The 230,686-nt window shown below is 44.5% G+C and carries 179 protein-coding genes, 15 tRNA genes, 3 rRNA genes, 1 pseudogene and 2 riboswitches (1 of these 200 only partly in view); of the genes and pseudogenes, 46 read left to right on the top strand and 152 right to left on the bottom strand.

Translation table 11 applies throughout. The annotated features are described in order from the left end of the window. From MKX41_RS28870 to MKX41_RS28850, 5 genes are all read right to left on the bottom strand, one after another. A protein-coding gene (locus MKX41_RS28870) for a CYTH domain-containing protein (RefSeq protein WP_076283838.1) crosses the window boundary here: on the bottom strand, window positions 1–184 show its 5' portion. It extends 320 nt beyond the left edge of the window; 184 of the gene's 504 nt are visible here — the first part of the coding sequence; its start codon is at window positions 182–184; its stop codon lies beyond the left edge, outside the window. A 230-nt stretch (window positions 185–414) separates the two neighbouring features. Then, a complete protein-coding gene (locus MKX41_RS28865) occupies window positions 415–1,401 on the bottom strand; it encodes a phosphotransferase (RefSeq protein ID WP_076299092.1) in 987 nt (328 codons plus the stop codon). Between the two features lie 76 nt (window positions 1,402–1,477). Further along, on the bottom strand, window positions 1,478–2,026 hold the full coding sequence (locus tag MKX41_RS28860) for a GNAT family N-acetyltransferase (protein ID WP_042185038.1): 549 nt from the start codon (window positions 2,024–2,026) through the stop codon (window positions 1,478–1,480). 90 nt (window positions 2,027–2,116) lie between these two features. After that, window positions 2,117–3,091, bottom strand: a complete 975-nt coding sequence (locus tag MKX41_RS28855; protein WP_339268890.1) for a phosphotransferase enzyme family protein — start codon at window positions 3,089–3,091, stop codon at window positions 2,117–2,119. Window positions 3,092–3,271: 180 nt separating this feature from the next. Beyond that, on the bottom strand, window positions 3,272–5,323 hold the full coding sequence (locus MKX41_RS28850; protein ID WP_340974206.1) for a beta-galactosidase: 2,052 nt from the start codon (window positions 5,321–5,323) through the stop codon (window positions 3,272–3,274). Between the two features lie 170 nt (window positions 5,324–5,493). On the opposite strand from MKX41_RS28850, the gene MKX41_RS28845 reads away from it, so the two are divergent. After that, window positions 5,494–6,327 carry a helix-turn-helix transcriptional regulator gene (locus tag MKX41_RS28845; RefSeq protein ID WP_340974205.1) on the top strand — a complete coding sequence of 278 codons (834 nt, stop codon included), beginning with the start codon at window positions 5,494–5,496 and terminating at the stop codon, window positions 6,325–6,327. 70 nt (window positions 6,328–6,397) lie between these two features. Here the strand turns inward: MKX41_RS28845 and MKX41_RS28840 are convergent, their stop codons facing one another. Beyond that, window positions 6,398–7,363, bottom strand: a complete 966-nt coding sequence (locus MKX41_RS28840; RefSeq protein ID WP_340975123.1) for an alpha/beta fold hydrolase — start codon at window positions 7,361–7,363, stop codon at window positions 6,398–6,400. 227 nt (window positions 7,364–7,590) lie between these two features. Next, complete coding sequence (locus MKX41_RS28835; protein WP_340974203.1) at window positions 7,591–10,143, bottom strand: beta-mannosidase; 2,553 nt, start codon at window positions 10,141–10,143, stop codon at window positions 7,591–7,593. Between the two features lie 320 nt (window positions 10,144–10,463). Here MKX41_RS28835 and MKX41_RS28830 point away from each other — a divergent pair, with 320 nt between their 5' ends. The 6 genes from MKX41_RS28830 to MKX41_RS28805 all read left to right on the top strand — a co-directional run bounded on the left by MKX41_RS28830 (window position 10,464) and on the right by MKX41_RS28805 (window position 17,788). Continuing rightward, window positions 10,464–11,816 carry an ABC transporter substrate-binding protein gene (locus tag MKX41_RS28830; protein WP_340974202.1) on the top strand — a complete coding sequence of 451 codons (1,353 nt, stop codon included), beginning with the start codon at window positions 10,464–10,466 and terminating at the stop codon, window positions 11,814–11,816. Window positions 11,817–11,923: 107 nt separating this feature from the next. Beyond that, window positions 11,924–12,817: a carbohydrate ABC transporter permease gene (locus MKX41_RS28825; RefSeq protein WP_042185025.1), complete on the top strand. Its 894-nt coding sequence runs from the start codon at window positions 11,924–11,926 to the stop codon at window positions 12,815–12,817. A 2-nt stretch (window positions 12,818–12,819) separates the two neighbouring features. Then, window positions 12,820–13,653, top strand: a complete 834-nt coding sequence (locus MKX41_RS28820) for a carbohydrate ABC transporter permease (protein WP_042185023.1) — start codon at window positions 12,820–12,822, stop codon at window positions 13,651–13,653. 30 nt (window positions 13,654–13,683) lie between these two features. After that, window positions 13,684–15,537, top strand: coding sequence for a sensor histidine kinase (locus MKX41_RS28815; RefSeq protein WP_340974201.1), 1,854 nt, complete (start codon window positions 13,684–13,686; stop codon window positions 15,535–15,537). Next, window positions 15,538–17,037 carry a response regulator transcription factor gene (locus MKX41_RS28810; protein ID WP_340974200.1) on the top strand — a complete coding sequence of 500 codons (1,500 nt, stop codon included), beginning with the start codon at window positions 15,538–15,540 and terminating at the stop codon, window positions 17,035–17,037. It abuts the gene before it with no gap. Further along, window positions 17,009–17,788, top strand: coding sequence for a spermidine synthase (locus tag MKX41_RS28805; RefSeq protein ID WP_445671331.1), 780 nt, complete (start codon window positions 17,009–17,011; stop codon window positions 17,786–17,788). Before MKX41_RS28810 ends, MKX41_RS28805 begins: the two co-directional genes overlap by 29 nt. An 83-nt stretch (window positions 17,789–17,871) precedes the next feature. Here MKX41_RS28805 and MKX41_RS28800 read toward each other — a convergent pair whose 3' ends face one another. The 5 genes from MKX41_RS28800 to MKX41_RS28780 all read right to left on the bottom strand — a co-directional run bounded on the left by MKX41_RS28800 (window position 17,872) and on the right by MKX41_RS28780 (window position 23,405). Beyond that, the gene (locus MKX41_RS28800; RefSeq protein WP_340974197.1) at window positions 17,872–18,759 is read right to left on the bottom strand and encodes a sugar phosphate isomerase/epimerase family protein; all 888 of its coding nucleotides are present in this window, start codon (window positions 18,757–18,759) and stop codon (window positions 17,872–17,874) included. 38 nt (window positions 18,760–18,797) lie between these two features. After that, a complete protein-coding gene (locus tag MKX41_RS28795) occupies window positions 18,798–19,826 on the bottom strand; it encodes a LacI family DNA-binding transcriptional regulator (RefSeq protein WP_339245006.1) in 1,029 nt (342 codons plus the stop codon). A 68-nt stretch (window positions 19,827–19,894) separates the two neighbouring features. After that, window positions 19,895–21,469, bottom strand: coding sequence for a DUF3502 domain-containing protein (locus MKX41_RS28790; protein ID WP_042185012.1), 1,575 nt, complete (start codon window positions 21,467–21,469; stop codon window positions 19,895–19,897). Window positions 21,470–21,544: 75 nt separating this feature from the next. Continuing rightward, on the bottom strand, window positions 21,545–22,441 hold the full coding sequence (locus MKX41_RS28785) for a carbohydrate ABC transporter permease (RefSeq protein WP_197071264.1): 897 nt from the start codon (window positions 22,439–22,441) through the stop codon (window positions 21,545–21,547). Window positions 22,442–22,469: 28 nt separating this feature from the next. Further along, window positions 22,470–23,405 carry an ABC transporter permease gene (locus MKX41_RS28780; RefSeq protein WP_231573385.1) on the bottom strand — a complete coding sequence of 312 codons (936 nt, stop codon included), beginning with the start codon at window positions 23,403–23,405 and terminating at the stop codon, window positions 22,470–22,472. 535 nt (window positions 23,406–23,940) lie between these two features. Between MKX41_RS28780 and bglX the strand changes: the two genes are divergently transcribed. The 4 genes from bglX to MKX41_RS28760 all read left to right on the top strand — a co-directional run bounded on the left by bglX (window position 23,941) and on the right by MKX41_RS28760 (window position 28,948). Further along, the gene (bglX, locus tag MKX41_RS28775) at window positions 23,941–26,100 is read left to right on the top strand and encodes a beta-glucosidase BglX (RefSeq protein WP_042185005.1); all 2,160 of its coding nucleotides are present in this window, start codon (window positions 23,941–23,943) and stop codon (window positions 26,098–26,100) included. Window positions 26,101–26,130: 30 nt separating this feature from the next. Beyond that, window positions 26,131–27,099, top strand: coding sequence for a metallophosphoesterase family protein (locus MKX41_RS28770; protein ID WP_340974192.1), 969 nt, complete (start codon window positions 26,131–26,133; stop codon window positions 27,097–27,099). A gap of 193 nt (window positions 27,100–27,292) precedes the next feature. Further along, entirely contained in the window at window positions 27,293–28,045 is a 753-nt protein-coding gene (locus MKX41_RS28765; RefSeq protein WP_149646390.1) for a 3'-5' exonuclease, read from the top strand. A 126-nt stretch (window positions 28,046–28,171) separates the two neighbouring features. Then, window positions 28,172–28,948, top strand: coding sequence for a MerR family transcriptional regulator (locus MKX41_RS28760; protein ID WP_340974189.1), 777 nt, complete (start codon window positions 28,172–28,174; stop codon window positions 28,946–28,948). A gap of 81 nt (window positions 28,949–29,029) precedes the next feature. Here MKX41_RS28760 and aroD read toward each other — a convergent pair whose 3' ends face one another. Continuing rightward, window positions 29,030–29,794 carry a type I 3-dehydroquinate dehydratase gene (gene aroD, locus MKX41_RS28755; protein WP_340974187.1) on the bottom strand — a complete coding sequence of 255 codons (765 nt, stop codon included), beginning with the start codon at window positions 29,792–29,794 and terminating at the stop codon, window positions 29,030–29,032. Between the two features lie 45 nt (window positions 29,795–29,839). Next, a complete protein-coding gene (gene rbsK, locus MKX41_RS28750; RefSeq protein WP_340975120.1) occupies window positions 29,840–30,754 on the bottom strand; it encodes a ribokinase in 915 nt (304 codons plus the stop codon). Window positions 30,755–31,031: 277 nt separating this feature from the next. Here rbsK and glgP point away from each other — a divergent pair, with 277 nt between their 5' ends. Both glgP and katA read left to right on the top strand, forming a co-directional pair. Further along, the gene (glgP, locus tag MKX41_RS28745; RefSeq protein WP_340974185.1) at window positions 31,032–32,648 is read left to right on the top strand and encodes an alpha-glucan family phosphorylase; all 1,617 of its coding nucleotides are present in this window, start codon (window positions 31,032–31,034) and stop codon (window positions 32,646–32,648) included. A 250-nt stretch (window positions 32,649–32,898) separates the two neighbouring features. Beyond that, window positions 32,899–34,356: a catalase KatA gene (gene katA / locus MKX41_RS28740; RefSeq protein WP_340974184.1), complete on the top strand. Its 1,458-nt coding sequence runs from the start codon at window positions 32,899–32,901 to the stop codon at window positions 34,354–34,356. A gap of 156 nt (window positions 34,357–34,512) precedes the next feature. Here the strand turns inward: katA and MKX41_RS28735 are convergent, their stop codons facing one another. After that, window positions 34,513–34,707 (bottom strand): sporulation protein Cse60, encoded by a 195-nt coding sequence (locus MKX41_RS28735; protein ID WP_042184993.1) that lies wholly within the window; start codon window positions 34,705–34,707, stop codon window positions 34,513–34,515. 394 nt (window positions 34,708–35,101) lie between these two features. On the opposite strand from MKX41_RS28735, the gene MKX41_RS28730 reads away from it, so the two are divergent. Then, a complete protein-coding gene (locus MKX41_RS28730) occupies window positions 35,102–35,557 on the top strand; it encodes a GreA/GreB family elongation factor (protein ID WP_060625163.1) in 456 nt (151 codons plus the stop codon). A gap of 101 nt (window positions 35,558–35,658) precedes the next feature. On the opposite strand, the gene MKX41_RS28725 is transcribed toward MKX41_RS28730, so the two are convergent. From MKX41_RS28725 to MKX41_RS28630, 20 genes are all read right to left on the bottom strand, one after another. Continuing rightward, window positions 35,659–36,123 (bottom strand): YdeI/OmpD-associated family protein, encoded by a 465-nt coding sequence (locus MKX41_RS28725; RefSeq protein ID WP_340974179.1) that lies wholly within the window; start codon window positions 36,121–36,123, stop codon window positions 35,659–35,661. A gap of 102 nt (window positions 36,124–36,225) precedes the next feature. Then, window positions 36,226–36,296: transfer RNA gene (locus MKX41_RS28720), tRNA-Gly, on the bottom strand. A 12-nt stretch (window positions 36,297–36,308) separates the two neighbouring features. Then, a tRNA-Pro gene (locus tag MKX41_RS28715) sits at window positions 36,309–36,382 on the bottom strand. A 30-nt stretch (window positions 36,383–36,412) separates the two neighbouring features. After that, a tRNA-Arg gene (locus tag MKX41_RS28710) sits at window positions 36,413–36,489 on the bottom strand. Between the two features lie 8 nt (window positions 36,490–36,497). After that, window positions 36,498–36,572 (bottom strand) — tRNA-Gly (locus MKX41_RS28705). 6 nt (window positions 36,573–36,578) lie between these two features. After that, window positions 36,579–36,662, bottom strand: a tRNA-Leu gene (locus MKX41_RS28700). A gap of 15 nt (window positions 36,663–36,677) precedes the next feature. Further along, window positions 36,678–36,753: transfer RNA gene (locus MKX41_RS28695), tRNA-Lys, on the bottom strand. Between the two features lie 7 nt (window positions 36,754–36,760). After that, window positions 36,761–36,835 (bottom strand) — tRNA-Gln (locus MKX41_RS28690). A gap of 16 nt (window positions 36,836–36,851) precedes the next feature. Then, a tRNA-Asp gene (locus MKX41_RS28685) sits at window positions 36,852–36,929 on the bottom strand. Between the two features lie 25 nt (window positions 36,930–36,954). Continuing rightward, window positions 36,955–37,031 (bottom strand) — tRNA-Met (locus MKX41_RS28680). Window positions 37,032–37,103: 72 nt separating this feature from the next. Further along, window positions 37,104–37,180: transfer RNA gene (locus tag MKX41_RS28675), tRNA-Met, on the bottom strand. Window positions 37,181–37,197: 17 nt separating this feature from the next. Then, window positions 37,198–37,273, bottom strand: a tRNA-Val gene (locus MKX41_RS28670). A gap of 6 nt (window positions 37,274–37,279) precedes the next feature. Then, a tRNA-Glu gene (locus MKX41_RS28665) sits at window positions 37,280–37,351 on the bottom strand. Window positions 37,352–37,367: 16 nt separating this feature from the next. Continuing rightward, window positions 37,368–37,460, bottom strand: a tRNA-Ser gene (locus tag MKX41_RS28660). Between the two features lie 5 nt (window positions 37,461–37,465). Then, window positions 37,466–37,541, bottom strand: a tRNA-Asn gene (locus MKX41_RS28655). A 3-nt stretch (window positions 37,542–37,544) separates the two neighbouring features. Beyond that, window positions 37,545–37,621, bottom strand: a tRNA-Ile gene (locus MKX41_RS28650). Window positions 37,622–37,679: 58 nt separating this feature from the next. After that, window positions 37,680–37,796, bottom strand: a 5S ribosomal RNA gene (rrf, locus tag MKX41_RS28645). Between the two features lie 75 nt (window positions 37,797–37,871). Continuing rightward, window positions 37,872–40,800, bottom strand: a 23S ribosomal RNA gene (locus tag MKX41_RS28640). A 232-nt stretch (window positions 40,801–41,032) separates the two neighbouring features. Then, window positions 41,033–42,590, bottom strand: a 16S ribosomal RNA gene (locus MKX41_RS28635). Together the 16S, 23S and 5S rRNA genes with 15 tRNA genes alongside form the textbook arrangement of a ribosomal RNA operon. Before the next feature lie 472 nt (window positions 42,591–43,062). Continuing rightward, complete coding sequence (locus tag MKX41_RS28630) at window positions 43,063–47,349, bottom strand: S-layer homology domain-containing protein (RefSeq protein ID WP_340974178.1); 4,287 nt, start codon at window positions 47,347–47,349, stop codon at window positions 43,063–43,065. Between the two features lie 167 nt (window positions 47,350–47,516). On the opposite strand from MKX41_RS28630, the gene MKX41_RS28625 reads away from it, so the two are divergent. Then, complete coding sequence (locus MKX41_RS28625; RefSeq protein WP_052404154.1) at window positions 47,517–47,642, top strand: DUF4023 domain-containing protein; 126 nt, start codon at window positions 47,517–47,519, stop codon at window positions 47,640–47,642. 112 nt (window positions 47,643–47,754) lie between these two features. Here MKX41_RS28625 and MKX41_RS28620 read toward each other — a convergent pair whose 3' ends face one another. After that, complete coding sequence (locus MKX41_RS28620) at window positions 47,755–48,459, bottom strand: hypothetical protein (protein WP_340974176.1); 705 nt, start codon at window positions 48,457–48,459, stop codon at window positions 47,755–47,757. Window positions 48,460–48,646: 187 nt separating this feature from the next. Further along, entirely contained in the window at window positions 48,647–49,168 is a 522-nt protein-coding gene (locus MKX41_RS28615) for a GNAT family N-acetyltransferase (protein ID WP_340974175.1), read from the bottom strand. Between the two features lie 164 nt (window positions 49,169–49,332). Between MKX41_RS28615 and mbcS the strand changes: the two genes are divergently transcribed. Further along, the gene (mbcS, locus tag MKX41_RS28610) at window positions 49,333–50,928 is read left to right on the top strand and encodes an acyl-CoA synthetase MbcS (RefSeq protein WP_340975119.1); all 1,596 of its coding nucleotides are present in this window, start codon (window positions 49,333–49,335) and stop codon (window positions 50,926–50,928) included. Between the two features lie 80 nt (window positions 50,929–51,008). Here mbcS and MKX41_RS28605 read toward each other — a convergent pair whose 3' ends face one another. Both MKX41_RS28605 and MKX41_RS28600 read right to left on the bottom strand, forming a co-directional pair. Then, window positions 51,009–51,587 carry an SMI1/KNR4 family protein gene (locus MKX41_RS28605; protein ID WP_042184979.1) on the bottom strand — a complete coding sequence of 193 codons (579 nt, stop codon included), beginning with the start codon at window positions 51,585–51,587 and terminating at the stop codon, window positions 51,009–51,011. Window positions 51,588–51,598: 11 nt separating this feature from the next. Next, window positions 51,599–52,039 (bottom strand): HEAT repeat domain-containing protein, encoded by a 441-nt coding sequence (locus MKX41_RS28600; protein WP_340974174.1) that lies wholly within the window; start codon window positions 52,037–52,039, stop codon window positions 51,599–51,601. A gap of 227 nt (window positions 52,040–52,266) precedes the next feature. Here MKX41_RS28600 and MKX41_RS28595 point away from each other — a divergent pair, with 227 nt between their 5' ends. From MKX41_RS28595 to MKX41_RS28585, 3 genes are read left to right on the top strand one after another with little or no spacing between them, the layout of a single operon-like run. Beyond that, entirely contained in the window at window positions 52,267–52,755 is a 489-nt protein-coding gene (locus MKX41_RS28595) for a DUF4358 domain-containing protein (RefSeq protein ID WP_042184975.1), read from the top strand. Between the two features lie 6 nt (window positions 52,756–52,761). Continuing rightward, window positions 52,762–54,147: an MBOAT family O-acyltransferase gene (locus MKX41_RS28590; RefSeq protein ID WP_340974172.1), complete on the top strand. Its 1,386-nt coding sequence runs from the start codon at window positions 52,762–52,764 to the stop codon at window positions 54,145–54,147. A gap of 13 nt (window positions 54,148–54,160) precedes the next feature. Next, the gene (locus MKX41_RS28585) at window positions 54,161–55,300 is read left to right on the top strand and encodes a DHHW family protein (protein ID WP_340974170.1); all 1,140 of its coding nucleotides are present in this window, start codon (window positions 54,161–54,163) and stop codon (window positions 55,298–55,300) included. 665 nt (window positions 55,301–55,965) lie between these two features. Here the strand turns inward: MKX41_RS28585 and MKX41_RS28580 are convergent. From MKX41_RS28580 to MKX41_RS28570, 3 genes are read right to left on the bottom strand one after another with little or no spacing between them, the layout of a single operon-like run. Continuing rightward, window positions 55,966–57,375, bottom strand: coding sequence for a HAMP domain-containing sensor histidine kinase (locus MKX41_RS28580; RefSeq protein ID WP_340974168.1), 1,410 nt, complete (start codon window positions 57,373–57,375; stop codon window positions 55,966–55,968). Then, on the bottom strand, window positions 57,359–58,006 hold the full coding sequence (locus MKX41_RS28575) for a response regulator transcription factor (protein WP_339800547.1): 648 nt from the start codon (window positions 58,004–58,006) through the stop codon (window positions 57,359–57,361). The genes MKX41_RS28580 and MKX41_RS28575 overlap by 17 nt, the downstream gene beginning before the upstream one ends. Window positions 58,007–58,016: 10 nt before the next feature. Further along, complete coding sequence (locus MKX41_RS28570) at window positions 58,017–59,288, bottom strand: glycoside hydrolase family 5 protein (RefSeq protein ID WP_340974165.1); 1,272 nt, start codon at window positions 59,286–59,288, stop codon at window positions 58,017–58,019. A 156-nt stretch (window positions 59,289–59,444) separates the two neighbouring features. On the opposite strand from MKX41_RS28570, the gene MKX41_RS28565 reads away from it, so the two are divergent. Beyond that, on the top strand, window positions 59,445–59,888 hold the full coding sequence (locus tag MKX41_RS28565) for a hypothetical protein (protein WP_076286168.1): 444 nt from the start codon (window positions 59,445–59,447) through the stop codon (window positions 59,886–59,888). 81 nt (window positions 59,889–59,969) lie between these two features. On the opposite strand, the gene gshAB is transcribed toward MKX41_RS28565, so the two are convergent. Together gshAB and MKX41_RS28555 are read right to left on the bottom strand one after the other, a co-directional pair. Next, window positions 59,970–62,300, bottom strand: a complete 2,331-nt coding sequence (gshAB, locus tag MKX41_RS28560) for a bifunctional glutamate--cysteine ligase GshA/glutathione synthetase GshB (protein ID WP_340974164.1) — start codon at window positions 62,298–62,300, stop codon at window positions 59,970–59,972. Between the two features lie 19 nt (window positions 62,301–62,319). Beyond that, on the bottom strand, window positions 62,320–63,672 hold the full coding sequence (locus MKX41_RS28555; RefSeq protein ID WP_340974163.1) for an MATE family efflux transporter: 1,353 nt from the start codon (window positions 63,670–63,672) through the stop codon (window positions 62,320–62,322). A gap of 219 nt (window positions 63,673–63,891) precedes the next feature. Between MKX41_RS28555 and MKX41_RS28550 the strand changes: the two genes are divergently transcribed. The 5 genes from MKX41_RS28550 to MKX41_RS28530 all read left to right on the top strand — a co-directional run bounded on the left by MKX41_RS28550 (window position 63,892) and on the right by MKX41_RS28530 (window position 70,602). Beyond that, window positions 63,892–64,797 carry an ArsR/SmtB family transcription factor gene (locus MKX41_RS28550; protein ID WP_340974161.1) on the top strand — a complete coding sequence of 302 codons (906 nt, stop codon included), beginning with the start codon at window positions 63,892–63,894 and terminating at the stop codon, window positions 64,795–64,797. A gap of 113 nt (window positions 64,798–64,910) precedes the next feature. After that, window positions 64,911–66,185, top strand: coding sequence for an MFS transporter (locus MKX41_RS28545; protein WP_340974159.1), 1,275 nt, complete (start codon window positions 64,911–64,913; stop codon window positions 66,183–66,185). A 285-nt stretch (window positions 66,186–66,470) separates the two neighbouring features. Continuing rightward, window positions 66,471–68,444, top strand: coding sequence for a serine hydrolase domain-containing protein (locus MKX41_RS28540; protein ID WP_340974158.1), 1,974 nt, complete (start codon window positions 66,471–66,473; stop codon window positions 68,442–68,444). Window positions 68,445–68,503: 59 nt separating this feature from the next. After that, on the top strand, window positions 68,504–69,181 hold the full coding sequence (locus MKX41_RS28535) for a response regulator transcription factor (RefSeq protein WP_042184959.1): 678 nt from the start codon (window positions 68,504–68,506) through the stop codon (window positions 69,179–69,181). Then, the gene (locus MKX41_RS28530) at window positions 69,178–70,602 is read left to right on the top strand and encodes a HAMP domain-containing sensor histidine kinase (RefSeq protein WP_340974156.1); all 1,425 of its coding nucleotides are present in this window, start codon (window positions 69,178–69,180) and stop codon (window positions 70,600–70,602) included. The genes MKX41_RS28535 and MKX41_RS28530 overlap by 4 nt, the downstream gene beginning before the upstream one ends. Before the next feature lie 393 nt (window positions 70,603–70,995). Here MKX41_RS28530 and MKX41_RS28525 read toward each other — a convergent pair whose 3' ends face one another. From MKX41_RS28525 to MKX41_RS28500, 6 genes are all read right to left on the bottom strand, one after another. Next, the gene (locus tag MKX41_RS28525) at window positions 70,996–71,724 is read right to left on the bottom strand and encodes an ECF transporter S component (RefSeq protein WP_042184957.1); all 729 of its coding nucleotides are present in this window, start codon (window positions 71,722–71,724) and stop codon (window positions 70,996–70,998) included. Beyond that, window positions 71,706–73,376 carry an ABC transporter ATP-binding protein gene (locus tag MKX41_RS28520; RefSeq protein ID WP_340974155.1) on the bottom strand — a complete coding sequence of 557 codons (1,671 nt, stop codon included), beginning with the start codon at window positions 73,374–73,376 and terminating at the stop codon, window positions 71,706–71,708. The genes MKX41_RS28525 and MKX41_RS28520 overlap by 19 nt, the downstream gene beginning before the upstream one ends. After that, a complete protein-coding gene (locus tag MKX41_RS28515; protein WP_339268808.1) occupies window positions 73,349–74,239 on the bottom strand; it encodes an energy-coupling factor transporter transmembrane component T in 891 nt (296 codons plus the stop codon). The genes MKX41_RS28520 and MKX41_RS28515 overlap by 28 nt, the downstream gene beginning before the upstream one ends. After that, on the bottom strand, window positions 74,239–75,213 hold the full coding sequence (locus MKX41_RS28510) for a DUF4430 domain-containing protein (protein WP_042184954.1): 975 nt from the start codon (window positions 75,211–75,213) through the stop codon (window positions 74,239–74,241). The genes MKX41_RS28515 and MKX41_RS28510 overlap by 1 nt, the downstream gene beginning before the upstream one ends. A 73-nt stretch (window positions 75,214–75,286) precedes the next feature. Next, entirely contained in the window at window positions 75,287–79,288 is a 4,002-nt protein-coding gene (locus MKX41_RS28505; RefSeq protein WP_340974154.1) for an S-layer homology domain-containing protein, read from the bottom strand. Between the two features lie 165 nt (window positions 79,289–79,453). Beyond that, window positions 79,454–79,654, bottom strand: a riboswitch (cobalamin riboswitch). Between the two features lie 91 nt (window positions 79,655–79,745). Continuing rightward, window positions 79,746–80,324, bottom strand: coding sequence for a hypothetical protein (locus tag MKX41_RS28500; RefSeq protein WP_340974153.1), 579 nt, complete (start codon window positions 80,322–80,324; stop codon window positions 79,746–79,748). Window positions 80,325–80,543: 219 nt separating this feature from the next. Here MKX41_RS28500 and MKX41_RS28495 point away from each other — a divergent pair, with 219 nt between their 5' ends. Further along, complete coding sequence (locus MKX41_RS28495) at window positions 80,544–82,265, top strand: cellulase family glycosylhydrolase (protein ID WP_340974151.1); 1,722 nt, start codon at window positions 80,544–80,546, stop codon at window positions 82,263–82,265. Window positions 82,266–82,640: 375 nt separating this feature from the next. Here MKX41_RS28495 and MKX41_RS28490 read toward each other — a convergent pair whose 3' ends face one another. From MKX41_RS28490 to MKX41_RS28465, 6 genes are all read right to left on the bottom strand, one after another. Next, entirely contained in the window at window positions 82,641–83,198 is a 558-nt protein-coding gene (locus MKX41_RS28490) for a hypothetical protein (protein ID WP_340974150.1), read from the bottom strand. Window positions 83,199–83,306: 108 nt separating this feature from the next. Continuing rightward, complete coding sequence (locus MKX41_RS28485; RefSeq protein ID WP_076286153.1) at window positions 83,307–83,960, bottom strand: M48 family metallopeptidase; 654 nt, start codon at window positions 83,958–83,960, stop codon at window positions 83,307–83,309. An 81-nt stretch (window positions 83,961–84,041) separates the two neighbouring features. Further along, a complete protein-coding gene (locus tag MKX41_RS28480) occupies window positions 84,042–85,415 on the bottom strand; it encodes a hypothetical protein (protein WP_340974148.1) in 1,374 nt (457 codons plus the stop codon). A gap of 118 nt (window positions 85,416–85,533) precedes the next feature. After that, window positions 85,534–86,130 carry a hypothetical protein gene (locus MKX41_RS28475; protein WP_340974146.1) on the bottom strand — a complete coding sequence of 199 codons (597 nt, stop codon included), beginning with the start codon at window positions 86,128–86,130 and terminating at the stop codon, window positions 85,534–85,536. Between the two features lie 171 nt (window positions 86,131–86,301). Continuing rightward, window positions 86,302–86,955 (bottom strand): bacillithiol biosynthesis deacetylase BshB2, encoded by a 654-nt coding sequence (bshB2, locus tag MKX41_RS28470; RefSeq protein ID WP_042193301.1) that lies wholly within the window; start codon window positions 86,953–86,955, stop codon window positions 86,302–86,304. 23 nt (window positions 86,956–86,978) lie between these two features. Continuing rightward, complete coding sequence (locus MKX41_RS28465) at window positions 86,979–87,323, bottom strand: YojF family protein (protein WP_042184926.1); 345 nt, start codon at window positions 87,321–87,323, stop codon at window positions 86,979–86,981. A gap of 267 nt (window positions 87,324–87,590) precedes the next feature. Here MKX41_RS28465 and MKX41_RS28460 point away from each other — a divergent pair, with 267 nt between their 5' ends. After that, the gene (locus tag MKX41_RS28460) at window positions 87,591–88,049 is read left to right on the top strand and encodes a hypothetical protein (RefSeq protein ID WP_340974144.1); all 459 of its coding nucleotides are present in this window, start codon (window positions 87,591–87,593) and stop codon (window positions 88,047–88,049) included. A gap of 150 nt (window positions 88,050–88,199) precedes the next feature. On the opposite strand, the gene MKX41_RS28455 is transcribed toward MKX41_RS28460, so the two are convergent. The 18 genes from MKX41_RS28455 to MKX41_RS28370 form a co-directional block, all read right to left on the bottom strand. Then, complete coding sequence (locus tag MKX41_RS28455; RefSeq protein ID WP_340974142.1) at window positions 88,200–89,435, bottom strand: MFS transporter; 1,236 nt, start codon at window positions 89,433–89,435, stop codon at window positions 88,200–88,202. A gap of 99 nt (window positions 89,436–89,534) precedes the next feature. Then, window positions 89,535–91,094 carry an aminomethyl-transferring glycine dehydrogenase subunit GcvPB gene (gene gcvPB / locus MKX41_RS28450; RefSeq protein ID WP_340974140.1) on the bottom strand — a complete coding sequence of 520 codons (1,560 nt, stop codon included), beginning with the start codon at window positions 91,092–91,094 and terminating at the stop codon, window positions 89,535–89,537. Between the two features lie 26 nt (window positions 91,095–91,120). Further along, on the bottom strand, window positions 91,121–92,521 hold the full coding sequence (gene gcvPA, locus MKX41_RS28445; RefSeq protein ID WP_340974139.1) for an aminomethyl-transferring glycine dehydrogenase subunit GcvPA: 1,401 nt from the start codon (window positions 92,519–92,521) through the stop codon (window positions 91,121–91,123). A 54-nt stretch (window positions 92,522–92,575) separates the two neighbouring features. Beyond that, on the bottom strand, window positions 92,576–93,358 hold the full coding sequence (locus tag MKX41_RS28440) for an SDR family NAD(P)-dependent oxidoreductase (RefSeq protein ID WP_339800480.1): 783 nt from the start codon (window positions 93,356–93,358) through the stop codon (window positions 92,576–92,578). A 14-nt stretch (window positions 93,359–93,372) separates the two neighbouring features. Beyond that, window positions 93,373–96,528 carry a glycoside hydrolase family 2 TIM barrel-domain containing protein gene (locus MKX41_RS28435; RefSeq protein WP_339800478.1) on the bottom strand — a complete coding sequence of 1,052 codons (3,156 nt, stop codon included), beginning with the start codon at window positions 96,526–96,528 and terminating at the stop codon, window positions 93,373–93,375. A 73-nt stretch (window positions 96,529–96,601) separates the two neighbouring features. After that, the gene (locus tag MKX41_RS28430) at window positions 96,602–97,414 is read right to left on the bottom strand and encodes a carbohydrate ABC transporter permease (RefSeq protein WP_339800476.1); all 813 of its coding nucleotides are present in this window, start codon (window positions 97,412–97,414) and stop codon (window positions 96,602–96,604) included. Continuing rightward, window positions 97,411–98,364 carry a carbohydrate ABC transporter permease gene (locus tag MKX41_RS28425; protein WP_339804150.1) on the bottom strand — a complete coding sequence of 318 codons (954 nt, stop codon included), beginning with the start codon at window positions 98,362–98,364 and terminating at the stop codon, window positions 97,411–97,413. The genes MKX41_RS28430 and MKX41_RS28425 overlap by 4 nt, the downstream gene beginning before the upstream one ends. A 62-nt stretch (window positions 98,365–98,426) precedes the next feature. Then, window positions 98,427–99,650, bottom strand: a complete 1,224-nt coding sequence (locus MKX41_RS28420; protein ID WP_179085840.1) for an ABC transporter substrate-binding protein — start codon at window positions 99,648–99,650, stop codon at window positions 98,427–98,429. A 157-nt stretch (window positions 99,651–99,807) separates the two neighbouring features. Then, window positions 99,808–101,028: a response regulator transcription factor gene (locus MKX41_RS28415; RefSeq protein WP_340974135.1), complete on the bottom strand. Its 1,221-nt coding sequence runs from the start codon at window positions 101,026–101,028 to the stop codon at window positions 99,808–99,810. Next, window positions 101,006–102,754, bottom strand: coding sequence for a sensor histidine kinase (locus MKX41_RS28410; protein WP_340974134.1), 1,749 nt, complete (start codon window positions 102,752–102,754; stop codon window positions 101,006–101,008). Before MKX41_RS28410 ends, MKX41_RS28415 begins: the two co-directional genes overlap by 23 nt. Window positions 102,755–102,893: 139 nt before the next feature. Continuing rightward, window positions 102,894–104,600, bottom strand: coding sequence for an amylo-alpha-1,6-glucosidase (locus MKX41_RS28405; protein ID WP_340974132.1), 1,707 nt, complete (start codon window positions 104,598–104,600; stop codon window positions 102,894–102,896). A gap of 279 nt (window positions 104,601–104,879) precedes the next feature. Next, the gene (locus MKX41_RS28400) at window positions 104,880–106,577 is read right to left on the bottom strand and encodes a hypothetical protein (RefSeq protein WP_340974131.1); all 1,698 of its coding nucleotides are present in this window, start codon (window positions 106,575–106,577) and stop codon (window positions 104,880–104,882) included. 61 nt (window positions 106,578–106,638) lie between these two features. Next, a complete protein-coding gene (locus MKX41_RS28395) occupies window positions 106,639–107,484 on the bottom strand; it encodes a TolB family protein (protein ID WP_340974129.1) in 846 nt (281 codons plus the stop codon). A 143-nt stretch (window positions 107,485–107,627) separates the two neighbouring features. Next, window positions 107,628–109,208, bottom strand: coding sequence for a hydantoinase/oxoprolinase family protein (locus tag MKX41_RS28390; RefSeq protein WP_340974127.1), 1,581 nt, complete (start codon window positions 109,206–109,208; stop codon window positions 107,628–107,630). Next, a complete protein-coding gene (locus MKX41_RS28385; protein WP_038568756.1) occupies window positions 109,208–110,320 on the bottom strand; it encodes a DUF917 domain-containing protein in 1,113 nt (370 codons plus the stop codon). Before MKX41_RS28385 ends, MKX41_RS28390 begins: the two co-directional genes overlap by 1 nt. 4 nt (window positions 110,321–110,324) lie before the next feature. Continuing rightward, window positions 110,325–111,635: a cytosine permease gene (locus MKX41_RS28380; RefSeq protein ID WP_076286137.1), complete on the bottom strand. Its 1,311-nt coding sequence runs from the start codon at window positions 111,633–111,635 to the stop codon at window positions 110,325–110,327. A 37-nt stretch (window positions 111,636–111,672) separates the two neighbouring features. Next, window positions 111,673–112,254 carry a TetR/AcrR family transcriptional regulator gene (locus MKX41_RS28375; RefSeq protein ID WP_042184917.1) on the bottom strand — a complete coding sequence of 194 codons (582 nt, stop codon included), beginning with the start codon at window positions 112,252–112,254 and terminating at the stop codon, window positions 111,673–111,675. Between the two features lie 190 nt (window positions 112,255–112,444). Next, a complete protein-coding gene (locus tag MKX41_RS28370; RefSeq protein WP_340974124.1) occupies window positions 112,445–112,894 on the bottom strand; it encodes a VOC family protein in 450 nt (149 codons plus the stop codon). 96 nt (window positions 112,895–112,990) lie between these two features. On the opposite strand from MKX41_RS28370, the gene MKX41_RS28365 reads away from it, so the two are divergent. After that, a complete protein-coding gene (locus tag MKX41_RS28365; RefSeq protein ID WP_340974123.1) occupies window positions 112,991–113,929 on the top strand; it encodes a helix-turn-helix transcriptional regulator in 939 nt (312 codons plus the stop codon). Between the two features lie 2 nt (window positions 113,930–113,931). Here MKX41_RS28365 and MKX41_RS28360 read toward each other — a convergent pair whose 3' ends face one another. Next, the gene (locus MKX41_RS28360; RefSeq protein WP_340974121.1) at window positions 113,932–114,606 is read right to left on the bottom strand and encodes a MarR family transcriptional regulator; all 675 of its coding nucleotides are present in this window, start codon (window positions 114,604–114,606) and stop codon (window positions 113,932–113,934) included. Window positions 114,607–114,774: 168 nt separating this feature from the next. Between MKX41_RS28360 and MKX41_RS28355 the strand changes: the two genes are divergently transcribed. Further along, on the top strand, window positions 114,775–115,398 hold the full coding sequence (locus MKX41_RS28355) for an NAD(P)H-dependent oxidoreductase (protein WP_340974120.1): 624 nt from the start codon (window positions 114,775–114,777) through the stop codon (window positions 115,396–115,398). Between the two features lies 1 nt (window position 115,399). Here the strand turns inward: MKX41_RS28355 and MKX41_RS28350 are convergent, their stop codons facing one another. From MKX41_RS28350 to lpdA, 3 genes are read right to left on the bottom strand one after another with little or no spacing between them, the layout of a single operon-like run. Further along, the gene (locus tag MKX41_RS28350; protein WP_340974119.1) at window positions 115,400–116,560 is read right to left on the bottom strand and encodes an ABC transporter permease; all 1,161 of its coding nucleotides are present in this window, start codon (window positions 116,558–116,560) and stop codon (window positions 115,400–115,402) included. Then, window positions 116,544–117,176, bottom strand: coding sequence for an HlyD family efflux transporter periplasmic adaptor subunit (locus MKX41_RS28345; protein ID WP_340974118.1), 633 nt, complete (start codon window positions 117,174–117,176; stop codon window positions 116,544–116,546). Before MKX41_RS28345 ends, MKX41_RS28350 begins: the two co-directional genes overlap by 17 nt. Then, the gene (gene lpdA, locus MKX41_RS28340) at window positions 117,173–118,567 is read right to left on the bottom strand and encodes a dihydrolipoyl dehydrogenase (protein ID WP_340974116.1); all 1,395 of its coding nucleotides are present in this window, start codon (window positions 118,565–118,567) and stop codon (window positions 117,173–117,175) included. Before lpdA ends, MKX41_RS28345 begins: the two co-directional genes overlap by 4 nt. A gap of 196 nt (window positions 118,568–118,763) precedes the next feature. On the opposite strand from lpdA, the gene MKX41_RS28335 reads away from it, so the two are divergent. From MKX41_RS28335 to MKX41_RS28325, 3 genes are all read left to right on the top strand, one after another. Next, the gene (locus MKX41_RS28335) at window positions 118,764–119,330 is read left to right on the top strand and encodes a TetR/AcrR family transcriptional regulator (RefSeq protein WP_340975117.1); all 567 of its coding nucleotides are present in this window, start codon (window positions 118,764–118,766) and stop codon (window positions 119,328–119,330) included. An 85-nt stretch (window positions 119,331–119,415) separates the two neighbouring features. Then, window positions 119,416–120,408, top strand: a complete 993-nt coding sequence (locus MKX41_RS28330) for a DUF4003 family protein (protein WP_149647722.1) — start codon at window positions 119,416–119,418, stop codon at window positions 120,406–120,408. 20 nt (window positions 120,409–120,428) lie between these two features. Further along, on the top strand, window positions 120,429–120,887 hold the full coding sequence (locus tag MKX41_RS28325) for a GNAT family N-acetyltransferase (RefSeq protein ID WP_076286124.1): 459 nt from the start codon (window positions 120,429–120,431) through the stop codon (window positions 120,885–120,887). Window positions 120,888–121,007: 120 nt separating this feature from the next. Here the strand turns inward: MKX41_RS28325 and MKX41_RS28320 are convergent, their stop codons facing one another. After that, window positions 121,008–123,653: an ABC transporter permease gene (locus tag MKX41_RS28320; RefSeq protein WP_340974112.1), complete on the bottom strand. Its 2,646-nt coding sequence runs from the start codon at window positions 123,651–123,653 to the stop codon at window positions 121,008–121,010. Window positions 123,654–123,666: 13 nt separating this feature from the next. Continuing rightward, window positions 123,667–124,368: an ABC transporter ATP-binding protein gene (locus tag MKX41_RS28315; protein ID WP_042184895.1), complete on the bottom strand. Its 702-nt coding sequence runs from the start codon at window positions 124,366–124,368 to the stop codon at window positions 123,667–123,669. A 274-nt stretch (window positions 124,369–124,642) separates the two neighbouring features. Between MKX41_RS28315 and MKX41_RS28310 the strand changes: the two genes are divergently transcribed. Both MKX41_RS28310 and MKX41_RS28305 read left to right on the top strand, forming a co-directional pair. After that, window positions 124,643–126,418 carry an ABC transporter ATP-binding protein gene (locus MKX41_RS28310; protein ID WP_340974109.1) on the top strand — a complete coding sequence of 592 codons (1,776 nt, stop codon included), beginning with the start codon at window positions 124,643–124,645 and terminating at the stop codon, window positions 126,416–126,418. Beyond that, complete coding sequence (locus MKX41_RS28305; protein ID WP_042184891.1) at window positions 126,405–128,180, top strand: ABC transporter ATP-binding protein; 1,776 nt, start codon at window positions 126,405–126,407, stop codon at window positions 128,178–128,180. The genes MKX41_RS28310 and MKX41_RS28305 overlap by 14 nt, the downstream gene beginning before the upstream one ends. An 80-nt stretch (window positions 128,181–128,260) precedes the next feature. Here MKX41_RS28305 and MKX41_RS28300 read toward each other — a convergent pair whose 3' ends face one another. The 10 genes and pseudogenes from MKX41_RS28300 to MKX41_RS28260 all read right to left on the bottom strand — a co-directional run. Further along, window positions 128,261–131,626, bottom strand: coding sequence for a HEAT repeat domain-containing protein (locus MKX41_RS28300; RefSeq protein WP_340974107.1), 3,366 nt, complete (start codon window positions 131,624–131,626; stop codon window positions 128,261–128,263). A gap of 171 nt (window positions 131,627–131,797) precedes the next feature. Beyond that, window positions 131,798–132,550 carry a peroxide stress protein YaaA gene (gene yaaA, locus MKX41_RS28295; protein ID WP_340974105.1) on the bottom strand — a complete coding sequence of 251 codons (753 nt, stop codon included), beginning with the start codon at window positions 132,548–132,550 and terminating at the stop codon, window positions 131,798–131,800. A 103-nt stretch (window positions 132,551–132,653) separates the two neighbouring features. After that, window positions 132,654–132,905, bottom strand: a complete 252-nt coding sequence (locus MKX41_RS28290) for a hypothetical protein (RefSeq protein WP_340974103.1) — start codon at window positions 132,903–132,905, stop codon at window positions 132,654–132,656. A 31-nt stretch (window positions 132,906–132,936) separates the two neighbouring features. Further along, entirely contained in the window at window positions 132,937–134,493 is a 1,557-nt protein-coding gene (locus MKX41_RS28285; RefSeq protein WP_340974102.1) for a glycosyltransferase family 39 protein, read from the bottom strand. A gap of 170 nt (window positions 134,494–134,663) precedes the next feature. After that, window positions 134,664–135,536, bottom strand: coding sequence for an aminoglycoside phosphotransferase family protein (locus MKX41_RS28280; RefSeq protein WP_340974101.1), 873 nt, complete (start codon window positions 135,534–135,536; stop codon window positions 134,664–134,666). Between the two features lie 37 nt (window positions 135,537–135,573). Then, window positions 135,574–135,960, bottom strand: coding sequence for a VOC family protein (locus tag MKX41_RS28275; RefSeq protein ID WP_283912042.1), 387 nt, complete (start codon window positions 135,958–135,960; stop codon window positions 135,574–135,576). Window positions 135,961–136,693: 733 nt separating this feature from the next. After that, the gene (locus MKX41_RS28270; RefSeq protein WP_340974100.1) at window positions 136,694–137,971 is read right to left on the bottom strand and encodes a GHKL domain-containing protein; all 1,278 of its coding nucleotides are present in this window, start codon (window positions 137,969–137,971) and stop codon (window positions 136,694–136,696) included. After that, window positions 137,968–138,696: a LytR/AlgR family response regulator transcription factor gene (locus MKX41_RS28265; RefSeq protein WP_340974099.1), complete on the bottom strand. Its 729-nt coding sequence runs from the start codon at window positions 138,694–138,696 to the stop codon at window positions 137,968–137,970. Before MKX41_RS28265 ends, MKX41_RS28270 begins: the two co-directional genes overlap by 4 nt. A 129-nt stretch (window positions 138,697–138,825) precedes the next feature. Continuing rightward, window positions 138,826–139,014: a GNAT family N-acetyltransferase gene (locus tag MKX41_RS32375; protein ID WP_445671330.1), complete on the bottom strand. Its 189-nt coding sequence runs from the start codon at window positions 139,012–139,014 to the stop codon at window positions 138,826–138,828. After that, window positions 139,007–139,270, bottom strand: a pseudogene (locus MKX41_RS28260) (Na/Pi symporter); the annotation flags it as partial. The pseudogene MKX41_RS28260 and the gene MKX41_RS32375, both read right to left, overlap by 8 nt. Before the next feature lie 269 nt (window positions 139,271–139,539). On the opposite strand from MKX41_RS28260, the gene MKX41_RS28255 reads away from it, so the two are divergent. Continuing rightward, window positions 139,540–141,345 (top strand): flagellin N-terminal helical domain-containing protein, encoded by a 1,806-nt coding sequence (locus MKX41_RS28255; RefSeq protein WP_340974098.1) that lies wholly within the window; start codon window positions 139,540–139,542, stop codon window positions 141,343–141,345. 137 nt (window positions 141,346–141,482) lie between these two features. Here the strand turns inward: MKX41_RS28255 and gnpA are convergent, their stop codons facing one another. Continuing rightward, window positions 141,483–143,645, bottom strand: a complete 2,163-nt coding sequence (gene gnpA, locus MKX41_RS28250; protein WP_340974097.1) for a 1,3-beta-galactosyl-N-acetylhexosamine phosphorylase — start codon at window positions 143,643–143,645, stop codon at window positions 141,483–141,485. Window positions 143,646–143,657: 12 nt separating this feature from the next. After that, entirely contained in the window at window positions 143,658–144,677 is a 1,020-nt protein-coding gene (locus MKX41_RS28245; protein WP_340974096.1) for a glycoside hydrolase family 88/105 protein, read from the bottom strand. 405 nt (window positions 144,678–145,082) lie between these two features. Between MKX41_RS28245 and MKX41_RS28240 the strand changes: the two genes are divergently transcribed. Then, window positions 145,083–146,024, top strand: a complete 942-nt coding sequence (locus MKX41_RS28240; protein WP_340974095.1) for an AraC family transcriptional regulator — start codon at window positions 145,083–145,085, stop codon at window positions 146,022–146,024. A gap of 17 nt (window positions 146,025–146,041) precedes the next feature. Here MKX41_RS28240 and MKX41_RS28235 read toward each other — a convergent pair whose 3' ends face one another. The 3 genes from MKX41_RS28235 to MKX41_RS28225 all read right to left on the bottom strand — a co-directional run bounded on the left by MKX41_RS28235 (window position 146,042) and on the right by MKX41_RS28225 (window position 149,572). Continuing rightward, the gene (locus MKX41_RS28235) at window positions 146,042–146,764 is read right to left on the bottom strand and encodes an MBL fold metallo-hydrolase (protein WP_340974094.1); all 723 of its coding nucleotides are present in this window, start codon (window positions 146,762–146,764) and stop codon (window positions 146,042–146,044) included. Window positions 146,765–146,971: 207 nt separating this feature from the next. Continuing rightward, on the bottom strand, window positions 146,972–148,897 hold the full coding sequence (locus MKX41_RS28230; protein ID WP_340974093.1) for a hypothetical protein: 1,926 nt from the start codon (window positions 148,895–148,897) through the stop codon (window positions 146,972–146,974). A 324-nt stretch (window positions 148,898–149,221) separates the two neighbouring features. Further along, window positions 149,222–149,572, bottom strand: coding sequence for a winged helix-turn-helix transcriptional regulator (locus MKX41_RS28225; RefSeq protein WP_340974092.1), 351 nt, complete (start codon window positions 149,570–149,572; stop codon window positions 149,222–149,224). 220 nt (window positions 149,573–149,792) lie between these two features. On the opposite strand from MKX41_RS28225, the gene MKX41_RS28220 reads away from it, so the two are divergent. Beyond that, on the top strand, window positions 149,793–150,326 hold the full coding sequence (locus MKX41_RS28220; protein ID WP_340974091.1) for an NAD(P)H-dependent oxidoreductase: 534 nt from the start codon (window positions 149,793–149,795) through the stop codon (window positions 150,324–150,326). 62 nt (window positions 150,327–150,388) lie between these two features. Here MKX41_RS28220 and MKX41_RS28215 read toward each other — a convergent pair whose 3' ends face one another. Together MKX41_RS28215 and MKX41_RS28210 are read right to left on the bottom strand one after the other, a co-directional pair. Next, window positions 150,389–151,555: a DUF4317 domain-containing protein gene (locus tag MKX41_RS28215; protein ID WP_340974090.1), complete on the bottom strand. Its 1,167-nt coding sequence runs from the start codon at window positions 151,553–151,555 to the stop codon at window positions 150,389–150,391. Between the two features lie 158 nt (window positions 151,556–151,713). After that, on the bottom strand, window positions 151,714–152,835 hold the full coding sequence (locus MKX41_RS28210) for an NAD(P)/FAD-dependent oxidoreductase (protein ID WP_340974089.1): 1,122 nt from the start codon (window positions 152,833–152,835) through the stop codon (window positions 151,714–151,716). A gap of 169 nt (window positions 152,836–153,004) precedes the next feature. Between MKX41_RS28210 and MKX41_RS28205 the strand changes: the two genes are divergently transcribed. Together MKX41_RS28205 and MKX41_RS28200 are read left to right on the top strand one after the other, a co-directional pair. Then, the gene (locus tag MKX41_RS28205) at window positions 153,005–154,192 is read left to right on the top strand and encodes a YhgE/Pip domain-containing protein (RefSeq protein WP_340974088.1); all 1,188 of its coding nucleotides are present in this window, start codon (window positions 153,005–153,007) and stop codon (window positions 154,190–154,192) included. Window positions 154,193–154,238: 46 nt separating this feature from the next. Next, window positions 154,239–154,778 carry a PadR family transcriptional regulator gene (locus MKX41_RS28200; RefSeq protein WP_340974087.1) on the top strand — a complete coding sequence of 180 codons (540 nt, stop codon included), beginning with the start codon at window positions 154,239–154,241 and terminating at the stop codon, window positions 154,776–154,778. A gap of 77 nt (window positions 154,779–154,855) precedes the next feature. Here the strand turns inward: MKX41_RS28200 and MKX41_RS28195 are convergent, their stop codons facing one another. From MKX41_RS28195 to MKX41_RS28125, 15 genes are all read right to left on the bottom strand, one after another. Beyond that, on the bottom strand, window positions 154,856–155,842 hold the full coding sequence (locus tag MKX41_RS28195) for a FecCD family ABC transporter permease (protein ID WP_340974085.1): 987 nt from the start codon (window positions 155,840–155,842) through the stop codon (window positions 154,856–154,858). Beyond that, a complete protein-coding gene (locus MKX41_RS28190) occupies window positions 155,842–156,882 on the bottom strand; it encodes a FecCD family ABC transporter permease (RefSeq protein WP_340974084.1) in 1,041 nt (346 codons plus the stop codon). The genes MKX41_RS28195 and MKX41_RS28190 overlap by 1 nt, the downstream gene beginning before the upstream one ends. Window positions 156,883–156,947: 65 nt before the next feature. After that, window positions 156,948–157,769: an alpha/beta hydrolase gene (locus MKX41_RS28185; RefSeq protein ID WP_052404148.1), complete on the bottom strand. Its 822-nt coding sequence runs from the start codon at window positions 157,767–157,769 to the stop codon at window positions 156,948–156,950. Next, complete coding sequence (locus tag MKX41_RS28180; RefSeq protein ID WP_340974082.1) at window positions 157,766–158,776, bottom strand: ABC transporter substrate-binding protein; 1,011 nt, start codon at window positions 158,774–158,776, stop codon at window positions 157,766–157,768. Before MKX41_RS28180 ends, MKX41_RS28185 begins: the two co-directional genes overlap by 4 nt. A gap of 112 nt (window positions 158,777–158,888) precedes the next feature. Next, window positions 158,889–160,001 carry a helix-turn-helix domain-containing protein gene (locus tag MKX41_RS28175; RefSeq protein WP_340974081.1) on the bottom strand — a complete coding sequence of 371 codons (1,113 nt, stop codon included), beginning with the start codon at window positions 159,999–160,001 and terminating at the stop codon, window positions 158,889–158,891. 194 nt (window positions 160,002–160,195) lie between these two features. Then, window positions 160,196–161,056 (bottom strand): hypothetical protein, encoded by an 861-nt coding sequence (locus tag MKX41_RS28170; RefSeq protein ID WP_340974080.1) that lies wholly within the window; start codon window positions 161,054–161,056, stop codon window positions 160,196–160,198. Then, the gene (locus MKX41_RS28165; protein WP_052404147.1) at window positions 161,049–161,627 is read right to left on the bottom strand and encodes a sigma-70 family RNA polymerase sigma factor; all 579 of its coding nucleotides are present in this window, start codon (window positions 161,625–161,627) and stop codon (window positions 161,049–161,051) included. The genes MKX41_RS28170 and MKX41_RS28165 overlap by 8 nt, the downstream gene beginning before the upstream one ends. Window positions 161,628–161,906: 279 nt before the next feature. Continuing rightward, window positions 161,907–162,440 (bottom strand): NADPH-dependent FMN reductase, encoded by a 534-nt coding sequence (gene ssuE / locus MKX41_RS28160; RefSeq protein ID WP_340974079.1) that lies wholly within the window; start codon window positions 162,438–162,440, stop codon window positions 161,907–161,909. Further along, a complete protein-coding gene (locus tag MKX41_RS28155) occupies window positions 162,440–163,798 on the bottom strand; it encodes an LLM class flavin-dependent oxidoreductase (protein WP_340974078.1) in 1,359 nt (452 codons plus the stop codon). Before MKX41_RS28155 ends, ssuE begins: the two co-directional genes overlap by 1 nt. Before the next feature lie 42 nt (window positions 163,799–163,840). Further along, entirely contained in the window at window positions 163,841–164,848 is a 1,008-nt protein-coding gene (locus MKX41_RS28150; RefSeq protein WP_340974077.1) for an ABC transporter substrate-binding protein, read from the bottom strand. 165 nt (window positions 164,849–165,013) lie between these two features. Next, window positions 165,014–165,802 carry an ABC transporter permease gene (locus tag MKX41_RS28145; protein ID WP_340975115.1) on the bottom strand — a complete coding sequence of 263 codons (789 nt, stop codon included), beginning with the start codon at window positions 165,800–165,802 and terminating at the stop codon, window positions 165,014–165,016. A gap of 57 nt (window positions 165,803–165,859) precedes the next feature. Further along, window positions 165,860–166,669, bottom strand: a complete 810-nt coding sequence (locus MKX41_RS28140; RefSeq protein WP_340974076.1) for an ABC transporter ATP-binding protein — start codon at window positions 166,667–166,669, stop codon at window positions 165,860–165,862. 245 nt (window positions 166,670–166,914) lie between these two features. Then, window positions 166,915–167,685: a CPBP family intramembrane glutamic endopeptidase gene (locus tag MKX41_RS28135; RefSeq protein ID WP_340974074.1), complete on the bottom strand. Its 771-nt coding sequence runs from the start codon at window positions 167,683–167,685 to the stop codon at window positions 166,915–166,917. 166 nt (window positions 167,686–167,851) lie between these two features. Next, entirely contained in the window at window positions 167,852–168,967 is a 1,116-nt protein-coding gene (locus MKX41_RS28130; protein ID WP_340974073.1) for a slipin family protein, read from the bottom strand. 386 nt (window positions 168,968–169,353) lie between these two features. Then, window positions 169,354–169,503 (bottom strand): hypothetical protein, encoded by a 150-nt coding sequence (locus tag MKX41_RS28125; RefSeq protein ID WP_156113052.1) that lies wholly within the window; start codon window positions 169,501–169,503, stop codon window positions 169,354–169,356. 62 nt (window positions 169,504–169,565) lie between these two features. Between MKX41_RS28125 and MKX41_RS28120 the strand changes: the two genes are divergently transcribed. Both MKX41_RS28120 and MKX41_RS28115 read left to right on the top strand, forming a co-directional pair. Continuing rightward, window positions 169,566–170,876, top strand: coding sequence for a helix-turn-helix transcriptional regulator (locus tag MKX41_RS28120; protein ID WP_340974071.1), 1,311 nt, complete (start codon window positions 169,566–169,568; stop codon window positions 170,874–170,876). After that, window positions 170,863–171,687, top strand: coding sequence for a WYL domain-containing protein (locus MKX41_RS28115; RefSeq protein WP_340974069.1), 825 nt, complete (start codon window positions 170,863–170,865; stop codon window positions 171,685–171,687). The genes MKX41_RS28120 and MKX41_RS28115 overlap by 14 nt, the downstream gene beginning before the upstream one ends. Window positions 171,688–171,712: 25 nt before the next feature. On the opposite strand, the gene MKX41_RS28110 is transcribed toward MKX41_RS28115, so the two are convergent. Both MKX41_RS28110 and MKX41_RS28105 read right to left on the bottom strand, forming a co-directional pair. Then, window positions 171,713–172,291: a pyridoxal-phosphate dependent enzyme gene (locus MKX41_RS28110; RefSeq protein ID WP_340975113.1), complete on the bottom strand. Its 579-nt coding sequence runs from the start codon at window positions 172,289–172,291 to the stop codon at window positions 171,713–171,715. 301 nt (window positions 172,292–172,592) lie between these two features. After that, window positions 172,593–173,090: a hypothetical protein gene (locus tag MKX41_RS28105; RefSeq protein WP_340974068.1), complete on the bottom strand. Its 498-nt coding sequence runs from the start codon at window positions 173,088–173,090 to the stop codon at window positions 172,593–172,595. Window positions 173,091–173,241: 151 nt separating this feature from the next. On the opposite strand from MKX41_RS28105, the gene MKX41_RS28100 reads away from it, so the two are divergent. Next, complete coding sequence (locus MKX41_RS28100) at window positions 173,242–173,487, top strand: helix-turn-helix domain-containing protein (RefSeq protein ID WP_076185152.1); 246 nt, start codon at window positions 173,242–173,244, stop codon at window positions 173,485–173,487. Between the two features lie 575 nt (window positions 173,488–174,062). On the opposite strand, the gene MKX41_RS28095 is transcribed toward MKX41_RS28100, so the two are convergent. From MKX41_RS28095 to MKX41_RS28055, 9 genes are all read right to left on the bottom strand, one after another. Continuing rightward, complete coding sequence (locus tag MKX41_RS28095) at window positions 174,063–175,937, bottom strand: flagellin N-terminal helical domain-containing protein (protein ID WP_076300253.1); 1,875 nt, start codon at window positions 175,935–175,937, stop codon at window positions 174,063–174,065. A gap of 308 nt (window positions 175,938–176,245) precedes the next feature. Further along, complete coding sequence (locus tag MKX41_RS28090; protein WP_340974066.1) at window positions 176,246–176,692, bottom strand: hypothetical protein; 447 nt, start codon at window positions 176,690–176,692, stop codon at window positions 176,246–176,248. Window positions 176,693–176,928: 236 nt separating this feature from the next. Beyond that, on the bottom strand, window positions 176,929–182,931 hold the full coding sequence (locus tag MKX41_RS28085) for an S-layer homology domain-containing protein (protein ID WP_340974065.1): 6,003 nt from the start codon (window positions 182,929–182,931) through the stop codon (window positions 176,929–176,931). Between the two features lie 392 nt (window positions 182,932–183,323). Continuing rightward, window positions 183,324–184,718: a thioether cross-link-forming SCIFF peptide maturase gene (gene scfB / locus MKX41_RS28080; RefSeq protein WP_340974063.1), complete on the bottom strand. Its 1,395-nt coding sequence runs from the start codon at window positions 184,716–184,718 to the stop codon at window positions 183,324–183,326. A gap of 122 nt (window positions 184,719–184,840) precedes the next feature. Then, window positions 184,841–184,990, bottom strand: coding sequence for a six-cysteine ranthipeptide SCIFF (scfA, locus tag MKX41_RS28075; RefSeq protein WP_076098734.1), 150 nt, complete (start codon window positions 184,988–184,990; stop codon window positions 184,841–184,843). A gap of 476 nt (window positions 184,991–185,466) precedes the next feature. Then, on the bottom strand, window positions 185,467–186,036 hold the full coding sequence (locus MKX41_RS28070) for an SF0329 family protein (RefSeq protein WP_340974062.1): 570 nt from the start codon (window positions 186,034–186,036) through the stop codon (window positions 185,467–185,469). A gap of 281 nt (window positions 186,037–186,317) precedes the next feature. Beyond that, on the bottom strand, window positions 186,318–189,338 hold the full coding sequence (locus MKX41_RS28065; RefSeq protein WP_340974060.1) for a DUF4855 domain-containing protein: 3,021 nt from the start codon (window positions 189,336–189,338) through the stop codon (window positions 186,318–186,320). A gap of 403 nt (window positions 189,339–189,741) precedes the next feature. Then, window positions 189,742–190,524 (bottom strand): response regulator transcription factor, encoded by a 783-nt coding sequence (locus tag MKX41_RS28060; RefSeq protein WP_042124076.1) that lies wholly within the window; start codon window positions 190,522–190,524, stop codon window positions 189,742–189,744. Next, a complete protein-coding gene (locus tag MKX41_RS28055; protein WP_340974058.1) occupies window positions 190,499–192,085 on the bottom strand; it encodes a sensor histidine kinase in 1,587 nt (528 codons plus the stop codon). The genes MKX41_RS28060 and MKX41_RS28055 overlap by 26 nt, the downstream gene beginning before the upstream one ends. Before the next feature lie 272 nt (window positions 192,086–192,357). Between MKX41_RS28055 and MKX41_RS28050 the strand changes: the two genes are divergently transcribed. Further along, window positions 192,358–194,148, top strand: coding sequence for a flavocytochrome c (locus tag MKX41_RS28050; RefSeq protein ID WP_340974057.1), 1,791 nt, complete (start codon window positions 192,358–192,360; stop codon window positions 194,146–194,148). A gap of 255 nt (window positions 194,149–194,403) precedes the next feature. Here MKX41_RS28050 and rlmD read toward each other — a convergent pair whose 3' ends face one another. The 4 genes from rlmD to MKX41_RS28030 form a co-directional block, all read right to left on the bottom strand. Further along, window positions 194,404–195,903, bottom strand: a complete 1,500-nt coding sequence (gene rlmD / locus MKX41_RS28045) for a 23S rRNA (uracil(1939)-C(5))-methyltransferase RlmD (RefSeq protein ID WP_340974056.1) — start codon at window positions 195,901–195,903, stop codon at window positions 194,404–194,406. A gap of 90 nt (window positions 195,904–195,993) precedes the next feature. Further along, a complete protein-coding gene (locus MKX41_RS28040; protein ID WP_042184783.1) occupies window positions 195,994–196,884 on the bottom strand; it encodes a diacylglycerol kinase in 891 nt (296 codons plus the stop codon). A 229-nt stretch (window positions 196,885–197,113) separates the two neighbouring features. Then, window positions 197,114–197,884 (bottom strand): sirohydrochlorin chelatase, encoded by a 771-nt coding sequence (locus tag MKX41_RS28035; protein ID WP_340974054.1) that lies wholly within the window; start codon window positions 197,882–197,884, stop codon window positions 197,114–197,116. Between the two features lie 3 nt (window positions 197,885–197,887). Beyond that, on the bottom strand, window positions 197,888–198,178 hold the full coding sequence (locus MKX41_RS28030; RefSeq protein WP_019913624.1) for a YerC/YecD family TrpR-related protein: 291 nt from the start codon (window positions 198,176–198,178) through the stop codon (window positions 197,888–197,890). A 430-nt stretch (window positions 198,179–198,608) separates the two neighbouring features. Between MKX41_RS28030 and MKX41_RS28025 the strand changes: the two genes are divergently transcribed. Further along, window positions 198,609–199,178, top strand: coding sequence for a tyrosine protein kinase (locus MKX41_RS28025; RefSeq protein WP_340974053.1), 570 nt, complete (start codon window positions 198,609–198,611; stop codon window positions 199,176–199,178). A 17-nt stretch (window positions 199,179–199,195) separates the two neighbouring features. On the opposite strand, the gene corA is transcribed toward MKX41_RS28025, so the two are convergent. From corA to MKX41_RS27990, 7 genes are all read right to left on the bottom strand, one after another. Further along, a complete protein-coding gene (gene corA, locus MKX41_RS28020; protein ID WP_042184779.1) occupies window positions 199,196–200,155 on the bottom strand; it encodes a magnesium/cobalt transporter CorA in 960 nt (319 codons plus the stop codon). Window positions 200,156–201,265: 1,110 nt separating this feature from the next. Further along, on the bottom strand, window positions 201,266–202,258 hold the full coding sequence (locus tag MKX41_RS28015; protein ID WP_042184776.1) for an inorganic phosphate transporter: 993 nt from the start codon (window positions 202,256–202,258) through the stop codon (window positions 201,266–201,268). A gap of 13 nt (window positions 202,259–202,271) precedes the next feature. Further along, window positions 202,272–202,889, bottom strand: coding sequence for a DUF47 domain-containing protein (locus tag MKX41_RS28010; protein ID WP_042184774.1), 618 nt, complete (start codon window positions 202,887–202,889; stop codon window positions 202,272–202,274). A gap of 202 nt (window positions 202,890–203,091) precedes the next feature. Continuing rightward, window positions 203,092–204,189 carry a DUF3048 domain-containing protein gene (locus tag MKX41_RS28005; protein ID WP_340974052.1) on the bottom strand — a complete coding sequence of 366 codons (1,098 nt, stop codon included), beginning with the start codon at window positions 204,187–204,189 and terminating at the stop codon, window positions 203,092–203,094. 242 nt (window positions 204,190–204,431) lie between these two features. Then, a complete protein-coding gene (locus MKX41_RS28000) occupies window positions 204,432–205,208 on the bottom strand; it encodes a DODA-type extradiol aromatic ring-opening family dioxygenase (protein WP_339268666.1) in 777 nt (258 codons plus the stop codon). Between the two features lie 85 nt (window positions 205,209–205,293). Then, window positions 205,294–206,124, bottom strand: a complete 831-nt coding sequence (locus MKX41_RS27995) for an alpha/beta hydrolase family protein (RefSeq protein ID WP_042124053.1) — start codon at window positions 206,122–206,124, stop codon at window positions 205,294–205,296. Window positions 206,125–206,359: 235 nt separating this feature from the next. Continuing rightward, window positions 206,360–206,563: a hypothetical protein gene (locus tag MKX41_RS27990; RefSeq protein WP_340974051.1), complete on the bottom strand. Its 204-nt coding sequence runs from the start codon at window positions 206,561–206,563 to the stop codon at window positions 206,360–206,362. A gap of 183 nt (window positions 206,564–206,746) precedes the next feature. On the opposite strand from MKX41_RS27990, the gene MKX41_RS27985 reads away from it, so the two are divergent. Beyond that, entirely contained in the window at window positions 206,747–207,409 is a 663-nt protein-coding gene (locus tag MKX41_RS27985; RefSeq protein WP_340974049.1) for a DUF1129 family protein, read from the top strand. Between the two features lie 47 nt (window positions 207,410–207,456). Further along, entirely contained in the window at window positions 207,457–208,398 is a 942-nt protein-coding gene (locus MKX41_RS27980) for a hypothetical protein (protein WP_340974047.1), read from the top strand. Window positions 208,399–208,484: 86 nt separating this feature from the next. On the opposite strand, the gene ilvA is transcribed toward MKX41_RS27980, so the two are convergent. The 18 genes from ilvA to MKX41_RS27890 all read right to left on the bottom strand — a co-directional run bounded on the left by ilvA (window position 208,485) and on the right by MKX41_RS27890 (window position 230,618). Then, complete coding sequence (ilvA, locus tag MKX41_RS27975; protein ID WP_042184762.1) at window positions 208,485–209,747, bottom strand: threonine ammonia-lyase IlvA; 1,263 nt, start codon at window positions 209,745–209,747, stop codon at window positions 208,485–208,487. 294 nt (window positions 209,748–210,041) lie between these two features. Then, the gene (locus MKX41_RS27970) at window positions 210,042–211,337 is read right to left on the bottom strand and encodes an SEC-C metal-binding domain-containing protein (RefSeq protein ID WP_076286939.1); all 1,296 of its coding nucleotides are present in this window, start codon (window positions 211,335–211,337) and stop codon (window positions 210,042–210,044) included. A 286-nt stretch (window positions 211,338–211,623) separates the two neighbouring features. Then, window positions 211,624–212,889: a phosphoribosylamine--glycine ligase gene (gene purD / locus MKX41_RS27965; protein ID WP_076300197.1), complete on the bottom strand. Its 1,266-nt coding sequence runs from the start codon at window positions 212,887–212,889 to the stop codon at window positions 211,624–211,626. Between the two features lie 23 nt (window positions 212,890–212,912). Then, complete coding sequence (purH, locus tag MKX41_RS27960) at window positions 212,913–214,460, bottom strand: bifunctional phosphoribosylaminoimidazolecarboxamide formyltransferase/IMP cyclohydrolase (protein WP_076121669.1); 1,548 nt, start codon at window positions 214,458–214,460, stop codon at window positions 212,913–212,915. Between the two features lie 161 nt (window positions 214,461–214,621). After that, a complete protein-coding gene (gene purN, locus MKX41_RS27955; RefSeq protein ID WP_340974044.1) occupies window positions 214,622–215,239 on the bottom strand; it encodes a phosphoribosylglycinamide formyltransferase in 618 nt (205 codons plus the stop codon). Then, a complete protein-coding gene (gene purM / locus MKX41_RS27950) occupies window positions 215,239–216,279 on the bottom strand; it encodes a phosphoribosylformylglycinamidine cyclo-ligase (RefSeq protein WP_042184751.1) in 1,041 nt (346 codons plus the stop codon). The genes purN and purM overlap by 1 nt, the downstream gene beginning before the upstream one ends. Before the next feature lie 370 nt (window positions 216,280–216,649). Then, window positions 216,650–218,146 carry an amidophosphoribosyltransferase gene (gene purF, locus MKX41_RS27945; protein ID WP_340974042.1) on the bottom strand — a complete coding sequence of 499 codons (1,497 nt, stop codon included), beginning with the start codon at window positions 218,144–218,146 and terminating at the stop codon, window positions 216,650–216,652. Further along, window positions 218,131–220,377 (bottom strand): phosphoribosylformylglycinamidine synthase subunit PurL, encoded by a 2,247-nt coding sequence (gene purL, locus MKX41_RS27940; RefSeq protein WP_340974041.1) that lies wholly within the window; start codon window positions 220,375–220,377, stop codon window positions 218,131–218,133. Before purL ends, purF begins: the two co-directional genes overlap by 16 nt. Continuing rightward, entirely contained in the window at window positions 220,355–221,044 is a 690-nt protein-coding gene (gene purQ, locus MKX41_RS27935; RefSeq protein WP_042124034.1) for a phosphoribosylformylglycinamidine synthase subunit PurQ, read from the bottom strand. Before purQ ends, purL begins: the two co-directional genes overlap by 23 nt. Before the next feature lie 5 nt (window positions 221,045–221,049). Then, window positions 221,050–221,295 carry a phosphoribosylformylglycinamidine synthase subunit PurS gene (gene purS, locus MKX41_RS27930; RefSeq protein ID WP_339244715.1) on the bottom strand — a complete coding sequence of 82 codons (246 nt, stop codon included), beginning with the start codon at window positions 221,293–221,295 and terminating at the stop codon, window positions 221,050–221,052. A 127-nt stretch (window positions 221,296–221,422) separates the two neighbouring features. Continuing rightward, window positions 221,423–222,313 (bottom strand): phosphoribosylaminoimidazolesuccinocarboxamide synthase, encoded by an 891-nt coding sequence (locus tag MKX41_RS27925; protein ID WP_340974039.1) that lies wholly within the window; start codon window positions 222,311–222,313, stop codon window positions 221,423–221,425. A 248-nt stretch (window positions 222,314–222,561) separates the two neighbouring features. Then, the gene (purB, locus tag MKX41_RS27920; RefSeq protein ID WP_042124027.1) at window positions 222,562–223,857 is read right to left on the bottom strand and encodes an adenylosuccinate lyase; all 1,296 of its coding nucleotides are present in this window, start codon (window positions 223,855–223,857) and stop codon (window positions 222,562–222,564) included. A gap of 5 nt (window positions 223,858–223,862) precedes the next feature. After that, the gene (gene purK / locus MKX41_RS27915) at window positions 223,863–225,041 is read right to left on the bottom strand and encodes a 5-(carboxyamino)imidazole ribonucleotide synthase (protein WP_042193265.1); all 1,179 of its coding nucleotides are present in this window, start codon (window positions 225,039–225,041) and stop codon (window positions 223,863–223,865) included. 53 nt (window positions 225,042–225,094) lie between these two features. Then, on the bottom strand, window positions 225,095–225,580 hold the full coding sequence (gene purE, locus MKX41_RS27910; protein WP_340974037.1) for a 5-(carboxyamino)imidazole ribonucleotide mutase: 486 nt from the start codon (window positions 225,578–225,580) through the stop codon (window positions 225,095–225,097). A gap of 210 nt (window positions 225,581–225,790) precedes the next feature. Continuing rightward, a riboswitch (purine riboswitch) is annotated at window positions 225,791–225,892 on the bottom strand. A 375-nt stretch (window positions 225,893–226,267) separates the two neighbouring features. Then, window positions 226,268–226,702, bottom strand: coding sequence for a universal stress protein (locus tag MKX41_RS27905; protein ID WP_042184737.1), 435 nt, complete (start codon window positions 226,700–226,702; stop codon window positions 226,268–226,270). 40 nt (window positions 226,703–226,742) lie between these two features. Then, window positions 226,743–227,006, bottom strand: coding sequence for a DUF1294 domain-containing protein (locus MKX41_RS27900; protein ID WP_042193264.1), 264 nt, complete (start codon window positions 227,004–227,006; stop codon window positions 226,743–226,745). A 112-nt stretch (window positions 227,007–227,118) separates the two neighbouring features. Beyond that, the gene (locus tag MKX41_RS27895) at window positions 227,119–228,324 is read right to left on the bottom strand and encodes an MFS transporter (RefSeq protein WP_340974034.1); all 1,206 of its coding nucleotides are present in this window, start codon (window positions 228,322–228,324) and stop codon (window positions 227,119–227,121) included. 158 nt (window positions 228,325–228,482) lie between these two features. Next, on the bottom strand, window positions 228,483–230,618 hold the full coding sequence (locus tag MKX41_RS27890; protein WP_340974032.1) for a DNA topoisomerase III: 2,136 nt from the start codon (window positions 230,616–230,618) through the stop codon (window positions 228,483–228,485). Window positions 230,619–230,686 lie beyond the last annotated feature (68 nt).

Below are 230,686 nucleotides of genomic sequence, written 5' to 3'. Positions count from 1 at the left end.
GTGTATACGTTACCTCACCTGAGTCCAGATCCGTAATTTTACGCACACGCAGCTCTTGTCCGCCGTCTATCGCCAGATAGGTCTGATCGATATTATGCCGGGTCACAATCTTCAATTCGCCTTCTTGAATAAGCTGCTCCGGAAATTCCGGCAGCAGAAACTTGCGTTCGATCTCCAAAGCCATGATGTTTCGCTCCTCTTCGTGCCATTTATTTTATATTAATAATCATCATAGGGGTGAGACAAACCCAAGTCAATGTAGATTATGGGGAAAAAGGTTTTGTTCTTATCGAATTACCTCAATAATAGAAACAGCGGCAGTCATGGACGTGGAGACAAAGCCCTAGACTGTCGCTGTTTAGTTGAGCTATAGTTACCCGTTAGCTTAACGAATAGTGGTTAATTTTACGCTGTCTAAAGATTTCCTAACAAAGCGGACATATTTTTTTGATTTTCTGCAAGCCAAATCATTTCCTTCGCAAAGCGAGCTGGCGGTACACTATGTTGATCCATGTTAGCATTAATCCACCATGTGCTTTCCATATACCACAACAACTGTAATGAATGTGTTAAATAGCCCTCTACCACGTCGCGTTCCTCACTGTACCCTTCCATAAACGCCGAAGCCAGGGAGACATCTAAATTATCATCTAAGGCACATGACATCACAGCACGAGCTACATCAAGCTGCGGATAGTCATATTTTAGTCGATCAAAATCTAGAATTGCAGATAATCCGTTATCATTAAATAAAAGATTATCTACCCAAAGGTCACGATGTGCCCATCCTGTTTGAAGTAATTCGAGTGGTTCTATATTCATTTCTTCAGTAGCTTTAAATTGAGTTTCTATCTCAGCAAGCAGCTGAGGTTTACCAAGTCCCTTAGTCTTTTCCCAAACGGAGTTCCAATGTGCTAAGCGCTCCTCACGACTTGGAGGAATAAATTGCGGACTATTTTTAATGCCAAGTGTCCCGTCATTTAACAATCGATGCATTTTTCCTGTTGCTCGACCTAAATCATATATTTGATGGACATTGATTTTACCTGGTGAAATTAATTTTCCCTGGCAATACTCCATCACCAGGAAGCGTTCTCCATTATCAGATTCAAGCAAAATACTTTCATTCTGTGATAACACTTTGGGGCACGCTAGATCTTGGTCATACAATCTAATCTGTTGAGAGAGTGCTAACAATATCTCCTCTGACTTATATAATTTATATCTTTCTTTGTTGTATTGTTTAAGTAACAATTCCCCTGCATCCGTCGTAACTTTCCACTTTAAGTTTAACCAGCCTCGTTTTATCGAAGTAGTTTCAATTACATTCAAACCGAATAAACGATGAAATGTTTTTAGTAGGTCATCCAAGATCATTTCCTCTGTTAATATTGTCTCCATCTGGTCAACTCCTATATTTATAGTGTATAAGTTTTTATTCCTTATGGAGACCTATATAACCTCTGGGATTAAATAATCAATCTGTTATTAATTTTGAATACATATTGAGATCTATAAACTTTCCGTTTACTCTTTCATACCTTCTTAAGGTTCCCTCAAACATAAAGTTCAGCTTTTGCAAGACTTTTACTGAATTCACGTTTTCGGGTTCCACTTTTCCTTCGATTCGATTCAGCTTCAAAGTTGAGAATGCGTAATCTAACAAAGCACTTATAGCTTCTGAAGCATAGCCTCTTCCCCAAAATGCTCTAGCAATGTCATATCCAATCTCCGCTTTCTCATTTTCAAAGTCTAAGGAATTAAAACCACAAGAACCTATGATTTCATTGGATTCCATTTCAATGATAGAGAAACGAATAGCTTTGTTATCTAGAGAAAATTCATCAAGAAGTTTTATCATATCTTTTGCCTGATTTTCATCAGTAAAACTATCAATATTCATGAACTTGGTAACCTCTGGATCAGACCAAATTTTAAACAAACTTGGCGAATCCGATACCTTCATTTTTCTTAAATGTAATCGTTCTGTGTGCAACTCTGTAGTTAACATTATTTTTACCTCCATTAAATTTTAATAGTTGGTTTAAAAATAATGATCTCTGCGCATAGTTCAGTCCCTTCATTTTTCATTCCCCATTAGAATATCACACCATCGTTAAAACGAATAATATACCTCTTTTCCCTCAAGAAAATCCCGACATAACGTGCTGCATATTTTGGAGGCGTGCTCTTTTATCCAACCGTTCCTCTCAGAGTCATGAATAAAAAATACGTAACTAATAAAAATATCCATAAATATTTGTCCTTCAATGTACCGAATCTCATCAAGCGAAAAGCTTGATTTAGAAGCATAACCCTCCAAAAGCATTTTGCGCAGCTCACTTTTCAACATGGAAGATGCAGAGCCCAAATCAAACAGGTAGTAACCATAACCAAATAAACAATAATCTATTAAGATAGGATTTTGTTCTGACACAAGGACATTGCCCAGTTGAAAATCAGCATGAATGAATCCCCATGAGTTGTCCCTAGCGTCTAGCTCTGCTAATTGTTCTTTTACTACGAGTAGAACGCTACTAATAACTTCGTAATCCTCCTGAATAAGGGCTCCATTGTCTGTTCCCTTTCCAAGTTCTATTAAAGTTTCATCAATCTTTGTGACATTGTATACAGGTCTATGTAACTCCAAGGGCATTAGCGTTCGTGAGAATTCATGTAAACTAGCAAGATTTCTACCTAATCTATAAACAATCTGTTCAATGTTATCTTCATCTTGGGTTAGCGTCGAGCCTTCGATCCATTCTAAAAGAGTGGCCAAACTAGTACCAAATTGCTCCGAACTATATTCAGTAACCAGTTCCCCTTTTTGATTTAGAACAGGTCTTTGAACTTTTAATATGTTCTTCTGATCGATTTCTCGCAGAAAAAACATTTCTGCCTGTAATCCATCTCGGGTATGTTGTAAGCCTGAGAACCCTTCAGATATTGGTTTATGTATACGTAACAAATAATTCTTGTTATCCGTTTTGTCGGTCACTTTAAATGTAATATTCTCATTATGTCTAATGAATTCAATGATGGGATCGATGAACGAATACTGCAGCAATACTTTCTCAGCTTCAATGATCATAAGACTTCCCTCCTTCAAATCTAGAATATTCTTTATATTGTACCTGTTGCTCGTTGTATTTTGTTGGAATTAATAACTATATTTAAAAAGTATCCTTTTGAATATCTTCTATAAAAAAATAGAGTTACATATTAGTTCTCTAATACGCAACTCCATTAATATCATTATTTATTCATAGCGTTAATATAATATCAATACACCAAAGCCTTCCATAGTAACCTCACCCGATAACGTTGTCCCGCTCAGTAAATCCATTTTGGTCTCATGAAGATGGATCGCGACAGGAGCTTCACTATAATTAAGCAAAAAAGTATAACTGGAAGAAGTCCCGTTACGAACTTGCAGCTCTACATCTTCAGGGAGCACCAGCCAATCTACTGGCGACTGCAGGCTGACTTGATCTATGATTATGGATGCTGCTTGTTCATTAAAGACTGCTCCGTAATACCAAACCTCGCCTTTGCCGCGACGATTTCTTGTAACCGCCGGTTTTCCCGCATAATAGTCCGAGGCATAGACCGCCATGACTTCGACCGAATCATCCTCAATCCGGAGAATATCATTAAAATCATCTGCTCCAGTAACCCCTTCGGCCGCACCTGACCAGCTAATCGTCGTTGGCTGACGACTACCTTTAACCATTGTGAATTCTTCGACTGTGATCCCGCATAGATCTCTAGCAGCACCTGGGAAAGGACGCATATAGCATTGGCCGCGTTCATCCTTATAGCCGGTTCTGCATCCGAAGATCAGTTTTCCACCTTGCTGAACGTATTCATCCAGAAGCGACGCTGTCTCATCTGTCATAATTGCCGGGTGAGGATAGATAAGCACATCGTACCGTGCGAGCTCTTCCAGCGTCGTCTTTTTGCGTAAATAGAGTACGTCATTCGGGATATGCTTCCGCTGGAGTGCCTTGTACCACTCCTTATTGCTCTTCCACATAAATGGACCATGCCACACATCATACTCTCCATCCCACTCATTAGCATAATCACGAACAATAGCAACGTTAGCCTGATTACGGGTGCCGATAAGTGCTTGCCCTGCCCCCGCCAGCTCTTGACCAATCTGTCCCGCTTCCCGTACTCTTCGGTTCGGCTGGTTATGGTAGTCGTTAATGCCATGCCAATAAATTTCATTGCCCATCGTGGCTGTCCGCCAGCGGAAATACAGCACCATATCTGCGCCATGAGCGATCGATTGATAGGTCCATAACCGCATCTGTCCCGGCTTCGGAGATGGCATATCCATCCGGTTCACCCAGCCACCCGGTCCCGACTGCTGCTCCATAATACAGAAATTAGGGGAAATAGAACGGACAACAGATAATGAAAGTCCCCAGCCTCTGTCATTCAGCGGATTCCGCTCATTCGGATCATAAAAAATAGTCGAGAACTGCGGATAGGAATCATAGCTGAAGAAATCCAGTAATTCATCCGTCAATTCATGGCTGTCGAGATGCCCGAACAGACCGTTCGTTGTTACCCACTGCTTAGGGGCAAGTTTACGGATGATGTCCGCTTGGTTTTCGGCAAAAGAAATCGTATTATCCGATATAAACCGCTTTTCATCCAAAGCCTGATGGGGATTGGGCTGCTTGGGTGACGGGGTAGGACGCGGAAGATACACTTGAGACCAATCACTATAACTCTGATTCCAAAAAACAGCCCCCCAAGCCTCGTTTAGCCGCTCAAGCGTGACATATTTCTGCTGCAGCCATTCCCGGAAAGCCTTATGGTCACTCTCTGAATAAAATTCACTGATCTCGCAGTTGAGCTCATTATCAATTTGCCAACCGACCACACCTGGATGATTGCCATAATGTTCAGCCATCTGTTCCGTAATCCTAGCACACAGCTCACGGTATTTTGGGCTACTGTAATTATAATGACGGCGCATGCCATGCTGAAGGGTAACACCTTCATACGTCACGTTTAATACTTCTGGATACTTATGGGTCAGCCAAGCTGGAGGTGTTGCCGTCGGCGTACCGAGCACAACCTGAAGACCATGTTTATGAGCTAAATCAATCGCCCGATCAAAGAGCCCGAACTGAAATTCACCCTGGACTGGTTCAAAAATAGACCAAGCAAACTCCCCGATCCGAATGATTGTAAAGCCTAGTTCTCGCATCCGGCGATAATCGTCCTCCCACATACTTTCCGGCCAGTGTTCCGGATAATAACAGACGCCAAGCTCGAATTTTTCTGTTGCGACAGGTTTCTTCATGATTACCTCCAAAGTATTAAAAATATGCTTTCAGTATTTCATAATTCTATTGTAGTATCAGTATTAATAAGGCTTATATAACAAAATATTGCGATCATATAACTATCTTGCGTTAATTACCTTAATCCAACTAGCGCTCTGATGCGCGACAGAAATGAGTGCCATATAACATGAAGAAACAATGGTATTTGCCGACGCCAGCTTTTTCAAAATATGTCTGTTATCCTGAATTTTTGGGACATTACAGTCACTTCCCACAGCATACCGAGAGAAGAAGTGAAGGATTCCTGGGAAGCTATAACCTGCATTTAATCTTTGGTGGGGAGGGTTATGTCTTCCATGAGGGCGAACGTATTCCGATGAGCAGAGGACGAGGGTTTCTTTACCCTAAAGGGGCCTACCAGCAGTACGGCTCTGATCCCGGAGAGCCTTGGGATGTTCGTTGGGTTCATTTTAGCACTCAAATTGTACTCCCCTTATTAGAAGAAGTGGACCAGTCTAGTGCATACCTGTTCACTTTTGATTTGGACGCTAAGCTGGACGAGCTATTCGAGGAAATGTACTTGCTGAGCGCTTCCTATGTAACACGTAGTGAGCCAAGGCTATCCGCGCTTCTGTATGAGTTTCTAGTGAAATTGCTACAGAATTCCGAACCGCTTCACGGCTCAGTACCGCACGAGGTCAGGCAGTCTATCCGCAGTGCCGCAGATATCATTCATGTCGAATGTGCCCGTCCTTGGTCACTGGAGTCGATGGCAAGACTAACCGGGTATAGCAGCTATCATTTTCTACGGCTGTTCCGAATGGTTATGGGCAAAACACCAAACCGTTATTTAACGGATTGTCGACTGGCCAGAGCCAAGCTTCTACTGGTTTCTACTGGACTCTCCATTGCTCAGGTTGCGACTCAGTCCGGTTTTGCCCAGTCCAGCTATTTCATTAAAGTGTTCAGAACGTTCGAGGGGATGTCCCCCGTAAAGTACCGTCAGGCTTTTGGATCATAATTCCTTAAACGAGAAAAAACCGAACGACAATCAGAGAAAACCCTGAAGTTCGTTCGGCTCAAACAGTCATTTACTTAGCTTCTTCCATAAATACTCTGAAGTTTTCTACGATCTCTTTTGCTTTAGTACGATATAAATAATGTCCTTCTTCAAATGTCAGCACTTTTCCATGTACAGAGTCTTTTACTTGCTTTTCATGCTCTGGTATCCATCTATCCGTTGCTGGTTGATTCGCTTGTATAAAGAAAATAAGAGGAAGATTTTTAGGAAATGTTAAGCTTTCAGCTGATTTAAAATTAGAATACATCAATCCAGCTTCATTTAATTGGGTGGGATTAAATATGTTTTTGCGATTGATCAGTCTCATTTGTTCTTTTGTTTTATCATCAAATGGTAGTTCAGCAATTGGGTCAGCACTAAATTTCATTTGCAATCTGATTAGACCTGATTTTTTGAGCAGATTTATAGTTCTTAATTCCGAAGCTTCGATCTTCCTCTCGCTTATCGATGGAACACTACTATCAAGCCCGACAAATGCACTCACTTCATTTTCATACTTGTTAACATAATCTAGTCCATATATGCCTGAAATAGAGTGGCCCATTAGAATATAACGGTCAATATTAAGAGCCTGTAAAGCTTCATGAATTTCACTTACAATATTCTCTGTGCTGCGCTCCTTTTTGGTCAGATCACTTAATCCATACCCAAAAGGCTCAATCATGACAACTTTGTAAAACGGCGACAGTTCATCTATTAATGCTTTAAAATCAAGAGCTGGCGCTGCTGTGCCATAACCCGGTAGTAGCACGACTGTTTCTTCACCTTTTCCTTGAATATAAACATTCATGTTTTTCCCATCTACGGGTACTAACTGACCATAGGGTTCTATTTTATTTTGTTCCGATTTATTGCTGATCAAATTAACTGTATAGACAATAGCGAGAAAAAGCACGATTGCGATGATTATTGCTCCTACTACTTTAAGTAGTATGTTTAGTATTTTACTTGTTCTCGTGCCCGCCTTCATTTTCATTCTTTCTTTTATTTCCACTCGTATCTTCTCCTGTCATCAGCTGTGTTTTGGACTACCATAACTAACTGCTAAGCTAAGATTAACTAATGAAGATGTACTCTCTATGACGTTAACATGAACGGAGTATGAATAGGAAAAACAACATTTAAACCAGCACACAAAAAAACAAACCAAGAGCCGAGCTCATGGCTTGTTTCCTTTTGAAATAAATTATCTCTCCTTAAGATTTACAGTAAATCTTCGCTCACAAAATCAACCATCGATTGAACCTTCAATCCCTTAGGAGCGCCTGGAATCCAGTCCCTTCCATCGTTCCCGCGTTCCGAGAACGTTATCGTCTTGGGCTGCCCTGGGAGAAGATCAAAGTAATTGTCAGAGAATATTCCTTCATCTTCTGAGGTCAGGTATACGCCTCTAGCTAATACATCGCTTGTCACAGTGAAGCTTAGACCTCCGCTATCTGGAGTTTCCATTATGTTAATTACTGAACGCTGCAACCGAATTTCTTTTTCCGGGATAAAATAGTGCACTTTACGATCTATCATCTCGCCATTAGCCTGCAAGCTGATCTCAAGCAATACATCGTTCGATCCATGACCTTCTAATAGTTCCGCCACTGGAGACGAGAATACGATAGCCGCTGAATCGGCTCCCAGCTCAACGGGATGTGTCCACTCTCGCAGTACCGAACCGTTAAACTGATACAATTTAAGCCCCAAATCAGCGGTGACTGCTGTTCTTAAATCAGATACGACATGAACGTCAATCCGCTCGTGGTCGGTACCGTCAATAGACAACAGAACATCTTGAAAGCTTGAGCGCACGGTATATTGCAATGCTTTCCAGCGTCCGTTGTAATCCATCCCCGCCCAAGAGGCGACCGGCCAGCAATCATTCATCTGCCAGTATAAAGTGCCCATACAGTAAGGTTTATTTCTTCTGTGACTTTCAATCGCGATTCGAATCGCTTCGGCCTGCAGAATTTGACTCATATGCAGAAATGCTTTAAAATCCTTCGGCTGCGGCAGATACATATCCATATATTCCCTGATCAACAGATTTCCGCGTCCATTCTTCTGATGAGCCAGCATCACCTCTGAGGTAAGCTCCAAATCCTGCTCTTCAGCATAGCTCATTACGGTCTTTAGTTCCGGGAACGACTGGAATCCGTATTCACTCATAAAGCGGCCAACCTTGGTATTATAATTCTCAAAAGGCTCAATCCCGTGCCACACGCCCCAGTAATGCACATCCCCATCGCCCACAATCCGCGTCGCATGTTGATTCATATCTCCAGTAAAATTCCGCATTGGCGAAGACGGCCAATAGTCTACACCTGGATGGAACGCGGCTACAGCCTCCGGCAGAATCCGGTGGAATATTTCTTCATAATCAGCCCACATTGTAGCTCTTTGCTCCGCGCTGAGTTTTTCTTTCCAGCCCCAGCCCATATTTTCCTCGAACTGTGACCAAGCCGAATCAATCTCGTTATTGCCACACCATAGGGCGATGCAGGGATGATTGCGCAATCTTTTGACGTTATACTCAGCTTCTTTCTTCACATTCGCAAGAAACGCTTCATCCCCCGGATACATGCTGCAAGCGAACATGAAGTCCTGCCAGACCAACAGCCCGTATTCATCACAGAGCTTGTAAAATATCTCCTCTTCATAAAAACCGCCGCCCCACACTCGCAGCATATTCATGTTTGATTCTGCGGCCGTGGCAATTTCATGCCGATACCGCTCCTCAGTTACTTCTGTGATGAAGCTATCATTCGGAATATGATTGGCACCTTTGGCGAAGACCGACACACCATTCAGTACAAAAGAAAATGAAGTCCCTTTCGCATCACGCTCCCGAATCAATTGAATGCTGCGGAGACCGGTTCTTACACTTTTGCTAACTTCAACTTCCTTACCTTTCACCAAATCCGCTTGGAATGTATATAAATGTGGCTCGCCCAGCCCTCTACACCACCAGAGCTGCGGCTGATCTACCACGATATCCATCTCTATTTGTTGCTTGCCACTCTTCAAGGAAACCGCTTGCATCGACTCTAAACCATCAGCACTCATTCGCAGCATTCCCTCCCATGCCGCAGGAGCATCTACTTCAATAATTGCGGTTAATTGAGCCTCTTCCTTTGTGATCACATTTTGGCGGATATAGAGATCTATGATTTGAACTGAATCACGTCCCTTAAGGGCCGCTTTACGCCATATTCCACTAGTCAAGAAACGCGGACCCCAATCCCAGCCGTAATGATAAGGTGCTTTGCGGGCAAAAACACTAATCCGCTGTTCCTCTAGTTCCCCAAGCTCGGATTCATCATTCGGTGCAGGTAACGCATACCCCAGCCTCTCTAGCTTAGGTAGATCCTCTTTAACTACAGAGCGGAATCTCACTAGTATATGGTTTTCACCAATCTTCAACTGATCTTTAACATCCACTCTCCACGCCAAAAACATATTGTCTGCAGCGAGCACATGTACATTATTCACATACACGTCTGCATATGTATCAAGACCTTCAAAAATCAGTTCTGTGCAAGTAAGCTCCAACCACTCTTCACCAAGCTGCAAAGTGGTTTGATATTCCCAATCCTTCTTATCAATCCACTGTAGGTTATGTTCATTTGTTCCATAGAAGGGATCTTCAATCTTTCCGTTCTTCAGTAAATCCGTGTGGACCGTGCCTGGCACAGTAGCCGGAAGCCACTCCTCGTCACCACAGCTTCTAAATTCCCACTTCGCAAGATTCATCTCTAGATGTTTCATAATATCCTCCTAATTGCTAAAAGTTTTGTAGAGCATATGCTTCTCCAAGTGACTTCGTACAAAACTCACTTCGAAAGCGTCTGCTTAAGTTTTGTAAGCCTATTCATCTTTCAAAATAACATACCTCTTCTAGCATTTCATTGAATCCACTTGTTATTCTTGGTATTTTGTTATCCATTCGTTAGGTATACACTAATTATAATCGTTCAAACAAAACAAATAAAGACAATAAATAATAATACAATACATTTCTAAACGCTTTATTTAAAGCTATAATGTTCATGTAAACGCTAACAAAATAATGAAAAGGGGATTAAGTTATGAGAAATAAGTTATTTTCGTTATCTTTTGTTATGGTTATGATTTTATCATCAACGCTTGCTGGCTGCGGCTCGAACAATGGCAACAGCACCAATAACGGGGCTTCTGCAACCGATAAGCCCGCAGCGACTAACACAGAGACTACCGGCGGTGACACGACAAGCAACGCAACAGCCGAACCTGCAGCAGGAGCTGACATTAGCGGCAAAATCACCTTCCTGACTAACAGAACAGACATGATTGGCAAAGAATACGATGAATATTTAAAGCGCTTTAATGAAAAATACCCGAACGTTAAAGTCGAATTCGAGGCTTCCCAGACCGACTATAATCAACAGGCTAAAGTCAGAATGGCCAGCGGCGAGCTTCCTGACGTTATGTTCATTCCTACCATTCCTAACTCCGACCTACCGAAATACTTCGCTTCACTGGATGATCTCGGCCTGAACGATCAAATCACCTTTAAAGACTTCAAATCCTTTGATGGCAAGCTGTACGGAATTACCACAGGGAACTCTACATCCGGGATTGTTTATAACAAAAAAGCATTTACGGATGCTGGCATCACAGAAACCCCTAAGACTTGGGATGAATTCCTGGCTGCCTGCGAAAAGCTGAAAGCAAAAGGTGTCATTCCACTGTCCTCTAACTTCAAAGATAAATGGCCACTGGGTACATGGGCTTATGATACTCCGCGCCTAATTGCAGGCAACCCCGACTTCCCTAATGAGAAGCTGAACTCTGAAACACCATTTACCATAGACAACGGCTATGGTAAAGCCTTTAGCCTGCTCAAGGAGCTCAACGAAAAAGGGTATCTGGAAAAAGACATCAACTCCACCAACTGGGAGCAATCGAAAAAAGACATCGCTTCTGGTAAGTTCGCCATGTACTATCTCGGCAACTGGGTCATTAACCAAGTTATTGGAGTAGGAGCTCCTTCAGACGATGTTGGCTTCTTCCCGTTCCCTTATGACAATTCAGGTAAACCATCCGCTACTCTTAGCCCTGACTTCTTCTATGCTGTTGCTAAAAACAGCAAAAATTTAGAAGCTGCCAAAGCTTTCGTAAAATGGATGATTGAGGATTCCGGCTATGAGGACTTCGCGGGCTTTATCTCCCCACTAAAAGGAAAAGAATCTAATCTGGCTCAGCTAAAAGAATTCCAAGCTACCGGAGTAGAGTTAGTAGAAGGAACTGTTGACGATGCGAAGGTTACAGAAATCGGCAACAAGGCACAATTAGATCTCCCTGCTGTTGTACAGGAATTTGTGCTTGCCAAAGATCCGCAAACTGTATTAGACAAATGGAATAAAGCCTGGGCTAAAGCTAAGAAAGATCTCGGCTATTAATACAAACTTTTGACCAGAAGTACAACACGGTGCAAAATGGATTATCGCCCTTACGGATAGTCCATTTTGCCTTTCCATACCAAGCTTTTATGAAAGAAGGGCTAGCGATGTTCGGAACACTTTCCTATAACAAACAAAAAATGATAATCATCGTATCATTCCTTACGATCCCATTGTTGCTCCTTGCGACATTCACGTATTATCCAGCGCTTAAGCTGATCTATTACAGTTTCACCAATTGGGATGGCTATAGCCCTGAGAAACCATGGGTCGGACTTGCTAATTACCGCGAGGTCTTCTCTAATCCTGATATTTTCAAAGTATTTACACATAACTTTGCTTACTTCGCTATGGGAATTGTTCAGAACATAGTCGCCATTTATTTTGCGGTTGTTCTGAATAGTAAGCTCAAAGGGAAAAACGCATTCCGAATCTTACTTTTCCTTCCTTACATCATGAACGGAGTTGCTGTTGCTTTTATGTTTGGTTATGTCTTTGATACTACTAACGGATCTCTGAATATGTTCCTGAATAGCATCGGTCTAACCGGACTAGGACAGACCAGCTGGCTTGGAACAGAGGGACTGGTCAACTATTCTCTGGCATCCACAGGATTTTGGCGTTTCATGGGTTATAACATGGTCATCTACATCGCCTCCTTGCAGGCCATACCAAACGATATCTATGAGGCTTCAAAGATTGATGGTGCTGGACCTTTCCAAACCCTTTGGAGAATTACTTTACCGAATATGAAGCCAGTCATTCAGCTTAACTTATTTCTTACCGTCACAGGAGCACTGGAAGTCTTTGATCTCCCATTCGTATTGACCAAGGGTGGTCCTGCAGGCGCCAGCGAAACTTACGTACAGAAAGTTGTAGACACTGCATTTGCTTACAACAACTATGGTCTCGCTTCTGCCATGAGTATTATCTTGCTCTTCTTTGTCGTCATCGTACTATTAGTACAGCAACTAGTTCTTAGCCGGGGAGGAGACAAATAGACATGACAAACTCCAAATTCCGCTTTACAGATGTTATTAAATACTTCTCGCTAATCATCGGCGTATTTGTCGTGCTTTTCCCTCCTTATGTAGTTATCGTAAATGCCTTCAAATCGACTGATGAATTTAACAGTAGTAGCTCCATGGCACTGCCAAAAAGCTTTTTTAATTTCGATAATTTCATTGCGGTGTTCCAACGTGGAGGTTTACTTAACGGATTTGGTAACGTATTAATTATTATAGCTATTACTTTAATTCTGAACATTCTATTTGGAACTATGGTAGCATTTGTACTGGGACGCTTCTCTTTTAAATTAAAACCTGTTGTCTTTGGTGCTTATCTAATAGCTACTATCATTCCTAGCATCACGACGCAAGTAGCCACTTTTGGTATCATCAAAAGCATGGGGCTTTATAATACACTCGGCGCCCCTATCGTGCTATATATCGGAGCAGATGTGATTCAAATTATTCTTTATTTGCAATTTATCCGGAACATTCCCGTGGATCTAGATGAGAACGCGATGGTAGAAGGTGCTTCTCTTTTTAAAATCTATCGCTCGATTATTTTTCCATTATTGACGCCAGCTACGGCTACTTTGATTATCTTGAAGACGATTAGTATCTATAATGACATGTACATCCCTTATCTATATATGCCAAAACAAAGCCTGGGCGTAGTTACGACGATCCTGATGCGTTTTCAAGGGGTCAATTCGGGCGAATGGAATTTGATCTGTGCGGCCATTCTGCTTATCCTGCTCCCCACAATAATTCTATATTTCTTCCTACAACGTTACATCTTTGAAGGCGTAACCAGCGGCGCAGTTAAATAAGGTAGTTCACTTTAAGAAAGGATAACGCAAATGGTATCATTCATCCGGCTAGCCTTACGAAAAATGTGGTTGTTCCTTGCCAATCTTCCAATGGAGCGAAAACTGATCGTCGTATTTGTCTTTCTGATCTCGCTTCCAATCACTTATGTTAGTTATTTGTCCTCCCGCTCCATGTTCAATTCTGTTCTTGTGAATGCAACGGAAGGCGCGAACCAAATGACATCGAATGCCTCTGATACCATTGACCGTTATGTTGCCGATCTAAAAAGATACACAGCGCTACCGCTGTACAACACCGATGTACAATTCTACCTAACTCAGCAAAATACCGACTGGGATAAAAGTACTGGCATGGCGATGTTCCTGAGCTACTTGAAGCATACGAAGGAAGAGATCATCGCCGTGTACATGGTGGATCAGTACGGTTCTGTTTTTTATGATAGAGTCCCCGGGATCCACGAGCTGTATCCTGAAGAACGACTAGCCGAATGGAAAACCTTAAGTGAAGAAGCTGGGGCCGCTCCTGTCATTCAAGGCAGACATACGATACGTATAAACTCCAATGTCCATAGAGAAGTTTTTAGTGTACTTCGCACCATTAATTCTGTAAGCACGCTAGATAATATAGGAATTCTCGTATTTGATGTAGACATCAACTTGTTTAAGGGGATCATTGATCCCGTAAACGCAGTTACACAAGGCAACACACTAATTGTAGATAATACCGGAGATCTTATCTATGACGGCGAAGACGCCTCAGACTCGATACAAACTGGCGAGGGGCAAAGTCTGAACACGCAGCTTTTGCTGCAGCATGTGAATCAGCAACAGGATCATTTTCAAATAGAAATGAATGGCCAGTCTTATCTTGCAGTGTATACCGTCTCGAAACAGACAGGTTGGACGACTATGGTTACGATTCCTTTGGCCCGGATCCTGTCACCTGTACAGAAGAATCGCAATGCTCTTATATTAACTACACTGATCATTATTGCTTTTGCACTTTGTGTTGCGACGTTCATCTCACATGCGCTGACCAAACCCCTTAAATCTTTAGTCCGTCTAATGAAACGGGTACAGCACGGTAATCTAGATGTCTGGCAGCACTCCAAATATAATGATGAGATTGGAATGCTTGGCAGTCATTTTAATCGAATGATCATAAGGGTCAAGGATCTGCTACAGGAAGTATCCCTCACTGAGAAGCGTAAGCAGAAGGCTGATATGAGGGCACTTCAGAATCAGATCAATCCCCATTTTATTTATAATACGCTGGAGTCTATCCGTATGCTGGCAGAGAGCAATGATGACCCCCGTGTAGCGAAACTCACCTATTTGCTTGGACTTCAGATGCGTTACAGTATTGTCCGAAGCGAAGAAGCCGTTACGATCAGACAAGAGCTGGATCATGTACGAAATTATTATCATCTGCTACAAATCCGGTTTCCAGATAAGTTCAATCTACACATTGATGTGCCTGAGAAATTTCTACATCTTCCTGTAATCAAGCTTGTCTTCCAACCCATTGTGGAGAACGCAGTTTTTCATGGCTTAGATCAAAAAATAGGTCTCGGTACCTTAAGCATCACCGCATGGAGTGAGCATGGAAATGTCGTATTCTGTGTAGAAGATGATGGCATCGGTATGGATGCAGCTACCCTTCATTCTTTAAATAATAGTCTGCAAAATGGGACTGAAAGTGAAATGTTTGGTATTGGCCTACGAAATGTGAATGAGAGAATCCGTCTGCATTACGGCAGCTCATTCGGGCTCCTTGTAGAGAGTAAGCTCGGAGTGGGTACTCGTGTTACGCTGCGCATTGAGGACATTACCTTCACTACTCCTAGTGAAGATGATATGAATTACAGAGAGGAGATGCTCTGATTGCTGCGTATTGCAATTGTTGACGATGAAATCCTGATCCGCGAAGGTCTGGCCCGAATGATCAGCAAAGAAAACACTGAATTTCTGGTCATCGGCACCTACTCCGATGGGAAACATCTACTTGACGAGTTACCTTCACTTCAACTTGATGTTGTGATTACTGATATTCGTATGCCGCAAATTAACGGCTTGGAATTAATTAAACAATTAAAAGGCAGTCACCCACAAATCCGCTCCATTCTAATGAGTGGATTTGTTGAATTTAATTATGCCAGAGAAGCCATACGCAGCTCTGCAGTAGACTATTTATTAAAGCCAATCGATAAGGAGCAATTATTCGAGCTGCTTTATCAATTAGAGGAAGAGCAGCAGTTCTCTCGTGACAAGGAGGTACGTCACCGTTCTGGTCTCTTACTGACCCTTCTTCAAGGCGACGAGCCCCCTTCACCCTTGCTTTTGTCGAGCCTTACTTTGCCCCAGCCTTATTTCTCAGTCTTTGTGTTCAAAGGAAGATCAAGAGAACCCGTCTGTTTTTGTGTAGACAGTCTGCGGCAAGTGATGGCATTTAGTATCGACAGCTTAGAGATTCAAAATGGACTGCATGTCTGTATCCTGTATTCTACAAAGCAACTCTCAGACAGCGATAGGAATGAAATCGGCGACAGAATCCGTATCTCTGCCAATGGTATTATACTGCATGTAGGTACTAGCAGTTCCTATAATGATACCGCCAAGCTTAGACAAGCATATCTAGATGCTAAGTTAGCCTGCAGCGTCGGCATTTATAATCCTGACCGACTGCACTATGCAAATATTCAGAACATTCAGCAGTCTGAGATAAATATCCTTGAGCCTTTTAATGCGATCAAGGAACCATTAATCCATGATCTGCAGATCCTGAATATGGAGGGTGCTTTAGAGCGCGTGCATAACTTATTCTCAGTTCTGAAATCACAACAAGCTATGCCTCATCAAATTCTCCGTGTCTGTCGATGGGTTATTGAATCTGCGCAGAAAGAATTGCAAGAATTTGAGGCCCTCTACAAAGGTGCACCCTATCTTGGGCTGGATGAAAGCATCGCGTCCAGTATGAGCTTCAGTGAAATCGAGCGTAGTTTCACCAACCATTTCTCAAGCATTCTATTTGAGATCAGAGCCCATCGCCTAGAGATGTCCGGTACAGCTGTAGAAACCATAAAGCGCTGGATATCAGCCAACTATAATCAACATGCGGATCTGAACACCTTAGCGAATATGGTTTTTTTGACACCAAGCTATTTAAGTAAGCTGTTCAAACAAGAGACTGGACTTACATTAACGGACTACATCACGGAAATCCGGCTACGCAAAGCCAAGCATCTGCTCAAGAATGCCCCTGACCTAAAGATTCACGAGATTGGAGCAGAAGTTGGATATGGCGATCCTGCCTATTTCAATAAGCTTTTTAAACGTGTAGTCGGCGTTACACCCAATGAATATAAACGAATTTCTATCGTATAAGGAGTTTGATCACTTGCAATCACAGATTCACACGAGCAGCGATAATCATGAAATCACCGTCTATGACACCACAGAACTATACGGTGAACAAGGTGCGTTCCGCGTCATGCAGTTTTCCAATCAGGCCATTCAAGGTGCGCTGGATCTCAATCATCCAGAACGAATTGTGTTTGAATATCCGCGAGCCATCATTCACTTGATGGAATGCAATGCTCCCTCTTTCGAGGATGCCTTTCTTATAGGTCATGGGATTGGAACGATTGCTGGGCATTTTCTAGACAAAAGATTTAAAGTAGCTGAGCTAGACAGCGAAGTAGTCGAATTAAGCCGCCGCTATTTTGGATACATCCAAGATAACGTAGTGATCGGTGACGGACGTCAGATCCTTGAAGGTGAAGAACCACAGAAATATGATTACATCATCTTGGATGCTTTCACCGCCGCGGGCACGCCGAGGCACTTAATCTCCAGTGAATTTTTCAGCATCGTGTATTCAAAACTGAATGCCAAAGGGTATCTCCTAATGAATCTAATGGGAAAAGGTGAAAATGACCCACATATTAACGCGATTCACACCACGCTCGCGGAAGAATTCACCTATATCAAATCCTTTTCACTGCCTTCAGATGGGGCTGCGGATATCAAAAACATCATTATTATAGGTGGATTTAAGCCGATCCACTTTCAAGCTCGCCACATGGCAGGCTTTAAAGAAATCCAGCTTGGGCAAGGATATCTTATTCGGGATTAAAGTTATGCAAATAAAAATGACCTCATCCTCCACTTCACTGTGGGCTTTGAGGTCATTTTTGGGTTGTTACTATTTGATATCCTTTACACCGGATTAGGGACAAAACTGCCACCTCGGCAATACTTCAAATAATTTAGCGCATGTACTTGTCCAGTCATTTCTAGTTCACCCTGGTAGACAGGATCATGCCAGCCTTCAATATCAATAGTTCCCTTATAGCCGGCTTGGCGCAGAATCGAGATGATATCCACCCAGTTCGTATCTCCGAAGCCAGGCGTCCGGTCCCACACATAAGACTTAGGTCCGTGAATTCCGTATTCCTTGACGATATCCCAGGCAATAGTGGCATCCTTGCCATGTACATGGAATACCTTATTCACCCATTTGCGTAGCTGCGGAATCGGATCAATGAGACCTATCAGCTGGTGGCACGGTTCCCATTCCAGACCCAGATTGTCTGCTGGTACAGCATTGAACATTTTCTCCCAGGCTGAAGGATTGTGAGCGATATTCCACTCTCCGGCCTGCCAGTTTCCACCCATAGAGCAATTTTCAAAAGCAATTCTTAAGCCACGATCGGCTGCCCTTTTGGACAATTCACTAAACACCTCTGCAAATCTCGGAATCGACTCGTCAATCGAAGAACCTGGAAGACGTCCAGTGAATCCGCCGATAATATCTGTGCCGAATAAATGCGCATGTTCAATCAGCCGCTCCCAGCTGGCGAGTGTGTCAGCGTTGTCGCCTGTCCCTGAAAGTGGATTGCCATAAATCCCAACAGAAGAGATGACAAAATCATGTTCAGCAGCCAGTTCCTTAAGTCGTGCAGCTGTTTCTACAAGATTGGTTTCACCTGTGGTCTGCCAAAAGTTCAGGTTAAAGGATTCAAAACCATGCTGAACGATTTGCGGAATCACGGTGACCGCCTCCCCGCCACGAACTAGAGTACCTATTCTCAATGTGTCTTGCATTTGGGTTACCACTCCAATGATAGCTTTTATAGTCAGTATTAAACCTTAAGTGTTTTGAGCATCTTGCAAGAGCCTCGCTTGAGCAATACCGCATCGTAGACAATATGCTGATGACCTGACCTTCCAGAAATTAGATCAAACAGAACGCCCACGCTGGATAAAGCCATTTCTGTACCCGGTTGGCTGATCGTATCAAGTGAAGGATGAAAATATTCAGCCATTTCGATCCCGTCAAAGCCAATGATTGAAATATCATCCGGAATAGACAACCCTGCGGTAAGCACCGCTTTGGCAGCACCGATAGCAATCGTGTCGGAGGCTGCAAATATTGCGGTTACTCCCTTATTCCTTTTAAGCAATCTTCGCGCTGCATCAAATCCAGAGCTAGGACTGTATTCACAATCTTCCACAAGCTGTGCATCATAAGGCAGATTATGTTCTTCCAGTGCTTTTTTGTAGCCCAAATAACGCCGGTTGCCTGTCGTTTCATCCAGTAATGGGGACTTGGCTAGAAAACCAATATTCTCATGCCCAAGTGATATCAAGTAATTGGTGGCCTTATAAGCTTCCTTCAATTCATTAATGGTGACACTAGAAAAGATATCAGGGTCCACCTCTTGTGTAGAGGTGATCGTTGTCAGAACAAATGGGACCGTCAGCTGCTTGAATTTCTCTTCGGAATGATTGTAAGTTCCGCCCATGAAGATGATCCCGCATAGATTCTTTTCTTTGGTCAGCTGAATCGCCGCATTAATTTCATCCGTTCCATCCTCTACCTGATGAATGAGGAAAGGGTACCCTCGCAGATTAGCCTGCCGCTCGATTTCTTTGATCATATTAGAGAAGAACGGATTCGTAATCCCCTTAACCATAAGTGCAATGTTCTTAGACTCCGTAGTTTTTAGATTTCTCGCATTGGAATTGGGAATGTAATTGTATTCCTTAACAACATTCAGAACCTTTTCCCGTGTAGCCTTGCTCACCAGCCCCTTATTGTTGATGACCCTGGAAACCGTCGAGATGCCCACACCGGAAATCCGCGCGATATCCTTGATATTTACGTCCACTATACTCCCCCACTTATAAGTAAGGGAGCTATATGCTACTATAGCTCCCTTACACCTTTTAACGTTCTTTAGTTCACTGGAACAAACTCAGCCAATTGCTTTTCTACTTCGGCAATAACCTTGTCAATTCCTGCTTTTTTCAGTTGCTCACGGTAATCCGCTACAGCAGCTTTAGGATCTTTGCTTGTTTTACCAAGCATCAATTGAATACCAAGCTGGGAATTCACGTTGGAGATGGAAGCAATTTCTGTAGTTACATTCGATGGATCAAAGCTAAAGCCATTGTATGGATCATCGATAGCGACTTTATCCCACTCTGCAAACAAGGAGTTACGAATTGGGTTTTCTGTATCCGTAGGAACTACGAATTTGTCGTTACGAAGTGACCAAGCAGCGAAACCTCCGCCGTCCGTTTTTTCGTTGAAGCCTGGAGGCTGCTTTTTAACACCATTTTCCATAACATATTGTTTGCCTTCAATACCGTTTTGGATGAGGTTGTAGTAGCTTTCGTCAGTCATGAACTTCTCGATTACCATCAGAGAGCGCTCTGGATTCTCGGAGCTCGTGCTGATTACAGTCGAGTTGTCAACGCCCATCTTACGTTTGATCTTCTTGTTGGCTTCCGCAAAAGTAAAGAATGCAGTTTCTGCCTCTGGTTGTGCCTTCAAATCTGCACCGTATTGGCCGATCCAGTCCTGAGCATGAGTCAAATAACCTGCGGAGTTTGCTGCTCTGAAGTTATCTTTACTTCCAAGAGTTGCAGACAGCACATCTTTGCCCCAGTACCCTTTATCTGCCCATTCACGCATCTTCACAGCCCAATCTTCGAATTCTTGAGTGTATGCTGGATGGAAGACGGTCTTGTAGTCCTCTGGACTTTTCGTCACAAGATTCAGTTCATTCAAAGATATACCAGGTGCGTTAAGCCACATTCCTGTAGTATCTACGAGCATTCTGAACATATTGGCCGCATCTTCAGACTTACCGTTAATTGGTGGGAAGGACTCATTGGCAACAACATTATCCATGTATTTAACCATATCGTCGAGAGTGGTTATTTTTTCCATGCCATATTTTTTCAGCAAGTCTACACGATAGGCATAACCATTCGGTGTATATTCGCTATAAAGACTCGGAACACCATAGATTTTACCTTTGTATTTAGTATTTTCCCATACACTAGCAGGAATTTCTGCCTTCAGCTTAGGAGCAACTTTATCGAGCATATCGGTAAGGTCCACTAGAGCGCCTTCACTAGCCAATGTGAAATAGGATACTGGTGCTCCAGGAGATGCATGAGACATATCAAACTGCTCACCAGAAGCAAATAGCAACGGATATTTCGTATTGATATCCGGCCAGTCAATATACTTCACTTCAATTGTAGCGTTAAGATCAGCCTTAAGCTTTTTGTTAATCTCAGCAAGAATCGCCTTATTTTGAACGCCTTCACTGCCCCACAGGTAGTAAACCAACTTAGCTTCTTTAGAAGTATCTACTCCTCCTGCATTCGTTGAAGCTTCTGGTGCCTTCGTAGCTGCCGGATCATTACTTGCCTCGTTGTTCTTCGATGAACAGGCTGTCAATGCCCCAGTAAGCATGAGTACAGCAATTAAAGAAGACGCAATTTTTTTACCTTTCATTAGGTAAGCCTCCCTTTTCTTTTCTATTTATGAATTGCATTTATAATAAACGTGCCTTCGAAAAGGAGACGTCCATTAACCCTTTACAGCCCCAACAGTGAGGCCTGTTACGAAATAACGCTGTACAAATGGATAGAGGAGAATAATTGGCCCGGTGGCTAGCACAGCTGTAGCCATCTTGATGGATTGCGTTGGAAGATCAGCCGTATTGATAACTGCCCCCGAATTGATTAGTGTACCGAGATTCGTCTGATTGACCATTCGCTGCAAAAAGTATTGGAGTGGATATTTCGTCGGGGAGTCCATATATAACATCCCGTTGTACCACTCATTCCAAAAGCCTATCGCCGAGAAAAGCCCGATGGTAGCTAAGGAAGGAACCGCCAGCGGAATAAATATCCGCCAATAGATATGGAAGTCGCCAGCACCGTCAATGGTAGCAGATTCATATAAGGAATCCGGAATCGCCTTCATGAAATTACGCATCAGGAAGATCGACCAAGCGCCAACTACAGCCGGTAGAATCATGGCAAATAAGTTATCTTTCATATGCAGGTGCTTGACCATCAGGATATACGTTGGAATCAAGCCACCGCTGAAGAGTGTCGTAAAGTAAATTAGAAAGGAAAAGAAGTTGCGATACTTGAAATCCTTGCGGTTAAGCACGAAGCCAGCCATCGACATCATGAACAGTCCAAGGACCGTACCCACTACGGTTATAAAAATAGTGATCTTATAAGCATTTACCAATTGCGTAGAGTTGTTAAATAACAATTCGTAAGCCTTAAATGAAAATTCCTTAGGCAGCAGCTTGTAGCCTTCACGGACAATTTCCTGCTCGTTCATGAACGATGAGGAGATCATTAGTGCGAAGGGAAATACACAGAACAGTGCAAAGATACTAATGCAGATATAGCTAATCACTTTTATGATAATACTTCCCGAATCCTGTTTGATTTTTTGAGTTTCCATATTCATCACCCCTGTTTCGTGTCTGGTTTTAGAACAATGCGCTGTCTGGCTCGACCTTGCGTACAATAAAGTTAACTACTAGCACCAGAATCAGGCCAAACATGGATTGGTAGAAGCCCACAGCGGCGCCCATAGAGAAGTTGAATTGTCCCACCAGTGAACGGAAGACATAGGTATCGATAATATCCGTCTGCGGATACAGCACCGAGTTCGTACCGATCAGATTATAGAAAAGGTCAAAGGAGCCCTTGAGAATTCCACCCATACCAAACAGTAAAAGCAGAATAAAGGTTGGCTTCAGAATCGGTAAGGTCATATAACGGATCCGCTGCCAGGTAGTGGCTCCGTCCATATAAGCAGCCTCGTACAGATCATGATTAATCCCTGTGATCGTTGCCAGATAGACAATCATTCCATATCCGGTAGCGGCCCAGATCTTGAAGGCTACAATGATATATTTCCATATGCCTGGATCAGAATAAAACTCGTAACGGTCTAGCCCCATTCCGGTTAGCATCGTATTGATGAACCCGGAATTGAAATTGAATATATTGTAGGCAAACACACCGACGATAACCATAGAGATAAAGTAAGGTAGGAGAATAACGGATTGAGACACTTTCTTGAACCACTTGCCCGAGATCTCCGAAAGCATAATGGCAAACACAATTTGAATAATGTTACCCAGAGCTAGGAAGACGATGTTGTAGAGCAGTGTATTCTTGGTAATATTCCACAGATCGCCATTCTGAACCAGAAATTCGAAGTTTTTCAGACCGATAAAGTTACTTCCGAAAATACCCTTATTGAGCTTGTAATCTACGAATGCGACGTAAGCGCCAGGCATTACCGCATAGTGAAAAATAATGAAGTATAGGATTACAGGCAGCAACATTAGAAAAAGCACTTTGTTCTTAATGACTTCCCGGACAATATTTCCACCCGCAAGCTTAATTCTTGCCAATGAGCCCACCTCCAATTTGAAAGATGCATTTCATCACATGCATAACTTAGCTTCCTTTCTTGTCCCGCAACCAGCTTGAAACTGATTGCTCATCCTTTATGATAAAGCGTATCGGATGATATAGAAACGTTTCCATAATTTCTTTGAAACTCCCTGTACGAAAATCATACTCCCTAGATGTATGCGCTGTCAATTCATTTTATTTTTGTTTTTCTAGTAATAAAAATCACATTTTACAACCTAAATATAATGAATCGGCCGATTTTGCGAAGATAATTGACTTTTTATGGTCTTCGGACTAAGATCGATATGTATCGTTAATGGAAACGTTTCTATCTGTTCTTTCATAGACATGTCAGTCTTATATATGATGTCTGACAATGAACTCCCCGTTCTTATCTATTGCATGTCTCATCCAATTATATTTATCTGCGTGTGCACTGCGGCGAACTCAAATAGCAAGCGCTTTCTTATTGGTATAGCACATCTATTTGTCACAATAACTTTCAATGCGCTCACGAGGAAGGTGTTAACCATGACTAAACTGTTTATCCAAGATCTTGTGAACGATATGACTCTAGAAGAAAAACTGGCCCAATTAACCCAGCTAGGCCCTCACTATTGGGGTTTGGATGATACCGTAGATTTAACCGGTCCATTCAAGGAACTGAACATTAAGCCGCAGGTAATGCAGAACATCGGAAGCGTTCTGAACGGCATTGGAGCCAGGAATGTGATTGATCTACAGACCCGGCATTTGCAAGCCAGCCGTCAGAAAATCCCCTTACTCTTCATGGCGGATGTGATTCATGGTTACAGAACGATCCTACCGATCCCGCTTGCGATAGGTTGTAGCTTTGACATGGAGGCCTGTGAAAGGTTCGCTGAAATTGCAGCCAAGGAGAGCGCAGCTGCCGGTATTCACCTCACTTTCTCGCCTATGACGGATCTTGTACGCGATCCGCGCTGGGGACGAGTGATGGAGACATCCGGTGAGGACCCTTATCTGAATGCTCGTGTAACTGAGAGCATGGTACGGGGCTATCAGGGCAAAGACCTAAAAGAAAAAGGTCGTATCGCTGCCTGTGTGAAGCACTTCGCCGGTTATGGCGCTCCCGAAGGCGGTCGAGAATACAATACGGTGGATATGTCCCTCGGCGTATTACGTGAGTTCTATCTACCAGCCTATAAAGCTGCTGTAGATGCTGGTGTAGCCATGGTGATGGCCGCATTCAATACGATTGATCGTATACCTGCAAGCGGTAATTCCAAACTTCTCCGCGGGATTCTGCGTGAGGAATGGGGCTTCGATGGCGTTACCATCGCCGATTTCAATTCCGTAAATGAACTAATCCCTCATGGCGCTGCCGAAGATGGTCGTGAAGCAGCTGAGAAAAGTCTGGCTGCCGGACTAGATATTGAAATGATGTCCACCCATTATCTAAACCACGGCGCTGCTCTCGTCGAGGAAGGCAAGCTTGATATCTCCTTGATTGATGAAGCCGTTATCCGGGTGCTAGAACTCAAGGACGCTCTCGGCTTGTTTGACAATCCATTCAAGGATGCAGATCCACTAGTAGATGAGGCGCCCACGCCGAGCGCGGAGAATTTACAAGCTGCGAGAGAGCTGGGTGCAAGCTCAGTGGTGCTGCTGAAAAATGACAATAACGCTCTGCCCCTGAAACACGGTATGAAGATTGGATTGGCTGGTCCCTTCGCTACCTCTATTCATGTGCTGGGCGGCTGGTCTGGAACGGAAAAAGACCCGGCCGTATCACTCTACAACGGCATTTCTCAAAAAACATCTGCCGCGGATATTATTACGGCCATGACTGGTGAGCTGGGAAGCATGCTAGAGGGTGTTTTTGATGTGGAGGATGAAATCGAAGAAGCCTTTCAGCGCCTAAAAGATTGCGATGTAATTCTCGCTGCTGTCGGTGAGAATCAGCAGGATACCGGGGAAGGCGGAAGCAAAACCAATCTGCGCTTGTCGACCAATCAGGAGAAGCTGATCTGGCGTCTGAAAGATACCGGCAAAAAGATTGTTACCATTGTATTTAGCGGCCGACCACTGGAACTAAAGCCTGTTCTTGAGGCCAGCGATGCTCTACTGCAAGCCTGGTTTCTGGGAACAGAATCCGGAAATTCATTAGCTGATGTGCTGTTCGGAGATTATAATCCGTCCGCTCGTTTATCTATGAGCTTCCCTTACTCTGTTGGTCAAATTCCTGTTTATTACAATGCCTATCAGACGGGACGTCCCTATGATCCCCTATATCCGAATGTGCGTTATGTAACCCGATATCTGGATTGCCCTAATGACCCTCTTTTCTGTTTTGGCTATGGTCTGAGCTATTCCAGTTTTGATTACAGCAACTTCAATGTTGATGCTAAGGGTCGGATTGTTGCCTCCATTGAGGTGGAGAATACTTCAGACATCACCGGCAAGGAAACCGTTCAACTCTATATCCATGATGTTAGCGCAAGTGTCGTACGCCCGGTCAAGGAGCTGAAAGCCTTCCGACAAATTACACTCGCAGCGCATGAGAAACAAGTGGTTTCTTTCGAGATCACTAGAGAAATGCTGATGTTCTACGGAAAAGATGATCAAATGGTCTTCGAACCCGGGGAATTTGATATTATGATTGGTAGAAGCTCCGGAGACCATTTCACCCAGCGGATCTGGATCGGCTAACTATATTAGACAGTAAGGGAGATAACCCCAATGAGACACAGCTTATCATTTCAGCAAGATGGAACCTTGAAAATTGTACAGTTCACTGATCTTCACTGGATGGATGGAAGAGCCGAAGATCAGCGTACCCGGGAACTGATGGAACGTGTTCTAGAAGCAGAACAACCTGATCTTGTGGTCTTCACGGGAGATCTAATTTACACTGCCCCTGTCTCTCCTGGCGAAAAGGCATGTGAAGACCCTGCCCAAGCATTTCGGGATGCTGTCGCTGCTGTAGAAAAAACAGGTACCCCTTGGGCCTTCGTATTTGGTAACCATGATACAGAAACCCTGATTTCCCGCAGTGAATTGATGCAGATAGCATTAGAACATCCCCACTGTCTGGCCGAAGCCGGTCCAGAGGATCTTGAAGGTTCAGGCAATTACACGCTTGAAATAAAAGATCAGGATGGCCAAGCAGCCGCTGTCCTTTATTTTGTTGACTCGGGCAGTTACTCCGAGATGGAGCATATCCCAGGCTACAATTGGATTAACCGGAATCAAATCAACTGGCTAACTGCTGAATCCGCTCGGTTGAATCCTAAAACTGCTAAAAACAGGCTGCCTGCATTGGCTTTCTTCCATATCCCGATTCCGGAATATCGTGAGGTCTGGTCTACACAAGTCTGTCACGGATATAAGTATGAGCGTGTATGCTCACCTGAGGTTAACTCGGGATTATTCTCGGCTTTGCTTGAAATGGGTGATGTGCTTGGCACCTTCTGCGGACATGACCATATCAATGATTTTACGGGCAGCCTGTATGGTATACGTCTTTCCTATGGCCGTGCTACCGGCTACAATACTTATGGAAAAGAAGGCTTTATGCGGGGCGCACGCGTCATCAGACTGACCCAAGGCACCCAAGACTTCGATACCTGGCTTCGTCTTGAAGACGGATCTGTCCTGCTGGAACAGCCAATTCATCAGCCTGAACCTGCTGCCGGTTCAGAACATTAATCGTCTTACTTTATTGTCTGCAATCTTTTTGCTCATTAATAGTTATAAAAAGAACCCGCATAGTGCTGGTTCTTTTTTATGTTCCAATATTAGCTTGTTCCCATACTCCCCATTACATCGCTTTTTTTGTTAAAATAGAGTAGTCGACGTATTAAGTACTACAGCGTCAGTCATGGAACGGAGGCAAGTACCTGTGGATTATATTATTCTGGACATCGAATTCAACGGCCGTAAGTTTGCCAGCGAGCACCCTATGGAGGTCATTGAGATTGGAGCTGTCCGGTTAGACTCTTCATTGCAGTATAAGGATGAATTTTCTTCCTTGATCAAACCCATATATTTCTCCACCCTTAATTCTTTCATTAAGAAAAAAACCGGTATTCCTCAAGAGGAAATCGATATCGCAGCCCGCTTTCCGAAAGTCATCACTGCGTTTAGAGAGTGGCTCGATCTAAGTACGGACGGAGTGCTGCTGCTTACTTGGGGCGGCGAGGACATGAAGCGAATCATTCAGGATGTGCGTATGCACAAAATGGACGATTCCTACTGGATGTCCGCAACGTATTTTGATTTACTGAAGGGTGTGCTGCGAGCTCGTGGCCTAAGCAATGATATCAGTGTCGAAGGTGCGATGGCTTTATTTGAACTTGAACCGTCTGGATCTGCTCACCGTGCGTTGGATGACGCAAAGATGACTTCGGAAATCTTCCGCGCTGTGTTTAAGGATCTGGATTTTGAGCGCTCACAGCATTACGTAGATACCTTTTCTAATGCCAAAGAACGCAAGACGGTCAAAGTCGCCATTAAAGCGATGAACTCACAAAAAATAGTACCTACCTGGGACCTTGTTCTCGAACATTACTTCTCAGACAAAACAACCCTAGCTGATCCTCGCAAATTAGAGGAATTACAAAATTATTTTGCGGCGCAGATGGGTCAAAAATAACTTCAACATCAGCAAATCATAGCAGCGGCAGTCTTCCCAATGATCTTCAGCGGGTAACTGCCGCTGTTTGGGATACGCTAAAAAAACATTTGACCTTCACGCTACGTAAAGGTGTACATTGAATTTGTGGGAGGTGATACTACGGAATACACAGTACAGAAGCTCGCTGAGCTAGCTGGAATCAGTACGCGAACCCTGCGCTACTACGACGAGTTTGGCATTCTTAAGCCGGCGAGAATCAACTCCTCGGGGTATCGTATCTATGGCCGCACCGAAGTAGATCTTCTACAGCAAATTTTATTTTATCGAGAGCTTGGCTTAAGTCTGGAACGTATCAAAGCTATTATGACTGAACCGTCATTCGACGGAGCCAAAGCGCTACGGGAGCATCATGACAAGCTGCTTGAAAAGAGACATCAATTAGATCTATTAATCGCTAACGTCGAACAGACGCTGGCTCACCAAGAAGGGAGAATGACTATGAGTGACGCTGAAAAATTCGAAGGATTCAAGCAAAAGCTGGTAGAGGATAACGAGAAGAAATACGGTCAAGAAATACGGGAGAAATATGGGGACAGCACCGTAGAACAATCCAACAAGAAGCTTAAAGGTATGACTGAAGAACAATATGCGGCTATACAGCAGCTTGAGGAGGAAATGTTCGAGACACTTGTGCAAGCGATGGAGCATGGAGATCCTGCCAGTGTATTGGCGCAAAAAAGTGCTGATCTACACCGCCAGTGGCTCTCCTTCTACTGGGATTCCTATTCCAAAGAGGCACATGCCGGTGTCGCGCAAATGTATGTGGATGATGAACGTTTTACCAAGTACTACGACAAGCATCGCCCTGGACTTGCAGCGTTCCTAAGAGATGCCGTTCACGTATACACGGGAACAAAATAATAAAATAGAAATAGAGCGGCACCGGAAATCCGGTCGCCGCTCTATTTCTATTATCCGGAACCTCACTGATTGCTCTAGCTCCTATAGACTGCGATGCAGCAGTGACAGTACATTTCGCAGCTCAACCACAGCTACCTGTCCAGGCGCAGAGGGCTTATGCGCCGCTCCAAAGGTAAGCGCTGAACCGAATATTTCACCGGCTAGACGACTAATTACCCCTGCTCCCGCCATGGACATTGTAATAATCGGGCGATCTGCATATTGTTCCTTCATGATATGGGTCGCTTCCAGTAAAGTCAGTACATCCCCCGCATTCTGAGGCATCACCGCAATTTTAGGCAAATCCCCGCCAAGCTCCTGTGCCTTGCGTAATCGCGAGATGATCTCCTCTTGAGAAGGTGTTCCATGAAAATCATGATTCGAGATAATGACAGACACGTTATGAGTATGAGCAGTCTCGACTAGTAGCTTTACATCCTGTTCCTCATTGAATAATTCAACATCAATTATATCTACTAGACCACTTTCAGCTGCAGCTATATTCAATGCTATGTAATATTCCGTGCTAACCTGCTTCTCGCCGCCTTCTTTGGCACTCCGAAAAGTAAAAATCAGCGGTAACTCCGGAATTACAGAATGGATTTCTTTTAGTGCTGAATTGACCGCCTCTACGTCTTCAACTTCATCAAAAAAATCCGTCCGCCACTCCACTAAATCGGGACTAAGCTCTTTTAATGATTCGGCTTCCTGTTTCAGTTCAGACAAGGTAGCTCCAATCAACGGAACACATATTTTAGGGATTCCTTCGCCAATGATCACATTTTTAACGATTACTGTCCTGCTCATTATTTCAGCCCCTTATCCAGTCGTCTGCTATAGATTCTGTATTGTTTATTTTACTGCCGATACATGTTTTAGAAACTGTTCAACCTCTGATAACTGCGGCAGCGATGGGATCGCGCCTTCTTTCCCTACAGCCAGTGCTCCAACAGCATTAGCGAAGCTCACTGCCTCCTCCAACGTTTTGCCTAAGACCAATTGCTGGGCTAATGCCCCATTGAATGAGTCTCCGGCAGCAACCGTGTCTATCGCCTTGACCGGGAATCCAGGAACTGACTTAGCGCCTTCAGCATTAACGATCAGTGCGCCTTTAGATCCCAAGGTTACGATCACATTTTTAACACCTTTTTGCAGCAAAATACGGGCTGCCTGCTCAGCAGTCTCTAAACTATCTACAGTCATTCCAGTCAAAATCCCCGCTTCTGTCTCATTAGGTGTCAGATATGATACTTGACCCAGCATCTCGTCTTTAAGCACTCTAGCTGGTGCTGGATTCAGAATGACCGGAATTCCATGACGATGTGCAATGGCAATAGCATGCTCACTCATCGCCAGTTCCATTTCAAGCTGCATCACAATCATCTCAGCCTGGCCGATTACAGTCTCTAACGCCTGTATATCCTCTGCAAAGAGATCAATATTCGCTCCGGGTACAACGATAATCCGATTCTCTCCATCTTCTTCAATAACGATTGAAGCTACACCTGTTGCCTCCGTTTCACTCACTGAGATATGTTCTATATGAATACCTTCTTGCTTAATAATCTCCAGCATTTCGCTTCCAAAGGTATCTTTTCCGACGCTGCCGATCATACTAACTTCAGCACCCAGACGTGCTGCGGCAACGGCTTGATTCGCTCCCTTTCCACCGGGAGATAGAGCAAATGCTTGTCCCATAAGCGTTTCTCCTGCATTCGGTGCCCGGTTCGTACGTACTACCATATCCATATTTAAGCTTCCAATCACAACTATACCCAACTTAAACACCACCAATAATTATTTCTTCAATCTCTTTATCTTAGGGTCTTCTCTTCACTTTATCAATCACTTCCGTTGATTTTGCCCCTAATTGGCTATTTTCACCAAATTGACGTTATGCTTTTGTAGATAAAGTGTGCTAGAATGATGGTGCAATCGCTTCCACAACGATTGTTGACTGTTTTTTGAGCAAACGTTTGCATCGTAGATAATGCCAGCAGCTTTACTGCAATTCAATCTAATCCGTGATTAGGAGGCTTATCAAGTGAACGAACAAAAATTACCATCAGTAGCTTATTTCAGTATGGAGTACGGGTTACATTCCGATTTTAAAATGTATGCCGGAGGGCTTGGAATTCTCGCTGGTGACTACATTAAGGGAGCTAAAGACATCAATGCTCCTATCATCCCTATCGGGCTGAAGTGGAAACAAGGTTATACGGATCAAAAAATTGATGCAAACGGTAATCCATACGACTCCTATCACAATTATGTTTATGATTTTCTTGAAGATACAGGGGTGAAGGTAACTGTAAAAGTCAGAAAGACCGATGTGGTGTGCAAAGTATGGAAGACTGATTATTTTGGCAACAGCACGTTGTATTTACTGGATACGGATATCCCCGAGAATAATGATGCATGGATTACTGGACAATTGTACGGCTGGTTCGGTGAGGAACGGATCGCTCAAGAGATCGTACTCGGGATCGGCGGAGTAAAAGCTATGCGTGCTCTCGGCATTCCGATTGATGTCTATCATTTCAATGAAGGCCATGCAGCCTTAGCAGCCATCGAGCTCATTCGTGAAAAGATGTCCGGAGGCAGCACCTTTGAGGAAGCTTGGAAAGCTACTCGGGAAGAGGTTGTGTTCACTACACATACGCCGATAAAAGAAGGCAACGAAACCCATCCACTCGACCGCCTAGAGTATATGAGTGCATTCAATGGCTTAACCCGCGACCAGATGGAGCGTATCGGTGGCGAGCCGTTCAACATGACGGTTGCCGGTCTACGACTCTCACGTATTTCTAATGCAGTGGCTCAGCTTCATGCGGATACAGCCAATAAGATGTGGAAAGAAGTTGCCGGAAGATCGGACATCATTGGCATTACTAATGCCATTCATACCCCTACCTGGGTAGATGAAAGAATGACACAAGCCTATGAACAAAATGGCGATTTATGGGCAGTGCATAAAGAAATTAAGGGTGAACTGATTGATTTCATAAAAAAACGGTCCGGCATTAGTCTAAATGCTGACAATCTACTCATTGGCTTCTCACGCAGAGCTGCTCCTTATAAACGCAGTGACCTGATCTTCTCGCAGCCGGAAATTATTGAGCCTTATCTGGAGTCCGGCAAAATACAAATCGTCTTCTCTGGCAAAGCCCATCCACTCGATGATAACGGCAAAAAAATCGTCAGCAATTTAGTGGCGATGATGAAAAAATATCCGAAGAGTGTTGTCTTCTTGGAGAATTACGATATGACTATCGGCGCACAGCTGACACGCGGTTCTGATATTTGGCTCAACAATCCCCGTAGACCACTGGAAGCAAGTGGTACCTCCGGGATGAAGGCAGCCATGAACGGCGTATTGAACTGCTCTATTCTAGATGGCTGGTGGCCGGAAGCCTGTATAGATGGCGAGAATGGCTGGCAGATCGGAGACGGCTTCGAGACTACTGACTTCGAGGTTCTGGATAAGCATGATAGTGATGCGCTATACGACACCCTATTGAATCGAGTACTCCCAACCTATTATGAGAATCGTGAACAGTGGGTACAAATGATGAAGAAGAGTATCAAAACCACTCGCACCGAATTTGCCACCAAAAGAATGCTGGATGAATACTATAACAGAATGTACATTAAAAACTAAGTATAGAAAACGGATATTCCTATATCAAAATAGAACAGCGCACCCTCCAGTGATGGTAGAGGTGCGCTGTTTCTTTTTTAACTCTGCTTAGTAATTAATCACTCTATCTATCATATATATCTGAATGGGACGACGATTACCACATACTGTAATGTGTCAAATATTCAAAAAGTGTTGCATTTTCCCCAAAAAACATTAATATAGAACTTATACTAAATCTAAAATCAAATCTTACGAGGTGATTCTATTAATGAGCTCCAATAATAATAATCTTACGACCAGCTGGGGTGCTCCAGTAGGCGACAATCAAAATTCAATGACAGCCGGTGATCGTGGTCCTACTTTGCTGCAAGATGTCCATCTGCTTGAAAAATTAGCCCACTTTAACAGAGAACGTGTTCCTGAACGTGTCGTTCACGCTAAGGGTGCTGGCGCTCATGGGTATTTTGAGGTCACTCAGGATTTAACTCGATATACAAAAGCTAATTTTTTATCTGAGGTAGGCAAGCGTACCCCAATGTTCATCCGTTTCTCAACGGTAGCTGGGGAGCTAGGTTCTGCTGATACTGTAAGAGACCCACGTGGTTTTGCTGTGAAGTTCTATACCGAAGAAGGAAACTATGATCTCGTAGGTAACAATACACCTGTATTCTTCGTTCGTGATGCAATCAAGTTCCCCGACTTTATTCATACACAGAAGCGTGATCCACAGACACACTTAAAGAACCCTAATGCGGTTTGGGACTTCTGGTCTTTATCGCCGGAATCTCTTCATCAGGTTACGATTTTGATGTCAGATCGCGGAATCCCAGCTACGCTAAGACATATGCACGGGTTCGGAAGCCACACCTTCAAATGGGTAAATGCCGAAGGCAATGCCGTCTGGGTGAAATATCATTTCAAAACAGAACAAGGCATTAAGAACCTTGCTCCAGATCTTGCCGCCAAAATAGCTGGGGAGAACCCAGATTATCATACAGAAGACTTGTTCAATGCTATTGATAAAGGAGAATTCCCAGCGTGGAAGCTCTACGTGCAGATTATGCCAATCGAAGATGCGAACACTTATCGCTTTGATCCATTCGATGTAACCAAAGTATGGTCGCAAAAAGATTATCCATTAATTGAGGTTGGCCGCATGGTACTGGATCGCAATCCAGAGAATTACTTCGCGGAAGTAGAGCAAGTTACGTTCTCTCCTGGCTCTTTCGTCCCTGGTATTGAAGCTTCTCCTGATAAATTGCTACAGGGTCGACTGTTTGCTTACGGCGATGCTCATCGTCACCGTGTAGGTCCTAACCATAACAGCCTGCCTATCAACCGTCCAAAAGTAGAAGTGAAGAACTATCAACGTGACGGTGGCATGGCACTCGGCAACAATGGCGGATCCGGTGCCTATTATGAGCCTAACAGCTTAGGCGGACCTAAAGAAGCACCACAGTACAAAACATCACCTTTCGAAGTATCTGGAAATGCCGACAGTGTCTCCTATAATAGTGATGACCATTATACACAACCTGGTGACTTGTATCGCCTGATGAGTGAAGAAGAACGTACACGTCTTGTTCAAAATATCGTAGGCGCTATGACACCAGTTGAAAGTAACGATATTAAACTTCGTCAAATTGTTCATTTCTATAAAGCTGATCCAGAACTGGGACAGCGTGTTGCATCCGGTTTAGGATTATCCGTCCCAGACGGAATATAAGACTGTAATTGCACTTATACAATCAAAGAGGACCTTTACCCGTAAATGGGAAAGGTCCTCTTTGTTCATAAGAAAAGCTAAAACATATAATATATAAGAACGATCACGATGCATAGCGTGGAGACAACAGATAAGCACGAAAAAAAAGTATTCCAGTTATTGCCCTTCATTTGTCTTATACACGACCAGTATACTGCTTCTTTGATGCTCTGCCCCATCACGTGAAGATTTGACTACCGAACCGTAACAGATATTCACAACCTGTTCCTCACGCAGCCCTGCCAAGAACTCATTCGCCTTATTCTCAGCATACGAATTATCAGCATCTACAAACTCTTTTACTTGAATCATCCTGATCTCTCCTTTAATAAATTATAGTTACTTTTTATGTCTAGATTCTATAGGTGAACTCAACGAAATGTACATGGCGTATCACTCCCCTGGTAACATTTAATGTAAAATTATCTTCGAAATATAGTATAGGCATTCCGCAGTTTTCTACGAAATGCCTATAACATCAGCCTATCATAGCACCCAACTATACAATAGTCAAACGTTTTAAATACAATATTTAGTAAGAATTTATTGCCTTTGCAAAATGGATTGGATTTACATATAGAAGCTGTTATACTGATCAGAAGGTTCCCTCTAGGGGACCTCTATTTGTATAGGAGGGATTTTAATATGGCAACGCGTCATAACAAATTTGCAAAGAATGTGCTACTTAGAGGGGGTGAAATCTACTATGAACCATAGTCTAATTTATGAAGGCTCAAGGACACAACTGGTCCAGCAGCTTATTTATTTTGATGAGGAAAAAATCGCATTTCTAAATCAGTATTTCCCGGAACGAAGCAAACAAAGAAGTAATGCTGAAACGCTGTTGTCCCGTTATTGCTCCGAGCTGGAACAATTACTTTCCCGTTTCAATGGTGAAGAATTGAATTCACTCGTATTGATTGGAAGTCAGCTTCAGCTACGCTACTTAGACGACAATACTACAGATACCTACACCATCGTATTTCCAAACCAGGCAGAACCCAATGATAACAAGATTTCAATGTTCTCGCCTATTGGCATGCAGCTGCTGTTAGCTCAGATCGGCAGTACATGTCAGCTAGCTATTCCTTCAGGTGAGTTATCAGTAAAAATCGAAAGTATTAAGTTTGTGAATTGTGGTGAGGTGGCCGTTCTTATTTAAGCCCACTCGCACATATCACCAACATTAACAGCGTCCCTTTCCAATCTTATGGAAGAGGACGCTGTTCATCTATTCAGCCTGTTAAGCACTTCTTCATACTTTTATTTGAGCCTCAATCCTTCACCCAGTTTACTGACTGATTTTTCGATACGAGATGCTCTGGTTTCAGGTCTTTTCGCCGCTTCGATCCAAGATACATATTCCTTCTGATAAGAATAAGCCAGACCGTTATAATAAGCTTCTGCCTGCTCATGGCTACTCAACGCATCAAGGAAATCCTCTGGGGCTTCTACCTCCCGTAATTGATGATCTTGCTCCATCGTCACATGCACAATATCACCAGGTTGAGCTTTGGCTAGATCCCGTAGTTCCTTCTTTACCACCATAAAATGCTTTCCGTTTCCATGGGGCATAAGCGTTCCTCTATAGGGGATTCCATTTACACTTCCTTTTACCTGTATTCTGGACTTTGTTTCAAATATTTGTTCGGCATCAAAAGGGACGTTAAGATAAGTCCAGCTCCCACTTGCATCAGGTCGCACTAATTTAGCTTCAAATTCAAACATTGCTACCTCCTCAACTAAAAGCCCTAAGTTCTATTGTATCCATATGAATGTAACTATACAAAAAAACACCTGCCTATAATAGACAGATGTTTCTTAATTATAAGCGGGTGATGGGAATCGAACCCACGCTATCAGCTTGGAAGGCTGAAGTTCTACCATTGAACTACACCCGCAAAGGTATAAAATCGGGATGACACGATTTGAACATGCGACCCCCTGGTCCCAAACCAGGTGCTCTACCAAGCTGAGCTACATCCCGTCAAAACATGTAATTACTTAGTAATAAAAATGGCGCGCCCTGAGAGATTCGAACTCCCGGCCTTTTGATTCGTAGTCAAACGCTCTATCCAGCTGAGCTAAGGGCGCAAAAATTATGGAGCGGAAGACGGGAATCGAACCCGCGACCCTCGCCTTGGCAAGGCGATGCTCTACCGCTGAGCCACTTCCGCAAAACATGGTGCGCGTGAAGGGACTTGAACCCCCACGTCGTGAAACGCCAGATCCTAAGTCTGGTGCGTCTGCCATTCCGCCACACGCGCACACTTTGAAAATAATGGTGAGCCATGAAGGACTCGAACCTTCGACACCCTGATTAAAAGTCAGGTGCTCTACCAACTGAGCTAATGGCTCTCATAAATGGCTGGGGATATAGGATTTGAACCTATGCATGACGGAGTCAAAGTCCGTTGCCTTACCGCTTGGCTAATCCCCAACAATAATTAACTAAATGGCGGAACCGACGAGATTCGAACTCGCGATCTCCTGCGTGACAGGCAGGCATGTTAGGCCAACTACACCACGGTTCCATAGACATAATGCATAAGAGTAAATTGGTTGCGGGGGCAGGATTTGAACCTGCGGCCTTCGGGTTATGAGCCCGACGAGCTACCGGGCTGCTCCACCCCGCGTCATTTAATAATTATATACTATTCATTTACACTACGCCAGCTAGTCCCAAAACATCATGCTTAAGGAAAATTTGGTTGCGGGGGCAGGATTTGAACCTGCGGCCTTCGGGTTATGAGCCCGACGAGCTACCGGGCTGCTCCACCCCGCGTCGTTCTTAAATGAATATGGTGGAGGCTGAGGGGATCGAACCCCCGACCCTCTGCTTGTAAGGCAGATGCTCTCCCAGCTGAGCTAAGCCTCCATGTTATGACCCGTATGGGATTCGAACCCATGTTACCTCCGTGAAAGGGAGGTGTCTTAACCCCTTGACCAACGGGCCATGCTAATAAACTTTGTGGCGGAGAGAGAGGGATTCGAACCCTCGAGACGCTTGTGGCGCCTACACGATTTCCAATCGTGCTCCTTCGGCCAAACTCGGACACCTCTCCATAAATGGCTCCCCGAACAGGACTCGAACCTGTGACAACTCGATTAACAGTCGAGTGCTCTACCAACTGAGCTATCAGGGAATATGGTGGGCCTTAGTGGACTCGAACCACCGACCTCACCCTTATCAGGGGTGCGCTCTAACCAGCTGAGCTAAAGGCCCTTTTTAAGACACATCAATATTAAGGGCAAAAAAAATACCACGGGTAATGTGGTTGTCCGCTTGGCGACGTCCTACTCTCCCAGGACCCTTCGGTCCAAGTACCATCGGCGCTGGAGGGCTTAACGGTCGTGTTCGGGATGGGTACGTGTGGAACCCCTCCGCTATCGCCACCAAACGGGCATTTACATCGTAAATGCTCAGGCTTGAGTCGCCTGAAAACTGAATCCGAATTGAATTTGCGTTCTAAGTATAGGATAAGCCCTCGACCGATTAGTATTGGTCAGCTCCATGCATTACTGCACTTCCACCTCCAACCTATCTACCTCGTCGTCTTCAAGGGGTCTTACTAATTGGGAAATCTCATCTTGAGGGGGGCTTCACGCTTAGATGCTTTCAGCGCTTATCCCGTCCGTACGTAGCTACCCAGCCATGCTTCTGGCGAAACAACTGGTGCACCAGCGGTACGTCCATCCCGGTCCTCTCGTACTAAGGACAGCTCCTCTCAAATTTCCTGCGCCCACGACAGATAGGGACCGAACTGTCTCACGACGTTCTGAACCCAGCTCGCGTACCGCTTTAATGGGCGAACAGCCCAACCCTTGGGACCTACTTCAGCCCCAGGATGCGATGAGCCGACATCGAGGTGCCAAACCTCCCCGTCGATGTGGACTCTTGGGGGAGATAAGCCTGTTATCCCCAGGGTAGCTTTTATCCGTTGAGCGATGGCCCTTCCATGCGGTACCACCGGATCACTAAGTCCGACTTTCGTCCCTGCTCGACTTGTAGGTCTCGCAGTCAAGCTCCCTTATGCCTTTGCACTCTTCGAATGATTTCCAACCATTCTGAGGGAACCTTGGAACGCCTCCGTTACTCTTTAGGAGGCGACCGCCCCAGTCAAACTGCCCGCCTGACACGGTCCCCGTACCCGGTAAGGGTACTAGGTTAGAACCTAGATACGATCAGGGTGGTATCCCAACGGCGCCTCCACCGAAGCTTGCGCTCCGATTTCTACGGCTCCCACCTATCCTGTACAGATCGTACCCAAATTCAATATCAAGCTGCAGTAAAGCTCCATGGGGTCTTTCCGTCTTGTCGCGGGTAACCTGCATCTTCACAGGTATTAAAATTTCACCGGATCTCTCGTTGAGACAGCGCCCAAGTCGTTACGCCATTCGTGCGGGTCAGAATTTACCTGACAAGGAATTTCGCTACCTTAGGACCGTTATAGTTACGGCCGCCGTTTACTGGGGCTTCGGTTCATAGCTTCGGGTTACCCCTAACCACTCCCCTTAACCTTCCAGCACCGGGCAGGCGTCAGCCCGTATACTTCGCCTTGCGGCTTCGCACAGACCTGTGTTTTTGCTAAACAGTCGCTTGGGCCTTTTCACTGCGGCCCCCTCGTGCTATTCACACTACCGGGGCACCCCTTCTCCCGAAGTTACGGGGTCATTTTGCCGAGTTCCTTAACGAGAGTTCTTCCGCGCGCCTTAGAATTCTCTTCTCGCCTACCTGTGTCGGTTTGCGGTACGGGCACCTTCTCCTGGCTAGAGGCTTTTCTTGGCAGTGTGAGATCATGACCTTCGCTACTGTAATTTTCGCTCCCCATCACAGCCCAGCCTTAACGATGTGCGGATTTGCCTACACATCAGCCTCACTGCTTAGACGGACATATCCATCAGTCCGCGTCACTACCCTCCTGCGTCACCCCATCGCTCATAGCGGATTACGGTGGTACAGTAATTTCAAACTGTTGTCCTTCGACTACGCCTTTCGGCCTCGCCTTAGGTCCCGACTTACCCTGAGCGGACGAGCCTTCCTCAGGAAACCTTGGGCTTTCGGCGGATCAGATTCTCACTGATCTTTTCGTTACTCATACCGGCATTCTCACTTGTATGCTGTCCAGCGCTCCTTACGGTACACCTTCAACCCACATACAACGCTCCCCTACCCCAGATACATACGTATCTAGCCATAGCTTCGGTGGTGTGTTTAGCCCCGTTACATTTTCGGCGCAGAGTCACTCGACCAGTGAGCTATTACGCACTCTTTCAATGGTGGCTGCTTCTAAGCCAACATCCTGGTTGTCTGTGCAACTCCACATCCTTTCCCACTTAACACACACTTGGGGACCTTAGCTGATGGTCTGGGCTGTTTCCCTTTTGACAATGGATCTTAGCACTCACTGTCTGACTCCCGGCAATAAGTATATGGCATTCGGAGTTTGACTGAGCTTGGTAATCCTTGCGGACCCCGCACCCAATCAGTGCTCTACCTCCACTACTCTTATACCGAGGCTAGCCCTAAAGCTATTTCGGGGAGAACCAGCTATCTCCGAGTTCGATTGGAATTTCTCCGCTACCCCCACCTCATCCCCGCATTTTTCAACATGCGTGGGTTCGGGCCTCCAGTGCGTGTTACCGCACCTTCACCCTGGACAGGGGTAGATCACACGGTTTCGGGTCTACGTCCACATACTCAATCGCCCTATTCAGACTCGCTTTCGCTGCGGCTCCGTCTTCTCGACTTAACCTTGCATGTTAAACGTAACTCGCCGGTTCATTCTACAAAAGGCACGCCATCACCCATAGATAGGGCTCTGACTTTTTGTAAGCACACGGTTTCAGGTTCTATTTCACTCCCCTTCCGGGGTGCTTTTCACCTTTCCCTCACGGTACTGTTTCACTATCGGTCGCCAGGTAGTATTTAGCCTTAGCAGATGGTCCTGCTGGATTCATACGGGGTTTCACGTGCCCCGCACTACTCGGGATCCGTCTCGGAGAGAACACAGTTTAGGCTACAGGGCTTTTACCTCTATCGCGGGCCTTTCCAGACCTCTTCACCTACCATATTCCTTTGTAACTCCATGTGAGACGTCCCACAACCCCTAAGAGCAAGCTCTTAGGTTTAGGCTGTTCCGCGTTCGCTCGCCGCTACTGACGGAATCACTATTGTTTTCTCTTCCTCAGGGTACTTAGATGTTTCAGTTCCCCTGGTCTGCCTCTACATCTCCTATGTGTTCAGAGATGAGTAACTGCGAATTACCACAGCTGGGTTTCCCCATTCGGACACCCCCGGATCAAAGCTTGCTTACAGCTCCCCGAGGCAGTTTCGTTGTTCGCCACGTCCTTCGTCGGCTCCTGGCGCCTAGGCATCCTCCGTGTGCTCTTATTAGCTTAACCTTGATTTTTCCTAAGAAAAATCTCACTAATAACATTTACTTGTTTACACAAGTTGCTAAAAGATGTTCTAAAACGCAAATTCGTTTCGGTATCCAGTTTTCAAGGATCAAGTCTTACTGAGAGCTTAAACTCTCAAAACTGAGCAACGAGTGAGTAACAGGCCTAAACCTGAGATTTTGGAAGCTTAACTTCCGATTTGAATGTCTTCATTGCAGAAGACGATTCTCCATAGAAAGGAGGTGATCCAGCCGCACCTTCCGATACGGCTACCTTGTTACGACTTCACCCCAATCATCTACCCCACCTTCGGCGGCTGGCTCCCTTGCGGGTTACCCCACCGACTTCGGGTGTTGTAAACTCTCGTGGTGTGACGGGCGGTGTGTACAAGACCCGGGAACGTATTCACCGCGGCATGCTGATCCGCGATTACTAGCAATTCCGACTTCATGCAGGCGAGTTGCAGCCTGCAATCCGAACTGAGACCGGCTTTGATGGGATTGGCTTCACCTCGCGGCTTCGCTTCCCGTTGTACCGGCCATTGTAGTACGTGTGTAGCCCAGGTCATAAGGGGCATGATGATTTGACGTCATCCCCACCTTCCTCCGGTTTGTCACCGGCAGTCACTCTAGAGTGCCCAGCTTAACCTGCTGGCAACTAAAGTTAAGGGTTGCGCTCGTTGCGGGACTTAACCCAACATCTCACGACACGAGCTGACGACAACCATGCACCACCTGTCTCCTCTGTCCCGAAGGCCGCCACTATCTCTAGTGGATTCAGAGGGATGTCAAGACCTGGTAAGGTTCTTCGCGTTGCTTCGAATTAAACCACATACTCCACTGCTTGTGCGGGTCCCCGTCAATTCCTTTGAGTTTCAGTCTTGCGACCGTACTCCCCAGGCGGAGTGCTTACTGTGTTAACTTCGGCACCAAGGGTATCGAAACCCCTAACACCTAGCACTCATCGTTTACGGCGTGGACTACCAGGGTATCTAATCCTGTTTGCTCCCCACGCTTTCGCGCCTCAGCGTCAGTTACAGCCCAGAAAGTCGCCTTCGCCACTGGTGTTCCTCCACATATCTACGCATTTCACCGCTACACGTGGAATTCCACTTTCCTCTTCTGTACTCAAGTCACCCAGTTTCCAGTGCGACCTCAGGTTGAGCCCAAGGTTTAAACACCAGACTTAAATGACCGCCTGCGCGCGCTTTACGCCCAATAATTCCGGACAACGCTTGCCCCCTACGTATTACCGCGGCTGCTGGCACGTAGTTAGCCGGGGCTTTCTTCTCAGGTACCGTCACTCCGATAGCAGTTACTCTACCGGACGTTCTTCCCTGGCAACAGAGCTTTACGATCCGAAAACCTTCATCACTCACGCGGCGTTGCTCCGTCAGACTTTCGTCCATTGCGGAAGATTCCCTACTGCTGCCTCCCGTAGGAGTCTGGGCCGTGTCTCAGTCCCAGTGTGGCCGTTCACCCTCTCAGGTCGGCTACGCATCGTCGCCTTGGTGGGCCGTTACCCCACCAACTAGCTAATGCGCCGCAGGCCCATCCCTCAGTGACAGATTGCTCCGTCTTTCATTCTTTCTTCAGGAGAAAAAAGAAATTATCCGGTATTAGCTACCGTTTCCGGTAGTTATCCCAGTCTAAGGGGCAGGTTGCCTACGTGTTACTCACCCGTCCGCCGCTAAGTTATTTTGAAAGCAAGCTTTCAAAATGACTCCGCTCGACTTGCATGTATTAGGCACGCCGCCAGCGTTCGTCCTGAGCCAGGATCAAACTCTCCAATTAGTATTGAAAAGAGCGATATGCTCATTTTGAAACATCTGACGAGAAAATTAATTCTCTAATTTTGGATTTCACTTTCGTGATTTCCTACTCACTCGTTGTTCAGTTTTCAAAGATCAAGTTCTCGTTGGCGCCGTTTAATGTCTCAGCAGCAACCCTTATACTATATCATGTTCGGCTATTTAATGTCAAGCTCTTTTTTTAACTTCTTTTTCGAGCTCGGCATGTGTATTTCTTGGCCGGACTTAGAATATATCATGTATAGAGATTCATTGCAAGCATTATTTTAAAATTCATATTATTTTGTATTCTGTTACTTCTTCATCATAATAGTCCACTTCCTTAGTGATGTTTTCCGGCAAAGTGATGGCCTCTTATAAAAAAAGCAATAAACACAAAAGAGCCCCAGCAGATAAGCTGAGACCCCTTTGTTAGATACAAGCTAAGCTTGAGTTCATTTCACGCAGATAATAGTTTACTTTTGCCCTTTTTCTAATAATGCAAGTATTATGGTAACCGCCTCTGCTCTTGTTGCCTTCTGGTTAGGTGCAAATTTATTCTGCCCTACACCATTCACAAGGCCTGATTTCGCTGCTGCTGCAATATATGGCACTGCCCATGCTGGTACATCCTTAGCATCATTGAAGGTTAATGTCGCTTTAGGATCTACCGTAATACCAAGAGCACGAACAATCATAACTGCTAATTCTGTACGTGTTAGCTCCTGCGTAGGACGGAATGTTCCATCATCATAGCCACTGATAATTTGCAGAGATACAGCCTGTGCCACAAAAGACTTAGCCCATGCTGGAATCTTCGCAGAATCCTTAAAGCTTGAAGTGTCACCATTCTCCGGCAATTGCAATGCACGTGCCAGCATTGTGATAAATTCAACCCGATTTACTTTCTGATTCGGACGGAAAGTATCATCCGGATAACCACTAACGAAGCCAGCTGCTACTGCTTTCTCGATAACAGCAGCCGCCCAGTGATTGCTAGTATCCGTTAAAGATGGCTTACTAACTGGCGTCGCAGTTGGTGAAGGCGCCGTTGTCGGTGCTGGTGTAGCTGTTGGCGCTACTGTTGGTGTTGGTGTTGGTGTTGGTGTCGGTTTTGTTGTTGGTGCTGTTGTTGGTGCTGTTGTTGGCGCTGTTGTTGGTGCTGTTGTTGGCGTTGGTGTTGGTGTAACTCCACCATTCTCATCGCCCTTAACAATACCGAACTCTTCAAGAACATATGGTCTAGCCTCATTAACATTCTGATCAATCTCATAAGATACAGCTGTCAGCTTCCCTGCATCTACAGTGATACCAACAAAGGTCTGAACTTGACCGCGCATTGGACGCGTAGCATCACTTGGGTCCGCTCCGTATTTAGCTGCTGTATTCTCATTGGCTACTTCAAAGAGATTATAGTAAGCATCTCCCAATTCTTTCTTCATGTTCTTATAGTAAACCTTCGCTCCTGCCGTAGCTGGAATCAGATAGATTGTTCCATCTGGGTTTACTGTGTACTCTACCGTTTGACCATTGAAGCTTTCCTTGATTTTCACTGTGTCTGCTGCAGTTCCGTCAGCCTTGATTGGCTTGGTTCGTGCATAGATATGATCGTGACCTTGAAGCACCAGGTCAATACCCAGTTCAGCCATCATTGGAGCGACTTTCGCTCTTTCTCCATTTGCGCCCATAATATCTTTGTCAGTAGCGTGGTTAGAGGTTGTGTATGGTCCTTTATGCATAGCGACGATAATCCACTTCGCTCCAGCAGCCTTCGCTGCTTTTACATCGGCCTTCATCCAATCCAACTGTGCTTTGCTGAAGTTAGCATATTCATCCGAATTCTCATTCGTGTTCAAGACTACAAAGTGCGCATTGCTGTAATCATAGGAATAGTATGCTCCTGTTTCTGTTGGTGAGCCTGCAGCTTCCTTAATATTGTAGTGCTCATAGAAGGCATTCGCTTTATCCTCATGGTTCCCCGCAACTGGAACAATAGTCGTATTTAGCAAGGTTTCCTGCGAATGGCCAAGCAACCAATTCCATTGTGATTCATTGGTTCCAGTATCTACGATATCTCCGTTAATCGCCACAAACTCAGCATTCGGGAATGTCGTAAGTGCTTTTGCCATCGTTTCTCCAGAAAGAATAGCCTCATCTTCGGTCTTAGCTTGTGTGTCCGCCAGATCGATGAAAGTAAATGCACCTGTCTTAGCAGCTGTTTCGAAAGTTCCCACTGCACTCCACAATCCCAGTGCTTTATCACCTACACGGAAGTAGTATTTCGTATCAGCCTTAAGGCCAGAAGCTTCAGCTTTATGAACTAATTCATCCTTTGAATTTCTGGAAACAGCTGAACGTCCTGTAAACTCAGCAGCTTTTGTAAAGTCTGGAGTAACGCCCGTGTTCTCTACAACCTGCAGGTCGTTTCCTGAAGATTTCAACGCTGTGTACCAAGTGAATCCTTTTGCACTCACTGGGTCGCCGTTAAAGGTAACTGTAACTTTTTTGATAGAATCGGTAGAAGCAATTTTAGCTTCTGAATTGGTTCTGTCACTTACCGCTTTGATAACAAATTGATAGGTTTGGTTCGGATTAGTATTTTCTACAGTGTAACTATAAGAAGTTTGACCTTCCGTATTAGGAACACTGAGAGTCCAGTTTGCAGATATCAGATCATTTTGCTCATAAATGCGATATCCTGATACCGGTGCACCGGATGCAGGCGCATCCCAAGTTAACGTGATTTTACCGCCATCTGCTACAGTAGCTTTTGCATTTTGCACAGGTTTAACAGCTACATCAGACTTATGAATGCTGTATTTATCATACAAGTCAGTAGATCCACCAGTTGTCGTGGTGTAGGCTTCGTATGAAAAATCATTATTCGTTACAGTCATTCCTGTGAACATTTCCTTACCAGGCTGCTCGTATTTAGCTGCAAAAGGAAACGGACCTGCGCCAACATTATATTTTTTATTACCCGCTGCATTTGTAATCAGGTATAACGTACCCTTAGGATCAGTTACCACTCCGTTTTTGTCCGGCTTAATATCCGTCAACGGCTGATTGTTGTACATTTGATAGCTTCTAGTATAGGTGTGGTCATGTCCTCCGATAACCATGTCAATACCAAGCTCATCAAATACCTTTGTCAAATTAGCTCTGTAATAGAGTACATCTGTATCATTTGTGTGACTGGCAACTGAATAAGGTGATTTATGCAAAAGCACAACCTTCCACTTCTGATCGCTTTTCGCGGCTTCACTGCGCAGCCACTCTACTTGTTTTTTGTAAATTTCGTTATTCTCAAGACTCGAGCTAGCACCATAATATTCTGTATTAATAACCATAAAGTGTGCTGAACCGTAGTCAAAAGAATATACCGAGCCATCTGGTTTTGCGCCCGTATTCGAGACATTAGGTAAATTAAAATGAGTTGTGTAATTGCTATAACTCTTACTTTCATGATTACCTACCAGTGGAACCAATGGAATATTTGCTAGAATATCCTTTGGTTTATTGAAGAACCATCCCCATTGTTCCTCAATATCACCGTTGTCTACCAAATCACCGGAATTCAGAATGAATTCACTTGTCGGGAATTTAGCCAATCCCTCTTGAAGGGTATGATTCCAAATATCAAAATCACCTTCAGTTGTACCTTGAGAGTCCGTTGTATATAAGAACTTAAATGCCTGATTACTGGAGCTTTCTGTTGTAAACGTTCCGATGTCACTCCAATTGTCAGCTTGTCCATCCCCAGCACGGTAAGCATACTCCGTTCCCGGCTGCAGATGATCAGCAATGACCTTATGGCTAGTCAGTACAACTGGTTTTTTAGCTGACTTATCCGCTTTGGTCATATACACGCTTGTTGTAACCGATGTTCCTTCGTAAGTTTGAACACCTACCGGGAACTGACCGTCCACTAATTTAGAAGCTTCTACTACTTCAAGCTTGGTACCCGTCACACTCTCAGGTGCATACCAGTTGAATCCCATACTAGTCTGAGGGTTTCCGTTAAAAGTCAGTGCGATGGACTCAGGCTTACCAACTCCAGGTTCTACAGGCTCTACTACCGGATAAGCAATCAGGTTCATATCCCAATAGAGGTCAGAGCTACCATCACTTGACTGATGCACCTCAGCTGAAAGCTCATTACTTCCGTCCTTCAAGTTAGCCTTTACTACTTCGGTAAGGTCTACCTTGGTATATTCGTTTGGATCACTTAAGTTAGTTGAACTTTTTGTTTGAAAATTAATTCCGCCCGCTGGCATAGCCTCACGGTAAATTTCTTTACCGTTCAAATATAGTACAGCTCCGTCATCAAATGCGAAATTACCCAAGATTTTATCGGATTTCGCAATCTCTTCCTTATTCACCGTTACGTTTGTACGGAAGTAAGAAGTACGATATTTCATACTCTTATTAGAACCGTAGCTTATATTTGTGTTCAGAGCACCAAATTGCTTGCTGCTGACTCCGGATCCACTATCTTTATAACCAAGCGGCGCTTGGCCAGACGCCCATGTTGAATCATCGTACACGGACCGCCATACCGTCCCTTGATCTGTTCCGTGATCTAGATACTTCCACGTAGAATTCCCTGCCAATAATGTAACAGGCTCTAACGATTGTAATTGCAGTAGTCCAGCATCCCCATTGCTGTCTTCAGCATAAGCTGGTATTCCTGTGAATGTAATTCCCAGTACCATAACGAAAGCTAAGGTCATGGATACAGCTTGTTTAAATAACCTATTCATAATCAGTCTCCCTTACTGTTCTATGAAATGCTTGCATCCATTTATAGTAACTATTAAATATTTTCGCAATGTCTTTATAAACATAGAAGTTTGTAAAGTACATCGTGTATGTATTCTTACAAAAGTGGTTACAGTAACGGCAAGGTTGCCAATCAAGGAGGATAAACATGGACGATACTCATGCTTTTGTAGAAAAAGTACATGACACCCAAAAGAAAGCTGAAAAGAATAAAGAAAATCACGGTAAAAGTACACCAAGTCAAAAGCTGCCAAATAAACAGCACAGTAAGTAAAAGCGTTTAAATCGTTGGCTCCCAAACACGACAAAGAAGCAGCAAGCCTCTCCAACTATGGGAGACTTGCTGCTTTACTTTTTAAGGCACAAAGATAAGTGCTAATGAGGGCTTATTTCGTCCATTTCACTACATTCACTGCTACTTTTTCTAATTGCGTCTTACTCAGTGTTTTATTCGGGGAACTAATAGTAACAAAACGATCATCCAGTTTATAGGTCAAGAACAACGAATCGGTAGATGGACTATACCATTTAGCTTCGGTTCCGTTAGAGAGCTTTACGGTTTCACCTTTATATTCGTAAGCGTAATCACGAGGAGAAATGTTCACCTTCATCTGCTTAAACAGAAAGTTCACACCATCATCTGAACCCACTACTTTTTGAAATGCGTCTCCACTCACCATTTGAGTAGGTGCATAGGCTGTTTCAAAACCTTGGAAATTGGCGAAGGCTTTAACAATCTCTTGTTTCTGAGTGTTGCTGTATTGTACAGGAGTCAGAGAAATAGTGTCAGTCACCGAGCCTCCTGTACCAAGGATAACCTGATTGTTCACCGCATCAAAGGTCACAGGCACCTTCATCACATCAGCAATCGCACGTACAGGAAGATAGGTTGTATTGTTATACGTAATTGGTGCCAGTGCATTTCCTTTATTATCAACTGGCGTATAAGCCGTGCCATTCACCTTAAATCCAATGCTGTGATTGAGATATGCCGTAATTTTCTGAAGTTTAGTTCCTGCGTACACACCGGCTGATCCTGTGACTACCATCCCAAACACCATTGTTGCTATAATTATTTTTTTGTCTTTCATAAGTAAGCCCTCCTCGAAAGTTCAATCTTTGTTCTTACTTTAGCTCAAACAAAATAAGATTATGTCTCTAAGTTGTTTCTTACTTGTACCCATTTTGTAATTAAAAAAATCAAAATATCATTAATTCAAAAAAAATAAAAACAGCAACCCGCTTGTCCTAAAAAGGATCATACGGATTGCTGTTAGATTAACTTTGATACGGCGTTGTAACCTTATACACTTCTGTATATAAAATTTCTCTATAAAGATTGAATTCTTCTACATCGACAGGGTTAGGGTAAGTCATAATTTGAAGCGGTAAATCCGCATTTCCCTCACGCAGAGGGGGCTGCACATACGCATAAGGATTCAAATGGAAGCCCAGTCGCTCATAAAAGCCAATTCTCCGTTGTTCCATTTCACCCAGTGGCGGCTCTACTTCAAGAAGCACAGGCTTGCCCGACTGACGGATATATTCTTCCATCAGCTTTTTACCAATGCCCCCACCTCTTATACTTGGGTCCACGGCAATATGTTCTACAAATCGAAATCCTGGAAACTCCCAGCAAGCTATAAAAGCAATGATTTTCCCCTCAGCATTCACTTCGGTAATCAATCGGTAATGTGGAATATCCAATAACTCCTGTTGTCCCTCATAGGTTCTGATCTCGGAGGTAGGAAAAGAGGCTTCCATAATGGCGAATATTTCATCAAAAGTTGTGTGATTCATAACATAGTTCTCACTTTCTGGATTTATATTTACACAAGTTATCTTAACCTTCTGAACCCTATGATATCAAATTTAAGCATCAAGGTACTAGTACCTGGTACTAGGATAACGTGCTATACTAAGCATAACAGTTATACACATCTTGTTTTATATAGGAGAGGTTCATATTGGATAATCAGCAGTGGATCGCACCTGAGTACTACAATCTCACTTCGGAAATGGAACGTCATGCTCCGGAAAAGATTGCGCTTAAGTGGTTGAATGAACAAGGAGACTACGAGGAGATCACTTACGGAGATCTTCGCAAGCAAGCTAACCAGCTTGCCGGAGGGCTCGCAGCACTCGGCCTTCAGCAAGGGGATCGTGTTCTTGTAATGGTTCCCCGTCGAATCATCGCTTATGTCATCTATTTAGCATGTCTGAAGCTAGGACTTGCCATTATCCCTTCATCAGAAATGCTTCGCGCAAAGGATTTATCTTATCGTCTGCGGCATTCCGAAGCCAGAGCTGTTATTGCCTGGTCCGAGGTCACTGATGAAGTTAATAAAATCTCAGACGATCTGCCTGCTCTGGATTACCGTCTTTCCGTATCCGGCGACCCTGACGAGCTCGGTCATGGATGGCTAGATCTGGAAGGCCTAATGATTGATCAGCCAGATAAATTCACAGCAGTCGAAAGCCACCGCGACGATATGGCGATATTGGCATATACCTCTGGAACAACTGGCAACCCTAAAGCAGTCGTTCACAGTCATGGCTGGGGATATGCTCACTTACGTATCACATCGCCTCAATGGCTCGATATCAAAGAAACCGACACCGTTTGGGCAACAGCAGCACCGGGCTGGCAGAAGTGGATCTGGAGCCCCTTCCTAACCGTCCTTGGCAACGGGGCGACCGGCTTTGTATATAGTGGATCTTTTCATCCCAAAAAATATTTGCAGCTGTTACAAGATCACAACATCGAGGTATTATGCTGTACGCCAACCGAATATCGCTTGATGGCCAAATTAGAAAATCTCAATCAGTATGACTTGTCCCACCTACGCTGCGCGGTTTCCGCTGGAGAGCCTTTGAATCAAGAGGTTATCAACACCTTCCAGCGTGAATTCAATATCACGATTCGTGATGGTTACGGTCAAACAGAAAGTACGCTTATTATCGGTACTCTCAAAGATACACCTATCCGAATAGGTTCTATGGGTAAGTCTATTGCTCCGGGTCTAATTGAAGTGGTAGATGAGGACGGCATTCCGTTACCTGCTGGAGTTGTTGGAGATATCGCAGTGCACCTAAGCATGCCAGCGTTATTCCATACCTATTACAAAGACCCTGGCAGAAAAGAAAGCTCTACTCACGGCGAGTTCTTCATAACTGGTGACCGGGCACGGAAAGATGAAGAGGGTTATTTCTGGTTCGAGGGCCGTGGAGATGACATTATCATTAGTTCGGGCTACACCATAGGTCCTTTCGAAGTAGAAGAAGCCCTTATGAAACATGCTTCGGTTAAGGAATGCGCGGTCGTAGCAAGTCCGGATGAAATCCGCGGACACATCGTTAAAGCTTTTATTGTACTAAAAGATGAGACCGCCGCTTCTCCAGAGCTTGTGAAGGAGCTGCAATCCCATGTTAAAGAGTGGACCGCTCCTTATAAATATCCACGCAAAATCGAGTTCATTCAAGATCTTCCGAAGACGACCTCCGGAAAAATACGGAGAGTAGAGCTTCGCGAGCAGGAGAAACGTGCTGCACAGGAGTAACATAACAGTAGATATTTAATATACAAAGAGCAGCTAGTCCGTAATAGGACTGCTGCTCTTCTTTATAGGGTATCAGCTTGTTACTCGGACCAATATTTCGCATCCGGGTTTAGAGCCGCGCCTACTTCGCCCTCTTTTACTAAATCGCAATCGAGGTAACCCTCTTCATCCAGGAAATAAACCTCCTGCTTGTAGAACTCACATAAAGTCTCCAGGAACTTTTCAGGTGATTCATACATGACAATCAGATCCCCAAAATCATGCAGCAGGTCACATACACGTTCCACACCATCTGCAGATTTATAGTAACAAATGAAGTCGCTACCGTAGTTCGTTAAGATCGGCAAGATAACGCCATCCGCTTGATGGCCTTTTTCCTCCAATATTCCAGCTAAAATCTTCATCTCTGCTTCATATTCATTAATATGAATTAGACGATACCCTGGAATAAATTCGATCAGACTTGGTTCTTCTTCCTCACTGCTTGTACCCGAAACTGTGTTATAAATGGCCTTCAGCAGTTCAGGGGCTTCCGGAAAAATCGCCGTAATCTTCGCTTCATTATCACCCTTACCTAAGCTGGCAATATAGTCAGGACGTAAGTCAGCGGAAAGCTTAAGATATTCTTGAAATTGTTCTGTCAATTTGTTAGTTTGCATGTTGTCATCCTTTACTTGTTCGAGGAATTCCACATCTTCATCAGCCAAGCGTCAAAGTCAGCGCCCTTTTCGCCTTCGTAAATATCGTACACGTCGATTCTCATCTTCTTCAGTTTCTCTTTGAAATCTTCGTACGAATGATCTCTTGGCAAGCTCTTCTTGATTCTCAGGAGTATTTTGGATACGCCTTTTACTAGCTCCGGTTTATTCTTGGACGGTACTTTAACATCTTCGCCGAATGCCTTCAGTTTAAGGTAAGCCGCTTCTTGAACTGTATATACAGGATCGCTCTCCATTAAACGCGTCAGGATATCGATAATTTGTTTGTGGTTAGTCTGTCCCAGTTCTTCAACAGCTTCTAGACGGGCTCTCCAATCCGCAGAGCGGTTGGCAGCTTTCTTTAATTCCTCGTAATTCTCCGGTAGTCCATTATTGTTCAGTTCTTCGATCATTCCGTTCAATCCCCTTCTATTCAAAACTATCTATCTAACATTAACAGTATAACCAACCATTGCGCAAGCTAAGAGAGGAAGATCTTTGCATGACCTTTTCCTTCAAACATATTTCCACAAAATTGGGGTAAAGTATTCGAAAGAAAGTGTCCCGCAACATTCTATAGACTCTTTACGTTAGTTAACTAGAGAAACGTAGATCAAACACACCAAGGAGAGTGACCTAATTGAAAAAACATACCTTCATTCTAGCGTTAACTATTGTATTAAGTGTAATGCTTAGCGCCTGTTCCAGCAGTAACAATGAAGCCGTTGTCGAAACCAATCTGACGCCGAAAGAAATGATCGACGAGATGCTCGCAAAAGTGGAACAGCCTTCATTAATGGAAGTTGAAGAAGATATGGTAGCTCAGCTGTACCATCTAGCTCCATCATTACTTGAAGATTATAGCATTAGAATGCCAATGATGAATGTGAAAAGTAACGAAATTGCCATTTTAAAAGTTAAAGATGCAAAAGATATCTCTACTGTCGAAACCGCCGTCAAAGAGCGTGCGACTGATATTCAAAAGCAATTCGAACAATACCTTCCGGATCAGTATGAGAACGCCCAAAATTATAAGCTGGTCACAAAAGGCAATTACATCTTATTCGTGATTTCGGAGAGTGCTGATCAGCTGGTGACTGAATTTGATACCTTGTTTACTAAAAAATAATTAGCGATGGTATTCAGCAGCCTACTGTTCCTTTTCCTGTTCCTGCCGGCTGTCCTTGCACTCTACTATGTTTCGCCTTGGCGAATCAAAAACCTCATATTGTTCTTAAGCAGTCTGGTGTTTTATGCTTGGGGCGAACCCGTCTACATTGTAATTATGTTGCTGTCCACCATTACGGATTACGGCTTTGGTCTACTTCTTAGTAGACCGAAGCTAACTAAGGTACAGCGCAAGTGGATTGTGGTTAGCTCTATGGTTATTAACCTGGGCTTATTGTCGTATTTCAAATATGCAGATTTTCTCATCCAAAATGTAAATGAACTCCTCGGTACTCATATCCCATTAACTGATTTACCACTACCTATTGGGATTTCGTTCTATACCTTTCAATCCATGTCGTACATCATTGACGTATACAGAGGAACTGTTAAAGCACAGCGAAATTGGATTGATTTCGGAACGTTTGTAGCCTTGTTCCCGCAATTAGTAGCCGGTCCTATCGTTCAATACAACACCATTGCAGAGCAATTACGAGCGCGTTCGGTGGATATCCCCATGTTCGCAGAGGGTGTACGAAGATTCATTATCGGACTAGCCAAAAAAGTGCTGCTTGCCAATAACATCGGTTTGCTCTGGCACACCATCTCCAGCTCCAATCTAGATTCCATGCCTGCTTTAACCGCCTGGATTGGCATTATTGCATTTGCTTTTCAGATCTATTTTGATTTCAGTGGATATTCGGATATGGCGATTGGCCTCGGACTTATGTTCGGCTTCCGCTTTAACGAGAACTTCAACAAACCTTATATTTCACAGAGCATTACCGACTTCTGGCGGAGATGGCATATTTCCCTTAGCAGTTGGTTTCGTGACTACGTATATATCCCGCTTGGAGGCAACCGCCGGGGTTTAGGCATTCAAGTTTGCAATATCCTCATCGTCTGGCTGTTGACGGGAATCTGGCACGGAGCAAGCTGGAATTTTCTACTCTGGGGATTATACTTTGGGGTTATTCTTATCTTTGAAAAATGGTGGGGATTAAAGCTACTGAGCCGCCTACCGCGCTGGGTTAGGCATCTATATGCCATTGTACTTATTCTCATCGGATGGGTCTTGTTCGCCTTTGAAGAACTTCCATTGGTGCTTAGTTACTTGCAAGCGATGCTCGGCTTTAACGGTCAGCCATTGTGGAATACCACTACTTTATACTTCACTTACACTAACGCGATTCTACTCGTCGTACTAACTTTAGCCTCTGCACCTTTAAAAGCTCCCAAGCGTATGGATGCTAGAACGATTCCTTCTCTTGTTTGGTATGGTGTGCTATTCTTCCTATCTGTCGCTTACTTAGTGGATGCTACCTTTAACCCGTTCTTATATTTCCGATTCTAGGGGGTGATTGTTTATGAAGCAGAGAACGGATCGAATACTAGTGGCGGGATTTGTCGCGACGCTGTTTCTGGTGGGTATAACCTTTTTCTTATTGCCAGTTCAACGTTTCTCTGAGCTAGAAAACCGATATTTGCAAAGCGCTCCCCAACTGACATGGGACAATTTATTATCCCACACCTACGCGGAAGAGGCGGAAAGCTTCGTAACCGATCACTTCCCTTTTCGCGCCAAATGGGTATGGGTGAAATCGGCGATGGAGCAAATGAGGTTGCAGCAAGAAAATAACGGAATATATAAGGGGAAAGACGGCTACTTATTCGAAAAATTCGAGGCACCTGATCACAAAAAGGTTCAGCAATATACAGCGGCTGTGAAGCGTTTTGCCGATAAAAATGCTGAAGCCAAAACGACCTTTCTGCTTGCGCCGACATCGGTAGGCTTGTACAACGAGCGTCTGCCCTGGTTAGCACCCGTATATTCGCAAGCCGAGGTGAATCAAAAGATTGCTGTTGAAGTAAGTGATAGCCTAACTTTTATAAATGGATTTGATGTGCTTGCTCCGCATGCTGCAGAGGACATTTATTATCGGACCGATCATCACTGGACAACCTACGGCGCTTACTTGGCTTACGTAGCGTATGCTGAAAGTATGGGATGCCATCCTCTGTCCCAGAGCGAATTCGAGATTGAGACGGTAAGCGATTCGTTCCTTGGAAGCTACCATACGCGGAGTCAATTTATCGGAGTGGTGCCAGATTCCATTCAAATGTATGAGCCTGTTCATGATGTATCCACCAAGATACATATTGTAGATACGGGTGAGACTTTAACAAGTATGTACGATTCAAGCTATTTGGAGAAAAAAGATAAGTACTCTTATTTCCTAGGGGGCGTTCATGCCCTCATGAAAATCACAAGCCAGCTTGATCCTAAAGTGGTCAAACAGGAGAAGTTGCTCGTCATCAAGGACTCCTATGCGCATAGTGTCATCCCTTTTTTGACTCAGCATGTGCCTGAGATCCACGTGATCGACATTCGTTATTATAACGGGAGTATCAGTGAGTACATGGCTCAGAATGATATCAAGGATGTATTGATGCTGTTTAATACAGCTACTTTTGTTGATAATGCTTCGATCTTGAAGCTGAATTGATGATATAGTGATGGATTAGGTGATGGCTAAGGAGATAATACGATAAATCTGGTGACGGGACGTAACTGCGGGAATGTTTGGACTTACGGTCGCTGTTGTCTCCAGATGTTTTTGATTTTACCGCTATCAGCGGATAACATCCGGAGACAAAGGCGAACGCTCCGCTCCTACAGTTCCAAAATTCCCTCCGTTACTTTTCACCATATTTATGGGTTAAATCTAAAAACCATTCACGATTATGTGTAGAATCGTGTCTCTGCTGATAGCTTTAAAGCGAATGAATCCTCCTTGAAGGAGTGCTTCATTTATTATGAGCTGCAATTCAATTCCACTAGCATTGCATTAAGCTTCACATCACACCACTTTGCGGATTAGGGAAATCCTCCCTAAAATTAGTCAATTATCGGCTCAAATTGTGACTTTTAAGGAAATCCTCCCTAATAAATACGAGAATACCCTCTTTATGAATGAAACACCCTGATAATTGGGGAGATTTTCCCTAATTATCGCTTGGAGCACGATTAATCTCACATAATTAGGGAGGCTTTCCCTAATCTAAACATTTAATCATTGATAGTGCCTGATACATATTCATTATGAGGTTGATTAAGAGTGAAAGAGTTGCCACAGTAACTGAAGATTTCTTAAGGGACATTTTCCTCCCACTAGCAATTATTTTCTGTAACCTCAACATCAAACCAAACACTAAAACTAATATACGAATCCTCTAATGTGGCTTCGTATTTCAGACCATTCTTAGCTAGAATCTCCGCGACAATAGACAGGCCAAGTCCAGTTCCGGAGATTTCTTTATTCCGAGACTCCTCGATGACATAGAACGGGTCCCAGATATACGCTAGATGCTTCTCTTTTAGGCGCGTGGTTTTATTAGTAATGGTGAATTTCAAAGTGCCTTGGGTATCATTCGCTACTGAGATTCCAAAGACATTCTCTTCCCCATATTTAATGGCGTTACTAATTAAGTTGTTGAATACAATTTCTATCTGGCTAATATCCTCTTCAACGATGGATTGTTCAACCGAATGGAAGTCGGTCTGTAATGTCAGGTTTTTATTTTTAAGCGTAATATTATATTGTGAGATCACTTTGAGCAGAAGCTCTTTAAGATCGAATTTTTCTTTATGCACTTCGGTCTTTTGAATCTTGGACAGTTTAATTAAGTAATCCACCATATCAGACGTATACTTCACCTGTTCCAAAATGATATCCGTATACGTACCATCATCCAAATCATCTTGAATGCCAATGGTATACGCCTGGATTAAGGATAACGGTGTTTTTACCTCGTGTGAAATGCTTGAGATCAGAGTGTTTAAGCTTTGATTTTTCTTTTCCAGCTCTGCATGGGCGCTTTTCAAACGCTGACTCATCTGGTTAATGCTCTTTGATAATTCTTCGATTTCATCCCCCGACTTAATCGTCACTTGTTTAAAATCAAGATTGGAGATATCCTTCGCTACATCCTGCAATTGCTCTAACGGAGTAATGATTTTCCTCGAAAAATAAGCCACTAACAGCAAGCTGATAATAATCCCCAAAAGAATAGAATAGAAGCTGAATTGGTTTACGATGTTTAAAGCATCTGTATTGTGCACAACCACTGTGCCGATGAGGATTAAGCTACCATCCTGCTCATATATTTTCGTTAACAGGCTGGACTTCAATTTCCCCTGATTAAATAATAGATTCACCGTTTTCCCTTCATTTACCTTTTGCAAAACTTCTTCCGTAATCCAGAACTTATTAAGTGCCACTTTATCTTTGTACAACGCAAATTGAATGTTCTCATTGATTATTGTTGCGCTTCCGTTGTTCTCAACCCTAACTATCGTTACATTGTTATTGTTCTCGATCGCTGTTTCTTTCTCCATGAGCTGATCCAGACTGAGATCCTTTACTTCGTCATAAATGTCGTTAATTTTGGTTTTCATTTTATAAAGGTAATAATCGGACGAGAAAAAATTGTGTAATGAATAGGACGTCCCAAACACAATCAGCAGAATAATACTTACCATAATCAATAACTTCGTGCTTATTTTATTGATTTTTATCATGGAAGCTGTACCCCATTCCCCTGTGTGTAATTACGTGGTCAGCCCCAATCTTATCGCGTAATCTTTTGATATGTGTATCCACGGTTCTCTCTTCACCAAGATAATCCATCCCCCAAACGGAAGATAACAAAGAATCTCTGGACAAAATCCGGCCTTTATTCTCATATAGGAAGGTTAGCAGTTCAAACTCTTTTTTATATAGGGACAGCTCCTCCCCATTCTTGAACACTTTTCTTCGCTCAAAATCAATTTCTAAGTCCCGTATAGCAGCTACTTTTTCGGTACCCAGCATTTTTTTGATTCTCAGCATTAAGATCCGTGGATCGAATGGTTTTCTTATATATTCATCTGCACCGATATCTAATGCGCTAAATTCATCGTCATGGGAAGATCGAGCGGTCAACATGACCACCTTAGCTAAACTAACCTGCTTGATTTCATTGCACACCTCAATCCCGCTTCGCTTAGGCATCATCCAATCCAGTACCACAAGGTCGATTTTATTCGAAAAAAAGAGCTCCAGCGCCTCCTCCCCATCCGCTGCTACCCAAACGTTATAGCCCTCTTTTTCGAAATAAGTCTTCAATATAGTGGTCATGTGTTTCTCATCATCAGCAATTAGAATGTTCAAGTAGCATCATTTACTCCTTTCCTTCAAGTCCTTTCTTCAATACTTCCCATATCGGGCTATCGACTACTTTTCGAGGAGGCTGTTCGCCTTTTTCTATCGCTTGCCAATATTCCCAGGTTGGGGGCTTACTTCCCAATTCATAATCCATACCGTCCCAAGTATCCTCGCGGAAAGCATAAAATGCCCAGTGCCAGCCGAAATCATCAAAAATCGAAATTAAATCAGCCATGTATTGATCTGCACCTTTTACTAGTCGATTCGTTCCAAACTCTTCTGCAACAATCCGATTTGCGGGGATGTTATGTTCCTTTGCCCACTGTGCAACAGGTTCCAGAAATTCCTTTAAGGCTTCCTTTTTAAAAGCTTTTTCCGTTTTATTATCCCCGACCTTTACCGTTCCAGGATACTCATAGGTAAACCCTTTTTTCTTATTTTGACTGGTTAACTCGTAAGGCTCGTACATATGAAAAGCATACAACACATTCTCATCATCGATCGGTTTTAAATATTTAAAAGCCCAAGGTGTAGCATACAGCCCAGAATTTACGATAATTGGCGTCTTGGTATCTACGGTACGAATAGCGGTCACTATCGTCTTATATAAAAGATTCAAATCCGCAGGGGTATTCTCTACTGAGCTATACCATTCGCTGTAGTCCTGTGTCCAGAAGTCATTAAATCCCGTGGCGGTCTCTGGATGCGGCTCATTTATCAGGTTATAACCGATTACCGCAGGATGATCTTTCAACCGGCTTGCTAGATCTCTCCAAAACACTGCTGCTTGTTCATGATAACTGAAATCTTTCCATATCCGATCATCATTTTTGTAATTATTGAACTGCCTCCAGCGATCTCCGGGGAGACTGAGGACGGTCAGCACCACTTTGGAGCCCCGAGCCTCGGCTGCATCTAAGTCCGCTTTTAACTCGGCAAAATCCTCCTCAACAATCCCTTCATACTTATCTGCATTCCCTATTAGAAAATCTTTATCCGGGTTCGCATCCGGTTTGTCATTAAATAAATAGTCACTGTCTTTTGCCCATTTATCTGGTGCCAAACGAATGAATTCCATATTCTGCTCTTTGGCAGCATCATAGTTTTCCGGTAAAGATTTTGAATTCATGAAATTAGTTCCTTTTCTCTGTCCATCCCAGAAGACTAACTTCTCATTCCTTTCTATCTTCTCTTCCTTCTTCAGTTCTGGATTGGCTTGTGATGGTACCGAACTGCATCCGACAACCAACAATAAGATCAACACGATAAAAGCTTTAGATTTCTTCATTTTCTCACCTCGTAGCCTATCGTAGCGAATCTCTGTTACAAGAGTGTCACAAGGGGTCGGAATCAAGCTCTACAAGTAGGTAGCTGATGAATTTCATACGAATCCAAGAATCGAACCTTACTCTTTCATATTCTATTTCTAGGAGGTGAGTATAATATGACCATTCAGTTTGTAGATTTAAGACTTTCCAACCAAGCTGCTTCGGATGCTACACCAGCAGTTATTCCACTAGCAGCGACTCCCCTTGTTTTTGGGGATATTGGTATTCAGACCGCAGGCGTATCGGCAGATAATCAAGGCAATGTCCGCATACTTTTGACTGGATTTCTAAAAGTAGAAAACAATCCTCTTTTCAACACTAATACCGTTAATGTTCGCAGAAACGGAACCATCATTTTCACCACAACATTTGGTGTTGCGATCAGCAGAGAAAACGAGGCTTTCGGCTTTACAGCAGTAGATGTTCCACCGCCAGCAGCGGTCGCAGCAGGTCAAATTCAGTACACGGCGGAGATCTTCACTAATGCTGCTGCAACAGATCCCTTTAATAATGTCCAAGCCAGAAACTTTAGTGGCGTTGCGGCAGCGGGTAACTTCTAGCATTAATATGCAGCGGGTGGATGAGCGAATTGTCTCATTTAAAAGCAGAAGCTCAACCAAAAGTACTGGTTGAGCTTCTGTTCATTCTCCAAACAATAGATCCAAAATTCGTTCATCCGCTTGGCGGTTCTTGCCTTTAAAAGGATAACAGTGGATATGAATCGCTGGATTAAAATTGATCTCAATAATGCTGTAATTGGTATCCTTCGCCTCTTCCCTAATATCATCAATCATCATGTCTACTCCACAAATAGTGGCCCCTGCAGCTTTAGCTGATTGAATGGCTAGATCTTTATAGCAGCCCGGAATCTCATCAGTAAAGTCTAAGCTATCTCCACCGGTACTAATATTTGAATTCTCCCGCAGGTAGATGATCTCATTCAATGGAGGGATATCGCTCCAAGTCATAGTGTGATTCTTCAAAAACATCTCTTCTGCTTCGCCAATCCGAATCTTCTCAAGCGGAGTTTTGTAGCCACGACCTCTTAGCGGATCCTTATTCTTTTCGTGGACCAGCTCTTCAATCGTATGTACACCATCACCGACCACATTCGCCGGAACCCGGTGCAATACTCCGACTACTTCATCACCCATGACTAGAAAACGATATTCTTTCCCCGTCATAAATTCCTCAAGCAGCACTGTTCGATCATGCTCGAAGGCAATTGCGAAGGCTTTTTGATAATCTTCTTTGGAGAAATCATCTGTAAAAATAGTAATGCCGAGTCCAAAGTTGGTTGATTTGGGTTTGATCACTATTCGCTTATTACGATAAGTGCCATATGCATTCATTGCCGCTTCCAGATCTCCAAATGCCTCACCTGAGGGAACACGAATGCCTTGTTGTTTGAGAACTTCCTTCGTAACAATTTTATTCTCCATAATTAGTACCGTGCTGTAAGAATCCAGGGATGTCTTCGTAGCCTGCTTAACGTATTCTTTATGATCGCCTTTCGTAAGTACAACGAAGTTCTCTTCCCGATCGAGCAATTGGAACTTAATCCCACGTTTAACCGCTGCCTTCAGCAGAAGCTGTGTAGATAGCTCCAAATCCTCATATCCTACAAATCGGTATCCATTCGCAAGACTTTCCTTAGCATATTGTTTGGCTTTATTCAGATGATATTTAATAAAAGAGGATTGTTGAACTTCCGACTTCACAATTCCCGCAAAGCTCTGATCTGAATTTAGAATCTTATCCTTAGCTTCGTTCAGAACGTTCGAGAACTGTTTATCCTCTGGGTTCAATAGCTGTATCATATCCTGCATCTCTTGCATACAAATTAAAGCCTTCTGTTCCATTGTCCCGCAAGAATCTCCGTAATCATGCAAACAGCCTTTGATCCCCTCCATGATCAATTGATCATGATTAAGATTCGCCATCTTCTGATCCTCTACCCCGAACGGTTCGTCCTCTTTCATTAACATATACAGGATAAACAGATGAATGAAAGTCATTGATTCTTTGCTTATTCCTATTTTATAGAGTGGATTGAGATCAATAAAACGAAGCTCCAAATAGGCAATCCCATCCTGCAGCAGCTCCTCTAACGGATGTTTACCTCTTGCCGTCTTCACTCTAACCGGGCTATAGAACTCTTTTACACTTAATAATTCTTCCGATTCTATCAACGCTTGTAAATCATGTACATATTCCGTAAGCGAGTCAAAAGACACATAGAGAGGCTTTTCATTCCGATACCCGCATTCGCTATTTCGCAGGGAATTCATATTCAGATAATAGAAGCTTTTGTCATCATCTGATTCACCACGTGCCACACAGTGCTCCATATAAGTCTTATCAAAAACAGGACTAGCACCTGTTAAAAAGATTAGAAGCCAGCGGTATCGCAATAGGTTGCGGGCTATTTTTAAATAGGTAGCATCTTTGAAATCTTTAAAGCTCTTTTGTGGATCTGTGATATCATGAAGCTTTTTTAGAAATTGTTCATCAAAAGAGAAATTATAATGGATCCCACTCAGCAATTGTCTTTTACGACCATACTTATCGGCTAGCTGATGTCTATACTCGTCCTCTACCGGATTACCCATTTTGGCAATGGGAATGTCCTTATCACTCGGTAGCATGGGAGGATTACTACTCGGCCACAGATATTCTTCATTAAGCTCTAGCGACACAATATCCTGCAGCGCCTCCAGAAAGTTATAAGTCTCTTCAATAGAATCAAAAGAGGGTGTCACCATTTCAACCTGACTCTCTGAGAAATCCGTTTGAATATAGGGGTTCTCCAGCTTGTTTCCAAAGGCTTTTGGATGTGGTGTCAGCGCAAGTCTTCCCTCTGGATCCACTCTGACATTTTCTTTTTCCAGTCCAAATTCTCCGTGAAAAATCTCCTTATTCAAATGGTTATCCCTTAAAAGCTGTATGAGTTTACGATTTAATAAAGCCATTCCTACGCTCATCCTTTGCTTAGTAATTTGCCTGCTGTTTATTCATTCTGAACAAAGATCTTCTAAACCAGAATACAAGAATAACACCCTTGAACACACTGCTTAGCGCAATCGACATCCACACCCCATTCAAGCCAAAAGGTTCGGATAAGAGTAAGGCTAGTGGAATTCGGAGTGCAGTAAATGAAATACTAAAGATCGGCGGGATGTGGGTTTGACCCATGCCGTTAAAAGCACCTACTGTCATCAATTCCATACACATGAATAATTGTGAGTAACCGATGATCCGCATATAATCTGCGCCCAATTCCAAACTTGTCTGGTCTGATAAAAACAATGAAAATAGCTGCTGCGGGAACGCAATAAATATAAGCGACACGATCACGCCAAAAATGGAGGTTAAAATTAAGGCCTGACGATACCCCTGCCCAATACGATCGAAGCGACGTGCTCCATAATTTTGACCAAAAAAGGCAGCAATAGCTCCCTGTAGTCCGCCAATGGTCATATAGGAAATGGATTCAATTTGGATTCCTACTTTTTGAACCGCAATAGCATCCGCTCCAAATCGTACAATGATCTTGGCAATGATGATCGATATGATCGTAAAGGTGACCCGTTGGATCGTTATCGGTAGCCCCATGCGGATGACTTCTTTCATTTGACGACTGTCCCACGCGGATGTGTTTGAAATGAGTTCTGACTTTCTTGTCTTCACGATAAAAAGAGCCGTAACCAAAATGTTCGCCGTTAATGTTGCAATAGCTGCCCCCGCTACTCCCCATCCTTCAAAACTGCCCCAGCCAAAAATCAAAAATGGATCAAGGACAATATTAACCATAAGACCAATGGAGAAGATCTGAAACGGTTGTTTACTATTTCCCATAGCGTTTAAGAGAGTTGCGAATAACGTATTCACGATGGAAAATACCGATCCAAATATCGAAATCACTAGAAATTGTCTAGCCATCCGCTCTACTTCATCACTTCCAAGATCAAAAAAACCAATCAACTGATTCTTGGTTAGTAGCACTAAACTCATATAGAGAAGTCCTAATAAAATAGACATCATAAATCCGTTCTTTATATAAGATTTAGCCTTCTCTAACTGACCAGATCCCATACAATGCGCCACCTTAATCCCTGTGCCGATCGTAACCATAGTCGATAAAGCAATCGCTAGATTAATGAAAAAACTCGCTGTACCAATCGCGGCAACCGGACCACTTCCTAATCTTCCAACCCAAATCATATCGACTAGACCATAAGTAGTAGAGATGAAATTCGTCGCAATAATCGGAAGCGTTAATTTCATTAAGGTAGGCATAATAGGACCCTGAGTCAAATCGTTTGTGTCCTTCAAGTCCTTCAAGTCTAATTACACCTTCTTCATCTAATTTCAAATCCATTATATAACCACGCACTTATATAATCAATTGATTATATGTGAACAATATTTTGAGTTCGGATTTTTCGGCGAAATGGCTATTGAAAAGAACGATTAGTTCGTTTAGAATAAAACCAACGATCAGTTCTATATTTATAGAACTAATAACAAGTTCAGTATTTCACTGAAAGAATGGAGCAGCTCTTGGATTATAAAGTAGAGGTCGATTTTGCACCCATGTATGAATGTGTTAGTAGTATGACTGCTTTTCTAAGTAAGCAGAACCATACTGCCATGGATTCCGGTAAGCTCTGGGTACGCGATGTTCAAGCCAGATTCGCGCCAATGCTGCTACGTAAAATGCAGGAAGTCGTTAAGAAACTTGATGATTTCAGTTTGGCTCCCTATATTTGGTGCTGTCCGGGAGAGCGTTCGGTGGAGGGGTTTTTGGAGTGGTTCGATGGTTTATCTTCGGGCGAACTGTATGAAATATCCGGACGTTTCGGCCAATCGGTCCCTTCCAATCTTGCGGAGCTTAGGGACACTGCCGCTGACATCCTCCGCGAATGGAACTCAGGTTACTTCAGTGGAATCGATCCTAATATCATCAAAGGGCTTGAGCAAGAAGCCGAATCAAGACGCGCGATGCTAAGCGGGAGCAATGATATGGAAGTCTTTGAAGCAGCTACCGACGGAATGCGCCTCTATCCAACTGATCATCTGAAGCAGGTCATTATCATTCCGCAGTATCATGCTCGTCCGTTGGTTACTACCTCTATGTATGATGAATTCGTGTTTACTAGCTACTCTTGTGATGCTCTCCCTCCGGAAGCTGGACGGCCTGCTCCAGCATTACTCCGCCTTACCCGAGCGCTGTCAGATGAGACGCGGCTGTTTATCCTTCGTTTGCTCACAGGCAAACAGCTCAATTTCACAGAAATCGTACGTGAGGTCGGACTTTCCAAAAGTACAATCCACTACCATCTTATTGCACTGCGCGCAGCTGGCCTGGTCATTGTCCATAGCAATGTTAAGAGCACTTCGTACAGCCTACGTTTAGAAGCCTTAAACGGACTGCCTCAGCAGATTGAGGCGTATCTGGAGAGTTAAGCATAACCGCCTTTGGCGTCCTTATAAGGACGGTAAGCGTATTTGCGAGAAATATAAGATAGTATAGGCGCAAAACTTATACTTTCTTATTTTAAGAAAGGAGCTACCAAGCAATGATAAAACGCAGCTATTACGGTCTACTCTCCACCATCACTTTAAGCGCTTTCGGAGATGCTTTTGGCTTACTGGCTATGGAATGGCTCGTCTATGAGCTAACCGGTTCTAAGCTAGCGATGGGAGCACTCGCGCTCAGCTCCGGCATACCTGAGCTGCTGTTGCGCTTGCTCGGTTCACCGTTGTCCGATCGGCTGCACCGGATCCGTTTTATGGCCTGCTTGGCAGCCATTCGCTTGCTGGCTATAGCACTGCCACTCGGCATGGGCCTGGCTGGCCAATTGCAGCTGTGGCATCTGTTTGTCGCCGCGGGTCTCAGCGGATCTTGCGCCGCATTGTTTATGCCAACAGCGATGGCTGTTATTCCTGGCGTTGCCGACAGCCGGAAGCTGGTGCGAGCTTTTGCTATCATTGATGGCAGCAAAAGCGCAGCAGTCCTGCTGGGGCCTGCCTTAGCAGGTGCGTTGACCGCTGCTAGTGGAGCGCTGCCCGCCCTTGGCATCAACATGATATGTTACGCAGCCGCCATCACTACCTTGCTGTGCTTACAAAAACTACCGAAACCTTCTCCAGCCCCAGGTAGTTTCTCCATCACCGTTTACGTTCGCGAGATAGCCGAGGGCTTTACCTTCTATAAACAATTTCCTGCAATGCTTACGATTATGATCATGGCCTCCATCAGTAATTTAAGCTCAATTGCCGTCTGGACGATGATGGTCCCTTTTGTACGCGAAGTGCTCCACCGCGATGCGGCCACGATGGGCACGCTAAGTACAGTTTTCGCACTGGGAACCTTAGTCGGGCTAAGTGTGATTTCCATGATAGGGGAAATTAAAAAAAGACGGCTTGTCATGCTTAGCAGTCTGGGGACCATAGGTTTAGTGACTACCTTATGGGGGTTATTCCCTAGTTTTTCTTTTGCTCTCGCCGCTGTATTTGCTACTGGGACGTTAGGTCCCTTCTTCGGTTCCTTAAGCTCTTCACTCCATGGACGTCTAGTTCCGAGCCATCTGCAAGGAAGAGTCAATTCTATTCGCTTTCTGATCGGTGGCGGCTTGCAGCCTTTTGGTGCTTTTGCCGGTGGCGCGATTGCCCAGCATTATGGGGTGCCCGCACTTTTTGTAATCGCCGGACTACTTCCAATGCTCTGTGCTAGCGCAGCCTTGCTGCTCCCCGGACTAAAAGCACTGGATGGTGATCTTTCCACGCTTGAAGCCACCCATCGGCGTCCCGATGCGGGGGTTCCCACGCACGGTGTTATTGCTGATCGATAAGTGGGGATATGTAGAAGAGTTCACTGATTCTAATAGAAACAGCGATAACTTAGGACAAGGAAATAACGTCCTAAACTACCGCTGTTTATTTTAATTTATCAGGTAAAAAAGGAAACTGGAATTTCAATTTTTTCACAATAGAGTACCCTCTGTCGTTGAAGGCGGCGGATGGCAGTCTGTTTTTTATAGTCTTGTTAACGTTCCATTCACACTACTCTGATAATGTCTATAAGCGTTAGGTGGATGATCATCCAAGCCCAATAAATGATGATGCGGAGGATAATAATGTTAACTTCTATAAAAAAAAGACTGATCGTTGGTCTAACCCTATTGGCTGTGATTAGTGCCGGATTAGGCGCAAGCCTGGTGTTGCCCGGGTACCAGGCATCGGCCGAGACCAAAACGGATCAAACCGTGCTACCCATAACTCAGACTGAAGTACCCGCCAATCTCGATGATACCGCGAGTCTGACTGCCTTCGTTGATAGCATCATGGAAAAAGACATGAATCGGCTGCAAATTCCGGGAGCGGTCATCTCCATCGTAAAAGACGACAAGATTATTTTGGCCAAAGGTTATGGCAGTTCCAATCTGGAAAAGGCAGCACCCGTTGACCCGATAACCAGCATGTTTCGAATTGCTTCAACGACAAAGCTGTTCACCTGGACAGCGGTGATGCAACTGGTCGAGCAAGGCAAAATTGATCTAGATACGGATATTAACACCTACCTGAAATCAGTGAAGATCCCTGCTACTTATCCTGAACCTATCACTATGCGCCATTTGATGACACATACAGCAGGGTTTGAAGAGGGTGGAGTGGGTTATCAAATCACTACAGACCCTGCCAAATTGCCGGGGTCAATCTCGGAAACACTCAATAAGCATATGTTGGCACGAGTAAGACCACCCGGACAGATAAGTTCTTATTCGAACTACGGTGCTACACTCGCAGGTCTAATTGTAGAGGAAGTTAGCGGTGTTCCTTACAATGATTATATAAAGAAATATATTTTTGATCCGCTCGACATGAAATATTCGACTGTAGTAGAACCTTTACCGGAGTCATTCATGCCCAACAAAGTTGTGGGGTACAACAGCGAGAACGGCAGTTTTATTTCAGGCACACCTACCTTCGAGGGCGGCTTTCGTCCTGCCGGCTCGGGTACAGTATCAGCAGTAGATATGGCGCATTTCATGATCGCCCATCTGCAGAACGGGAAATATGGAGACCAGCAGATTCTGAGACCCGAGACGGCAGAATTAATGCATTCAACGGCGTTTCAATTTGATAAACGTCTGCCGGGAGTGGATCTTGGGTTCGCAGAGAAACAAATCAATGGGCTCACGCTGATCACTCATGGTGGTTCTGACCCCATGTTTAATACGGGATTGTATCTTGTGCCTGCCAAGCATGTAGGCATCTTTGTATCCTACAACGGCGGTGAGGGCGGTGATTCCGCAGCAAACCTCATCCAAGCCTTTTTCAACCGCTACTACCCTGCTCCTGATGCGAGTCAGGCTGAATACATCGCTTCTGATGAATCTATTCAGAAATTTGCAGGAGCCTATCAATTTACCCGCAGAAACATCAGTGATATTGATAAGTTTTTCAATTTTTTCGCTCAGCTGAATGTCTCGGTTGAGGATAATAAGCTATCCTTGGGAAGTGGTAGTGAACAACAATTGTATAGTGAAGTCAGTCCGAATATGTTCCAACTCGAGGGAGGTACCGAACAAATTGCCTTCCGCACGAATGAGTCCGGTAAGGTTACACATATGATCTTAGGGATGGTACCGGATATGCCGCTGGAGCGTACGCCTCTTTTGGATCAGAATAAATTTTGGCTTATCGTACTAGGGTTCTCAGGGTTGATTTTCATCACTGCATTGCTCGGACTAATCTTCTCCAGACGCAAGATTAAGGCGATGACGCCACCTGAAAAGTGGGCCATCCGCCTATCTGCGGGAACTGCTGGTTGGGCGCTGTTATCTTTCGTCACGATATTTATGGTGGTTATGTCCATGGACATGATGCAGAAGTTCAGCGGGATCAGTCTTTCGCTTTCTCTCAGTTTAGTTATGCCAATCATTTTGGTTGGTCTGACTTTAGCTTTACTAATCTCGGCTATACTGGTTTGGAAGAATAAATACTGGACAGCTTTCAAGCGTGTGCATTATACGTTAGTGACGCTTTCGGCTGTGGCGATGACTCTGTTCTTCTACTATTGGAACCTGTTAGGTTGGCAGTTCGGATAACACCATTACTTGCCAAGTACAAATCAGATATAATGAAAGCTTAATAGAGGAGGAAAATCGTGGCTACTATACTTATCGCTGATGATGATGATAACATCCGAAAGCTAATGTCTTTATTTTTGCGAAAAGAAGGTTTTGACCTCAAAGAAGCCAGGGATGGTACCAAAGCTCTGTCCATTATACAGAACTCGCGTGTCGATCTCGTCATTCTAGATATTATGATGCCAGGATTGGATGGTTGGGATCTATGCAGAGAAATCAGGCGCTGGGATGCCAACATCCCCCTCCTCATGGTGACGGCTAAAGCGGAATCCGCACACAAAGTGAAAGGCTTTCAACTTGGTACGGATGACTATCTAACGAAACCATTTGATCCGCTTGAATTGGTAATGCGAGTAAAAGCTTTGCTTAAACGCTCGTTGGTCGTCTCTTCCCAGTCTGTGCAGTTGGGCAATGTGACGCTCAACCGGCGCACTTTTCAGGTCACGCGTGGTGAAGAACCGGTCACAATTCCTTTGAAGGAATTTGAGCTGCTGTTTCTGCTGGCCAGTCATCCTGGGCAAATCTTCACAAGAGAACAATTGATCCTTCAAATCTGGGGATTAAATTATGAAGGAGACGGCCGGACTGTAGATGTGCATATAAGTCGGTTGAGGGAGAAATTCAGCGGCAAGGGCGAGCAATTTCAAATCGAAACGGCCCGCGGCCTGGGATATCGGCTGATCCCTACGCCATGATCAAGACGTTATATGTACGCGTCATTCTCACGTTTCTAGGCATCATTATCTTTAGTCTAATCTGTTCCTTTTTCATTGGCTTGTATGTCTTTCAGAAACAGATAAGTTATGAGGGACAGAATGAAATGATCGTAGTGGGAAAAGAGATCATTCACCGCTATGATGACGCCAAACCTAAAGATACGGACGAGTTCCTGAATAGTATGGTTAAGGTATCTGCACACCCTATCCACCTGTACAATCATGCTGGAGAACATACCTTTTATGGGCTCAAGGGTAGTCCGGCTGTCACTGTCCCCCCCGAAGCTGTCAAACAAGTACTACAAGGAAAGTTCTACCGTTCCTCCGCGGAAGATAAGGATATTTTTATCGGGATGCCCTTTATGTTGAACGGGGAGTGGCGTGCGATGTTCTTGCAGTATTCTGCTGAGAACGAAAATATCGTCAATCGGATGGTGCTCTTTGTGCTTTTGCTCGTGCTTTTGCTGGGTAGTGTATGCATTCTTATAGCCGCCAGATATTTGGTGGAGCCGATCAAAGCACTGACGAATGCAACAAAAAGACTGGCCAAGGGTGATTTCGAGGTGGAGCTTAAAGTGAACCGAATAGATGAAATCGGGGAATTGACACAAAGCTATGTGGAGATGGCAGGGGAGCTGAAGCAGTTGGAACAAATGAGGCAGGATTTCGTATCCAACGTTTCTCATGAAATCCAGACACCGCTTACGTCCATTTCCGGCTTTGCCAAGGCGTTGCAGAACCATGATTTGATCGTGGAAGAGGAACGCAGCGAATATCTTGATATCATCATTGCGGAGAGTGAACGTCTGTCGAGGCTAAGTGATAATTTACTGAAGCTCGCTTCCCTGGATTCTGAACATCATCCCTTCAACGCAAGTCCCTTCAATCTTGACGAGCAGATTAGAACCATCGTTGTGACCTGTGAGCCCCAATGGTCAGCCAAAGGCATCGTTATCGATCTAGAGCTGCCGGAAGCGGTCAAAATTAAGGGTGATGAAGATCAGCTGAAGCAAGTATGGATGAATTTGCTCAGCAACAGCATCAAATTCACACCGGTAGGCGGGAATATCCGCATCAGTATAGATAGTAGTGCAGCAGAAGTATCCGTCACCGTCAGCGATAATGGAATCGGGATGTCCCCGGAAGAGTTCAACGCCGTATTCCAAAGATTTTATAAAATAGACAAATCGCGGAACGGAAACAACAATGGCAACGGTCTCGGACTTGCGATCGTTAAAAAAATTGTCTCTCTGCATCAAGGAAGGATAGAGGTAGACAGTGCTATCGGAGAGGGAACGACTATTATCGTTAGGTTGCCCGTCTCCCCGCCTGCTCCCAGCCGAAAGAGCCTTAAGCCCTTTGAAGATACCTCAGCGCCTATGGATATCGTAAGGGAATAATCAAAAAACAGGCGATACCGGTAGACCGGAGCATCGCCTGTTTTTTAAGGTTAGATCTAGGAGCATCGCTACTAGAATTCCATACCGATTGTAATATCTTATAGTGGCCAAACCTCCAGCCACTAGGTACTACCGCCCCCCTTCGGCTAAAAACCGAAGGGGGGTTCTTTGAGCCTTTCGTCGATGTGGGTTTGGGTTTCGCGCTGATGGCAGCGGAGAGAACGGACTGATTGTGGAAAAGCGGAGCGTTCGCCTTTGTGTCCGGATTTTACCCTAGGGGGAAAAATTCAAAAAAATCTGGACACAACAGCGATTGTAACAACAGTCCGTTCTCGGAGCGTCCGCCAGCGCAATGCGCAGCACTTTAAAACACCAAACACCCAATTCCAAAACCTAAGGCTCAATCAACCCATACTTCGTTTTTATCCGATCCAACTTTTCAATCATAGGGTTAGCAATGAAAAAGAGGAACACCACCGTCGAGATGGCATGCACCATATCAAACCAAAAGGCGGAAACATAAGTCGTCATCAAAGCCGATAATGAGAACTCAGAAGTGAACATCATCAGCGAGCCTATATTGATAATGCCTCCATATACCAAGAACGTTGCTAGCCCTCCAAATATACAGAGAGACAGCTTAGTCTTTTTAAGCAGACCTTTCTTGAAGAAAATGCCCGCCAGGAAGCCAATGATGCCAAAACAAAACATTTGCCAAGGCGTCCAAGGTCCCTGCCCAAAGAAGAAATTGGAGACGAAGCCCGCAACAGCACCGACCAGAAATCCTGCCTCAGCTCCCAAACTCACCCCTGCGATGATGACAATGGCAACAACCGGCTTAAACTGCGGCAACATGAAAAAGGCTGCGCGTCCAGCAACGGCAATAGCTGCTAGCACCGCTATGACGATGAGTTCCCTCGCCTGCGGCTTCCGATTCTCGAACACCAACGCAAACGGAATCATCGTGTAGAGGACGATCAATAGGCTGATAAAGTAATATTTGCGATCATCTAGGACAAAGATACCTAACAAAATTGTAGCTGGAATAACTATAAAGATTAGCAGTCCCGCTAATAAAGTTCGACGACTCAAACGACGACCCGTCACCTGCTTCGTTGACATAAATCAATCACACCCTCTATCGTTACTCCCTCGCTCCATACATGACGCGCCATACGGTTGGCGGCAGTCGTATAGAAGCTGTTTCCAGCAAAAAACCTCTGGGCTTCATTCGTAGTGATGATACTTCCATCAAAGAACATGGCGCAGACCTCCGCGTATTTGGCACAGAATTCAACATCATGCGAAACCATTACGATGGTAACACCTTCAGCATTAAGCTTCTGTAAGAATAAAGCTAATTTCTCTTTAAAAGGTCCATCCAGTCCCTTCGTCGGTTCATCCAGCAGCAGAATCTTTGGTTCTAACAAAAGCACTTTTGCCAGCGCAGTACGCTGCTGTTCTCCCCCGCTAAGATCATACGGATGCATCGAGAGAAGATGTTCCAGTTCTGCGAACTTAACCACAGCCTCAACTTTAGCCACCTTTTCTTCCTTCGTCAAAGGAAGCTGAGATAACATTTCGTATAAATCTAGCTCGACTGTTTTTTTCACAAATAAGGTTTGCGGATTTTGCGGGAGGATGCCCAGATTGTTAGTAAACAGTTCTTTGGCATTCATTTTTGCTGGGTTCTTTCCACCGATTAGAACCTTCCCTCGATAGGGCTGAAGGATGCCGCTCATCAAGGAGAGTGTTGATGTCTTCCCTGTTCCATTCCCACCAACTATGCAATAGAACTGCCCTTGCTTTACTTCAAAAGACAAATCTTTAATGATGTCCGATCCGTGTTTATCATACTTAAACCATACATCCTTAAACTTTATGACTACAGACCCGTCCACTTTCGAGCTTGGCTGAGATTCTGCGATCGCTGCAGGTGTCTTCTCCTCTAGAAAAGCATCCAACCATTGGCGTCCTTCCTTCACTGTAACAGGCCATGCTAAGTCATTCTCTACGCCTGCGTAAATTTGCATCGGTGAGGGCATGGACAGAAACATCGGATGATTCAGCTTGTTTAGAGCTTCTCCCACCCTTTGCGGGGTATCATCAGCAATCACGACGCCCTCATTCAACACAATCAGCCGATCTGTAAGCGGAAGAACATCCTCTAGACGATGCTCGCTCATGATAACGGTTGTTCCAAGCTCGCGATTAATCTTTTTGACCGTTTCCAAAAAATCGGAAGCGGCGATGGGATCTAGCTGAGAGGTAGGCTCATCAAGGATTAGAACCGAGGGATGCATAGCCATAATCGCTGCTAAATTGAGTAGCTGCTTCTGGCCACCCGATAGCTCAGTCACACTTTTATGGAACCAGGTCTGAATTCCGAAAAAGCTCGCCATCTCAGCCACGCGCAAACGAATCGTAGAATTGTCATAACCTAAGCTTTCAAGGCCAAAGGCCAACTCATGCCACACCTTGTCTGTCACAATTTGATTATCCGGACTTTGGAGTACATAACCGATTTCCGCTGCTTGTGTCCGTTGATCGATCTCTTCTACAGGTTGACCCTTATAATAAATCGCCCCTTGGCGTTTGCCATGTGGGGTTAGGATTGTTTTCAGTTGTCTTAGTAAGGTACTTTTTCCGCAGCCTGACTTTCCACACACAGTAATAAAGTCTCCGCTTGCAATCGTAAGATTGATATTCGAAAGAGCCATCTGCTCTTGTTCAGGAAAAGCAAAGCTTAGTTCTTCGATTCGATAGATTTCCATTTCATTGCCTCCACCATATTGATGAGCACAGGGATCATACATAGCGCAAAATAAGCGATATATACAAGGATACTAAAAGGTGTTATTGCGCTCGCTTTAATCGACGGATAATATCTCATCGTGTTCTCACCCATCGCAGCGCCGATGACTACCATCGCAATTAAGCCTGTCATGATCAAGAGGGCTACTTTGTCCCGGGCATCTAGACGGAAGATCGAAAAGCTTGTACGTCCAGGCAATCCATATCCTCTTGACTTCATGGAATCCGCCGTCTCAATCGCATTTTCCAGGGCCCAAGTAGTCATTATCGATAGGATCGTAATCCCATTCCGCGCCCTTGCGAGGAGATTTCCCTGCGTGACATCCCGGCCTATACATTTTTGGGCATTCGAAATCACCTTGATTTGCGCTAAATATCTAGGAACAAAACGAAGCACCATCGAAAAAATCAACGACAGTGCCGGCAGTATTTTTCCGAATATATAAATAAACTTATCCGAGGTCATCACGACGTTATAACAGGAGAACCATATGATTACCGTCACAAACATGCACGCCGCTGCTACGCCATAAAGAATGGATTCCTTCGTAATGGGATTTCCATTGTTCAAATAGAACAAGATCGTTACCCCTTGGTGATTAAAAACAGGATTCATAATCGCCATAAATAGTAGAAAAGGAACCATGTACAGCAGATTAAACCGAACGGCTTTCTTTCCTTTTAACATAAAGGAGTAGACTACTGCACTGATAAGGGCAATCACCTGAAATATGGGATGCATGAACACCATGCTAAACAGCAATACAACGACAAAATATAGAAAATTCACAAACGGATGAAAGGTAGAAAAGCTATCCTTCATTATTTCTGAGCTCCTCCTGTGGCTACATAACCACCTACATCTCGACCTAAATCACAAGTGTATACCCATTCAACGACATCGCCATCCTTGAGAACATAACGACTACTGCCGTAGTTAGGGAACCAGCCATTTACTTTGTACATCCATCCACTAAGCTCTCCAGCATCAAATTCATAAAGATTATTTATGCCTTCAATATAATTACTGTTATAGATCGGAGTCATACTGAATTCCATATGGATTTTATTCTTCTTCATCTCTCTTAGCAAAACATCAAACACAGACTCACCTTCATAAAAGGTTACCTTCTGCGCTTTATAAATGATACCATCTGCCGGCAATACTTCAACCTTATCCTTATTGAAAATATCCATATTATCTAAAATCGTTGCTGCCGACACGGACAAAGTAGCCGTTAATTGCTTCTTCTTATCTACCGTTGCATCTTGCCATTCCACGGGCTTAGGTTTCCCGCTCGGCACTGGATCGGTAAGGAATTTATCCTTTTTCGGTTCCTGCTTTGTTTCTGTTGTCGCTACTTTTGAATCCGGTTTGATTACTGGTTTTGCCGTCGCTTTCGTTTCCGGCACGGACGTTTTAGCCGCTTTCGGTGTTGCGGTTGGTTGTGCCTGTGTATCCGATTTAGGTGTTGCAGTCGGCTTTTCAACCTCTGTTACCGCAGTTTCGGTTGGCGTTACCTCTTCAGTTGGTTTTAACGTTTCAACGGGCTTAGGCTTAGCTGTTTCACCAGGTGTAGCTGTAGGAGCTATCTCCGTTGTCTCGGCATCACTTGAGGTTGTAGGCTCTACATCAACATTCTGATTGGAGGCCGTATTGGCTGATTCTACAACTTGAGACTCAACACTGTTACTCGCAACCTTGTTCGGGCTCTTCTGATAATTCCCGCCCCAAAAGAAGGCAATCGCCAACACACCAATAATTAGTATCGCTGTTAGCCATTTTTTCTTATTCATTTCTTAAGTTCCCCACCTTAAATAATAAGCAAGGGTATACATGCTACCCTTGCTTATCTCTTTAAATAAAGTTCTATTTAACGTCTGTCATGTCATAAAGACTCGTCTGACCCTTAACGAACCGATCATAAGCAACCAGTGCATACATCGCTTGATCCGTAGCCATAAGATCTACTTCTCCGGGTTTCGCGCCTCCGTTGCCTACGCCACCCTGCTTCACGTGATAAAAACCACCTTCAGGTGCAGCAAAGCCAAGCAACGCATCTACCGCTGAACGGCCATTTTTAATGAATCTGGAATCCTTATGTGGATCTATACCAAGTCCAGCTAAAGCTACGATCACCTGAGCAATGCTCTCGGAATTCGTAGATTCCCAGCTTGCAAAGCCACCGTCTGCTGTTTGCGTTTTGGATAACCAAGCAATTCCACGATCCACAGCAGCCGTTACTTTGGCATTCGTTTTGTAATAAGGGGTCAAGCCTTGTATAACCATTCCCGTAATATCCGGATCGGCCGCAGTAGCATTACTGCCTAGTGCCCAACCCCCGCCGTTGATCTCTCTACCTAAAATGTAATCAATGAGCATCTCTCTAGTTGTCTGCGTCTTTACATCCTTAACCACTGGAATGTCGTAATGATTACTATCCAGAGCGATCAGGGCAAACACAGGTCCATTAATGCCTTGCTTGATTACAGTATCAAAATCAGCGAGTGGTTCAAGAAGGTTATAACCCGCCACTTTATCAATATTTTTGCCGATTGAAGTTAATGCCAAAATAACTCTATCATATTCCGTATATTTTACGCTATGCAGCTTCCCAGCTTTTTCTTTAAGGGTGGCTTCTACATTCGCATAGTACTTAGCGTAATAACTATCTGGAACCTTCACACCAGAACGTGCCAGCCCGAACACTGTCCAATCCCCGCCAACCGAGGATATGACCGGGTTTGTTACTGTTTTTTGCAAAAAGGCTGCTGTGTTCTGAATGTATGGACTAACTGCTTTGTCGCCACTCTTATAATCATGGGTTCTAGTAGCTACAACAGCTGCCATTTCTCTAGTTACAAGCTCTTTAGGCTTAAACTGATTATTGTCACCTAACATAAGTCCGGTGGCAACAATGGTTTCCACATCTGCTTTTGCCCACGCAGACACAGTATTGATATCTTTAATAGCTGTCCCAGGCTTCGTAGCCGGGATTGATAATGCTCTGACAATAATGGCTGCCATTTGTTCGCGAGTAATCTTATCATTTGGCTTAAATTCATTATTAAAGCCTGTAATTAACCCTGCTTTATGAGCAGCATTCACATATGGATAGAACCAATCTCCCAGAGCGACATCCTTGTAGGTAATTCCTTTGTCACTCTTGATATCAAGTTCCAATGCTGATACTAGGATCTTAGTAAATTCTGCTCTTGTAATGTGATCTTTCGGATTTACCTGACCATTGTTACCTTGGATGTACCCTTTTACTGTAGCTGTTTCAATCGCTGAGAACGCCCAGGATGAGATCTTATCGGCGTCTTTATACACTTGCTTGATATCGTTAGGAGTCGCTGTTGGCGATGGACTCGGATTTGGATCAACGTTGGCTTCTGGATTAGTTCCTCCACCCGCTCCTGGAACTCCACTTGGTTTAGGAGTGGCAGATGGGGTTGGAGTAGGGCTTGTAGTTGGTATCGGTGCATTTAGATCCGCACCCCACTGTGTTGTATAACGCCACTGAATACTATCTCCAGCACTCAGGGTATATTGAGATGCCCCAAAATCCGGATACTGTCCATTCACATTGTACATCCATCCACTACCGCTACCATGGTCAAATTCTCCATCACCCGCTATGGATTCGACATACACACTATTGTATATTTCTGTCCATTTATATTTATAGACGATACCTCGGCTGTCGAGCACTCTCTTTAATACAGACCATACTGTGTCACCCGGTTGGAGCTCTATCTGTGCCGATGGAACAACGTATCCCTTATTGATCGTAAGCTTATCCACGGATAGGGTTACATATTGCTTCGATGGAGTGGTTCCACCACCGCCAACGTTGCCATTGCCACTACCGTTACCTTCGCCAGTACCACTTCCACCATCACCAGGTGTTTGTACTGCGCTGGAGGTGTACGCAATGTAATCAGTGAAGTGATTGGTTTTTACGATTAAATCATTTCCATTATCATATGCATACTCTGACTTGCCGCTTGCCAAACCTAAGGCGTCACTTGCAAATTTTTGAATCGCATGAGGTGTGCCGTCTTGAATATAGGCTACATCTTTTCCTTTAAGGTCCTTAAAGGTTAACGTAATAAAGTGACTGAATTCTACCTTTGCATTGCCACCCATGGAAAAAGCTTGGATAATGTTCTCCAGCTTCTTGTCCTGAGAAATAACCTGGTTCAGACTATCTTTTATTTCAGATTCTGTGCCTGTTAAAGGAGAGATCAATTCAATCGCAGAGGCATCCCCACTTGTAACTTTTGCACCCTTTGGAATGACTACAGATACGTCACCTTTGGTAGCCTCTATCTGAGGAAGATCGCTGTTACTAAGTAAACTGACACTAACCTTCGATTGTTGATCTTTAGGAATAACTACCGTTATTTCCTTGTTGCTGTCTCCAGAGCTGATCGGAATGATATAATCATGAGCATCATCTTTGATTACAACTTCCGGCTTATCACCCGAAGGTAACTCTATTTCTTTTTCTTTCGGATCTTCTGGTTGAACAGGTCCCGGCTTTTCGTCAGACATATCATATAGACGATTCTTATGATTGATCAGACGATCATAAGCAACCAGTGCATATGTACCTTGATCTGTTGCCATACCATTTACTGCTCCTGTTGGTCTACTCTTAAAGCCACCATCAGGTCCAGAGTTGGCTAATAACGCATCAATTAGGGATTTACCCTCTTTAACAAACCTTGGGTCACTGTGTGGATCTATGCCAATTGCTGTTAAAGCAACAATAGCTTGTGCGATGCTTTCGCTACTTGAATATCCACCTTGACTGTTTTGGTTATCTTTCAACCATGCGACTGCCCGATCCACAGCAGCTTTTACATTCGGATTATCATAATAAGGCGCAAGAGCTTGTACGGCCATTCCAGTCATATCGACTTCGGCCCGAGAACCAAAAAAAGCCCATCCACCATTGGTTATTTCTTTACTTAAAATGAGCTGAATCAGTTTTTCTCTTGTGGTTTGCTCTTTATCCCCTTCAACTACAGGAATATCGTAATTTCGAGTATCTAAGGCAATCAGAGCAAATATAGGAGCATTAATCCCTTGATTCTTAACCAATTGATAATCAGCGAGCGCAGTTCTCAGATCATATCCTGCAACATTCGTGATATCTTTTCCGATAGATGCAAGACCTAGAATCCCTCTGGAATTCTCTGTACTGAAATATGGGTGGAGTTTACCATTATTTGTTGCCAATAAACTTTCAACCATCTTAGTTACATTATTGTAGTAGAGATCATAATAACCACTTGGTACTTTGTAGTTCGCACGTGCTAGAGAAAGAATCGACCATTCTCCGCTACCTGTTCCAAATGAAGGATTCTTTACGGTGTTAACGATGTAGGCCAAGCTTTTATCTAACTGTTCTTTAGCAGTGATTTTATAAGTAACCTGATAGGTTACATTATCTGCTTTGTTTCCTGCGCCATCTATAGCTGTTACTGCGATTACGTTACTACCTGGGTTTAGAGATGCTTTGTACTCACCATTAGTAGCTGACAGAACGACTTGGTTCAGCTTTACTACTGGAATAATGTCTTTATAGACATTGTCTGTAACCACTACTTTGAAGCTCACATCTTTACTGGATACTTCCTGTTTATCTTGTATACCTTCTATTGAAATCGTAGGCTTCTCTGTATCTGGCTCTTGTACTAGCGCATTAATCTGCTCTACTAGAGCTTGATCAACCTCTGTTGTTACAACTGCACTATCGGCAATTGCTTCATTCGCATGAGCCGGGATTACGCTTGTAGAGAACGTCGTGATAAATACTGCTACAATAAGTAACCAAGCTAAAAACTTATTTTTCTTCATGTTTCCATAACCCTTCCCTTCTCTTCCTATGTTAAAAAACAGAATAAACTTTCATAGCACTACAAAAAAACCACTCAACATAACGTCAAGAGGTTTAAGATAGTGAACCGCAACAATAGCAGGCATATACTATATCAAACACCTCTCTATCGCTCGTAGAGTTTAACGGTGTATCAGAAACAGGCAGATATTCTGGCTCAAGTATCATCACCCTTGCTACCTTCCCAGTTTCCCAGTGGTACCTTGCAAGGACTCCTCTTTCACAGCGGCGGGACCGCGCGGGATTCACACCCGCTTTCCATTTAACCAATCTATGATTGTATTTCCGAAACATTCATAATTGGCACCTATTGCTAATATTAATTTTTCCATGCTTCATCATATCTAATATAGTTGCTTTTGTCATGCAATATTTGTTTTTTGTATAACGAGTAGTTAGCGATAATCCTATTGAATATCAAATCTTTTTAACCACAATATACTCTTTTTCTCTCAGCTCAAAACCCTCCTCCAGTGACAAAGAGGCCAAATCAAAGATTCGATCATACTTTTTATTACGTGGGAGCCCTTCTTCCTCAGCCCAGCATGTATAAAGCTCAAACTCGGCACCAGATACCCCATAATCTATCATAAGCCTAAATAACTCCCGACAACACTTGAGTGAGGCGTTATACGATCCCGGTAGAGTATCTTTTAGCTTAGGGGATACAGAGAAGCCGCCCCAATTCGGTGAAATCCGGTACACATACGGACTCCGAAAATGCTTGCGAATCTCATCGTTCCAATACCCAAGTTCCTCTATAAAAACTCCCGCTGCATCTTCTTCCGAGTCATATACAAGACAGTCCTCATCTCTTAAATGAGATAGATCTGCGATGTCATCCAAAGGAATTATGCCTTGCAGGCGCAGAGCCTCTCTTTGTTTCTTATACTCCGGGGAATTTTTCACTTCATTATATGTCTTTGCTGACGGTACACTGCCTCTTTCTCCTAATGGAAGCTCTGTAGCCGAGCCTATGTAATGAAATCTGCTCACTGGATTGCCCTCCATAACTTTGGAATCACTGCAAATCACTAATTCATATATGAATTTACCACAAATTAGTAAGGTACTCGTTGAAATTATTCTATGTTAGGGTATTTGGTAAGCGTTTACAACGAATTCATGGAGGTGTACGTATTCATCTAAGCACCAAAGTACTAAGGAAGGTCAGGTTTAAGCATCCTCAAAAATGATCTTACAAAGGAGAATTCAATGACTACTCGAATCCAGAAATCATTCTTATCATTGACCCTTGTCACCGCTCTTCTGCTCTCTTTGTTCTCATCCATTGCCGCCGCTGCCACTAAGGACGAGCAACAAGCTAAGGCAGCACCAAAGAGTAAGATCCAATCCTATGTAGACGATATGCAGCCCGGATGGAACCTTGGCAATACTCTAGATGCTACAGGTGAGGATGAAACCTCCTGGGGCAATCCGCGTGTGACCCAAGAACTGATTAAGAAAATCGCCGCACAAGGCTACAAAAGTATCCGTATTCCTATCACTTGGGATTCACACATAGGCGAAGCACCGAACTACACTATTGAAAAAGCTTACCTCGACCGTGTCGAAGAAGTTGTAGGCTGGGCGCTGGACGCCAAGTTATATGTAATGATTAACGTCCATCACGACTCCTGGTTATGGGTAAGTCATATGGAAGAGAAGCATGAGGAAACGCTGGCGCGTTATAATGCAGCATGGACTCAAATTGCGGACCGCTTCAAGGATAAATCCGATAAGCTGATGTTCGAAAGTATTAATGAACCTCGTTTCACAGATGGCGGAAGTAAGGATGAAGCGAAGATGGAACAGATGCTTGCAGAGCTCAACAATTCCTTCCATCAGATCGTTCGAAACTCAGGTGGAAAGAATGATGTCCGTCCGCTAGTGCTACCTTCATTAGAGACTTCTCCTACCCAACCTAGAATGGATCAGCTCTACAAGACGATTACAGCTCTTAACGATCCGAACATAATTGCGACCGTTCACTACTATGGCTTCTGGCCGTTCAGTGTGAATATCGCTGGTTACACCACGTTTGAAAAAGATACAAAAAACGATATCATCCAAACTTTTGATAACGTTTACAACACATTCGTAGCCAAAGGAATCCCTGTTATCGTTGGTGAGTTTGGACTGCTAGGATTCGATAAAGATACAGGTGTGATTGAACAAGGCGAGAAGCTGAAATTCTTCGAGTACCTTACCTATTATTTAAAAGAAAAGAAAATGACCTCCATGCTCTGGGATAATGGGCAGCATTTCAACCGCAAAACGTATAAGTGGTCCGATTCTGAGCTGCAGGGTGTATTAATGTCTGGTCTGAAGGAACGTTCCTCCAGCACTGAAAGCGATCTGGTCTATCTAAAAAAAGGTGCAGCGATCAAAGACACCAAGGTGAAGCTGAACCTAAACGGCAATAAGCTAACCACGATTAGTGCAAATGGGAAGTATCTAACAAAGGGAAAAGATTACACCTTGAATGGCGAGGAGCTCACACTCAAAGCCAGCCAACTCAAAAAACTCACAGCTTCCCAAAAATATGGTGAAAATGCCGTGTTAACGCTGAAATTCAACAAAGGTGTTGCGTGGAGACTAAAGATCATCGTGAATGACACTGCCAAATTAAGTGATGCCAAAGGTACGACTGAATCGTTTGCGATTCCAACTACCTTTAATGGTAACCAGCTTGCCACGATGGAGGCTGTCTATACCGCTGGTGGCAATGCAGGCCCGCAAGACTGGACACCATTCAAGGAGTTCGGCAATACGTTCTCACCCTCTTATAACACGAAAGAAATCAAGCTGCTACCAGCCTTCTTTAAAGATGTAAAAGATGGAGAGGTCATCTTGAAATTCTACTTCTGGAATGGTGATATCCTTACGTACAAGATCACGAAGAGTGGAACAAACGTTGTAGGAAAGTCTTCTTAGCTTTCGCTGTATAATATAAAAAGGAGTGTCCCTTCACGGGGACACTCCTTTTTTAACTACATCATACATATACTTCTTCATACGTCATCAACATCAAGCGATAGACCAGATATACTCCAAGATATGCTCCCGTTAAAAGAAACATTGGATTCAAAAAAATCGCATGGATCGAGGTCATAAATACCGTGTTATCTCTTAATATTTCATATATAGCTAGGGCAGAAATATTACCTAAAATAAGCGTAGACAACACAGAAGTTACATTAAAAACAATACGCCACTTTATCCATTTCCGTTGTATCATTAGCATGGCGACGGGAACCACTATACTGCCAAATACGATTAGAAATTTCATCTAGCCACCCCGATATCTTTTTAATCCTCCAGCTCAACACTTTCGATTTGACCCTCGGCATTCACTGTCCATTCGATATCAACACCTGGCATCAATCCAAGCTTGTCCTCATCTTCGATCACTACATGATCGGGGATGGTTAGGGTCTGCTCTCCCCCACCTTCGACTTTAACGGTAACCTGTTTACCATTAGACGTAGTAATCTTCCCATCATATTCAATCTGCTGCAAAACAATCTTTTGGCTCGGATCCGTAATGGTAACCCGCTTGCCTCCGTCTGTCAGCAGCTCAATCTTTTTATGATAGCCGTCCTTTAAAGTGACTTCCTTAATGACTCTCTGAACGCTAACATCCGCCGGAAGTCCCTCTGTATTTGTACCGGATGATGCATTGGGTTGTTCTGTTGCATTGTTCGTAGCCGCAGGTGCAGTGGCTTCTGTTGTAGGCGTTGGAGTTACTGGTGTGGTTTCATTGGCAGCTTTAGAGCAGCCACTTAATAGGACGGTACAGGCACAGATCAAACAAAGAATTGAAGTTCGAATCTGGCGTTGTGAATTTCCTTTATTCTGTGTCATCATTTACCTCCGCATTTAAATTTCTTCCAGTTCTATTTTGTGAACATAGTTTTACCTCTTCCCTTCCTTTTATTCACCAGAAAATGGACCATCTGAATTACTCTCTGATTATCACAGCGTCATAGCACGCCCATATCTAGCTAAATACTCCTCCTTCTCCTTATAATCCGGCATGAGGCTTCCAACCTTTCGCCAAAAAGAGCGGTCATGATTCATATGAAGTAAATGACACAGTTCATGGATGATTACATAATCGATAACTTCCACTGGAGCCATCGCTAGGCGATAGTTAAAGGTTAGCTTTTTATCCGAGCTACAGCTTCCCCACTTGGTTCTAGACTCAACAATGTCAATCGTCTTAGGCTTTACTCTAAGCTGTGTCTGATATTTATTGATCCGTTCACCTACAACCTTCTTACAGCTAGCGAAATAGAATTTCTTCAGCTTAAGTTTAAGCTCTTCCTCATTTAAATCCCCTGTCTCTATTAGCTCTTGCAGCGAATAATATTTGCCTAGATACAGGAACTTACCCTCGTCTTCATACTCTTTGAGCTTTGGTGTTTCTCGGTTCGCTTCAATACTTTGCAGCTTCTCCACTATTAATTTCCCATTACGCTCAACCACGCTTTTAATCGTCTCTTCACTTGTTTTCTTGGGAGCTTTGAGCGTTATACGCCCTGAAGAATCTATGTGAATGGAGATTTTCTTGCCGTTTCCATATTGAACATTAAACTCGATCACCTGATTGTCGTACTCAATCTTCATACCCACCATCGTTTCTATAAGGTTATTCGCAAAAAAAAGGAGAACGCGTTTAAGCGTCCCCCCCTATTTTAACATGATTCCTCAATACACTGGATATCCTGCCACAAACATCGCTAAATACAAAAGACTCCCCGCAACAGAAACTACAGTAAGGATAGCATCCTTTGATTTCTCTTCAGTGATCGCGACAGCAGCAAAAGCTAGTGGAAATGCAACAAGCAAGTACCGCGGAGCTGACAGCAGCCAGGTAGCTCCCACTACGAACGCAAAATACACGATGAAATAGGCGGTGTATGAAGGTCGTATCTTTTTTGCACCCATGAACATGATAATTAGTGCTGAGAATATAGCGATTAGATTAGGCAGCCATAAGCCGAGAAAAGAACGGCTATCTCCACTCTTAAAGGTGCCCACAGCGTATTCCATCTGATATCTTACCGTATCAAAAAAGAGATAAAACCGCTGAGACCAATGCTCTCTCTGGTAAATACTGAACTGAAACGCATTTCCCGTCACGTGATAATTAATAAACAGATAGGCCAGCAAGCCCGTTGATATGATAGCGAGAAAACATACAGCGCTGATGATTCTATGTATAAAGACTTTTTTACTTAATAGCTTATAGTTGCCTATTAGATCCCGTCCAAATTCAATCGCAACCGGTACAATCAGAAGCACTCCGGGAGAACGTGTATAAGCTGCAAGTGCACCGCATAAGCATCCGATCAGCCATTCCTTTTTTCTCACAAAATATAAACACATCAAAGATAATGCCAGAAATAGAGCCTCGGTCATCGGAATGAAGAAAAAGAACGCGGCAGGGAATATGAAAATGTATTTCACTACCCGCATGGCATTCTTTCGATGCATGTCTAGTGCAGCAAGCTCATAAGCGACCAGGGCTGCGACAATTGAAGTGATATTTGAAACGATGAATCCAGAAACGAGATAATTCCCTACGAATGCCTGAACTACTCTTATTAAATTTGGAAAAAAGGGAAAGAACACGATATGGAATCTCGCATCACCCTCGGTCACGTATCCATTCTCAGCAATGCCCAAATAACTAGAAGCATCAATTCCAGAGATATGCCAAGTCTCTGCCATTTTGCTAAGCAGACCACCTGAATAGCCATTCTGTATGATCAAAAATGAATACCCGATGAGCATAAGCAGGATACGACTCGCCAATATCCATCCAATAATATAAAGCCAAGCCTGTCTTCTATCCTGCTCCTTACTCTTCCAAGTCACTTCAGGTGCTGGATTCGTCAAAACAAAATCCGTCAATACAGGTATAGTGCGGAGCCCCAATAGCACAAAAAGCCCGAAACAGACCACAGAAGCGAGGGTGCCCAGCATGGTCCAGCTCTGAGTCGAAATGGCCCAGTAAATAGCCGTCACCATCATAACAAGTATGAAGATGAAGGAAATGATTTTGTCGTGCTTTTTCATTTGATCCTCCAGTTATTTAGTCCGAACAATTGTTTAGGAAAAAAAGGATATAATTACCTATAGAAATATAATAGTCTTTGTGTATTTTTTTGTAAATCACATCTTATTTCTTCGTTCCTTACTCCCCCTCATAGCTGAAATAAAAGTTCAAAGGCAATTCATCATCACTTTGAAAACTGTTCGACATTCTGTAGATTATATACAATTTATCCTCGTCCTTGCCGTATGACCATGATTCTTCGATAGAGCCTGTTAATGGCTTTAGCGGAAGAGCCATCCTGTCAATCGTTTGGATGGATTTTTCGACTTTGTCAGCCGCCTCCTCATCCGCAGGTTTGTATTGGTTCATAAAAGCACGTACCAGTTCTCTCGCATCTTGATAACCGCTTTCCGATCTGGGAAAGACCGTTCCTACCCGGTAACCAATGATTTTATTGGTCTTAACATCTACCACAATCTGCTGTATAAACTCCTTTTGATTCAAGGTTAAGATATCATCCTGCATAATGGTACCCAAGGTTGTATCGTATTCACCCACAGCATCCGCAATTTGCAAAGCAGCAAGCCCTTCTTCACGCGGTTCCATGAACACAGCCCGATGCTCTTCCACATGTGTGAAAAGCTCAGCATACTGGGGTCTGTCCTTACTGCATGCAGTAAATACCAGCAAAAGAATGACTACTCCAAAAATGAGATTGAAATATGATTTTTTCAAACGAATACACCTCCTGGCCTGACGAAACCGGTTTGGTTGATCAACCCCCTAAACCTTACCATATATTTGAAAAAAGACACAGATATTCATGCCTTATATTAGAAAAATGAAGCCTGACCACGGCAGTGGGCCCCAAAGAAAAAGTCCGAGCGTTTATGCTCGGACTTAATATCATTCAAATGGATAGATCCAGAAATGCTCTGTTCCAAAACGATCTTGGATTTCTTTATCCTCTAGCGTTTTGCTGCCTAACAGTTCAGCGGCTTGGAATTGGGATTTATGCGCCTGAATGGATGCCATCTTTTGCTTCAGGAAATCTTTCACTTCAATGATTACCTGAGGCTTTCCAATCTCTTCAATATTATTGGCGAAAGCTATACAGTGAACAGGAGGTCTCTCTGCCTTGGGCATTCTTCCAACCGTTCGAACCACTGCAGCTCCGGTAGCATCATGATCGGGATGAACGCTGTACCCCGGATAGAATGTAATGACCAGTGAGGGGTTAAGCTCCTTCAGAAGCGCATCAATATGGCCCTCGAGCAGAGCTTGATCTTCAAATTCAATCGTTTTATCGTGGAAACCAAGCATTCTCAAATCCTGTATTCCAATCGCTCGGCAGGATTCTTCCAGCTCCTTTTTACGGATCTCTGGGAGGGTTACCCGATTCGCAAATGGCGGCACGCCCATATTCCGGCCCATCTCTCCAAGTGTCAGACAAGCGTAGGTGACTTGGGTGCCGTTTTGCACATGCTTGGCAAGCGTTCCGGATATACCGAAGGCCTCGTCATCCGGATGCGGTAATATAACTAGAATATGTCTTTCCACTGAACTCCTCATCTCCTCTACCATTAGAACGGCTCCCGGCTTAATTGCAAGGATACGACCAGTTTGCCTTGGCTGTCATGACCGGCCAGAATTAATCTTTCGGTCTCACTCTCTTCATAGTGAGTTAGTCCTTCCGAGTACACCCAGCCTTGTGACATTTTTAGGCCTACGCGATAAGGTCCATGACCGGAAATCGAACCATGAGAATATCGGATCACAGCATTAGTAATGAAAGTAGCCGCTGGGTGCTTAGAACTATCGAAATGGGCAGCGTATGCTCCCGTCGTCATCTCAAGATGGATATATAGATCCTGATCTTTAAGCAGGTCGATCCTCTCTTGTATTTCGGATTGATTAATTAGCTGCAAGGTTACGCCTCCATATCTGAATGAAATTATACCTACGAAAAATAAGATCCCTACCCTATTAAGGACGGATCTGTTAAAGGATAAGCGGGTCCGTATTTCTCATCAAAGTATAACTTCCAAAGGTTTGTAATTCAATGGTCACTCCTGAGAAGAGGCCTTACACATAAAAAAAGAGCATTAGCCCGCGTAGCTTGATCAAGCACTGAGATCACAATATATGGTAAAATCATTGTGGAGCCTTTGAATTAGGAGAAAGGATGGAGTGACTTGGGATTTCATGAAACGTCTCTTTCAATCAAATATCCAAACGTAATGAAAACACTAATTGCAATGTGTTTTTTAGAAGTTTCCTTAATAATTACTATGTATAATAGTACTAATCGCATACCTGACTTCCTGTTCTTCTTTCCAAGAATATGGTTCATCTTTATATTCATTATTATCATATTTTTACTCTATCGATTGCTCAGTTCCAAGAGTATTACACTTGGCGACAATTATATTATTTCTTTAAATAAGAAAAGATACGATGCGGATGAAATAAGTTCAGTGTTTATCGATGGTAAACGAATTGGAATTAAGACTGTTGACAAAAAGTTGGTTCCACTACATCTGTACTTTACTTTTAAAAAGGAGAATACGGCTAATGGCATAGAGGAAATTAGGGAGTGGGCAAAAAGAAACAACAAACCCATAAGATATAAGTTCTTCTTTGGATGGATTTAATGCAGGTTATGTTAGAAGGAAAAGCGAAAGCCTACTTCAATGCAAAGGGGCGTCCTATATCCATTTTACATGGATTTTTGGACAGCCCCTTATATATTTATTAACACTGCTGTCCAGATTGAATTACTTATGAAAATTGTATTCAGCCATTCATTCTTTCAGCCTTTTATCCAGAATTGGGCGGATGAACCAGATATAATAAACCAGACAGAGAAGCAATACTACAGATGTCAGAAAAAAGGGGATTTCATAATCCTGTCCAATCAAAATCCATCCCGTAAGCAGAGCGGCGCCGGATGATCCGAGGCTCCGAAATACGGATCTCATCCCTGCGTAGAGATTCCTCTCCCGCTCCTTAAAGGCAGACATCAACTGACTATCCAGCAGATTAGACAGCATCGTAAGCCCTCCCCCGCGAACCAGAAACACGATTGTGAACATCCAGACCGGCATAGCCCAGGATAATAAGGCGAACACGAGTATGTTAACCAAAAAGACAGATACGATCGCCACATTGTGGCCGAAACGCTCTAATACATAAGGCGTCATTAAAGAAGCTGCAAACAAAACAACTCCGCTTACCGCCAGCAGAATGGACACTTTATCATCCATCCAGTTCAGTCTATACTTCACAATTACATTAAGAAATGACCCAGTGATGGCTATCGCTCCTCCGAGCAGGGCCATGAATACCGAGAACAGCCAGAGTGTGCCGGAAGGCAGCTTTTTCCTCAAGCTAGAGACTTCACGGTTCACTTCCAGAACTTCAGAGGTTCTAACCGTTTCGCTTTCCCTCCCCTCAGAGGGAAGCCAGAGTCCTCTAATCATACTGTGAACAACGAAAACCAGTGCAGCAAGCAGCAGCGTTAGCCCATACCCATCCCCGCTATCAGCCGAATTCGGCAAGTATCCGGCAGCCAGGGTTCCTGCCCCTGTAAATGCCGTAAACACGGCAAACATCAGGGAGAAGGCACTTGCTTCTTCCTTGCGCGAGCCACAATAGTGAAATAGCAACTGCACCTCAGTCGTCTCCACAAGAGTAAGGCCAATCGAGACCAAAGTTTGAGCCAAATAGAATATGCCGGAATGATTGCCAATCGCATAAAGTGCACTTCCTGCCGCTATAAACATGATGCCGGATACTAGCAGCTTTTTACGACCTATACGGTTTGCCGATATGGATACAGGAATAGCCAATGCACCCATGATCAGTATACCTATGGACATGAGCAGCCCGATTTCATCCTCCTTCATTCCTTTGGACAGCAAATGCAAATTAAGAACTAGCGAATACATACCGATGCCGATGCCATACATGGCTTCGGTCATAAGAAACCGGCGGACGCCGACAGACAGGCGCAGCAAGTTCCTCATATACCCAGACATACCCATAACCCCTTTCTTTGGTGATACAGTCAAATAGGAAGGGCTCCAAACGGAGCCCCTCTACTTTCAAATGTATATTTTAATTGTAGGGACCAAGCCCTATTCCGGCTGTGTCTTCTTTAGATAAGCCCGCCACGTAATACACCACTTTGCAGGATCATCAAGAGAAGATTCCACATTCCGGTGAACGGTACTGTTGTGCGGAGCTAGTTTGACGATATGCGGCTGCGTGTAAGCTTCATTCGAAATATGGGTCAGCGCCTCGATATATTCATCAAGATCTTCCTTCGAATAAGATTCAGTCGGCTCCAGGGTGAACGGCTGCGGAACGATGTACGGATGATGGGATGTCCAATAATGCAGGCCGAAATCACACATCCGGCGGGTGATGTCTTCTGTCGTTACCCCAGTCTCATCCGTAAGCTGCTTCCAGCTGTACCTTACCTGTTCAAGACGTCGACCTTTGATGTAAGGAGCGCTGGCTCCGCGGATTTGCAGAATTTTGTGATACAGGTAGTTATTATTCAGTACAGCGATTTGGGCCACATTCTTAAGACCGTCTGGCCCCAGGCTCATAATCCAAGCGTAGGAACGAAGTACAGTCTGGGCCACGCCGTGGAAGCTGCGGACTTTGCCGATGCTATCACCGCTTTGCTCTACAAGGACATAACGACTACCGTCCCAGTCAACAAGCGGACCGGGTAGGAAACGCTTAAGGGAATCGGTTACCCCAAGAGCGCCTGTAGCCGGCCCTCCGCACATGTGAGGTGCGGCAAAGGTCTTATGCAGGTTGAAGAAGCACATGTCAAACCCGGCTTCCTTGGCCCGGGTGATACCCAGCAGCCCATTCGCGTTCGCCTGATCGTAGAAGCAGATTCCTCCTGCTTCATGAACCACGTCCGTGAACTCACGGATACGATGATTGTATATCCCTGTGTCTTCCGGATTGGCCACGACGAAACCCGCCGTGCGTTCAGAAATGGCATTCTTCAGCTTCTCCAGATCCGGGAATCCGTCTTCGTCAGGATGCAGTGTAATAATCTTATATCCTTTAACAGCTGCGGTCGCCGCTTGGGACGGATGTGAAAAGATCGTCGTAATGATCTCATCCCGCTGGTCTCCCTCGCCACGTGAATCATGATATGCGCGTACAATGGAAGCCATGGCCAGCAAGGCCTGGGTGCCACTGCTTGGCTGGAACGAGAAAGCATTCATCCCTGATATTTCACGCATCGCCTGGTCCAGCCTATAGTAGATTTCCAGAATTCCTTGAACGGATCCAGCATCCTGCAGAGGATGCAGTTCCATCAGATTTGGGGTACGTATAAGCATTTCATTGATACGGGGAATATATTTCATAGTACATGTCCCCTGTCCGATCTCTACATTAAGGTCGGAACCCAAAGTCTCTTGAGAGAGTCTTAAATAATGCCTAAGAACTTTGGCCTGACCGATCTCGGGCAGCGCCGGTGCTTCTTTTCGCCGCATCGCTGATGGAATTCGGGCGGAGCCTTGACCGACAACCTCGGCAATCCCAGCCTCGGTGCCCGGCGGGATCACTCCGCGCTCACCCGATCGGTGAAGCTCGAAGATCACCGGTTCATCCCATTTGGCCTGGTGAAAGCGGCGTACCTTATGATCTCTACGAATCCGTTTCATGGCTTTCCTCCTACTCTTCTGTACTATTAATTCTTGCAGACAATGTTCTCGATAGCTGAGGCAAGCCGGTCCAGATCTGCCTGCATATGAATTTCAGTTACGCAGTACAGAGCACATTGTCCCCACTGGGGATATGCGGAGGATATATCTTTTCCTCCGAAAATCCCTACTTCCAAAAGACGCTTGTTAATCTCAGCAACAGATATTCCAGTCTCGTTGAAATCTAAGACAAATTCTTTGAAAAAGGCTGTATCTTTAAAGCGCAAAGAGACCCCGGGAATGGCACACAGCTTATTCGCCGCATATTGAGATTTCTGTATAATGGTCTCCCCTACTTCCTGCATCCCCACTGGTCCAAGCAGGGATAGATAAACTCCGGCGGTAATTCCCCACAGGGCTGTCTGTGTTCCCACCGACTCTTTCCCCTTCTCCCGTTGGGCAAAGGATGTACGCTCATAGGCTACATCACCGAAGCCATATTCACCTTCCACTTCAGTAGGAACAATACCGAACAGGCGGGACGGATATTCCATCACATAAGTCTCTTCATCCCGGGTAGCGATGAATCCGGCTTGACCCCCACCATAGTTCATATGCATGCCCAGCGGCTGCAAATCCCCACAGACAATATCAGCGCCATAACGGCTTGGAGGTTCCAGTACGCCAAGGGAGATCGGATCAACGCCCACAATAGAGATAGCATTTACCGCGTGCACAAGCTCAGATATTTCAGCACCCTGATCCTCAATAATTCCGAGATAACCTGGATTCTCGAAGTAGAACGCCGCCGCTCCTTCCTCAAGCTTGCCCTGCAGATCATCCAAATCTATTTTTCCTGTCACCGAATCAATCTCCACGTACCTTATCTCCATTACAGGTGTACAGTAATTGGTAATGATCTTGGCTTTATCCGGATCGACGGATCTGGAGAGCAGCGCAATCCTGCGGCCTGTAATCCGACCTGCCATTCGGATGGCCGTGGAGGCTGCCTGTGCCCAGTCGAAGGTAGGGACATTAACTACGTCCATATCGACGAGTTCGGCCATCAGGCTCTGATACTCGAACAAGGACTGAAATCGGCCGTGGTCTTCGTAAGGCTCTCCTGCATAAGCCGTCACGAACTCCGAGCGCTGATTAATTTCGTCGCATACAGCCGGAACGAAATGCTGCCAGCAGCCAGCCCCGAGAAAGTTGATATAATCGGCGCCATGCTTGTTCTTCGCAAGCAGAGCCTCGATATGTCGACGAAGCTCATATTCATTCATAGCTGGAGGAAGATTCATCTCCCGCTTAAGCTTCAGACTGTCTGGAATTGCATCATGCAGCTGGTCGACGGAGCTCAGGCCGATTTCCTTCAGCATTGCCTCACGGACTTCCGGTGCTGTATTCGGGATATAGGGATGGGCATAAGTTCTGTGTTCAGACAAGGTTAACGCCTCCGTCCTTAAAAGGTTGATTTAAAGTATTTATTTCTTTAACCGTTAGGCAATGCCGCCGCCATCCACAACAAGTACGCTTCCGGTGACCCAGGAAGACAGATCGCTAGCTAGGAACAATACCGCATTTGCGATATCACGTGGTGTACCCAATCGCTCCAATGGACGTCCCCCAGCAGAGGCTACGAGGAAGGTAGCTTCGTCCTGTTGAAGCTGCTTGGCTTCATCGCGTAAAAGCGGCGTATCCGTGTCGCCTGGGGACACGCAGTTCACGCGAATGTTTGCGGAACCGTGGTCAATGGCCATGGCTCGGGTGAGATTGACCACTCCAGCCTTGGCTGCACAGTAGGAAGCGGCACGGTCCCCGCCTTTAAGGCCCCAGCCGGAGCCGGTATTAATGATGCTGCCACCGCCTCCGCGCTCCATCACCGGGATTATATATTTGGAGAGTAGATAAACTCCCTTAAGTGATACATCCATTACCAGATCCCAGTCGGCTTCCTCAAGCTCGACAACGGTCTTACGGCGGATAATCCCCGCATTATTGAACAGAATATCGACCTTGCCGTACGCGTTCTCAATCTCTGAGGCAGCACGCTTACAGTCCTCCGAAGAGGAGACATCGCAGCGGTGGAAGCTTGCTTTCCTTCCCCGCTCTTTCATCTCATGAACAGCCTGCTCCCCTTGCCTTACATTGATGTCCAGCACAACCACATGTGCTCCGAAATCCGCAAGCAGTCCGGCCGTAGCAAGGCCAATACCTGAAGCACCTCCGGTAACAACAGCTATCTTTCCGCTTAAATTGAGTACATCCTGTGTGTGGAGCATTCTGACCCCTCCTCTCATTGATGCGATTGTGGTAACCCGTACAGCATTTGTCTAGCAAGCCACTCTGGCGTGGTATCTTCTGATAAAAACGGAATGAGCAGAATACGGAATGTAAAAGCTTCCGATGTTACCTTATGATTCGGCATCTGGGCAGGTCCACAACTGTTGCTGCCCAGCCCATTCTGCCGGTAATCCAGATTCAGTGTGACAAAGTCACGCGGAACAAGCTCGCTTGCATGTTGTGCCTCTTCAAGATCCTTATCCGTATAACGGCGCGCGCTGAATTCAAGTGTCGGAATACCCGCAGCAAGTAGACCAAGTCCGGATGCGTCTGTGACGGATATCCATCTGACATCCATCCGGTTCCCATTCTCCTGCGGATATATATATGGAGTGAATAGTCCATCAATTGAAGCTGTGTACACTCCAACACGGCATGCCTCTTTGCTGTCCGAATAATTCTCACCAGGTCCCCGGCCATACCATTTCACTCGATCCATGTCGCCTGGAATCTCCATCTGAAGTCCAATCTTAGGCAGCATTTCTGGCGGCTTGCCCTCCGGTGTGCCCTGCACATCCATAGTGATTTGCCCTATACTGGTTACGGTATAGGTGATTACACACCGGAAACCCCAATCAAAAACTGGCGGAGCAATCCTTGAACTCACAGTGATGCGGATGTTCCCTTCATCAAGCCGGGCCCAGCTAACCTCATCAACACGTTCTGTTAGCCGGTCCAGGTGTGCTTTGCGCCAGTCCGGTAGCACATACATGTCATTGTCGATCGGCGCACGCCAGAAATTCAGCCGCGGTCCGGCTTTCATTAGTTCCTTGCCATTCAGACGAAGCGAATCGATTCGCCCGCTCCGCGTGTCAAAGGTCATACGGAAATCCTCATTTGCGAGAATGATCTGCCCAGCAGCTTCTGTGCATTGAAGATTCCGCCTGATCTGTTGACTTCTCATCCCGATAGCAGCATTGGAATGGTCATCTGAATGCCCTGTATGACTATCGCCAACACGATTTCCCAACTCATCCTGCATTAGAAACTGAGCCCAAGCCACTTCATGCCCCTGCTCCGCCCAAAGACAGTCAGCGGCGATCGAGAAGCAGATGTTCAGCCACTGTTCCGCACCCTCACTGCGAAGGAGAGCATCAAGACTGTGGTCATAAGGAATCTCCACTTCTGCCTGTCCGCCCGCTTCAATCTCTGGCAGTGCAAGAACCCCGCTTTGAACGGTACGTCCATCCATGGTGATGCTCCAATCAGCATATAGGTGATCCAGTGTCAGGAAATCATAGCGGTTAATCACATTAACCTTGTTCCTGCTTATATACTCGACGCGAACCGGCTCGATAATTTTCTTATATTCAAGCAGGCCCGGTGATGGCGTTCGGTCCGGGCGGACTAGACCATCTATGACGAAGTTGCTGTTATTGGGCACATCCCCGAAGTCCCCGCCATAAGCATAATCAGCCTTCCCATCCGCCGTCTTCCAGCTCAGCCCGTGGTCAATCCATTCCCACACAAAGCCGCCCTGCAGTCTATCGTACTTGTCAAAAGTATCAAAATAAGGTCTTAATCCACCGGGGCCGTTGCCCATGGCATGCGCGAATTCACACAGAATATGCGGCTTCGGATGATCAGTCAACTGACCGAAGCCTTCCATCTTCTCAACGGAGGAGTACATCGTGCTTACCACATCACAGACCTCAGCTTCGCGATCTTCTTCGTAATGAATAAGCCGTGTTGGGTCAGCTACTCTGCACCACTGCGCCATCGCCCGGAAATTGCAGCCGAAGCCGGACTCATTCCCAAGCGACCAGAAGATCACGGAAGGATGATTCTTGTCGCGCTCAACCATTCGCTGAACGCGCTCCACGTAGGCTTCCTGCCAGGCAGGATCATCGCTGAGTCTGGAAATATTGCCTAGCAGTTCGAATCCGTGTGTCTCCAGATCGGTCTCTTCCATAACATATAAGCCGTACTCATCACACAGATCATAGAACCGGGGATCATTCGGGTAGTGCGCGGTTCTTACAGCGTTAATATTGTGCTGCTTCATCATCTTGATGTCCTGTAGCATGGTGGAGACGGTGACTGTGCGACCTGTATCCGGGTGATGATCGTGACGGTTGACTCCTTTGAGTTGAATCGCCTTTCCATTCACCAAGAATTGTCCGCCGCGCACCTCAACTGTGCGGAATCCAACCCGCTGTGCCGTCATCTCTACCGTATCTCCACTTTCATCCAACAAAGTGATCTTCAGATGGTACAAATTGGGGGATTCCGCACTCCACAGTTCCGGCTGTCCTACCGGCATTATAAGCTGCACATTCTTTCCTGCAGTAACCCGATCCTCAGCCCATGCAACAGATTCACCACTTCGTTTAAGCAGTTCAAGCCGCAGACTGCCCTGTTCAGCAGCTTCCCCTTGTATGTTCACATGAACAGACAAGATCCCATCACGGCTTGATTCATCCAGTTCCGTTATAATCCGATAATCGGCAATGCGGAGCGAAGACGGCTCGGAGAGCAGATACACATCTCTAAAAATTCCGCTCATCCACCACATATCCTGATCTTCCAGATAACTGCCGTCCGACCATTGGTACACTCTAACGGCTAAGGTATTGTGGCCCGGTTTCACATAAGGAGTGAGATCGAATTCTGAGGTTAGGCGGCTGCCCTGACTGTATCCGACCGGTTTGCCGTTTACCCAGATATGAAACGCGCTATCCACCCCGTCGAACTTAATGGCGACATTCCGTCCGTTCCAGGATTCAGGCAGCATGAACTCTCTAACATAACTGCCTGTCGGATTCTCGTCAGGCACATGCGGGGGGTCTGCTGGAAACGGATAATATAGGTCCGTATAATGTGGAGTTCCGTATCCCTGTAGCTGCCAGTGCCCTGGTACCTGAATCTCATCCCAGCCGGAAGTATCATACGCCTCCTCGTAGAAATAATCCGGAGCCCACTTTGGCCCCTTTGCATAATTGAACTTCCATATGCCATTCAAGGATTTGAACCAGGGGGAGCTCCCCCTATTGTAAGTTAGTGCCCCTGACCAGTCAGAATAGGGGATGAAGTAGGCCCGGCTTTTGGCCCGCCCTCGCTGAAGGATGCCAAGATCATCCCAGTCCCTCCCGATAGTTTGCTGTGACATGGTTCATTTCTCCTCTCTTTTCTCTACTCTGCGCTGTGTGCTGTTATTAGATTTCCGAACCCGCTGCGGCGAATCAACCTTTGATGCCCGTAGTCGCAATGCCGCCAACGATGTAGCGTTGAGCGAAAAAGAAGATTGCCAGCGGCGGAATCGAGATCAGAACTGTAATCGCCATAATGGACTGCATATCCACACCGTACATCCCTTTGAACTGTGAGAGCCCTAGGGTCAATGTGTATTTCGTCTGGTCGTTAAGGAAAATGAGCGGACCCAGATAATCATTCCAACATCCCATAACCTGGAACACAGCGACCAGGATCAGCGAAGGCCCCATCAGTGGGACAATAATCCGTGTTAATACGGTCAGCTTATTGGCTCCGTCGATTGTAGCTGCTTCGTCTAGCTCCCGCGGGATGGTGAGAATGAACTGCCGCAGCAGGAAAATGAAATAGGCGGACCCGAAGAAAGACGGTACAATAAGAGCTTTGAGCGTATTAATCCATCCCAGAACGTTGAACAGCATATACTGTGGGATCATAGTGACTTCCCAGGGAATCATCATGGTTGCCAACACAACCAGGAACAGAAAATCCCTGCCCTTGAACTGGAATCTTGCGAATCCATAGGCTACGAGCGTGCATGAAATCAGTTGACCAAACGTCGACAGGATGGTAATAATCAGTGTATTTTTCAGAAACATATTGAAAGGTTGAATGTTCCACGCCTCTGCAAAATTGCTGAACTTCCATACAGAAGGAATCCATTTAGGTGGAAAAAGATACAGCTCGGACTGTGACTTGAGCGCAGTCGTAACCGCCCAGAACAGCGGAGCTATGAACAACAGTGAAAACAAGAGCAGCAGAACGTATACGAGTATTTTCTTCACAAAGAACGTCTCCTTCCTTGAGCCTTCAGCTTCTCCTGAGGATTCTTCTTCATTTCACCTTCGTAGAACACCCAGGCTTCCGAGGATTTGAACACAAGAAAGGTCAAGCCGAGCACGATCAGGAACATGAACCAGGCGTTAGCTGCCGAATATCCCATTTTGAAATACTTAAACGCATTCTCATACATGTACATGGCATAAAAATAGGTTGCTTTCATTGGACCGCCTCCGGTCAGCAATAAAGCCAGAGTCAGCTGCTGGAAGGCTGCAATGATGGATGTAATTAAGTTAAATAAAATCGTCGGAGTGATCATCGGAATCGTCACACTGAAGAATTGTCTGAGCTTACCTGCCCCATCAATGGAAGCGGATTCATAAAGATCTCTTGGAATCCCTTTAAGGCCAGCCAGAAAGATCAGCATCATCGATCCTTGTCCCCAGAGACTTGCAATCACCATCGCTACTAATGACCATTGCTTATCATTGAGCCAATCAGGGCCCTGAATACCGATCAGGGACAGGAAGTAATTCAGAATCCCGTAATCACCGCTGTACACCCAAGACCAGATCATAGCCAGAGCGACACCGGATATAACGGAGGGAATATAAAAGGCGGTTCGGAATATAGCACTGCCCCGTGTCTTCTGATTCAAGAGAATCGCAAGCCCAAGCGCCACAATGATGTTCAATGGAACGAACAGAGCTGCAAATTTGAGGGTGACCCCGAGTGAGGTCCAGAATAACGGGTCATCCGTAAACATTTCCGCATAATTGCCAAACCCGATAAAGTGTACTTCGCCGACAATCGGCCAATCAAAAAAAGAGATGATAAGGGAAAATAACAATGGCCCCAAGGTGAACACGAGGAATCCGAAGATCCAAGGAAAAATGAAGAGGTAGGGAACAACCCTACCCCAACTACGTTTTCGTGTAGGCTTGAGCTGGGCCATAGGCTCCCCTGCTTGATGCAGAAAGGTCTGAGCCATCTCTTAACCTTCTTTCTGTAAATGTGTTATTTCAAATAACGTTGACTATCTTTAACAGCCTGATTCAGCACTTCCTGGGCATTGCTGCCGTGCATAACCGCTTCCACCGCAGCAGAGAGCTGGCGGTTCACTTCATTCCATTTCGGATTGAGCAGGAACGCAGGTGTATTGCTGGAACGCTCCAGCATCGTGTAGTACGGTTTATAAAGCGGGTCCTGATCTTTCTTCAGCTCATTTACGACACTGACCCTTACAGGCAGATCCGCCACACGCATCTTGATCGAATCATTAGACACATAGAATTTCACGAATTCCCAGGCCAGATCTTTCTGCTTCGAATCCTTGGCGATGGACAAAGCGGACTCCGCAAGCACCCCTTTGACCGGTTTTCCTGGGAACGCCGGGATTTCGACCGTACCTACATTTATACCAGCCGTCTTGAACGATTCCAGCGGCCAGATACCGCTCTCCCACATAGCGATTTTACCTGCTTTAAAAATGTCATCTCCGCTCTGCTGGCCTTTGCCTCCGGTCAGCACAGCCGAGCCGTTCTTAACCATGTCGCCGAGCATCTGGATAGACTCAGCTGTCTCTTTGCTGTTCATAAATCCTTCAATCGTTTTCCCGTCATCAGAGATGAACGAGCTTCCGTTGCTCCATACGAAGCTCTGAAGGTCATACGTATCGTTCTCTGCCCGAACCCCGAACCCGTACTGCTTCTTCGACTTATCGCTGAGCTTGGCCGCGATGTCCTGGAACTCCGTCCATGTCCATCCATCCTTCGGATAAGGGATCTTGGCATCATCGAACAACTTCTTGTTGTAATAGACCACACGTGTGGTGAACCCTGCCGGAATGCCATATAGCTTGCCGTCAATTTTGCCATAGTTGAACAATCCCGGATAGAAATCTTCGATGTTCAATTCTTTATCTTTGCTCGAATAGCTGTCCAGTGGTTCCAGGGATTGATGATAGGTCGGGAAATCCCACATATACATCACATCTGGCGGATTGGTTGCCCCGAATCCGGCGGCAAGCTTCTGGTCAAAACCGTCTGCATAAGCCTCTACCTGAACCTTCGTGCCCGGATGGGCTGCTTCGAATTTCTTGGCGATGTCTTGCTCAATCTTGAGCGCGTCTCCGGTATCCCATGTCGCAAAACGAAGCGTCTTCGTCTCCCCTGAGCCTGCAGCACCTGTGGATGATGAAGGCTCACTGTTCCCCCCGCAAGCTGTGACCATAGTTGCCATTAACGTAGTGGCAAGTACAATAAGAGAAATTTTCTTTTTCACTGTGGCAGCCTCCCCTTTGAATGAGGTAATAATAATTGAACCGCTTTCATCTTAACTTTTATGAAAGCGGTTCAAAACCGATATCTATTCGAATGTTTGCGTACTTTTGTTCGATTTACAGATCAGGGTGTCCATCTGTTCGAATCACAGCGTCTTTTTGTTGTATGCGGTAATGACTAGGCGTCTGACCCGTGCAGCGCTTGAACCATTTGCTGAAATATTTGCTATCACCCAGCCCTGTACGCTCCGCAATATCCTGCATGGTCAACTGTGTATCCCGCAGCAATGCCTTGGCCAGCTTAAGCTTCCTTTTATATTGAAAAGCCACAAAGCTGTCGCCCACCGTCTTCTTAAACAGGATCGAGAAATGGCTTCGGCTAAGTCCCACCTGGCTCGCCAAATCGCTAACCGACCAATCCGCTCCAGGGTTCTCATGCAGAAGCTTCACGGCCTTCCAGATCGGTTCAGGCCAGTCCTGAGACGAAATACCATGCAGCTTCTCCACTTCCGCTTCCTTGTGAAGCGCCATGAAGGCCTTGCTTAAATCTTCAGCGTTGCCCAGCGGTCCTCTCTTAGCCCATTTCAGCTTCTCGATTTGGCTTTTCATCTGAACGAGCAGACTGTCCGAAATTTCCTGCTCGTCACCAGGTACAATCCAGTAGCAAAGGTCCTCACCGTAAGGGATGATAACAGGTGCACTGTGGGGCATCCGGCTATTCTCATCCTCATTAAGCTTGACGAGATCCAGGTAAGTACAATCGCATCCACAGGTCTTGATCAGATAAATGTACAAGGGCTCCCTATTCAGCGGCAGCTTCTCCCTAATGAGCTTATCTATTTCGTCAACAAATTTGCTGCTGTGTCCACTCTGCCAGGCAAACAAGAGAGAGCCCAGCCGTTCTCCATAGATTTCGCTTGTTTCAGCATCCGCTACGGGAGCAGACGATGTCAGCTCCCTCTGGAACTTCTCCAGCATTCCTTCCAGCTCTTCATCTTCAAAGGCAGTCTTAAGCAGATATCCTGAAGCCCCAAGCTTAATTCCCTGCTGAGCAAATTCGAAGTCACGGTGACAGCTCAGCAGAATAATCCGGGTGTCCTTATCGACCTCTTTAACTTTGCGTAACAGTTCAATCCCATTCATCTCCGGCATGACGATATCGGTGATCACTATTTGAGGCAGGTGAATCTGATAGGCCTCCCAGGCTTTAAGGCCGTTCGGCGCATCCGCCACCACTTCCATCCCATACTTATGCCAAGGAATTGTAGAGCGAAGTCCTTTGCGCACGATACTCTCATCATCTGCAATTAACACTTTAATGGTCTTGGTTGTCTCCATGCGGACTCTCCTCCTTCTTGGGCCACCGAATTACGATAGTAGTGCCTTCACCTTTCGTAGAATGCACCGTCAAGCCATACTGCTGTCCGAAATGAAGCTTGAACTTCTGATTCGCATTCTGAACGCCGAGTCCTCCGCGTCCCTGCGGTTTGCTTTCCGGCTTTGCTAGCATAAGCGCCCTCAGCTTCTCTGCAGTGATCCCTGCACCGTCATCAGACAATGTTAACAACAGATGCTCGCCTTCCTCCCGTACACTTAACGAGATCTTCCCCTTCCCGTCTTCAAATCCATGAAAAAAGATGTTCTCAAAGAGCGGCTGAAGGGTCATACGGGGAATCAGATACGGCTTAAACTCTTCGTCACAGGTCTGTTCATAACTGAATGCGGACCCATAACGGATCTCTTGTATTTTCAGAAAATGCTCAATCATGCGGAGTTCACGGCCTAACGAGATCAACTCCTGAGAGATATCCAGATTACCTTCGAGCACCATCGTCAGATGATAGAGCATCTGGCGGATATCCTCTGCCCCTTGGAGCCTTGCCTTCCACTGGATAGAATTCAGCGTATTGAAGAGCAGGTGTGGATTAATTTGGTAGTGAAATGCCTTAAGCTCGGCCTCTTTCTTCAGCCGCTCACTCTGCTCCACTTCCTGCACAAGGGATTGAATTCCCCCCACCATACGGTTGAAGCTGGTGTCCAGGCTGCCGAGTTCATCCTTGCCTTCCACCAGAGTCCTCGTGTGTAGCTTGCCAAAGCTGACCTTCTGCATCGAGTCTTTCAGCCTGCGAATTCGAGCTGTGAATTTCGATGAGAATATATAAGCTAGCCCAAAGGCAAGCAGACAAGAAACAATGGCTACAAGTACTGTGTTGGAGCGGATCAGGTTCGAGGAAAAATAAAATGCTTTGGCCGGCAATCTTGCTTCAATCTTCCATCCGTTGGCTGCCAGTGTCCTATTCCACACCACGTCACTACCGTCTGGAGTGAATGGAGAATCTGAATGGTAAACGGGTTGCCCTTCAGAATCAGTTATCGTCAAATGCGCTTTGGTATCTTCTTCAAACATATGGAACATATCAAGAAGAACCTGCGCATTCTCTTCAATTAAGATCGTGCTTCCATGCTGGGTTCCAGCCGGATTATTAATCCGTACAGCGAGCCCCAGTATAGGTTCTCCGGTATCCGAAGCTTCCATGCCATGATTCATAGGATAGAAGCCCAGCCAATAGGGCCCTTTGGATGAATAAGTAAGGGCCCGCCAGGCGGGGATATCATTAAGCTTACTGACATTCAGATTATTCTCTCCATAGTAATAACCAGAGCGGGTAATCAGATAAATACCTCTTGTCAGATCCGTCTTAAGTGATTTAAGCAGCGCCTCGAAGTCATCTTTATCCATAATCTCCTGATACGTAGTTGGAACGTGATCACCTAGTCCTACCCGTGCAGGATCAAGGAGATACGAATAAATTGTTCCTGTCGTCTGATTCATCCGGTTCAAAGCGGAGCTGATCTGCTGATCAAGTTGTGCCACGGTGTTCTCCCCGTATTTCCCGAATTGAGAGTTGATGACTATAGCGGATTGATAATAGTTCAAGGCTCCCAGTGACAGTAGCGGAATAATCGCGACTATAAGAAAGCAAAAGAGCAGCTTAGTCCGGATGCTGAAATAAGAGCGAATAGAGAAGCGATGATATAACTTCTTAAAGAAATGACTCCACATGACTTCTCATCCCCGCCTTATATATTTCATTTTTATAGTTGAAGTGTAGCACGGACTGGCACACTCGGGAATATCTCGGAAAATGGGAAAGCACTTCCCCTCGCGCCGGTCTTGACCAGGAGGAAGTGCCCGTATGTTTTTAAGTTGTATACTCGTGCCCTAGGATTAAGAAGACACTTGAGGTCCAAGTAAACGCCCTGTCGCGAAGCCCTTGCCCCGTCAGGGCATCGAAGTTCTCGGCCATGCCACTCTTGTTCAGCATATTGCAGAATCGGCGGGCTACCTCGCTTGCCAGTTCAACATCCCCCGCCGCGGCCACACCTTCCACGAGCAACATGGTTGATGGCGCCCAAATCGGGCCCCGCCAATAGCCATCCGGCATGTAGTAAGGGCTCTGCACACTCTCTGTAGCCCAGCCGTTCGGCGTCAAGAAGCGGCTCTCATCCCGCAGGCCATCCAGCAGTGCGCGCAGGATTGGCTCCGGCAGCCGCTTGCCAAGCAGAATGGGCACGAAGAGCAGCAGGCTGTCGCCGTCGGATGCTTCGTGAGTTCCAGAACGGCAAGCGGTGAACCTTCCATCCTTCCAGAAATGACGCAGCATTTTCTCCAGGGTCTCCTCGCCTAATCGTCTCCATGCGGTGCTTTCGTCGGTAAGCCCCAGAAGCCCGGCAATTTCGGCAAGCAGTTCAATCTGCAAGATTAAAAATGCTGCCAGATCCGGACTCTCCACCGGAATCCCGTTATTAAAGGCAGTACTGTTGTCCCACCCCGAATCGTTTCCATGATTGTACTGTGGTATACCGTCCTTGTCGTTATCCCGGTAATGGAACCACCAGTTCGTCCACTTGCTCAAGGGCCCATATACTTCACGAAGATGGGATTCCTTAATATAATCCGTCCGCTGCATCATCCAGGCCAGCGTCCAGCCATGAATAGGGGGTTTGTTGCAGTTCCAAAGCTCGTACTTGTCGTTGATAAAGTCCGGAATCAGGCCACTCTCATCCTGGCGGTCGAAGAAAATCATAAACTGGTCCCAGGCCAGCTCCGGGTGATGTCTGACCAGAGCCATCGCATTGAAGCAGTGATCCCAGCTCCAAATATTCGTCATCCAGTTCTTCGACATATACATTGCTGGCCGGGTCAAACATCCTTCCGCGGGAACCAGGCAGGACCAGGTAATATAAGCCGCCAGTTCACGGCCGTCTTGCCAGCGTTCGGGAACGGTCAAGCTGGCACCCAGCCATTGGTCATATTCCTGTTGCACCGCTAGTACCGCTTCCTCCCATGGTGTCCAGGCATCACGCCGTTCCCATACCGTGCGGAATTCTTCCACCGCGAACTCGGCAATTTCCGTACCCGCTTCAGGGATGAACTCCGCCACAATGCGGGAACTTTTGATTTTGTCCCAAGGTACCTCCATCCGGAGAGCCCCGGTTAACCGGGTGAGCATGAACCGGCATTCATGGGTGAAGCTGTTTACTTCCCAACTGCCTGCGCTGTGTTCATAAGCATAATCATAGGCTGAGGTACGGAAGGTGAGGCGAATGCCACATCCTCTGCTCTTGAAACGGACCGTACGACCATCTGTGATACAGATCTCCGCATAGATATTGTCGGTATCCGTATTCAATCGAAGCAGTGCAGGCTCTGCCTTAGCCTCGTACGGAATATACTGATTACTCTCGTCCAGCAGTTCAATTTGAAAAGCTTCACCAAATTTATCATCCCCACCACGCACGGTCCGTAAGTAAAGTCCCTCCGCCCTGACATCCGATTCAGGTAGTTCAGAAATAGCCAGAAAGGTGCCTCTTCGGCTGAAGGGTACCGTGTTAAGATTAAAGTTCATATCGTTGGACTCCTTTCCAAAGGAAGTATGCGCTTTCAGTTTATCCAAGGCGTCAGAATTACGAAACAGACAGGTGTTAGCGATGGGGAGTCATATTGTTGGAGTGAGAAGTCTGAGGCGTACACGGGTGTCTTTTTGTTAGATGATCAGGGGTACAAATGTTAGCACGTCTTTGTAAACGAGCATATCGATAGGGAAACGGCATATGAGTTTGGTAGAAAAAAAGGTTATCCGTAATACCTCATGTAGGCATTAACGGGATAACCTTTTGCTGGTAATTTATTTTAATGGGATCGAATAAAACAGTCGGGATCCTTTGTTGTTGGTATACCATACAATTTTGTCGCCGCTAACAATAGGGCTGCTTTCTGATAGTACAAAGTTCTTAATCGTTTGGATACCGCCAGTGGTTGCACCCGCTCCATCTATAAGAACATATTTCAGGTCACCCGGATGATTCTCTTTATCAAACTCCTGCCACAGCACCATCATTTTGTCGTCTGTGATTTTTACTAGTTTAGGAATGGAAGCGATCTGGTTCGTACCAACATATTTAGCCAAGGTGATGTGGTTCACTGCTGTGCTAGACAGGTTGGCTATTGGCAGAACACTAAGAACGATATCTCTCTGATCCTTCTCTAGTCCCACCATCTCATAAGACGTATATTCTTTGACAAGCGAATGGTCAATCGTATTCATAGCGACAATATAGTTCGCCGAAGACATCTCAAATCCGCCTATAGAAACGCCTGTGGTGTTCGCTCCGATTTTGCCGGGAATATTAAACAGGTCTACCTCGTTATAGCTGGTTCCATTTCCTTTATTCAGCACAATCGAACGAGGATAGGCATCACCATGATCCACTAGAACATGAGTAGCACCATCAAACAATACATATTGATCAAAAGAGTGGCTGACATGATTCTTCTGGAATCTTCCCAGATCATTCGTCACGGTCATTGTTTGGGTATTCACGATAATGGTCAGCTGGGATTGATGATTTAGTTTATCTTCTGTCGTGTACCTTGTACGTGAAGTGTGGAATACAAGCGTATCACCAGCCTCGGCCATACTACCAGAGCCAGAATCAAAAGGGCTAACCGTATAACTCTCGCCACCCTTAACGGAGACACTGTCTACTCTATTGAAGCCTTTATCATAACGGACAATACGAATCACTTCTTTGCTATCATTCTCTTCGCGATTCTCTTGTCCAAAAGCAATATAGTTATACTTCTCCCCACTATAGAAACCACCAAATATCGGAAGCTCAAAAGGGATACTCTTATTTCCAGTTAGTTCAAACTTCTCATTATATGATTCAATCGTAACTTCCTTATTCGCCTCAAGGACACTTACAGTCCCATCATTATTATTCACAAGATAAGAAGTGGCCGTACTTTTCCATCTGGGAAAATAAGAAGATACAGCGTTACTTTCGGTTTTCACCGCCGTCTTTACCCGGTAAGCATGATCTGGAACTTTTGAGAACAAGGATATTCGATCAGACTGAACGTCATATTCGATATCGAATGGAATCTTACCCGCCAAATCTCGCAACTGAACATAGTTATTCTCGTCAATATTGTACGCCGTAATCGACTGTAGCTGTCCGTTCACTAGCACTTTAGAGGTCGACAGCGTAGCTGAATAATTTCTATTGCGACTATAGTAGTTGCTGCTAGCTTTCTTTTCGGGAGTATAGGCTTGCCCGGTTATGATCTCTATCGCATTGTTTGCTTTATTCCAAGTGATATCAAATTGACTGGCTGTTCCCGAGAAATACTCCGCTACATCGCGCAGCCGGAAATAATTATTGTTCGAGATATTGAATCCGTTCAGGTCCCTTTGTTCTCCGTCAAGATATGTACTGCTCTCGGTTACCTTAGCCTTCACCGTACTGCTCGCAAAGGTTGTAGTGCCGAGCGCTGGTATAACCAGTAATACAATTAGCAAAACACTAAAAATCCTCTTCATCCAACTTTTCCCCCATTTATATATAAATAAAAATACTATAATTTTTATCGGTATTTTATTCCTATTCCTCCACCACATAACTTACAAACGCCAAGCGCTTACTATCCGGAGACCACGAATTCACGTTAATCGTTCCTTGTCCTCCAAACAATTGTACTAGTGTGCGATAATCTCCTCCCGTACTTGCCATCAATCGAATCTCAACATCCTTATTCGCAGGGTGATCGCCGGGATCTACATCTCCTTTGCGGTAACTCAGGTAGGCAATCGTCTGACCATCTGGCGATACATGCGGGAACCAGTTATTACTCTCATCAAAAGTCATCTGTGTTTGCTCACTGCCATCGGCATTCATTCGCCATATCTGCATCAGCCCTGTACGCACCGAATTGAACCAAATATGCCCTCCATCTGGTGAATATTCAGGCCCATCATCCAGTCCAGACGAATCCGTCAGTTGTACCTCTACTCCCCCGTCTACTGGAATGGTATAAATATCATACTGACCATTGCGCTCTGCACAGTAAGCTAACTCAGCACCGTTTGGAGACCAACCATGTAAATAACTTGGAGCATTCGGTGTAACTAGAACCGGTTCGCCACCCTCCATGGGAAGAATATATATACGAGATTTACCATCTTCTTTCGTATGGTGACTAATTGCGATCTTAGTGTTGTCAAAAGACAGAACATGATCGTTATTACATTCCGCAGCAAACCCCGAGTCAATTTGAACAAGCTCACAGGTTGCGATATCGAACGAATAGAGACAACCTCGACTATTATAAATAAGACGCTTACCATCGCTAGTCCAATTGGGTGCCTCGATTAAATAATCAAATGAGCGGAGCGCAGTACGTTCCCCAGTCTGTACATCTACGATTTCTAATGTGCTAATCACTTTCATTGTCCTCTCTCCCATCGTTACAATATGTACATAACCCACTTCGACAGCTATTCTTAATCCCCTTTCTTTCTTGGTAATACAATTATAAAGACAAAAAGATCCGCCTCGAAGAGTTCACTCCTCAAGGCAGATCCATAATCATCTTATAAACGTCCAGCCGCTTTTACTTTTACCAGCAAGGCATTGCCCGGCAAGTATGCAATCGGAATATCCTCAGACAATACGATCTGAACGGTATCGCGATCTGCACCGGCTAGAACAGCTTGCTCTATTGCATGGCTGCGGGCATCTTCCTTAGCTTCATCATAAGACATTTCGTCCAGGGAATAAATGCGCTCTGTCTCCCCGCTCACCTCACCTAACGCAGCGCCAATCGCATTCGCAGCATCATAGTGATTCGGTCTCACAATCCGTGATACACCTTCAAGCTTGTCTGCCACAAGAATACTTCCGCCACCGACCAAAATGACGTCAACAGGATCTGAGCTTGTCTTCATCCGATCAATCGCTTCCTCGATATCCCGCGTAATGATCTCATCTGCTCTCTTGCAGATCGATTCATCAAGTGCCTCAGTCTGCGCATCTTTCCACTCGTATCGATTAAGCTTCACCGCCACATCAGTTGCGGTGAGCGTATCACCACCAAAGATGAGGCCGCGCTTCAATAGCTCGTACCCCACGCTATCCGGACCCACTGTTACCTGATCCTGCGTTTCATCTAAGCGAACGATTGTACCGCCGCCGATCCCGATCGATAAGATATCCGGCATGCGGAAGTTCGTGCGAATCCCGCCAATCTCAACTGCAGCGGAGGATTGACGCGGGAAGCCTTGCATCAAGACGCCGATATCTGTCGTGGTGCCACCGATATCAACAACAAGTGCATCATTCAGACCTGACAAGTGTGCCGCGCCCCGAATGGAATTCGTCGGACCGCAAGCAATCGTCAGAATCGGGTAACGAAGCGCATATTCACTGTACATCAGTGTTCCATCGTTCTGACAGATGTATAGGCTCGCGTCAATTCCATAAGTGTGAAGCGCCTCTTCGAAGCCCTTTACGACTCCAGCAATGACGTTAAGTAATGCGCCGTTCAGCAACGACGCGTTCTCACGCTCGAGCAATCCAATACTTCCAATCTCATGAGACAACGTCACAGGCATATCTGCGCCAAGTACTTGCTTTGCTAGTTCTTCGACACGTTTCTCCTGCGAGGTATTCACTGGGGAGAACACACCACAGATCGCAACCGCCTCGACTTCACCCTTCATTTTCAAAAAGCAGTTTAGAATCTCTTCTTCATCCATTTCAACAATCGTGCGGCCATCATATTCATATCCGCCATGAACAACATAAGCATGTGGGCAAACCGTTGCCTTAAGTGTATCGTCCCAATCTGCAAGTGGAGGAACCGCAGTTGTTGCCGGTGCCCCGATTCGAATCAAGCCGACTTTCCCCAAGTGTTTGCGCTCCACAATAGCATTCGTACAGTGCGTAGTTCCGAGCATTGCATAACGAATCTGCGCCGGATTCACACTACTCTCTGCTAACAAACGACGGATGGATTCAGTAATGCCTTCATTCACATCACGTGTGGTATGCACTTTTATCGTATGAATGGTGTTTAGCTTGGAGTCGAGCAAGGCTGCATCTGTATTTGTCCCGCCGACATCAATCCCAATGCGGTATATTTCTTCCATGTTGTTTACATTCGTATGAGACATTACTCTGCTCCCCCTTTCTCTGCTGCCAATTGTTCAATTGGAACATAAGGTGCATCATAGCCAAAATATTGTGGACCTACCGTCTCGAGGCCCTTTGGTGAACGCCATTTCGGATCACAAGGGAAACCAACCACACTCACCCGGGCACCGTATTTCAAATTCTCAGTCGTGATTGGCATACCGGTATCCTGGTCAAGCACTGAGATCAGGTCAGGAGTAATAGCAATTGAATGTCCATCTTCTGTGGCAAGAAGGAACTCATTCTGGAAGAACAAAGTCATCGTACGTCCCTTTTTAGCATCTGTACCTTCGAAGATCGCTTCACCGCGTGTAAATCCGCCTTCTGTACGACGGCGAATGTCTACTGCCTTCCCCTGGAACAACGCATATCCATTCAGCTGCTTCAGCAGCATTTCAATTGGATTCTGCTTCAATTCCTTGGACTCGAACAATGTTTTTCCGATTTCATACGCAAGCGTCAAGGTATGTGGGATTGCACTTTGCTTTACCTGCGCTCCAGTTACCGGATAATCACAAATCGAAGCTGATCCACCCATTTGAATCGTAACCGCACGCGCCATCCGCTCTTCCCAAACACCGTCGATCGCATGCATAAGCACACCGTTGCCGCGTTCATCTGCCATCGTAATCGGACTGCAGTCAATACCGTCCAAGTAGAACGTCACCATTTGCGATTCTGGAAAAGCCCGTCCCATGGCATCCGCATCTACGATAGGAATATTGCGTTCCGCAGCCGTAATTACGGGAACCAGAGAGTTACCGCCACCGACCTCAATCGGCATAATGGCGCTCACCTTGCGTCCAAGCTCTTTCTCAATCATATCCAAAGGCTTGATCATTTGCTGAATCGAAGGAATCTTCTCATTCATAACCGTAGGTGCGCCAATCATGGATATAGGAACAACCAATGCATCGTCCTCCAGATCCTCAGGACTTACTAAACGAACAGGACCATATTTGCGAATGGCTTCCATCGCCATCAATTTACCAATATGCGGGTCACCGCCCCCGCCTGTTCCAAGAACGGCTGCACCAACAGCAATGTATTGCACCGCTTGTTCATTTAATTCTGTTAGTTTGTGATTTCTCATGTTGTTATCCCTTCTTTGTCATGATTTTGCCGACAATCCACTGCACGATAAAGGCGAACATAAACGCATCTAATGCCGGTACGCTCGTGATTTGGAACCATCCAAATCCATCTGGCGCTGCGGTTGTCATAAAAGCGAACAACGTAGCTGCAACCCACACCGCTAAGGAGCGAATCACCCAGTTCTTATTGCGATCCAGACCTTCAAAAGTGAATTTCTTTCGATCTACAAGCAAAAATTCGGACGTGTATATCCCCCCGATTGGAGAGACAAACACCGTAATAATATTTAGGAAAGATAAAAACTTATCATAGATGCCAAGTACGGCAAGCAACGTAGCAAAGATACCTGCCACAATAGTAATTAGCTTTTTCGGAACCTTTTGGAACACGACAGAGAACCCTAGCGAAGCAGAATATAAATTGTTCGTGTTTGTCGTCCATTGGGCAAGGGTTAAGACGATAATGGCTGGAAGCCCAAGTCCTAGCGCAATGAAAATATTCGTCAGATCATCTGTGTCCATAATTCGAGATAGAAAAATAGCTACAATCGTCATGAAGCTGTTACCCACAAAGAAGCCGATAAAGGCCGCGGTTATAGCATGCTTGGGTGTGCGCGCCCAACGAGCGATATCCGGTGAAAGCACCGTGCCGACAATAAAGATACCAATAACAAGCGAGATCGCTGTCCCCATCGGGATCGCTGCTCCGCTAATCGGTTCCCACACGGCTGAAGCTCCTTTGGTGTGAAACGCGGAATAAATAGCCACACCGATAAACAAAATAAGCAATGGTACGGACCAGGTGCTTAGTCGTTCAATAGATTGATATCCCCAAATAGCTGTCGACATCATCAAAAGCCCACCTATGAATGAAAGCACCCCTAAGGACAGATGAATATCCCATAATTGACTAAAAGCAGTCTGCATATTCGAAGCGAAGAACCCGACCTGCACCCCAAACCAACCGAGTGAGAAAATACCGAGGATAACTGCTACGACACGCGCACCCACATTTCCGAATAGAAACCGAGAGATCATCGATGTCGATAACCCTGTTTTCGCCCCTACATACGCACATAACGCTCCGATCACCCCTAGGATTAACGAACCGATTATTGTTGCTGTGAGTGAATCCGTCAGATTCATTCCATTGCCAAGCTGAGCACCCAAGAACATCGCTGATAGGTCAATCCCGATGGCGATCCAGACGAGCGACATAGATAGCCATTTTTTACGCAAATGCGCTGGAACCGGCTCTCTCTCAAAATCCCCCGAGCTGAGCTCGTTCCCCTTTACTTCACTTACTTCTGCCATTCTCCCCATCCCCTTGTTGTTATCTTCTTCTGTAGCGCTATGAGGACGCACCCTTCCAATACATTTCAAACGCATGGTTCAGCTTACGCTCATAAATTCCCTTAGAAGTGTAATAGAAATACTGCATGCTTAATCCATCCATCAAGTTGAGAAAAGCATCTGTGAGAAGCTGCACGGATTGATCGCGAATTACGCCCTCTTCCATCCCTTTTGAGATGAATTGTTCAATGATCTTCGTCAGCATCGCGTCGGACTCTAGGAATGCTTCCTCAATCGTTTCCTTTAAGAATGCCGGTGGGAAGACCACATACCTCAGCACAATTTTGCTTGCTTCAGGACTCTTCTGATAGAACTCATACTGTCTAGACAATATGCCTCGTAGACTTTCCTGGGCACTCAGTACTTTCTGTTCTTCCGACAGCTCTTGAATATAAGTGTTATAGGACTGCATAGCCTCACGAAAGACCGTCATAAACAAATCCTCTTTATTCTCAAAAAAGGCATAGATCGCCGGAGTCTTCACGCCAACTTCCTTCGTAATTTCAGAGAGAGCCGTACCCTCGTAACCCTTCTCTCCGAATAGTCGCATCGCTACTTCTTTCAACTTATTTTTGGTCAAGACATTCCACATCCCTTACTTACTTAATTAACGTTAATTAAAAAACACTATACATCTTTATGCATAATAATTCAATATTTTTCATAAAAAATAGCCATCAATACATACAAAAAAGCCGACCAACATCAGGATAATCCCTGAATTATGATCAGCTGAACGGTGAACTGGGTTTACTTTAGAAGCAAAGTTGTTACTGTAATCTTTCATCAAACATGAGTTGAATTTGAATACCAAAGGGATCTTCAATGATACCGTAGGCTTTACTAAACACATTACTAGATAAAGGAGTAATAATTTTCACGCGCTCATCCGTGATTAAGCTACTATAGAAGTGTTCAATTTCCTCTAGGTCAGCACTTTGAATACATAATGAAGTGTTATTACCCATTGTATATTCTTCACTTGGATTCATGGTTTCTTCTGCGATCATTAGTTTGGTTTTGCCGATTAACAAGACAGAGTGAGTAATATAATCCTTATTTTCATCCGTAAGCCGTATGGAGCTGTCACGTTCTGCTAGTTGTTGATAGGTAACACGTAACAATTCCTCTGCATCAAAATGCTTTTTGTAAAATTCTATAGCTTCCTTGGCTCTTCCCTTCATCGATAAGAAAATAGCTACTTCTAATGTTGTACTCATAGTGTAAATCTCCTTCGTATATTTGATATGTGATCTTAAACTTATTATCATATATAAAGGTATCAAAACATGACACCTTAATAAGGAGTTTTTTATATGAAGAAATCAGAACGCTTAAATGACATGATGAGATACTTAAACGGGCGAGAGTTTTTCAATCTAAGTGACCTTATGGAGAAATACAATATTTCAAAAAGCACAGCGCTACGTGATGTTACTTCATTAGAACAATTGGGTATGCCTATTTTCGCGGAACATGGAAGACACGGACGTTATGGTATTTTGAAAAATAGATTGTTATCCCCTATTATTTTCACGATAGATGAAGTCTATGCACTGTACTTTGCTATGCTGACGCTAGAATCTTATCAATCTACACCTTTTCATTTAAGTGTTAATAAGCTAAACGAAAAGTTCGAGCACTGTCTATCGAGTACACAAATCAACCAGATTCATAAAATGAAAAAAGTTCTACAATTCGAAATGTATCAGCATAAGCATGTCAGTCGTTTTTTAGATAAAATCCTGGCAAGTATTCTAAATGAATGTGCCTGTACCATTGAATATACAAAAAATAACCAGACAAAAAGCTACCCTGTACAATTCTTCAGAATTTCCGCGAAGTTTGGTCAATGGTATGCTACTGGAATAGAGTTAAATACGAATACATATAGGGTGTTTAGAGGTGATCGAATAACCTTCATTGAAGAAGAGGAAAGCAAAGCTCGTTATTCTATAGAAGAACTTCTTAGTCGTTCCTTAGAATTTTATCAATCCGAGAACAGTATTCACTTTGAAGTTGAGATTGCGGAGCAAGCCAAAGATATTTTTTATAAAGAGCATTACCCCTCTATGAAAATAGAAGCTGGCCCGAAAACAGTCATAAAGGGATTCTATAATCTAGGCGAAGAAGAATTTCTAGCTAATTATTTCATGAGATATGGTCAATATGTTAGAGCGGTGAAGCCTGAAGGCTTGAAACAAATGATTCAGGATAAGCTAGAGCAACTCTTAACTCACTATCAGAAATTATAAAGCTACTCAAAAGAGGTAAAAAACACATCTTGAAGAATGGCCTTAGCTTTCTTAAGATTGCGTGTATCAAGTTGGTTAAGCATGTCTACGATTTGACTCATTTCATCGATTTCCATTGCCTCAAGAGATTCTCCAGCATTTAATGGTTCTTCTTCAGCAACCGATTCCGGATGAACCCATGATGCTTCTAAAGTATCCTCGAACGCTTGGATCAGAAATAACAATTCATCTGTGTTATATCTCTGTAGAAACCGATTTACCCCTTTATTCATCTCTTTATGTAGTGCTTGATGCAAATTGAATATTTCTTTTCCAAGAGGTGTTGTAAGAAACAGCACTTCTTTTTTATTATCGGGGAGAAATTCCGTGCGAATAATTTGCTGCAGAACTAATTTTCTAGTGATTTTGGACACGCTACCTTTCGGAATTCCGAAATGCTTCGAAATGGTAGTGCCATTCACAGGCTCAAGCTGTCCAATTGCATCTATTACATGCAGCATCATGACTGTGGAGTCTTGGAGGAAATCAATGATAAGGGGATTACTACAGTTCTGAATCAACCACGCCTTCTCTTCATCATCCTCCGATTGAAATCGCTTTTGTAATTGGGGAATCATCTCTATCAGTTTTTTTATCAAAATATCCTTATTAGGTAAGTTCTCGAAAGAATACGTCACTGTTAAGTCTCCTCGTAAATTCATCTTAGGCTCATTTTAACAAGACACAGCTCATAAATAAAGTTTCCTAGAAATAATATGGACAACAAGGAAACTTAAAACGTATTATTATTTCCGTAGTTAATATTTTATTTCTAGGAAACAATAAAACGAAGAGAAGGTATTTATATGAATGTCATAGTTATTTTTGATCATCCATACGGAGCATCAGCGTCCGAGAATATCCCCCATCAGCGAAGCTATTCCGCAGCCTTATTAGCCTCCGTAATGCGAGGTCTTAACACTAAAGGGCATACGATTGATCTTATCGATCTGCATGCCGATGGATTTGATCCAGTCATGTCGCGCGAAGAACTTGCTACTTGGCGACAAAAGAAAACCACCGACCCCCTAGTCGCTAATTATCAGCAACGGCTTATGGCAGCAGATCATATCGTCTTCCTATTCCCCATTTGGTGGGAGGCCATGCCCGCTCTCACCAAAGGCTTTCTTGATAAGGTATTCGCAAAAGGTATTGTCTACGAGGAAATTAAACCTGGAAGGCCCTTCAAATGCTTGCTCACGAATCTTAAAGGAGTGTCACTGCTGACCGTAATGAACACGCCCGACTTCTTTTATCGCTGGATTTTTGGCAACCCCATCACCAAAATTCTGTTCAGAGGAACCTTCCGCAAAATGGGAATACGGAAGAACCTCCGTTGGTATAATTATGCCGGGATGTCAGATCGCAGCTTAGAAGAACGGGTGAAGCATCTTAATAAAACAGAACAACGTTTTGCACGACTAGAGTAGATTAGATTACTGAAGCTGGGACTGATTTCGAGAGCTGAACCTCGGGTTTGTTCGCCTCTCTGAGCACCAGCAATCCGATGAATAAGGATACAACACCAATAATGATCAGCAGTGCTCCCAGCTCCTGACTGTAGGCTGTTAACGCCACATCCCGAAAAGCCATCCCGCGTATAAGACGATTAAGCCAGTTCATCGGCAATGCCCAAGCGGAAATTTGAAAAAACTCCGGAAACGCTAATGGGCTCAATTGGATTCCAGTGGCAAGAAACGACGGATACAATACGAAATTAGTTCGTAAATTAACTTTAGATACGTCTTTGGCAGTATAACCAATCAACAGGCCCATAAGTGACAAAGCAAAGGCATACACAAACAGCGGAATAATAAAAAGATAAGGTTCTGCTTCAAAGCGCATTCCCCCCACCTGCTTTAACAAGCCATAACACAGGAGCAGCGAGATCGTTGATAAAACAGCGTAAGGTACACTACGAACCCAAATCTGCCAAGGAGACTTCCCGTTTGCAAAAAGTTCCCCCTCCTGCCGCAAGCGAGGGGCAATTGAACCTGCTGCGCTTGTTGTAATCATCAGCACCACAATATTCACAAATCCAATGACCATAAAGCTCACATAACTTGTGGTTGGATTAAACAACATCCGCTGCTGCAGGGACAACGGAGAAGCAAGTCCTTTAGAGGTTTCGGCATACATCCCCTTTTGGAGGAGACGGGTCATAGAAAGAGTCATATTTTCCGTCTGGATGACTTCCTGAATCGCAGTTCGGATGCCGGTTAGACCTGATGGCATGGTGTTATCCATTAAGATGCCGAGATTCGTTGATATCCCCTGCTGCTGATGCAGCCCTAACGCTTTGGGAAGGGTGATGACCGCGACAGCCTGCTCATTTGCCAATAATGTTTCTGGATCTAAGGGGCTGGCATACACATTAGTTACCTTCATATATGGAGAAGCATTTATTTTAGAGATCAGCTGTCGTGAATACGAGCTGTGATCCTCATCAATGACTACAACATGCGATTCGCTGATTTGATTCTTCGAGAACATCAAGCCAAAAAATATAGCCGCGATAAGCGGACCAATAAAAATCAGGCGTAAATACTTACTGCCCGCCACGTACTTCCACTCATCAATCAGTGACTTCATCGAGCTTCACCTCCGCTGTCATCCCCGGAAGCAAATCAGCATTCGCATCCATAGCTATACGGACAAGAAACATGCTTAAATCGGCTTGCCCTTTTTCACGTGACATGCGTAAGCTCGCAAATTGAGGGGCGGCTGCGATGGAAGTAACGACACCCGTCACCTCGCTTGGATGGTTCAAATACGGAAAATGAACGTCGATACTTTGATTCACCTTTAGCTTTTGGATTTCGCTCTCCTGTATGTAAAGGTCTGTATAAAAGTTGTTTTTTTGTAAAACCGCCATTGGCATTCCTAGCTGTATTTGATCTCCCGGCTTTACAACAATCCTGTTGACCGACCCGTCCTCCGGCGCGAGTACATCTGTTTCTCCTTCTTCAGCGGATTTAACCTTGAACAATACCTCTCCCTGTTTTATAGAATCACCTACAGCCACACTGACCTCTACAATTGACCCTGGACTGTTCTGATAAAAAATAGTCTTTTGCTCTGCATCAAGAATCCCTTGTTTCCTGCTCTCAGCTTGACTGACAGCATCCTTTCCTTTTATAGCAAGTAGCGAACCTCCAACGATTAACGCAATCGCAATTCCAATATATAAACCTGCTTTTATCTTCATTTCCCACTCTCTCCCCTTACCATTTTTTTAGCCGCATTTTCGGCAGCCTCCATAATCACTTCTCCCAATGTGGGATGAGGGTGAATGGTCATCGCCAAGTCCTCTACAGTTGCTCCCATCTCAATGGCAAGGGCAAGCTCCGACACCAGTGTAGATGCTTCTACTCCAACAATTTGGGCACCCATAACGATTCCCGAGGTTGGGTCCGCTACAATTTTGACGAACCCTTCCGTTTCCCTCAAGGCCAATGCTCTCCCGTTAATCCCAAAAGAAGATTTGCCAATAACCAGCGGGATGCCTTTTGCCTTTGCTTCTGTTTCACTTAAGCCAACACTGGCCAGCTCTGGATCAGAAAAAACAACAAGCGGAATGGCTCTATAATCAACCTCGGAGGAAAGACCGGCAATGGCTTCTGCCGCAATTTTAGCTTCATAGGACGCCTTGTGAGCAAGGGCTGGACCCGACGTAATATCCCCAATTGCAAAAATATTCGGGATAGCCGTTCTGCACTGTTCATCTGTCTCAATGAAACCCCTGCTCGTCACTGGCAAACCTATACGGTCCAGCCCTAAATCACCGTCTGTATTTGGTTTTCTGCCGACAGTGACTAACACATATTCCGCTGTCACATGCAGCTGCTCCTGATTTTTCAAATAATGCAGTGTGATGGCGTCTGCACTCTGCACTACGTTCACAGCTGTCGCTCCGGTAATCATCTTAATCCCATCAGCTTTCAACTGCCTTCCAACAGGGCTCACAAGCTCCGCCTCAAATCCAGGCAGCACTTGATCTCCTCCCTCCAGAATCGTTACCGTTGTTCCAAATTTGGCATACATTTGCCCCAGCTCAACGCCTATATATCCACCGCCAATAACTACTAGGCTAGTTGGAACTTCACGGAGCGACAGAGCTTCTGTCGAAGACAAAACACGTCCGCCAACTGGAAAGGCTTGCAGCTCAATCGGACGTGATCCTGTGGCTAAGATGGCATTTTTAAAAGAAATGCTTTGCTCTTGTCCGGACTGACTGATAATAGCGGTATGCTCATCGACCAATCTGGCCTCCCCTTCCAAAATGCTCACACCTGCAGTCTTTAATAAATAGCCAACTCCACCTGCCTGCTTATTCACAATTCCTTGCTTGAAATCCTGAGCATTCTTAAATGACACTGCCGCATCCGCAGAGCTGAACGGTCTAAGCAACTCGTAACGATGGGATTCAGCAATTAATGCTTTGGAGGGAATACACCCAACATTAGTGCAGACCCCACCTAGCTGATTGCGTTCAACAATCGCCGTTCTCATTCCAAGTTGTGAAGATCGCAGCGCCGCCACATACCCACCCGGACCTGATCCAATGACCAACGTTTCTACGAACTCAAGATTCCCCATCTCCTGATACCTCCTGTACCTGCTATTTTAAAATATGATGATCGTAATATATTATTACCATCATATTTTAAAACCGTCAACAACCGTGATTATCCTTTCATAAGCAGACAGTGCTCAGAATCGTTAAATTGACAGGCTTTATTATGATGCATATAATATTTTAAAAGTAGAATTATGAAGCTATGGAGTGATTATGATGCCCTATCCCAAAGGCCATAAAATAAAAGTACGGAATACGATTGTTGAAAGTGCTGCCCAGGCTTTTCGCACCCATGGCATTCATGATGTAAGTGTTCCATTCATTATGAAGGGAGCCGGATTGACTCACGGCGGGTTTTATTCACATTTTGACAACAAAGAACAACTCGTCACCGAAGCCTGCCGGTATGCCATCAGCGATACCATCGCACTTTTGCAGAAGGTCGCGGACCAGGAAGAGCAGAACCCCAAAATCAATGCGGTCATTGACTATTATTTAAGTCCGTATCACCGCGACAAAACAGAGATGGGCTGCATTATCCCTGCCCTTTCTGCCGAAATATCTCATTCTTCCGAAGAAGTTCGGCAAGTATTCACGCTGGAACTGGAGCGGATGATTGCTTTTATCTCCGCTCTGGCGGGAATTGAACCCTCCAAAGGTAGCGCACTGTTCAGCACCATGGTTGGCTCTCTAGTTCTTGCAAGGACTGTAAATGACCCTGAACTGAGCGACAGCCTTCTTTCGTCAGGCAAACGGTATGCTAAAGAGCTGGTTACGATCTAAAAACAATAAACACCCCAAACAAATGAATCCAACTCAGAAAATTTTCGTAATATTATGAATTATAGATAACTGAGGGGTGTATCCAATGAATGAGCAGTATGCTGCAAGGGTTGAATTGTTCGCAGAGAACGCGCAGAGGATCAAAAAGGCTTTTCCTTGGCATAATGCAATGGTTAGCCGTTTGGCGGGGTTACTGTACACAGCAGAGAATAAAAGTGCAGATGAGGATGCGATTCGTGCGAGCCACGAGCTTATTAAAGAAAATACCGGAATGTTTTCTTCGTTTAGGGGGAACTCGGCAATCAGTATTGCTACTATGCTCTCTCTTTCTGCTGACAAGGAACAACAGCTTGCTAACACGCTGACCGTGTATGACTTATTGAAGGACATCAAATTTAGAGCCTCTGATTATCTCGTCGTTGCCGCTTATCAAATCGCCGCTAATACGACAACAGATCAGTATCAGCGTACGGTAGAACGCGCAAAGATGTTTTACGATAGTATGAAAGCGAAGCACCGTTTCCTTACCGGACATGATGATTATATCTTCTCTGCCATGCTCGGCCTTTCCGATATCGACGTGGACAGCGGCATCGACCGGATGGAGCAGCTTTACACTACACTAAAGCCTGAATTTATGTCGGGGAACAGTGTGCAAGCTCTGACACAGGTACTGGTTCTTGGAAAAGAAGCTTCAGAAGCAGCGGATCGTGTACTGGCATTACGAGATGCGTTCCGTGCACATGGCATCCGGTTAGATAAGGAATATACCCTTTCTTCGCTGGGCGTGCTAACTTTGCTCTCCTCCAACAATAAGGACATGGTTACGGAAGTCTCAGAGACCTTCGAATTACTGCGTACCAAAAAAGGCTTTGGCAGCTGGTCCATTGTAAAGCAGGAATTGCTACTGCTGTCAGCTGCGCTGGTAGCCTTCAAATATGTAGAGGATGTGCAAAGCGGCATTGTAACCTCGATGCTTTCCACCAGCATCACTAATATTGTGATCGCACAGCAGGCTGCTCTTGCTGGGGCTGCGGCTGCGTCGGCTGCGGCTGCAGCTTCATCTTCTTCGAATTAAGTGGAAATGTGAGGGAAGACATGGACTCGATACAACCAATCACCGCTAGAAATGAAGAATGTTTATACCGTCTACTGAATATTTGGGAATTATCTGTGCGGCATACACATCTATTCCTGTCTGAACAGGACATTGATGCGTTGCGGCCACTGGTTATACAAGGGATGGAGCATATAAGTCATCTGCTTGCTTTTATAGATGACCATGACCAATCGCTTGGATTCATAGGGATTCAAGATAACAAGATTGAAATGCTATTCGTAGAACCTGCTGCAATGGGAAAAGGAATTGGTAAATCGCTCGTTGCTTATGCTATACAGACACTGAACGTACGCTACGTTGATGTAAATGAACAAAATCCGCAGGCCTTAGGTTTCTATGAGCATATGGGTTTTCAAGTTTATGAGCGTTCTGCACTGGATGAACAGGGCAATCCTTTTCCTATCCTGCATATGAAGTTATCGATCGACTCACGTTAAAAGATTCCATCGCCTCTCAAAGCAAAAGAGACCGCTTCGAGTAGCCATAACAATGGCTGTTCGAAGCGGTCCTTTGTGTTTAAGTAGGATATACTTTTGTTTTTGGTGTGAAAGCTCCGCTTATTCTACCGACTTCAACGCCTCAATCATATGAATCCGTTTGAGCTTAATATGCATGAAAGCCATGACTATCCCTGAGAATAGCAGTGTTAAGAGTGCGGCATACACATAGCTTGGCCACTTAATAATCGGCGCGAACATCGTCGCATCCAGCTCAGCTGTATTCAAGACGAAGCTGTGCAATATAATGCCAAGACCCGATCCGGCTACAATGCCAAGTAGGCTTAGCAGCATATTCTCGCGGTAAATATACAACGTTACTTCCTTATCATAAAATCCCAATACCTTGATGGTTGATAGTTCCCTGATCCGCTCAGAGACATTAATATTGGTCAAATTGTAGAGGACGACAAAAGCTAAAGCAGCAGCCGATACAATGAGTACCAAGGTTACAACATCCATACTCTTCATGGTGTCATCAAAGGCAGTACCTACGTTGCTGGAAAAGCTGACCGCGGCCACTCCCTCATTATCTGTTAGCTTCTCGCCGAACTTGTCCTCCCATGCTTTATCGTGCGTGGTATACTTCAGTAGCTCTGTTTTGAACACCGGTTCTTGTCCAAATACGGAAGAATAATACGCAGGTGTCATATAAACATAGTGCATTACATAGTTCTCTGTAATCCCTATGACCTTAATCTTAAATGTCTCGTTATCCTTGTCCACCACATTCAACTGGTCGCCGGGCTCAAGCCCGTATAATTTAGCCAGCTTCTCCGAGATTATAGCGCCCTCGTCCGAAAGCGTGCGTTTTTCTCCACTCACTCGATCCCGCAGCTCCACATAATCGGATATCGCATCAACAGATGCAGGGATGAACATATGCACATCCTGATCATTTACACCACTGCTGTGCGCTTTCATCGTTTCCTGTGCCACACTTAGTGATCCAGTTATAGTGGACTCGCCAGTGATCAATTGCTCGTAGGCATCCCGCGCATCAGCAGACGCATCTTCATGCAGCGCTACAAGTGCATCATATTTCATAATCGTGCCGAACTGCTGAGGGGCAATGCTGCCGATCGAGTCTTTAAGACCAAACCCGGTCAGAATCAGCGCCGTACAGCCGGCCACGCCGAACACAGTCATGAACATCCGCTGCTTGTAGCGGAATAAATTCCGTGCGGTAACTTTCTGAACAAAGCTCAGCCGTTTCCATACAAACGTAACTCTCTCCAGTAGAATCCGCTGCCCGCTCTTTGGCGCCTTCGGACGCATTAACACAGAAGCATTGCTACGCAGCTCTACACGTGCGGCAATCCAAGCCGTCAATGTAGTGCAGATAAGCGCCACTATAATGGAAATGATGGAATACGACGGATAGAAGCTTTTGATAAGATCCGGCAGATTATAAAGCGAACTGTACGCATTATAGATAATGGTTGGAAACATGGTAAAACCGAGCGCAAGTCCCGCAACCGAAGCCGTCAAGCTGGCAAGTGTACCATAAACCAAGAATTTGGCCATAATGTCACGGTTGCCATACCCAAGCGCTTTAAGTGTCCCGATCTGCAAACGATGCTCCTCGACCATTCGAGTCATAGTCGTCAAGCTGACCAGCGCAGCAATCAGGAAAAAGAATACCGGGAAAGCACTCGCAATTGCCGATAATCGATCAGCGTTGTCTTTATATTCGGCATATCCCGGATTGGCACTGCGGTCAGTGACATAGACCTTCGGGAGCCCTAGTTCTGCAAGCTTTTGCTCCCCTGCAGCCAGTTCCGCCTTGGCAGAGACCAGCCCATCAGCAATGGCTTTTATGTTTGCAGCTTGTCCCTGCTGCACCACTTCTGGCTGGCGCTTTAAATCGGCGAGCTGCTTCTCGGCGGCGGCCACCTTGCCTCGTCCACTGGACAGCTCTTTCTCGCCTTCCGCGCGCATCTCCGCAAGCCGAGCTTCCGGCACACTGGACATCGCCTGCTCTACTGACTTGGTATGCTGTTCGATCAATCCCTCATACTCTGGTGAATAAGCCTTCACTCCGGTTGTATCCTTGAAGGATAGATAGGCCTCCGTATAGACCGGGAGCTTAAAATCCGACTCTGGGATCGCTGCGAATGCATCCGCCGTCCCTTTACCAATTCCGCTGGTGCCCCGGGTACTCTTCTCTATAAATTGAGGACTTCGCACAAAGCCCACAACAGTATAATTCAATGTTTCAAAGTTGTTCGACAAAACCGCATCCGTTCCAGCTCCGCTGAACGTTATTTTGTCGCCTAGCGCATACTTTCCAGCCAGCTTGTCATCCAATACGATTTCTCCGGAATCCTCTGGAAGACGTCCTTCAATCATACTGTACTGGTTAAGCGGTTTATCTGAATTGTAAGAATGGACTTTGAGTATCAAAGCATTATCGCCGCTGAACACATCTGCGCTGTAACCCGGCTGGACTTCATCGATCCCCGGTACATCGCTCAGCAGATCTATGTTATCTTTGGTCAAACCATAGTTGGTCTGCACCTTCAGATCCATCAGCCTCGTCTCTTTGTAAAAGATTCCGGCTGTATCCAGCATATCTGGACCGGCTGACTTGATGCCAGAAAAGAAACTAACGCCCAGCATGATAATTGCAAAAATCGAAATAAATCGGGCTTTGGTATGCCTAATTTCACGAAAAATATCTTTCCATAACGCGCGCTTTTTCATAGATGCCTTCTCCTTACCATTCGATATCTTCAACGGATACTGGCGAAGGATTGGTTACCATCTTCCGTACCTTAGCATTATTAATCTCAATAACCCGGTCTGCCATTGGCGCAATCGCCAAATTATGCGTGATTACGATGACCGTAGTACCTGTGTTACGGCAGGTATCCTGAAGCAGCTTAAGCACTTGCTTACCAGTATTGTAATCTAGCGCACCTGTTGGCTCATCGCAAAGGAGCAGCTTCGGCTGTTTAGCTAGCGCTCTGGCGATAGCAACACGTTGCTGCTCGCCACCAGACAGCTGAGCCGGAAAATTATCCAGCCGTGCACCTAGTCCCACATCCTCCAACACCTTACGCGCATCTAGTGCACGCGGGGAAATCTGAGAAGCAAGCTCAACATTCTCCAGTGTGGTAAGATTCGGCACTAAGTTATAGAACTGGAACACAAAACCCACGTCATTGCGGCGGTAGCCCGTCAACTCTTTGGCACTGAACTTGGCAATGTCCGTACCGTCCACAATGACCTGGCCTTCGTCAGCAGAATCCATCCCGCCAAGAATATTAAGCACCGTCGATTTGCCCGCACCGCTGGGGCCGACAATCACTGCAAACTCACCTTTATTTATCTCAAAATCAATTCCGTCGTTGGCAACGATCACACTTTCACCCATTTTGTAACGCTTGTACTCATTTTTGACAGCAACAAAGCTCATTTTCCATCCTCCTGTCTCTATCCAAACCAAGCCTAATCACTTTACATTGTTTCAGTTTATCATAATTAGAACGCCCAAGCCCGAATGGCAAACCCTCATTACTCAAGGATAAATTCACATCATTAATAAGTTCATTTTTTTGTAACAATAATGTAACAAGGAAATTTTACCGTAAACGATACTTAGTCAATTGATAATGTTATAATCACTTTGTTTTATTCACTCTTTTCAGGCAAGAGTGAAAGAACAAGAACAATCAGAAACAGGTGATCAGATGTTCGAACTGAAATGGCTATGGCAGAACCTAGAGGGCAACCGGACACGGTACATTCTAGCGCTCTGCCTCTCAGTAGTGGGTTCAAGTCTTACGATTGTAAACCCTTACATCAGTCAGCGCATTGTCGATACGTTTATAGCAGGTGACAATGCGCTGCAGAATCTTACACAAGAACGGCAATTATTGATTATGCTCTGTCTGGGCATGATTGGATTTTCTCTACTGCGCACAGGACTTGCTTATATTACAACCATGCAGTACGAAAGATCCTCGCAAAACATGATGTACAATATCCGTATTTTTTTGTACAACAAGATTCAAGGACAGGACAGAGAATATTACGACCGTAACCGTACCGGTGATCTCATGACCAAGATGACCGGGGATCTGGACATGGTTCGGCACTCGATGGCATGGATTTTCAAAACGATCATTGAATCGCTAACGATCTTCATTGCTGCTGTTATCTATTTTTTCACTATAGATGCTCAGCTAACGCTGTGGATGCTAATCCTGTCACCGCCCATTTTTATCGTGGCTTACATATTCGCTAAACGCGTCCGTCCTATGTATATTGACCTGCGTGAGCGGCTGTCCCAGCTTAACACGACTACTCAGGAGAATATTTCAGGCAACCGTGTGGTTAAGGCTTTTGCCCGCGAAGAGTTCGAAGTTCAAAAATTTACGGAGAAGAATGTCAATTACTCTACAGCGAACAAAAAGGCCGCCCTTGTATGGCTTGATTACTTTCCTTTTCTGGAATCCTTCGCTCAGGGCTTCAACGTCATTCTAATGCTGGCAGGTGGTTTGTTCCTGATGAACGGCCGGATCACCTTCGGTGAATTTACAGCTTTCTCTTCACTGATCTGGGCTATATCCAACCCTATGCGCAACATTGGTATTATTATCAACGACATTCAGCGCTTTTTTGCGAGCTTGTCCAAAATCATTGATATCTATTACGCAAAGCCTAATATCGTAAACGAGCATGCGTCTACTGACAAACGCCGTTACGAAGGCCGTATTGAGTTCGATCATGTCCGCTTCAAATATGACAGCGCTATCGTACTTGACGATGTTAGCTTTACCGTAGAACCTGGTGAAACCATAGCAATCATGGGCTCGACCGGATCAGGCAAAACAACAATCATCAACCTGATTCCTCGCTTCTATGACGTAGCCGAAGGACGTGTACTCGTCGACGGCGTTGATGTCCGAAAGCTGGAGCTCGATGAACTGCGTGATAATATCGGCATGGCGACCCAAGATGTGCTCTTGTTCTCTGATACTATCGATGGAAACATCGCCTATGGTGATCCTGATCTTCCGGAAGAAGATGCGATAAGCTTTGCCGAGCTCGCAGCCGCACACGACTTCATTACCAAAATGCCTGAAGGTTATGATACCGTTGTCGGAGAACGAGGAGTCGGCTTATCTGGAGGTCAAAAACAGCGTATCGCTTTAGCACGTGCTTTGGCAGTTCGCCGTCCGATCCTCATTCTGGATGATACGACCTCTGCTGTCGATCTTGAGACAGAGGAGCATATTCAGAAAAGTCTACGCGAGCTGGATTATCCTTGCACGAAGATTATTATCGCGCAGCGTGTATCTACGACCGCGCAGGCTGACCGTATTCTCATTCTGGATAACGGGAAGCTGGTTGAGGAAGGCACCCACGCCGAACTGCTAGCGAAACGAGGCTACTACTACGATGTGTTTAAACTGCAGAACGAGGGTATTGGAAGGCAGGTGACCGCAAGTGGCAAGGAATAAATTCGACGTCGATGAGAATCTGGAATCGCCGTTTAATATAAAACACTTCCGGCGTGCGATGGTATACATCAAACGAAAGAAAACGCCAATGATTGTTGCATTTATCCTCAGTGCACTTTCAGCGGCCATTTCACTATCAGCTCCACTGATCATGCAGCATGTGATCGACGTGACCATTCCGGCAAAAGCGAAGCTTGCGCTACTGGGCTGGGCTGGACTGATGCTTCTGACCATTGTGGTCAGCGTTTATCTGGCTACTATTCGTTCACGTATCATGACGAGTGTTGGGCAGGATATTATTTTTGACATCCGTACAGATTTGTTTAAGCATCTGCAAGAGTTGCCCTTTAAGTATTATGACGACCGTCCGCAAGGCAAGATTCTCATCCGGGTCGTAAACTACGTTAACGCCGTTTCAGATGTGTTATCCAACGGTATTATCAATTTTATTCTGGAAATCGTGAATTTGCTCTTTATCGCAGCCTTCATGTTCGCTGTTGATGTTCGTCTATCATTTGTCATCCTTGCAGGGCTGCCAGTATTCTTTGTCATCATGATGCTGATCAAAACTCGGCAACGCCGGGCTTGGCAAGCAGTATCCAATAAAAGCTCCAACCTAAACGCCTATTTGCAAGAAAGTATCAGCGGTATTGGTGTGACGCAAATGTTCTCCCGGGAACAACGCAACGAAGGAATCTTCACACGTCTCGCGGGTAATTTCCGTACAGAATGGATGAAGGCTCAACGTTACAACTTACTTATTCCGTTCTCCGTAGACAACTTGTCTACGATCGTTACATCATTGATTTTCCTTGTAGGCCTACTAACACTGAGTCCTCAAGACATGACCCTCGGCGTCATTCTGGCGATGAGCAGCTACGCTGCCCGCTTCTGGCAGCCGATTCTGAATCTTTCGAACCTGTACAATAACTTCATCAACGCCGTTGCCTATCTCGAGCGTATCTTCGAGACGCTGGATGAACCCGTTACCGTCAGTGATATTCCGGATGCGAAGACACTGCGGCCTGTAGAGGGCCATGTCACTTTCGACGATGTGACCTTTGCCTATGACCCAGGACTCAATATTCTGGAGAATATCTCCTTTAAGATCAAAGCGGGAGAAAGCATCGCTCTAGTGGGACCAACAGGTGCAGGCAAAACTACGGTCGTCAATCTGATCTCGCGCTTCTATAATATTTCTAGCGGTAAGATTCTTATCGACGATCAGGATATCTCGCAGGTTACGCTGAAGTCCCTGCGCAGCCAGATGGGGATTATGCTACAGGACAGCTTCATCTTCTCCGGTACGATCTTGGACAATATTCGTTACGGTAAACTCGACGCCACCGAGGAAGAAGTGATTGCTGCGGCGAAAGCCGTGTGCGCCGACGAATTCATCCGTGAATTCGATCAAGGCTACATGACGGAGGTCAACGAGCGTGGCTCCAAGCTGTCTCAGGGACAGCGGCAGCTCATCTCGTTCGCAAGAACGCTTTTGGCTGATCCGAGAATTCTCATATTAGATGAAGCCACTTCATCGATCGATGCGAAGACTGAGCGTTTGCTGCAAAAAGGTCTGAATGAGCTCCTTAAAGGACGTACCTCATTCATTATCGCGCACCGCCTGTCCACCGTAAAAAACTGCGACCGCATTATGTATGTATCTAACAAAGGCATCGCAGAAAGCGGCTCACATGATGAGCTTATCGCACAAAAGGGGCTTTACCACCGCCTTTATACGGCGCAGAAGATGGAAGCTTAATTGAATAAACACCAAAAAAGCTCAGGCCGAATTGTAGCTTGAGCTTTTTTGGTGTTTATATTTTATTAAAACTATGAAAACTAATCTATCACCGTCCAAATATTTAGCGCAAGTGAGCGAACCGCAATATTCGTGTGATTTCTGTACACCCTCAAACGCTCTGCAGGCTCTGGACTCCAGAGTAGAGCACTTCCGGCAACCTCAAGCAACGAAAGTCCAATATACTGAGATTCGTAACTCCCCTCAGACCCTAGCACATCTACAATATCCAATAAGGTCTCCGGACTCCAGTAGCCTGTGCTGTCTTTTAAATTATAAGCAACCTGCTTGTAGGCGTCGCTCAACAGCTGCGGCTGATTTGAAATACAGTTAACCATCTGATTCAGATAAGCGGCGGATTCCTGCACATTATTCCAGTCTATTACTGCTATATACAGCTTCATCACAACTTGCTGTAAAGTCTCATCCGATGCTAGACACTCAATCAATCCCGTATACAAAGGTTTAAGGTGCACCCGGGTGATTGTTGGCAAAGCGTTCAGCTGGTTGATAAGTTTCAGGAGACGTTGCCGATGAGGCAAATCTCTACTGGTAGTTGCATTCCATTCATCCCTTATCGCCGCACTAGCTAATTTCTGACAAACGCCGATTACAACCTCATTGATCTTACCATCGCGGCAGGTTTGTATTAGCGTGTTCATGGCAAATTCCCATCTGTTGCTGTCTTCCAAATCCATAATAGCCTGAGCGGTGGCAGCTGCAACAATGCCTTCATTTCCATTGGTCCACCGCATCATAGAACTGAAAGCATACTTGCCGACAAACCCATCCGGATGATTTCCGATTTCAATGATTAATTTTAAATAGCGAAGTCTATAGTCTAGCGGAAGATCATTAGGCTGTTGGGATAACAAGCTTCTTGCGATATCACTTTCTGATGAAGCAGCCATTGCACTTAAAATCTCCCAAGCGCGCTCATCATCTAAAAGCTGTTTTGCAGCATGCCCTATGGCAATGATTACATCCTTGTGTGCATTTGATTTCTCGAACTCGTTCATCAATAGCGGAATGCTGTCATCGCTTCTATAAGCACCCAGTAAGCGGATGGCCTCTTTTCTGACAGTGATCTTCAGCTTATCCCGATTCAGAAGCTCTTTCAGCATGGTAACCAGTAACACCGGATTCACCCTGCGGATGCATCTGGGTATCGAGTACATGGCTACACGTGCCCGGTCCCCATCCAGATTCTCCAGCAGAATGGGAAGTGCCTTCTCCGGTTCTTCCATAAGTGAAAAGGCATGAAGTGCAGCTTCTACTACAGTTACATCCTTATCCTGCATAAGCCCAAGTAACCTATCCGAACCGAGATCAGGCATGCTTGCCATGATCTTAATAACTCTTGCACGCTCCCAAAGATTACGTTTGGCATCGTATGCAATTTTTTCTAATAAGGCACTTAAAGCTTGTTGCTGACGTGGCAGCCATCTGTGGAATCCATCCGCGGCCGGCACAAGATAGATCGTTTTGCCTGATAGGAACTTGCCCTTAATGACAGCCCCTGAAATAAAAGGATCGAGCCATTCTTGACGCTTCAGATGCAGATGCTGGAATACTTCATGGATCGTAATATACGATTTATCTAAAGCTAATAATTCCTTAACTCTGGCATCACGTGTTGTACGAGGCGCAAGCCAGTATCTGGCCGCTTGTATGGCTGTAGAATCTGCCTTTGCCCTCGTTGCTTCCTTTAACAAATTCTGAAGTTTTATGATGCCGTAACCTCTTTTACCAAATGAGCTAGCCAGGCTAAGTACCAGATTGTAGTCTTCTCTTTTGTTGCCCTGTACAGCTAATGTATAGATTTCATCCAAGATGACCTCTTCTACTCCTTGGGGTAAATTCTTCTCCAGCGATGGAAGTGAAAGCTGTCCGTTCTGCTGGGCCAGTTTCCGGATCGTATTTAAAGAGAACTTGAACAACTCACTGTGAGGATTTAATGCGTTATGCCGGAGAATAGCAAATGCCAGTTGTTGAACGGAAAACTTCGTACCATACGAAGTATCTCTGGCATCTATAACACCATCAACAAGCATAGTAAGTTCTTGTACATGGGCATCGGTGAACACAGATGCAGGACTTTCTGAAAGCTCCTTAAACACAAAACCTCGAACAGGATCTTGCTCATTTCTAATCCGGCCCAAAAATACCAAAGTCTCATGCATACCCTGTCTCGACAGAACCGTACTTCTGATCAGTTGCATAAGCGCCGTGGAACGTTCTTCTGAACTGGATACCTTTGTTGCTTGTTCAAGCCCCGCTCTTGAATGAAGAATCGAACGGCAAGCGGTGAGTCTGATTGTTCTCTCCCGGTCATCATTGATTTCACGAAGGCCAAGCATCCGGGTGGCTTCCTTGTCACGCAAGGCATGCGGTAATACATAAAGTAATCTTTCCGGAAAAACACGGTCTTGGCGTTTATCTTCTTCATACACGGCATCAAAAATCACTTGGCGGTTGGAAGGTGCAATATTATGCAGCAACTTCGCTAAATGCATCGGGTGATCTGCGAGTAATTTCGCTATCTCAATCCATTGCTCCATGGATAAATATTTTTTTCTTTTTAGAACCCCTTCAGGCACACCATAAGAAATCAGATCGCTCCGCGACTCCGTTCGAGTCAGCAGCTGATACACTATATTCGGATTTTGGCGTACAAGCGTGCCAAGTTGTTCCTTTAACGCAGGATGTATGATACCCTCGGGTCCATGATTCATCGCACACGCAAGTACCAGACCCGCCTTCAGATTGCATAGGATCTCCATAGCTGATGAGAACCTCCACCAGACATATCCTTTTTCCCTGGGTGGTGTGCTTTCTAGCGTTGTTTCAAAGTATTCCGCTACTACGTCAAGATGCCTGCTGGCTAGTTTCTTCCAGTCTTTTATGGCATATCCGATATCTGCAAGCCACTTACTAACTGTTTCCGAATAACAGGCCTGCAATATAATCGCGGCTTCTTCCGCCCCCCACCGGGCGTACACCATAGGCAATAAACGTTCCGCCAATTCCTGACGGTTAATCTGTGAAATACTGTGCAGCAGCTTACGGCGGCAATCATATGATAAATGTGGGAGCTCATGTTCAATATCAGCATCTGAAGCCACCTTTGCCAAAAGCCCCGCAGCCGTATTTCTGATACTTGCCATGGGATGCCGCAGTGCTGACAGAATAATAGGGGCATCATGTGTTGCAATGGCACCGATTAAGGCAAGACGTGCTTCATAAACGCCATCCTCCAGCAAGGAGGCTAGTAATTGGGAGTACTGGACAGATCCAAGATGATCACGGCCTAATATCGCTACTTTTTTGACTCTGTCGGAATAGCCTAGTGAATCCAATTCTTTAAGTAAGCTCTGTTTGTCCAATGGATCTCTTTTAAAAATCATAAGCCCTCCTCTTTCACCTGTTCTTATTCCATCCGAACTTTATTCTCTATACTGCAATCTATCCCCTTTAAAAAACTAGAATTTCCCATATAGTTTCGCTAATCAAAAATAAAGGTAACCCTGAAGCTGGTTGTTCAACCATCTCCAAGATTACCCGTAGTACTACTAACTCTATTCATTCTTTTTTTGTATAAACACATACGTACTCTCATCCGACAGCTCATCAGCAAAGCTGAAATCAAACCCGTCGAAGCCTTTGATATCCTCCACACAGGTGATTTGCCGCTCAGCCATGAAGCGTACCATTTCACCTCTGGCCATCTTGACCAGGGTCGCTCTCTCAACGATCTTACCGCCGATTTCTTGCCCGAATACACAGCTAATCATTTGAACGTTTCCGCCAACATACGGGGAGATGCACTTGCTGTATTCCTTAGAGGCCAGATTCAGAATGATATCACTCTCCGAAAATAGCTGATCTGCAAGCTTCCTGTTCCAGAACTCATAGATAGACTTGAAACCTGGTCCGCTAAGCTTAGCCTGCATCTCCAGCCTGTACGGAACAACGCCGTCAAATGGCCGGACGATTCCATAGAACCCGGACAATATCCGTAAATGCTGCTGAAGATATTCCAGCTCCTCCATTTGAAGTACCCCTGGTGCCATGTACTGGTACTGGATACCCTCATAAGAAAAGATAGCGGGTGTAAGATTCCGTGTTACATCCATATCCCGAATTCGCTCCACATTCAGCGTGGCGATGGCATCATTGCATTTCCATAGCGATTTAGCTTCTTCATAATTCAACTTTTGTAATAAGGCCAGAAGAGTCTGCGACTCGCTTATGAATTGCGGCATCTGGCGGCAATCCATAAAATCCGTATCCATCTTCATCTTCTTGGCAGGCGATATAATGATTCTCATGTTGCTCCCTTTTCTCTTTTCTTACCCCCGCGGGGAATTTAAATGTAATCTTATCCTATCACACTTAATCTTCGTAGGCTTGGGGCAAGTTCATGAAATTTGTTCACTGTCGCCCACTTTGCCCGCTAACTCCTCCATCTGTACCTTGGCTGCCGTTTCTTCTTGTCCCGCCATTCATGCCGGGAGAGCTACCTCCATCTTTACCCCGGCCACCGTTAAAGCTCTGTCCCCCGTTCGCCCTTGAACCAGAATCTGTACTTGATATCTTCTGAGCGGTGATGGCGTCACAGGAGATGAGCACCATGGAACAACTAAGCACTGCTATGAGCAAAGCGAGATATCGCTTGATCCGCATCTTTGAACCCCCTCTTTCCGAGCAAACATGGTCAACGTGGAAAATATCTTTTTAACAAATAATCATATACATCTTTAAAACCCATGTAGGATAACACGATCAGCAGCGGATATACCGGGTATATATATCGAGACTTAATCTCCCATAGTAGATAGAATCCGATAAAGCCCAGCACCACAAGAATCAAAGAGGTCTCTTCAAATCTTTTGGCTCTTATTCCACCGATTAAGCGAACGAGTATAAAAACATACATCAGAAAATTTAGGACATACAGCAACCACAGTAGCCCGTTGCGGTAGCTCGAATCCCCCTTAAATAGATCCGTAGCAGCATTAGTGTAGCTATAACGGTCCATGACAAAGCCTATTCTTCCACCGTTACTGGATGATCCATCATTCCCAAGTCCATATCGTTCCATCTGGTATGTTCCTTCTGTCCAGGTCCAAACGATTTTTTTATAATACATTTTCACTACGTCCCTTAGGCTCGCCTCGGAGAGTTTATGACTGATTTCCTCTTTAAATAGCTGCGTACTTTCTGCCTTATTATAATTGGCATCCTGCTGATAGATCGTATAGCTCTGCCAGTTATCCCAGAATCCAAACGTCTCCAGATTGATCCCCATATTCAGCCACATATAGACCGGTGCGGAATTTTCGTTAATCGGTTCATCTACGACATTCGTCGCCTGCAGCACAGCATTTTGCGTCCAGCCTGGAACATTAAACAATAAAGCCGTAATAAACAACGCGCTTAGAGCTTTTTTTACCCCGATCGCACGCATGTTGAACAATAGACTGACTACCACAGCAATCAGAAAAATAACACCGATACTTCGGAAATAGTTGCCGACTGCCAAGAAGATGGCTACGAAGACAATATCCTTTAAGGACTTTCTTTTGATAAATTTCACAGCAAAATATAAAGCACTTGTCAAAAAGGCAGTCGCGATCACATCGTTATAAATTAAATTACTCATAAACAAAGAAGGGATATAGGTAGCGGCAAACACGAGAATGCCATAATCATGATTCTCAGACTTACCCTTGAGCTCTTTATACAGCAGGTAAATCATTAACGAGGTTAAGAGTGTAAATAGAATATTGAATATTTTGATCACCAAGTAATTATCCGGAAATAACTGTAGCAACGTCTTTAAGTACACAACAATCGAGAAGTTAAACGGGAACATATGCAGATAACCTGTCGTGTCAAAAGATGAATAATCATTTCTGTACAGCATATCGAGTGCCAGTGAAAGCACCGTCTGCGAATCATCCGTCGGCAAGCGAGGAAATAGAAAAATGATCACGATCTGAATGGCAAAAGAACATAGCAATATGGCTGGAATGACGATTTTCCAACTGTACTGATTAAGCTTCAGGCATATTTTATACAAAATAACGCTTAACGCCAGCACCACCACAATCCCTAGAATAAAAAGGCCGAGCTGTTGCTTCTCCAAAACTGGCGTGTCCCCATATACGAAATAATTATATTTCGCCCGGATAAAAAAGGAGGAAGCGATAAACAGTCCTATGAAGCATGCCAGTATGAGATACAATGTTTTTTGAATTGCCCTTATCATGGAAAACCTCCTTTTCACAGTCGAAGTCTATACAAGCACATCCCCCGATTCATAAAAAGCATTATAAACACCCAAACTGAATATTGAATGAAAGCAGCGAACAAACGTAAATAGACCGCCTCCCTCGCAAAGGGTTGCGGTCTGTATTGTAATTCTTTTTAAGATGAAGTTCATTTAAACCCTTGGAAATCCAAATCTTTCAGGAAGCGATTACTGCCCAGTATGCTCTTTACCCTCTTCGATACATTAGGTCCTTTAGGTGTACTGCCTCGTCTATTCAGTAAGATCCATCTTAGACAAGCCCATGCTTCGAACACCTCAAGCTCTTCCTGCTCCATAAAATTCTCCAATAGATAAGCAGAACGGAACATATCAGCGTAACGCTCGGAGATGTGGACTTTCAGCAGAATAAGTGACCATGCAAAATCATATCTAGGGTCTCCCAACTGGCCGTTCGTCCAATCGATGACGGTAAATCGCTGTTGTTCCTCTACTATATTTCCTAAATGAAAATCTCCATGAATGATACGATCTTGTCTCATAGGAGTTTGCTCCACTAGAGAAATCACAGCTTGATTAAGGTCTGTATGCTCTCTCACTTCAGGAAAAAAGTAGTCGATGAAATCGTACTTAGGTAGTTGTATATGTTCCAGCTCAGCGATATCTATTTGATGAATTCTGGCTAAAATGCTCGCGAGCTCCTTCATTGTCTTATTATTCACTTTATGAATTGGTTTTCCGTCAAAGCTTGTTAACAACACCTTATTCCCGTCCGGATTGATTCCCCAACCCACTGGTTTAGAGACGGCTACCCCTCGTTCAGACAGGACTTCCAATAAACGGTATTGAAACTGAACATCTGGTTTGGAGCTCTTACTCCATGTTTTCAAGACATAGCTTTCCTGATCTAGATTGATCTTTAGAACCTCAGCTTCAAAGCCATCATCCATCGGATGCGTGGTTAAGCTGGCTTCATGATAGAGTAGCTCATCCATGATTTCATGGTATTCAAGCCAGTTTATATTAGTTATAGGGGTTCTCAAGAGCAATTCTTCCTTTCGGGTGATTGTATATATTCAATTATTCTTGTGGAATGCCCGCTACGATCTCAAGCAAATTGCCTTCTGGGTCAGCCACAACAGCTTCACGCAACCCATAGGGCTGTGAAATAGGTTCTTTTATAGGAGTTGCACCTGCCTTCACCAGACGCTCAAATTCCTTGTCGACCTCTTCAGGTGAGAGAACGCCAAATGAGACTTCCATTGTCCCATTCAACCCATTGGGATAACCTAGTCCTGAAATACTCAGCGCATCCCGCTGACACAAATTAAAAAATACACCACTCTTTAGCTGAACCCCGGTAAATACGCCACCATCCCATTCTATAGCCATATTCATGACGTCCCGATAGAATGTGACCATCTTTTCCATGTCTTTTACAATCAAAGTTACAGCACCGATTTCCATGAAATCCACCCAATCTTCTAAATTATTCCTTTTATGATCGTAGATATAGTAGCATAGGCGGTAAAATATTGAAATGAATTATAACAATAATAAAAAGCTCTGTAGAAACTCTACAGAGCACTGTCAGCTTGAATCTAACTTTTCTACCTATGTCACTGAATAAAATGCTAATCCGATACTTGAAAAGATAAGCAACAGTATGGTAATAAAAACCGCAGATCCTATATACTTATTCTTTCTAGACTTACCCGTAATTGATATTCCTCTTTTTCCAATAAGAGAATATAAAATGAATCCCAATATGGGAGTGGTCGCAATCATTAAGAATACCCAAATCCAAGGATTTATTCCTCGATACAAACAATCGTTGTAGAGCCATAGACATGATAGCGTTATAGTCAATAAAGCAAATACAACCACTAATACAACTAATGGAATCATAACGTTCTTCCTCCTTTCCTATTTGATTTAGACTTCTCATGTCCAAAAAAAGAAATGGATACAGTTTGCATAATGAAAGCCCGCGCAATGGCGACTCTTTGCCCCCCCCTATTTCACTTTTCTTTTGTACTTTGGAATATTCATGCCCTTGATAACCTACATTGAAATCATAAACCAAATTTTTTTTGTTTTTTGATGCTCGTTGTAATCTGCACAATACTCGTTGTAATCTGCACAATAAAAAGGCGATTTCTCATTCAATTTTTGAATGGAAAGTCGCCTTTTTGTTGTTTTATGGAATTGGTAGAACTACGATTGAATTAAAATAGCCCTCATCGTACGAAAAGTCTGAGTATCCTTTTAACTTTTTGACTCGTTCATTGATGCTGCTGATTCCAATGCCATACCTATTTTTCCCTTTTTCAGAAATTAATCGCCCATAGGAGAAATCCACATTCACATGATTCGACGAATTTACAATGATTATGAATAATTTACCCTCACTAAACTTTATTTTGATTTCAATTTCCTTTTTTATTTCTTCTGTTAATCTAAGTACTGCTTCAACGGCATTATCTAAAAGATTCCCTAATATGGCCGCTAGGTCAATGGTATATTCTATAAATAAGTCATGAGGAACTTGGAGATCTAAAGTGCATTCTATATTATACTTTTTGGTTTGTTCTAGCTTACTATTAAGAATGGCATCGATGGGTATACACCCGGTTAATAATCTATATGAGAATACATTGGTTTTCAATAACTCCTGTAGCTCCTCTTTTACCTCGTCTGTTTTTTTCCTCTCCAATCCATAGGCTATATTTAATAAAATATTTTTCAGATCATGTTTTAGCTTAGACATTTCTCTTTGATTCTCTAAGCTCTCTTCGTAATATTTATTTTGTGTCTCCATTATGGAGTACTTATGTATAAGAAAATTTTTCCCTTCTAAACTATTGTAAATCAGCATAATGCACACATTCACAATTAACAAAAAAACACATGGAACGAATTGATTGATATCTTTATACTGAAAAATCCAATATATACTCATTAATGATAGACAAGGCACAATACTTAATAACAAACATTCCTTATTACTTAATCCGATCTCATTATCAGATCTAAAATAGAGTAACAGCTTTGCCGACAACATCACAATTAACAACGATAAAAAGTTTGCACTAAAATATACGACTAGCATAATGAATAACTGACCTTCAAATTTTTGATCATAATTATATGTAATAATAGACAACGCCAAGTCTGCAAGTGTAGTGATCAGCGTAAAAAAGATAATGTGGTAGATCCTTTGAGCCATTGATCCGTAGAACGAATACAGTATACAGATACTCAAAAGAACAACAAATAAAAACAACTTAACCATAGAGTTTGTATCACTAGACAATAATTTTATTACTCCCATAGCGAGAAATGTTAAGGAATAAAATTTATACTTTGAAATTCTGAGGTTAAGAAATCCATTGAAATAAATAGAGATCGATGTTACCTGAACAAGCGTATAGAGAATAGCTAGAACTGCAATGCTAATAACCTCAATATTTCTCAATAGCCAATCCTCCTTTTTATGAAGTTGTTATAAGCATCTTTAACTACCTTTCTCTGACCTCTACTAATTGCTAAATTTTCTTTATTGGTGAGAATAATATCGGTTCCCGAAACAATATGGACATAATTTAGATTTAAAATGGTGCCTTGATTTACTTTTATAAAGGACAAGGGATCAAGCATTTCTTCAATCTCTTTTATCGTGCCATAGAATGAGAATTCGTCATCAACGGTTACAACATGTATAATCCTACCTTTCTCAGATGAAATGGATAGAATCGTCTCACTTTTGATTTGATAGTTAAGATTTTGAGTTTTGAAGAATAAGTACTGGTTATTCCTTCTAACCTCATCAATGGCGTGAAGTAAAACTTTACTTATTTGCTCTTCTTGTATTGGTTTTAGTATGTATCGAAAAGGAGAAACTTCAAAGCTTTCCATGGTGTAATTGTCATAGCTGGTGACGTAAATGATAATCATATTTTTATCTATTTTTCTAATTTCCCTAGCGACTTCGATTCCATTTAAAAATTCCATTTCAATATCTAAGAATAATATTTGATACTCTTCGTTTCTAGCTTTCAAAGCATTCAACAATGATTTTCCGGATTCATAAATATCTATATCTAGCTCTATGTTTTGATACAAACCTGCACTATCCATAATAATCTTCTCTAACTTGGAACTATGTAATTGCTCGTCATCACAAATGCAGATTCTAATCATTCCTCTAAACTCCCTTTTTAAATAAACATATTATTTTGAAAATAATACCTTATTAGTAATAATTCAATAAAGAAGATCAGTAGTCCTTGTAAATAAAAAAGACGACCGAAGTCGTCTAGTAAATGCTTATTAATTGATTTCATAGCCAACAGTAAATCTAGAACCGCACAACTCATAGCCGATCTGAGTATATAGCCTAATCGCTTTCTTATTATCACCATGCGTGCCTAATGTGGCGATTGTTTTGCCCTGCTGCTGTAGATAGTTCAGTGCGGTGCAGATGATGTTACGGGCGACACCCTTTTTCTGCCATTCCAATGGCTTGTCGCAAAGTCATAAGGCCCACATTTACAAGCCCAATCGCCAAAACCGTTGTCCCCGTTGAAGATTGTATCAATACAGTTACGCTAATCCCGACAAGAACACCCAAAATCGGGTTAGATGTATACCTCTCGAGCAGGCCACGCATTTTATCCCCAGCGGATTTCTGAAGCCCATCTGACATGTATTTAATACCAAACAGAAAAATCCCAAGTCCACCAACAAACTTAAATATTAAATCCTGCCAATCCAATATATAAGCCTCCTCTAGTTGTTTATTCTATTTTGACCCATTTGGTTTAACATAGTTGGCTACAAGATATAGCATGATCTAATTTCGGAATGGCTAACCCGGGTCTTCATATAAATAAAACTTTTCAAATATAGTAAGGATTTAAAAAAATCCAAAAAAAATAAGCCGATTCATTCTGCAAAGCTGCTTTAATGCATTCATGGACGCAATATCTATTATTGTGATAATATGTATGGGAATTCACATTATTTCTCTTAGAGGTATCAATTATGATAATAATGCACAATTTGTCTGCTCTAAATGCAAATAACTTGTTACGGAAAAATGCTAAAGCTGGTTCTAGTAGTATGGAAAATCTATCATCAGGCTTACGCATCAATAAAGCTTCTGATGATGCTGCAGGATTGTCAATATCTGAAAAAATGAGGGGACAAATTAGAGGACTGGATCAGGCATCCAGAAATATACAGGACGGCGCTTCACTCCTTCAAACAGCAGAGGGCGGCCTACAAGAGATAAATGATATATTACAAAGACAAAGGGAATTGATTATTCAGGGTCTAAATGATACGAATACGGATAACGACAGGCAACAGATTGAGGCTGAAATACAACAACTTACCCAAGAAATAGACAGCCTTTCAAGGAGAACAGAATTTAATTCAATTAACTTATTGGCTAGAGATGATTATAAGATACTTGCTGATCGATCGAGCAGTAATACAGCCTATACTATCAGTGACCCGCCACCAACTACTAGAGTAACTAACAGTATAGTCTACAAACCTCAAGGAACATCAGCAGAAACAAGACATGTAATTAGTAGTTCAGATACATCAGTAACGACCAATACATATTCAAATACCAATAATATTTCTCCAATCGCCTCTCCAGATGGAAGAGCAGGCTATAATGAATATAATATTGATATTCAAACAACAACTAAGACGGACACAAATAATACTGTTTATGAAACGTTAACAGCATCAAACGATCCACAATATGCTACACCTGCCTACTGGTTCTCTGTTGGAATGAATAAAACCAGTTTTGGACCCAAAGATCTTGGCGATGTATACGGTTCAATGCTCGAAAATATTGAAGTTAATGGAAGTTTAAGACCCATCGAGTATACATCTCGCAGTGGTTCAGGATCAGATCCTGCCTGGGATCATATGTGGTTCTCCGGCACAAACCTATCAATTATGAGACATAGGACTGTACTGGCTGATAACTCCATGGAAATCAAATATGTAATTAATAATATGGATCCAACCGATGCCAATATCAAACTAGATAATATAATCGCCCCTCCAATAAATTCAGTTATCACTGATGCAGGAGGAAATCCGTTAGCTACCGGAAATACCATAATAAATCCACCTTCAGGAAGTTCATTTAACCTAACGGGATCAGATGCCAACGCTGGCTTAAAATTTGACGATTTGCTTGGATTTCTGGCACCTTCAGAGCTTACGATTAATAATCCGGCAGCAGGTCAACCACAAATAAATTTTGATTGGCAACTCACTATCCCCTCTGGTACGAGTGTAACATTGGGCTTCAATTATGGTCCGTTTTCATTAAATCTTGATGTATTTGAACTAACACATGAACTAGTAGAAACTAAGCATATTGAAACAACAGTGAAAACGGATATAAAGGATATTGACTATGTTCCACCAAGGCTCGATATTCAAGCAGGGGCTAACCATAATCAAACAATCATCATCCCCCTGTTCAATGTAACCTCTCAAGGATTGGGCATTGCAAATATGGGAATATTGCCGCCCGGTATACCTGATAAGACATTAGCTCAAATAGATAAAGCCATAGGAAAAGTAATAAACTATAGAGGGATGTATGGTGCATTACAAAACCGTATGGAGCACACATTGAACAATGTGAAAAACTCTGCAGAGAACTTAGCTTCGGCAGAATCACGTATCCGTGATGCGGACATAGCTAAAGAAATGATGAATTTCACAAAAACCAACATATTAACTCAAGCTACCCAAGCAATGCTGGCACAAGCAAATCAGAATCCTCAAGCTGTATTGCAACTCCTAAATTAGTATTAAAATAGACTGCAAACTCAACGTATAGCATATTCGCTTTACAGCAAAAAGCTCAAGCATCGGCAGGTTAGCCGCAGCTTGAGCTTTTATATGTTATAACCATGGATGGTTTTTCCGTTCCTATGCCGATATTATTAATCCCCAATAGTTCTAATAATCGTGTCATACGGATCTAATTCCAAGGTTTGCTGTCCATATTCCGTATGAATCGTAGTTTTTTGAAGCTGATCGCTATTGTTAATGACCACGAGTATTTTGCTTTCTGGATAATAAGCACACTCTGTATATAAGTTGTCCGTAATGTACTTGGTCTCCGTGAACTCATTACCCGCAAAACGAATCAAATTCAGCAGCAATCTTGTATTCTCAAAGCTGAATTGGAAAGATGGAAGGTAGATCCCCTTTCCTTTACCGAAAGCATGGGTGGACAGTGTTATTAGACCATCCGTTTCAGTCACAACCGCTGCTGCTCCATCAGTAAGATAAATGTTATTTTTGGGTGTTATGCTAGCCCCAATAGGTACTACACCAAGCTCATCCTTCACTTCATATGTCCATTTTCCATGCGCTACTCTGGAGCCTGTATCCTCATCTACACCGAGAACATGTGCCATTCTGAAAAAGCTGTCATACCCTTCAAGCGCTGAAGGTTGATTCACGCCTATAAAAGTACCACCTTCATACACCCACTTTGTCAGTAAGTCCACACACTTGTTGTCCCTCCAGCGTTCTCCACCACTCCATGCTGAGCCAGCAGATCCGGCATTGATCACTACATCACAATCTTTTAATATTCCCTGACGGATATCCTCAAAATCAATGAACTGTAATTCAATCGGCAATCCGGATAAAGCCTCGTTGATATGAATCAAATCATGCATATACGTTTCATGGAAATGCCCAGACAAGGTCCACGATCTCAATTTGCCCCAAGCGTGCAGAATGGCTACCTTCGTCTTAATATGATACGGTTTGCCTTTATGATGCAGCTCTTTAATTTCTCTGAATTCACCCGCAATCTTTTCGATATAATCACAAAAATCCGGATAAGGCTCTACAAGATGCAAATATCCACCCAATCCAATTCGATCTATAGGCTCTCTGAGCAGAGCACGCCGAATATTGATCCAATATTTTTTGGCATCTAGTGTAGGGTTCCCTCCCTCCATAAAGGTAGGCAGACCACCTAAACCAACCGGAAACAAGTAGGGATGCAGCCTAATCTCATGGGTATCTACTTTTACACCTGAACACATTCTTGCCTCGAACCCTGAGAACACACATTTAATCATCCCGTCAAAACCAAACTCCTCGAAACGATCATTGTAAGGCTCCATGCCAACCCAACTATCATCATAGAAGACATATGCCAGCTTGTCGTACCCATGCACAATATCAATTAATTTCTTACTAAATTCGATGACAAAATCATTGATAAATGCCATCCAGTCCAGCTTGCGCTGCTGCGCCGGGATATGACTCACACGATATTTTCCACCATTCACAAAATCCTCGGCCGTGAGCGAATACCCATATTTTTGAGCAAACAGATCAAGCGCTCTTGAGCTTACCGTAAAATCATATGAACCCCAGTCCGAGAACAAATGGCGATTGCGCTCATTGCTGCCCCAGATCCAGGCGAAATTATAAAATAGGGACGTAAACCGAACCACCGTTGTTTCCTTATGCTTACGGCACCAATCTTCAAGGAAGTGGAGCAAATACTTTTGCGTTTCAACATAGATGGGATCAATCTGCATTAAATGTTCTTTTTCCCAGTGATTCGTGGTGTGATTGTACATGGAGATCTCTTCCCAAATCCGGTAGACCATGAAGCTGACCGTATATTTGTGCCAAGGCGCAATTCCAGTAATGACTACATTTCCTGATTCCCGTTCATAATTCCACTGTTCTTTTGGAACCTCTTCACCAGTAGTTCGGTCAAAAACCTGCCAGTACTTAAACGCCTCTTTGGAATCATTTACTCGGAATTGCTCAGCGAAAAAGTCCTCCATCAAATAGATGGATAAATAATCTTCGACCGCTACCTTCGGATTAGTAATTAAAAAGCTTTGCTGTAGCTTATCAGGGTTTTGAGATGCCCATTCATTATGATCTCTGATGATACAGATTGTAGAATAAATGCCGTATCCTGCGTTGATAATCTCATCGGACAACTGTGTACCGTCACTGTCACGGATGACATCGGCACCCCACCGTTCAGCTAACTCTAAGGTCAGTGCCTCATAACCGGATTCGCCCGGTAGTGTAAAGGCCCCCGTTGTTTGCTTGGACAACTTGGATCCCTCCTATTTGAGCATATCGGACAGAAACGAGAGTGCTAAGCCTTGGCCCCAGCCTTGAATCCAGTCTTTTGGAATATTGCGATAGCCTTCCCGGTCTTTCATAACCGCTGTTCCACCCGATACACCCAGTACTCGTCCATCCTCGCTGATATTGCTTAGAACACCCTTCAGGGCCTTTTGCACATACTTGGTATGCAGCGGATTGCCGTTATTGATCATTGCAGCCGCTATCCCGCAAGAGGCAGATACTTCTTCATAAGATTCTTCGTCATCAAGCACTGTCCGCCACAGGCCGTTCTCCGTTTGCAAAAGCTTGAGTGCCGCCAATTGATCGCGCAGCGAACACTCCACGTCCATACACGCCGGATACAAATACCATTCTTTCAAAAGCTTTTTGACTTGCGACATGGTATATGCGCCCCAAGCATTTGCTCTGCCCCAATATAGTCCGGACATATGATCCTGCTTCACATTATTGTAGCCATGGTACCAGAGGCCGCTGCTAGGGTCTTGCAGGTATTTGATATGCCAGTAATATTGATTCAGGGCATCCTGGATCATTTCCTGATCGTTTAATTTACTTCCTACGCGTAGCAGAAAAAACGCCGCCATAAACAATGTATCTGCCCATGCCTGCTCTGGAAAATCATTAGAGACGGATACGGTATGCTGCAGCACATGATCTCCGAATCTAAGCGCATGGTTCTGCAGATAATCCACCTTGCTCATTACAATATCCCAATATTTCTGATTGCCTGTTTCTTCATACAAGGTGATCAGCATATGCCCCATGGCACAGGTGTTTACCGTCCAGTCCGGCAGGCCCAGCTCGATATATTCATCTGCCCACTGGACAAGCATATCCAAATACTCTTTATTGCCTGTCGTTTTATAAGCTCTGGTTACCCCATAATAAGCCACACCACAAGGCCAGTCCCATGTTAAATCCATCGTCATTGTTTTTCTAACGACTTTGTCGATAACGCTTAGAATCTCTTCTCTGTCATAAGTTAATTGAAGCATCTTGATTCTCCTCTCTTTCGCACACGCCCCCATTGGCGCTGAGAGCTGTCCGTCCTATGTAAACGCTTTACTAACTCCATTGTAAGGAGTAAAATGGTCTGATTCTAAGCATATTCATAACTAAACTATGCAATTTCGACCATTAAGAGTACAGGGTCAGTCGCAATTCCGGGGAATGTTGGACTTCCGGCCGCTGTTGTCGTAAGAATTTCTTGATTTGTACCGCTATTAGCGGTTGAAATCCGGAGACAAAGGCGGGCGCTACGCTCCTACAGTTCCAAACTTCTCCTCCGCCACTTTTTTCCCTTTCCTCAAGTTGTAAAGTACATCTATATTGTTGAACTTGAAATCACTTTAACCTATAATCTACTCAACCTACGTAATAAGAATGGGAGTATTGAGAATATGCCCAGAAAAAAGAAGCCCGTCATTGAATACCGCCACTACAGCTTGCCGATAAACTTTCCTATTTTACTGCTAAGCGGTGAACGTTGGAAGATTTCCGATATCAAAAGTGAACATCTCCATTTCCATAACCATTTAGAGATTGGCATTTGTCATTCGGATAGCGGCATCATGGAGATCAAAGGTGAATCCGTACCCTTTAAAGCCGGAGATGTGACCTTCATCCCTAGGTATCTGCCTCATACCACGTATAGTTCGCCAAATGAAGCTAGTCTTTGGTCTTATATCTTTTTTTCACCTGAGGAGCTCTTTCAGCATTCATTCAAAAGCGCTTATAGTGACTTCGAGCCAAATTTATGGGCGATCAAGGGAATGAATTGTATTTTGAACAAGGAGGAACATCCCAAGGTCTATACCCTTGCGACATCGGTCGTAGAGGAATTGAAGCAAAAAAATAATTTCTATCAGGAAAGCGCCTACGGCTTATTGTTATCCCTTTATATAGAACTGCTTAGAATTCATTCCCGGAATAAACCCTTAGTAGAGCAAGAAACAGACCATAACCTGAAAGGTGATTTTGTCATCTCTCCAGTTCTGGAATACATCACCAAAAACTATATGATACCTATTACCATCAATGACCTAGCTGATCTGTGCCATCTAAGCACCACTCATTTTCGCAGAAAATTCCATGAGATCATGGGGACCGCACCTCTAGATTTCCTAAACAGCACCCGCATTGAAGAGGCCTGCAAGCAGTTAAAAAGCACGGATGCTTCCATCCTCTCCATCTCTGAACGAGTCGGTTTTCAGTCTATTTCCAGCTTCAACCGATGTTTCTCCAAGCTTATGGGCGAATCTCCCAAACAATGGCGTAAAGCCGCACATTCCGAAACCCAATCTGCAAAAGCATCTATATTAGAGTTTACGGGGTGGGTATAGGGAAAGGGAGTCCCTGTTTACTTCATTTCACAAAATCTATTTAACACATGAATGATTTGCTCCTTGCTCATAGGGGCGTCGTGCCCTGGGATATACGTAGTAAATGAAAGATTTTTTAAAAACTCAACATATTCCTTCATTTTTATGGGATCAATCTTACCTTCTCCATGATAATAATCTCCACTATGTGCATCACCTGCAAATAAAACCTCCGCTTCTTTAACATATACAACACAAGAGTCTGCTTCATGCGGCCCTCCTACCTTGAGGATTTGGCAAGTGATGCCCCCTAAATCCAATGTTAAAGAATCCTCGAAAATAATCGATCCTGTGCTGACCGAAATCTTATCGAACGTATCGTATTCTTTTTTCATACAGTTATAGGCGAATTCTATTTCTTCTTTTGTCCCTAGACGTTTTATAACGGACTCTTCATCCCATTTCCACGCTTTCAATCGCTTTAGTACCTCATTCGTTGCTGAAGATACTATGGTTTCCCCCTCAAAAGCATGCATACCAAAGGTATGATCCCAATGCCAGTGCGTAATCAAAGCATATTTGGGACGTGGTAGATTGTGATCATCCAAACCCGTTATAAAGGCATCAAAATGCGATTTTGAATTGCCACAATCAATCATAATTGAAAAGTTCTCACCTACAACATATCCCAAAACAGGTCTGTCTGTTTCTCTAACATTTTCTAAATAATAAATCGATTCATTTATTTTTTTTAGTTCCATAAGATTGTTTTCTCTCCTTTAGATCAACGGGTCATTTTGTAATTTAATAATGAATCCGGATAGCTCGTTGAGCAAGGGAGAGTTTAATTTTAGGCGTTCTCACCAAGAGCACAAGTCAATCCAACTCCAAAAAAAAGAGAGTCCCCCGGTAGCCACTTTTTTATGGCTACTGGGAGACTCCCTCACAATTAAGTTTTTGCTATAAGGTTATTTCGAATTCTTCATAGTTGTCGAACGAACTTGGAATGCTCCGTTTTTGTAAGCAAGAACAGAGGTTTCTACGCCTTTAATTACGGAAGTAGCTTCACCACGAATCGTTTTTGATGCAACAATCTCATAGACTCCGTTTTTATCTACATCAGAAGCCTTCATTGTATTGTAGAGCGAACGTTTGCCATTCACTTTCACGTATTCGTTTAGAAGAACTTTAACACCACTGTCTTTGAAGGATACTACGTAAGCATTGGTGCTACCGCTGTTACCGCCAGAGTATACAGTAATCATGACATCTTTAGATTTATCACCATTGAAATCGCCAACGAAGTTGATCTTTGGTTGGTAACCCGAGAAGTCTTTGATATTACTGTTGATCACTTTTTTAGTCTTACCTTCTAGAACGACGATATTGATATCTGTAACCAGATCACCATTAGCGGCATCCTTGTTACCAATCAGTAAGACATTATCCGCAACACCATTACCAGTTACATCCACTTGTTGTTTCGCAAGCAGAATTGTTTTTGCTGTTGTTGGAATTCCCTTAAGCTCAAAACGTTTGCCAACGGTGTAATCACTTGTTGTAGTTGTAGCTGGTGTAGTCACTGATTTGCTATCGGATTTAATGGTTTCTGTACCCACAACCTTGAAAGCACCGTCTTTAAAAGTAAACGTTGTTTTTTCCTCACCTAGAACTATAGCTTCAGCATCACCGCGAATTTTTCTAGTTCCCACCAGATCATATACACCATCTTTATTAAGATCCACTTGCTCTAAAGTGTTGAAAAATGCTGGTTTACCATCCACAACAGGTTTTACACTCAAAAGCGGTTGTACCTTATCACCTGTGAAAGACAATATGTAAGCATCTGTTGTACCATTGTTACCACCGGAGAATGCTGTAAACATTACATCATTTGCTTTGTCACCGTTGAAATCACCAATCCATTGAATTTCTGGTTTAAAGCCATCGAAACCGCTGATTTTTGCATCCTTCAATGTATTTGTTTTGCCATCGACAACAACCAGGTTGATGTTGCTTACATAACCAAGTTCATCTGCTTTGTCACCGATCAGATAGATTTTATCTTGGACACCGTCTTTATTAACATCGTTAACTTGTTTTCTGATAAGAACAGTCTTATCTGTTGTGTTAACACCTTGCAATGCGAAAGGTTGGCCAACAGTCAGTTCTCCAAGTGCAGGTTGTTTAAATGGATCTTCTTTAGTAGTTTCTGTTTTGCTAACTTGGAATTCGCCGTTTTTGTACGTAAACCATACTTTTTCATAGCCTGTTACCACGGAAGTAGCTTCACCATGGAGGATTCTGATTCCAAGCAGTTCGTTCACGCCATCATTTTCCACATCGACTGCTTCTAATGTTCTGAATAATGCCCGTTCGCCTTTCACCTTCAAATCCCCGCCCAGAATAATAGAAGGGGTATCATTCTTGAAAGTTACGATTCTAGCATTGGTAGAACCTTGGTTGCCACCGGAGTACGCAGTAATCATCACATCAAGTGCATGGTCATTATTGAAATCACTCACATAGCTGATTTTCGCGTTCAAACCACCAAAGTCTTTAATCCCTGCGTTTAACACTTTGTTTGTTTTGCCGTTTACAACGATGAGATTAATGTTGTCGAAATCAGGAGATTCATTTTTGTCGCCAATGAGATATAAAGTGTCCTTCACGCCATCCAAATCAAGATCAACCGTGCTTGTTGCTATCAATACTGTATTGGCGTTCGTTTTAACACCAGCTAGTGTAAATTTTTGTCCAACTTGATTAGTGGATGTTGCTACGGTTGAACTGGTTGGCGTTGTGACAGGATTGGCCATTGCTTGAGATGAGAAAGATGCGACTGCTGCTACACATAATGCAACGGATAATGTTTTCTTAATTTTCATTTTCATTGTGTTTCCTCCGATGGTTTATAAAGGTTGGTGTCGAATACAATCTCATTATATTCCTAGAAACATAGGACAGAGTGACGTTAAGGTAACATTATCCTATTGAAATAAAACAATAACTAAATAAAATATCCAAATCAGAGGAACTTCAAGCACTAAATAATGCCAATTTCTTTGGGGGATAGCGGTCGCAAAATCAATAGAAACGCTTTCATCGGCTATACTATGGGATTTGAGCTACCCTACTTTTTTTTAATAGTTTGATAACAATTCTGTAAAATCAGTTTGATCCAATTAAAGTACAAACCTATTCGACGGCTACAACAGTTACAACTCCTCCGACAAGACGATCTCTTCTCCTTGTTCTTGTCTGATTCTAATATTTTCTTTTCCCCAAGAACACATAACGTCAACGATCTTAATGGCTGTAACGCCATATTCCGTAAGGCTATATTCGACTTTTGGTGGCATCTGCTGGTAAACGAATCTTTTGACAAGTCCATCCCTCTCAAGTTCACGAAGCTGCTGGATTAGAACCTTTTGTGAGATACCCTGAATATTGCGCTGCAATTCACTTGTTCTTTTGGCATCGGACATCAATAAGCAGATGATCAAAGCTTTCCACTTTCCACCGATGATTTCTAGTGTTGCCTCTATCCCTAGATTATATTGTTTCATAGAATAACACCTCGTTCATACAGATCTAATTAAACTTACCCAAAACTTCATTTTGCATATATTTTTTTGTGAGTCTAGTACGCACTTCAAAGTAACCATCTTACTTTATTGTGTGTATTTTCTTTTATTAAAACCTGCAGGATAATGATGATATTCATAAAAATAAGGCACAGCATTTTGAAGAAATACGCTTAATATAGGCCTGGAATGGAGATTCATTATGAAAACACTGGTGATTGTTGCATATCCCAACCTTGAGAATTCGAGGGTCAATCAACGCTGGAAAGAAGAGCTACTGCAATATCCAAACGATATTACCATTCATGAGATTTATAAAGAGTATCCTGACTGGAACATTGATATTCCTAGAGAGCAAAATCTAATGGAAGCCTATGACCATGTGATCTTTCAATTCCCTTTGTATTGGTATAGTTATCCGCCTCTATTGAAAAAATGGTTTGACGATGTGCTCGCTTACGGATGGGCTTATGGATCAAGCGGCGACAAGCTTAACGGGAAAAAGTTAGGGCTTGCTATATCCATAGGCGATAAAAAAGAAAATTATCAACCTGAGGGCTCTGTTTCTTTTACCGTAGACGAAGTAATTGCACCCTTTAAAGCCAGTGCCAAACATGTAGGTGCAGAAGCTCTACCGTATTTTGCTGTTTTTGGAGCTTCATTTCAAGCCAGCGATGAAGAAATTAATACTAGTGCAAAAGAATATATCAACTATATCTTTAAGTACCATATTTGATACAAAAAGGGCTATCCCAAGTCTTGATCAAAGACTTTAAGGATAGCCCGCTATTAAAAAATCTAAAGCGTTTCTGTAGTGAGTGTAAATCCTTCGATCACAGCATCTTCGTCAACCTCAATCAGGATGCAGCGTCTACCTTGATAATTCACTTGCTTCACATATTTCAAATCCTGTGGGCTGACCGAAATCGTAGCTACCTTTGTTTCGATCTTTATCGATTTTGTAGTGAATTTTGGCATCACGCTACTTGCCTTCATCTCATAGTGCTTATCGTCTACGATGGTTTCAAACGCACGTTCCACTTTTTCTATCGTCACGTCTTCAACGCCGCTTACCTTCAGCACACGTTCTACATCTCTATAGTCGAGCTTAGGAGGTTCTTCTTCATCTTGATTGGTTTCGATGACCTGATGGATTTCCTCGTACAACTGAGCAATGGTGGTCGCGTCAAGTTGTTCGCCCGCCACTTCCTTCACAATGTCTTCGAAAATAGCTCTCTCTTCCAGTGCCGTCACGGATCTTTCGGCGTTCAAGACCTGCTCGATGAAATGCGGATCTGGAAAGTTCGATTTTCCCGTACAATATAGAATGCGGTTCACATCGGAATAATTATCCGTCACGCTTGGGTAAAAGAAGCCCTGCTCCGGCGTACTTAACTTGACGATCGGATCTACAATGACATTGTACTTAAATTCCCTTTCCACATAATCAAATAAGAGAGCTTTCCGTTGCTTCTCCGTGGAATTCACGCTGCATAGAATAAACGGATGCGCGAACATTTCATTTTTCTCACTTTCCTCGGCTTCATCGTTTCTATCTTTGGTCGGGCGGTAATACTGTCCGCGAACGAAAGTGATCACCGTATCGCGTTCATAATGGGTATCCGCCATCATTCTGTCCACCAACAGCAGCATCAGGTCCTGCCATTCATCTGGATCCCCTGTCACCAAAGCTTGGTGAAGCATCACCTGCGCTGGCTCCTCCGCTTCCGCCTGAAACTTCAACTCGAACAATTTCTGATCCAGTTCGCCGGTCAAGAGCTTTTTGAAATTGCCCATATACAGCTCCTGCTTCTCTCTGTCCACCATTCCAAACGGCAGGCGCTCCCAATGATAGATCTCGTTGCTTTCCTTCATAATATACACGTTGAGAATATCGTAAATATTCATTAAATCGTGATCCAGCTTAAATTGCTTGCGTATATGCGCGACTTCTTTCTTTATCATGATTCGTTAGACAACTCCTAGGAAGATAAATTGGTCTTATCAGTATAAAGGATAAAAAAAACCTTCGCTATACTAGTTGAACTTAAGATTTTTCTATTAAGGTAAGTGCGTGACTGCGGTGAATGTTTGGACTTTCCCTCCATACATGCTCGTTCTAATCAATTTATCGCATGCTCTAATGCATAGTCTTCAAGCGGAATATCTACCTGTTGATTCATGGCCAGCTTGGCTAGCTGTTCACCAAGAAAGGGTCCCATCGTTAATCCGGATGAACCTAGTCCATTAGCAACAATTAGTTTATTCCATCCTTGAACCCTGCCCAACACGGGCAGAAAATCTGCTGTAAATGGACGGAACCCTACTCTTATTTCATTTAGGCTACAATCTGCAAGACCGGAAGCCGTTTGAAGACCTTTATTTAGAATTTCTTGCATTCCTCCTGCGGTTACAGCAGTATCATAACCTACGACATCATTTTCGTGAGTAGCACCTACCACGATATTTTGATCCGCAAATGCAAGTATATATTGATCTGTAGGCGGCATTACCACAGGCCATTGCCCTGTACTCGCTTGTTGAGCAAGCTTCAAGTGCATAATTTGAGCCTTCTGATAACGCACCTGAAGCATGATCCCAAGCGGATGAAGCAAAGCGTTAGACCAAGCCCCTGCACACACAATCACTTCATCCGCTGTGAATGTCTGTTCTCCTACGCGAACCCCTTTAATTTCATGATCATCATGCTCAAGAATTGCATCTCCCTCAATCATTTGCGCACCGTTACGTTGTGCCGCCCTTAGCAAAGCATCACGTAATTCACGTCCATCCACTCTTGCTGCACCCGATACATGAAGCGCATGATAACCTTCCGATAATAATGGAAACTTCTCTTGTGCTTCAAGATCCGTCAGCATCGTAAGCTCACCTATTTCAGGGGCGTCCTCTCTACGAAGCTCCGCTCTTTCTTTCATCGCGAGTAATTTTTTCAGATCATCATGGATACATATCGCTCCAACTTTTGCGTATCCACTCTCGGTTTCTCCTGCCTCTTCCAACTCTTGAATAAGTGCTGGATAAAAGCTTGCTCCCGCCTTAGCAAGACGATACCATGCTTTGTTTCTGCGTTGAGACAACCATGGACAAATAATCCCTGCTGCTGCATCTGTTGCTTGTCCAACATCTTTACGATCTATAATGATGACCTCAGCACCTAACTTGCTTAACTGATAAGCTGCTGAAGCCCCTAATATCCCTGCACCAATTACAATAACCTTGTTCATGTCCGAAGTCCCTTCAGTTATTCATTTTTTTAATCATTCACTACTTATCCATTGTATCTTAAATTTGACATTTATAATGAATTATCGTACTATAAACCTCACTCAGTTAAAAGTACTTTAATTAGAGTACTAAAATAAAAGTGTTATTGAGAAGAAAGAAGGTATACAGTTGAAGTTTTCACAGTTTTTGAAGTCCAAAGGGGCCATTGGTTCTATTTTTATGGGTGTGTTCTATGCCATTGCGATGCTTGGTATTTTCTTACCAGGGTATACAGCACTTCCAGGGAACATGGATGATTTAAAAATTGCTATCGTCAACGATGATGCAGGTAAATATGGGGCTCAGATTTCGAGTCAGTTTTCGGAGAGCTTACCATTCAAAACGATAAAAACCGATGTATCGAATAAAAAGGCGATGGATGAATTAGAGCATAATAAGTTAGCTCTAGTTGTCCATATTCCAGAAGAATTTTCCGCCAACGTTCAAAGCGGTAAGGTATCCGCAAGTATTGATTTCACAGTCAACGAAGCCTCTGCCACCATGGTATCTTCAGCCATGTCTTCCGTTGTAGGAGAAATTAACAAACAATTAAGCGCGAACTTCTCAGAGCAAACCGCAAAAGGTGTGTTAATGAACTTTAACGTACCAGAAGAACAAGCCACCGCAATGGCTACACAAATTGAGAATAGTTATGTCGGGAATTATGTTGTCATCAATGATGTTCCGGACGGCATGCACAACAACATGCTACCTATGTTCTTAACTATGGCTGGTTATGTTGGGGCAATGATTGCCTCCATGCAATTAGTTGCTTCTTTTAAAGCGAACCGCGGGAAAGCAAGCAAGACAAAACTGTTTATGTTCGTTCAATTAACAGCTTTATTAATCGCTGTATTATCAACAGTCGTTGCTTTAGCCATTGCATTCTCTATTGCAGATGTAGACCTATCCTTACTGTTACCAGTTGCTGCTCAGCAAATTCTAATGTATATGGCTGCATTTAACGTGTGTGCGATTATGGTCTTCCTAGTTGGCGAAGGCGGTATGGTCTTAAATATTCCAATCCTGCTCATGCAAACCATCGCCAATGGTGCTACCATGCCTCGTGATATGATGTATACACCATACGATTGGTTCGGCCGCATCACACCGATGTATTATTCTGTACAAGCTTATTTGGCACAAATGTTTGGTTCCATCAGTCCAGCACCCTTCTTATGGGGATTAGCAGGCGTATTTGCCGGGGCTATGATGATTAACATTGTAATCGTCCGGTTTGTTCATAAACCTGTACCTCTGACTAAAGAAGCTATACTGCCCGTTGAAGTTAAAAATACAGCTGAAATAACCGCCTAGGTTTGGTAAGATAGAGTTTAGCCAACAATTAGGAGTGGGTTCTGTGATGTCAATTCAAATTTATATCTTAAGTAAGTTAATGGATGAAAATAATTATCCTTATAAATTAAAAAAAGAACTATCCACCCCTATTCCATTTGATAAATTGCTAAATCTATCTGAAAGCAAACTATATTATCATTTTGAATCCCTTTCGAAACAGGGCTTAGTTGAACAGGTAGAGATTATCAAAGAAGAACATCGCCCAGACAAGCAGGTGTTTTCCATTACTGATAAAGGGCGCAATCAGCTCCCGCTCAAAATTTATAAGGTAATAGAAGATGCAGAATCTATTTCAGATATGATTGTCGCTCTTGTGAATCTTCGTTTTGTAGAGACTGATAAAGTGATCCCGATTATCGAGAAGAAAATTGAACAGTCACTTATAAAAAAAGATCAATTAAATCAAATTTACCATCAAATAGATGTAGTTAGCTCCACTCGTGAAGTCGTAGATTTCATGGAAAGCTACTACGTTTCTCAACTAGAGCAATCTATTCACTGGTGGAAAGAGCTTTTAGAAAAGCTGAAAACGAAATCTATATAAAAAAGAATGCCTTGGATTATAGCATAATCAAGGCATTCTTTTTTTATATCCAGCACCAATCGCAAAGCTTTTTTCAATTATTCACTTTTAATCAATAAATATAAAAAGTATGGAGCACCGATTAAAGCCAAGATTACTCCTGCTGGTATTTCAGTATTGGCTACTACCATTTTACCAAGCGCATCTGCAATAACAACTAATCCTCCACCTATTAATAGGCATGCGGGAATCATTATTTTGTGACCACGAAAGAGTCGTCTAACTAAATGTGGAACCACTAAACCTACAAATCCAATACTTCCACTAACGGCAACCGCTGGTGCCGCCAATAATACACTACACACTAAAAACCAAACGCGATATTTATTTAAAGATACCCCTAAACTAATGACTACAGGATCGTTAAGCCTTAGCACATCCAATATAAGATGGCTCCGAATTAATAAAGGCACAATAATAAGTAACCAAGGTAGCATAGCATATACGTGTTTCCAATTACTATTCCCAATGTTTCCTGCCAGCCACACCTTGATCATTTGATATTGCGAAGGATCTAATACGAAGGTTAGCACAATTAAACAGGCACTAATCGCAGCCGCAATAGCAATACCTGTGTAAATTAATCGTATGGGAATAATGCCCTGATTGCGATCATAGGAAAGCAAAAATAACAGGGCCACAACAATAAAACCGCCCAATAGGGCATAGAATGGCTGAACATAAGTATGTAGGCCAGTAGAGCTATTTTGTAACAGCAAAAATAACATCATGGATAATCCAGCTCCAGCATTTATCCCGAGTATGCCTGGGTCTGCTAAGGCATTTCGACTAATGGCTTGTAGCAGCATTCCTGCTATCGCCAACGCGCCACCCACTAGAAACCCCAATATCATTCGAGGAATACGAAACTGAAAAAGTACAAGCTCCTGCCTCGATGTTCCATTTCCTAATAGGGTTTGCCATAACTCTTGTAAGCTTAAGCTGCTTTGACCAGTAGATACACTATATATAAAGCCTAGCAGTAAAATGATTGCTATGATTATAAATTTCCATCGCAGCTTCATTATAGTTCCCGCCTTTCTTTACGTGCCAAATATAGAAAGAACGGAACTCCAATAACTGCAATTACAGCACCTACAGGTATTTCATAAGGGGCATTTACGATACGTGCCACTAAATCAGCAAGCACAACAAGGATGGCCCCCAGAACTGCGGATAATGGAATAATATAACGATAATCTACACCCACTATGTAACGTACCAAGTGCGGAGCAATTAAGCCAACAAAGCTTACAGATCCAGCTAAAGCACATGAAATCCCAGCTAACATAAAAGCGGATAAAAGCGCGAGGTTCTTGATAAGCTTAATATTAACGCCTAGACCTTCCGCTGTCTCATCCCCTACAGATAATATGGTAATCGACTTTGAAATTACTATGGCAAGTAATAGAGCAAGGAGCATCCAAGGCAACATTTGCTGTAAATGAGCCATACTAATCCCACTTAAACCTCCTCCATACCAAAAGGCCACCTGCTGTGCCACTGAAAAAAAGATACTTATGCCTTCACTTAAGGCAGTTAGCATAGCAGATATGGCAGCACCCGCCAGTACAAGTCGAATAGGTGTCATTCCTCGTTTACTTAATAAGCCAACACTAAAGACTAAACCCGCTCCCAATCCCGCACCTAGAATACAGAGCCAAAGTGTGCCTGTAAATGTAAGCGTAGGCAGGAAAACCATAGCAATAACTAGCGTGACACCTGCTCCAGCATTTAATCCAAGAATCCCCGAATCCGCTAAAGGATTGCGACTAATCCCTTGAATAATCGCTCCACTTACTGCAAATCCAGCGCCTGTTGCCATAGCGGCAAGTACTCGGGGTAAACGAATCGACTGGATCACCTGATGGGTAGAAGCCTTATCATCAAAAGCAATGATCGACATGAATACATCTGCAAAGGGTATTTTTTTCGCGCCAAGGGCCATAGCAAGCACTAATACGCCTATTAATAGGAGGAGCATGAAGATTAGCAATAATAAAAAGGAAAGCTTTTTTTCTCCTGTTAGAGATGATTTCTGAACATTTGTGACCAATATTTCCAACCCTTTCCCTTCACTTACAAAAAGAGCCAGCCAAGGGCCAGCTCAGATGCAAACGAATATAATTTCTAACGCAAGTCAGAGGATGTTGTAAGCAAAAATTTGACGGCTCGACTAATCGCACCCGAGATTACGCTCACATGCTCCTCTTGCGCAAGCAATGCCCAGCTTACTTCGAAGCTTGGAATGTGTAAGGACATCATGCTGTTACATAGATCCAAGCTATCCTTGACCATATAATCCAGCTCTTCTCCACCGGCAATCATAAGCGTTTTAGGTAAATGACTTAACGTATTGCTGTGTAAATCAGCTTTAAAATTCTCATACTCATTTAATAGTGAATAATCATTCCACCAGATGGAAGCACTACTTGCAATATAATGCGAAAACAAGGTAGGTTGTGTAAACAAGGCATGCAGAACGAATAATCCGCCAAAGGAATGACCAAACAATGCTTGCTTCTGCTCATTTATAACGAACCGCTGGGCAATGGCTGGCATTAACTCTTTTTCAAAAAAAGCAAGCAGCTCATCTGCCCCGCCAAATTCAGGCCAAGGCTCCCCGTTAGGACGTTTCGGTAAATTCGCAAGCTCGGCTGGCATGGTTAAATCATAGGTTCGACGCACTGTATCAAACGCTTCACCCCCAGGATAGCCGATGCCGACAACAATCGCGGGTGGATATCCTTTGGGCTTACGCGTCAGCAATCGGGTGATTTCAGCTGCAGTTTCAAAAAGCCCATTACCATCTAGCACATAGATGACGCCGTAGCCATCTTTTGCAGGCTCATCTAAAGGTTTGGCAATAAAGATTTCATAGTCCTTATGATTAGCTTTACTCGTGATCAGCATCGTTTCATAGTTGGGCTTTACGTACGGTTTGATGATCATGGCTTTAGGAACTTCACGATATCGTCCATCGTCTTTTGATAAGCAATTAATCCGCTGGATCTCCAGTGATCGCCATCCACCTCGAACACTTTACCCGCTTGGACTGCAGGCAGCGCCTTCCATAAAGGACTAGCTTTAATGTCTGCCAGGAAGGCATCCCCGAGACCATCATTATCGTTAATAAAAATGTAATCAGCGTCTAAATCAGACAGCATCTCCAGCGAAATATCCGCAGACATCTCACCTTCTACAAGAGTACTTTGAGCAAAACCTAGCTCACTCAGCACATATCCCCCGTAATGGAAGTTACCCACTAAAAAGATCTTACGGGCATTCGCGTTAATATAAATCGCTTTTTTACCGGCAGAAACGCTAGCTAGCTGTGCTTTAGTCTCTTCTAGCTTTGTATTATAAGCAGCAATAGCTTCTGTTGCTTTATCCTCTAATCCTAGCAATTTCGCAATCGTTTCTGTTGCTTCCACTACGTTACCAAGTGCATTCTTAAACACGTAAGTTGGAGCAATTTGCGAGTAGTTTTCATAAACACCATTTTGTGCATAAAAAGCAGTTGGGAATATAATTAATTCCGGCTCCAAATCCACTACAGATTCTGGAGATGGAATACCATTAGCGAAGCTGATTTCTTTTACACCACTTAACGTATCCTGTAGATATTGCTGCGGTCTTTCACCCGTGGACCATTGCGCTACCGGGGTTACACCAAGCGTAACTAAGTAATCCTCTAGTCCAGGCGCATACACCTTTTGTACAGTTCCGGGAATGTTTACTGTATTGCCTACTTGGTCAGTTACTACAAACGCCTCTCTAGCCGCTACTTCCGTTTCTTTTACAGCTGGTTCCTCCGTTGCGCTCGCTTCGCTAGTTGTTGCTGGAGTATCTGTTGCTTGCTGATTCGCTGTATTATTACTGCCGCAAGCTGTTAGTAGAATGGATAATAAACCAACCATTGCAACATAACTTATTATCTTTGTATTAAACCCCTTCATGATTGACCTTCCCTCTTTCCTGTTTTCTCAATAATAATCATTCTCAGTATTGAGTGTATAAGAGATAGGGCTCATTGACCATGTAACATCTTATGATTCCTCATGTACATTTTCAAGGTATCATCATCACAGCAACTTCTTCTAGCATCCGCTTTAAAGCTACAGGCGAATATTCGAACCAAGGATCAGAATGAATAACATAGATTTGTTGCTGTTTAATAGCCTCTAACTGTTTGAATCCAGCGTCTCTCTGCAAATGATGCCATGTTGCGCGTGACTCATCATCGGGGCATATAATCGTAAACAGCTTATTTACCTCCAACTTACCTAGCTCATCAAAAGTAATCTCGGCATTATACAGACCAGGCTGCTCATAACTAGATACCGCTCCCAAATCTTGAAACAAAAGATGCTCGATGCCTGTATTGCAATAAGCAAAGATTTGCTGCTGATAGATACGTATAACTAGAACTTTAGGTGGTGTAGTGGTCCAGCCTAACTCCCGACGAACGCCTTCCAATCTTGCCCTATACTGTGTGATCCATTGTTTCGCTTCTTCTTGTTTATTTAATCGGGCAGCAAGTTCAGTTAATGCTATTAAGCAATCTTGTTTATCATCCAACCAATAGATTGGAAAATGCTCCTCTATCTGTTTTACCAGCTCTGACGACAAATCTTTTGGAGAAATAAGAAGATCAATTGGCAAATGCAATAGCTCATTTGGGCTGCAATAATTTTTATTTTGCGTCAAAGTTACCTTATGCTTGATTTCTTGCGACCACAAATTATAGTAGTACGGTGTCCATTTTGCACTTAAGGGTGCAGCAAATGGGATGATTCCTGCCGCATGTAAATACCCCATCATATTCCCAGTTACAACACCGATATTAGATTTTTGCTGGCTAGAATACATGGTTGGGGATATCCCTTCGACCTTTTTGAACACTCGGCTAAAATAAAACTCATCACTATATCCAACAGCCTCTGCTACAAACTTCAAGCGAACGTCTTCCTTTTGCAATAATTGTTTAGCCTTTTGAATCCGCAGCTGGGTAACAAACTCCATTGGACTTTGTATATATTCCTGTTTGAACGCTGAGGAAAAATAACTGGAACTAAGACCAGTAAGATCTGCTAAATGAGCCAAAGATAAGGGCTTCGTGAAATTCTTTTCTATGTATTTTCTAACCTCACTTAAATCTGTCTTTTGAGATTGTTTTTGCATTCTGTCACCTCTTTACTGCTTGGATGAATTTTATTAAAATCGCTGATTGATAATTATTCTCAATTATACTTTTGTTTTGGGAAGCTAGCAATGGTTGGAAGTATATAGCCTCGTAACAAAAAAGACGCTCAGGGGAATCCCCTCGCGTCTTCTTTGTGTGTATCTATGGGCATTTCTACCCTAAGTAGACCATCTTATTTTGAATCTACAACCGGAACGGAAGCTGGAGCTGCAACTACTCCTTCATTCTTCTGTAAATTCTCTTTCACTTCTTCAGTCCCTAAGGACTGCACAGGAGCACCGATGCTGAAACTGTCGATGATCTTCCCAAGTGTAGCTTTGTCAAAGTCTTCTTGAGCGTAAAGTTCAATGGTAAAGCCATCTTTTTCCCAAATCACAATTCCATTTGCAAAATAAACCTTAGTCCCGTTAATTACTTCTGTCTTCACTTCTTCTGTAGTGCTGATCCCATTGTCGCCGCCCTTGGAGATTAGGAAATTAACAGCTTTATCCCCGGAGTTATACTGCACTTCAACCATGCTGGTCCCCTGAAGAACAACATTCACAAACTCATAGTCTGCCATCCAGGTTGGTGCCGGGAAGTTCATTCCAAGCTCTGCACGTGCTTCATCCAGGGTCAACTTGGGTGCAACCGGCAATTCAATGGCAACATTCTTCCCGCCTTTCCCCTCTTCAGATGGAGTCATTGACTGTGCAGCCGAAGGGATTTCCTTATCGTATTGCGTGATTTCGAGATTTCCTACTTCAAACTTTGCCATGATTGATTGGAACATATCCTGTGCATAGGAGGTTGCAGAGAATGCTCCACCTAGACAAATTACTGCACTACCAATCACTATTGCATTTCTCCAGCTACTTTTTTTCATCGTTATCCCGTCCTTTTTCTCTGATTTGAGTTCAAGAGCTCCATGGTCCAGCTTGTATACTAAACGGTTATAAATTCTTTCTTTGGCGGCTGTGTTATCCTGTTCAACATTCTCAAGCAGCTCTATGGTTTTGCTGAATTTTGTGAGATCATCATTTTTCTTATTCATGGTTGAATCCTCCTGCTTTTAAGGAAATATGCAGTTTCTTCAGACTTCTATGCAATACGACACCAATATTGGACTCACTGACGCCCATGATCTGTGCGACTTCGGAATTTTTCAGCCCAGCCCCATATTTCATTGCAATGATATTACGTTCCTTCTCACGCAGCTTGGAGAGCGCCTTAAACAGTGCTTGATTATTATCCTCACGAATCGCCAATTCCTCCGGAGACGGCTTGGGAAATATGAGCTCCAGCAAAGAATCTAGTGAGGTGTAGCTTCTTTTCTTCTGCCCCCGGAAGTAATCCGTCACAGCGTTCCTTACAATGGCAAACAACCAAACCTCAAAATTCGATTTTTCTTCTGAAAAGCTGTAATACTTACACATCACCGTCTCAAACACCTGACTACAAATGTCCTCCGACACGTGGTGGTTATTAATACGATAACTAATATATTTGTAAACACGTTTGTAGTACGTATCGTACATCCGGGTAAATTCCTCTTTTGACATCATGGCACCACGTGATCTTTCGATATTCTTGTAACGGTCCGCAGTACCCTGGATAACTTCCATCTTCACCCTCCTTCCACCTCACCTTCATCGAAAAGCTAAACAAATTGCGCAATTTGTTGTGAAGAAACTTACATAAGTTAATACGTAGAAAAGCCCAAACCATTAACAAATCTTTTGATAATTGTGGGATTAAGAAACCATCATACAACTTATAGTTCACCAAATGGAGACGGAGGACCTTTTTCAGCGATCGTTCATGGGGTTAATAATCACAACACAAAAAAACGCCACCCCGAAAGGCTGCGTTAATGTTACTCCCTTACTTACTGCTCCCCTAGCTTAATTAATTATTTTTGCAGGTGCAAGCTTTAGTAATTCTACATTTAGGCGTTGCTCTGCTTCCTCATCAATACGATAACCATCTGCTTCTAACCGTTCTATTTGCCGATCTAAGAAATAAACCGTATTAAAAATCTCAGTAGCACCCAGCACGGATAATACAGGTTTCAATGCATATTCAATAGCTAGAAGATGACCTAACGAACCCCCAATAGCAATAGGTACAATTCGCTTATCAACCAGCGCTTTTTGCGGAAGGAGATCTAAATAGGTTTTTAAAATCCCCGTATAGGAAGCTTTATAGATAGGCGTTAATATGGCAACAATATCTGCTTCTTCCACTAGCGCATTAGCCTCTAGAATCTCCTCGCTGGCAAAATTGGCCGTAAGCAAATCAATTGCAGGTAGCTCATGGACATAGATCGAATGATGCCCAATCCCCTCTTGTTCTAAAAATCTTCCAACCTGCTGATGGATAGCAGTCAACCGGGACTTTCTAGTATTTCCTCCATTAATAATGACTGCTTTGCTCATTACACATTCCCTCCTGTGCTCGCAACGGTTAGTGTTTTTTCAAATGTGGGTACAACAGGTACAGATAGTCCTAAATTTCCTCGAAGCGTGTTACTCTCATATTCAGTGCGGAATAAGCCCCTACGCTGTAGTTCAGGAATTACCAATTCAACAATATCGTTAAAGCCCTCTGGGAAATGGGGAGGCATCACATTAAATCCATCTGCCCCTTCATTTAAGAACCATTCTTCTAATTGATCTACGATTTGTTCAGGGGTTCCAACGATTTCCCGGTGTCCGCGTGCTCCAGCGATCCGTTCATAAATTGCACGTATGGATTGCAGATTTTCACGTTTGGCAATATCACGAATAATGTTGTAGCGGATACGCGGATTGGTCTCATCTTCAATGGAACTGAATTCCGGAAGTGGTTCTTCGACATCATACCCTGACAGATCAATGTTAGTGAAAGCTGACAAATACGATAATCCTACCTCAGGCAAAATGTAGCTGTTTAATTGCTGCTGTTTCAACAAAGCTTCTTCCTCAGTTTTCGCTACAGTAATAAACACACCCGGCATGATCTTCAAGTCCTCCGGCTTACGTCCATATTTATCCAACCGACCCTTTACATCCCGATAAAAGGTTTGCGCTTCTTCAAGGGTTTGCCATGCTGTAAAAATAACTTCCGCGGTCTTCGCCGCCAGTTCTTTTCCAGATTCAGACGACCCGGCTTGTACTATCACTGGATGTCCTTGTGGTGTTGTTGATGAATCAAGTGAACCTTGTACTTTAAACCAGGCTCCTTCATGGTCAACGGGATGTACCTTGTCTACATTTAAATACCGGCCTTTTTCCTTATCGATGACTAGCGCCTCAGACTCAATGGATAACCAGAGCTGTTTGACAACCTCCACAAATTCCTCTGCACGTTCATAGCGTGATGCATGCTGCAAATGTTTATCCTTACCAAACAGGAGAGCTTCCCCCTCATTGGCTGATGTTACTACATTCCAGGCGGCACGCCCCTTGGATAAATGATCAATAGCTGCAAATTTACGCGCTACATGGTATGGATCGTTATAGGTAGTCGTCAAAGTGGCCGTTAACCCAATATTCTTAGTTACCGCTGCGAGTGCCGAAATAATAATAACGGGGTCTAGCTTCAATGATGATTGTGCATTTCCCGAAAGCTTTTGACCCAATACATCTGCAAAAAACACCATGTCGAATTTACCACGCTCAGCCGTTTGTGCAATCTCCGTTAAATACTCCAAATCAAATGCCCGACTTGCCCCTGAAGAAGGATGACGCCAGCTTGCTACATGATGACCAGGTAGATTAATGAATGCCCCGAGTTTCATTTGTTTTTTTGTCATGCTAATCACTCCTATTGTTTATTTTTCAACTTATATAGAAAATTATTTAGCAAAAGGATTAAATTCGTTCGTATATAACTCTTCCGGTTTCACTTGGCCTTCTTTAAGCTCCCCATTTGCCACAAGCCAATCAATCCAAACATCGTATTCCGATGGTGTGATCACACCGCCTTTTTCAGAGATGCCCGTACTCTTCCAAAACTTAAGATTATCTGTGGTTTCCTTGCGTTCACGCTTATTAATAATTTCCTCGAATCGTTTAATTACTTCCTCCCTAGGTGTCGTTCGGGCCCATTCAATCGCCTTAGCCACTCCATCTACAAATTGCCTGACGGTATTAGGATTATCCTTGATATACTGATCTGTGAAAAAGTAATCACCCGCAGTAAACTCTGTCCCAAACACATCAATATCCTTGAAAATTTCTGCGACTCCTCCTGTTGTTAAAGCCCGATCTCGGGCAATCCTGCTTAACATAACCACATCGATCTGATGATTTCGCAGAATCTGTTCTGCACTAGAACTTGGGACTGTAACCAAGGTTACTTGTTCAATTTCTTTTTCGGTCAAGTTGCCTTGGCGTAAATAATCTTTAATGACGAATTCCGAATGAGCACCGAGAATATTCACCCCTACCTTTTTACCAATAAAATCTTTAGCCGACTTTATAGCTCCCCCCTCGAGGGCATATGCACCTACATACGTATTTTTATCACTGCCATAGGAGCCAATGACCGACTTTATTTTTACGTTCTTGGCGTAAGATTTAATAATGGCTCCATTGAATGCTGCACCAAAGTCAATTTGTTTCGTCGCGGTTAATTGAATACTTTCTGGACCACCCACGCTGTCACCAATAGACTCTAACTTCAGATCTCCTAAGTAGCCTAAATCGGCAGCTAGCTCTGGGAAAGAGACACTTCCAGGGGCAGACTGATATTGCAGGATCTGATCTTCTCCACTTTTCGCGGAGGACTTACCCTCTGAGCAGCCAGATAAAATCCCACTAACCAAGCCTACAAGTATAAGCAGTGCTACTGTTTTGTTCATCTCGCTTCTCCTTTTCCAAATGAATTCTATTTTTCTGAGCTACAGTTCCAAACTTCCCCTCCGCCACTCTTCCTTTTTAGATTTTTTAAGTTCAATCAATATATAATTAATTCAATTTGTTTAGTTGGTATTATTCCTAAAAAATATCATTTCAAAATCATCCTTCTATTCATTCACCGGTTGCTTCCATTTAGAAAATTTACGCTCGAGTAAGGTCAAGCCTTGGTTGATTAGCAAGCCCAATAAGGCAATGGTTAATATACCGGCGTACATTTGAGGGATTTGGAAGTTATATTGAGAATAAGTGATTAAATAGCCTAAGCCTTCTTTTGCCCCTACCATTTCTGCAGCAATCAATACTAATATCGCCCCTGTTCCTGCCATCCGAATACCTGTAAAAATAGTTGGCACGGATGCCGGCAAAATCACCTTCAGAAATAATTTGAACGACTTAATATTCATGGATTTAGCCGCTTTAATAAGTAAGGGATCGACGTTACCTACAGCAGCAATCGTGTTTAGAAGAATAGGCCAAGTGCAAGCAAATAAGACGATTGTAATCTTAGAGGTTTCACCAATCCCTAACAGCAGCATAAATACCGGAAGTAAAGCGAGCGCAGCCGTATTTCGGAAGAATTCCAACACTGGATTTAACAGCTCTCGGGCCAATGGATACCAGCCAATCAGTAATCCTAACGGGATCGCAATCAATAAGGCTAATGCAAATCCACTGAACGAACGAATGATACTTGCTAAGAAATGAGTGAAAAGCTCACCTGAAACAATCAAATTCCACAAAGCAGTGATTACCTCAGAAATAGGTGGGAAAAATGCTGCGTCAACTAAGCCCGCCCGTGGTGCGATTTCCCATAGTAAGAACAATAAGACTAAAACAATAGACTGTTTAAACACCTTAAGCACGCCGGAAAAAGAAACAGGATTTCGTTTCTTCAGCTGTAACGTTGAATGAGCAGTCTTTACGGATTCGATGGGAATACCCTCCTTTATCAACTAAATATACGCACCTCTGTATTCAGGTTCATGCAAATAACCCCACACTTCATGACGTGCCTTCACAAAATCAGGATGTGAGCGAATATCCGCATCTTCCAATCGTGATTTTAGCGGAATATCTACAATCTTCCTCACCGTTCCGGGCCCAGGTGTCAAGACGACTACTCGCTCCCCAAGATAAACGGCCTCATCAATACCATGCGTAATAAAAATTATGGTTTTTTGGGTCTTCTGCCAAATTCGTAAAAGCTCACTTTGCAGTGATTCTCTTGTTTGGGCATCCAGTGCGGCAAAAGGCTCATCCATTAACAAGACGTCTGGGTTAAAGGCAAGACTTCTGGCAATGGCTACACGCTGCTTCATCCCCCCGGAAAGCTCATGTGGATAACGATCTCCGAAATTACTAAGCCCAACTAACGAAAGAAAATGCCCAACCTGCTCTCTACGTTCATGCTTAGGAATCCCCTTTGCTTCCAATCCAAATTCAATATTGCTGCGCGCGGTCTTCCACGGAAATAAAGCATACTGCTGAAACACAATGCCCCGATCAAGCCCTGGACCTGTTATGGGGTGACCATCTATTAAAATGCGACCTTGTGTTGGTGATGATAAACCGCTGATCAAATCAAGCAAAGTTGATTTACCACACCCGCTTGGACCTACTATCGTTATAAACTCACCTTTTTTTACGGAAAAATCCAACTCTTTTACCGCTGTAAATTGCCCTGTTGCCTCCTTTTGCTTGGAATCTCGGACACTGAAGGTTTTGGTGACACTCTCAAACCTGATTTTTTCAGAAGCAGCCATGGACTTCACCTCTTTTAGTTATTATTCGGATAAGTAAACAAAAAGGCTCAGGTGACAACGACTAGCGTTTGTCCCCTGAGCCTCTGGTTGAACCAGTCAGCATATTCCGTTTTAAACATTTGAATACTTAAATTTAAGTATTTGTAATTTGTATTAATCTGATGGGATTACTATATTTTAATCCGGTGGGATTGTCAACAATAAATTCAACTATACTTAATTAAACCCAATATTGGCATATTTATTCAACGAATGAAATGCTGCATGATGAATGGTGCTACGGACGAAGCTGTAAGCAAGCTGAACAATGTAATTGCATAGTCGTTCAAAATATGCGCGATACTAGATGCCCAAATATTCTTAGTCTTCATATAAGCCCCTGTAAGAACAAGACGTACAAGGCCAATACCTACAAGTGCTTGTACGAGATTCCAATGATAGGTTGGTAGGTGAATGGCTCCGAAGATCACTGCTGTAACAAGAAATGCAATCCAGATTCCCACTCTGCGAGAAAGCTTGAAATTCACCACACACAATTGCAATATAAACAGGAATGGTAAAATGGTTAACAATTCTTCACCAACAAGTTGAATCCCCATTTTGACAAACATCAATACTTTACCAAGAGAATCAAGTTCTGCAAAGACATTAACTACCGCATCAGCTACAGTATTAACTTTTACTACATAGACTAGAATGAGACCGACAATCGGAGTAGCAATTATATTAAAGATAAAGAACAGCACACCCCACTTAACATCATTCTTTGTAATTTTACGAAACAGGTGATTCGCATGACCCTTAGATGCCCAAATGAATGCAACAAGCGGAATTCCCGTGAACAATATAGGTGCTAAATATTCGTTAACTTTCAATGGGATAAACGGTATTCGAGTGGTCAACGCGATAAATCCCAATACAATCGCTACCATTACAACGAGCCATTTCATAACAGGAATTTGTACAGGTAATTCATTGTAAAACGGGTAATCTAAATTTTCTTTTGCTTTTTTCATGGGTTTCTTCCTCCAAATATCGTACTAAACTCTTGATACCCATAAGTTAAACCACTTATATGAACCTATTGTGAACTGGATGAATATACAGAAACTTTTCAGAAAAAAACCAAAAAAATGCCAATCTCCATTAAGAGTGGCACTTATCTATTCCATTTGATATTCCTTATTTGCCTGTCGCTTTTCGTTCACCAAGCAAAGAGTTTAATTGCTCCAACAAATCCCCGCCACCCGTAAAAGATATGGATCCGATTTTCTCGCATATTCTCTCGAGGAATTCCAGCTCTTTCAGTCGGAACAGCGTCTGATTCTCATCCATTAGCTTTGCGGTGTTAAGCAAGCTTCGGGTTGAGGCCGTTTCTTCACGACGAGTAATTAGATTTGCCTGTGCTCTTTTCTCCGCAAGCAGAACAGTGTTAATTATATCTCTCATTTCCCCTGGCAAAACGACATCCTTAACCCCAGCACTCAGGAAATCTACTCCGAACTCTTCACCCTTCTCACGTAAACGGGATAGGACGAACGACGCAACGTCCTCTTTTCGTTTCAGAAGATCATCCAATTTGAGCGTTCCGACATATTCCCGCAGCATAAGCTGAAGCTGGATATGGATTTGCTCGTCAAATGACTTCATTTTCAGAGCACGTAATGGCGTTACGATCTTGTACTGACAAACGAAGTTAAGCCGCAGCGAAACTTTGTCTTCCGTCATGATCTCTTGGCCGATGAGATCCATTTGTTGTTGTCTTAAATCAATCGTCTTTACCACAGTCGAAACTGGACCTCTCCAGAAGTGGTACTTGCCAGGAGGAAGTTCTCGTTGTAATACATGATCATAAAACAGAAATCCAGATTCGTAGCTCGCAATTTCGTAGGACTGCACACTAGATGTTAGCTTCGCTATAATTGCACGGTTTACCTCGACAGGCAATTCAGGTTGTCTGATATCTGCATGGAAAAAGGTGTGTTCTTTAAGTATATTCCAGAATGCGTAGACACCAGGCTTAAGTAATTGAACAAATTTCCCGTCCTCATAGTACAGAACATACTCGTGATCTTGTACACGTACGATATCGAGCTCACGCACGAGATCTTCATCATGAAGGAATAACTTCATATCTTTTCCTTCCACATTAAATGGTTTAGCGATACTCAACACCACAACGGTGGATTTTGACCACATTGAAAAGTGATAGCTCCCCGGCATCAGCTTTTTCACATAACTTCCTTTATGAAATAGCAAACCACGTTCGTCAGCTTGAATCGTTACTTTGTTCAACATAATGTTTCCCCCTAATTAGTTCGACCATTGGTCTTAGAATCCCACTGAAGTTCTGGCGGAATCTCGTTTTAGCTAAGCGATTTATCTGTTGTTCTCATGGATATTCTCACACTTTAATCTAAGAGAACTTCCTGAAATTTCGCACAAGCGGTATCCACGGATTGCAAAGCCTTACTTCAGTGCACTAAAGCTAGCTGCAAGGGATTCTAGCCTTTGGTCTTTTCTTCAATTTTTCGCTCGATTTGAAGTCGAGTGCTCTACCAGAATCGCGTCCAAGGCGATTGGGGAATTGAACCCCTAATAAGGGATTCCTACCGATCCGATCGTACAGGATACCGTAACATAGCATGCACGGCACTGCGGGATACATCGATATCCGCGCCTCGTTACGACCGTCCAAATAAGAACCAATGTATGATGAAACGCCATTTGGCGTTTACCATCTTGCTAAATGCTGTCTTACAGGTTCTATAATCGCTCATTTCAGCCTTAACGAACATGGTGAAAGTATTACGACTGCATATAAACTTTTCCATTACACCCAAATCCCTCCCCTGTTACAATGGAAGAAGATGCTTCATTTGAACGGAGGATACCTTTGGCTAAGGAAAGCTTTGATAAAGAAATACAGTTTCTGCGAATGCTGGTGCTTACGAGTGGGGCATTCAGCAGACAACAGTTCGCAGACAGATTGGGGATTTCCGTTCACACCTTTGATAAAACGATCCGACGACTCAAACAAGTAGCTAGCTCCACGCACCAGCACTTGGCGGATGAACAGAGCAGGGAATTTTCCGAGACCTTTCGCCTCAGATATTATGACTCCACCGATCCATTACTCTTATTTCTATTCCGCGCCAAATCCGTAAAGGAATCTGAAAGCCAGCGAGTCTCGCTGCTTCTAGGTGCAATGAATGGACAATCCTTGACTGCGAAGGATTTATTGGAGATGTGCTGCAGCAGTCTGCCTTCTGATCTACCTTTACCTGACGAAAAGACCATTCGCTCGGATCTCAAATACTTGGAGGAGGTCGGAGTCATTACAAGAGAGCCGGGATCTCGCCCGTACCGGTATCGAATCCAAGACGACTTGATTCGAAGCTTATTGGATGAAGAGCTTATCGATTTATATGATTTTGTAGATGTGATGGCGAACACTCAAGTCCCTTCCGTTCAAGGATATTTACTGCGTGATGGATTAAAAAAACATCTTCTCCGCAATCAAGTTGAGCGGCATGCCGTTGAACCATTTTTATATAAATATCACTATTACTCGAGGATTTTAGATGAGGCGCATCTGTTTACACTTCTTCATGCCATGCGCCATCGCCGCAAAGTCAGGTTTCTTTATTTCTCACCGAAGTCTGAGAAAAGCTACGCATCCAAAAACACCAATCCCCTGTTTGAACGTGAACCAGAGGGCAAAGCTGAAAAGGTGGTTCCACTTAAAATTGTGTACGATCATCAATATGGAAGATGGTATTTGCTCTCATATGATAGACAGGGTATTCGGAAATACCGGATGGAAGGAATTACGCAAATCGAAGAAGCTGAACCTGTGGATGAGATCTGGTACGACGAAAAGAACAAAGAGCTTGCCGAGAAGATTAGGTACAGCTGGTTGATAGATACTGGCCGGCCGGTGACCGTACGTGTCCGGTTTTTTAATCCGGGAGGTTCGGAACCGAACTTCATCAAGGAACGGGTACTCTTGCAGGGACAATGGGGGGAAATTGTGTTTGAGGATGAACATTCGTTTATTTATGAAATCATCGTAAACGGGGTGACTGAAATTAAGCCATGGCTGCGTAGCTTCGGTTCTAGCTGCGAGGTTCTGGAGCCCGCTTCGTTTCGCCAGGAAATCATTGCTGAATGGAAGGAGATCCAAGCTTACTATGAATCTGTTTGAGAAAATATTCAATCACCAGATCATTTCCCGATTGGAGGACTCCGGTACTTTCATGATCACTACGCACGAACGGGCCTGGCTGAAGACGATGCTGGAGCATCCCTCGGCAGCTGATGCTTTCACTGCGGATACTATGGACAAGCTACGTACTGCCCTTGAGTCGGAACAGGGGATGGATATTTCCAATCATTTGATTGAAAAAGCCCGTACGCTAGAAAAACAGGTCTACCACCCTCTTCTGCGATCTTTGCGCCGGCATATCATGAATAAAACGGGCATTCTTATCACCTACGCGATTAAGGGCGACCGTATTAATAAGGATCATTTGGGGTTTCCGTATAAGCTGGAATACTCCATGGTCAAAAGAGAATGGTATTTGCTCTGGTATCACACTCGGCATCACTCCTTGATGAGTACCCGGCTAAAGAAGATTCAGTCCGTCACATCAGAACCAATCGAACCCTCAGCAGCAAAGAACATTCTAAGGAAGATCGGAAAAACGCTTGAATCGCGCAAAACCGAAGTCATCATTGAAATTGTCCGCGTTTATAACGCAGAGCTATCCCGTATTCTATACGCCTTCTCCAGCTTTGAAAAAAATGTTGAGTATGATACGGAGAAGGATACCTATCGAGTCAGAGTTTCTCTGCTTGGGGATGAGCTCGAGTATTTACTTTCCAAGATACGTTTTCTGGGAAAGCGGGTTTGGGTGGTCGAAGGCGATTATTTGAAAAAGCGGATGCTCGAATCATCGTCAAAAGCTTTAGAGCGTTATGGAATCATACCCAGCGATGAAGAACTATCTTCGTAATCTGAGATAAATAAGAGTCATGTAGTTACCAATCTATGCCTACATGACTCTTTGAATTACCTATTAATAATACTGCTATGAAATCATCAACATAATCTTTTGCCATCTCATAACTCAGTTTCCCGACTCCACCAAGAAGAGCATCACACAATGACTCCTCGTTAGGATATTCTTCATAGAAGATGTTATCTTCGTAAGATTTCAACATTGCAGGACAAGCATCTGTTTGTACTCCAATAATACGGATAGCTGGGTTAATCGCTTTAGCCGCAACCGCGATCCCTGTAATAAGACCTCCACCACCTATCGGAACTACTATGGTATCAATATCTTTATTCTGTTCCACAATTTCAATTGTAACGGTCCCTTGCCCTCCATAGATTTCTGGATCACTATAGTATGCGTCAATATAGGTTAAGCCGCGTTCACTAATATACTTCATACCTAATGAATGAGCCTCATCATAATTTTTACCTAATTGCATTACATCGGCTCCGAAATACTTGATTTTATCTATCTTACTTATGGGAGTACCCAGTGGCACAATTACATTTTTTATTCCTAGGATTGATGCTGTAAAGCTTACGGAGCTTCCAACGCTCAGCTTGTGGCGGTTTGGATTCGGATCTTATAAAGAGAGAAAATAGAGTTTTCAGCATAAGAGAACCTCATATGATCTGATTCTATAATATGTATGGTTATTCGACAATTTGGGAACATATCCCTTTATTCGAATTATGAGTGGAGGCCTGCTCTCTTTTTTGGATGAACAGCATCGAAAAAAGCAAAAATTCCAAACATATACAAGAAAAAAGACTGTCGCATGTACAGTCCGAAAATAAAGTATGCGTTTATCCACTTTGGTTCCGATACTTATGTATTTTCCGGCAGCTATAGGGCATGCCTTAGTCCGAGAGAGCTGAAGGAACAGTAAAGGCATTTGCAAGCTGCATGCCATCCTTTAGTCCTTGTAGATATAGACGTTCATAAAGAACGGCTTGCTTCAATTGAAGCTTATCCTCCCAGTACTCAAACTCTGGCATACGTGCAATGTCCATGGAGTCAAACAACGCTTGAAAAGCTTTGCGCTCTTCTTCAAAAACATGTCTAGGCTCGGATTGATGTTCAATCTGTGCGGTCACCTCATCCAATCGACCTTGAATTGTCTGTAAAAACCATACAGGAAAGCCCACCACATCTCCTCCAAGACAAAAGTTCAAACGAAAAGATGCTGTATGTCCAACTTTTTCTTGATACATCCGATTAATGAGTTCGTCCATCTTACGGCTCTGGGCCTGAACCGCTTCATTACTGCTTAACGGAATTCCCTGCTCCAGTGATTTCTGTCCGAGTTCATTCAGCTTGCGCTTTTCCTCCTCATATTTGTACATCAGATGTTGCATTGCACCCCCACCTTCCGGGAAAAGCTATATCTGTAGACGATGTATGGAAATTTTAATGCGTTTATCGGTTTATTTCATTTTAATTCGATATCCGCATTAAAACAATATTTACCTCGCATACAATTTGGTTAAATTGTGAGGTGACACCAAAATGAGGCATCGCAAAGAGCCCCCGGGTGACAAAAATATCATCGGAACCCGAGTTGTAGCCATTCGAAAAGCTAAGCGAATGAAGCAAAAGGATTTCCTTGCCAGGTTGCAAACCTTCGGCTTAGACATCAGTCCAACCAGTTTATCGCGCTTGGAGGGTCAATATAGACTCGTGCAGGATTATGAGGTGGTTGCCATTGCGAAAGCTCTGGATGTTTCTGTTGGGGAGCTGTTGGGGGAGGGTTAGTGAAGTGATGTTGATGGTGAACTCTACTGCTGAAAAAAGATTTGGCGATCAAGCGTAAGTACGTACGTATAACGTCCAAAAAGATGGAGAACTGAAGCAACTTCTGATTCTTACTTTGTATGCTTCAGTCGCTTACAGATGATTTCTATTGCTAGGTAGACATCAAATAATACCTTTCAATGAAGAGAAGGCAATCCCCCAATCCCATATAACTTCTCATTCGTTATTTCCGTTGTTCGTATTAATAAACTCCTGTTAAAAAACCGTAATTTCCCCAATTATTTCCTTTTTTTATATCACGACTTTATAATAATCTGAATAATATCTTGATAGAAAGACAGGGGAAAGGCTTGATGGATAAGATTTTCACTTCTTCACTCATGCTTTTCTCCGATGTCTATCACGTCTTCATTCGATTTTAGTCACGAGTTTATTGTGGGGCTACAACTTTCGCACAAGAAACGCCACACTTTCCACACTTATTGGACAGTCCTGATGTGGCAGTATTCGCTTAATTGTTATAATAGCCCATACATCTTAGCCTTGGTTGATTCTTAAGCAAGAAGGAACTAAACTTATATATTTAATAATTCTAAGACATCTTGTGGTTTTTGATTGGCTTGAGCCAATAACACTTGAGATGCTTGAGCAATGATATTATTCTTAGTCATTCTCATCATTTCTTTCGCCATATCCACATCTCTTATCCTTGATTCCGCTGCCGTTAAATTAACTCCGTAATTCGAAACATTATTATGTATGTGTTCTAATGCATTTTGATAAGCACCGAACTTAGACCGCTCTGCTGAAACTATTTTTATTGCTTTATCAATTTTGGATATTGCTGATTCTGCACCCTGTATTGTTGAAAAGTCAATCCCATTAATGCCTAGGGCAGTTGTCCTCGCGTCTGATAAATTAACTATAAAGATATTACCTGCATTCGGACCTACTTCTAAATGTAATGTATTACTATTTTTAGCAGCATCAATGATTGTTAGATCAGATACCGTATAACTACTACCATTCATTTCTCGCTCAAACTTAAGTATGCCGTTATCATTTTTAGCAATTATACCAGCACTAATTTTGTCAAATTGATTATTAAGGATATTAATGAAATCGGAAGTAGTATATGAACCTGCGCCTAATGTAACTTGTTTTTTGATTGAACCATCAACGGTAAATTCCCAATCTTGACTATTTTCTATTGATATTCCGTTTGAAATATCAATATTGGTTAAGAGGTAACTCTTTGTACTTGGAGTCCAAACATCACCAGGATTAGCCAAACGTATAAATAATGGATTCAATGCATTGCCGGATACCAACTGTATGGCATTCTTAGAATTGCTTGAATTATGCTTCAATGAGAGCATGTAATGAGTATTACCCGGCCCTGCGCTCGTGTTTACGCCAATTGGACCAGTAAAAGACGCCGTAACTTGGGCTCCGACATTCGTGAGTTGTTTATTTAATTCAATAATAAACTCATCTCTGCTATAGGCCCCCTCAGTTAGCACAATCGTTTTGGATACTCCATTTTCTTTAAAATCAAGCGTATCGTTTACACCTGAAACCACGGTATAACCTATTGAAAAATCCGCCTCTCTTCCCCACACTTGATAATTCCCCAAAAAGTTATCTTCTTGAGCAAATATCTCATTAAATGCAGTTCCCTCGATTTCGATCATATGATTGCCTGGTATTGTGCTCGTAAGTAATGTTCTCATATGAGTATCATCCCACTTACTATACACATCAGTAAGTTTTACAGGTGCCCCTAATGCTGCAAGTTTGGAATTAATATCATTGTATATAGCAGTTGAAGAGCCGTTATACATCCCTGAGGCAATAGTAACAGAATAAGAATTCCCATCAACTTTCACCGTCAGCTCATCATTCACCCCGGCAATAATTTCAACCCCTGCAGCATTATGAATATTGTCACTATTTCCAATTAAAGTTGAACTAGTTAATGAAGAAATATTCTCACCTGTATATATTGTATAGGTTCCTGAATTGCTCGAACTGGCATTCAATAAGTTAATTCCGTTAAAATTTGTGTTATTTGCAATTTCATTTATCCCTTGCTTAATTTGTTGAACTTCTTTTTGAATATGACTTCTATCTGAATCAGTTAAAGTACCATTAGAAGCCTGTACAGCAAGTTCTCTTAACCTTAAAAGATTAGGGTCTTGTATTATCCCTAATGCCCCTTCAGCGGTTTGAATTAGTGAAATACCATCTTGAATATTTCTTCCAGCTTGAGCTAATCCACGAATCTGCGCTCTCATTTTTTCCGATATTGCCAATCCCGCTGCATCATCTGCCGCTTTATTAATAAATAATCCTGAAGACAACTTTTCTAATGAAGTTCCTATGGATTTGTTATTTTTATTTAATTTATTTAATGTATTTAATGCAGAGATGTTATGCGCAATTCTCATATTGTCACCACCCATAATATTACATCGGTATTTCGTATCCATTTTATTAGCACTAAATACCTATATTTTCTCTTTTTAGAAATCAGCAGTAATTTTGTTTGGTTTTTTCATGGTAGGATCCTTCTAACATCTCCATGCTTCAAAGCCAATGAAGAACTCTAAAGAGGAGCTTTGATTCACAAGATGAATTAACTGTTTAAACGTTCACAAAGACGACTGAATAGAAATCAGTTACAACTTACAAAAGCAACTTAAAAAGGGGTTTAGCCATTTGGCTAACCTCTTTGTTCAATATGAATAACCCCCTGTTAAAAACAGCCACAACCTGCAATCACCATTGTTCGCATAAATAAAGACACACTTGAATTTGATGATTCCCCCGTTTTTTTCACGAGTTTTTGGGGTTGCGACTTTCTTTCCATCAATACTATGCATTCTACATGAGTGGGGTAGACAGTGTGAACAAACTTTATACGATGAGCCCTCATCATTTGAGGAGATTCCTCAACCTGTGCAAGCATTAGACTATATATTAAATTATCAAAGCGTTTGGCATGCTCGTCTATATCATCCATATATACAATAGGTGCAAGGTATTTAATCAGATTGGATTGATCCTGCTCCAGCAAGCAGACAAAAGCCGCATTATGTTTATACTTCTCTATGTATTGTAGCTGCATTTTCACAGATACTAATTCCGTATTAAGTGCTTGAATTTGTCCAATTACTATTTCTATCAAATCAGCACGAATCAATTGATAGGGTTCATCTATAAAGACAAACTCCTGCATATGATGAATTAATCGGACAAGCTGTGGGCTTCCCCCCCCTTGTAATCCCTCCTTATGTTGACAGAAGAATCCGAAATTACACAAATAATCAAACGTGCCTTGACCAATCCTTCTCCAAACAGATCTTTACGAAGCCCTATCAAGAAAAAAAAGCGGAATTCAGCCCTATGCTGAATCCGCTTTTCATTACCCTTCACAATTTAATCAATAAGCCCCGACTTCTGCAGCAACCGCTGAATCAGAACTGCCACTTCCGCGCGGGTGACATTAGCCTTTGCCTCCAGCTTATTGTCACCACGGCCACTAATCAAGCCAGCTTTGGCCGCAAGCGCCAGACTGTCCTTAGCCCAGACACCTATGTTACCGGCATCTGTAAAGGCTGCGAGCACGTTTGTCACATCCACTGTGCCAGTCTGGTCCGCAAGGCCTGTTAACTTCATCGCTTTAGCGATAATGTTCATGGCCTGCTCGCGAGTGATTGGAGCATTCGGTTGGAATGTCCCGTCCTCAAAACCGGTGATCAGACCGTACTTCGATGCCGTTTCAACCGCACCTGCATACCAGCTATTCGCTGATACATCCGCAAATGCTGTCTTACTTTCACCAAGTTTCAGTCCCAGACCGCGTACAATGATCGCCGCGAACTCTGCCCTGGTGATATCTGCATTCGGGTTAAAGATCGTTTTGTTCACTCCATTAATTACTAGACGAGATCCCATATCGTTCACGGCGTCCTTCGCCCAATGATTCTCCACATCCGCAAAAGTCAGCGGATGCCAGATCACCGAATACGAGCTATTCGTCACACTCTTAATAACTGCGTAGTATTTGCCGTCCTTCAGAACGAATCTAGTCGGTACATGGCGCACTGTGCCATCTGGCTCCACAACGACTCCAGTCGTAATCCGATTCGGATCAATACCACCTGGAAGTGTCACTATCCGCTCTACGTAAGCATTGAACTGACTCACTTCCACTGTCGATGTACCGTAAGTAGCGGTAACAGTGAAATCTAGTGACGGTGCAACAAGTGTGAATCCACCACTGCTTGCAGCACCTGTCACTACTTGGTTCATAGATGGCGAGGTCTCACTGATCGTAATCTTCAGTATGATATCTTCCAGCTTCAAGCCGCTTCCAAGTTTTTTAGCTAACGCATCAATATTGATTTCGTCGGCTGGCAAAGTATAAGTACCTTTACTTGTCTGAAACACTAGGGTAGCCGATGCGTTCTCCATGTTCTTAATTATTTGACCGTTTAACTCAGCGACGATGATGTTGGAATCCTGCGTCACCGGAACGGTCACCACCGCCCCGTTACCTTCCGCGTCCAGCTTCACTTGGAGTTTAGCTGGGTCGACGACGATAATAGTTGTTGCCACGTTTCCTAAGGCCGTTGTTGTTGCTTTGCCTGCGTTCTCTTCCTTACCGTTAACAAGGACGATCACATCGGTTACGACTGTGTTAGCCTTACCGGGGGTTGTTCCGCTATTCGAGTTGTTTCCGGATCCTGGGCTGACCGGATCAGTACCAGGTGTTACGGTATCAGCCACCACAGCTGCTGTTGCACTACCGTATTTCACCACCTTGCTGTCAGCATCTACCTCTGCAATCCCAATCGTATCCCCATTGGCCGCAGGAACCAATCCTTCAATGCCTACAAGCGTGTATCCAATCAGGACATCTCCCACATTTGGTACGACGGTGCTACCAGCGCCAAAGTTCTTATAAAAGAGCTTATGTCCTTCAGCCAGTGCAGGCGTAACGGTGATTTGCGTATAGCCGTTATTTGCCGAGCCACTTGGATCGATGGCAATCACGTTCAAGCCACCCGCAGGGTTAAGCATATTAATTGTAAAGGTCAGCGTGGTTGCCGGTCCCGCCGGAACGGACCCGCTAGCTACCACCCGTACCTTAACAATGTGCTCACCGCTCAAATCGGGTAAGTTGGTTCCGTCGTACCGTACGTATAGTCCGTCGTCCACTGAAAATTCCATACTTGTGTCCAGACCAACAATCGTATTGTTCAGATCATCAGCCGTGACTTCAGGCGCGGACGGAATGACCGCATTCGAGTCATGAACGATAACCTGAGCAGCAATAGAAGCGAATGCTGTTGCCGTTGCTTTTTCCCGAACATAATACGTGTCCGGCGCAAGGTCCGTAATCATTGTGTCTGTAACTTCTGTCCAAAGACCCGTGCTGCCTATTTTGTATTCCATTTGGACTGTCAGATTCTGAACGGTACCGTTATTAGCCCCATTGTACGTTACATCCGTAACAGTCACACCTACCGGAGCCGCTGCACGAGATGGAATGCTTAACGTCTGTACCGCACTGTCCGTAGTTGTTGAACCGTCACCTTTCTTAAGGATGCTCAGTGACGTTCCCAACCAGCTGCTATCAATTTCCAGCTTGCCATCTACTGGCACCGTAATCGCTGTATCGTTTACCATGTATGAGCCACTTGGCGTCAGGCCTGCCAACTGTTCAGTAGCATAGTCGATGACGGCCGCTGGCGTCGCTTCTGGCATTTTCGTGAATGCCGATACCGTCACTTGCACCGAAGCTGAGCTAAATGCCGTCGCTGTTGCTTTCGTCCGCACATAATACGTGTCTGGAGTAAGCCCCGTCACGCTTGTACCAGGTACATCTGTCCATGCACCTGCTGTACCTTTCTTGTATTCCATTGCAGTAGTAACATTGATGAGCGTACCATCGTTTGTGTTCAATCCCGTTTCACCCGTTGCTGTCACACCAATCGGCGCCACTGAACGGGACGGAATGCTTAGCGTCTGCGCCGCGCTATCCGTTGTCGTCGAGCTGTTGCCCTTCTTCACGATGCTTAGCGATGTTCCTATCCAACTACTATTAATTTCCAGCTTACCATCCGCTGTCGCCGTAACCGCTGAACCATTTACCGTGTACAAGCCACTTGGCGTCAAGCCTGTCAACTGTTCTGCCGCATAGTCAATGATGGCTGTCGGTGTTGCTTCCAGCGTTGGCACGAACGTAGCCACCGTCACGATCTTCGCTTCTGACGCAAATGCTGTCAAAGTCGCTTTCGTCCGCACATAATATGTGTCCGGAATAAGTCCTGTCACGGTTGTGCCTGACACATCCGTCCATGCACCTGCTGTGCCCTTCTTGTATTCCATCACGGTTGTTACGTTCGTCAATTTGCCATCGTTGGCATTTATCGCCGTTTCATCCGTCGCCGTTACACCAGTCGGCACCCCTGAACGGGACGGAATGCTTAACGTCTGCGCCGCACTATCCGTTGTCGTCGAGCCATTGCCTTTCTTCACAATACTTAGCGACGTTCCCAACCAACTGTTACCAATAGCTAATTGTCCACTAGCTGTCGCTGTTGCCAAACCCCCGTTTACTGTGTACGAGCTGTTTGGCGTGAGACCTGTCAATTGTTCAGCCGAATAATCAATAACAGCTGTCGGTGCCACTTCCGGTGTTGCTACAAAAGCAACCACCGCTACTTGCACTGAAGCTGACGCAAATGCCGCCCCAGTCGCTTTCGTCCGCACATGGTACGTGTCCGGAGTTAGTCCCGTTACGGTTACACCCGTCACATCCTTCCATGCACCTGCCGCACCCTTCTTGTATTCCATCTCGGTTGTCACGTTCGTCAATGTACCATTATTAGCATTTATCGCCATTTCGTCTGTCGCCGTCACACCTATCGGCGCCCCTGGACGGATCGGAATGCTTAGCGTCTGCGCTGTGCTATCCGTTGTCGTAGAACTATTGCCCTTCTTCACGATGCTCAATGACGTCCCCAACCAAATGCTATCAATAGCTAGCTTGCCATCAGCTGTCGCTGTTAGCGAAGCCCCGTTTACCGTGTACGAGCCGCTTGCCGTTAAACCTGTTAACTGCTCAGCCGCATAATCAATGGTGGCTACCGGTGCCGCTTCCGGCGTTGGCACAAACGTAGCCACCGTCACGATCTTCGCTTCTGAAGCAAATGCCGTAGTCGTCGCTTTCGTCCGCACATAATACGTGTCCGGAAAAAGTCCCGTTACGGTTACACCTGCTACACTCGTCCATACACCTGCTGTACCTTTCTTGAATTCCATCTCGGTTGTCACGTTCGTCAATGTACCATTGTTAGCACTAATCTCCGTTTCATCCGTCGCTATCACACCAGTCGGCGCCTCTGCACGTGGCGGAATGCTTAGCGTCTGCGCCGCGCTATCCAATGTCGTCGAGGCATTGCCTTTTTTCACGATGCTCAGCGACGTATCCAACCAACCACTGTTAATGGCCAGCTTACCATCTGTTGTCGCTGTTACTGCCGTACCGTTCACCGTATACGAGCCGTTTGGCACCAGACCGGTTAACTGCTCTGCCGTATAATCAATGATGGCTGCCGGTGTCACTTCCGGTGTTGCCACAAACGTAGCCACCGTCACGCTCTTCGCTTCTGACGCAAACGCCGTCACCGTCGCTTTTGTCCGGACATAGTACATGTCCGGATCAAGTCTCGTTACGGTTGCACCTGAAATATTCGTCCAAGTACCCGCCACACCCTTCTTGTACTCCATCGCAGTTGTTACGTTAGTCAATGTACCATCGTTAGCACTTATCGCCGTTTCATTCGTCGCCGTTACACCAGTCGGTGCCCCTGGACGGAATGGAATAGTCAGCGTTTGTGCCGGGCTATCCGTTGTCGACGAGCTATCGCCTTTCTTCACGATGCTCACTGACGTTCCCAACCAGCTGCTGTCTATAGCCAGCTTACCATCCGCTGTCACCGTTACCGCTGTACCGTTGTTAACCGAGTAGGCGCTGTTTGGCGTCAGTCCGGTCAGTTGCTCAGCCGCATAGTCAATGATAGCCGCTGGTGCCGGAGCTCCCGTCTCAAATATTTTAGCGGTTATTCTATAATGATCAGCATCCGTATTATCGGTTGTCACCAAGACAAGCTTGTCACCAAAGGTGGGATACAATTTGAAGCTTGGATAATATTCCACAGCGTACATCCAAGTGGCTTCATTGAAACCCTGCATAGCCACCGGAGCGGAATCCACCGGCTGATCCGATGTAAAGACTAAGTTACCGTCATTGTCATAATAATTCAGGTAAGCATACTGCGTTCCCGACCATTCTTTAAAGTTGTTGTACGCATCATTGATGGCATTGGTAGAAGTGGGGTCCGTACTTACGGTTACAAAGCCCGGGTTTGCACCATCCCTATAAATAGCAGCCGAAGATTCGCCTAGAGAGCCACTTACTGTAAAATCACCCTTACTCGTACCGTTCTTATCATATAAAGAAACCATTGATGAGTCGTTTCTATAGTTATATTGGCTGAACATGAAATTCCCGTTGTTCAACGTGGATAGAAACAGCTGTTTTTCATCCGTTCTTATTCCTTTATTAATCGTATTTAACAGAGTCCCACTATTACTGAATATTTTCAGATAAACAGTATCCGTCTGGGGTCCTACTCCTGAATTGTAAGCAACCATATATACACCGTCTCCAGCGGATACATTAGACATGCTCGCATTATGGGAAACCAGAAGTGTTTCTCCCGAAACTGGGTTACCCTCAACAGTGAACACACGCGTAGCCGTGCTAATATTGTCGTTCCGTTGCCAGGAAAAAGCTATATTGCCGTCAGACAATTCCGTTATAGAGACAAAGCGCGTGAGTGCCGGGGTACTGGCGGCAGAGTATGTATTAATCTGTGTCTGACCGACCACCTTTTGTCCTGACTGGTTTAGCACCATAAAATAGGCATTGGGAGTACTCTCCCTAACGGTTCCCAATTGCAAATTGTTATCGCCGCTGTCGCTTTTATGGTAAGTAATCAGAATCCTTCCATCACTTAGCGCAAGCATATTCACATCAATCATTTTGTAATAGGTATCCATTAGACTACTCAGATCAACATCTGATCTAAGTGCTCCCGTGCGGTCAAAAATCTTTAAAAAATAAGAATAAACATAGGAATTGCCTTGATAAGCGAATGTGTTCAACACTACTGCGGTACTTCCGTCAGGAAGAACATCAACATCAGAAACATTCTTACCCGAGGCGTTTGTAACTGGAGTCTGAATGGGAAAGTCCACCGTTTTGGTGAATGAGGGGATGGCAGCGTATGCCCGGAGTGAAATCATCGGTAGCAGTCCAATGACTAATATAAAAGCCAATCCAATCTTGCCTAACTTTTTTAACATTGCTTTCCTCCTTGTCGAATGACTATTCATATAATTGTTAACGCTTCCGTAATTGCAGTTAATACAGAAAAGCAGATTTCTATCCTATTATATCGACATTTCTTAGAAAATAGTTTATTTTTCGACAAAAAAAATACGCTAAATCACGAATTTAATATGACTTTAGTCATATATATTTGTGTTCAAAGAAAAAATCATAGATTCGCACATTAAAAAAGCCCTCTCTGTCTATTAAACAGATTAGGCCGTCACGTTTTGAATTCCTCATCCTGATTGCCGATGGAAAAAACGATCTATAATCATAGTTCTAGTTAATACAAAAAAAACCGAGAAAGGCACTTTATTTAAAAGTGTCTATTTCTCGGTTAGAGTTTTTTCATCCGTTACGTTAACTAGCTAGATTGCCCTTCCATCGCTCTAATAGATTCATCAACCTTTACCATCATGGAACATTCGACTCTTTTGCGGAAGACGTCACAGCTGAAGTCATAGGTTCCGACGAGGGAACCCGTCGCGTGCAGTGCATTGGCAGGACAACCACCGCTGCAGTAGAGTTTAGCCCAGCAGTCCTTGCATTCCGGCTTCGAGTAGCAGTTGCTCTCTTGGAATTGACATTGCAGCTCAGGTTTTGTGATGCCATCCCAGAGGTTTCCCATGCTGTATTCTTCATCCCCGACGAACTGGTGACAAGGAAAAAGCTCTCCCCAAGGGGTGACAGCAAGATATTCGGTTCCTGAACCACAGCCAGTAATTCTCTTCTGGATGCAAGGTCCTTCCGAGAGGTCAAGCATGTAGTGATAAAAGGTAAACCCCTTGCCCTGCTCATCACGTCCAATCATTTCCTTGGCGAGAATTTCGTACTGGTTGTAGATCTCCGGCAGGTCCTCCTCGGTAAGTGCATAAGGTTCCTTTGGATCACAGATGACTGGTTCCATCGAGATCTTGTCAAAACCAAGGTCTGCGATATGAAATATATCGTTGGTGAAATCGACATTGTTACGAGTGTAAGTTCCTCGAACATAGTACTCTTGGTCCCCGCGCTTACGAACGAATTCCTTGAACTTCGGAACAATATGATCGTAGCTGCCTTTTCCGTTAACCGTTTGGCGAAGTCGGTCATGAACCTCTTTTCTTCCATCTAGGCTTAATACGACATTGTACATTTCCTGATTTAAAAACTCGGTGACCTCATCGTTCAGCAGCATCCCGTTCGTCGTGAAGGTGAAGCGGAACTTCTTTTTGTATTCTTGTTCTTTGCTTCTTGCATAAGCTACGATATGTTTAACCACTTTCCAAGCCAAGAGCGGTTCCCCGCCAAAAAAGTCGATGTCCAGGTTTCGATGATGACCCGAATTTTCAAGCAGGTAATCGATAGCTTTTTGTCCAACCTCATAGCTCATGATTGCCCTATCTCCGTTGTATTTCCCTTGGCTAGCGAAGCAATAGTCGCATGACAAATTACAGGTATGCGCAACATTGAGGCAGAGTGCCTTAACATAAGTTTTTCGTTTTTTTAAATCGAGCGAGAGGTTCTCATACTCATCTTTTGTAAAGAGCTGTCCATCATTTTTAAGTTCCTCGATATCCGCGATGGTTTCTCGAATGTCGCTCTCGGAAATGCTGGAATCATCTTTATATTTATCCAACAGCGTTGTCACGATTTGGTCGGCAGAAGTTTTCTCATAATCCGCTATAATTTCATATGCTAGGTCATCAACAACATGCACCGAGCCACTATAGGTATCGAGCACGATATTGTATCCGTTTAGTTTATATTGATGAATCATACTTACTAATCAAGCTCCTTTTGCACACAAGTAGAAATGGCTTTGCCATCCTTTAGGGATAGTATCCATTTCTTAAAAATAGCCGCCCATCAGCAGAGCAATGGGCGGTAAAATTCCGAATCCTATCTGTTCATTGCATTTTCACACTTCTGGTTTGCAACGCCGCAGGAAGTTTTACAAGCGGATTGGCAAGATGTCTGGCATGCGCCGCATCCGCCGTGTTTTGCGGTATCCATCAGTTTGCGGGTGCTCAGTGTTACGATTCTTTTCACGATAAATAACTCCTTCTGTAATTTCTTGTGATCACTTTCACTTAATTTCCATGGAACATCGTAGCAACATCACGCAAGTACGTCTATGATTCCCGTCACCTAGCAGAGCAGAGAGAGCTTGAACATAAGCATCAACGCTAATTTTCATGCAGTCTTCGTACTTGTGATCGTAAGATGCGGTAGCGGGAACCAGAGTCAGCGCAATACTAAAAAAGTGAAACAAAAAAGAGACGGCAATGATGCCATCTCTTTAACAACGATTTTTCCTCATACTTGTCCGTAAAGTCCAATAAATATAAGGATTTCATAACACTGTATCCTTCCTTACCAGTAGAGCGACACTCTCCGATTCCATATGCACCATATGCGAACATCCCTCTCATTATCATGGCTATTGTTATGGTGGGAAGAAGTCGCGTAGAATTAGGGATTTTTGTAGGGAGTGTTTCTTGAATATTCAATGAAGTTATTTATTTTTATAATGTACTACGCCTTAGTTCATAAAAATATTGCACACTTGGATGCTTTAACTTCATCTTCTCGCTCATGTTTAAAATTCGCTTTTTTCCAACTCGTCTGTCCACTAAGGCTAGAATATTCAATAAGATATCGTCACTTTCTAAGCTCTCCTCTATGGAAATAGATAAATACTTAGTAGCTATAACAATAAAATTCGATTTACTTAATGACGTCTGTGCTGACAAAAGCTCCTTTGCAACTTCTGATATTTTTCTGCTTCTTGCAATGACTATTAAACGATCCTCCGGGATGATCCCCTTGCTATCTTTTCTAACCGCTTCAATGTCTTCATGGTTGATAGGAATTTGAAGATCTGAATCATTCTTAATCTCCTGCTCCGTCTGATACCATCTAATTGAGCTAGTTCTATCATTCATATTAAGTACGTTCTTTTTATCTACCGAAATATAACAATTCCCTGATTTATCAGGTAAATAACGGTAACTACTTGCGCGATATTCAACCCTGCCGTATAACGCAGGACAGAGAAAACTCTCCAGTTGTTGCTTCAATTTGCTCCAGGACATGTATCCTCCTATGTTTTATGTTATAAATACCTGTTGAGGCAGTCGTTCTATTATACAATACATAATACAATCCCACTAAAACCTGAATAATATCTTGATACTGTACATAGAAACAAGCCGATTAGGTATAGACCCCGTGGTCTGGCACCTAATCGGCTTGTTATGTTACGCCTCAAACGTTGTTACTTCGGTTATTAGTCTTACTCGGACAGATAATTCGATAACCGGTACAGGAAGTTTCAGCGCGGGTCGTATTACTGCTTGGATGGATTATTTATCCATTACTTATCGTGACCTTTACCTGGGTTTTCTTTTGAGTATTCAAAGGTCACTTTTACAGGCTCGCTCATATAGCCAGTCGATAGATACGCCTCATTGGTTCCCTTTAAATTACCCGTAAGTTTGAATGTGAATTGGAAGCTTCCCGCGACTGTACTCTTCGTCTCATCTTCGAGATGAACCTTGCCTTTCGAATCAAGCACCTTCAACTTCACATTTGTAAGGACGCCATTCATCAGCAATCCATCAATCGTTACTTTTTTCGCTTCCTCGTCAACCTTTACTTGTATGCCCTCAATGCCTTTCACGTCTACAGCGCCCGAGAGGTTATAGACACCAAACTCGTAGATGGAATATCCGTAATCGGTTGCTCTTTTTATGCCTTGTAACTTCATGTATCTTGCCTTGACCGGGTTGAACTGAATCGTTTCTTTGCCATCATGCGCGGTAATAATTCCGTCATTTGGCATGACATTGATCCAGTTCTGCTTATCGTTCGACACAAAAAGTTTGTATTTATCTGCACGAGCATATTCCCAATCGATTCGAACTGTATCCATTTCCTTCACTTCACCGAGATCGACCAGGAACCAAGTATTGTCCACGTATTCGCTCGCCCATCTTGAAGCAGGGAATCCATCGACGGCTTTAACCGGTGCATAATTCGCATTATTGCCTTCGGTCGACGAAGCTTCTACCGTTTTATTCTGCGCCAAATTGCCTATGAGGTAATAGATGCTTTCCTTCAGCGTATTGTACGCCTCATCTTTTATCGTACCCGCCTTCTTGAATTCATCCAGCTTTGCGTTAAAGCCTTTGAGATACTTGGTGACTTGCGCTGCATCGTTCCCTTCATAGCGCTTCATCATTTCCAAATAGTTGTTCAAAGAACGCACCGTTGCAGAATTCGTAAATTGCTTCGCTTTTTCGAAGCGGTCGACTAACGCTTTCATACCAGATGCATTTGTCGTTGCTTCGATAACATATGACTTAGTCACCATATGCCCCGCCGTAACGGTAATGTTAAGCTCATGCTTGCCAAGCTTGCCTGCAAGCGAAATAACGGTACCCGCTGTATAAGGCTTGCCGTCATACGTCGCCGTCACTTTCGTCAGACCATCATCCGTTCTAAGCTTCCATGTAAAGGATACGGATTCTGAATCGGGTAGCTTCATCCCGCTCTGGAACGGCTTGCCGTTCATCTGCACGTCTACCTCGGAAGGCGGAGCCTCGTTGACCTGATACGTTCCTTTAACAAATTGATACAGCCAGTCGTAAAGAACGCGTGTCGCTGGATCATTACTTACCGCGGTGTTATAGACTGCATTGTTGCCTTGGTAATACGATTTGAAGCCATCCTTCATGAGCCCTGTCTTCGCACCGCTGTTCAAGTAATCGATATACCGCTCGCGGAACACGCCGTCCGTCAGCATCCGATCATCGAACTCGAGTTCATTGGACATGCCATACTGCTTCGCCAGATTCGCAGAATCCTCCAAGCGCTCGATATCCGTCGGCTCGAAGAAGTAGTTCGGTTGGATCGTCACCGCATCGAAGCCGACATCCTTCCACATGAACGCTTTATAAGCGAAGAAGTGCGGAATCCAGAAGAACCTCAGGTCCTTGCCGCTAATTTGCATGTCATGCAGGGTGCTGCTCACCGAACGGATCAGATCCGGTCCGGATTGGCTTGTGCTGATTTGCTCTTCGAACCAGTACATACCTACAAGCTCGAGGTTAGCGTAACCTTTTGCTTCCCATCTCGATTTGACTTGCTGCAGCCACCATTGAACTGCTTTTTCACGGTTCGCAAGGGCTTTCTCTTTGCCAACGGAATCATTGAAGTTCAGCGATTCTCCACCTTGTTCAATAGCTCCGAAATTAGTGATCGATTCACCTGGATCCGGAATCATGAGGACAACCTTTTCCTTCACGCCAGACTCGTTCAACGCATCGGATACTTCCTTAGCCGCTGCGTTTAACGCATCCATATCACCGCCTACCGCAAAGGTCTTATCCAGATACCATTGCCAATCTTCCAGATAAGCCCGCCCGCCGAAATCACGACCTGGATTTGGAGAGTTAATGCCAAGATACAGGACGCCGTCGAAGAGTCGATCCTTAATCTTGCCGTCCTTATCGACATAACTAATATTCGGAATGATCCGTTCTTTCGTCCAGATGCCTAAGTCATTCGCATATTGCCCGTTATACAAAAGTCCAAGATGCTCGATACCCGCTGTCGCTTCGCCTGCCGCCAAGAATTGCGGCGTATTCGTTGGAACAGTTACGGCTCCGGCAACTTTGCCGTCTTCACCGAGGATTTCAATCTCATCCACGAAGGTCATTGCACGCGTATGCATTGTGAATGTCACTTTCACATAGCGAGCATAGGCGATCTTCGCATCTGGGCCGATGGCTTTGATACCATCCTTACTGCCATCCCACACATAGGTCTCCGTGTATTTGCCGTCATTCCACAGCTTCTGCGTGGCATTGTCTTTGAGCAGTCCCCAGTTCACTTTGTCATCGGAGACGTACATCGATACCGTGAGTGGCACGAGTACATTGTTCGTTGGCCAATCTTCGAGGAAATTGGCTTTAATACCCGTGAGTGATTTCTTCGCCCCCAAATCAAACACAACTTCGCGTGTCTTACCCAAATGATGTCCAACCCATGACACGTCGGATCTATTGCTTGCCCCATATATACCATCCGTAAGTGTGTTGCCTTCATCCGGATAGGAAGCTTCCGGCTCTTGCGACCACTCATAAGATAAGCCCGCTGCAAGATTGTGATATACCGCCCCATACACTGACGCAATAACACCCTCCGTACCTGCTCCCGGTAGGTCTGATGGATTCGTCACCTCGACCGGATCGGCTTCGCCCGGCGGGTTCGCTGGTGTCTGTTCCTCTGTCTGTGTAGGCGGCAGCGCCTCTTCCGCTTGCGCGATCGGCATCATCGTTACGATCATGATCGCAACCATGACGAGAGCTACCCATTGTCTACTCCTCTTCATATCGTACGAACTCCCTTCTGATTCTTGAGTCAAGAAACATCAATCTCCTAAATGGTATGCGCTTCCATTTCAGCTTACCTCGATGCTCTTTCCTCCCTTCCGAGATTCCGACACGTCACAGAAGCTTATAACATATGTCAATGTCCTTATAGTAACATTATGAAAAGTGGCCTTTCTTTCAAATAGATAATTAATGACATTGGGTATACACTTGTTGACATGAAGGCCTTCACGTCGCGTCTTTATAGGTATAAAGATAGCGCTTACCTCCTTAGGTCCTACCTATTTTCTATCAATGTCCTCTAAGCAATCCGCCAAATAAAAAACGCAACCCCCTCGAGGTTGCGTCGTGTTTATATATGGTGGCGCCTAATTGCTGCGGCGTTTCTACTAACTTGATACCCTATCCATAACCGAACGGATGCTTTTTGTACTCTAAGGGGCTTGAGCCGACTCTATTTTTGAACACACGACTAAAATAGTACTGGCTCTTATACCCTACCTTCACGGCCAGATCCCCGATTTTGATATTCGGCATTACGTCATCCAGAATCTCCTTCGCCTTCGATATCCGAAGCTCGGTGACATAGTCAAGGAATGAAGCACCGATTTCTTGCTTCATACGCTTGCTAAGATAGGTTTGGTTGATATGAAATAGCGCTGCTACTCGAGTAATAGACAGCTCCGGATCCTGATAATGACTGTCAATATACTCGGTCACTTTTTGGATAAGCACTGTTCCATCCCCTGTATACCCGGGAAGCCCCAGCTCCTTATCCACCCTGCTTTCATGTGAATGCAAAGGATATTTTGCCTGAAGATGCTCATCGATCCGATGAAGCAGCTTGTTCAGATCACTCTTCGGCACAGGTTTCAATACATAATCGAATGCTTGCAGTTGCACGGCTTGACGCGCATATTCAAAGTTATCGTAGCCGCTGATGATGACAACCAGAACCGACGGACAGCGTTCGCGCAATATATTTATCAGATCGAGCCCATTCATATTCGGCATGTTGATGTCCACAAGACATACATGTGGTGGGGCTTCCTCCACCATATTCAATGCTTCGTTTGCACTTTTTGCTTCTCCTGCAACTTCAAAAAGATACGAACTCTCCTCAATGTATTGTCGCAAGCCTTTGCGAATGATCGTTTCATCATCGACGATGACAATCTTCCACATCTTCATTCCACTCCCCGTCCAAAGGTATTCGAATGACCATAACGGTAATGCCATCTTCGCTCTTCACTGCAAGGCCATATGGCACTCCGTAAGCTAGTCGAATGCGATGGTTTACACTGTATAACCCAAAGCCTGTGGCAGAACGATCATATTTATCATCAAGAAGGGCTTGATTCATCTGTTCAAGCTTCTCTTCAGGAATCATAACCCCATTATTTTCAACCTTAATGACCAAATAATCGACCTGTTTATATGCTGTAATCGAAATTTTGCATTTTTGATCCCCAAGTGGCTTAATCCCGTGATAAATCGCATTTTCCACCAACGGCTGCAGCATGAAGCGAACGACTTGGCACTGAGCAAGCTTTTCATCATATCGAAGCTCGTAGTCCAGAATCTCCTCATATCGTACGCCTTGAATATGAAGATAACTCTCGACATGGTACAACTCCTGATCAAGCAGAATGTAGGGACTGCCTGTGCCAAGCCCTAATCGGAAATACGCGCTAAGCGCTTCCACCATCTCCACCACATTGTCTGCTCCATGTTCCGTTGCCATCCACTGGATCGTATCCAATGTGTTGTATAAAAAGTGCGGCTTGATCTGCTCATGAATCAGTCTGAGTTCCATCTCCTTTCGGTCCTGCTCCACAGCGTATAATTGAACAAGCATGTCATTGAAGCTTCGCCCAAGATCGCCGATCTCATCCGAGCGCGTAACATCTGCTCGTATGGTTTGGTTGCCGTTCTGCACATTTTCCATTACCTGGCGAAGCGACTGAATTGGACGAATAATGGAAGAAGCAAGCAGCATCAGAAAGACGATAAACGCACTACCGATAAGAACGCCTACCAGCAATGCGGTCCGCTGAGTTTTGATCACCGCTAGCGATAGACTTGAATTCGGTACTTCGAGTACTAGCTTCCAGCCTTCCACATTTTGAATTGGAGCCTCAAATACACTCATGTTCTTCTTATCTGCTGCATCCTCCGCTCCATCTCCTTCACCCAGCTCTCTGCAATCGATGATAAGCTGGCCTGACTGGTCATATAGCATTACATCTTGAGCAATCTCCTTCATCTTCTTGACGGAGACGGCTGCGGCAATATAAGCTACCTCATCATTCACCGATGGATTCACGCGATAGAGAATGACGACGATTTCAACTGCATTCGCTTTGGATACGATCGGATTGCTCACCACATAATTGGAATCTGAATTCAGCAGTTTTCGATAGTAGGGTCGGTTTAGTATCGAAAAAGGCTTGTCCCTTGCTGACCAGGAATTTCCGTGAATATCCACCACGCGTATGGATTCGTACTCTACTTGCTTCTTCGCCTCGAACTTATCGATCTCTTGCAGCAATTCATCTCGTGTCCACTGATGGTCCGAAGCTAGAGAAGCAAGCATGTCTATCTCTCCAATGCGCTGATTAAACCAATAATCGATCTGGTCGCTGCGTGCATTAACCACTTGCTGCGTTAAGTTCTTATTCAAAGGGACAACCGTATGGTTCATCTCCAAATATATTGTTACAAGCAATGCAACGAACAGCAGCAAGAAGCAGCCTCCTGCGATTAACGTAATTTTTAAGTGAATTGATTTCATTGTAATCATAGCCCTTCACAATATCCGTTTCTTACATGCCCGAAAAAGACAAAAAAACGCTAATCTGTGCAAATACATAATGCTGTACTAAATCTATAATAGGTCTTGTGCATATTTTCACATGAAATAACATTCATGTCTAGGCTAGAGATAAGGGATTTGCCTAGCAAATCTTCCTCTCCCTAGTGTATGTAACCAATTCACAACAGAATGAAGGAGATATTATGCGAACTCACACGAAAAAGCTGTTATCTATTCTACTAGTCCTCAGTCTTATGTTCACGCTTGCTGCCTGCGGCGGTAAAGACGCAGCACCCGCTGCAGATGCAAACGGAGTTCAAGTCTTTGAAGGAGTTGGGCAAGGTAAACATGGCGATATTAAAGTACAAGTTTCCTTATTAGATAACAAGATCACTGACATTAAAGTAACAGAGCATAAGGAAAATGAAGTACTTGCAGAACCTGTTTATACGCAGCTCAAGCAAGATGTCATGGCAACTAACAGCGCAAAAGTTGATGCCATTAGCGGATCTACGGTTACAAGCAAAGGATATCTCGAAGCCATTCAAGATGCAATTACGAAGTCTGGACTTACCCTTGTCGCTGGCGCTGCAGTCAGTGGAAGCAAAGACAAAGAAGAAGCCGAGCAAACCTATGATGTTGTCGTCATCGGTGCCGGGGGTGCTGGCTTTAGTGCGGCTATCGAAGCGAAGAGCGCTGGAGCTAATGTAGTTCTGCTCGAGAAAATGCCAGCTGTTGGCGGCAACACATTGATCTCCGGTGGTGAGATGAATGCGCCTGACAACTGGGTTGAACGTGCTCTTGGCATCACAGATGACACGGCTGAATTGTTCTATAATGATACGATGAAAGGCGGAGACAACCTCGGGGATCCAAAGATGGTTCGTATTCTTGCCGACAATGCTCTATCATCTGCCGAATGGCTGCGCGATGAGATCAAGGTAGAGTTCTTACCTGATCATCTGTTCCAATTTGGAGGCCATTCCAGAAAACGTGCGTTGATTCCTGTAGGTCATACAGGTGTTGAATTGATTACTAAGTTAAAAGCCAAAACAGACGCTGATCAAATCACGATCAAAACGAATATGAAAGCCGAAACCTTGCTGAAGGACGAAAGCGGCAAAATAACAGGTGTAACTGCGACTTCAGGTACTGGCGACAAGATCACATTCCATGCGAACAAAGGCGTCATCATCGCTACCGGTGGTTTTGGATCCAATGTAGAGATGCGTAAAAAATATAATCCTAAAATGGATGAAAAATATATGTCTACCGATACACCAGGATCTACAGGTGACGGTATCGTTATGGCAGAAACGATTGGCGCCAAACTGACAAACATGGAGAGTATTCAAACGTATCCAATCTGTAATCCTGAGACAGGTGTTATTTCCCTGGTTGCAGACTCCCGCTTCGATGGTGCGATCCTGATTAACCAAGAAGGCAAGCGCTTCGTTGAGGAATTAGAACGTCGTGACGTTATTTCTAAAGCAATTCTTGCCCAAACGGGCGGATATACGTATCAATTATGGAATCAAGGCATTGAGGATATTGGTAAAACGATCGAAGTTCATAAAGACGAATACGATCAACTCGTTAAACAAGGCTTGCTCTTTAAAGCCGATACGATTGAAGAGGCGGCTGATTTCTTTAAAATTGACGTGAACACTTTGAAAGAAACGATTAATAAAGTAAATGATTATGCGAAAACAGGTAAAGACCTTGATTTCAAACATCGCGGTGGATTGAAATCTCTTGAAAAAGGCCCTTACTACATTGAAAAAGCTGTACCATCCGTTCACCATACAATGGGCGGCTTGGTGATCGACGAGAAGACTCGCGTATTGAATGAAAAAGGCGAAGTCATCCCTGGGCTGTTCGCTGCAGGTGAAGTAACAGGGGTCATTCATGGTGCAAACCGTCTTGGCGGTAATGCCATCGCTGATATCTTCACGTTCGGCCGGATTGCAGGTAAACAAGTTGTAGCAGAGTAATCTTATGTTTGTGTAAGTGCTCTATTAATAAGTTAGCCTTAAAAACGTGCAAGATAGTTTGTTGAGTGCAGGTTGACTGCTAACTTTCAAGTTGCCCTCTATGACATAGTAAACCGCCCTGTAAGCAACATTGCGAACAGGGCGGTTTTTTATGGTGGAGCCTAGAGGCTACGCTCGTCTAACTCGCGGCTCTTTTATCATTCTCCGTTAGTGGAATTAAAATTGCCCATTTCTTTTCTGGTACTATCACTAAAACTATAGCAATGATTTAGTGTCTACTTGACAAGGGTTCCTCACCAACAAAGCTACCGATTCTACATGCACCGTATGCGGGAACATGTCCACCGGAGTCACCTCCACTGTCTTATATCCGCCATCTTCGAGCACCCGCAAGTCCCTTGCCAGTGTCGATGGATTACACGATACATACACCACACGTTCCGGCTTCATCGCCAGAATCGTCTCCAACAACCGCGGATCGCAGCCCTTTCGCGGAGGATCGACCACGATAATATCCGCCGTAATCCCCTGCTCTTTCCAGTTAGGGATCACATCCTCAGATGCACCTACCTCAAACACTACATTATCCATACCGTTCAAAGTGGCATTCGCCCGAGCATCCTCAATCGCTTCACGTACGATTTCTACACCGTAGACCTGCTTAGCATGCTGCGCAAGGAACAATGAAATCGTCCCGATACCGCAATAAGCATCTATAACAGTCTCGTTTCCCGTAAGTCCTGCATATTCCACCGTCTTACCGTAAAGAACTTCAGTTTGAGCCGGGTTAACCTGATAAAAAGAACGGGCAGAAATCGCGAATTTCACATCGCCGATATAATCGTAAATAACATCGTTCCCCCAAAGGGTACGCGTTGTATCACCGAAGATTACGTTCGTCTGTTTAGTATTCACGTTCTGGCAGATGCTTGTAACAGCTGGGATTTCACGGCAGATCTCAGTGATCCATTCGTCCAGATGTGGGATACGTTCGCCATTAGTGACGAGTACGACCATCATCTCACCAGTACGGAAGGCTTTCTTTACTACGACATGACGCAGTAAGCCTTTGCCGGATTCTTCGTCGTAAGCAGTAATGCCGCGCTTCCGTCCGATTTCTTTCACCTTCCGCACAACGTCATCGTTATCTTCATGCTGAATCAAGCATGTTTCCATATCGATGATCCGGTGGCTTCCTCTCGCGTAAAAGCCGCCCACAAGGCCGCCTTCTGTTACGCCAATCGGCACCTGAGCCTTGTTGCGATATCGCCAAGGCTCGTCCATGCCCAGTGTTGGGCGGACGAGAATACCCTCTGTCTGAGCCGCCTCAGTGTCTCCGCCAGCAGCCCCACCACTCACCCGGAGCTTCCCAATCCGCTCCAGGTTGTCCACCACCAGCTGCCGTTTCCACGCCAGCTGTGCCGCATAGTCCATATGCTGCAGCTGACAGCCGCCGCATTGGTCATAGATCTCGCAAGGCGCCGCGATGCGGGCGCTGCTCGCCTCTACTAAATTCAGCAGCTTGGCGTAGCCATACTGCTTCTTGGTCTTGAGCACCTTTGCCCGGACCTTCTCTCCGGGAAGAGCTCCCTGCACAAAAAGGGTAAAGCCTTCTACGCGGCCTACCCCTTCACCTTCATGGGTCATGCCGATAATATCGAGCATAACCTCATCATTTTTATTCACAGGCAGTCCGGCGACAGGCGCCTTGCCGACTGGGCGGCTGGTGCTGCGTCCACTGCGGTGTTTACTCATTATTTATAGTTCACTTCTTTCATTATCATCGCTGTATAAACCCATTTATCATAACTATATATCCCACAATAATCTTCAATCGCTCTTAGCTTAGTTATTTTCAGCAAAAATCCGCAAATGCTGTGGCAAAATCCGGAATCGCCCTGGCAATTCTCCACCCAGTTCTCCATCCAAGTTCAATTGGACATGTCCTGGAGAGATTACATCCATCGCATCCGTACGGAAATAAATAACCTTCTTATCATTCAAATGTTCGCCACGAAGAGCCAATCTGACCAAACGGACAAACTCTGCCAGGTTGCATTTTTTAACCGCTATAACATCTAATAGACCGTCATCGATCCGAGCGCCGGGAGCAAGCTTTTCGAAGCCGCCAACAGAATTCGTATTTGCAATCAGGAACAGCATAAACTCATCATGAATAACTTCCTGCCCATTGGCACGAATGATTAGTTCCTGAGGAGATAGGCTGACCATTTTTTCAATACCTTTTAAATAGTACGCAAGCTGCCCAATCATGGTCTTCAGCTTACTAGGAACTTCATATGTCAGTTCGGTTAGACTACCGCCGCCTGCTATATTAATAAAATAACGGTCATTTGCCTTACCGATATCAATCGGACGTGTCTCTTGGCGAATGATCAGATCACAGGAATCTTCCCAGTTCTTCGGGATCCCCATTGCACGTGCAAAATCATTAGTAGTACCAAGCGGCAAAACGCCGAGCGGGGGAAGATTAGGCTTCTCCGCCATACCATTTATAACCTCATTTAAAGTGCCATCGCCACCGGCTGCTATGATCAAATCATAACCGCGTTCTACTGCATCTGCAGCAGCTAGCATAGCATCGCCTTCTCCGGTTGTTGCATGGCAGGTAGCTTCAATGCCACCAATATCCAGCCGGTCCAAAATATCGGCGAGCCGCTTCTTCATTTCTTCCCGTCCAGAAGTGGGATTATAAATCAATCTCGCAGTTTTCATTACCGGAACGCCACCTGTTTTTATAATAGAATAACCTAATTGATTATACCTAATTCGGACCACTACAATCAATGTTAAAGGCCCTTTCATGCAAATATTCCATTATACAGCAATTAATGACACTGAGTTTAGAGAAAAACAACTATTTATATGTGTATGCAACAAATCCCGTATTATCCACGGATGTGGGCACTTTTTTTATGATTAAGTGTGCTCAAGGGTAGGTACTTTATCGTTTCATTCGAATCTGTTCGAGGAGTGTCTCTACCTGTCTCTCAATCCAATGCGGAAGAAGGGGGTGGGGCAGAAGCGTTTGACCAGAATACTTATAGGTTAACCCTTTAAGTCTGTTAGGAACCACATGCTTAGTAAAATAGCCTTCACTCAAAAAAAGCGGCGCCACCAGTACCTCGTGACCCTGCTCCTGCCAATACTCTACCTTGCTTCTTATACTATCCGGACTCAGCAGACCATAGTCGGCCGCCGCTACGCCACTTACCTCACGTACACGTCCCGCCAGCGAAGATATACCTTTCTGCCAGCGCTGCCGGAAGCCATCATATACACTGCCATGACCCACAAGCAAAACCGTCTCTCGCTTCGGTTCCGTAGACAGCTCACGTAGCTTGTCCCAGATCATTACAGCGATGTCCGGATCATCGTCGATAGGATAACCGTAGTGAACTTTAGCCTTCACTGAGAACAGCGCTAAATCCGTCTCACGTTCAGGCTCAGGTTTGGCGCCAAGTGCATATTCTATCTCATCGACATGTGTGCTTCCTGAGGAGACGAACAATGGGATCACAATAATATCTGTGATCCCTGCGTGTTCCAGCTCATTTATTCCATCTTGAATCAGACGGCCCTCTACCAGCTCTAAAAAAGAGACCATAACAGGAATCTCTTCACCTAGCGATAATCCGCTTACGGCTTCCTCTACGATTGACACCCAAGCCTTATCGCGAGAGCCATGACTGATAATAAGTACGCCCGGTACCATAAATTAGCGTCCCAAACGTTCCAGCGTTAATTTATATCCGTCATTGCCGTAGTTCAGGCAACGTTTTACACGGGAAATCGTAGCTGTGCTTGCGCCCGTCTCTGCTTCGATCTGGTTGTAGGTGGAGCCTTTGCCGAGCATACGCGCTACTTCCAGTCGCTGCGACAGCGATTGAATCTCGTTCACAGTGCACAAATCATCAAAGAACACGTAACATTCTTCCATATTTTTCAACGTTAAAATAGCTTCAAATAATTGGTCGATACTTTTATCATTCAACTTCTTAAGTTGCATCAGCTTTTCATCCCCTAAAAGTTCTATCAGCATTAGTTTCTCTAATTAAGCTCCGTACAAAACTAGCTCCGGAAACATAAACCTCATGCGACTATCCTGCCTTTACTATATTGCACTGGAGCGCATTTTTCAAGCATTAACGATTTCACGCTGTAAAGAGTGAAATCGATGGACAAACGTCCACCCGTGGCGCACACTCAATATGTATCAAACTACGTTTGTTTCTTCCTACATAAGAAATAGCACCTACACTATAGTACTACATAAGCGCCGAAAATCAAGCATGTACACGCTTTTTTCACTTCTTAAAGACGATTATAGGCATTCGCCCTTTTCCGCTCCTATCACGGGTAACCCGGGCATTCGTCTATACCGTATGTTCGCCCATGACATACAGTATAGCAAACCACTAACAAAGGAATGTGATATTATGCCTGATCATTACTATAATCATTCCCGCCGGAACCAGCGTTCACTGACCGATACTTATAATGCATCTGCTTACCCCGGGCTCAGTCCATATGCACCTTCATCCCCCCCAGGAGAGAGCGGAATCCTTCCCCCTTTAGGAGCAGAAGCAGCCACCGAAACTGCGCTAGCACTACCTGCTGCTGAAGCTACAACAAAGGCAAGCGGCGGGCTTGCCGGATTGCTTAGCGGCTTAGGCGGTTTAGGCGGCGGGGGCGGAATCGGTGGGAATATGGAGCAAATCAAAGGTATCATCGACCGAATGGGCGGTATTGACGGGATCGTAAACTCCATGGGTAAGGTGCAGAAGGTGATGTCCGGCTTCCAGCAGATGGCTCCGATGGTTAAGCTCTTCATGGGTAGCTTCGGCAAAAACAAAGGCTCCTCAGGTGCACTAGCTGCCGAAGAGGATGCGGCGCTGTACAGCCCTAACAGACGCAAAAAAAGACGTTCCACCTCGACCCGCCGCAAATCCACTACAACCACACGCCGGCGCTCTACTCCCACTACCGGAAAACGTCGCCGCAAATAGCGGTGACGTTTTATTTTTCACTTAAACCATCCACTACGCCGGAACCATCTGAACATACTAACACCCACCACCAGCATAAACAGCAGAACGCCAAAATACCCATACTTCCATTCGAGTTCAGGCATCACCACAAAGTTCATCCCATAAATTCCGGCGATCAGTGTCAGCGGCATGAATACGGTGGTGATTACTGTTAGTGTTTTCATGATCGAATTCATCCGGTTGGAGTTAAGAGAAATGTAGCTATCACGTAGATCCGCAGTCATTTCTCGATCCGCCTCAATCATATCCGACAGTTTTAACAAATGGTCATAGATATCGCCAAAATAAATCCGTTCCTCACCGTTGCTCTGGACATGCTGCGAATTCACGATCCGGTACATCAAATCGCGCATCGGCACAATCGTCCGCCGCATCTTGAGCAGCCTTCCGCGCACATTAAACACTTGGCTCATCAAATCCTCCACCGACTCACTGCCGCCATTGCTCTCCAGATCCGCAAGCTCGTCCTCTAAACTATAGAGGCATGGAAAATACTTATCTACCAGCTTGTCCATTACAGTATATGCAGCCGCCATCGGACCACCCGACCAGCCTTTACGACTATGTATTTCACGCTTCACCTGCTCCCAAGCTTCATTCATCTCTGTTTTTTCCTGATGATGATAGGACACGAGGTAATTCGCACTCAAAAAAAGGTCAATCTCTTCAGCATCCAGCGTCTCTTCATTCAGCGCATGCAGTACAAAAAACTGTACTTCCTCATAATGATCCAGCTTCGGCCGCTGCAGCACATGCATACAGTCCTCAATCGCCAAAGGGTGAAAATGAAAATAGTGATCCAGCAGCAGCGTCTCCTCTGCCGTAGGTGTAGCAAAATCTGCCCATATCCATGCATAATCCTCCCGCCGGATATCCTGCAAAGGTATGTCTGTCAGCACCTCACCTGTATGCGTCACCGCAAGTGTACGTATCATAAATGTTCCTCCGCTTCATCTTCTTCCACGCATCTATTGTACCGCAAGAAGAGAAGTCTTCCAAAAATAACAAAAAAGAATCTCAACCGTGAAGTCATAGCTCTGAGGTTCCATTATTCTGTAGCGTCCCATTCCGGAAAGGATGGAATACTCTTTAGTAAGTTTCGTTCAGCCTCTTCTCCCTCTGATCATTCGGCTCATTGTGTAAAGATGGCGGGGATAGAATGGATAGAGTAGATAGGGTTGGGTTGGGTTGGGTTGGGTTGGGTTGGGTTGGGTTGGGTTGGGTTGGGTTGGGTTGGGTTGGGTTGGGTTGGGTTGGGTTGGGTTGGGTTGGGTTGGGTTGGGTTGGGTTGGGTTGGGTTGGGTTGGGTTGGGTTGGGTTGTCACCGTACTTAATCAAATCATATCAAGTGATTTGTTAATGATTAGTTAGTTTAAATTCTAACCCGCCGCTTAGATTCGACAGATGCCAAATAGCTACGCCCAGACATAAGCTCATAAGCACCTTATCCAAGCTTTAACCACTCTCGGTTGTACGAGCTAGACTCTGCAAATTTAGGGCACTTATACCCTTCTTTATGCTTCTTCGACGTCATTCGCCAATTCTGGGGTATTTATCCCCCTCTTTATGCTTATACGACGCTATTTCGCCAATTCAGGGGCATTTATACCCCTCTTTATGCTTCTTCGACGATATTTCACCAATTCTGGGGTATTTATACCCCTCTTCATGCTTATACGACGCTATTTCGCCAATTCAGGGGCATTTATACCCCTCTTTATGCTTATACGACGCTATTTAACCAATTCAGGGACATTTATACCCCTCTTTATGCTTCTTCGACGCTATTTCACCAATTCTGGGGTATTTATACCCCTCTTCATGCTTATACGACGCTATTTCGCCAATTCAGGGGCATTTATACCCCTCTTTATGCTTTTTCGACGCTATTTCACCAATTCTGGGGTATTTATGCCCCTCTTTATGCTTCTTCGACGTAACTTAGCTAATTCTACGGGATTTATACCGCTCTTCCCTCACCACCCAAACACCAAAAAAAGATGTCCGCAGCCAAAGGCTAACTGACATCTTTTTATTAAAGGGATTTAAAAAATGATTTTGAAAATCAGACCGGCTAATACCGCACTGATTGGAATCGTAATAAACCAAGTAACTACAATACGTCCAGCCACTCCCCATTTCACGGCAGAGAAGCGTTTTGCGGAGCCAACACCCAGGATAGCTGAAGTGATAGCATGTGTGGAGCTGACTGGCAAATGAAGCAGTGTTGCCGAGAAAATAACGGAAGCTGCGGAAATATCAGCCGCGAAGCCGTTGATTGGCTCGATTTTGAAAATCTTCGTACCCATGGTCTTGATAATCTTCCAACCACCAATGGAGGTACCGAGTGCCATAGCCGTAGCCGCAGCAACCTTAACCCATAGAGGGATTACATCCATAGTCTCTTGGCGTCCTGATGTAACGAGGGCAAAGGTAATGATCCCCATCGCCTTCTGCGCATCATTCGTACCATGAGTAAACGACTGTAATGCCGCCGTCACAACCTGCATGGAACGGAAGCCCTTATTAACCGTATGTGGACTACGCTTTGCAAAAATCCATTTCAGGACTGTCATGATGATATAACCGATAACAAATGCAATAATTGGCGAGAAGATCAAGCCCTCGACAATTTCCACAAATCCGCCCCAGTTAATATGCGACGAACCTGCACCCACATATACTGCACCAGCCAAAGCGCCGATCAGTGCATGAGAGGAGGAGGACGGAATTCCGAGCCACCAGGTGATCAAATTCCAAATAATCGCAGCAATCAGCGTGGCTATTATGATATCCAGACCATTTTCCAGCAACGTGGGGTCTGTGATACTTCCGCCAATTTTCTTAGCTACACCTGTAAACATCAAAGCTCCGACAAAGTTCATCAGTGCCGCCATAATAATAGCTGTTCGAGGTTTTAACGCACGTGTAGAGACAGAGGTAGCAATCGCGTTGGCCGTATCATGGAAACCATTAATAAAGTCAAACGCAAGCGCGAGAAATATAACAATTCCAAGAATCCATATCGATGTTTCCATATTCTAGTACCCCTTATGAGTTGCGCATGATGATCGATTCCAACATGTTGGCTACATCTTCACATTTATCTGTAGTGGTCTCGAGTCGCTCATATAATTCCTTGCGCTTAATCAGCTCAATCGGGTCCTTAACGGTTTCAAATAGAGCTTTGGTACAAATACGAAGGACTTCGTCCCCTTGATTCTCAAGGTCATTCAAACGGATCGTATATTCACGAATGGCCAGCAGCTTCTTCTGGGAAAGCAAATGAACCGCTTTTTGGATTTCATAAGCACACTGACGAAGGATTTCGGCAAATTGTACAATGTATTCATCCGGGTCAAGAAGGTTGTACATATAGAAACGTGAGGCAGATGCCTCCAAGCCATCAATGACATCATCCATGCTTGTAATCAAGTCCATAATGTCGTCACGCTCAAGTGGCGTAATGAACGTCTTGTTCAATTCCTTAATTACGGTGTGCGTGTAAGTATCACATTGGGATTCGTACTTCTTCATCTCTGCAGCGAAACTATCGACATTATTCTGGAGATCAGTGATATTCTGAGCAAAATAATCTGCAGCTTGGACAATGGTATCCGCCATATTTTCCAGCGTCTCAAAGAATATGTCCTTTTTTCTCAACTTCATTGTTTTAAACCCCTTTACATAATATTACCGTGAGTACAGAGTCACCCATATGTAAAAAGCATGAAAATGAATGACAACCCTTGTTATCTTAACATATCCGTAGAAGGTATAGAAGCTATAGAAATGAACTTTTTTACACTCTATTAACACTTACCCATAATTCCGAACACAAATCTGTATAACACTGGATATTCCGACTTTCTTAGGTTGCACTATCTGCTCCGCCATATACCACATGACTGCTAAAAGAAGGTGCATTAGGGACGACCAAAATATGGGTGATTCCTGGATACATTAGCTCTTCTTTACCATCCTTCACAAACCGAATCACATTACCTGGCTCACGCGACCATCTGCCCTTTGTGACCTGTCCCCGCTGAAAGAGCAGCGCTTCTCCACCAAGCTCCACGTCAACCTGAAGTCTTCCAACATCATCAAGTACTTTATGATCGGAACCCATCACCATCACATTTGCAGCTTCTACTGGCTTATTGTTATTCAAATCCAAATGTGGTTTACCATTCACGTAACGCTGATAGGTCTGGAGCTGAGTATCGTATTTATAGTCAATTTTATAGCTTTTAAGTAAGAAGTTTACGCTAAACTCAGCGGCCTGTTCTCCGCCTGTTGGTATGTAATCTGGATTGTTAAAAAGATACCCTGGCACTTTCACACTTTTCTCATAACCCAGCTTCTCGGCACCTTCCCGCAGCTTCGCTGCATTACTGTAGAGATTATGAGGGGCTTTACGTGCTTTGTCCCGCCAGAAATAAGCTCCGGCACGACCGATCTCGTCCATATCTGCTTTTTTCTCTTTTTGCAAAATGGCATAAGCCGCGGGGCTCCCCCCGGCATGCACCGTCACACCACCGTAGCTCTCGCCAATATCGAGCAGATAAGGGCGGATACTGCGAATGGGTCCGATTTTGACCACTCCAGTATGACTTTGAAAAATACCAATCAACCGCGTAATGCCACCTTCAGCAAGAACCTCATATAAAATATCCGCTTCACTCACCCCCGATTGTGGCCGGGCCGCTGGAGCATTATTAATCATAACAGCTAAGGGACGTGGGAGACTGTTTTCAGAAACGGGAAGACCTGTTAATCCCGAAACAAGTTCAGCAGATGGATCTGCTGTAGGCGATGGTTGGATCGTTTCAATTGGAGCGGGATCTGCTGTAGGTTGCTGTGTCGGGGCAATTACATTATTTGCACTCTCTGTTCCGCAAGCGGAGAGCAATAGGGTACTTAGTACAAGGGCAGATAATAGACGGGAAGAAGAGCAGTTTACTTTCATAAGCTTGTAGTTCCTCCTAAACGTTTTATGTATCTTAACTGGTTTCTTCCATTTAATCACAGCCAGTCCCATTTGTCTTGATCCGCTTGCATCAAGTGTAATCGACTTCAGCGTCCTTATTAGGACGATATACGTTTAAGCGAGAAATATAAGGATAATGCATAGCGTGAAACTTTACTTTCTTATATTTAAAAAAAGGGCACAGCCGATCTCCGGCTGTACCCTACGTGTATCTTATCCATTTAGTCTAGCTTCCAGCAATTGAGGCTTAATGTCCCATATTGATACGCTTGAAATATTCGCTCTGCCTTCCTGCTGCCATCCGCTGTTCCCATCGCATAAAAGAGAGGTGCGAAATGCTCTCTTCCGTAAGATGGAACCGCATCACGAACATGCGGAGCTGTTTTCTCATAAGCAAACAGTGAAGGTAAATCCCAAGATTCTAACCCCTTGGCAATCCACGCATCGAATTCAAGCGCCCACTCTTCAGGCTGATCACTTTCATTAAGCATCCGCAAATTGTGAACAAGTCCACCGCTTCCTATCAGCAGTATGCCTTCGTCACGCAGAGGGGCTAACATCCGCCCGATATTGTACTGTTCTTTGGGAGAACGTAGTGAATCGACGGATAAAGCGACTACCGGAATATCGGCTTTCGGAAACATTTTTTTCAGTATTACCCAGACTCCGTGATCGAGTCCTCGCCCCAGAACGGGCTGATGTGAAAGATTGTTACCCTTAAAGAGCTCGGAAATCCGCTTGGTTAGAGCTGGATCGCCTGGGGCTGGATAGGTCAGCGTATACATTTCTTCAGGGAATCCGTAGAAGTCGTGTTGTGTTTCGTGCTTCTCATCCATGGTGAGTAGCTGTTCTGGGCTATCCCAGTGCGCTGAGAATACTACTATACCCCGTGGTGCTTCTAGTTCTTGACCAAGCCGCTCCAGAAAACGGGTATACTCGTTATCCTCCAGTGCGAGGAGCGGAGAACCGTGCGCGATAAAAAATGACGGTAATTTCATAGGATGCCAACCTCCATAACCCAGTATATGGTGTGCATCTTTATTTTACCGCTAATTTCAAGTTATTGCGAGTAAAGTCCATCACCTATATCATCCAATTTTGCCATTCTGTCTGCACATGCTCCTGCTCGTTCATCCACTCTCTTGTCCGCTTAAGCAGCTGCTGCTGTGCTGGACCAGACGAAAAGGTATGATCACCTTGAAAAATGATCTCTTTATCGCATCGTCCCTCAGGACGCGTCCAGAATAATTTCTGGTAAAGGAATGCATAATCCACGGGGATGACATCGTCAGACGTACCATGAATGACGAGCACATCACCGCTGAATTTACTAGCCTCTTGGAAAGGCTGGAAGGCCGCCAAAGAATTGAAATATACCGGTGTGAACGAGTAGCCCACGTAATCCGCTGATCCATTCTTCACCGAACGGTCATACGCCTCCCGCCCTACGATCTTCACAATATCATTGAAGGGATAACCCACGGAGGCCCACAGCACGAGATTCTTCACGCGGCGATCACGAATACTTGTCAGAAGCGCAACCGCTCCACCCAGACTATGGCCAATAAGCGTCACACGCTGTGGATCCACATCGGCAGAGCTAATTCCGTAATCGAGCACCGCTCTAGTCTGAGCGATCATCGACTCCATATCCTCCCCGCCGTAATTACCGCTGCTCTCGCCGCAGCCCGCATAGTCAAATCGAATGACCATATACCCATCTTGCGCCAGCTCACGAGCTGCTTTGACAAATATCCGATCGACTCCAATCCGGTTACCCACAAATCCATGGCAGATTACAGCTAATGGCAATCTGTCCTTGCAACGTGTGGAAGTTCCCTTCTCTTTACTCGGATAATGGATGCTCGCTGTCAATTCTTCTCCGTTATGCCGAATTACAATATTCCGTTCCATTGCCGTAACCTCCTATATTTAATCATTATTTTAATTTATTAGAATTCCGATTAACTTAGTGTGAATTATATTCTTATTATAAAGATTTCGTTCATATTGTCAACAGGAACGGGACAGATCTTAGTAATTTGCAAGAGCAAATTCGGAGTATAAACCGGAACGTCAAACAGCCAGTCTCCAAAATAATGGAGACTGGCTGTTTTTCAATCGCATGATGAGCTTCCAGGGTCGTCAATCAATCATAGCTGTCGTTAAACATCTCATGGGTTTCTTGACTGCCTTCCCAATCCTTAAGCGCGCCCTCTGTTGCTGGTTCTTCTGTGGAATTCCACATGCTGAATCCATCAGAACCGCCCCAATCCCCCATTGAATGATTGGGCGTAGGCTCGAAACCGTTGCCCATGACTCTGTCCTGTTCTTTCTTGTTCTCATGTTCCATAAAGCTCCCAACCTTTCCCAAAGCTATATTGATCAAGCAACAACATTATCAGTGTTCACTCTTATAAAAGGATTATGCATAGGAAAATAGAAATGCTTGTCCTTGCGCTGACCTGTCAGGCAAACGTATACTCTAGGTTAAAGACTATACCGATTAACACTACTGGAGGTTTACATCCCTATTATGAAAGTGAAAGATATGATTAAGGAAAATAACGCCCTGCGCGAGCAGATGACGCCTTTCAATCGATCCTATTTTGAAGATATGATCCTGACGATGCGCGCCAGTAGGGTAGAGGCTCTCCGTGCTGAAGAACTTTTACTGGATGCAGCCAAGCTGCTTCTGAAAGAACAAAAAAAAGGTAAAAACGCTAAACAGGTGTTTGGCGAGAATCCGGATGATTATTTTAAAGAAATCATAGACAGCGCTCCCACACGCTCAGCACGCAGCAAATGGAACTATTACTTGATGATTCCCTGCGCGGCTCTAACCTGTTTGTTCGGGATCTTTGCTATAGGTGGACTCTTCTTGCAATGGACTAACGGATCCTCCGGGATGTTCGGAGAGATTAGCCTCTTCACCCTCTTCGCTGTGGGGGCAGGTTCCATTATCTTGATCGAACTTATTATGAAATGGTTAACCTCCTTGTCTGAGGGGGATGCACCTAAAGCCAAGCCCTTTGATATCAAGGGCCTTGGCGTCTATATCGGAATCGCCGTAGTTGCCGTATTCATTGGCTTGTACCTCGACCGATTGTTTCCGGTCATTACTTTATCCCCGTGGGTAAGCTTAATTGTTTCCCTGATTGGGGCAATTGGACTAAAGTTTATATTTTTTAGAAAATAAAAGTCATGCTCCACCCATATTTCATCCGATAGACAGGGGGAACTTTCATGAATAAGAAGCAATATATTCTCTATTCTGTTCTAGCAGTAACATTGGGACTAGGCGCGGTACCTATAGGAACGATTCAAGCTGAAGGCGCTGCCAGCCCTCCTGTGGGAGGCACTAAGGCAAATGCTTTGACAGCAAACAATAATCATGCGGAGGCTATCTATAAAGCAGCATTGCCGCTGTTGTCTTCCTCTAACAAGTTACCCGAAGCTATTAAATATTTGAACGCCAATATGTATGCGGTAGGTTCGTATCGTGCCACGATAATGACACTGAAGCTTGAGAATTTGCACAAGGCGGCGCTTCCGGCGTGGGAGAGCAAATTCAGTACCAGCAATGTCCAGCGGAAGCTCACCGCCATCTATAAAGCTGGCGCAAGTATGAAGACCCTTGCTGATGCCACAGAAGATCTCACTATGCGCACACTGCTGAAGAGTGCCAGCGAAAATGGATATAAACTGGAGACCGCGGAAGGCACTTTTTTCCCGGTGATCGATTATGAGGCTTACCGCAAATATAAGCTTTATGTCACTGACGATATCAGCGCGTATCTATCCATTATGGCTACGGAGTCTGATCTGCCCTCCTCCAAGGATAACGGGCTGGTCATTGGTTGGACCGATGTAGCTGCGCGAGCACTATCTCAAGAGCAATTTATTCAAAATCATCCGAAATCGAACCGAATTTCAGCTGTGAAATCCTTATATTCTATCTATGTTAACAATACGTTTTACGGCCAGAATAACACGCCCCTTTTCCATTATGACAATCTTGAAATGGACTTGGAGGCGCAGAAAGCCTACTCTAGCATTCTCACCAAGAATAAAGACAACAGCCCATTCCTGCAGAAACTAGATGGCTTCATGAAATTGATGAAGGACAAAGATTATAAATTAACAGATGAAGTCGAACAATACCGTAAGACTGAATTACCTCTCTAGTATGATATACAAAAGGCCCGTCCCCATTCATTCCGGGACGGGCCTTTCTATGTTCATTAACGAAATGATTAAAGTGATGAAAGAAATTAAATAAGGATGTTAAAGAGATTGGAATCCTTATTGATTTCTACATAATCTACACCCTTCTGCTGCATCCGTTCGATAAGTGGTTCATAAGCTTCAATGGACAATAGCTCTATGCCTACAAGCGCGGGACCATTTTCTTTATCATGCTTCTTGATGTACTCGAAACGGGTAATATCATCCTCTGGACCGAGGATTTCGTCCAAGAATTCACGCAGGGCACCTGCCCGTTGTGGGAAGTTCACCATGAAGTAGTGCTTTAAGCCTTCGTAAATCAGTGACCGCTCTTTGATCTCCTGCATACGGTCAATATCGTTGTTACCCCCACTAATGATACAGACGACCGTCTTCCCGCGGATTTGATCACGGTACTGATCAAGTGCTGCGATAGGTAAGGATCCCGCTGGCTCAACCACTATAGCATTCTCGTTATACAGCTCCAGAATGGTGGTACAAGCCTTGCCTTCAGGTACCATCACGATGTCATCCAGATGCCGGGAACAAATATCATAAGTCAGTCCGCCAACGCGCTTTACAGCCGCTCCGTCCACGAACTTGTTAATTTCTTTTAGCGTTACCACTTCTCCAAGCTTGATCGCTTCAGTCATTGAAGCAGCACCAAGCGGTTCCACACCAATCAACTTAGTGGATGGACTCACCGTCTTCACATAAGTGGCTATTCCTGCTGCCAAACCGCCCCCACCAATCGTTACGAACATAAAATCCGCAGGGTGATCCAGGTTCTCCATCACTTCCATCGCTATCGTTCCATTGCCTGCAATAATTCTCGGCTCATCAAACGGGTGGATCAACGTCATTCCATGATCTATACAAGCTTGCAGCGCTTCATCATAAGCATCATCGAAGGTATCGCCCTTCAGAATGACCTCAACAAACTCACCGCCGAACCGTCGAACTTGCTTAACCTTCTGGTTAGGTGTAGTGCTGGGCATATAGACCTTGCCCTTAATTCCAAGTGCCTTACAGGAATAGGCTACACCTTGTGCGTGATTTCCTGCACTCGCGCAGACAATACCTTTAGCTCTATCTTCTGCAGATAGACTACGAATCATATTATAAGCTCCGCGGATTTTAAAAGAACGGACAATCTGCAAATCTTCGCGCTTCAAATATACATCGCAATCATACTTGGCCGATAGTACGGCGTCACGCTGTAGTGGAGTCCGGATGATGACCTCCCGCAGTACGTGATGAGCCCGTACGATATCTTCCATTCCTACGATTCGGTCTTCCTCTTCTCTCATAACCCTCTCGCCTCACTATCATCTATTCATTCTACTTCTTGTAAACATACTCTCCCAAAGACATTTTTTCAAGCATTGTCCGCTGTATGCAATACAATTATTGATGCAAATCTTATACTTTCTTATACATGCAAAAACGCCTTCATCGTCCCTATAAGGACGGTAAGCGTTTATGCGAGAAATATAAGGTAATTTATAACGTGAAACAAATAAATTCTTATATTTTAAAAAAAGAGACTACAGGAATCTCCCATAGCCTCTTTAAGTTCATGTCCGTCCAAGATCTGAATTCTACTAATCCTGTTGCTTCAGCATCCACTTCAGCAGATCAGGTAGGCTTGTCCACAAACGCGAGTGTACAATAACATATTCGATAGCTTCATTAGCGTCGCCCATTCCCACAAAATCCGGAAGGTTATGCGGCAATCTTTTGATCCCTAACAAATAATCCGGCACATGCTTGTTCACATTCCGCGCTACGCGGTACAACATTTTCAGTTGGGAAGTAATCCCATTCTTCTTATATTCTAAGACCATCCGGTCGTAAGCTACTGTCGCCGCTGCATCATTGCCGAACTTTTCCAGCACCTTTTCTGTCTTCTTGAGCTTGTTGGTGTAGAGATACGCAGCCGTTAAAAGGTAACGCGCACCTGTGTTATCTTCAGGATTCAGCTCTAAAATGTGCTCAAGTACTTTTTGTGCTTCTTCTGCATTTCCGCTAAACCAACAAGAGTCGGCGTAGCTTTTGCAAATTCGAATGTATGGACGAGTCTCGTGGAGGTCCCAGAAATGTCCCTTGTTCTCAGCGAAAAAGGCTTCCCCAAGCTCACGTTCACCTGCATCCATCCCTGCTTTTAGAAAAGCACGAGCATCTGCTTCATTCTCTGCTTCCTCAGCCAAAATGAGATAAGCATCCGGACTGTCCGGATAAACCTCTAATGCGGCTTCAGCTAACTGTATCCGGCGGTTGGATGAATTGGTTTGCATAGCCTTTTGTAATAGTGCTTGCTCCTGATCCTTCGGACTGCCTGAGATATTCAGCAAAAGTAATTCTTCTTCCGCACCACCCATGCCGTATTCCTCAATGTAATTGAGCATCTCTTTGACTTTTCTAGAGATGGTAGGCGTAGTAACCTCATGTTTGGTAGCAAGATCCGCTTGTGTTAGGGAGAAGCCATATTCTTCAGACAAAATAAATTCGATCGCCGCGCAGAAAGAGCCCATTTTCTTCACAGCAGGCTTAGTCTTACGGGAATAACCATTCCACAGAACTAGAGCTTCCCAAATAAGCTCTCTATCATAGCTTTCTCTCATGCTCTCAATAAGGTGCAGCGCCAGTTGTTCATGTGCTGGATGCTCCCAATTCAGATCACGTGACACTTTTTTTCTGAGCGTAGCAAGAGTTAGCTTCACTTCAGGTTGTGCTACGGGCTCCTGTTTCTCAGCCACAGTCTCGCTAGCTGCCGCTTCTTCCTTGTTTACAAGTTGCATGATGGACTCTACTGCAGAAGTTTCTTTACCAAGGCAGCATTTCTTATATTTTTTCCCGCTTCCGCAAGGACACATATCATTTCTTCCAATCTTACTCAAAACGAATTCCTCCTTAAATCTGTGAGTAGCCATTCGCCATAAGCGTATCGCTAGTATGCACTATAAGTATCATCATTTCCAGGCACGAGGCATCCTTTATAAGGTTACTTCACAAAGTCTGAAGGACTCCGATTTAAAAGGGCCTTCCCATGATCGGAAAGACCCTTATCTGTATATATCCGCACATTTTCCCCCGTACGTGTAGTATTATAGCACTTCTTCTATCACTTGTCAGTCCTTTTTTAGGACTTTAAGCGCAAAAAATGCTAGATACAGTTCTTTATCCTTATACCAAAGCTTTCATAGCGATGTCGCTGCGGCTTTGTTTTCCGGAAAAAGAAATTCCTTCGGCTCTAGCGTAAGCTGCAACACGAGCTTCAGCAATCGTAGCACCTAGGCCTACCACGCCTAGTACCCGGCCACCATTCGTCACCCAGCTTCCGTCTTCACCACGCGCCGTACCAGCATGGAAGATCAGCCCTCCTTGGCTGTCTTCAAGACCTTCAATCGGTACACCCTTTGGATAAGGGCCTGGATATCCTCCCGAAGCGAGAACTACGCATACAGCCGCTTCGTCGCTCCATTCAATGTCGATATCTGCAAGTCTGCCCTCTGTGACCGCCAGAAAGATTTCTAGCAAGTCGCTCTTGAGTCTAGGCAACACGACCTGAGTCTCAGGATCACCGAAACGAGCATTAAACTCAATCGTCTTTGGTTTCCCTTCAGGAGAAATCATCAGTCCCGCAAATAGTACACCGCTAAAGGGACGACCTTCGTCCACCATAGCTTTTGCCGTCGGCTTAATGATGGTCTCGATCGCTTCTTGGATAATAGCCTCATCAATATGTGGTAAAGGCGAATAGGTACCCATTCCGCCGGTATTAGGACCTTTATCCCCATCAAATACGGGCTTATGATCCTGGGCAGCAGCCATAGGACGCACCGTCTCTCCATCGACAAAAGCCAGAATCGACATTTCCTGTCCAGCTAGAAATTCCTCAATAACAACCTGAGCGCCTGCCTCACCGAATACCTTAGTGACCATAATATCAGCAAGCGCTTGCTCTGCTTCTTCCAACGAATAAGCAACCGTCACGCCTTTTCCTGCAGCCAGACCATCTGCCTTGATTACGATCGGAAGCGGCTGTTCCCGCAAATAAGTTAGCGCAGCTTCATAGTCGTCGAACTTCTCATAGGCTGCTGTCGGAATATTATATTTATGCAAAAGATCCTTCATAAAGGTTTTGCTGCCTTCGATCTCCGCCGCATTCTTGCGTGGGCCAAACACAGGAATATCCTGTGCTTCAAAAGCATCCACAATCCCAGCAGCGAGTGGATCATCTGGACCGATTACAACAAGACCTACTTCCTTCTCTTTCGCAAAAGCCGTCAGACGATCGAACTCAAATACTCCGATCGGCACACATTCGGCTAACTGCGCAATCCCGGCGTTGCCGGGTGCGCAATAGATTTTACCTGCCTTGGGGCTTTGGGATAGACTCCAAATCATCGCATGTTCCCGGCCGCCGCCGCCAACCACTAAAATATCCATCCGAATATGATCCTCCCAGTGCTCTAGTGTTTGAAATGACGGACGCCTGTGAAGACCATAGCAATACCATACTCATTAGCGACCTTAATTGACTCTTCGTCTTTAATGGAGCCGCCTGGCTGAATCACTGCAGTGATTCCTGCTTTTGCTGCCATTTCAAGCGTATCGCCCATTGGGAAGAACGCGTCGGAAGCGAGTACGGCTCCCTTAGATTTTTCACCAGCTTGTTCGATTGCAATTTTAGCTGCACCAACGCGATTCATCTGTCCTGCACCTACGCCAACGGTCATATCATCAGCAGCCAGCACAATCGCATTAGATTTCACATGCTTAACTACTTTCCATCCGAACAACAATTGTTTCAATTCTTCCTCGGTTGGTTTACGGTCCGTAACGACTTGTAGATCATCTGGGTTCACAGAGTGCACATCGCTCTCCTGTACAACCATTCCTCCATCAATAGAGGTAACTACAAAGCTGCTCTTACGCGCACTAGCCGTACTAAGGTTACCGATTTTGAGCAAACGGAGATTCTTTTTCTTCGTAAGGATTTCCAGTGCTTCTTCCGTAAAGCCTGGTGCCAACACGATTTCGAGGAAAATATCTTTCAGCAGGTTCGCTGTGTCTGCATCAATAATGCGGTTTGCTGCTACAATCCCACCAAAGATAGAAGTTGGATCCGCGTTGTAAGCTTTTTGATAAGCTTCGTATACACTTTCACCCACACCTACACCACAAGGGTTCATATGTTTAACCGCTACGACAGCAGGCTCTTCAAATTCTTTCACGATTTGCAGTGCTGCGTTAGCATCGTTGATATTGTTATAAGACAACTCTTTGCCGTGCAATTGTTCAGCCGCAGTGAGTGTATCCAGTGCCGCCAATGGCTTGCGATAGAACGCTGCTTTTTGATGCGGATTCTCGCCATAACGCAGATCCTGAATTTTCTCATAAGTCACGGTGTAGCGCTCTGGCAGAGGCTCGCCAGTAACGTTAGCCAAATAATCGGAAATCAAGGCATCGTAAGCCGCCGTATGACGGAACACTTTTGCCGCAAGACGTTTGCGTGTTTCTAGCGTTGTATCTCCACCTGCGCGAACCTCTTCAAGTACAGTAGCGTAGTCATTAGCATCCACCACTACACTGACAAAAGCATGGTTCTTCGCCGCAGAACGCAGCATCGTAGGTCCGCCGATATCGATATTCTCGATGGCTTCCTCGTAGGATACGTCAGGTTTTGCGATCGTTTCCGCGAACGGATACAGATTCACAACAACCAGATCGATGTAGTCCAGACCAAGCTCCTTCATTTGACGCGTGTGCTCCTCGTTATCACGAACCGCAAGCAATCCGCTGTGTACAGCAGGGTGCAAGGTTTTGACACGTCCGTCCATGATTTCTGGGAATCCTGTCACATCGGAAATCCCGATAACTGGAACACCTTCTTTAGCCAAAAGCGTGCTTGTTCCACCTGTAGAGATAATTTCTACGCCTAATGCAGACAACTCGCGGCAAAAATCCACGATACCTTGTTTATCCGATACGCTGACTAGCGCTCTTTTGATACTCACTTTGAATAGTCCTCCTTCAGGTTGTACGTGCGATTTAATATGAAGAAAACCCACAACGCGACACATAACGCCGCTTATGCAATATTTCCCGAGAAATACCCTGAAACATCTCGGTCTGTCACCAAATGTCGATCCAAAACTTCGAATGGCTGCGGTGTAGCTTACTTTTCGCGGATAATCGTCTTTCTTCCACTCAGTTCCACTTTCCCGCTGGCAAAAGCGCCAACCACTTCGGGATACAGCTCATACTCAACCTTATGAATACGTTCTGCCAATGATTCCGCCGTGTCGTTATCCTGCAGGGCTACGCTGCGCTGAGCAATAACAGGCCCGGTATCCATACCTCCATCGACAAAATGCACAGTAACACCCGTCAGCTTCACGCCATAATCCAGCGCTTGTCCGATTGCATCTTTTCCTGCAAAAGCAGGCAGCAGCGATGGATGAATGTTAATAATTCGTCCAGCATACGGCGTTAAAAGCACTGGCGTAATAAGACGCATGTATCCTGCCAGCACAACCAGCCCGATTTCCCGCCGCTGAAGCTCTGCTACAATCTCTGCTTCGTAGAGTTCACGGCTGGCGAAGTCTTTTGGCCGCAGCAAGAGGGCGGGAATGCCCGCATCCTCCGCTCGCTTAGCTACAGGTGCCTCTGGCTTGTCAGATACAAGCAACTCAATATTGCCCTCACCAAGCAAGCCTGCTCTCTGTGCATCGATCAGTGCAGCAAAATTACTGCCTTGCCCAGAAGCAAAAACAGCGATTCGACTCCATTGCATCACACTTCAGCTCCAGTAAAGGTTACTTTGCGTTCCCCTTCTGTCACTTTACCAATGATAAAAGCCTCTTCTCCGCTCGCTTTGAGCAGTTCAAGAGCATGTTCTCCATCAGCGCTACTTACTACCAGAACAAGTCCAATTCCCATATTAAAAGTAGTAAACATATCACGGTTGCTTACGTTTCCTTTGTTCTGCATCAATCCGAAGATCGGCAGAATCGGCCACGATCCGTAATTAATCTCCACATCTACACCGTCAGGCAATACGCGCGGGATATTCTCGATGAATCCGCCACCCGTAATATGTGCCATCCCTTTCACCGGAAGCTGCTCCAGCAGCGCCAGCAAAGGCTTCACATAAATCTTAGTTGGTGCAAGAAGTACATCCACAAGCGGAGCTCCAAGCTCCGGAAGCACATCATTCAGGCCATAGCCATCTTCCTCAAGCAAAAGCTTACGCACCAGTGAGAAGCCGTTGCTGTGCACACCGCTAGAAGCTAAACCGATCACTGTGTCTCCAGCAGCGATGTTAGCGCCTGTTACCAGCTTCGCTTTGTCAGCAACGCCAACTGTGAATCCAGCGATATCATACTCACCCGCTGAATACATGCCCGGCATTTCAGCCGTTTCGCCGCCAATCAGCGCACAACCTGCTTGGTGACAGCCCTCTGCGATTCCTGCTACGATCGCTTCGATTTTCTCCGGTACGACTTTGTCGCAAGCCAGATAATCGAGGAAAAATAGCGGCTCCGCGCCTTGCACTACAATGTCGTTCACGCACATAGCTACAGCGTCGATCCCAATCGTGTCATGGCGATCCGCAGCGAACGCGATCTTAAGCTTCGTGCCTACACCATCAGTTCCCGATACGAGCACTGGCTCTTCATATTTATCTTTATTGAGGCCAAACAGCGCTCCGAACCCACCAAGATCCGTCATTACTTCTGGACGGTAAGTACGTTTTACGTGCTTTTTCATGCGTTCTACCGCTTCATTACCAGCCGCAATATCCACTCCGGCGTTTTTATAAGCTTCCGACACTTGGGACACCTCATCTTTTAATAGTTTAGAGCGCGTTTGGGCGCATTCGGGACTAACTTCATTGGTGGTTATTGGAGTTATTACGAGGAATGTTTGGACTTCCGATCGCTGTTATGTTTGGATTTCCTGATTTAAACCGCTCATCGCGGTAGAAATCCAAACATAAAGGCGAACGCTAACGCTTCTACAGTTCCAAACTTCCTCTCCATAACTCCCTCCAACCAACGCTTTCACCCTACTGCAAGCCGCAGTGCGCGCCTTGCACACGGACCTCAAGACCTCGGTGCATGAGCTGCGCCATGCACCTCCTTAAGCGAAACAAGCGAACACCCACACCTTTGCAAGGGCAACTTAGGGGGATGGCCCCTAACTAGCAGCCGCAGCCGTCTTTTTCCGCCCCGCCAAAATCAACCTGCGTCGGGTAATCATTATCGAAGCAAGAAAGGCATAGCCCGCCTTTGTAATCATCTTTGTTGTGACCACCAATGGAAGTGATTAAGCCCTCCGGTGACAAGAATGCCAAGGAATCGGCATTAATCTCTTCGCACATTTCCGCAATGGACTTGTACGACGCGATGAGATCGCGGCGGTCTGGGGTATCAATGCCGTAGAAGCAAGGATTCTTGAAGGGTGGCGATGTAATCCGCACGTGAACCTCTACGGCTCCCGCTTCGCGGAGCAGATTGACGATCCGACGTGAAGTTGTTCCACGCACGATGGAATCATCGATCATGACAACACGTTTGCCATCGACCACACTGCGCACGGCGCTTAGCTTCATTTTCACACCTTGCTCACGCAGCTCTTGGCTCGGCTGGATGAAGGTCCGGCCTGTATACTTATTCTTGATGAGCCCAAGCTCATAAGGAATGCCCGTCTGCTCCGCAAATCCAATCGCTGCCGAGATACTAGAATCCGGTACACCAGTTACGAGGTCAGCATCTACGAAAGCTTCTAATGCCATTCGGCTACCCATCCGCTTACGGGCGGTGTGCAGGTTAGCGCCATTCATATCACTGTCTGGGCGAGAGAAGTAAATATACTCCATTGCGCATAGCGCTTTACGTTTTGGCTCGGTAAAACGGTCCTCTAACAGGCCATTTTTATCAAGCACGAGCAGTTCGCCAGGTTCGATATCACGGACTAACTGTGCTCCGATAACTTCTAAGGCGCAAGATTCGGAAGCAAAAATATAGGCGTCGCCGATCCGTCCCATTACAAGCGGACGCAAACCATGGGAATCCGAAGCGACAATTAATTTGTCATTCGTCATAAGCAGAAAAGCAAATCCGCCAACCAGTTGTTTTAGCGCATCCTTAGCCGCTTCAACAAAATCCTTAGACGAACGCGCAATCAGATGCGCCAGCACTTCTGTATCACTAGTGGTTTGGAAGATCGATCCGCTTTGCTCAAGCTGTTTACGAATCAACGGTTCATTTACTATGTTACCGTTCGTAGCAATCGCCAAATCACCGTCACGATATTTGAATACGAGCGGCTGTGCATTAGTTAAGCGGCTGTCTCCGCTGGTGGAATAACGTACATGCCCGATGGACATGTCTCCAACCAGTGAGGCAATTTTGTCCTTGTCGAATACTTCTTTTACTAACCCCATCCCGCGGTGATAGTTGAAATCACGACCATCTGCTACGCAGATGCCCGCACTTTCTTCCCCACGGTGCTGTAAGGCGTGCAAGCCGTAATAAGACATGGACGCCGCTTCCGGGTGTCCGAAGACCCCGAAAACGCCGCATTCTTCTTTTAATGTGTCAAAAATATCTCCCGAGCCCGTTCCTTCATTGTAAAAGTCACCAGTCCACAGGATAGGAGTCTCCTGCTCTTTCCCGGTCTTTATTTCATAAGACATGGAATAGCATCCTCCCAAACGAATTTCAATTCTGCTACAGCTTCATCTAATACGGATGCACCGTCCAGATTTACACGCAGTCTGTCTCCACCTACAGTTCCGATGATTTCCACTGGAACGCCGCTGGCAGCAATCGCTGCTTTCAGCTCTTCCGCACGTTCAGGTGCTGCCGTCAGCACGATACGTGATTGGCTCTCACTGAACAAAGCTACATCGGATCTAAGTCCATTAGCAGAAAGTTCAACGTTCGCACCAATACCACCACTGATACAGCTCTCTGCAAGTGCTACAGCAAGACCGCCTTCGGACAAGTCATGTGCTGAACGCACCAGACCGCCGCGAATCGAGGTAAGCACTGCGTTCAGCAGTGTTTTCTCAGTAGCCAAATCCAAAGCTGGAGGGCGGCCTTCGGTTACACCATGAACAGCATATTGAAATTCACTACCACCAAGCTCAGCTTTTGTTACGCCTAGCAGAAGAATGGAATCTCCTTCTTGTTTGAAGCCTTGAGTCGTAATATGATCCGTATCCGTTACTAAACCAACCATGCCGACAACCGGCGTTGGGTAAATGGATCCCGTAGTATTTTCGTTATAAAGACTGACATTCCCGCCGATAACCGGAGTATCCAGCACACGACAAGCTTCAGCCATACCATCAACCGCACGCTCCATTTGCCAGAACACATCAGGTTTCTCAGGGTTTCCGAAGTTTAGGTTATCGGTAATAGCAAGCGGTTCAGCACCCGAACAAACGATGTTACGAGCCGCTTCGCTGACTGCAATCCGTCCGCCCACTTCAGGATCAAGATAAACATAACGCCCGTTACAATCCGTGGTCATCGCAAGTCCTTTACGTGTACCATGAATGGTAACTACAGCCGCATCAGATCCAGGTCGAACAGCCGTACTAGTCCGAACCATGTAATCATATTGGTTGTATACCCAAGCTTTACTTGCTACGGTTGGCGATCCAAGCACTGTACGCAGTGCGCCGCCCAGATCTGTAACTTCCGCGTAACGAAGCGTATCTACCGATTCATTTTCTACATAATAAGCAGGAACCTCAGATGGTTTGTTATATACTGGGCACTCATCCACGAGCGCTGTTACAGGCATGTCGCCAACAACCTCACCGTGATGATATAGCTTCAAGCGACCATCATCCGTTACTTTACCGACCTTACAGCAGATTACACCCCAGCGATCAAAAATCTCTTGCGCCTGAGCTTCATCCTTCGGTTCTACTACGAACAACATCCGTTCTTGCGATTCCGAAAGCATCATTTCATAAGGGGTCATGCCGTCTTCACGTTGTGGCACCTGATCAAGATACAGCTCCAGACCATTGCCCGCTTTACTTGCCATCTCAGCACTAGAGCAGGTAAGTCCAGCCGCACCCATATCCTGAATCCCAATAACAATGCCGCTGTCGATTAACTCTAGACAAGATTCCATAACGAGCTTCTCCATAAATGGATCGCCTACTTGTACAGCTGTACGTTTTGCTTCGGACTCTTCACTTAGTTCAACGGATGCAAAAGTAGCCCCATGAATCCCATCACGTCCAGTAGGAGGACCTACGTAGAAGACTGGGTTTCCTACACCTTTAGCGACACCACGCTGGATTTTATCATGATCAATCAGACCGACACACATTGCATTAACAAGCGGGTTACCGTCATAGCTATCATCGAACATGATTTCGCCGCCCACGGTTGGAATCCCGATACAGTTACCATAGCCAGCAATACCAGACACGACATGCTCGAACAAATATTTCACGCGATCGCTTTCCAGCTTGCCGAAACGCAAGGAATTCAGCAGTGCGATAGGTCTTGAGCCCATGGAAAAAATATCACGAATGATACCACCTACGCCTGTTGCCGCACCTTGAAAAGGTTCTACTGCAGAGGGGTGGTTATGACTTTCGATTTTGAATACAACCGCTTGGTTGTCTCCGATATCTACAATCCCTGCGCCCTCGCCGGGTCCCATCAGGACACGTGGTCCAGTAACTGGGAAACGCTTCAACAATGGCTTAGAGTTCTTGTATGCACAGTGTTCGGACCACATTACGCTGAATACGCCGATTTCAGTATAGTTCGGCAAACGTCCCATAAAAGACTTGATGAGCTCATATTCGCTGTCCGACACACCGAATTGGCTGTAAATTTTCTGCTCTGCGATCTGTTCTGCGGTCGGTTCCTTAACGGATACTTGCTGCGTCATGACGATCCCTCCAAGTCTTCAGTATAGATGTGAACATTCGTTTGCCATCTTCAGATCCGAGCAAGCTGTTAGCTGCACGCTCAGGGTGAGGCATCATGCCGACTACATTCCCCTGCACATTACTAACACCCGCAATATCAGCTACAGAGCCGTTAGGATTATCGCTATATGTGAACACAATCTGATTGTTAGCTTTCAGTTCTGCTAAAGTCTCTTCATCACAGTAATAGTTTCCTTCGCCGTGAGCGATTGGGATGATGATTTCTTCATCCTTAGCATAATCAATAGTAAATGGGGTTTCGTTATTAACAACCTTAAGCACTGTATCATGACAACGGAACTTCATGGACATGTTACGACGCAGCGCGCCTGGCAACAAACCAGCCTCAGTAAGAATTTGGAACCCATTGCAAATGCCTAGCACGAATTTACCTTGCTCTGCTGCTTTAGCAACTTCAGCCATTACAGGAGCAAATCTTGAAATCGCGCCGCAGCGCAGGTAATCACCATATGAGAATCCGCCTGGAACCAAAATGCAATCATACGCCGACAAATCTGTCGCTGTATGCCACACATAATCGACTGGTTCGCCGAGACTGTCCTCTACCGCCTTGTAGCAATCAATATCACAGTTAGAGCCTGGGAAGACAAGTACAGCAAATTTCATGTCGTTTAGTCCTCCAATTCGTAGCGGTAATCCTCGATCACCGTGTTGGCAAGTAGCTTTTCGCACATTTCCTTGAGTCGCAGTTCTGCTTCAGCACGGTTATCCGTGTCCAAAGTCAGCTCCATATATTTCCCAATACGCAAACTTTCAACTTCTTGAAAACCTACCGAATGAAGTGCTCCTTGCACTGCTACACCTTGTGGATCGAGAACGCTCTTCTTAATGGTGACATATACCGTCGCTTTTAACATATGCTTGTAGTTCCTCCTAAATTTTTATGTGTATATACTTTCTGAAAGCTGAAACTCTACTAAAAGTAACTCTAGCTTTAAAAACATACACTTCATTTATTCCCATGAGTAAACACACAATGTTGAGCTATAAAGACTTGCCAGTAAGACGATGATAAATGTCCAGATAACGGCGCGTTGTTTCTTCAACTACTTCTAGCGGAAGTGGATCAGGTTTGCTATTTTTATCCCAGGAGGATGCAGATAGATACGTACGAACAGGTTCTTTATCCATACTATCAATTTCGATATCAAGAGCGTATTTGTCCTTGGCCCAGAAACGTGAAGCATCCGGCGTAAAAATCTCATCAATTAGAATCACCCTGCCATCCAGCAAGCCGAATTCGAATTTGCAGTCTGCAAGAATGATTCCCCGCTCAGCACAATACTCTCTGGCAAAAGAGAACAATTGCAAGCTCTTCTCCTGCAGCTCGAGTGCCAGATCAGCACCGATTAGCTCCTGCATCTTTTCAAAAGGAATATCCTCATCATGACCTACATCGTTTTTAGCCGCAGGGGTAAAGATTGGCTGTGCCAACAGCGCATTTTTGCGCAAGTTCTTAGGAAGCTCAATACCATTCACTTTGCCAGTTTCTTGATACTGTCTCCAGCCCCCACCGGTGATGCACCCACGCACAACACATTCGATATCGATGCGCTCTGCTTTGCGTACCGCCATAACACGGTTTCTGAGAGCTTCCTTGTCCTTAACGATATCTCCGAGCAGATCCACATCGATATGAACGACATGATTCTCCATTAGCTCTTTGGTCTTTCCGAACCAGAACGCACTCAGACGGTTAAGCACATTGCCCTTTTCAGGTACCGCTGGGTCCAGCACATAGTCAAAAGCAGATATCCGATCCGTGACGACGATCAGTACATTCTCCCCTAAATCGTATAGCTCACGAACCTTCCCTTTATAGAGCAGCGGCGCATTGATGAGTTCCACGGCTGTGGATACGGCCGACGATGTCATGACCTTTCCTCCCTTGAACTAATGATCTTGATTACTGCAACTGGTCTCAAAGGCGTAATTCCGAGGAATGTTTGGACTTCCGATCGCTGTTATGGTTGGATTTACTGATTTAAACCGCTCTTCGCGGTAGAAATCCAACCATAAAGGCGAACGCTAACGCTTCTACAGTTCCAAACTTCCTCTCCATTACACCATTCGACCAATTTCCTTTATATCTAACTCCTTAGTTCACCACTAACCTATCTTTTTTAGATAAGCTCTAGCTTGCGGAAGATGGTGTCCACATGCTTAAGGTGCCAAGAAGGGTTAAATGCATCTTCAATTTCTTCTGGGGTAAGAACGTTAGTGATCTCAGGTGTAGCTTCCACGATATCGCGGAATTGTTTTTGCTCTTCCCATGCTTGCATAGCACGCGGTTGAACGGTATCGTATGCTTGCTCACGGCTAAGGCCTTTGTCGATCAGTTTAGTCAAGATCCGACCGGAGAAAGGAACGCCGAACGTACGGTTCATGTTACGCTTCATATTCTCTGGGAATACAGTCAGGTTCTTCACGATGTTTCCAAAACGGTTCAGCATGTAGTTGAGCAGCATTGTCGCATCCGGAAGGATGATGCGTTCCACAGAGGAGTGCGAAATATCGCGTTCATGCCAGAGTGGCACGTTCTCGTAAGCTGTAACCATATGTCCGCGAATGACGCGGGACAGACCGGAAATGTTTTCGCAGCCGATCGGATTACGTTTATGCGGCATAGCGGATGAACCCTTTTGACCTTTGGCAAAAGCTTCTTCCACTTCACGAATCTCACTCTTTTGCAGAGCGCGGATTTCAGTAGCGAATTTGTCTAACGATGTCGCTACCAAAGCAAGAGCAGCCATGTATTCAGCATGACGGTCACGCTGTAACGTTTGTGTAGAGATTGGAGCTGGGCTTGTGCCGAGCTTGCGACAAACGAATTCTTCTACGAAAGGATCGATGTTCGCGTACGTACCAACGGCACCGGAGATTTTACCGAACTGCACACCGTTCGCAGCATGGCGGAAACGCTCCAGGTTACGTTTCATTTCTTCGTACCATAGAGCCATTTTCAGACCAAAGGTAGTTGGCTCGGCATGAACACCATGCGTACGGCCCATCATCGGTGTATCCTTGTAAGCAATAGCCTTATCTTTAAGGATCTCAATAAAGTTGATGATATCCTTCTCTAGAATTTCATTCGCTTGACGCAGCAAGTAACCTAGCGCCGTATCTACCACGTCAGTAGAAGTAAGACCGTAGTGAACCCATTTGCGCTCTGCGCCAAGACTCTCGGAAACCGCACGTGTAAATGCGATAACGTCGTGGCGAGTCTCTTGTTCTATTTCATCAATGCGTGCGATGTCGAATTTAGCGTCCTTACGCAGTTTAGCTGCATCTTCGTGCGGGATTACTCCCAGCTCAGCCCATGCTTCGCAAGCGCAAATTTCAACTTCCAGCCACGCCTTGAATTTATTTTCCTCCGTCCAAATAGCTCGCATCTCAGGTCTGCTGTAACGTTCGATCATATTCTTTAGTTCCTCCAAAGTTTAGATTGCTCCACCCAGGACAAGCCGTCTCCGGTATCCTTGCAGAGCAGATTGATATGGCCCATCTTGCGGCCGGTCTTACTCTCAGTCTTGCCATATATATGAAGCTTAGGTACAACACCCAGCTTATTATCTTTTTCGTCCTGTGTACAGGTCGCTTTAATCGCGCCATCCAAATGCTGGCCTAGTACATTTACCATAACTACAGGTGTCAAAAGCGTTGTATCGCCTAGCGGCAGATTACAAATCGCCCGGACATGCTGCTCGAACTGTGAGGTCGCGCAAGCGTCCATGGTGTAATGCCCAGAGTTATGCGGCCTTGGTGCTAACTCATTGACGTACAATTGTCCGTCCTCTGTGACGAACATTTCTACTGCCAGCAGTCCAACCGCATCAAGTCCAGCGATTAATGTCTCTGCCAATTCGCATGCTCTCCGCTGAATGTCCTCTGCCACTCTTGCAGGCACAATGGACAGATGCAAAATATTATTCACATGAATATTTTCCGACGGTGGGAAGCTCTTAACCTCACCAGAAGCACTGCGTGCAGCAACAACGGATATTTCACACTTAAAAGCTACAAACTTCTCAAGCACCAGCTCCGGCACAACGGCTCCGGGTGCTACTTGCCGGAAGGCTTCTTCCAGCTCTTCTACCTGACGGATCACGGCTTGTCCCTTGCCGTCATAACCGCCTGTGGCTGTCTTCAGCACACAGGGTAGTCCAAGCTCTGCCGCCGCCACTTTCAGCTCCGCAAGGCTATCCACCTTCCGGTACGGGGCGACGGGTACACCTGCCGCCTCGATGGCGGCTTTTTCGCGCAGCCGATGCTGCGTCGTATACAGCAGCGCGCTGCCCTGCGGCACGTACGATTCCTCCGTCAGCAGCGCGGCAACGCCCGCGTCAACGTTCTCGAACTCGTACGTGATGACGTCCGAGCGGCGGGCTAGCTCCCGCGCCGCGTCCCGGTCGTTATACGCCGCTGTAATCTGCGGCGTGACTTGACCGCTAGGCGCATCCGGCGCAGGGTCCAGCGCCACGAAGCGGTACCCCATGGCGCTGCCAGCCAGCGCCATCATGCGCCCGAGCTGCCCGCCGCCGAGCACGCCGACGGTCGCGCCGGGCAGTAGCGTCCGGACCGTGTCCGTGCCGGACGCATCCATGGCGGCTGGCGAAGTAACGCCGCCAGCCTCCTGCAGCTTCAGCTCCTCCGGACTCATAAGCTGTCGCTGCTTTCAAGGACTTCGTCGCGGATCGCATCCCGCCGCAGCTGCACGCGCTGCTGCACTTCTGGATCGAATGCTCCGATAATCTGTGCAGCCAGGAGGCCTGCATTAATGGCTCCTGCCTTACCAATGGCTACCGTTGCCACTGGAATGCCTCCTGGCATCTGCACGATGGAGAGAAGCGAATCCAGCCCATTAAGCGCCTTCGACTGCACTGGCACTCCAATCACAGGCAGGATCGTCTTTGCTGCCACCATACCCGGCAAATGCGCTGCACCGCCCGCTCCTGCAATAATGACGCGAATCCCCCGGCCCGCGGCTTCCTCCGCATAGCTGAACATCAAGTCCGGCGTCCGGTGCGCAGATACTACCTTCTTCTCATAAGATAATCCCAGCTCTTCAAGCACCGCACAAGCGTGCTCCATCGTATCCCAATCCGATTTACTGCCCATGATAACAGCTACCTGCACAGACATGATTCGACCTACCTTCCAGTCACTAGTATGGATATCTTTATCTTGTAAATTCGAATAAAAAAAGCCCGATGACCAGACGCATTTTGCTGCGGGAGGATCGGACTAGTAAAGAAATTAGGAAAAAATAATCCGCGTGCCTATCATTAGGCTGCATTAAGCGCGGAAAATGGCATAATGCATCATTCCGTTACCCGGACCGCATTGCCGCATTCTATCATCCTATTTCCTCGTAGTCCGGTAATTTACGGTTCCCGGGTAGAAACTTCCGGGCCATATCCCCGGTTTTATACGAGTTGCTCATGACATCAGTTTAACAATCCCCTACACAGGATGTCAACTCAAACACGAACATTGGTAAATTCCGATTAATAATCGTTCGCTTTTAGACGTATTTAATTTCTCAATATCCACTTATTTTGATGATAAAGACTTCTTTCCGTACACTATTAGCTCTAACAACAGATGTTATATTAACTGTAGAATAGGCTTCATGGAAATACATATAATTCCTCTACTGGATATGAATCTAGTCATTTCGTTTCTTAATAATCAAGTATAAACGCCTTTGGCGTCCCTGTATGACGGTTAGCGTTTATGCGAGAAATATAAGGATAAAGTATAGTTTGAAACATATACTTTCTTATATTTGAAAAAAGGAACGCCATAAGCGTCCCTTTTAACTTTATGTTATTTTACAACCAGTACTGGAATGCGAGCGCTTTGTACTACATTATGGCTGACACTGCCCAGAACAAACTCACGTATTCCGCCAAGTCCGCGGCTGCCGATAACAATTACATCTATAGCATGTTCTTTAGCATATTTCAAAATCACTTCAGCGGGTGATCCTTGTAATAGCTCAACCTCAGCATTCAAGCCTTCAGCCTCAAGGCGTCCCTTGACTTCTTCCGTAGTCTGCACTGCTAAATCATAATATTCTTTATTTACTGAAGCCGGTAGTGGTGCTAGAGCTTCTCCGATAAAAAATCTTGGAAATTCAAATGCGTGTACGACATGCATCGTAGAGCCCGGAGTTACTTTTGCGAGTTCAATTGCGCGCTCCAATGCTTGATTAGAAGCCTTAGATCCATCATAGGCGAGTAAAATTTTAGAGAATAACATGTACGCCACCTCTTTTTCTAGTTTGTAATCATTAAGACTATCACCTTAAAAAATAGCTGTACAAAAAGATATTCAGCAACAGAAGTAACGGAATTCCGATCCTAAAGGACATATGTCGCGTCTTGTGGCGCTTACGATACATGGCAATCAGCACGCCTAGTGCCCCGCCCATAGCTGCCAGCAGAAAAAGTGTCTTCTCAGGTACACGTTCTCGCCGTTTACGGGCTTTGTTCTTGTCTTCGGACATCACTACATATCCGATAATATTAATTACCACAAACCACAACATTATAACCTTGACCATTCTCCCGGGCTCTCCTCCTTGCTTCCTATCTATCTCTATTATATTCCTCTTTTTCACAAAAAACCAATCATCCTTACACGCTCTGATAACTTCGCTACCTGCCTCTTTCTTTTCAATGCTTCGAATCATTCATCCATATCCATGACAACACCGCAGCCAGCGCCGCCGCAATTCCACCCAGCCAGAACCCTCCGGTCAAGCCATAAAGAGCGCTCATCCAGCCTGCCACGAACGGCCCCGCCGACATACCTATTGCATAAACCGCCTGATAGAAGCCCATAGCTGTTGCACGCTTATATGGATCTACTTCTGACACCGATTTGCCTAGCAACAATGGAAAAATCAGTCCCTGCATAAATCCGTTTCCTACCTGAGTCAGACAGAGCGTCGCTAGCGTCGGCATTGAAGGAATAAGAAGTGTAAACAATGCACTTCCCGCGAAGCCTAAGAGAAGCGTGCCCCGGTCTCCTAGCAGCCTACCAAATGTCCGTGAGCCATAGAGGGTCGCGACAGCATGCGGAATCATAAAAGCGAGCGTCAGCCAGCCCAAGCTTTCTTTACTTGCTCCGATATTCAGAGCTTGGTTTGGCGTATATCCGAACATCGTTATGAATAGCACACAGTGTGCCAACACTGACAGCAGAGAAACTCTTACCAGAAGCGGCTCCTTCATAACACCTGCTAAGTCTTTGATCTGGATCGCACTTTGCCGTTTCTCCTGTTTTTGTTCAGGCAGCCGCAGCGCAAGCAGCAGCGCCGCAATCGCTACAATTCCTCCAATCAGAAACGGGGTATTCCAGCCCCAATGCTCCACCATATAGCCACTGATCATCATACTGGTCAATTGGGCAATCACCGTAGTGAATTGCAGCATGCCCATCGCTTTTCCAGCTTCCTCTTTCGGGAAATATCCCGCGAACATCACAGTGTACACAACCCATGCCGAAGCCGCTATACCGGATACCGCACGTGCTGCCAATGCCCACCCAGGCTGTGCTCCCCACATGAAAAGAAAGCAGCTGGCTCCGCTCGCAATCAGTCCCAGGTAGATAAACGGACGACGCCGATTCAAATAATCCGAACCGATGCCAATCGGCAGTCGGAACAGAATCTGCATTAACCCATATACGCCCAGCACCATGCCCACCATAAAATATGATGCTCCCAAATGCTCCACATAAGGGGAAAGCACCGGAACATAAATATAAGAAGAGAACCAAAACATAAATACAATAACGAGAAAGAAAAACTTACTGCCTCCCTGCCCCTCTGGGCTACCTGCTGCTTTTAGTTGATCCACTTGTTGTTCAGTTGCCACCCTAATCACCTGCTCTATGTATTTGCTTAACATTCTAATTCAAAGCCTATCTGTAGACCACAAAAACTTACGCGGACAGAAAAAAGGCTACTGAGCACACTCAGCAGCCTTCATTATTTAAGCAGAAGTTAGTAGCAACAACAGGTTAGCCTACCTCTCTACTTCTCCTTCTTTTGCCCTTCAAGCGCTGCTTTCAGCAGTTCCCCAAGGTTAGAACCAATGCTTTCTTGCTTACTGTATTGCTGTACCAGCTTTTGCTGTTCGCGTTTATTCACATGCTTTTGATCCTTATCCAAGGTTTCTGTGATTCCACAGCCCAAACATTGTACGAACATGCCTGCTTTACCCTCTTTAAGCTCCATTTTCTTATGGCACTGTGGACAGCGGCGATTCGATAGTCTTTTCTCTCCGGCACGGGTATAACCACAGTTATCTGCAGGGCATACAAGCAGCTTGCCACGTTTGCTCTTTTTCTCCAGCAGTCTTGTACCGCATTCCGGACAATTACTGTTCGAGACATTATGCGGTTTATATTCTGCTCCACTAGTTTTGACGCCAGTTACCAGCTCCTGTGCCATACTGCGGATGCCTTGCAAGAAGAGCTCCGGCTTGCCTTGACCACGCGCTATTTTCTCCAGCTCGGCTTCCCAGCGCGCGGTTAGATCTGGTGTCCGTAGCTGTGTGGATACCAACTCAATAAGCTGCTTGCCTTTACCAGTCGGATGCAGCAGATTCCCTTGGCGTTCAATGGTATCGGAGCTAACCAGCTTCTCGATAATATCCGCGCGGGTTGCCGGGGTTCCCAGTCCGTGCTTCTCCATTTGCGTTAACAGCGAAGCTTCATTATAACGCTTCGGCGGCTGTGTTCGTCCAGGACGAACCATGCAGCGGCCAATCGTAACAGTTGCTCCTTCGCGCAGCTCAGGTAGCTTCGCACTCCCAGCTGCTGGCTCGTCCGATGGCTCCTCGTCGTCATCGTTACTCATATCTCCGCCGTACACTTCACGCCAACCGGCATCTTTTACCGTCGTCCCTTTGACATGGAAGCTTTCGCCTTCCACGTTGACGGTGACAGCTACCGCATCATAGCGAGCTGGTGGGTAGAACAAGCTAATAAAACGCCGTACAATCAGATCATACAGCTTACGTTCCTCGGTACTCAGACCATTTAACAATACGGTCTGCTCTGTCGGAATAATAGCATGGTGATCGCTTACTTTGCTATCATCCACGATTCGCTTCGTAATCGGCAGCGGTTTGCGCAGCAGTGGACGTGCCAAAGCTGCATATGGACCGACAGCCACACTGTCCAATCTTTCCTTGAGTGTGCCTGTCATATCTGAAGTTAAGTAACGGCTGTCCGTACGCGGGTAAGTGACCAGCTTGTGCTGCTCATATAGCCGTTGAAGCACACTGGAGGTCTGCTTGGCGGAGAAGCCGAACTTCCGGTTCGCATCACGCTGTAATTCAGTCAGATCATATGCAAGAGGATGCGGTTCGCTCTTCTCACTCTTCTGTACCTTTATAATACGGCCGCTGCGTCCTGTAAGCTTATCCTTTAAGCTGACTGTCTTATCCTTTTCGAATATCCGTCCATCTCCATTACTAGCCCGCCAAGCCGCTTGGAAATCCCCGAAATCTGCAGTCAACGTCTCAAAATCAACGGAACGGAAACCCGTAATCTCCTGTTCACGATCCATAATCATCCCTAATGTCGGCGTTTGTACCCGTCCTGCGGAAAGCGGCGAACCAAACTTGCAAGTCAAAGCTCTCGTGACATTCAATCCAATCATCCAATCCGCCTCTGCGCGGCAACGTGCAGATTCATACAGACGATCAAAATCGCGACCTGGGCGGAGCTTTGCGAATCCCTCTTTAATCGCCTTATCAGTCTGCGAGGATATCCACAGCCGCCGGAATGGCTTTTTCCATCCCGCCATATTCATAATCCAACGTGCCAACAGCTCTCCTTCACGAGCAGCATCCGTAGCTACCACAAGCTCCTCAATATCCTGACGCTTCATTAGGTGCTGAACAGCTTTATATTGCTGGTTGGTCTCACGCAGCACCTTCAGCTTTGCCTTCTCCGGCAAAATCGGCAAATCCTCCAAAGCCCAAGTTGCAAACTTTTTATTATAATCTTCAGGCTCTGCCAGGCCGACTAAATGACCCAGTGCCCAGGTAACCACATATTTTGGACCTTCAATATAGCTCTTCTGTTTATTATTACATCCCATGACTCGTGCGATCTCGCGTGCAACAGACGGCTTCTCCGCCAATACTAATGTCTTCATAATGCTCCCCTTTCCACATCAAATTTCATTATAGCATTAAATGAATGATAGCAAATATCGTCAGGCCT

The sequence above is a fragment of the Paenibacillus sp. FSL R5-0475 genome (genome assembly GCF_038004585.1).
Lineage (GTDB): Bacteria > Bacillota > Bacilli > Paenibacillales > Paenibacillaceae > Paenibacillus_AQ.
Note: the sequence above shows the minus strand (reverse complement) of the source record. Positions and strands in the feature narration are given on the sequence as shown.

Excerpts from the sequence above, each read along its gene's own strand:
- purB (WP_042124027.1), bottom strand. The coding sequence starts at position 223,857 with ATGATCGAACGTTACAGCAGACCTGAGATGCGAGCTATTTGGACGGAG.
- MKX41_RS28155 (WP_340974078.1), bottom strand. The coding sequence starts at position 163,798 with ATGACAAAAAAACAAATGAAACTCGGGGCATTCATTAATCTACCTGGT.
- MKX41_RS28590 (WP_340974172.1), top strand. The coding sequence starts at position 52,762 with ATGGTATTCAGCAGCCTACTGTTCCTTTTCCTGTTCCTGCCGGCTGTC.
- MKX41_RS28310 (WP_340974109.1), top strand. The coding sequence starts at position 124,643 with ATGTTCGAACTGAAATGGCTATGGCAGAACCTAGAGGGCAACCGGACA.
- katA (WP_340974184.1), top strand. The coding sequence starts at position 32,899 with ATGAGCTCCAATAATAATAATCTTACGACCAGCTGGGGTGCTCCAGTA.
- purD (WP_076300197.1), bottom strand. The coding sequence starts at position 212,889 with ATGGATATTTTAGTGGTTGGCGGCGGCGGCCGGGAACATGCGATGATT.
- yaaA (WP_340974105.1), bottom strand. The coding sequence starts at position 132,550 with ATGAGAATCATTATATCGCCTGCCAAGAAGATGAAGATGGATACGGAT.
- MKX41_RS28485 (WP_076286153.1), bottom strand. The coding sequence starts at position 83,960 with ATGAAGATTGAGTACGACAATCAGGTGATCGAGTTTAATGTTCAATAT.
- MKX41_RS28860 (WP_042185038.1), bottom strand. The coding sequence starts at position 2,026 with ATGGAGGTAAAAATAATGTTAACTACAGAGTTGCACACAGAACGATTA.
- lpdA (WP_340974116.1), bottom strand. The coding sequence starts at position 118,567 with ATGGGGAATCTTGAGTTCGTAGAAACGTTGGTCATTGGATCAGGTCCG.
- MKX41_RS28255 (WP_340974098.1), top strand. The coding sequence starts at position 139,540 with ATGATAATAATGCACAATTTGTCTGCTCTAAATGCAAATAACTTGTTA.
- MKX41_RS28185 (WP_052404148.1), bottom strand. The coding sequence starts at position 157,769 with ATGATCATCAAACCGTACGTAAAGCCCAACTATGAAACGATGCTGATC.
- MKX41_RS28525 (WP_042184957.1), bottom strand. The coding sequence starts at position 71,724 with ATGTCAACGAAGCAGGTGACGGGTCGTCGTTTGAGTCGTCGAACTTTA.
- MKX41_RS28165 (WP_052404147.1), bottom strand. The coding sequence starts at position 161,627 with ATGGAAGTTATCCAGGGTACTGCGGACCGTTACAAGAATATCGAAAGA.
- MKX41_RS28275 (WP_283912042.1), bottom strand. The coding sequence starts at position 135,960 with ATGGAAATCGGTGCTGTAACTTTGATTGTAAAAGACATGGAAAAGATG.
- MKX41_RS28355 (WP_340974120.1), top strand. The coding sequence starts at position 114,775 with ATGAATGTCATAGTTATTTTTGATCATCCATACGGAGCATCAGCGTCC.
- MKX41_RS28405 (WP_340974132.1), bottom strand. The coding sequence starts at position 104,600 with ATGAACTTTAATCTTAACACGGTACCCTTCAGCCGAAGAGGCACCTTT.
- MKX41_RS28520 (WP_340974155.1), bottom strand. The coding sequence starts at position 73,376 with ATGGAAATCTATCGAATCGAAGAACTAAGCTTTGCTTTTCCTGAACAA.
- MKX41_RS28480 (WP_340974148.1), bottom strand. The coding sequence starts at position 85,415 with ATGAAAAAGCACGACAAAATCATTTCCTTCATCTTCATACTTGTTATG.
- MKX41_RS27890 (WP_340974032.1), bottom strand. The coding sequence starts at position 230,618 with ATGAAGACATTAGTATTGGCGGAGAAGCCGTCTGTTGCACGCGAGATC.
- purF (WP_340974042.1), bottom strand. The coding sequence starts at position 218,146 with ATGTCTTATGAAATAAAGACCGGGAAAGAGCAGGAGACTCCTATCCTG.
- MKX41_RS28030 (WP_019913624.1), bottom strand. The coding sequence starts at position 198,178 with ATGCAACTTAAGAAGTTGAATGATAAAAGTATCGACCAATTATTTGAA.
- MKX41_RS28850 (WP_340974206.1), bottom strand. The coding sequence starts at position 5,323 with ATGAAGAAACCTGTCGCAACAGAAAAATTCGAGCTTGGCGTCTGTTAT.
- MKX41_RS28325 (WP_076286124.1), top strand. The coding sequence starts at position 120,429 with ATGGACTCGATACAACCAATCACCGCTAGAAATGAAGAATGTTTATAC.
- MKX41_RS28235 (WP_340974094.1), bottom strand. The coding sequence starts at position 146,764 with ATGGAACTAAAAAAAATAAATGAATCGATTTATTATTTAGAAAATGTT.
- MKX41_RS28830 (WP_340974202.1), top strand. The coding sequence starts at position 10,464 with ATGAGAAATAAGTTATTTTCGTTATCTTTTGTTATGGTTATGATTTTA.
- MKX41_RS28735 (WP_042184993.1), bottom strand. The coding sequence starts at position 34,707 with ATGATTCAAGTAAAAGAGTTTGTAGATGCTGATAATTCGTATGCTGAG.
- MKX41_RS28820 (WP_042185023.1), top strand. The coding sequence starts at position 12,820 with ATGACAAACTCCAAATTCCGCTTTACAGATGTTATTAAATACTTCTCG.
- MKX41_RS28125 (WP_156113052.1), bottom strand. The coding sequence starts at position 169,503 with ATGGAAAAGTTTATATGCAGTCGTAATACTTTCACCATGTTCGTTAAG.
- MKX41_RS28790 (WP_042185012.1), bottom strand. The coding sequence starts at position 21,469 with ATGAAAGGTAAAAAAATTGCGTCTTCTTTAATTGCTGTACTCATGCTT.
- MKX41_RS28415 (WP_340974135.1), bottom strand. The coding sequence starts at position 101,028 with ATGGAGACAACCAAGACCATTAAAGTGTTAATTGCAGATGATGAGAGT.
- purE (WP_340974037.1), bottom strand. The coding sequence starts at position 225,580 with ATGTCTGTGCAGGTAGCTGTTATCATGGGCAGTAAATCGGATTGGGAT.
- MKX41_RS28130 (WP_340974073.1), bottom strand. The coding sequence starts at position 168,967 with ATGTTGAACAAAGTAACGATTCAAGCTGACGAACGTGGTTTGCTATTT.
- MKX41_RS28220 (WP_340974091.1), top strand. The coding sequence starts at position 149,793 with ATGAAAACACTGGTGATTGTTGCATATCCCAACCTTGAGAATTCGAGG.
- MKX41_RS28195 (WP_340974085.1), bottom strand. The coding sequence starts at position 155,842 with ATGAAGCTGCGATGGAAATTTATAATCATAGCAATCATTTTACTGCTA.
- MKX41_RS28815 (WP_340974201.1), top strand. The coding sequence starts at position 13,684 with ATGGTATCATTCATCCGGCTAGCCTTACGAAAAATGTGGTTGTTCCTT.
- MKX41_RS28240 (WP_340974095.1), top strand. The coding sequence starts at position 145,083 with ATGCCCAGAAAAAAGAAGCCCGTCATTGAATACCGCCACTACAGCTTG.
- MKX41_RS28605 (WP_042184979.1), bottom strand. The coding sequence starts at position 51,587 with ATGCAAACTAACAAATTGACAGAACAATTTCAAGAATATCTTAAGCTT.
- MKX41_RS28730 (WP_060625163.1), top strand. The coding sequence starts at position 35,102 with ATGAACCATAGTCTAATTTATGAAGGCTCAAGGACACAACTGGTCCAG.
- MKX41_RS28840 (WP_340975123.1), bottom strand. The coding sequence starts at position 7,363 with ATGAAAATGAAGGCGGGCACGAGAACAAGTAAAATACTAAACATACTA.
- MKX41_RS28725 (WP_340974179.1), bottom strand. The coding sequence starts at position 36,123 with ATGTTTGAATTTGAAGCTAAATTAGTGCGACCTGATGCAAGTGGGAGC.
- MKX41_RS28140 (WP_340974076.1), bottom strand. The coding sequence starts at position 166,669 with ATGGCTGCTTCTGAAAAAATCAGGTTTGAGAGTGTCACCAAAACCTTC.
- MKX41_RS28215 (WP_340974090.1), bottom strand. The coding sequence starts at position 151,555 with ATGATAAAGAAAGAAGTCGCGCATATACGCAAGCAATTTAAGCTGGAT.
- MKX41_RS28395 (WP_340974129.1), bottom strand. The coding sequence starts at position 107,484 with ATGAAAGTGATTAGCACATTAGAAATCGTAGATGTACAGACTGGGGAA.
- MKX41_RS28115 (WP_340974069.1), top strand. The coding sequence starts at position 170,863 with ATGAATCTGTTTGAGAAAATATTCAATCACCAGATCATTTCCCGATTG.
- MKX41_RS28845 (WP_340974205.1), top strand. The coding sequence starts at position 5,494 with ATGAAGAAACAATGGTATTTGCCGACGCCAGCTTTTTCAAAATATGTC.
- MKX41_RS28490 (WP_340974150.1), bottom strand. The coding sequence starts at position 83,198 with ATGATGACACAGAATAAAGGAAATTCACAACGCCAGATTCGAACTTCA.
- MKX41_RS28800 (WP_340974197.1), bottom strand. The coding sequence starts at position 18,759 with ATGCAAGACACATTGAGAATAGGTACTCTAGTTCGTGGCGGGGAGGCG.
- MKX41_RS28050 (WP_340974057.1), top strand. The coding sequence starts at position 192,358 with ATGCGAACTCACACGAAAAAGCTGTTATCTATTCTACTAGTCCTCAGT.
- gshAB (WP_340974164.1), bottom strand. The coding sequence starts at position 62,300 with ATGGCTTTATTAAATCGTAAACTCATACAGCTTTTAAGGGATAACCAT.
- MKX41_RS28600 (WP_340974174.1), bottom strand. The coding sequence starts at position 52,039 with ATGATCGAAGAACTGAACAATAATGGACTACCGGAGAATTACGAGGAA.
- MKX41_RS28070 (WP_340974062.1), bottom strand. The coding sequence starts at position 186,036 with ATGTCCTGGAGCAAATTGAAGCAACAACTGGAGAGTTTTCTCTGTCCT.
- MKX41_RS28580 (WP_340974168.1), bottom strand. The coding sequence starts at position 57,375 with ATGATAAAAATCAATAAAATAAGCACGAAGTTATTGATTATGGTAAGT.
- MKX41_RS28230 (WP_340974093.1), bottom strand. The coding sequence starts at position 148,897 with ATGAAAATGAAAATTAAGAAAACATTATCCGTTGCATTATGTGTAGCA.
- MKX41_RS28095 (WP_076300253.1), bottom strand. The coding sequence starts at position 175,937 with ATGAGAATTGCGCATAACATCTCTGCATTAAATACATTAAATAAATTA.
- MKX41_RS28865 (WP_076299092.1), bottom strand. The coding sequence starts at position 1,401 with ATGGAGACAATATTAACAGAGGAAATGATCTTGGATGACCTACTAAAA.
- ssuE (WP_340974079.1), bottom strand. The coding sequence starts at position 162,440 with ATGAGCAAAGCAGTCATTATTAATGGAGGAAATACTAGAAAGTCCCGG.
- MKX41_RS28455 (WP_340974142.1), bottom strand. The coding sequence starts at position 89,435 with ATGTCTGGGTATATGAGGAACTTGCTGCGCCTGTCTGTCGGCGTCCGC.
- MKX41_RS28265 (WP_340974099.1), bottom strand. The coding sequence starts at position 138,696 with ATGATTAGAATCTGCATTTGTGATGACGAGCAATTACATAGTTCCAAG.
- MKX41_RS28170 (WP_340974080.1), bottom strand. The coding sequence starts at position 161,056 with ATGAATAAGAAAAATGATGATCTCACAAAATTCAGCAAAACCATAGAG.
- MKX41_RS28570 (WP_340974165.1), bottom strand. The coding sequence starts at position 59,288 with ATGAAGAAATCTAAAGCTTTTATCGTGTTGATCTTATTGTTGGTTGTC.
- rlmD (WP_340974056.1), bottom strand. The coding sequence starts at position 195,903 with ATGAGTAAACACCGCAGTGGACGCAGCACCAGCCGCCCAGTCGGCAAG.
- MKX41_RS28390 (WP_340974127.1), bottom strand. The coding sequence starts at position 109,208 with ATGTCTCATACGAATGTAAACAACATGGAAGAAATATACCGCATTGGG.
- MKX41_RS28085 (WP_340974065.1), bottom strand. The coding sequence starts at position 182,931 with ATGTTAAAAAAGTTAGGCAAGATTGGATTGGCTTTTATATTAGTCATT.
- MKX41_RS28245 (WP_340974096.1), bottom strand. The coding sequence starts at position 144,677 with ATGCTTCAATTAACTTATGACAGAGAAGAGATTCTAAGCGTTATCGAC.
- purK (WP_042193265.1), bottom strand. The coding sequence starts at position 225,041 with ATGGATGCGTCCGGCACGGACACGGTCCGGACGCTACTGCCCGGCGCG.
- purQ (WP_042124034.1), bottom strand. The coding sequence starts at position 221,044 with ATGAAATTTGCTGTACTTGTCTTCCCAGGCTCTAACTGTGATATTGAT.
- MKX41_RS27900 (WP_042193264.1), bottom strand. The coding sequence starts at position 227,006 with ATGGTCAAGGTTATAATGTTGTGGTTTGTGGTAATTAATATTATCGGA.
- MKX41_RS28770 (WP_340974192.1), top strand. The coding sequence starts at position 26,131 with ATGAGACACAGCTTATCATTTCAGCAAGATGGAACCTTGAAAATTGTA.
- MKX41_RS28060 (WP_042124076.1), bottom strand. The coding sequence starts at position 190,524 with ATGTGGAAGATTGTCATCGTCGATGATGAAACGATCATTCGCAAAGGC.
- MKX41_RS28630 (WP_340974178.1), bottom strand. The coding sequence starts at position 47,349 with ATGAATAGGTTATTTAAACAAGCTGTATCCATGACCTTAGCTTTCGTT.
- MKX41_RS28200 (WP_340974087.1), top strand. The coding sequence starts at position 154,239 with ATGTCAATTCAAATTTATATCTTAAGTAAGTTAATGGATGAAAATAAT.
- MKX41_RS28565 (WP_076286168.1), top strand. The coding sequence starts at position 59,445 with ATGACCATTCAGTTTGTAGATTTAAGACTTTCCAACCAAGCTGCTTCG.
- MKX41_RS28000 (WP_339268666.1), bottom strand. The coding sequence starts at position 205,208 with ATGAAATTACCGTCATTTTTTATCGCGCACGGTTCTCCGCTCCTCGCA.
- MKX41_RS28410 (WP_340974134.1), bottom strand. The coding sequence starts at position 102,754 with ATGTGGAGTCATTTCTTTAAGAAGTTATATCATCGCTTCTCTATTCGC.
- MKX41_RS28035 (WP_340974054.1), bottom strand. The coding sequence starts at position 197,884 with ATGGTACCGGGCGTACTTATTATCAGTCATGGCTCTCGCGATAAGGCT.
- corA (WP_042184779.1), bottom strand. The coding sequence starts at position 200,155 with ATGATACGTACACTTGCGGTGACGCATACAGGTGAGGTGCTGACAGAC.
- gcvPB (WP_340974140.1), bottom strand. The coding sequence starts at position 91,094 with ATGAAACGGATTCGTAGAGATCATAAGGTACGCCGCTTTCACCAGGCC.
- ilvA (WP_042184762.1), bottom strand. The coding sequence starts at position 209,747 with ATGAGAGAAGAGGAAGACCGAATCGTAGGAATGGAAGATATCGTACGG.
- MKX41_RS28515 (WP_339268808.1), bottom strand. The coding sequence starts at position 74,239 with ATGAAGGATAGCTTTTCTACCTTTCATCCGTTTGTGAATTTTCTATAT.
- purS (WP_339244715.1), bottom strand. The coding sequence starts at position 221,295 with ATGTTAAAAGCGACGGTATATGTCACCATTAAGAAGAGCGTTCTCGAT.
- MKX41_RS28420 (WP_179085840.1), bottom strand. The coding sequence starts at position 99,650 with ATGGCAACTATGGTCACAGCTTGCGGGGGGAACAGTGAGCCTTCATCA.
- MKX41_RS28065 (WP_340974060.1), bottom strand. The coding sequence starts at position 189,338 with ATGAAGAGGAGTAGACAATGGGTAGCTCTCGTCATGGTTGCGATCATG.
- MKX41_RS28180 (WP_340974082.1), bottom strand. The coding sequence starts at position 158,776 with ATGAAGGGGTTTAATACAAAGATAATAAGTTATGTTGCAATGGTTGGT.
- MKX41_RS28350 (WP_340974119.1), bottom strand. The coding sequence starts at position 116,560 with ATGAAGTCACTGATTGATGAGTGGAAGTACGTGGCGGGCAGTAAGTAT.
- MKX41_RS28440 (WP_339800480.1), bottom strand. The coding sequence starts at position 93,358 with ATGCTCCACACACAGGATGTACTCAATTTAAGCGGAAAGATAGCTGTT.
- MKX41_RS28335 (WP_340975117.1), top strand. The coding sequence starts at position 118,764 with ATGCCCTATCCCAAAGGCCATAAAATAAAAGTACGGAATACGATTGTT.
- MKX41_RS28805 (WP_445671331.1), top strand. The coding sequence starts at position 17,009 with ATGAATATAAACGAATTTCTATCGTATAAGGAGTTTGATCACTTGCAA.
- purN (WP_340974044.1), bottom strand. The coding sequence starts at position 215,239 with ATGCAATGGAGTCGAATCGCTGTTTTTGCTTCTGGGCAAGGCAGTAAT.
- MKX41_RS28835 (WP_340974203.1), bottom strand. The coding sequence starts at position 10,143 with ATGAAACATCTAGAGATGAATCTTGCGAAGTGGGAATTTAGAAGCTGT.
- MKX41_RS28315 (WP_042184895.1), bottom strand. The coding sequence starts at position 124,368 with ATGAGCTTTGTTGCTGTCAAAAATGAGTACAAGCGTTACAAAATGGGT.
- aroD (WP_340974187.1), bottom strand. The coding sequence starts at position 29,794 with ATGAGCAGGACAGTAATCGTTAAAAATGTGATCATTGGCGAAGGAATC.
- MKX41_RS28435 (WP_339800478.1), bottom strand. The coding sequence starts at position 96,528 with ATGTCACAGCAAACTATCGGGAGGGACTGGGATGATCTTGGCATCCTT.
- MKX41_RS27925 (WP_340974039.1), bottom strand. The coding sequence starts at position 222,313 with ATGACATCGTCGGCCGTATCCACAGCCGTGGAACTCATCAATGCGCCG.
- MKX41_RS28385 (WP_038568756.1), bottom strand. The coding sequence starts at position 110,320 with ATGAGAAATCACAAACTAACAGAATTAAATGAACAAGCGGTGCAATAC.
- MKX41_RS27905 (WP_042184737.1), bottom strand. The coding sequence starts at position 226,702 with ATGTTATTCTCTAAAATTTTACTCGCCTATGATGGATCTAAGGCTTCT.
- MKX41_RS28825 (WP_042185025.1), top strand. The coding sequence starts at position 11,924 with ATGTTCGGAACACTTTCCTATAACAAACAAAAAATGATAATCATCGTA.
- MKX41_RS28615 (WP_340974175.1), bottom strand. The coding sequence starts at position 49,168 with ATGAATCACACAACTTTTGATGAAATATTCGCCATTATGGAAGCCTCT.
- MKX41_RS28530 (WP_340974156.1), top strand. The coding sequence starts at position 69,178 with ATGATCAAGACGTTATATGTACGCGTCATTCTCACGTTTCTAGGCATC.
- scfB (WP_340974063.1), bottom strand. The coding sequence starts at position 184,718 with ATGATTCATCAATATAAACTAAACGGATACAATATCGTGCTCGATACC.
- MKX41_RS28040 (WP_042184783.1), bottom strand. The coding sequence starts at position 196,884 with ATGAAAACTGCGAGATTGATTTATAATCCCACTTCTGGACGGGAAGAA.
- MKX41_RS28370 (WP_340974124.1), bottom strand. The coding sequence starts at position 112,894 with ATGAGTACAACATTAGAAGTAGCTATTTTCTTATCGATGAAGGGAAGA.
- MKX41_RS28495 (WP_340974151.1), top strand. The coding sequence starts at position 80,544 with ATGACTACTCGAATCCAGAAATCATTCTTATCATTGACCCTTGTCACC.
- MKX41_RS28300 (WP_340974107.1), bottom strand. The coding sequence starts at position 131,626 with ATGATTTTTAAAAGAGATCCATTGGACAAACAGAGCTTACTTAAAGAA.
- MKX41_RS28010 (WP_042184774.1), bottom strand. The coding sequence starts at position 202,889 with ATGAAGTTGAGAAAAAAGGACATATTCTTTGAGACGCTGGAAAATATG.
- purL (WP_340974041.1), bottom strand. The coding sequence starts at position 220,377 with ATGACGCAGCAAGTATCCGTTAAGGAACCGACCGCAGAACAGATCGCA.
- MKX41_RS28320 (WP_340974112.1), bottom strand. The coding sequence starts at position 123,653 with ATGAAAAAGCGCGCGTTATGGAAAGATATTTTTCGTGAAATTAGGCAT.
- MKX41_RS27985 (WP_340974049.1), top strand. The coding sequence starts at position 206,747 with ATGAAAGTGAAAGATATGATTAAGGAAAATAACGCCCTGCGCGAGCAG.
- MKX41_RS28545 (WP_340974159.1), top strand. The coding sequence starts at position 64,911 with ATGATAAAACGCAGCTATTACGGTCTACTCTCCACCATCACTTTAAGC.
- MKX41_RS28225 (WP_340974092.1), bottom strand. The coding sequence starts at position 149,572 with ATGAAACAATATAATCTAGGGATAGAGGCAACACTAGAAATCATCGGT.
- MKX41_RS28150 (WP_340974077.1), bottom strand. The coding sequence starts at position 164,848 with ATGAACAAAACAGTAGCACTGCTTATACTTGTAGGCTTGGTTAGTGGG.
- MKX41_RS28290 (WP_340974103.1), bottom strand. The coding sequence starts at position 132,905 with ATGCGGATCAAGCGATATCTCGCTTTGCTCATAGCAGTGCTTAGTTGT.
- MKX41_RS28025 (WP_340974053.1), top strand. The coding sequence starts at position 198,609 with ATGCCTGATCATTACTATAATCATTCCCGCCGGAACCAGCGTTCACTG.
- MKX41_RS28365 (WP_340974123.1), top strand. The coding sequence starts at position 112,991 with ATGAAGAAATCAGAACGCTTAAATGACATGATGAGATACTTAAACGGG.
- MKX41_RS28345 (WP_340974118.1), bottom strand. The coding sequence starts at position 117,176 with ATGAAGATAAAAGCAGGTTTATATATTGGAATTGCGATTGCGTTAATC.
- MKX41_RS28400 (WP_340974131.1), bottom strand. The coding sequence starts at position 106,577 with ATGAAGAGGATTTTTAGTGTTTTGCTAATTGTATTACTGGTTATACCA.
- MKX41_RS27990 (WP_340974051.1), bottom strand. The coding sequence starts at position 206,563 with ATGGAACATGAGAACAAGAAAGAACAGGACAGAGTCATGGGCAACGGT.
- MKX41_RS28425 (WP_339804150.1), bottom strand. The coding sequence starts at position 98,364 with ATGGCCCAGCTCAAGCCTACACGAAAACGTAGTTGGGGTAGGGTTGTT.
- MKX41_RS28380 (WP_076286137.1), bottom strand. The coding sequence starts at position 111,635 with ATGGCAGAAGTAAGTGAAGTAAAGGGGAACGAGCTCAGCTCGGGGGAT.
- MKX41_RS28015 (WP_042184776.1), bottom strand. The coding sequence starts at position 202,258 with ATGGAAACATCGATATGGATTCTTGGAATTGTTATATTTCTCGCGCTT.
- MKX41_RS28105 (WP_340974068.1), bottom strand. The coding sequence starts at position 173,090 with ATGCAACATCTGATGTACAAATATGAGGAGGAAAAGCGCAAGCTGAAT.
- MKX41_RS28625 (WP_052404154.1), top strand. The coding sequence starts at position 47,517 with ATGGACGATACTCATGCTTTTGTAGAAAAAGTACATGACACCCAAAAG.
- MKX41_RS28540 (WP_340974158.1), top strand. The coding sequence starts at position 66,471 with ATGTTAACTTCTATAAAAAAAAGACTGATCGTTGGTCTAACCCTATTG.
- MKX41_RS28585 (WP_340974170.1), top strand. The coding sequence starts at position 54,161 with ATGAAGCAGAGAACGGATCGAATACTAGTGGCGGGATTTGTCGCGACG.
- MKX41_RS28210 (WP_340974089.1), bottom strand. The coding sequence starts at position 152,835 with ATGAACAAGGTTATTGTAATTGGTGCAGGGATATTAGGGGCTTCAGCA.
- MKX41_RS27995 (WP_042124053.1), bottom strand. The coding sequence starts at position 206,124 with ATGGAACGGAATATTGTAATTCGGCATAACGGAGAAGAATTGACAGCG.
- MKX41_RS28505 (WP_340974154.1), bottom strand. The coding sequence starts at position 79,288 with ATGAAGAAAAATAAGTTTTTAGCTTGGTTACTTATTGTAGCAGTATTT.
- MKX41_RS28005 (WP_340974052.1), bottom strand. The coding sequence starts at position 204,189 with ATGAAAGTAAACTGCTCTTCTTCCCGTCTATTATCTGCCCTTGTACTA.
- MKX41_RS28135 (WP_340974074.1), bottom strand. The coding sequence starts at position 167,685 with ATGAAAAAAGCAAAAGAAAATTTAGATTACCCGTTTTACAATGAATTA.
- MKX41_RS28855 (WP_339268890.1), bottom strand. The coding sequence starts at position 3,091 with ATGATCATTGAAGCTGAGAAAGTATTGCTGCAGTATTCGTTCATCGAT.
- MKX41_RS28330 (WP_149647722.1), top strand. The coding sequence starts at position 119,416 with ATGAATGAGCAGTATGCTGCAAGGGTTGAATTGTTCGCAGAGAACGCG.
- MKX41_RS28510 (WP_042184954.1), bottom strand. The coding sequence starts at position 75,213 with ATGAATAAGAAAAAATGGCTAACAGCGATACTAATTATTGGTGTGTTG.
- MKX41_RS28100 (WP_076185152.1), top strand. The coding sequence starts at position 173,242 with ATGAGGCATCGCAAAGAGCCCCCGGGTGACAAAAATATCATCGGAACC.
- bglX (WP_042185005.1), top strand. The coding sequence starts at position 23,941 with ATGACTAAACTGTTTATCCAAGATCTTGTGAACGATATGACTCTAGAA.
- MKX41_RS27980 (WP_340974047.1), top strand. The coding sequence starts at position 207,457 with ATGAATAAGAAGCAATATATTCTCTATTCTGTTCTAGCAGTAACATTG.
- MKX41_RS28285 (WP_340974102.1), bottom strand. The coding sequence starts at position 134,493 with ATGATAAGGGCAATTCAAAAAACATTGTATCTCATACTGGCATGCTTC.
- MKX41_RS28175 (WP_340974081.1), bottom strand. The coding sequence starts at position 160,001 with ATGCAAAAACAATCTCAAAAGACAGATTTAAGTGAGGTTAGAAAATAC.
- MKX41_RS28785 (WP_197071264.1), bottom strand. The coding sequence starts at position 22,441 with ATGGAAACTCAAAAAATCAAACAGGATTCGGGAAGTATTATCATAAAA.
- MKX41_RS28620 (WP_340974176.1), bottom strand. The coding sequence starts at position 48,459 with ATGAAAGACAAAAAAATAATTATAGCAACAATGGTGTTTGGGATGGTA.